Here is a 227488-nt window from a genome sequence, read left to right as displayed (position 1 = left end):
TGGAGACGGTGATCGGGGTGGCGCGCGGTCAGGTGCCGGTGCTCGCCGGTGCGATCGACATGACCACGGCACGGGTGCTGGACCAGGCCCGGACCGCCGCCGGGCTGGGCGCGGACGGGATCGTGGCCACCGCGCCGTTCTACACCCGCACCCATCCGGTGGAGATCGCCGACCACTTCCGGCGGCTGCGCGACGGTGCCGGGCTGCCGCTCTTCGCGTACGACATCCCGGTCTCGGTCCACGCCAAGCTGACCGCCGGGACCGTTCTGCCGCTGGCCGCCGACGGCACCCTCGCCGGGCTCAAGGACAGCAGCGGTGACGACGGTGCGCTGCGCCGGCTGCTCGTGGAGGTGCGCCGCCGCGGGCTGGACGCGGAGTTCTCCGTGCTCACCGGGTCCGAGCTGACCGTGGACGGCGCCCTGCTGGCCGGTGCCCACGGGGTGGTCCCGGGGCTGGCCAACGTCGACCCGGACGGCTACGTCCGGCTGTACGGGTACGCCCGCGCCGGGCGCTGGGACCGGGCCGCGGCCGAACAGGACCGGCTGGCCGCGCTCTTCGCCCTCACCGATGCCGGTGATCCGGCGCTGATGGGCGGAAGTTCATCGGCGCTGGGAGGTTTCAAGGCCGCGCTGCATCTGATGGGCGTCATCGACTGCCCGGCGACCGTCGCGCCCCAGGTGCCGCTGGGCGACGCGGCCGTCAAGACCGTGCGTCATGTCCTCGAGGAAGGGGGGCTGTTGCCATGACCGCCACCGGACCCTGGTACCGGGAGGTCTCCCGTGGCCAGTGGAAGTCCCTGGCCGCCGCCTGGATCGGCTATCTGCTGGACGGCTTCGACTTCGTCCTGATCACCCTCGTACTGACCGAGATCGCCGAGGAGTTCGACCTCAGCACGGCGTCCGCGGCGAGCCTGGTCTCCGGTGCCTTCATCACCCGCTGGCTCGGCGGTGCGCTGCTGGGCGCGATGGGCGACCGCTACGGCCGCAAACCGGCCATGATCGCCAGCATTCTGCTCTACTCGCTGGGCACCTTCGCCTGTGGCTTCGCCTGGAACTACTTCAGCCTCTTCACCGCCCGGCTGCTGATTGGCATGGGCATGGCTGGTGAGTACAGTGCCAGCGCCACCTACGTCCTGGAGAGCTGGCCCGCCCGGCTGCGCAACCGCGCCTCCGGCTTTCTCATCTCCGGCTACGCGGGCGGCACCATCCTCGCCTCCGAGCTCTACAAGTGGGTGGTACCGCACTGGGGCTGGCGCTGGATGTTCTGGATCGGCGTACTGCCGGTGTTCGTCGCGCTGTGGGTACGGCGCGCCCTCCCCGAGGCCGCGGACTGGCGCCAGGACGTGGCGGCGGACGACGCGCGCCCCAACCCCTTCGCCCCGCTGTTCACCGGCCGGTGGCGCGCCTGGGCCAACACCGCCCTGGCGGCGGCCGCGAGCGCCGCGCTGTTCTGCGTCTTCACCCCGGTGGGCGCCGGGTGGCGCTGGCCGCTGTCGCTGCTGGCGACGGGGTGTCTGCTGGCCTTCGCCGCGCAGCTCGGCGGACGGCGCGGCCGGCTGCTGTACACGGCGCTGGTGGCCACGGTGTTCTGCGCGTTCCTCTACAGCTGGCCGATCCAGGCGCTGCTGCCGACCTATCTGAAGTCGGAGCTGGGTTACGCGCCCGACGAGGTCACGGACGTGATGTTCTACGCCGGGTTCGGGACCATGGCGGGCTGCTGGCTCGCGGGCTTCGTGGGCGACTGGCTGGGCACCCGGAAGGCCTATGCCTGCACCCTGCTGGCCTCGCTGGCCTTCGTCTTCCCGGTGTTCGCGGTGCAGGACAGTCTGGTCGGCCTCGGCGTGCTGCTGTTCTTCCTGCTCGCCCTGAGCCAGGGGATCTCCGGCATCCTGCCCAAGTACATCGCGGGCCACTTCCCGACCCGGACCCGGGCCGCCTCCCTCGGGTTCGTCTACAACACCGGGGCGCTGGGCGGCGCGGTGGCCCCGGTGCTCGGCGCCGATCTGGCCGAGGGGATGCCGCTGGGGCGGGCGCTGGCGGTGCTCACCTTCGGGCTGACACTGGTGGTGATCGTCCTGGTGGGTGCCGATGTGCCACGGCGGCTGGGGCGGCTCACCGATCCGTCGGGCGGCGCGGACCACCTCGTGCCCGAGCGGCCGTTGTCGGTGCCGGGGGCTAGCGTGGAGAAGACCGGTTAGGGACGCGGGGTCGCGTCCCTCCGGTCACTTCATGACAGCCGTGGACCGCACACCGCAGGAGGAGCCGATGGCCGCGTCGAAGGACCCGCGCCGGGTACGGGACGCGGTGCGCGCGTTCGCGCTCGGCCTCCCCGGCGCCTGGGAGGACTTCCCCTGGGGCGACTCCGTGGTCAAGGTCAACAAGAAGATCTTCGTTTTCCTCGGCTCGGACGACGGCGACCGTACGCCCGGTGTCACCGTCAAGCTGCGGGACGAGGCGGCCCACGCCCATGCGATGTCCCAGCCCGGCGCCGCCCCGACCGGCTACGGCCTCGGCCGGTCCGGGTGGGTGTCCATACCGCTCGCCGACGGCGCGCCCGGGGCCGACCTGCTGTGCGACTGGGTCGAGGAGAGCTATCGGGCGGTCGCTCCCAAGCGGCTGATCGCGGAGCTCGACGCGGACTGACGGCGCCAGGGACCCATCCGTGGGCCCGTCGGTCAAGGACCGGCGGGGCCACGGCCTTTCGCTGTCCGCCGCCCGGCCAGGGGGCTTGTGGAATACGGCACGTCTTCTTAGCATCAGCGGTGTTACAGCAAAATTGTCATAAGGTTTGGGGTCGGATGGTGGCGACAGAGGACGTGGCGGAGACGGGCGGCCCGCTGTCCGGGGTGCGGGTGGTGGAGCTGGCGGGGATCGGGCCGGGCCCGTTCGCGGCCATGGTCCTCGCCGACCTCGGCGCCGATGTCCTCCGGGTGGACCGGCCGGGCGGCACCGGCGGTCTGCGGATCGACCCCGACTACGACATCGCCAACCGCAACAAACGCTCCGTGCTGCTCGATCTGAAGTCCGACGCCGGCCGGGCCGCCGTGCTCGACCTCGCCGAGCGCGCCGACATCCTCATCGAAGGCTACCGCCCGGGGGTCGCCGAACGGCTCGGGGTGGGGCCGGAAGCGTGTCTGGCGCGCAATCCGAAGCTGGTCTACGGGCGGATGACCGGCTGGGGCCAGGACGGGCCGCTCGCCCGGACCGCCGGGCACGACATCGGCTACATCGCCGTCGCCGGAGCGCTCGGCATGATCGGCGCTGCCGACGGTCCGCCGGTGGCCCCCGCCAACCTCCTCGGGGACTACGCGGGCGGTTCGCTCTACCTCGTCATCGGTGCCCTCGCCGCCCTCCAGCACGCCCGCGCGGGCGGCCCCGGCCAGGTCGTGGACGCCGCGATCGTGGACGGCACCGCCCATCTCACCGCCGTGATCCACGGCATGATGGCCGCCGGGGGCTGGCAGGACCGCCGCGGCGCCAACCTCCTCGACGGCGGTTGCCCGTTCTACGGCACCTACCAGACCTCCGACGGCGGATACATGGCCGTCGGCGCCCTGGAGCGGAAGTTCTACGACGAGTTCACCGAGCGGCTCGGGATCGCCGACCAGGCCCCGCCCCGTGAGGACTTCGACGGCTGGGGGAGGCTGCGCGCCGCCATCGCCGCCCGTTTCAAGGAGCGCACCCGCGAGGAGTGGACGGCGGTGTTCGAGGGCTCCGACGCCTGTGTCGCACCCGTCCTGTCGCTGCACGAGGCCCCCGCACACCCCCATCTCGCCGCCCGTTCCACCTTCACCGACCACAGCGGCATCACCCAGCCCGCGCCCGCCCCGCGCTTCTCCGCCACCCCCGGCGCGGTGCGCCGTGCGCCCGCGCGCCCCGGCGCGGACGCCGCCGAGGTGGCCCGCGACTGGGGCATCGCCTTCCCGCGGGACTCCACCGAGACCGCCACCGAGGAGAACCCGTCGTGAGCCGCACGCCCCTGACGCGCCAGATCTTCACCGCCGAGCACGACGCGTTCCGCGAGACCGTCCGCACCTTCATCGAGAAGGAGGTGACCCCGCGTCACGAGCGCTGGGAGCAGGACGGTGTGGTCGACCGCGCGGTGTGGCGCGCGGCCGGACGGCAGGGGCTGCTCGGCCTCGCGATGCCCGAGGAGTTCGGCGGCGGCGGGAGCGACGACTACCGCTACTCCGCGGTGATCTCCGAGGAGCTGGCCCGCGCGGGCGCCTCCGGATTCGCGATCCCGCTGCACAACGACATGATCGGCCCGTACCTGCGGTCACTGGCCACCGAGGAGCAGAAGCGCCGCTGGCTGCCCGGCTTCTGCTCGGGCGAGCTCATCACCGCCATCGCCATGACCGAGCCGGGCGCGGGCTCCGACCTCCAGGGAATCCGCACCACCGCCACCGACGCGGGTGACCACTGGGTGCTCAACGGGTCCAAGACCTTCATCTCCAACGGCATCCTGGCCGATCTGGTGATCGTGGTCGCCCGGACCACTCCCGAGGGCGGCGCCAAGGGGCTGAGCCTGCTCGTCGTCGAGCGCGGTACGGAGGGCTTCGAGCGCGGCCGCAACCTCGACAAGATCGGCCAGAAGGCGCAGGACACCGCCGAGTTGTTCTTCAACGACGTCCGGGTGCCGAAGAACAACCTGCTGGGCGAGTTGAACGGCGGCTTCGGCCATCTGATGACCAACCTCGCCCAGGAGCGGCTGACCATCGCGGTCTCCGCCATCGCCGCCGCCGAACACGTCCTGGAGCTCACCACGGCGTACGTCAAGGAGCGCGAGGCGTTCGGACGGCCGCTCGCGGGGCTCCAGCACATCCGCTTCGAGATAGCCGAGATGGCCACCGAGTGCGCCGTCACCCGCGCCTTCCTGGACCGCTGCATCACCGACCACACGGCGGGCGGGCTGGACGCCGTGCAGGCGTCCATGGCCAAGTGGTGGGCGACCGAGCTCCAGAAGCGGATCGCCGACCGGTGTCTCCAACTGCACGGCGGCTACGGCTACATGACGGAGTACCCGGTGTCCAAGGCGTTCACCGACGGCCGGATCCAGACGATCTACGGCGGCACCACCGAGATCATGAAGGAGATCATCAGCCGCTCCGTGCTCGCCGACTGAGCTCCCCGCCTTCAACCCGCACCCCCTCGAAAGGCTGCTGACGTGAGCACCGAAGCGTACGTGTACGACGCCATCCGCACCCCGCGCGGGCGCGGCAAGGCCGACGGCGCCCTGCACGGCACCAAGCCCGTCGACCTCGTCGTGGGTCTCATCCACGAGATCCGGCGGCGGTTCCCCGACCTCGACCCGGCGGCCGTCGACGACGTCGTGCTCGGCGTGGTCAGCCCGCTCGGCGACCAGGGATCGGACATCGCCAAGGTCGCGGCCATCGCGGCCGGGCTGCCGGACACGGTCGCGGGCGTCCAGGAGAACCGCTTCTGTGCCTCCGGTCTGGAGGCCGTCAACATGGCGGCGGCCAAGGTCCGTTCGGGCTGGGAGGACCTGGTGCTCGCGGGCGGCGTGGAGTCGATGTCGCGGGTGAAGATGGGCTCCGACGGCGGCGCCTGGTTCGCCGACCCGATGACCAACTACGAGACCGGCTTCGTCCCCCAGGGCATCGGCGCCGACCTCATCGCCACCATCGGCGGCTGGAGCCGCCACGACGTGGACACCTTCGCCGCGCTCTCCCAGGAGCGCGCGGCACGGGCCTGGAAGGACGGTCTGTTCGACCGCTCGGTGGTCCCGGTCCGCGACCGCAGCGGGCTGACCGTCCTGGACCGGGACGAGCACCTCCGCCCCGGCACCACCCCCGAGACCCTGGCCGGGCTCAAGCCCTCGTTCGCGGCCATCGGCGAGGCGGGCGGCTTCGACGCGGTGGCGCTCCAGAAGTACCACTGGATCGAGGCCATCGACCATGTCCACCACGCGGGCAACTCCTCCGGCATCGTGGACGGGGCGGCCCTGGTGGCCATCGGCAACCGCGAGGTCGGCGAGCGCCACGGGCTGACCCCGCGCGCCCGGATCGTCTCCGCCGCCGTCTCCGGCGCCGACCCCACCATCATGCTCACCGGCCCGGCGCCCGCCTCCCGCAAGGCGCTCGCCAAGGCCGGGCTGACCATCGACGACATCGATCTGGTCGAGATCAACGAGGCGTTCGCCGCGGTGGTGCTGCGCTTCGTACAGGACATGGGGCTCAGCCTGGACAAGGTCAACGTCAACGGCGGCGCGATCGCACTGGGCCACCCCCTCGGGGCGACCGGTGCGATGCTCCTCGGCACCCTGATCGACGAGCTGGAGCGGCGCGAGCAGCGCTACGGACTGGCCACGCTGTGCGTGGGAGGCGGTATGGGCATCGCCACGGTGGTCGAACGCCTCTGACCACCCCCGACCCCGACCGACCTCCCTTCCCCCTTGGAGACCGTGCCATGACCGAGACCACCACCGCCTCGACCATCCGCTGGGAGCGGGGCGACGACGGCGTCGTCACCCTCGTCCTCGACGACCCCGACCAGTCCGCCAACACCATGAACGCCGCGTTCATCGCCTCCCTCGACGCGGTCGCCGACCGCGCCGAGGCCGAGCGGGAGTCCATCCGCGGCATCGTCATCACCTCCGCCAAGAAGAGCTTCTTCGCGGGCGGCGATCTCAAGGACATGATCCAGGCCGGGCCCGAGCACGCCCAGCAGATGTTCGAGGCGAATCTGCGCATCAAGCGGGGTCTGCGCCGACTGGAGACCCTCGGCAAGCCCCTCGTCGCCGCGATCAACGGCTCGGCGCTCGGCGGCGGTCTGGAGATCGCCCTCGCCTGCCACCACCGTGTCGCCCTCGACGCCCCCGGCTCCCGGATCGGCTTCCCCGAGGTCACCCTGGGCCTGCTGCCGGGCAGTGGCGGTGTCGCCCGCACCGTCCGGCTGCTCGGGGTCACCGACGCACTGCTCAAGGTGCTGCTCCAGGGCCAGCGTTACGCGCCCGGGCGTGCCCTGGAAACGGGTCTGGTGCACGAGGTGGTGGACACCCCGGCGGAGATGCTCACCCGGGCGCGGGCGTTCATCGACGCCCACCCCGAGTCGATCCAGCCCTGGGACGAGAAGGGCCACCGGATCCCGGGCGGCACCCCGGCCGATCCGAAGTTCGCGGTCAACCTGCCCGCCTTCCCCGCCAATCTGCGCAAGCAGCTGGGCGGCGCCCCCTACCCGGCGCCGCGCAACATCCTCGCCGCCGCCGTCGAGGGCTCGCAGGTCGACTTCGAGACCGCGCAGGTCATCGAGGCCCGCTACTTCACCGAGCTGGTGATCGGCCAGACCGCCAAGAACATGATCCAGGCGTTCTTCTTCGATCTCCAGGCGGTCAACTCCGGTGCCAACCGGCCGCAGGGCATCGAGCCCCAGCAGGTCCGCAAGGTCGCCGTGCTGGGCGCCGGGATGATGGGCGCGGGCATCGCCTACGCCTGCGCCAAGGCGGGCATCGAGGTCGTGCTCAAGGACCTGTCCACGGAGGCCGCCGCCAAGGGCAAGGCGTACTCCGAAGGCCTGTTGGCCAAGGCGCTCACCAAGGGCCGCACCACCGAGGCCGAGCGGGACGCACTGCTGGCCCGGATCACCCCGACCGGCGATGTGAACGACCTCGAGGGCTGTGACGCGGTCATCGAGGCGGTCTTCGAGGACCCGGCGCTCAAGCACAAGGTCTTCCAGGAGATCGAGGGCGTGGTGGCGCCGGACGCGCTGCTGTGCTCCAACACCTCCACCCTCCCCATCACCCTGCTCGCCGAGGGGGTGCAGCGCGTGGACGACTTCATCGGGCTGCACTTCTTCTCGCCGGTGGACAAGATGCCGCTGGTCGAGATCATCAAGGGTGAGCGGACCGGCGACAAGGCGCTGGCCCGCGCCTTCGACCTGGTGCGCCAGATCAACAAGACCCCCATCGTGGTCAATGACTCGCGCGGCTTCTTCACCTCGCGCGTCATCGGCCACTTCATCAACGAGGGCGTGGCGATGGTGGGGGAGGGCATCGACCCGGCCTCCGTCGAGCAGGCCGCCGCCCAGGCCGGTTACCCGGCCAAGGTGCTGTCCCTGATGGACGAGCTGACCCTGACCCTGCCGCGCAGGATCCGCGAGGAGACCCGGCGGGCCACCGAGGAGGCGGGCGGCACCTGGCAGCCGCATCCGGCCGACACGGTCATCGACCGCATGGTCGAGGAGTTCGGACGCCCCGGCCGCAGCGGTGGGGCGGGCTTCTACGACTACGACGCGGCCACCGGCAAGCGCGCCGCGCTGTGGCCGGGGCTGCGCGAGCACTTCGGCGGCGGCGAGGACACCCGCATCCCCCTGACGGACATGATGGAGCGGATGCTCTTCTGCGAGGCCATCGACACCGTGCGGCTGCTGGAGGAGGGGGTGCTGACCTCGGTCGCCGACGCCAACATCGGATCGATCCTCGGCATCGGCTTCCCCGGCTGGACCGGCGGTGTGCTCCAGTACATCAACGGCTACGCGGGCGGTGTCGCCGGATTCGTGGCGCGGGCCCGGGAGTTGGCGGCGGCCTACGGCGAGCGGTTCGCACCGCCCGCACTGCTGGTGGAGAAGGCCGAGCGGGGAGAGCGGTTCACGGACTGACCACCGCCGCGGGATGACCACGACCGCCGGTGGACCGGGGCAGTCCCGGTCCACCGGCGGTCGTCGTCAGCCCTCGTCCGCGGATGTGTCGCGCTCCGCAAGGTCCTGCCCGTACCAGGCGCGCAGCTCCTGCTTCATCGACCGCTGGAAGGCGATCACCAGCGCCTGCACCACCAGCGGCTGCATATGGGCCGACAGCGACTTCTTCGCCTTCACCCGCTCCGGACCGGCCTCCGACTCCCGGTCCCGCCGCGGCCCCCACACCTCGTCGCGGAACAGCCGCCCCAGCTCCCGCGCCACGGAGCGGGTGTGGTCCACCACCACGGCGTGGGCCGCCAGTATCGTCTCCAGCTCGATCGGCACGTCCAGCAGCCGCATCCCCAGGTCCAGCACCCGCGGATCGATCCGGAAGACGTCCGGGTCCCCGGTGCGCTCCAGGGCGTCGAGCGCGGCCAGCCGGTCGATGTCCTCCTCCGTCAACTCCCGCCCCGCCCGCCGGGACAGCTCCGCACGGCTGGTCTCCTCGGAGGTGTCCGGGGCCCAGGAGGCCACCATGGCGCGGTGGATGGCCAGATCGTCGGGGCTGATGTCCGCCGGGAGCCGGCTGAGATAGCGCTCGATGGCGGCCAGCGTCATCCCGTGGTGCTGGAGCTCCTCGATTAGCGCGAGCCGCGCGAGGTGCTCGGCGCCGTAGCGGCCGACCCGGCGGGGCCCGATCACCGGCGGTGGCAGCAGTCCGCGGGTGCCGTAGAAGCGGACCGTACGGACGGTCACCCCGGCACGCGCCGCCAGTTCGTCGACGGTGAGAGTCGGTTCCTCGGTGTCGGGGGTGGTCATCGGGCCGCGCCTCGCTCTCCGGTGTGCTGCTGCTCCATCGGGTTCATCAGTATTGCTGTCTCATCACCACTGTGAAACCTCCTGCCCCAACCTGGCCACCAGAGGCCGCTGTGAGAACGGTTGACGCCCTGGGGGTCCATCAATACTGTGCGACCTCGTTCATCTCTGTTGAATTTCTTCCGGATCTGTGAGGTGAAGTGGGAATTGAGCAGGAGATACGGCAGGCCCGGCAGCGGACCCCGCGGCCCGGTCCGACGGCTGATCGCGGTGGTGCTCGCGATGACCACTGCCGTCGGCCTCGGACTCACGGCGGCGGACACCGCCACCGGCCGGGCATCCGACGCCGACGGCCTCCCCGCGGATGTGCACAGCTATCTCGAGGACCCCGAGCGCACCGGCGAGGGCCAGGAACCCCCGCACGCCCGGCTCCGCCCCGACGGCCCCGACCGGGAGGCATGGGAGCGCAGCCTCGACGGCCGGTGGCGGTTCGCCCTCGCCGACCGCCCCGAGGACGCCCCGCGCGGCTTCTGGAAGGAGGACTACAACACCGCCACCTCCGGCTGGAAGAGCGTCCGGGTCCCGCACACCTGGCAGACCGACGACCTCGACCATCCGCTGTTCCGCAACGTCCAGAGCGAGATGGTCCCCGACGCCCCGCCGAAGGTGCCGCGTGACCTCAACCCCACCGGGGCGTACGTCCGCACCGTCGAGGTGCCCCGGGACTGGGACGGCCGCCGCCAGGTGATCCGCTTCGACGGGGTCACCTCCGGCTGGTTCCTGTGGATCAACGGCCGGTACGTCGGCTACGACCAGGGCGGCTACGTCCCCGCCGAGTTCGACGTCACCGACTATCTGCACCCCGGCACCAACCGGGTCGCCCTCCAGGTGCACCGCTGGAGCGCCGGGTCCTATCTGGAGGACTACGACCAGTGGCGCTACGCGGGCATCTTCCGCTCCGTGACGCTGTACTCCACGCCCACCACCTGGATGCGGGACGCGTACGTCACCACCGACCTCGACGACTCCTACCGGGACGCCACCCTGCGCACCCAGGTGGACATCGCGCGCACCCCGGGCGACACCAGCGGCCCGCACCGGGTCACCGGAGTGCTCTACGACCCCGAGGGGCGCGAGGTGAAGCGGCTGAGCGCCGAGGAGCACAACGGCACGGCGGAACTGACCGGGAAGGTCACCGACCCCGCCAAGTGGTCCGACGAGACACCCGACCTCTACGCGCTGGTGCTCACCCTGCGCGACCCCGGCGGCAAGGCCGTCCAGACCGTCCGCCAGAGCGTCGGCTTCCGTGAGATCGAGGTCAAGGACAAGCTGCTGAAGCTCAACGGCAAACGCGTCCTGATCCGGGGCGTCAACCGCGCCGAGACCGACCCGGCCACCGGACGGCACGCCACCCGCGCCCGGATGGAACAGGACATCCGGCTGATGAAGCGGCTGAACGTCAACGCCATCCGCACCTCCCACTACCCCTCGGACCCCTATCTCTACGAACTCGCCGACCGCGAGGGCATCCTGATCGACGACGAAATGGAGATCGAGACCCACAGCCACGAGAGCTGTCCGAGGGACTGTCTCGCCGAGCGCCCCGAGTGGCGGAAGGCGTTCCTCGACCGCCACCGGGGCATGGTGGAGCGCGACAAGAACCACCCCAGCGTCATCCTGTGGGACACCGGCAACGAGGCCGGGCTCGGCAAGGCCCACTTCGCCATGGCCGAGTGGACCAAGCAGCGTGAGCCCACCCGTCCGCTCTACCACCAGTCCAACTGGCCCGACGGCGACGCCCCGTTCGCCGATGTGGCCGGACCCCGCTATCCGACCCCGGCCTCCCTGGAGTCCAAGGCCAAGAGCTTCACCAAGCCCATCGTGATGGGTGAGTACGCCCACGCCATGGGCAACAGCCTCGGCAACTTCCGGGAGTTCTGGGAGGTCATGCGGTCCCAGCCGCGCGCCCAGGGCGGGTTCATCTGGGACTGGGCCGAGCAGAACATCCGTCGTCCGCTCATCACCACCCCCGACTCCTCCGGCAACGGCGTCGCCGCAAGCCTGTCCGGCAAACCGGAGGTCGTCGACGGCAAGAGCGGCAAGGCGCTGTATCTGTCCGGCCTGGACGACTTCGTCGAGGTCTACCGCGATCCGAGCCTGGACCTCACCGGCACCGCCGTCACCCTCGACGCCCAGGTCAAGCCCGCCGCCCCCTGGACCGGCGACTTCACCATCGTCAGCAAGGGCGACCAGTACGTGCTGCGGATGAAGGACGAGGACACCCTGGAGTTCACCATCACCAGCCAGGGCGGACCCCGCACCGTCACCGCCCACGTCCCCGAGGGCTGGACCGGCGCCTGGCACCGGGTCACCGGCACCTACGACGGCACCGCCCTGCGGCTGTTCGCGGACGGCAAACAGCTCGCCGAGACCGCCTGGAGCGGCCGGATCGACTACACCGGCTTCGATCTCGGCGTCGGCCGCAACAACGACGCCATGGAGGACGGCTGGACCGGACGCACCGCCAAGGGCACCATCGACCGGGTCCGGGTCTACGACACGGCGCTCGGCGCGGACCGGCTGGCCGAGGACGAGGACCCCGAGCGGGACGCCCTGATCGCCCTGGACTTCGACGAGTTCACCCGCGAGGGCAGCTATCTCTCCTACGGGCTCTACGAGTCCGGGGTGGACGGACTGGTCACCGCCGACCGCACACCGGAACCGGAGACCGCGCAGCTCGCCTGGGTGCAGGCGCCGATCCGGATCACCGCACCGTCCGGTGACGGGCCGCGTGCGGGCAAGGTCACGGTCACCAACGAGCGCGCGTTCACGGGGACGTCGGATCTGAAGCTGCGCTGGAAGGTGACCGAGGGCGCGAAGACCGTCGCCGGCGGCACCCGCGCCCTGGACGTCGGCCCCGGAGCCGCCGAGGACATCCAGCTCCCGGCACCGCCCGCCAACCCCGGCGGCTACGAGCGCCATCTCATCGTGCAGGCCGTCACCGCCCGCACCACCGACTGGGCGAAGGCCGGGCATGTGGTGTCCTTCGGCCAGTTCGCGGTCGGCGGCGACACGGTGCCCGAACCCGCAGCCCGCCCCGGCGGCGGCCCGGCCAGGGCCACCGAGAGCGGCGACACCGTCCGCGTCACCGGCGACGGCTTCCGCTACACCTTCGACCGGAAGAAGGGAACCCTGACCTCGATGCGCGCGGACGGCCGCGAACTGCTGCGGTCCGGGCCCGAACTGGACGCCTGGCGCGCCCCGATCAGCAACGAGCGCTCCGACTGGGGCACCGCCGAGGGCAAACGCTGGCGCACCCTGGGTCTGGACCGGCTGCGCACCACCGTGGACGGGGTGGCGGTGACACCCGGCGACGACGGCACGGTCACCGTCTCCGTCCGTTCCACCGCCGCCGCCCCCGATGTCACCGGCGCGTCCTTCGGCCAGACCGTGGCGTACCGGGTCGACGGGGCCGGGCAGGTGCGGATCCGGCACCAGGTCGAGGCGCGCGGTGACTTCCGCACCCTGTCCTATCTGCCGCGGATCGGCCTCAAACTGCGCGTGCCCCAGCGGTACAGCACCTTCCGCTGGTACGGCCGCGGCCCCGTGGAGAACGTCAACGACCGCAAGGACGGCACTCCCATGGGGGTGTGGTCCTCCCCGGTGAGGGACCAGTACGTGGAGTATCTGAAGCCGCAGGACCACGGCAACCACGACGATGTGCGCTGGGCGTCGCTGACCGACGGCCGCCGGCGCGGCCTGCTGGTCTCCGGTGACCTCCAGGCGGGCGCCACCGCGTACGACCAGCTCGACCGGGCCGCCTATCCGCACTTCCTCAAGCGCAACGACGGCTGGAACACCCTGCACGCCGACCACGCGGTCACCGGGGTGGGCGACACTCCCAACCCGGTCCGCGACCAGTACCGGGTACGGGCCGACCGGGCCTACGACTACACCCTGACCCTGCGCCCGCTCGGCCCCGGCACGACGGCGCATACTGGAAGGAGCAGCGACTAGACCCATCCGCGCGGGCCGGGCGCGCCCGGCCCGCCCGTAGCCCGTACCGGTTCCGATGAACGAGCACGGCCCCCACCCCACCGGCATGGACCAGCGGCCGCCACCCCCCGGCGGCATCCTGTGGTCCATCGCGGGGGAGGTGCGCAGTGTGCTCGCCCTCCCGGCCGCGATGACCATGCAGGTGGCGCATCCGGCGGTCGGGGCGGGTGTGGACCAGCACTCCGTCTTCCGCACCGATCCGTGGGGGCGCGGTGAGCGCTCCCTGCGCTCGGTGCAGCTGTGGGTCTACGGCGGGGACCGGGCCGCGGCGGAGGGCCGCAGACTGCGCGCCCTCCACCGCGGTGTCCACGGCGTGGCCGCCGACGGCCGCCCGTACCACGCGCTCGATCCCGAGCTCTACCGCTGGGTGCACGCCACCGGCTATCCGGTCTATCTGCGGGCCCAGCGCTATCTGGGCGCCCGTCCCTTCACCGTCGCCGAGGAGCGCGCGCTGTACGCCGAGTGGCTCCGCGTCGGACGGGTGCTGGGCCTCGCCGAGGACGAACTGCCGGGCAGCGTCGAGGAGTTCTGGCCGTACTACCGGGCGGTGGTGCGCGAGCGGCTGGAGCCCACACCCGTCGCCCGTGAACTGGCCGCCCGCGACGTACCCGTCCCGGCCCCAGGGCCGCTGCCGCTGCGGCTCCTCTGGCCGGGCCTGCGCCCGCTGTTCACCCGGTTCCGCGCCTTCCTCGTCGCGGGGCTGATGCCGCCGGACGCCCGGGAGGCCATCGGCCTGGAGTGGACGGCCGCGCAGGAGCGCAGGCTGCGCTGGTTCGGCCGGGTGGTGCGGGTGGTCGTGCCGCTGCTGCCGGAGCGGCTGCGCTATCTGCCGGTCGCGCGCCAGGCGCGGGCCCGTGCGCGCCGGGCGGGCTGAGGTCCTCCGCCCGCCAGGCGCGCACCGTGGCCGGTGTCAGTGCCGGTGGGCGCTGTGCGTGGCCTGGATCCGGTCCCACGACCTGGGCTTCGCCACGGCCTTGGCGGGGCTCACCGCCGCCGCCCGCGCCGCCGAGGCGGCGGGCTTGGACGGGGTGTACAGCCAGGTGTCGAAGAGCTGGTTCAGCGGATCGCCGGACACCTTCTCGGCGAAGGTCACGAAGTCCCGCACCGAGGCGTTGCCGTACCGGTTCTTCGCCGTCCAGCCCTTGAGGATGGCGAAGAAGTCCTTGTCGCCGACCTTGTTGCGCAGCGCCTGGAGGGCCAGCGCGCCCCGGTCGTAGACCGCGTCGTGGAACTGGTTCTGCGGGCCCGGGTCGGCGGGCTTGACCGTCCAGAACGGGTCGTCCGCCGGGTAGGAGGCGTAGGTGTAGTCCGCCAGTTCCTGCGCGGTGCCCTCGCCCTCCTTCTCCGACCACAGCCACTGGGCGTAGGAGGCGAACCCCTCGTTGAGCCAGATGTCCCGCCAGTCCTTCAGCGAGACGCTGTCGCCGAACCACTGGTGGGCCAGCTCATGGACGACCACCGAGGTGTTCGCGCCCCGGGAGAACTGCCGGGGGCTGTAGAACGGCCGGGTCTGGGTCTCCAGCGCGTACCCGGTGGGCACGTTCGGCACATAGCCGCCCAGTGCCTCGAACGGGTACGGGCCGAAGACCGTGGACTCCCAGTCCACGATCTCCGCCGAGCGCTCCACGCTCGCCCGCACCGCGCCCGCGTTGTCGCCGAGGTCCTTGCTGTACGCGTTGATGACCGGCAGGCCGCCCGCGGTGGTGTCCTTGGTGATGTCGAACTTCCCGACCGCCAGCGTGGTCAGATAGGTGGCCTGCGGCTTGCTGGAGCGCCAGTTGTACCGGGTCCAGCCCAGCCGGGAACCGGTCGACTGGAGGGTGCCGTTGCTGATCGCCTGCGTCCCGTCCGGGACCGCCACCGACACGTCGTACGTGGCCTTGTCCAGCGGATGGTCATTGCTGGGGTACCACCACCACGCCGACTCCGGCTCATTGGCCGCCACCGCCCCGTCGGGGGTGCGCAGCCAGGCGGTGAACCCGCTCGCCTGCACCTTCGACGGGGTGCCGTGGTAGCGCACCACCACGGTGAAGGGGCGGCCCTTGTCCAGCGGCGCGGCCGGGGTGATCTCCAGCTCGTGGTCGCCGGTCCTGGTGAACGCCGCCTTCTTCCCGCCCACCAGCACCTCGCTCACATCGAGCGCGAAGTCCAGGTTGAAGCGCGACAGATCCTGGGCGGCGGTGGCCAGGACCGTCGTGGTGCCGTCCAGCCGGTCCGTCGTCGGCTGGTACTTCAGCCGCAGGTCGTAGTGGGAGACGTCGTACCCGCCGTTGCCGTACGACGGGTAGTAGGAATCCCCGAGGCCGGGGGCGCCCGGGGTGGCATCGGCCGCCGAGGCCGGGATCGCCAGCAACAGGCAGGCCGCGACAGCGCCCGGGACGAGGAGTCTGTGGTGACGCACGAGTCCTCCAACTCGTAGGGGAGAACGATCACTCGCGACTCTATGTACTCCCGGTGGGTTCCGCCCGTCCATCCCGCCGCCTGACATGTAATCGACATCCGGCCGATACGGCACCGGCTGAGGAACCCTCAGTTCCGGTGCGCGCCTCTTCTGCCCGGGAGTTGACTCGCGCTACCGTCCGGCCGTGCTGCTACCGAGGCGGAAATCCCGCATCCACCGGACCACACTGATCCTTTCGTCGGTCACCGCACTGCTGGCCGCCGCCGTCACCCTGCTGCCCCCGCTGGGCACCCAGGCCGCCCACGCGGCCCCCGCCGGCGTCCGGGAGAGCGGACCCGTCTACTCCTACGAGCACGCCATACGTGAATCCGTATGGGTGGACACTGGAGTCGACGACGACGCGGACGGCAGGACCGACCGCGTCGCCGTCGACATCGTGCGGCCGCGTGAACCCGCTCAGGCGGGCCACCGCATCCCCGTCATCATGGACGCCAGTCCGTACTACGCCTGCTGCGGACGCGGCAACGAGAGCCAGACCAAGACCTATGACGCGGCCGGGAAACCCGTCCGGTTCCCGCTCTTCTACGACAACTACTTCGTGCCGCGCGGCTACGCCACCGTCCTGGTCGACCTGGCCGGGACCAGCCGCTCCGACGGCTGTGTGGACATCGGCGGCCGGTCCGACATCCAGTCCGCCAAGTCCGTCGTCGACTGGCTGGGCGGCCGGGCCCGCGGATACGACGCCCCCAGCGGCGGCAGAGCCGTCACGGCGAGCTGGTCCAACGGCGCCACCGGCATGATCGGCAAGAGTTACGACGGCACGGTGGCCAACGGAGTGGCCGCCACCGGCGTCAAGGGGCTCAAGACCATCGTGCCCATCGGCGCCATCTCCTCCTGGTACGACTACTACTTCGCGCGCGGAGCGCCGCTCTTCGACTCCGGCCCCGACGCCCTCGCCGACGCCATCGAGAGCGACGCCGCACACGGCCGCTGCGCCGCCGTCCAGAAGCGGCTGGTCGAGGGAGCGCCGCGGACCGGCGACTGGACCGGGCTGTGGAGCGCCCGTGACTATGTGCCGGACGCCCGCAAGGTGCGCGCCAGCGTCTTCGCCGTTCACGGGATGCAGGACCTCAATGTCCGCACCAAGCACCTCGGACAGTGGTGGAACGCGCTCTCCCGCGCGGGTGTCGAGCGCAAGATCTGGCTCTCCCAGACAGGACACGTCGACCCGTTCGACTTCCGGCGCGGCGCATGGGTGCGCACCCTGCACCGCTGGTTCGACCACTACCTCCTCGGCATCGACAACGGCATCGAGCGTGAACCGGGAGCCGATGTCGAACGCGCCCCCGATCAGTGGTCCACCGACCGCGTCTGGCCCCCGTCCGGCACCCGGTGGACCACGCTGCGCCCGCGCGGCGGCGACACCCCCGGAATCGGTGTCCTCGGCACCCGGCGGGCCGCGCCCGGTACGACCGAGACCTTCACCGACAACCCCGCACTGAGCGAGGCCGACTGGGCGGCGCACCTCGGACAGTCCACCCCGGACAAGGCGGGCTTCACCACCGGTCCGCTGACCGAGCCGCTGCGGCTGTCCGGTTCGGGCACGGTGACCGTCACCGCCACCCCCTCCACCACCAGCGCACATCTGTCCGCTGTCCTGGTCGACGTCGGCCCGGCCACCATCCGCGACTACACCGGCGACGGCGAGGGCATCGTCACCCACGATAGGCGCACCTGCTGGGGGAGCAGCACGGCGGGCGACAGCGCCTGCTTCAAGGAGACCGCCGCCGATCCGGCCCGGGTCGACCACACGGTCATCAGCCGCGGCTGGGCCGACCTCGGCACCTACGCGGACGACGGCAAGGGCCGCCCGCTGACCCCGGGGCAGCGCTACACCCTCACCCTCGACCTCGCCGCCACCGACCACATCGTCCCGGCCGGACACCGGCTCGCCCTCGTCATCGCCGGAACCGACGCGGGCCTCATCGAACCGCCGGACACCACCCCGCGGCTGACGCTCGATCTGCCCCGCACCTCGGCCCGGCTGCCCCTGGTCGGCGGGGCGCCGAAAACCGCCACCGGTGCCCCGTCCGCCGGACCGCTGAAGAAGGGCGTCGCAGAGCCGGACCCGGGACGGCAGGGCGACCGGCTGCCCGCAGCGCGCACCACCGGCTGAACCCCGCCCCACGCGGTGCCCGGCATCCGCCGGGCACCGCGTTCCCACCACCCCCAGGCTGCCGAGGAGGCACCGCTCATGCCCTCGTCCCCCGTTGTGCTGCGTGCCGCGATCTGCGGAACCATGGGTGCGGTCCTGACCGGATCCGTACTCACCTCCCCCGCACAGGCACAGGCTCCCCCTCCCCGCACAGGATTCGAGACCAGCAACGGCGCCCGCTGGACCTCCGAGGCGGAGGAAACGGAGTTCCTGGCCACGGTCGACCGGGCGAGCCCCCGCGTCGCCGTCGACCGGATCGGCACCACCGCCCAGGGCCGCCCGCTGCGCCTGGTCCGGATCGGGGCGACCACCGCGCCCGCGGACCCCGCCCACGCCGCCCGCAACACGATGCTGCTCATCTGCTCCCAGCACGGCGACGAGCCCTCGGGCCGCGAGGCCTGTCTGTCCACGATCCGCCGCTTCGCCTACGCCAAGGACTCCGCGACCCGCCGCTTCCTGGAGCGCACCGATGTCCTGGTGGTGCCCACCGCCAACCCGGACGGCCGCCAGGCCGACACCCGCACCAACTCCCAGAACATCGACATCAACCGTGACCACATCGAGCTGAAGACGGCCGAGGCCGGGGCCATGGCGGCCGTGATCCGCGACTGGACCCCCGACACCGTCTACGACCTGCACGAATACACCCCCACCGTGCCGTACTACATGAAGGACGTACTCACCCTGTGGCCGCGTAACCTCAACACCGCGGACGCCGTGCACAACGAGGGCCGGACCCTGTCCAACTCCTACGTCCGGGCCAGTGCCGAGGCCGCGGGCCACCCCGCCGGGGACTACGGCATATGGACCGACCCGGAGACCGGCGAACCCATCAAGCAGACCGCCGGAGACGGCCAGGAGCGGATCCTGCGCAACACCCTCGGGGTCAAGAACTCCGTGGGGCTGCTGGTGGAGACCCGCGCCGAGGCCATCACCGACGAGGAGCGGGCCGATCCCGCGCTCAACAACCGGCGGCGGGTCGACTCCCATCTCGCTTCCCTGGACGGCGCGTTCGACTACGTGAAGGAGCGGCGCGGCCGGATCGAGGCCGCCACCACGGCCGCTCGCCTCGCCGGATACGCCGACCGCGGTCCGGTGTACCTGGGCGGCGCCGACAACGACCCGGCCGAGGAGAACGAGATACTCCAGGACCCGCCGTGCGGCTACCGGCTGGACGCCGCGCAGTACGGCGAGGTCAAGGACGAACTGGCGCTGCACGGAGTGCGGGTCCGCCGCGACTCCGGCCCCGTCGGCGGGGTGCTCGTACCGCTGCGCCAGTCCGCGCGTGCGCTGGTGCCGCTGCTGCTGGACGAACGCGCCGCGTACCACCTCACCACGGGGCGGCCCGCGGACGACTGCTGACCGCCCGGAGATTCCCCCCATCGCCGCTGCGGTGCCCTGGCCGATCCGTCGAGGAAATCCATGAAACGGAATCCAGCAGACGGGATCCAATAGACGGAACCCAGCAGACGGGATCCAGCAGACGGGATCTGGAAAACCTGCGCTGACCTGCCGATACGGGACATAGCGCCGCCACGGAAAAGGGCATGCGTCCCCGGCTGCTGGGTAGCGGAAAGTCGTTGACCACACTTCGTGCTCATTCAGTGAAAGGTTCTTGCGTGACGGAGACAGGTAAGACCACGGGGGACGCCAAGGGCGGTCCTCCGGGCACAACGGATAGTCCCGAAGGTTCGGGGGGCCCGGAGCGATCCCGGGCCCCCCAGACGGACCGCGTGGTGTTCGGCGTCTCCGCCGCGCTCACGCTCGCCTTCGTCGTCTGGGGTGCGGTCGCCACCGACACCCTGGAGGACGCCTCGGCGGACATGCTGTCCGGGCTGATCCACAACGGTGGCTGGGCCTTCGTCCTGGCAGCGTCGGGCTTTGTGATCTTCGCGCTGTGGCTGGCCATGAGCCGCTACGGCAAGATCACGCTCGGGAAGGAGGGCGAGGAGCCCGAATTCCGCACCGTCTCATGGGTCGCGATGATGTTCAGCGCGGGCATGGGCATCGGGTTGATGTTCTACGGCGTGAGCGAGCCGCTGTCGCACTTCGTGAGCCCGCCCCCGGGCACCGACCCCAAGGGCGCGGCCGAGGCGATGCAGACCGCCATGGCCACCACGCTCTTCCACTGGACGCTGCACCCATGGGCCATCTACGCGGTGGTCGGCCTGGCCATCGCGTACAGCACCTTCCGGCGCGGCCGTCGCCAGACCATCAGCGCCGTCTTCACCCCGCTCATCGGCCGGAGCCACGCCAACGGCTGGGTCGGCCGGGTCATCGACATACTCGCCATCTTCGCCACCCTCTTCGGCTCCGCCGCCTCGCTCGGGCTCGGCGCGCTCCAGATCGGCAGCGGTATCGAGGTGCTGGGCTGGAAGAGCGACGTGGGCACGGGGCTGCTCGTGGCCGTCATCGCGATCCTCACGGTGGCGTTCATCGCCTCCGCGGTGTCCGGTGTCGCCAAGGGCATCCAGTGGCTGTCCAACATCAACATGGTGCTGGCGCTGTTCCTGGCCGTGTTCGTGTTCGTCGCGGGCCCGACGATCATCATCCTCGATCTGCTGCCCACCTCGATCGGCTCCTACGTCGGCGATCTGCCCCAGCTCGTCGGCCGCACCGAAGCCACCGGTGGCAAGTCGGTCGCCGACTGGCTGAGCAGCTGGACGGTCTTCTACTGGGCCTGGTGGATCTCCTGGACGCCGTTCGTCGGCATGTTCATCGCCCGCATCAGCCGCGGCCGCACCATCCGGCAGTTCGTGGGCGGAGTGATCCTGGTGCCGAGCACCGTCAGTCTGCTGTGGTTCGCGATCTTCGGCGGGTCGGCGATGAAGCTGGAGGCCGCGGGCCGCCTGGGCAAGGAGACCACCCCCGAGGGGCAGCTGTTCGGCGTGCTGGACCAGTACCCGATCGCGGGCGTGATGAGCGTCCTGGTGATGATCCTGGTCGGCATCTTCTTCGTCTCCGGCGCCGACGCGGCGTCCATCGTGATGGGCACGCTCTCGCAGAAGGGCGCCTTCGAACCCACCCGCTTCGTGGTCGTCTTCTGGGGCGTGGTCACCGGTGGTGTCGCGGCCGTCATGCTGCTGATCGGCGGCGGCGGGGACGACGCGCTCACCGGACTCCAGAACCTGACCATCCTGGTGGCCGCGCCGTTCACCCTGGTGATGGTGGGCCTCTGCTGGGCCCTGCTGCGGGATCTGCGCCGCGACCCGCTGATCGTCCGGGGGGAGAGGGGCGAGGAGGCGGTCGAGATGGCCGTCATCGCCGGACATGAGATGTACGACGGCGAGTTCGAGATCCGGATCGGCCCGGCCACCCCGCCCGACCCGTCGCAGGACGGCGACGGCGTGGACGACCCGGTCGACCCGGTCGATCCCGCCCCCGCGGGCACGGCGTAGCCGCCACCCCGCAGGACATCCGGTCCCGCCGATCGCGTCCCACGGACGCCTGACCGGCGGGACCGCCGCATTCCCGAGGGAGACCGTCCACATGGGCCCCGACGCGCCCGGTCCGGCCGGGGCGCCCGCCCGGTCGTGGTGTTCGCATGGCCGGGCCGGCTGCCCGGGCCTCACGGGTCGGGCGAGTGGACGGGCGGGGCATCCGGCGGTTCCAAGCGATGTGACGGCAGGTCAGGAAGGGCAGGCGGCCCGGCGGAGGCGGTGTGCCGGGTCAGGCCAGTAGCGCGGCTTGCCGGGCGCAGCCCCAGGACACCGTGACGCCCGCCCCACCGTGCCCGTAGTTGTGCACGACACGCGCGCCGTCCGGCAGTCGCTCGCTCTCCAGCCGCACCCGGGAGCGCGCCGGGCGCAGACCCACCCGGTGGGCCAGCACCCGCGCGTCCGCCACCCGCGGATGGACACCGGCGCAGCGGGCGACGATCGCGTCGGCCGTCGCGGGGTCCGGCTCCAGACCCCAGGCGTTCTCGCGTGCGGTGCCGCCGAGCACCAGCCCGTACGGCTGCGGCAGGGCGTACAGCGTGTCCGACGCGTCGTGCTCCGCGGCCACCAGCCACTCCTCGACACCCGGGTTCTCCACCACCACCAGCTGCCCCTGCACCGGGTGCACCCCGGTGTCCGGCACCAGCTCCCGCGCGCCCAGGCCCGTGCAGTTGACCACGAGCGGGGCGGCGCGCCCCGCCTCGGCCGGGGAGGCCGCGGTGCGCTCCTCGACCGTTCCGCCCGCCGCCTCCAGGCGCCGCCGCAGCCAGCCGAGATATGTCGGCATGTCGACCAGCGGAACGCGCGCCCGCAGCCCCACCGAGAAGCCCTCCGGCAGCTCGTCGGGGCGCGCCGGACGCAGCCCCGGCACCTCCGCCGCCCAGGTCCCCAGGTCCGCCACGCCGATGCCCGCCTGCGTGCCCTCGACCAGCCGGACCCCGGTCTCCTCCGGCCGGGCGGCCAGTTCGATGAAGGTGTGCAGCGTATCGACGGACCAGGCGGCCACCTGCTCCTCCGGTTCGATGCGGTACGGCCACCACAGCCCTCCGGCCACCGCCGACGTGGTGCGCCCGGCCGGGTCGCGGCTCCACACCGCCACCCGGCGCCCGCCCTCGGCCAGCACGATGGCGCTGGTCAGCCCGATGACTCCAGCGCCGATGACCATCGCGTCGCATGTCATGCCCGGAGGCTACCGCCGGGGTGGGGGCCCGGCACCACGCCATCCCCCGCACTGTCGTGCGCACTCCCTCCCTCCTCCGGATTTGTCGTCGATGAACCGCTGTGCGGGTGCGTCGAAGTGTCCATGCGCCGATGGACCCATACTTGGGAATACTTGGGCCATGAGCTTCGAGTACGTGACGTTCGGGCTGACGCCGGCCATCCGCGTCGGCGGTGTGCTGGCCGACGGCGCGTACCAAATGCACCGTGATTTCCTGGACTTCACGGTGGACGGCGGCCCGCTGCTGCCGCGCCTCCCCGATCTCGACGTAGTCTCATCGCTCGCCCTGGACCTCGGCCCCGCCGCCTTCACCGAGCAGGTCAGCGGACTGCTGCTGGAGACGGACGCACCGCTCGAGGGCGGCCGGTTCGTGATCTACGGCTGTCCGGAGTGCGAGGGCCTGGAGTGCGGGGCGCTCACCGCCGTCATCGAGCGGGACGGGCCGGACGTGGTCTGGCGCGACTTCGTCTGGCAGACCGACCACGCCGCCCCGGACGCCGAGCGCGACGCCCTCCCCGGCATCGGCCCCTACCGCTTTCGCGGCGATCAGTACCGCACCGAGCTGAAGCGGCTGCTCGCCGACGACGGTCCGGAGGGACGCCCGGGGCCCCGGGCGCTGCTCATCGGCCGCCGCGCCGCCGTACTGGCCAAGCTGGCCGCCGCGCTGCGCCGCATCGGCATCGGTGCGGAGATCACCCTCGACGCGGCGGGGGCGCACCCGGACGAGCTGCGCAAGTACGGTGCGGTGGTCTTCGGCCGGGCGGTGGGCCGGGACGAGCGCGACGCGGTGCGGGACGCCTGCGCGGCGGCGCGGGCCGACGTGGTCTTCGTGACCGCGCTCGCGCCCATCGTCCCGCTGCTGGTCGCCCAGGTCGAACAGGCCCTGGACCGCACGCCGTTCGACCGCCGCGGACTCACCGGGCTGCGCGCGTCGGGTGCCGGGGCGGCCGTCGAGGCGTTCCTCGAGGTGGCGTCCCCGTGCCGGGTGCGGCTGGTGGCCCACCGCATGGACCGTCTCTCCCGCTCCCGGACGTGGGAGCTGTTCGACGCCCCGCTGGAGCCGGGCACCCATCGCCTCGTCCCGGACCTCCGGGCCGTGCGGGGCGAGGCATATCTCGTGGCTCATACGCGGGACACGGTGCTGGTGACCCCGGTGGCGCGCCAGTAGATTGTCGCTGCTAAGTGTGGCTCTGATTGGTGGAGTTGACGGTCGGGCAGTCTCTCCTCGTCGTTTCACTTCGGCCGGGCGGGGGTGCCATGTCGTCGCAGAAGAACCACCGACGACACCCGCGTGAAACTGCGCCACCTCTACCCCACCACACAGCAAAACTAAGCTGCGACAATCTACTGGGTGTAGTGGCTCACGGGTTGTTCGCGCGGCTGATCGGGCCCCCGCCGCGCCGGGGAGCGGAAAAACCGGGAGCAACGTCCCCGGCCCGGCGATTAGGATCGCCGCTGATGACTGCCACACTCGTCGCCAAGGACCTCGCCGCGGGCCACGGCGACCGCACCCTCTTCTCCGGCCTCGATCTCGTCGTCGCCCCCGGCGAGGTCATCGGACTCGTCGGGGTCAACGGCGCCGGGAAGTCCACCCTGCTGCGGCTGCTGGCCGGGCTCACCGACGCCGAGCACGGCGCGGTGCGTCTCAGCCCGCCGCACGCGACCGTCGGCCATCTGCCGCAGGAGCCCGAGCGGCGCCCGGAGGAGACCGTGCGGGCCTTCCTGGCCCGCCGCACCGGGGTCGCCGCCGCTCAGGCCGAACTCGACGCCGCCACCCAGGCACTGGTCGACAGCGCGCCCGGCGCGGACGACGCGTACGCCGTCGCCCTCGAGCGCTGGCTCGGGCTCGGCGCCGCCGACCTCGAGGAGCGCTCGGACGAGGTCGCCGGCTCGCTCGGGCTCGACATCTCCCTGGACCGGCCCATGACCGCCCTCTCGGGCGGGCAGGCCGCCCGCGCCGGACTCGCCTCGCTGCTGCTCAGCCGGTACGACGTCTTCCTGCTCGACGAGCCGACGAACGACCTCGACCTCGACGGGCTGGGGCGGCTGGAGAGCTTCGTCACCGGGCTGCGCGCCGGGACGGTGCTGGTCAGCCATGACCGCGAATTCCTCACCCGCACCGTCGACAAGGTCCTGGAACTCGACCTCGCCCAGCAGCAGGTGAACCTCTACGGCGGTGGCTACGCCGCCTATCTGGAGGAGCGCGAGACCGCCCGGCGGCACGCCCGCGAGCGCTACGAGGAATACGCGGACACCCGCTCCTCCCTGGAGGCACGGGCCCGGACCCAGCGCGCCTGGATGGAGAAGGGCGTCAAGAACGCCCGCCGCAAGGCCCCCGACGGCGACAAGATCGGGCGGAACGCCCGCGTCGAAGCCACCGAGAAGCAGGCCGCCAAGGCGCGTCAGACCGACCGGCTCATCGAGCGGCTGGAGGTGGTCGATGAGCCGCGCAAGGAGTGGGAGCTGCGGATGGAGATCGCCGCGGCACCGCGTGCGGGCGCGGTCGTGGCGACCCTGCGCGGGGCCGAGGTGCGGCGCGGCGACTTCCGCTTCGGCCCGGTCGACCTCCAGATCGATTGGGCGGACCGGGTCGCGGTGACCGGTGCGAACGGCTCCGGCAAGTCGACCCTGCTGGCCGCGCTGCTCGGCCGACTCCGGCTGGACGCGGGGGCCGCGGCGCTCGGCCCCGGTGTGGTGGTCGGCGAGGTCGACCAGGCCCGCGCGCTCTTCTTCGGCGGCGAATCCCTGCTGGACGCGTTCGGCGCGGCGGTGCCGGAGCTGGAGCCCGCGGCCGTACGGACCCTGCTGGCCAAGTTCGGTCTGAAGGCCGCCCATGTGCTGCGGCCCGCCGCCACGCTCTCCCCCGGGGAGCGGACGCGCTCGGCGCTGGCCCTGCTCCAGGCCCGCGGGGTCAATCTGCTGGTGCTGGACGAGCCCACCAACCACCTGGATCTGGCCGCGATCGAGCAGCTGGAGTCGGCGCTGGCCACCTACCCCGGCACTCTGCTCCTGGTCACCCATGACCGCCGGATGCTCGACGCGGTCCACACCACCCGCCGCCTCCTGGTGGCGGACGGCCGGGTCACCGAGGCGTAGCCCGGGCCGCTGCGTCCGCCGCCGCGGCACTCTCGGCGGCGGAGGCGGAGACGAGCGTCGCGGCGGCGAGGCTGCCCCAGAAGGCGGCCGGGCCGTGGGGTGCGCGAGCGGTGATGGCCGCGGGGGAGACGGCGAGGCCGAAGCTAGTGGAGAGCGCGTTGCGCAGGGCACGGCCCGCCGCGAGAGCGGCCTCGCGCTCCCGGCCGTGGGCGACCGTGGCCACGAGAGCCGCGGGGGCCGGCCACCCCTGGTTGCCGATGCCGAGGAAGAGCACCGCCGCCGCGAACAGCCAGACGTGCCCGGCCGGGGTGGCCGGCAGCAGCGCCACGCCCAGCACCCGCACCAGCATCGACGCCGCCACGACCGGGCTGCGTGTGCCCCGGTCCGGCCATCGGCCCACCGCGGGCATGCGCACCAGACCCACGACGACACCGGCCGTCCGGCGCTGAGCGGCTTCGGCCCGCCGGAACGCGGGCCGCCCCAACGGCCCGCAGCCCAGACGGCCGTGGCCCGGCGAGCAGCGCTCGCCGGGCCACGTTCCGCTTCGTCGACCCGGGCAGCACGCCCGGTCCGGCGCCTAGCGCCGCTTCGGGTCCAGCAGGCCCGCCCGCCGCAGGGCGTCGGCCATCGCGCCGTTCGCCGGGGCCGCGTCGCGGCCGCCGCCACGGCCGCCCTGGCGCTGCTGCGGGGCGCTCCGGCGGTTGCCGCCGCCGCGCGACCCGCGGCCGCTGTCCGAGCGGCCGCGGTCACGGTCACGGCCACCGCCGCCACCGGACGCGCCGCCCGCCTCGTCGTCCAGCCGGAGCGTCAGCGAGATCCGCTTGCGCGGGATGTCCACGTCCAGGACCTTCACCCGCACGATGTCACCCGGCTTCACCACGTCCCGCGGGTCCTTGACGAAGGTCTTGGACATCGCGGACACATGCACCAGGCCGTCCTGGTGGACGCCCACGTCCACGAACGCGCCGAACGCCGCCACGTTCGTCACCACGCCCTCCAGGACCATCCCGGACGCGAGGTCGCCGATCTTCTCGACGCCCTCCTTGAACGTGGCGGTCTTGAAGGCTGGTCGCGGGTCGCGGCCCGGCTTCTCCAGCTCCTTGAGGATGTCCGTGACCGTCGGCAGACCGAAGGCGTCGTCCACGAAGTCGTCCGGGCGGAAGCTGCGCAGCACCGCCGTGTTGCCGATCAGCGAGGTCACCTCGCTGCCCGCCGAGGTGACCATCCGACGCACCACCGGATACGCCTCGGGGTGCACGCTCGACGCGTCCAGCGGGTCGTCGCCGCCGCGGATCCGCAGGAAGCCCGCGCACTGCTCGTACGCCTTGGGGCCGAGCCGGGCCACGTCCTTGAGGGCGGTGCGGCTGCGGAACGGGCCGTTGGCGTCGCGGTGGGCGACGATGTTCTCGGCGAGCCCGGCGCCGATCCCGGAGACCCGGCTGAGCAGCGGGGCGGAGGCCGTGTTGACGTCCACCCCGACGCCGTTCACACAGTCCTCGACCACCGCGTCGAGCGAGCGCGAGAGCTTCACCTCGGACAGGTCGTGCTGGTACTGGCCGACACCGATCGACTTGGGGTCGATCTTCACCAGCTCGGCCAGCGGGTCCTGGAGGCGACGGGCGATGGACACCGCGCCACGCAGCGAGACATCGAGGTCCGGCAGCTCCTGGGAGGCGAAGGCCGAGGCCGAGTACACGGAGGCGCCCGCCTCCGAGACCATCACCTTGGTGAGCTTCAGCTCGGGGTGCTTGGCGCACAGCTCGCCCGCCAGCTTGTCGGTCTCGCGGGAGGCGGTGCCATTGCCGATCGCGACCAGCTCGACACTGTGCTCACGCGCCAGCCGGGCCAGCTTGGCCAGGGACTCGTCCCACTGGTTGCGGGGGACGTGCGGGTAGATGGTGTCGGTGGCGGCCACCTTGCCGGTGGCGTCCACGACGGCCACCTTCACACCGGTGCGGAAGCCGGGGTCCAGACCCATCGTGGCGCGGGTGCCCGCCGGGGCGGCGAGCAGCAGATCGCGCAGATTGGCCGCGAAGACGCGCACCGCCTCGTCCTCGGCGGCCTGCCGCAGCCGCAGCCGCAGATCGATGCCGAGGTGGACCAGCACCCGGGTGCGCCAGGCCCAGCGGACCGTCTCGAGCAGCCACGGGTCGGCCGGACGGCCGCGGTCCGCGATGCCGAAGCGCTGGGCGATGGACCCCTCGTACGAGGAGGGGCCGGGCCGCTCGGCGGCCGAGGGCTCCTCCGGCTCCAGGGTGAGGTCGAGGACCTCCTCCTTCTCACCGCGGAACATCGCCAGCACCCGGTGCGAGGGCAACTCGGTGAACGGCTCGGCGAAGTCGAAGTAGTCGGCGAACTTGGCGCCCGCCTCCTCCTTGCCGGCCCGCACCTTGGTGGCGACCCGGCCGCGCTCCCACATCCGCTCGCGCAGCTCACCGATGAGGTCCGCGTCCTCCCCGAACCGCTCGGTGAGGATGGCCCGCGCGCCTTCCAGCGCGGCGGCCGGGTCCGCGACGCCCTTCTCGGCGTCCACGAAGGCGGCCGCGGCGGCGGTGGGCTCCACGGACGGATCGCCCAGCAGCCCGTCGGCCAGCGGCTCGAGACCCGCTTCGCGGGCGATCTGCGCCTTGGTGCGGCGCTTGGGCTTGAACGGGAGGTAGATGTCCTCCAGCCGCGCCTTGGAGTCGGCGGCGAGGATCTGCGCCTCCAGGGCCTCGTCCAGCTTGCCCTGGGACCGCACCGATTCGAGGATCGCGGTGCGCCGCTCCTCCAGCTCCCGCAGATAGCGCAGCCGCTCCTCGAGGGAGCGCAGCTGCGCATCGTCGAGCATCTCCGTCGCTTCCTTGCGGTAGCGCGCGATGAACGGCACGGTAGAGCCGCCGTCGAGCAGCTCGACGGCGGCTTTGACCTGCCGTTCCCGTACGCCGAGTTCTTCGGCGATCCTGCCTTCGATGGACGTCGTCACGATCACGCTCCGCTTTCGGTCTGCACTGCCTCTGCATTGTGGCAGGTGGCACCGACGAAGCGGTCGCGGCCGAGGGATTACGGCGGGGCGAGGGGGATCGTGAGGGGAGCCCAAGAGCACACGAGCCCAAGAGCCGAGCGGGGACGGGGGCGGACGTCGGGACGTCAGACGTGGTGGTGGCGTCCGCCGCGCGCGGTGTCCGAGGCACCGCCGAAGAGGCGGGCCACGGCCCGGAAGGGAAGCGTCACCACGGCGGCCAGGGTGGAGCCGATGGCGCGGAACACGTCAGCGATGGCGCGGAGCACAGGTTTCTCCCATCAGTTGCGGGCGTCGGATCGGCAACCGCCGCCGGGCGCCGTACGCACGCGGTGCACGGGCACTCGCCGGCGTGCGCGGCGCGCGGTTGAGCACCCGGCTTCGGGCGGCCGATCGCGCTCGACCATCGGGTATCCCGACCCGCGCACGGCAAACCCCGGCCCCCATGACCGGAGCTTGAGTTCCAGTGGTCGTCGGGGGGCCGGGGCGTCCGCCGTCGCGGTGGGTCAGCGCTTGCCGAGGAGGTCGGCCGGGAAGGCGCCGCGCTCCACGGCGGTCGTGGTGAAGGCCCCGGCCAGTTCGGTCAGCCGGGCCACGCCCGCCGCGCCCAGGTGCTCGTACGGCGCCGCGTCCAGGCGGTCCGTCTCGTCCTCCAGCGCGGCGCGCAGCTGTGTGCCCGCGTCCGTCAGTTCGTTGTCGGCGGTCAGCAGACCGCGGTCGCGCAACCGGTCCTGGGCCGCCGTCCACTCCTCCTCGGTCCAGCCGCGGGTCCGCAGGACCCACTTGGGGGACATGCCCTTGCCGGTCGCCGCGTGGCTGGCCAGCGCCTCCACCCCGTCCAGCCCGGCGCCGACCAGCGTCATCAGATGGCCGTCGCCGCGGTGCTCGCGCAGCAGCGTGGCGGCGTGCCAGAACGCCAGGTGCGGGGCGTCCGGGGTGGGCAGATCGGCGTGGGCGGAGTACAGCGGGCGGGCGGCGCGCGAACACGCCTTCGTGGCGCGCAGGGCCAGCTCCGCCGCCTCCGTCATCTCCTTGGAGGCGACGGCATCGTCGCCCAGCACCCGCCGCAGCACCGAGTCGGCCGCGCGCAGCCGGGCCTCCAGGGCGGCCTCCGGGGAGATCACGTCCCACACCTTGGGGAGGTGGCGGGCGATGAGCTCGTGCTTGAAGTTGTAGAAGGTGGCGCTGACGGTCCCCGCGCCGACCCGGCCGAACGCTGCCGCGCGGCCCACGAAGTAGACGGCCCCGCGCTCCTCCATGCCCAGTCGGGCGAGCTCGTGGCCGAAGTCCGGGGCGAAGTAGACGGCCGAGTGGAGCGGGTTCACGACGGTGTGGCAGCGGCGTACGGCACGCTCGGGGAGTGAGGTCATGCGCCGCACGTTACCCGCAGGTAGGAGGAGCAGGAAGGCCGGGTTTCGCTTCTGTGCGAGGCCCGGCCCCGGTGCCCTCATCCCGCTGGGGGCGACCAGCGGAAACGGGGGGCGCGGCGGGCGAGGAAGGCGGCCACGCCCTCCTCGGCCTCACCGCTCGTCAACGACTGCTCCCGCCAGTACGCCACCCGCTCCGGATCCGCCGGACCGGCCGCGAACTCCTTCGCCGCCGCCTGGGTGAGCTGTGACCGCGAGATCAGTACCTGGGCGAACTCGGTCACCCGCTTGTCCAGCCCGCCCACCGGAAGGACCTCGTCCACCAGTCCGGTGCGCAGCGCCCGCTCGGTGTCGATCAGCTCGCCCGAGAACAGCAGGTACTTCGCCGTCGCCGGTCCGATCAGCTCCACCAGCCGTCGGGTGGAGCCGGGGGAGTACACGATCCCCAGCTTGGCCGGGGTGATCCCGAACAGCGTGCCCTCCTCCGCGAACCGCAGATCGCAGGCGGCCGCCAGCTGGCAGCCGCCGCCCACGCAGTAGCCGCGCACGGCGGCGAGGGTGGGCTTGGGGAAGGCGGCGAGGGCCTCCTCGGCGGGCAGCGCGGCCCCGGTGGTCTCCTCGAAGGTCGTGCTGAGCGCACCGATGTCCGCGCCCGCGCAGAAGGTGTCCCCGTCGCCGGTGAGCACCAGCGCCCGTACGGCCGGGTCGGCGGCGAGCCGGGTCAGCAGCGGGGGCAGGGCGTGCCACATGCCGGGGGTCATCGCATTGCGCTTGGCGGGGTTGCTGATGACGACGGTCGCTATGCCATCGGCGATGTGGTGGTGCAGACAGGGCTCCATGCGGCGGATCGTATCCGGGCCGGCCGCGGGCCCCGTCGGCTCAGGGGGCGTAGCGGTGCCGCCTGCCCGGCCCCGGGCCCGGTTGAGGGATGTTCACCAGGGTCGCCCCCTGGCCGGGCGGGAACGGTCCTTCGCGTGACGCTGGCATACGCCAACGATCAAAACCGGTCGATAGGCGTTAACTTCTGATCAGTTCGCCGGTCCGTACCAACGGATTCCCAACACTCGACGGGAGTGGTGGTCGGGCCGCGGCGATGGGTGGGTATCGGACATGGAGATCGTCGGAAGAGTCCCCTCGGAACAGGGACACGCGCCACCTCACAGACCCCCCGTCTACGACGGGGTGTGGCGGTTCACGGCCCCGGCTCTCGACTCCTCCGTACCGCAGGCCCGGCACGCGGTGCGCGATCTGCTGGCCCGTCAGCGGGTGCCCGTCCACGGCGAACTGGTGCCCAATCTGCTGCTGATCGTCTCCGAGCTGGTCACCAACGCGGTCCGGCACGCCGCGCTGCTCTCCCCGGAGATCGCCGTCGAGGTGTCCATCGGGCAGGACTGGGTCCGCGTCGCCGTCGAGGACAACCATCCGTACCGCCCGGTGGCGCTGGCGGCGGACCAGGGCGGCACCGGCGGGCGCGGGCTGCTGCTGGTCCAGGCGATCGCCGAGGAAGCGGGCGGGAGCTACGACGTGGACCACACCGCAAACGGCGGCAAGGCGGTCTGGGCCGCCCTGCCGCTGGTCACCCTCGGGACCGCTACCAGCCCGCGGCCGCCCCGGTGAGCTCGCGGATCACCGGCCGGGCCGCGTCCAGCACGGTCGGGAACCAGGCCGAGAACGGATGGTCCGCGCGCAGCCGCGCCAGCTGATCCGGGGTGACGAAGGCGGTCTCGCCGATCTCCAGCGGGTCCGGACGGGGAACCGCCCGGACCAGTCCCGCGAAGAGGTGGTTGTACTCCTGCTCGACCAGGCCGGAGGCCGGATCCGGGTGGTTGTAGCGGACCGTGCCCGCCTCGCGCAGCAGCGCGGGCGCGATGCCGAGCTCCTCACCGGTGCGCCGGGCCGCCGCCACGAACGGCGGCTCACCGGGGTAGGGGTGGCCGCAGCAGGTGTTGGACCAGACACCGGGGGAGTGGTACTTGCCCAGCGCCCGCCGCTGGAGCAGCAGCCGCCCGGCCTCGTCGAAGAGGAAGACCGAGAACGCCCGGTGCAGCCGGCCCGGGGGCAGGTGCGCGGAGAGCTTCTCCGCGGTGCCGATCGTCGTGCCGTCCTCGCCGACCAGCTCGAGCATGATCGGCTCGGTGGAGCCGCTCGGCGCGGGGGGCGCTGTGGTCTCGGCGGAGCGGCCGTTGGGCGGTGTGATCGGCATGACCATCCTCGTAGTTCCGACTCGTGAGCGTCCAAGTCTGCCGCATAGGTGCCCCAACTCCGTGTCAATGGCACAGCTTGGCTTCGTGGTCAGCATGCCCGCCCGGTTCCAGCTGGAACGTGCAGTGCCCGACGTCGAAATGCTGCCCCAGACAGCCCTGGAGGGCGTGCAGCATGTTCTCGTGACCCACCGCACCGAGCGCCCTGCGGTCCACCACCACATGGGCGGAGAGCACCGGCATCCCCGAGGTGATGGTCCACACGTGCAGATCGTGCAGCCCCTCGACACCGGGGAGGGCGAGGATATGGGCGCGGACCGCGTCCATGTCGACGTCCCGCGGTGCCGCCTCCAGCAGGACGTTCAGCGTGTCCCGCAGCAGTTTGAAGGTGCGCGGCACGATCATGAGCGCGATCAGCAGCGAGGCGATCGGATCGGCCGTCCGCCAGCCGGTGGCCAGGATGATCCCGGCCGACACCAGGACCGCCACCGAGCCCAGCGCGTCCGCCAGCACCTCCAGATAGGCGCCGCGGACGTTCAGGCTCTCCCGCCGCCCGCCGAGCAGCAGCCCCAGCGACACCGCGTTCGCGGCCAGGCCGACGGCGCCGAAGACGACCGTCAGCCCGCCGTCGGTGGACGCGGGGTGCAGGAACCGCAGCACCGCCTCGTAGAGGATGTAGCCGCCGACGCCGAACAGCAGCAGACAGTTGCCGAGCGCGGCCAGGATCTCCGCGCGGGCATAGCCGTAGGTACGGCGCGGGCTCGGCGGCCGCCCCGCGAAGTGGATCGCCAGCAGCGCCATCGCAAGACCGAGCGCGTCCGTCGCCATGTGCCCGGCGTCCGCCAGCAGCGCGAGCGAGTTCGCGAGCAGACCGCCGACGACCTCCACGGCCATCACCGCCAGGGTGATGGCCAGCGCGATCCGCAGCCGCCACCGGTGGGCGGCGCCCGCGGTGGTGAGGCCGCGGCCGTGGTCGTGACCCGCGCCCATGTGTCGACGGCCCTCCTCCCGCGCCGCGGTCCCCTGTCACCAGTGAACTACGGCCGCGGGCGGGCCTCGGTCAGCCGCGCCGCCGGGTCAGCCGCGTGCCTCGGGGTGGTGCAGACACCACCCTTCCCACGCCGACTCCACCATCGAGCGGACGCCGTGCCGGGCGCTCCAGCCCAGCTCCTTGGCGATCAGTTCGGTGGATCCCACGACCTGGGCCGGATCGCCCGCCCGGCGCGGCTCCACCACCGGGCGGAGCTCCGGGTGGCCGGTGATCTCACCGATCAGATCGGCCATCTCGCGCACCGAGACACCCTGACCGGTGCCGATGTTCACCGTCAGATCACCCGGCTCCCGCTGGGCGGCCAGCCGCCGGGCAACCGCCAGATGGGCCGAGGCCAGATCCTCGACGTGGACGTAGTCACGGATGCAGGTGCCGTCGGGGGTGGCGTAGTCATCGCCGAAGATCCGCGGGGCCTCGCCACGGGTGATCCGCTCGAACATCATCGGGATGATGTTGAACACCCCGGTGTCCGCCAGTTCCGGCCGGGCGGAACCCGCCACATTGAAGTAGCGCAGACAGCCCGTGGACAGCGAATGCGCCGTGCCCACCGCTCTGACCAGCCACTCTCCGGCCAGTTTGGTCTCCCCGTACGGGTTCATCGGCACACAGGGGAGGTCCTCGGTGACACGTTCCACATCCGGCATGCCGTAGACCGCGGCGGAGGACGAGAAGAGGAAGTTGCGGATCCCGGCCGCGACCACCGCCTCCAGCAGCACCGTGAGTCCGTGCACATTCTCCCGGTAGTAGCGCAGCGGCTGCTCCACGGACTCCCCGACCTGCTTCTTCGCCGCGAGATGCACCACTCCGGTCACCCCCAGCTCGGAGAAGGTGCGGTCCAGCAGCTCACGGTCGAGCGTGGACCCGCGCACCAGGGGCACCTCGGCGGGCAGTCGGTCCCGGACGCCGCTGGACAGATCGTCGAGCACGGCCACGGGCTCACCCGCCTCGGCCATGGCCCGCACGACATGCGACCCGATATATCCGGCACCACCTGTGATCAGCCACGTCATGACCGCACCCTATCCACCCTCCCCCGGGCCGGGCGTTTGTCGCGGAGAGCCGCCATCCACCATGATGATCGACGGCGGGGCGGAAGCGGTCGTTCCCCCGATCGGGCGATGAATGTGCGGTGAACGGGCGCTTCCCTCGATCCGATAGCCTCTGCCGACGTGCCGCCCGCCCCGCCCGGGGCCGGGGCGTGCGATGCCCGTTGCCCGGAGAGGGCCCCCGGCCTGTGCCAGACGGCACGGCCATGTGTCAGCTGCCAAGGAGTGAGTTCGTCTGTCGACCGCGATTCTCACCGGTGACCCGGTCGCGGGCTCGTCCCTCGAGGACGACCTGCGGTCGCTGGGCTTCGACGTGCGCAGGGCGGCCGACGCGGCCGGAGTGGCGGCGGAGCTCGCCGCCGTACCGGTGCGCGAGCGGGTCGCCCTCGTCGACGCCCGCTTCATGGGCCACGTCCACGCGCTGCGCCTGGCGCTGACCGACCCCCGCTTCCCCGCCGCCGCCGTCCCCGGCGCGCTCGGCGTCCAGTCCGAGGCCCGCGCAGCCCTGACCCGCGCGGTGACGGCCGCCACTCCCGCCCCGGAAGCCGCCGCCGTCCCGGCCCTGGAGCCCGCGGCCCCCGGCCCGGCCCCCGCCGACGGTGAGGTCCACGACACCCACGGTATCCATGACGCTGCTGTGACAGCTGACGCTGCTGTGACAACGGCCACCGGCACGGTGCTGCCCGACGACCTGGCCACCGCCCTCGGCACCGAAGGCGTCACCCCGCACCGTCCCGAGCTCGGCGTGCTCGTCGCCGCCGTACCGGGGGACGTCCTGGAGCGCGGCCGGACCCAGGACGCCGTCGACGCGGTGGACGACGAGCGCGTCCGGCTGCGCACCGCGGTGAAGTCGCGGGACGGCTTCTTCACCACCTTCTGCATCAGCCCCTACTCCCGCTACATCGCCCGCTGGTGCGCCCGGCGCGGACTGACCCCCAATCAGGTCACCACCGCCTCCCTGCTCACCGCCCTCATCGCGGCGGCCTGCGCGGCCACCGGCACCCGGCCCGGGTTCATCTCGGCCGGAGTGCTGCTGATCGCCTCGTTCGTCCTCGACTGCACCGACGGCCAGCTGGCCCGCTACTCGCTCCAGTACTCCACGCTCGGCGCCTGGCTGGACGCGACGTTCGACCGGGCCAAGGAGTACGCGTACTACGCGGGTCTCGCGCTCGGCGCCGCCCGCGGCGGCCACGACGACGTATGGGCGCTCGCGCTGGGCGCGATGGTGCTCCAGACCTGCCGCCACGTCGTGGACTTCTCGTTCAACGAGGCCAACCACGACGCCACCGGCAACACCAGCCCCACCGCCGCTCTCTCCGACCGCCTCGACAGCGTCGGCTGGACGGTCTGGCTGCGCCGGATGATCGTGCTGCCGATCGGTGAGCGCTGGGCGATGATCGCGGTGCTCACCGCCTTCACCACGCCCCGCATCACCCTCTGGGTCCTGATCGCCGGCTGTGCGCTGGCCGCCTGCTACACCACCGCGGGCCGGGTGCTGCGCTCGCTCACCCGCCGCGCCGAGCGCACCGAGCGCGCGGCGCGTGCCCTCGCGGAGCTCGCCGACAGCGGACCCGTGGCCGAACTGGTCGCCAGGGCGGCGGCCCGCCGCCCGCGCGGCTTCCTGGCACCGCTGCTCGCCGCCCTGGGGGCCGTGCTGCTGGTGTCCTGCGCCGCCGCCGCTCCCGGCGGCTGGCTCCCGGTGGCCGCGGCCGGCGGGTACGCGCTCTGCGCGGGCCTGGCCGTCGCCGCGCCCCTCACCGGCCCGCTGGACTGGCTGGTCCCGCCGGTCTTCCGCGCCGCCGAATACGGCACCATCCTGGTCCTGGCTGCCCGCTCGGAGGTGAACGGCGCCTTGCCGGCGGCTTTCGGGCTGGTGGCCGCCGTCGCCTACCATCACTACGACACGGTGTACCGCATCCGCGGCGGCACCGGGGCGCCGCCGCACTGGCTGGTGCGGGCGATCGGCGGGCACGAGGGGCGGATCCTGGCAGTCACGGTCGCCGCCGCCCTGCTGCACGACCAGAACCACGGTTTCACCATCGCGCTGACCGCACTCGCGGCGGCACTCGCGCTGGCGGTGCTCATCGAGAGCATCAGCTTCTGGGTGTCCTCCGGAGCACCCGCAGTACACGACGAAACAGGAGAACCCGCATGATCGGCCTCGTGCTGGCGGCCGGCGCCGGACGGCGTCTGCGCCCCTACACCGACACCCTCCCCAAGGCCCTGGTGCCAGTAGGACCCGAGGGCAAGGAGGGCGAGACGACCGTCCTCGACCTGACCCTCGGCAACTTCGCGGAGATCGGTCTGACCGAGGTCGCGATCGTCGTCGGCTACCGCAAGGAGGCCGTGTACGAGCGCAAGGAGGCCCTGGAGCGCGCTTACGGCCTCAAGCTCACCCTGATCGACAACGACAAGGCCGAGGAGTGGAACAACGCCTACTCCCTGTGGTGCGCCCGTGACGCCATCCGGCACTCGGTGATCCTCGCCAACGGCGACACCGTGCACCCGGTCTCGGTCGAGAAGACCCTGCTCGCCGCGCGCGGCAACGGCCAGAAGATCATCCTCGCGCTGGACACGGTGAAGCAGCTCGCCGACGAGGAGATGAAGGTCGTCGTGGACCCCGCCAAGGGCGTCCAGAAGATCACCAAGCTGATGGACCCGGCCGAGGCGACCGGTGAGTACATCGGCGTCACCCTGATCGAGGGCGAGGCCGCCGCCGACCTGGCCGACGCGCTGAAGACCACCTTCGAGCGCGACCCCGACCTCTACTACGAGGACGGCTACCAGGAGCTCGTCAACCGCGGCTTCAAGATCGACGTGGCACCCATCGGCGACGTCAAGTGGGTCGAGATCGACAACCATGACGATCTGGCGAAGGGCCGTGACATCGCGTGCCAGTACTGACGAGGCTCATCCCCTCGCCGCTTGTCGTCGACATCCGCCGGGGCGCCCTGGACGACCTGGCGGGCGTTCTCGCGGACCAGCGGATCTCGTCCTCCGGCAAGCTGGCCGTCGCGATCAGCGGCGGCTCCGGCGCCGTGCTGCGCGAGCGGCTGGCCCCGGCCCTGCCCGGCGCGAGCTGGTACGAGGTCGGCGGCGGCACCCTGGATGACGCGATCAAGCTGGCCGACGCCATGAAGTCCGGCCACTACGACGCGGTCGTGGGGCTCGGCGGCGGCAAGATCATCGACTGTGCGAAGTTCGCCGCGGCGCGGATCGGCCTCCCGCTGGTCGCCGTCGCCACGAACCTCTCGCACGACGGTCTGTGCTCACCGGTCGCGACCCTCGACAACGACGCGGGCCGCGGCTCGTACGGGGTGCCCAACCCGATCGCCGTGGTCATCGACCTCGATGTGATCCGTGAGGCGCCCGTCCGCTTCGTCCGCTCCGGTATCGGCGACGCCCTGTCCAACATCTCCGCGGTCGCGGACTGGGAGCTGTCCAACCGCGAGACCGGCGAGCAGATCGACGGCCTCGCGGCCGCGATGGCCCGCCAGGCGGGCGAGGCCGTGCTGCGCCACCCGGGCGGCGTCGGCGACGACGGCTTCCTCCAGGTGCTGGCCGAGGGTCTGGTGCTCACCGGTATCTCCATGTCGGTCGCGGGGGACTCCCGTCCGGCCTCCGGTGCCTGCCACGAGATCAACCACGCCTTCGACCTCCTCTTCCCCAAGCGCGCGGCGAGCCACGGCGAGCAGTGCGGGCTCGGCGGGGCGTTCGCGATGTATCTGCGCGGCGCGCACGAGGAGTCGGCGTTCATGGCCCAGGTGCTGCACCGGCACGGGCTGCCGGTGCTGCCCGAGGAGATCGGCTTCACCGTCGACGAGTTCGTGCAGGTGGTGGAGTTCGCTCCGAAGACCCGCCCCGGGCGGTACACCATCCTCGAGCACCTCGACCTCTCATCCGACGCGATCAGGGACGCTTACGCCGACTATGCCAAAGCAGTCAGTCAAGCCATCAGTGGCTGAACTCCGCCCGGTCGTTCACCCCGAGGGAGTGAAGGACCGGCGGAGCGGTGAGCACTGGGCCGGGCGCCTCTACATGCGCGAGCTCTCGCTGCGCTGCGACCGGTACCTGGTGAACACGCGGGTCACGCCCAACCAGCTGACCTATCTGATGACCGTCTTCGGCGTCCTCGCCGCCCCGGCCCTGCTGGTGCCCGGGGTGGTGGGCGCCGTGCTCGGGGTACTGATGGTCCAGCTCTATCTGCTGCTGGACTGCGTCGACGGCGAGATAGCCCGCTGGAAGAAGCAGTTCTCGCTGAGCGGCGTGTATCTGGACCGCGTCGGCGCCTACCTGTGCGACGCCGCGGTGCTCGTCGGCTTCGGCCTGCGCGCCGCCGACCTGTGGGGCTCCGGGCGGATCGACTGGCTGTGGGCCTTCCTCGGCACCCTCGCCGCGCTCGGTGCCATCCTGATCAAGGCCGAGACCGACCTCGTCGGTGTCGCCCGGCACCAAGGCGGTCTTCCGCCGGTCAAGGAGGCGGCCTCCGAGCCGCGCTCGTCCGGTATGGCACTGGCCCGCAAGGCGGCCGCGGCGCTGAAGTTCCACCGGCTGGTCCTCGGGGTCGAGGCGTCGCTGCTCGTCCTCGCGGCCGCGGTCGCGGACCAGGTGCGCGGCGATCTGTTCTTCACTCGCCTGGGTGTTGCCGTACTGGCGGGTATCGCCATCGTGCAAACCCTTCTTCATCTCGTGTCCATCCTCGCGTCGAGCAGGCTCAAGTGAGCCGCGCCACGATGACGGTCGGAGCGGTTGTCCTGACGATGGGCAACCGCCCCGAGGAGCTGCGTGCGCTGCTCGACTCGGTCGCCAAACAGGACGGCGATCCGATCGAGGTGGTCGTCGTGGGCAACGGCTCGCCGCTGCCCGAGCTCCCCGAAGGGGTACGGACCGTCGAGCTGCCCGAGAACGTGGGCATTCCGGCGGGCCGCAATGTCGGTATCGAGGCGTTCGGACCGGGCGGATCAGAAGTCGATGTACTGCTCTTCCTCGACGACGACGGGCTGCTGCCCGGCGTCGACACGGCCGAACTGTGCCGTCAGGCGTTCACGGCGGACCCGAAGCTCGGGATCATCTCCTTCCGGATCGCCGACCCCGACACCGGTGTCACCCAGCGTCGCCACGTACCCCGGCTGCGCGCCTCGGACCCGATGCGGTCCTCCCGGGTCACCACCTTCCTGGGCGGTGCCAATGCGGTCCGCACCGCGGTGTTCCAGCAGGTGGGCGGATTGCCCGACGACTTCTTCTACGCCCATGAGGAGACCGACCTCGCCTGGCGGGCCCTGGATGCCGGCTGGATGATCGACTACCGGTCGGACATGGTGCTGCACCATCCGACCACCGCCCCGAGCAGGCACGCGGTCTACCACCGGATGGTGGCCCGCAACCGGGTCTGGCTGGCCCGGCGCAACCTTCCTGCCTTGCTGGTACCGGTCTATCTGGGGGTCTGGCTGCTGCTCACACTGGCCCGGCGGCCGTCTGGAACCGCGCTCCGTGCCTGGTTGGGAGGGTTCCGCGAAGGCTGGAAGACACCATGCGGTCCACGTCGACCCATGAAGTGGCGTACGGTATGGCGCCTGACCCGACTGGGCCGCCCTCCTGTCATCTGACAAGCTCGTATCTGATACGCATCGGGCGCGACCCGGGGCGCGGCCCCTGTCAGCGCACCCTGAGGACGAAAGTGTCAACTGTGAGCGAGACTACGCACGACAGTGCGGTCGCCGTGAGTGCACCATCACCCGACGACGGCCTGTCCCCGGCCGAGCTGGCCCGTAAGCACGGGCTGTCGGTGAGCGGTGCCCGGGCGGGGCTGGGCGAGTACATCCGGCAGATGTGGGGCCGGCGCCACTTCATCCTGGCCTTCTCGCAGGCCAAGCTCACGGCCCAGTACAGCCAGGCCAAGCTGGGCCAGCTGTGGCAGGTGGCGACCCCGCTGCTGAACGCCGCGGTGTTCTACTTCATCTTCGGTCTGCTGCTCAAGAGCAACCGGGGCTTGGAGAAGGACGTGTACATCCCGTTCCTGGTGACGGGTGTCTTCGTCTTCGCCTTCACCCAGAACTCCGCGATGGCCGGGGTGCGCGCGATCTCCGGAAACCTGGGGCTGGTGCGGGCCCTGCACTTCCCGCGGGCCTCGCTCCCCATCTCCTTCTCGCTCCAGCAGCTCCAGCAGCTGCTGTTCTCGATGATCGTGCTGGTCGTGATCCTGCTGGGCTTCGGGCATTTCCCGGCCCTGGCCTGGGTGCTGATCATTCCCGTGCTGGCGCTCCAGTTCGTCTTCAACACCGGTCTTGCGCTGATCATGGCCAGGCTGGGCGCGAAGACCCCGGACCTGGCGCAGCTGCTGCCGTTCATCCTGCGTACCTGGATGTACGCGTCCGGTGTGATGTATCCGCTGGAGGCTACGCTGAAGCACGCGGGGGCGAGCGGCTGGATGTCCGACCTCATGCTGGCGAACCCGGCCGCCGTGTACATGGACCTGATGCGGTACGCGCTGATCGACGAGTACAACTCGCTGCCCCCGCATGTCTGGGCTCTGGCCCTGGGCTGGGCGGCGCTCTTCGGCGTCGGTGGCTTCGTGTACTTCTGGAAGGCAGAGGAGCAGTACGGCCGTGGCTGAGCAGATTCTCGACAAGGCCGCTGAGGCCGCCAAGGGCGGCAAGGCGAACAAAGCCGACACATCTCAGAAGGCTGACAAAGTGGGCGAAGTGAGCGAGGTCACTCCGACGGACTCCACCGGGGCGCGCATTCCCACCGTCATCGCCGACGATGTGCACATCGTCTACCGGGTCAACGGCGGCCCGCGCGGCAAGGGCAGCGCCACCGCCGCCCTCAGTCGGATGCTGGGCCGGAAGAACGCCCCGGGGATGCGTGAGGTGCACGCGGTGCGCGGAGTGACCTTCGTCGCCTACCGCGGTGAATCGATCGGCCTGATCGGCTCCAACGGCTCCGGGAAGTCCACCCTGCTCAAGGCCGTCGCGGGGCTGCTGCCCACCGAGCGCGGCAAGGTCTACACCGACGGCCAGCCGTCGCTGCTCGGTGTGAACGCGGCGCTGATGAACGACCTGACCGGCGAGCGGAACGTGATACTCGGCGGACTGGCCATGGGCATGTCGCGGGAGCAGATCCGCGAGCGCTACCAGGACATCGTCGACTTCTCCGGTATCAACGAGAAGGGCGACTTCATCACCCTGCCGATGCGCACCTACTCCTCCGGTATGTCGGCCCGGCTGCGCTTCTCGATCGCCGCGGCCAAGGACCACGATGTGCTGATGATCGACGAGGCGCTGGCCACCGGTGACCGGAAGTTCCAGAAGCGCTCCGAGGCCCGTATCCGCGAGCTGCGCAAGGACGCGGGCACGGTCTTCCTCGTCAGCCACAACAACAAGTCCATCCGGGACACCTGTGACCGGGTGCTGTGGCTGGAGAAGGGCGAGTTGCTGATGGACGGACCGACCGACGAGGTCATCAAGGCGTACGAGAAGGAGGCGGGCAAGTAGCCCCGCCCCCGCACGGCAGACGACGAGGCCCCGCCGGAACGATCTTGGGTTCTAACGGTCCTCGCAACACCCGCGATCTGTGGGAGTTGCGAGGACCGTGGCCGTTGGACGGGATGATCTTGCGGGGTTGAGGGAGCGTTTCCTTGCGCGGCTGGATGCCGTGGGGAACGTGACCGTGGTGGCGCGTGAGCTGGGGGTGAACCGGAACACTGCCTTCGGCTGGGCCCGAAAGGCCGGACGGACCTCGGTGCGCCTGCCTCGGCGGCACCCCGGGCGCGACGAGTACGAGCGGCTTCGGGCCGCCGGTGTCGCACGTCGGGTGGCGGCCCTGCAGGTCGGGGTGAACGAGCGCACGGCCAAGGACTGGGACTGGGGCGTCAAGAAGACCGGCACCACGCGCACTTACGCTGACGGCCGCCGTGTCGACTACAGCACCGGGACCGTCACGATGTGCGGTGTGACCACGGCACCGGTGGGCCTGACGGCCCTGGAGAAGCAGCTTCACCCGCGGTTCCTAGCGCTCGCCGAGCGCGAGAAGATCCGCGATCTGCGCGCGGCGGGGCAGTCGCTGAGGGCGATCGGACGGGTCCTGGGACGGCCGGCGAGCACCATCAAGCGGGAGATCGACGCGAACTCGGGCAGCGAGGGCTACCAGCCCTACGCCGCCCACCGGGCAGCGGCAGCGCGCAGACCCCGGCCCAAGGAGCGCAAACTGCTGCGCGAGGGACGGCTGCGCCGCTTCGTCCGGGACGGACTGCGCCAGCGGTGGTCACCGGCACAGATCTGCCACGCTCTACGGAGAGAGCATCCCGACGACGAGAGCATGCGGGTGAGCGTGGAGACGGTCTACCAGGCACTGTATTTCCAGGCCCGCGGCGGCCTGAAGCGGGAAGTGCAGGCCGCCATCCGTTCCGGCCGGACCCGCCGCAAACCGCGCCGGGACTCCCAGCGGCGCACGCCCCGGTTCATCGACCCGATGGTGATGATCAGCGACCGTCCCGCCGACGTCGAGGACCGGGCCGTGCCCGGTCACTGGGAAGGCGACCTGATCATCGGCGCGGGCGGGCGCTCCGCGATCGCCACCCTGGTCGAGCGCAGCACCCGTTACACCCTGCTGGTCCATCTGCCGGGCGGGGCCCACGACGCCGAGACCGTCCGCGACGGCCTCGTTGCCACGATCCAGACCCTGCCCGCCCACCTGCGCGGCTCCCTCACCTGGGACCAGGGCAGCGAGATGGCACGCCACAAGCAGTTCAGCATGGCCACCGGCATGCCCGTCTACTTCTGCGACCCCGCCAGCCCCTGGCAACGCGGCTCGAACGAGAACACCAACGGCCTCCTGCGCCAGTACTTCCCGAAAGGCACCGACCTCAGCGTCCACAGTCCCGAAGACCTCGAACACGTCGCCCAGGAACTCAACGGCCGCCCACGCAAGACGCTCGGCTGGGATACCCCAGCCGAGCGTCTACGTGATCTACTCACCACCTGAAACCAAGTGGTGTTGCGACGACCCCTTGAATCCAAGGATCCGGCGGGGCCTCGTCGTGCGCGCGGTCCCCCCAACTGCCCCGCGTTCCGGGCCCGGTTGCCCCCGAACGTCCGGCGGGTGTATCCAGAGTGTCACATGCCGTATCTGTAGGGGTGGGCGCGAAGGGCTCCGGCACCTCCGCGCCGCACCGCCCACCGATCTCGTCCGACGGGAGACGAAGCATCATGAGGAGAATCCGCAGTACGCCGTACGTGATACACATCAACTCGACCGGGACGTAAACGCACTGACGCACCATGGTGAAGCCGCATACGTTGTTGTAGATTGAACCGCTGAGATCGGGAGCCGACCGGTGTGGTAAAGGACGTGCCCACCGTCGTGCAGTTGGGAGCCGTAGCGATGGATCATGAGCAAGCGGAATTGTTGGGACGGCTGTCCGACGCTCTCGGTCCGGTGCCGCGAGATGTGATCGAGAAGGCGCAGGCGCTCTTCAGAGAAAACGTGGCTCGTCGTGATGCGGACGAGAATGCGGAAGACGTGGTGGAGGACCTGAAGGACGAGGCCCTCGAGAGCCGTTCGGCCCATTCGACCCACCCGGCCCATGTTTCTCAGGCGTAGTCCGGCGACTCACCGCATAGGCCCGTAGTCCGGCGGCCCTGATGTGGGAGACAAGGGCGGCATCGCCTTTCGGTGCCCGTCCTTGCTCCTGGAGGATCTTTTTCAGATGGGCCAGGCAGCGCGACCTGATCGGCCCGATGGAACCGCGCGGCATGGCGAGGGTTTCACTGATCTCGTCATAGGACATCGGCGGATCGGTCACCAACAGCCCCAGCAGCGCCTGGCATTTCGGGGTGAGCGAGCAGAAGGCCGTTAAGACCTCGTCGTCGCGCTCCCGGGCCAGGACGGCGTCCTCCGGCTGCGGTCCCGCGGTCTCGGGCCGGTCGAACGCCTCGGCGCCGCCGACCGGGACGCTTCGCCCCGACTTCTCCAGATGCTTGAGGCTCTCCCGGCGTGCCGAGGTGGAAATCCACTGCGCCAGCCGGTCGGGCGAGCGCAGCTTGTCCAGGTGCTGGACGACCCGCAGCCAGGTGGCCTGGCTGACGTCCGAGCAGTCGGCCGGACTGAGTCGATGAGAACGGGCAATGGCCCAGATGAGCGGTGCATACCGCTCGACGATCTGATTCCAGCAGTCCTGATCCCCGTCAAGGCAGCCGTCGACCAGATCGTTCAATGATCGTGCGTGCACGTATCCCCCCGTGTCTTCTTTTTGCTCCTGACACAACAGAACGGAACGAATTGGAATCCCCGGTTCCGTTCGTTCGTCAGGTGTCGCGAGGTGAGCAAAAATCAAATTCACCTCAGCTACGAGTGTTCACTATAGAGCGAGTCCAACCGCGCCTGTCAACTGTTTCCTGGCCGGTCACGCCCGTTGACTGGCGGGTAGCCAGTCTTGCGCTGGTGAACCGGGGGAGGGAACCCCTGAACAGATGTCCGCGGTGTGGAATTTCTCTCTCGAACGCATTGCCGACGGATGGATGTCGGGGGAGTGCCGGAGGTGCGGCGGAGGTGTGCGACCGGCCGCCCGGCGGGCCTTCCCGCGGGCCGGGCGGCCCGGTCCAAAGTGGTCGTCGGGAGACCGTCGCCCCCTTGCGTGAACCAGAGGCACCGCCGCTGCTGCTGTTCACTAAACAGAGGCGCTGTATCGTGTGCCTGTACGCCGGGTTGCCGAGCGGCGGGGGCATCAGGGGAGGGGGACGCGTGTCGCCAGGGGAAGCGCACGTCGCACCGTACTCACGGCGCGAGCGGCTGCGCATCGCGACCATCCGTGAGATCAAGGACGTGGCCCGGACGCTCCTGGTCCAGGAGGGGCCGGAGAACGTCACCATCCGGGCCATCGCCCGTGAGATGGGTATGACCGCGCCGGCCGTCTACCGGTACTTCAGCAGCCGTGACGCGCTCATCCTCCAGCTGCGGGTGGACATCTTCGAGGAGATGGCCCGCTTCATGCGCGGGGTGCTCGGCAAGCTCCCGGAGGAGGAGCCCGGCCGCCGGCTGATCAGCGGCGCCCGGGCGCTGCGGATCTGGGCGATCAAGCACCCCCATGAGTTCGGTCTCATCCTGGGGCCGTGGGCCCCCGGGCTCGGCCGCGAGGAGACCAAACCCGAGCGCCACATGGGCCTGGTCCTCGGCTCCGTCTTCTCCGATCTGGTCTCCGACCTGTGGCGGCTGCGCGGCTTCCCGGCCCCCGAGGGCGAGGAGCTCGACGCCGGACTCGCCCGCCAGCTGACCACCCTCAGCGAGGACCAGGACGTCGACATGCCGCCCGGCGCCATCGCGGTCATGCTCCGCTGCTGGGTGCGGCTGTACGGGGTGATCTCCCTGGAGGCGCTCGGCCATATGTCCTTCGCCCTGGCCGAGGGACAGTCCTTCTTCGAGTTCGAGCTGCGCAGTCTCTGCACGGTGCTCGACATCGACGAGTTCTACGAGGACACGCCCTGACGGCTGTCCCGCGCACCCGGCCCGGTCGGGCCGGTCGCCGTCCCTGCGCGGGGCGCGAAGGGGCACATGGGGGTGTATCCCCGTACATCTGTACACCGAGAAGCGTAAGCTGGAGCAATGCCCATCCGGATCATGTCGGAACCGGGCCGATGTCGCCTGTTCGGGGGCTCCGGGCCGGACGCCCTTGACATGGCGGCGCGGCGTGTCCGGATCGTGCCGACCCTGGTAACCGGTGTAGAACGGGGGATGTGACGGCATTGGCTACACGGCCCCTCTCCAGCGCTCCCGCGGGCCCCGGTCGCCGGGATCCGCATGGCGTCCTGGTCCTCGCCCGTACGCCTGGCTGTCCACGGTGACCGTCGAGGACGAGCGCAGCCGTTTCTCTACCACGTCGAGCGGCCCCAACGGCGGGCAGCAGGCCGCCCGCGCCGTGCTCGCCAAGGCCGCGCACGAGAACTTCCCCGTGGCCCCCTTCTTCCTCCCGCGCGCCTGGCGCACCGACCTCATGGCCGTCTACGGCTACGCCCGGCTGGTCGACGACATCGGCGACGGCGACCTTCCCCCCGGTGGCGCCGACGCCGAGCTGCTCGGTCTCGACCGCGGCAGCGCGGACGACCCCCTCGCCCTGCTCGACGCCTTCGAGGCGGATCTGCGGCGGGTCTTCGACCCCGCCGCCACCCCGCGCCATCCGCTGCTGCGCGCGCTGCGCCCCACCGTCCGCCGCCATGGCCTCACCCCCGGGCCGTTCCTCGGCCTGATCGAGGCCAACCGCCAGGACCAGCGGATCCGGCGGTACGCCACCTACCAGGAGCTCCTGGACTACTGCGAGCTGTCCGCCAACCCGGTGGGGCGGCTCGTCCTCGGGATCACCGGTACCGCGAGCCCCGAGCGGATCCGCCGCTCCGACGCGATCTGCACCGCCCTCCAGATCGTCGAGCACCTCCAGGACGTGGCCGAGGACCTCCGCAGGGACCGCGTCTACCTCCCCGCCGAGGACATGAAACGCTTCGGGGTGACCGAGGCCGACCTCGCCGCTCCCCGGGGCGGCGCATCGGTGCGTGCCCTGGTCGCGTACGAGGCGGAACGCGCCGCGGCCCTGCTGAATGAAGGCACCCCCCTGGTGGGTAGCGTCCACGGCAGGCTGAAGGTGCTGCTGGCGGGATTCGTGGCCGGGGGGAGGGCCGCCTTGCGGGCGGTCGCGGCCACGGGGCACGACGTACTCCCTGGACCACCCAGGCCCACCAAGCTCAGCCTGCTGCGCGAGGTGGGGGCGACACTGCGAAGAGAGGGGTGAGCCGGACCGTGGACGGATCTCCGCACGCGTCCGCGCCAGTGCTCGCGGCGTACCGTTACTGCGAGGCCGTGACCGGGCACCAGGCCCGCAACTTCGCCTACGGCATCCGGCTGCTGCCCACCGACAAGCGGCACGCCATGTCGGCGCTCTACGCCTTCTCCCGCCGGATCGACGACATCGGTGACGGCGCCCTCGACGCCGACGCCAAGCGGGCCCGGCTCGCGAGCACCCGCACCCTGCTCGGCCGGATCGGGAACGGCGGCATCGACGAGGACGACACCGATCCGGTCGCCGTCGCGCTCGCCCACGCCGCCCACCGCTTCCCGATCCCGCTCGGCGGGCTCGAGGAGCTGATCGACGGCGTGCTGATGGACGTGGCCGGGCGGACCTACGAGACCTGGGACGACCTCAAGGTCTACTGCCGCTGTGTGGCGGGTGCCATCGGGCGGCTCTCCCTCGGTGTCTTCGGGACCGTGCCCGCCGCCGGTCACAGCGAGGACGAGCTCGGGCGCGCACCCGAGTACGCCGACACCCTCGGCCTCGCCCTTCAGCTGACCAACATCCTGCGGGACGTCCGCGAGGACGCCGCCTCCGGGCGGACCTACCTGCCCGCCGAGGACCTGGCCAAGTTCGGCTGCTCCGCCGCGTTCCGGCGTTCCACCGCCCCGCCCGACGCCGACTTCACCGGCCTGGTCCACTTCGAGGTGCGGCGGGCCAGGGTGTTGTTCGACGAGGGCTTCCGGCTGCTGCCGCTGCTGGACCGCCGCAGCGGGGCGTGCGTGGCCGCCATGGCGGGCATCTACCGCAGACTTCTGGACCGCATCGCCCGGGACCCCGCGGCCGTCCTGCGCGGCCGCGTTTCGCTGCCCGCCCACGAGAAGGCGTACGTCGCCGTGCGCGGGCTCGCCGGACTCGACGCCCGCGCGGTCACCCGCCGCCGGGTCACGGGGACACTCTCATGACGGCCCCCCTCACCCACCCCGGCCCCCGGGGCGCGCCCCGGGCGGAGGGCGCGGCGCGTGGCCGTGGCGCCCTGGTGATCGGCGGCGGTCTGGCCGGTACGACGGCGGCGCTCGCCCTCGCCGACGCCGGGATGCGGGTGACGCTCCTCGAAGGGCGGCCCCGCCTGGGCGGTCTGGCCTTCTCCTTCCGCCGCTCCTCACCCGTGGGCGAGCTGACCGTCGACAACGGCCAGCATGTCTATCTGCGCTGCTGCACCGCCTACCAGTGGTTCCTGGACCGGCTGGACGCGGCCCGACTCGCCCCGCTCCAGGGCCGGTTGGACGTTCCCGTACTGGACGCCGACGGCCGCCCGGGGCGGCGGCTCGGACGGCTGCGCCGCACCGCCCTGCCGGTGCCGCTGCACCTGGCCGCGAGCCTCGCCACCTATCCGCATCTCACCTTCGCCGAGCGCGCCCAGGTGGGCCGTGCCGCGCTCGCCCTGGGACGGCTGGACCCGGCGGACCCGGCCCTGGACGGCGAGGACTTCGCCGGCTGGCTGCACCGTCACGGCCAGTCGCCGCGCGCCGTCGAGGCACTGTGGGACCTGGTCGGTGTGGCCACGCTCAACGCCACCGCCCGCCACGCCTCGCTCGGCCTGGCCGCGATGGTCTTCAAGACCGGGCTGCTCTCCCGGCCCGGCGCCGCCGACATCGGCTGGGCCCGCGCCCCGCTCGGCGAACTGCACGACACCCTCGCCCGCGCCGCCCTGGACACCGCGGGCGTCCGCACCGAGCTGCGCACCCGGGTGACCGCCGTCACCCGCACCGCCGAGGGCCGCTGGCGCCCGCATCCCGCCGACGGGGCCGCCACCGCGCGGCCGCTGGACGACGCGGACGCCGTGGTGCTCGCCGTACCGCAGCACGACGCCCACGCCCTGCTGCCCGACGGCGCCCTCGAGGACCCTGACCGGCTGTTGCGCATCGGCACCGCGCCCATCCTCAATCTGCATGTGATCTACGACCGCACCGTGCTGCGCCGCCCGTTCTTCGCCGCGATCGGCAGCCCCGTCCAGTGGGTCTTCGACCGCACGGACGCCTCCGGGCTGAAGGACACCCCCGGGGCCGGGCAGAGCCAGTACCTGGCGGTGTCGCAGTCCGCCGCCCACGAGGAGATCGACCGTCCGGTGGCCGAGCTGCGCGCCCGCTATCTGCCCGAGCTGGAGCGGCTGCTGCCCGCCGCCCGCGGCGCCGGGGTGCGGGACTTCTTCGTCACCCGGGAGCGCACCGCCACCTTCGCCCCCGTCCCCGGCGTCGGCCGTCTGCGGCCGGACGCCCCCACGAACGCGCCCGGCCTCTACCTGGCCGGTGCGTGGACCGCCACCGGCTGGCCCGCGACCATGGAGGGCGCCGTGCGCAGCGGGCTGTCCGCCGCCCGCGCGGCCCTCTCCGACATCGGCCGCCCGCATGCGAATCAGCTCCCCGCCCCCGGCGGGGGGACCCCCGAGGAGGCGGTATGAGCACCACCACAGGAAACAGAGGAGAGACCGTGACCCCGGCGACCCCAGCTGTCGACACCGCGAGCGTGAACGCGCTGCTGGAGCGCGGCCGCACGCTTGCCACGCCGGTGCTGCGCGCCGCCGTGGGCCGGCTCGCCCCGCCCATGGACACCGTCGCCGCCTACCACTTCGGCTGGATCGACACCGAGGGACGCCCGGCCGCGGGCGACGGCGGCAAGGCCGTCCGCCCCGCGCTGGCACTGCTGTCGGCCGAGGCGGCGGGCGCCGCCCCGGAGACCGGGGTGCCCGGCGCGGTCGCGGTCGAACTGGTCCACAACTTCTCGCTGCTCCACGACGATCTGATGGACGGCGACGAGCAGCGCCGCCACCGGGACACGGTGTGGAAGGTGCACGGACCGGCGCAGGCCATCCTCGTCGGGGACGCGCTGTTCGCCCTGGCCAACGAAATGCTGCTGGAGCTCGGCACCGTGGAGGCCGGGCGGGCGACCCGCCGGCTCACCTCCGCCACCCGGGACCTGATCGACGGTCAGGCCCAGGACATCTCCTACGAGCACCGCGAGCGGGTGACCGTCGAGGAGTGCCTGGAGATGGAGGGCAACAAGACCGGCGCGCTGCTCGCCTGCGCCGCCTCCATCGGCGCCGTCCTCGGCGGGGCCGACGACCGCACCGCCGACGCCCTCGAGCGCTACGGCTACCACCTCGGACTCGCCTTCCAGGCCGTCGACGACCTGCTCGGCATCTGGGGCGACCCGGAGGCCACCGGCAAGCGCACCTGGAGCGATCTGCGGCAGCGCAAGAAGTCCCTGCCGGTGGTCGCGGCCCTGGCCGCGGGCGGACCCGACTCCGAGCACCTGGCCCAGATCCTCGCCGCCGACGCGCACAAGCCGGACGCGGAGTTCGCCGACTTCTCCGAGGAGGAGTTCGCCACCCGCGCCGCGCTGATCGAGCAGGCCGGCGGCCGGGACTGGACCTCGCAGGAGGCCCGCCGCCAGCACGCGACCGCCGTGGCGGCGCTCGGCGCGGTGGACATGCCCGCCGCCGTCCGCGCCCAGTTCGTGGCGCTCGCCGACTTCGTCGTCGTACGAGAGAGATGATCGTTATCGACCGCGCCCAGCTCGCAGTCGCCGGCCGGCACCCAGCCGGGGTGCCGGCCGACGGAGGCCCCAACGACGGCAGAGATCGCACACCGCAGAGGGGAAGCCATGACAGCGACCACCGTCCAACCCTCCGAGTCACCCGAGTCCGAGACGTTAGGCGCCGCGCGGAAGGCGACGGCCCGTGCCGTGGACCACCTGCTGTCCCGTCAGGACGAGCAGGGCTGGTGGAAGGGCGATCTGGAGACCAACGTCACCATGGACGCCGAGGACCTGATGCTCCGGCAGTTCCTGGGGATCCAGGATGCCCGGCTCCTCGATGCCGCGGCCCGCCATCTGCGCGCCCAGCAGGGCGAGGACGGCACCTGGGCAACCTTCCACGGCGGCCCGCCCGAGCTCTCCGCCACCATCGAGGCGTACGTCGCCCTCCGGCTGGCCGGCGACGAGCCCGACGCCCCCCATATGGCCGCGGCCGCCGCCTGGGTGCGCGCCGAAGGAGGCATCGCCCGCAGCCGCGTCTTCACCCGCATCTGGCTGGCCCTCTTCGGCTGGTGGCGCTGGGAGGACCTGCCCGAACTGCCGCCCGAGATCATCTACTTCCCGAAGTGGCTTCCGCTCAACATCTACGACTTCGGCTGCTGGGCCCGGCAGACCATCGTCCCCCTCACCATCGTCTCCGCCCACCGCCCCGTGCGCCCCGCCCCGTTCCCCCTGGACGAGCTGCACACCGATCCCCGGCGGCCCAGACCGCCGCGCCGCCCCGCCCCCGTGGCCTCCTGGGACGGCGCCTTCCAGCGGCTGGACCGGGTCCTGCACGCCTACCGCAAGGTCGCCGTCCGACCGCTGCGCCGGGCCGCGCTGCGCTCCTGCGCCCGCTGGATCGTCGAACGGCAGGAGAACGACGGCTGCTGGGGCGGCATCCAGCCACCCGCCGTCTACTCCCTGATCGCCCTCCACCTCCTCGGCTACGACCTCGACCACCCGGTGATGCGCGCCGGGCTCGCCTCGCTCGACCGCTTCGCGGTCTGGCGCGAGGACGGCAGCCGCATGATCGAAGCCTGTCAGTCCCCGGTCTGGGACACCTGTCTGGCCACCATCGCGCTCGCCGACGCCGGGCTCGACCCCGATCACCCGGCGCTGGTCAAGGCCGCCGACTGGATGCTCGGCGAGCAGATCGACCGGCCCGGCGACTGGTCGGTGCGGCGCCCCGGACTGCCCTCCGGCGGCTGGGCCTTCGAATTCCACAACGACCACTACCCCGACATCGACGACACCGCCGAAGTCATCCTGGCGCTGCGCCGCGTCGACCACCCCGAGCCCGAGCGGATCGAGGCGGCGGTGCGGCGCGGTATGCGCTGGACGCTGGGGATGCAGTCGAAGAACGGCGCCTGGGGCGCCTTCGACGCCGACAACACCAGCCCGCTGCCCAACCGGCTGCCGTTCTGCGACTTCGGTGAGGTCATCGACCCGCCGTCGGCCGATGTCACCGCGCACGTCGTGGAGATGCTCGCCCACGAGGGCCGGTCCTACGACGCCCGCACCCGGCGCGGGATCTCCTGGCTGCTGGCCGGGCAGGAGCCGAGCGGGGCGTGGTTCGGCCGCTGGGGCACCAACTACGTCTACGGCACCGGCTCCGTCGTCCCGGCGCTGATCGCCGCCGGGGTGCCCGCCTCCCACCAGGCCGTCCGCCGTGCGGTGCGCTGGCTGGAGAGCGTCCAGAACGAGGACGGCGGCTGGGGCGAGGACCAGCGCTCCTATCCCGACCCCGAATGGATCGGCCGGGGCGCCTCCACCGCCTCCCAGACCGCGTGGGCGCTGCTGGCGCTGCTGGCGGCGGGGGAGCGGGAGAGCAAGGCCGTCGAGCGCGGGGTCGAATGGCTGGCCGCCGCGCAGGGAGAGGACGGTTCCTGGGACGAGCCGTACTTCACCGGCACCGGCTTCCCCTGGGACTTCTCCATCAACTACCACCTGTACCGGCAGGTCTTCCCCCTCACGGCACTCGGGCGATTCGTCCATGACGAGGCCACCGGGGCACGACCGCGGAGATCCTGATGTCCGCCGGACCGGCCCCGGGCCCCGGGGGCCCGCCGCTGCTGATCGCCTGTGCGCTCGGCATCGAGCGGTTCGCCCTGCGGGGAGGCGACGCGGACGGCGCCGCCGGGCCGGTGACCGTGCTGCGCACCGGTATGGGGCCGCAGGCCGCCGAGCGCGCGGTGGCCCGGGCGCTCGGCGAGGCCCCCGCCGCCCCGGCGGCCCCCACCGCCGTCGTCGCCACCGGTTTCTGCGCCGGACTCGCCCCCGGAATGCACCCGGGGGACCTGGTGGTCGCCGACGAGACCCGTGACCCGGCCGGGCGCACGGTGTGCGCCGGCACCGCGTTCCTCGCCGACGCCCTGTCGGATCTTGTGCCGCGCGAGCCCCGGCGCGGCCCGCGGCGGACCGTGCACATCGGCCCGGTGGCCGGATCGAACCATGTGGTGCGGGGCGCTGAACGGGCCGCACTGCACACCACCGGAGCCATCGCGGTGGACATGGAGTCCGCCGCCACCCTGCGCAGCGCCGTGCGCCAGGGGGCCCGTCCGGTTGCGGCCGTACGGGTGGTCGTGGACGCTCCGGAACATGAACTCGTCCGGATCGGCACACTGCGCGGTGGAATATCGGCCTTCCGAGTACTACGGACCGTTCTTCCCGCTTTTTTTGACTGGCACCGTAATGCGATGCTCCCAGGAGGTGAGCTAGATGGCCATGCCTCTCCGACAGACCATCCGGGTCGCGACGTATCTTTTTGACCAGAAGGTGATCAAGCGCCGAGAGAAGTTTCCGCTGATCGTGGAGCTCGAGCCGCTCTTCGCCTGCAACCTCAAGTGCGAGGGCTGCGGAAAGATCCAGCACCCGGCCGGGGTGCTGAAGCAGCGGATGCCGGTCGCGCAGGCGGTGGGCGCGGTGCTGGAGTCCGGGGCGCCGATGGTCTCCATCGCGGGGGGTGAACCGCTGATGCACCCCCAGATCGACGAGATCACCCGGCAGCTGGTGGCGCGGCGGAAGTATGTCTTCCTGTGCACCAACGCGATGCTGCTGCGCAAGAAGATGGACCTGTTCACCCCCTCCCCGTACTTCGCCTTCGCGGTGCACATCGACGGGCTGCGGGAACGGCACGACGAATCCGTGGCGAAGGAGGGGGTGTTCGACGAGGCGGTGGCGGCCATCAAGGAGGCCAAGCGGCGCGGCTTCCGGGTCACCACCAACTCCACGTTCTTCAACACCGACACCCCGCAGACCATCATCGACGTGCTCAATTACCTCAACGACGACCTCAAGGTGGACGAGATGATGATCTCGCCCGCCTACGCCTACGAGAAGGCGCCCGACCAGGAGCACTTCCTCGGCGTCGAGCAGACCCGCGAACTGTTCAGGAAGGCGTTCGCGGGCGGCAACCGCCGTCGCTGGCGGCTCAACCACAGCCCGCTGTTCCTGGACTTCCTCGAGGGCAGGACGGACTTCCCGTGCACCGCGTGGGGCATCCCCAACTACTCGCTCTTCGGCTGGCAGCGCCCCTGCTACCTGATGAGCGACGGCTATGTGCCCACCTACCGCGAGCTGGTGGAGGAGACCGACTGGGACCGTTACGGCCGCGGCAAGGACCCCCGCTGCGACAACTGCATGGCCCACTGCGGCTACGAGCCCACCGCCGTCCTGGCCACCATGAGCTCGCTCAAGGAGTCGCTGCGCGCCGCGCGGGAGACCGCCACAGGAGGGCGGTGACGCCATGAGCGCAGGGGAGCCCGTCTCACTCGGCCTGCCCGCCGTGCCGGGCAGGCCGCTCGCCCCGCGCCGCCACTCGCGCCGCCTCCAGGTGGGGTCGGTGGCTGTGGGCGGGGACGCTCCGGTGTCGGTGCAGTCGATGACGACGACGGTGACCGCGGACATCGGGGCCACTCTTCAGCAGATCGCGGAGCTGACCGCGTCGGGCTGTCAGATCGTGCGGGTGGCGTGTCCGTCGCAGGATGACGCGGAGGCGTTGCCGGTGATCGCGCGGAAGTCGCAGATTCCGGTGATCGCCGATATTCACTTCCAGCCGAAGTACGTGTTCGCGGCGATCGATGCCGGGTGTGCGGCGGTGCGGGTGAATCCGGGGAACATCCGGCAGTTCGACGACAAGGTCAAGGAGATCGCGAAGGCGGCGTCGGATGCCGGGGTGCCGATCCGGATCGGGGTGAACGCGGGGTCGCTGGACAAGCGGTTGCTGGAGAAGTACGGCAAGGCCACGCCGGAGGCGTTGGTGGAGTCGGCGTTGTGGGAGTGTTCGCTGTTCGAGGAGCACGGTTTCCGGGACATCAAGATCTCGGTGAAGCACAACGATCCGGTGGTGATGGTCAATGCCTACCGGCAGCTCGCGGCGCGGTGCGATTACCCGCTGCACCTGGGTGTGACCGAGGCGGGTCCGGCGTTCCAGGGGACGATCAAGTCCGCGGTGGCGTTCGGTGCGCTGTTGAGTGAGGGCATCGGGGACACGATCCGGGTGTCGTTGTCGGCGCCGCCGGCGGAGGAGGTCAAGGTCGGTATCCAGATCCTGGAGTCGCTGAATCTGCGGCAGCGTCGGCTGGAGATCGTCTCGTGTCCGTCCTGCGGGCGGGCGCAGGTGGATGTGTACAAGCTGGCGGACCAGGTCACCGCTGGTCTGGACGGTCTGGAGGTGCCGCTGCGCGTCGCCGTCATGGGGTGTGTGGTGAACGGTCCGGGTGAGGCGCGTGAGGCGGATCTCGGTGTGGCCTCCGGCAATGGCAAGGGCCAGATCTTCGTCAAGGGCGAGGTCATCAAGACCGTGCCCGAATCGAAGATCGTGGAGACCCTGATCGACGAAGCCAGGAAAATCGCGCGGCGCACGGCGGATGACGGGGTTCCCTCGGGTACCCCGGACGTCACCGTGAGCTGACACACGAGGAGGGGATCCGAGCATGCCGTTGCTGGAGAACATCCGGGGCCCGCACGACCTCGCCGCGCTGACCGGGGAGGAACTGCCCGCGCTCGCCGAGGAGATCAGGGAGTTCCTGATCACCGCGGTGGCCAGGACCGGGGGTCATCTCGGCCCCAACCTGGGCGTCGTCGAGCTGTCCATAGCACTGCACCGCGTCTTCGACTCGCCGGTGGACCGCATCCTGTGGGACACCGGCCACCAGAGTTACGTCCACAAACTGCTCACCGGCCGCCAGGACTTCTCCAAGCTGCGCCACAAGGGCGGTCTCTCCGGCTATCCGTCACGCGCCGAGTCCGAGCACGACGTCATCGAGAACAGCCATGCCTCCACCGTGCTGGGCTGGGCCGACGGCCTCGCCAAGGCCAACGAGGTACACGGCCGCACCGACCGGCATGTGGTGGCCGTCATCGGCGACGGCGCGCTGACCGGCGGCATGGCCTGGGAGGCGCTCAACAACATCGCCGCCGCCCGGGACCGGCCACTGATCATCGTGGTCAATGACAACGAGCGCTCCTACGCGCCCACCATCGGCGGCCTCGCCGACCACCTCGCCACCCTCCGCACCACCGACGAGTACGAACGCGTCCTGGCCTGGGGCAAGGACGTCCTGCGCCGCACCCCCGTGGTCGGCGAGCCGCTGTACGGATCGCTGCACGGCGCCAAGAAGGGGCTCAAGGAAGCCGTCGCGCCGCAGGGCATGTTCGAGGACCTGGGGCTGAAGTACGTCGGACCCATCGACGGGCACGACACCGAGGCCGTGGAGTCCGCGCTGCGCCGCGCCCGGCGCTTCCACGGCCCCGTCCTCGTCCACTGTCTGACCGAGAAGGGCCGCGGCTACCGGCCCGCCCTGGAGGACGAGGCCGACCGCTTCCACACCGTGGCCGCCATGGACCCGCTCACCTGCGCCCCCCTCATCCCGTCCGGCGGGCGCTCGTGGACCTCGGTGTTCGGCGAGGAGATGGTGCGGATCGGGGCCGAACGGCCCGATGTGGTCGCCTTGACCGCCGCCATGCTGGACCCCGTCGGCCTCACCGGCTTCGCCGAGGCCTACCCGGAGCGGGTGTGGGACGTGGGCATCGCCGAGCAGCACGCCGCGGTGTCCGCGGCCGGGCTCGCCACCGGCGGTCTCCACCCCGTCGTCGCCGTCTACGCCACCTTCCTCAACCGCGCCTTCGACCAGGTGCTGATGGATGTCGCCCTGCACCGGTGCGGAGTCACCTTCGTCCTGGACCGGGCCGGTGTCACCGGTACCGACGGGCCCAGCCACAACGGCATGTGGGACATGTCCGTGCTCCAGGTGGTGCCGGGGCTGCGGATCGCCGCCCCGCGCGACGCCGACCAGCTCCGCGCCCAGCTGCGCGAGGCGGTCGCGGTGGACGACGCGCCGACCGTCGTCCGCTTCCCCAAGGAGGCGGTAGGCGCGGCCGTTCCGGCGCTCGACCGGGTCGGCGGCATGGACGTCCTGCGCCGCGACGCCCCCGACGGCGGCGATGTGCTGCTCGTGGTGGCCGGAGTCATGGCCGCCACCGGGCTGCGCGCCGCCGAACTGCTGGCCGAGCGCGGTGTCCACTGCACGGTGGTGGATCCGCGCTGGGTCAAACCGGTCGACAAGGCCCTCCCCCGGCTCGCGGCGCGCCACGCGGTGGTGGCGGTCGTCGAGGACAATGTGCGCACCGGTGGGGTGGGCGCGGCGGTGGCCCAGGCGCTGGGCGACGCCGGAGTCGACCTGCCGGTACGGACGTTCGGCATCCCCGAGGTGTTCCTGCCGCACGCCAAGCGCGCCGAGGTGCTCACCGAGATCGGGCTGACCCCCGCCGAGATCGCGGGCCGGATCGCCGCGGCCCTGGCCCGTACCGACGCGACGCCCGACATCCGCCGCGGCCCCCGCCACACCGCCGCCGAGGAGAGCCGGGCATGACGGCAGCCGAACAGCGCAAGGGCTTCGACCTCGGGCAGCTGCTGGCCGAGCGCGCCGGTGAGCGCTACGACCTGCACGCGCGCTATCTCAACCACCAGCTGCCGCGGATGCTGCACACCATCGGCTTCGACAAGGTCTACGAGCGGGCCGAGGGCGCGTACTTCTGGGACGCCGAGGGCCAGGACTACCTGGACATGCTCGCCGGGTTCGGGGTGATGGGCCTGGGCCGCCACCACCCGGTCGTCCGCAAGGCGCTGCACGATGTGCTGGATGCCTCGCTCGCCGATCTGACCCGCTTCGACTGCCAGCCGCTGCCCGGTCTGCTCGCCGAGAAGCTGCTGTCCCACGCCCCGCATCTGGACCGGGTCTTCTTCGGCAACAGCGGCACCGAGGCGGTGGAGACCGCGCTGAAGTTCGCCCGCTTCGCCACCCGCAGGCCGCGCGTCGTGTACTGCGCGCACGCCTTCCACGGACTGACCACCGGCGCACTGTCGGTCAACGGCGAGGACGGCTTCCGCCGGGGCTTCGCCCCGCTGCTGCCCGACACCGCGATCGAACTCGGCGATCTGGCCGCGCTGGAACGGGAGCTGGCACACGGGGACGTGGCCGCCTTCGTCGTCGAGCCGATCCAGGGCAAGGGGGTGCACGCGACACCGCCCGGCTTTCTGCGCGCCGCCCAGGAGCTGCTGCACCGCCACAAGGCCCTGCTGATCGTGGACGAGGTGCAGACCGGTCTCGGCCGCACCGGGGACTTCTTCGCCTACGGCCACGAGGAGGGTGTCGAACCGGATCTGGTGTGCGTGGCCAAGGCGCTGTCGGGCGGCTATGTGCCGGTCGGCGCCACCCTGGGCAAGGAATGGATCTTCAAGCGGGTCTATGCGTCGATGGACCGGGTGCTGGTCCACTCCGCCAGCTTCGGGTCCAACGCCCAGGCGATGGCGGCCGGGCTCGCCGTCCTGTCGGTGATGGAGGACGAGCAGATCGTGGCCAACGCCCGGCGCACCGGCGATCTGCTGCGCGAGCGGCTCACCGCCCTGGTCGACCGCTATGAGCTGCTGCACGAGGTGCGCGGTCGCGGCCTGATGATCGGCATCGAGTTCGGCAGGCCCTCCTCGCTCGCGCTGCGCGGCCGCTGGGCGATGCTCCAGGCCGCGCGCAAGGGGCTGTTCGCGCAGATGGTGGTGGTCCCGCTGCTCCAGCGCCACCGCATCCTCACCCAGGTCTCCGGTGACCACCTGGAGGTGATTAAGCTGATCCCGCCGCTGATCATCGGCGAGCGGGAAGTGGACCGCTTCGTCGGGGCGTTCACGGCGGTCATGGACGACGCACACGGGGGCGGCGGTCTGATGTGGGAGTTCGGGCGGACTCTCGTCAAGCAGGCGGTGGCCCACCGCTGAACCGATGGGGGACCGGCAATGGTGGACGCGACCGCGGTACGGGCCGTCAACGCCCTGACCGCGCGCTGGGCGCGGGCCGCGGTGGCGGGCCAGGGCACCGTCTTCACCGGCGCCGGGGTATGGACGCTGCTGGCAATGCTCGCGGGCGGATCCGGTGGCCCGGCCCGCGCCGAGCTGGAATGCGCGCTGGGGGTGAGCGCGGACGGCGCGACGGCGCTGGGCCGTGAGCTCGTCGAGGCGATGGCCTCGATGGACGGCGTCGACACGGCCACCGGGCTGTGGACCCGTCAGGACCTCGCCATCAAGCCCGAGTGGGAGCGGGAACTGCCGTCCGGCGTACGCGGCACGCTGACCGGCGACGGCGAGCGGGATCGCAAGGAGCTGGACGCCTGGGCCTCCCGGCAGACCCGGGGCGAGATCGCGCGGATGCCGGCCCCGGTGGGCCCGGACACCCTGCTGGTCCTGGCCGGTGCGCTGCTGCTGAAGACCACCTGGGCGCAGCCGTTCGAGGTGGGGTGGATGTGCCCCTCCAGCGGGCCCTGGGCCGATCAGTCCCTCGCCGGTCTCACCCGCCGTACCGCGGATCTCGACGGAACCCTCAAGGTCGTCCAGGACACCCCGGCCGGACCGCTGACCTTCTCCGGGGTCTCGGGCGACAACGGCCTGGACGTCCATCTGGTGCTCGGCGGCGAGGACGTCAGCGGCGCCGAGGTCCTGGCGGCGGGGATCACCGCGCTCGGGCAGCCGGGGCTGTCCGGTTCGCAGCTGCCGCTGGGCGACGCGGCTCCCGGCGTCAAGGTCGCGGAGGTCACCGGCTTCGACCCCAGGCCCAAGCTGGTGCTCAACACCCCGCAGTTCACCGTGCGAGCGGAGCACGATCTGCTGCGCCACGACGAGCTGTTCGGGCTGCGGTCGGCGCAGGACGCCACCCGGGGTCACTTCCCCGGGATCAGCACCTTCCCGCTGGCGGTCTCCTCCGGACGGCAGTCCATGACGGCCTCGTTCAGCCGCGAGGGCTTCTTCGCCGCGGCCGTGACCGCGTTCGCGCTCAACGCGGGCGGGATACCGCAGCAGAAGGCGAAGCTGATCGGCGTCAGCTACGATCGCCCGTTCGGCTTCCTGGCCGTGCACCGCGCCACCGGGCTGGTGCTGGCGGCGGGCTGGGTCACCGAGCCGGAGGCGGGTGCGGAGAGCCCCTTCGCGCTGCGTCGCCCGGGGCGGTCACCGCGGCCCCGGCCGCGCGGCTGAGCCGGGCGGGCCGGGCAACCCCCGGCCCCTGCGGCAGTGTTCGTGTCAGTCGGTGAGCAGCCGCTCCCGCAGCCGTTCGCGCTGCGGGGCGGTGAGCCCGAGCCCCTCGGTGAGATAGCGCTCGGTGTCGCCCCAGGTCTCCTCGATCGTGGTGAAGGCGGCCGCCAGGTATTCCAGGCGGGCGTCGAACAGCGGGAGGAGCAGCGCCAGCACCTCCGGCGACATGGTGTCCGCGCCCCCGCCCTTGCGCCAGATCTTGTAACGGCGGTGGGCGGCTGCCGACTCCAGGTAGTCGGCCTCGATCACCTCCCGTTCCACCCCGAGGGCGAGCAGGGTCACCGCGATCGACAGACCCGCCCGGTCCTTGCCCGCGGAACAGTGCATCAGCACCGGTGAACTGTCCTCCGCGATGGCGCTGAGCATCCGGCTGTGCTCACCGAGCCGGTTGGTGAGCAGGGTCCGGTAGGAATTGATCATCCGCTGTGCGGCGCGCCCCTCGTCCAGCAGCTTCCGCAGGGTATTGAGGTCGCCCTCGCGCACCATCGTCCAGAATCCGGCGCCGTCGGCCGGGTCGGACAGCGGGAGATTGATGTTGCGCACGCCCTTCAGCGCGACGTCGGGCCCCTCCAGCTTGATGTCGGCCGCGTTGCGGAAGTCGAAGACCGTGTGCAGCTTCAGCGAGTCGAGGTAGACGGTGTCCTCGTCCGTGGCATGGGCGAGATGGCCGCTGCGGAACAGGACGCCGTGCCGTACCCGCCGGCCGTCCGCGGTCGGCAGACCGCCCAGGTCACGAAAGTTGCGTACCCCCACCAGATCGGCCTGGGGGACCTTCGGGGGCTGCTGCGTCACGGGAGCTCCTCGGGTTCGGCCGCCCGGGTCTCTGATCGGCGGGGCGGGCTCTGCCGACCATACGACATGGATTCCTGGGGCAATCAGTCCCGCGGAAGCGCGCAGGGGCATTGCCGCGCCGGGCCACCTCCCCGATCCTGTTGGCACCTGTTGAGAATTGGGGAAGTGTGATGATTGATATCGGCGGAAACGGACGGATCTGGGTGCTGTCGGGGTGGCACAGCAGCTACGCCCTGCACCTCACCGACCACGATGAACTGCTCCATCTCCACTGGGGCCCGCGGATCGCGGTCGAGGACGCCGAAGCCCTCGCCGCCGAGCCCGGCCCTCCGGAGCGGGGCTTCGAATCCCCGCTGGACGGCCGCGAGGAGTACCCGGTCGAGGGCGGACCCCGCTTCGTCCGCCCCGCCCTGTCGGTGCGCACCCCCGAGCTGCGCGGTACGCAGTGGCGCTTCGAACGCGGCGCCGTGCGCGACGGCGACCTTCAGCTGCGCTTCCGCGATCCGCTGCACCACCTCGGGATCACCCTGCACTACCGGATGCGGGACGACGGCGACGTCCTCGAGCGCTGGGCCACCCTCACCCACACCGGTACCGGGGACCACCCGCCGCTGGAGCTGCTGCGCGCCGACTCCGCCGCCTGGTCGCTGCCGGCCCGCGACCGCTGGCGGCTGACCCATCTGTACGGGCGCTGGGCGGCCGAGAGCCGGATCGCCCGGACCGATCTCACCCCCGGCGAGAAGGTGATCGGCAGCCGCCGCGGCCACACCAGCCACCACCATCTGCCCTGGATCGCGCTGGACGGCGGCGACGCCACCGAGGAGAGCGGTGAGGTCCACAGCTGTGCGCTCGCCTGGTCCGGATCCTGGCGGATCGCCGTCCAGCAGCTGTCCGACGGAGCCGTCCAGACGGTCGGCGGCGTGGGCCACGACGACTCCGGCCAGCTGCTGCTGGCACCGGGGGAGTCCTTCACCACCCCGGTCTTCGCGGGGCTGTGGACCGAGGGCGGCTTCGGCGCCGCCAGCCGCGCCTGGCACGCCTGGCAGCTCGCCCATGTCATCCCGGACGCCGAGACGTCGCGGCCCGTGCTCTACAACTCCTGGGAGGCCACCGAGTTCGACGTCGGCGAGGGGCAGCAGCTGGAGCTGGCCCGGGTCGCCGCCGACCTGGGCGTGGAGCTGTTCGTCGTGGACGACGGCTGGTTCGGGGCACGGACCGGCGACCGGGCCGGGCTCGGCGACTGGACCCCCAACCCGGACCGCTTTCCGCGCGGGCTGAAACCGCTGGCCGACGAGGTGCACGCCCGCGGTATGCGGTTCGGCATCTGGGTCGAGCCGGAGATGGTCAACGCCGACAGCGATCTCTACCGCGCCCACCCCGACTGGGTGCAGCACCACCCGGGGCGCGTACGCACCGAGTTCCGCCATCAGCTGGTGCTCAACCTCGCCCGCCCCGACGTCCGCGCGTATCTGTGGGAGCGGCTGGACGCCCTGCTGCGCAGCGCCCCCGTCGACTATGTGAAGTGGGACTTCAACCGGTCCTTCTCCGACGCCGGCTGGCCCGGTGACGGCTATCCGCAGCGGCTGTGGACCGAGCATGTGCACGGGCTGTACGAGCTGCTGGGGCGGCTGCGCGCGGCCCACCCCGGGGTCGCCTTCGAGTCCTGCGCGGGCGGCGGCGGCCGGATCGACCTGGGCGTCCTGCGCCTCACCGACCAGGTGTGGACCTCGGACAACACCGATCCGCTGGACCGGCTCGCCATCCAGCACGGTTTCGGCCAGCTGCACCCGGCCCGGGTGATGGCCGCCTGGGTCACCGACAGCCCCAACGTCATGGGTAACGCCCGCACCTCCTCGCTGCGCTTCCGCTTCGTCAGCGCGATGGCCGGAGTGCTGGGCATCGGCGGCGATCTGGCCCGGTGGAGCGAGGCCGAACGCACCGAGGCCCGCGACTGGGTGGCGCTCTACAAGCGGGTGCGGCCGGTCGTCCAGCACGGCGAGCTGTACCGGCTGCGGCCTCCGGACGGGGACCGGCTCAGCGCCGTCCAGTACGTACACGGTGAGGAGACCGTGGTGCTGGCCTGGCTGCCCGCGCAGCACTACGGCGAGCCGCAGCCCCCGGTGCGGCTGCGCGGTCTGGACCCGGCCGCGCGCTACGAGGACCAGGCCACCGGAGAGGTCCACCGGGGCGCGGTCCTCCTCCACCGGGGACTGCGGACCGGGCTGCGCGGCGACCTGGACGCGGCCGTATTCCAGCTACGGCGCATCTGAGCCAGTGGGATACATCACCACACGTCAACCCCTGGTTACGTTGGCGTAAGTCACGTCCTGAGGTGAATGATGTCCTGACGTGGCAGACGATTCGAAGATAGTGAACAACGGTGGGATCGGGTCGTACACAGCCGTCGGCGACAGCTTCACCGAAGGCGTCGGCGACCCCGGTCCTGACGGGGTGTTCGTGGGCTGGGCGGACCGGCTCGCGGTCCTGCTGTCCGACCAGCGGCCCCAGCACGATTTCCGCTACGCCAATCTCGCCGTGCGCGGCCGGCTCCTCGACCGGATCGTCGAGGAGCAGGTGTCGCGCGCGATCGAGCTCGGCCCCGATCTGGTCACCTTCTGCGCCGGGGGCAATGACATCCTGCGGCCCGGCAGTGACCCCGACGATGTGGCCGCCCGCTACGAGAGCGCCGTCGCCGGCCTGGTGCCCCATGTCGGCACCGTGATGGTGTGCACCGGCTTCGACACCCGGGACGTACCGGTGCTCCGTCATCTGCGCGGCAAGATCGCCACCTACACCGCCCATGTGCGGGCGATCGCCGACCGCTACGGCTGCCCGGTGCTGGACCTGTGGTCGCTCCGCTCGGTCCAGGACCGCCGTGCCTGGGACGACGACCGGCTCCATCTGTCGCCCGACGGGCACACCCGGGTGGCGCTGCGGGCCGGTCAGGTGCTCGGTCTCGAGGTGCCCGCCGACCCCGACCAGCCCTGGCCGGTGGAGGGACAGCGCAGCGCGTTCGAGGTGCGCCGGGACAACATCCACTGGGCGCGCGAGTATCTGGTGCCGTGGATCGGACGGCGGTTGCGCGGGGAGTCCTCGGGCGACCACGTCGAACCCAAGCGTCCCGATCTGCTGCCGCTACGGCCCTGAGTGGTCCCGAAGGAATAGGGGCAGACCCCCGTTGGCGCCGCGCTCTCATCGCGGCGGCGCTGTCGCTGTCCCTATTCCCTCGGCACCGCTCGTCCCGTGCGGACGCGGATGCGGCCCCTGCGTGCGGTGGTGGTGCGGCGGCGTTCCGTGCGGTCCGCCGGTGCTAGACCAGATACGCCCAGACGGCCCGGCCCGTACCGCCGTGTTCGGCCCGGACCCCCCATGCTTCCGACAGGGCCTCCACCAGCATCAGCCCCCGGCCGCCCTCCTGGTCCACCCCGACCGACCGCGCCTGCGGCACCGACCGGGCGCACCCCTGGTCGGCCACTTCCAGCCGCAGGCGCCTGCCTATCAGCTGCAAGGAACAGTGGACCTCTTCGCTGGAGGTGTGGCGGACGGCGTTGGTGAACAGCTCGGAGACCACCAACTCGGCACTGTCCAGGGTGTCCTGGCCCACGCCCCATGAGCGCAGCCGGAACACCACCTGCCGTCTCGCCTCCGCGACGGAGGCGCTCAGCGCCGGGAGACAGAACACGTCCTGGAGGCACGAAGCGACCATGGTGCCGCCGCGCCCTAACCGGAGAGCCTCGTAGGAAGGAGCCACGTCGACACTATGCTCTGTGAGACTCGCGCATGGCAAGGTTCAATCTGTAAATTACAGAATCGAAAGCACAGGCTGTTCGAGAAGCTGAGCCCATGCCAGACTGCTGTGCTGTGAAGGTACTTGGAGGGGGACGATAGTGGCGGATGCGCGGGCGGGCGGTGCTCCGACCGTCCTGCGGGTCGTGCTCGGCAAGCGGCTCCAGGACCTTCGGGAGAAGGCCGGGCTGTCGTTCGAACAGGCCGGCCGCGCCCTCGACGTCACCCATGCCACGATCCGCCGTATGGAGAAGGCCGAAGTCGGCCTGAAAATCCCGTACGTCGAAAAGCTGCTGCGGACCTATGGCGTGGACGACCCCGAAGAGGTGGAGGGATTTCTCGCGCTCGCGCGCGAGGCCAACAAGAACGGCTGGTGGCACCGGTTCCGCGATGTGCTGCCGGAGTGGTTCAACACCTTCGTCAGCCTCGAGGTCGAGGCCAATCTGATCCGGGCGTACGAGCCGCACTACATCCCCGGGCTGTTGCAGACCGAGGACTACGCCCGCGCGGTGCTGCGGGCCGGTATGCCGCACGCCCCCGAGTCCGAGATCGAGCGCAACGTCGCCCTCCGGATGGAGCGCCAGGAACTGCTGACCCGGGACAACCCGCCGATGCTGTGGGTGGTCATGGACGAAACGGTGCTGCGCCGCCCCATCGGCGGGTCCGAGACCATGCGTGCGCAGATCGCACGCCTCATCGACGTCGCGGAGGCGCCTCACATCAGACTCCAGGTCATGCCGTTCGACGCCGGTCCGCACCCGGCGATGTACGGACCCTTCCATATCTTCCGGTTCCCGATCCCGGAACTGCCCGATATCGCGTACACGGAGACGCTGGTCAGCGGCTCCTACTTCGACCAGCGCGATGATGTGTCGGCGTTCCTGGAGGCCCTGGACCGGATGTGCGCGCAGGCCGCGCCTGCACAGACCACCCAGGCCATTCTGGGTGGCATTCGCAAGGAGATCTGAACGATGGATCGCATATGCGGGAACCGCGTCTACAGCGGCATGCCGGCGAGGGAACTCGGCAGCGAGGGCTGGCACAAGCCGTGGAGCGGTGGCAATGGGGGAAGCTGCGTCGAGGCGATGAGGCTCAAGGACGGACGGGTGGCGCTGCGCCAGTCGACCGATCCCGACGGCCCGGCACTCATCTACACGCACCTTGAGATGAAACGCTTCATTCAGGGGGCGAAGGCCGGGGAGGCCGACTTCCTGCTTCTGTGACGCCCGAGCGCGGCCCACCGGGGCCGAGGGGGAACCGTGTGACCGACCAGCGACTCTCCGCCGAGGAGATCGATACCAGCAGACCGCATCCGGCCCGGGACCCGGCCGGGATCGTCACCGCCCTGACGCGGTCGATGACGTCCGGCAGCCAGCTGGCCATCAGCCATGGCACCACCGGCTTCCACGGCCGCGACCAGGTGGCCGACGAGGTCCACCGGAAGTCCACCGCCCGGCTGAGCCCGCGCCGCCACGACGAGATCCTGCCGTTCTTCGCCGGGGTCGAGCTGCTCGACCCGGGTCTGGTGCGGGTGCCCCGCCGGCGGCCGGACCCGGCGGCGCCGGACCCCGCGAAGCACGGTCCCATCGGCCTCTACGACGGGGTGGGCGGCAGGAGCTGACAGGGTGTGATACGGGGCTTCGGCAGAGGCGCCGGGCGTCGCCGGGCAGACCCCCTCCCTGACCTCTCTGGTGACGTGGTGATGACCGTCTGCGTGGTGACAGGGGCAATCGGCTGAGGAGTTGGCCGGAGCCGGCGGCATCCCGGCAACGGGGGCGGCGCAGGCGTCGGCCTTGTCGGGCCTGGTCCGGAGTTGCCGCAACCCCACCCCCGAGCCGGACGGCACGCACCGCACCTCCTGGCCGCGCGTGCCGCCGCGGGTCGACCGTCCGGGAGGGGGTCGCCTGGACCTTCGGTCCGAACGCGGACAGCTACGCGCCGGAGCGGGAGACCCGGCCGGGGGCCGGAGCCTGAGCCGCGGCCGGGATGTCACAGCTGTCCTTGAAGCCCTGACTGGTCAGGCCGAGCGCCGAGTTGATCCGCGAGCGGAGGTTCTCCACCGCCACCATCGCGGTCAGCTCGACCAGCTGTGCCTCGTCGAGGTTGGTGCGCAGCCGCTCGACGAGGGCGTCGTCCACGGTGGGCGGGTTGGCGGTCATGGCCTCGGCGTACTCCATGACGTCCCGCTCCAGCGCGGTGTAGACGTCGCTCTCCCGCCACATCGGCACATCGTGCAGCTTGCGGTCGTCGATGCCCTGGCCACGGCTGACCCAGTAGCCGAAGTCCATGCACCAGGAGCAGCCGATGGAGGCGGCCGAGGCCATCTCGGCGAGTGCCTTGAGCCCGGGGTCCAGGGTGTTCCACTTGCTCAGCGACTGCTCGAAGCGGGTGTAGGTGAACAGCACCCGCTGGTTGTGGGCGAGCGCCTTGCCCGGGTCGAGGACCTTCCCGTAGGTGCGCTTCGAGTACCACTCCATGACGCGGTAGAAGAGGGTGCGGCGCGGAGTGAGCGAGATACGTGACATGACGGGTGCCTCCGGATGGAGCTGGTGCCGCGGCGGTCGCTGCCGCCCTTCCACCCGTACGACGGAGCACCCGGGGCCGGGTGTGACATGGACGGATGTGTGCCGCGTCACGTCTTCCAGCGTACGCACCGGCGGGTGGCGGAGAGCCGGGAAAACCGGGTGCGCCCGCGGGGGAGTCCGCGCCAGCCTGGAGCACATGGCGTGGACCACGACGGATGACCTCGACACGTTCCGGACCGCGGCGGGCGGCTTTCTGCGGGGGCGCCCGGCCGAGCACACCGTGCTGCTGACGGTGGCCGCCTCGCTGGCGGCGGCGGGCAGCGACCGGTACGGGGAGCTGCCGCCCCGCTACGGCTGGTGGCGGCCGGGACCAGGGACCGAACGGGACGGGGACGGTGACGGGGGCGGGGCCGTCGAGGGGGCGCTCCTGTGCACCCCGCCCTACCCTCCGGTGCTGTCACCGCTGTCGGGCGACGCCGCAAAGGCCCTGGCCCGCGTCCTGGCGGAACGGAACGCACAGGACGGCCCGCCGCCGCCGGTCACCGGGGTGAACGCCGGACGGCGGACCGCCGAGACCTTCGCCGCCGCCTGGGAGCGGCTCACCGGGGCGGCCGCCGAGGTGGACCAGACCCACCGGCTCTACCGGCTGCGCGCCCTGACCCCGCCCGGCCCCGCGCCGCCGGGGAGGGCCAGGGCGGCCGGCGCTGCCGACCGTGCGCTGCTGCTGACCTGGTACGACGGGTTCGCCCGGGACACCGGGGCGCTGAGGGGCGATGTCTCCCGCACGGTGGACGACCGGCTCAGCCACGGTGGGGTCACCCTCTGGGAGGTGGACGGCGCGCCGGTCTCGACCGCGGCGGTCAGCCGCACGGTGGCGGGCATGGTCCGGGTCTCCCATGTCTACACCCCGCCCGAGCTGCGCGGACGCGGTTACGCCGGTGCCGTCACCGCCGCGGTGAGCCGGGCGGCACGGGCCACGGGAGCCGAGGAGGTGCTGCTCTTCACCGATCTGGCCAACCCCACCAGCAACGCCCTGTACCAGCGGCTGGGATACCGGCCGCTGGAGGACCACCTCCAGCTGTCCTTCACGGCGCCCGGAACAACACCACCCGTCGAGTGAGTTGTGTTATTGCCGTACGGCAGCGCAGCAGCGCAGGCCGTGGGGTGATCCGCCGTCCCCTCATCCAGGAGGTCTCGTGACCGGCTCCCGTCCGCACCGTTCCCGGCTCGCCGCCGCCCTGCGCCCCGCCGCCTTCGGGGCGGATCCGGCCGGGGAGCGGATGGAGCGCATCCGCCGCTCGCCGAACTTCGCGAACGGCGTGTTCGTCAACCCGGAGGGCACCCGCACCGCGCCCTCCGGCTCCCTGCTGAAGTTCCTGCCCACGTACTTCCGCAAGGAGGAGCGGATCCGCCGGGCCCCGGCCGGGCCGGTACCGGTGCATCCGACCACCCTCGCCGATCTGGCCGCCCCGCCGGCCTCGGGGCTGAGGCTGACCTGGATGGGGCACTCCACCGTGCTCGCGGAGATCGACGGGCGCCGGGTGCTCTTCGACCCGGTGTGGGGCAGCCGCTGTTCGCCCTTCGCCCAGCTGGGCCCCAAGCGGCTGCACCCGGTGCCGGTACCGCTGCGCGAGCTGGGCCCGGTGGACGCGGTGGTGATCTCCCACGACCACTACGACCACCTCGACATGCCCACCGTCCGGGCGCTGGTGCGGACCGGCACGATGTTCGTCGTACCGCTCGGCGTCGGCGCCCATCTGGAGCACTGGGGTGTGCCGGCCGACCGGATGACCGAGCTGGACTGGCACGAGTCCACCGAGGTGGCGGGGCTGACGCTGACCGCCACCCCCGCCCGCCACTTCTGCGGGCGCGCCCTGCGCACCACCCAGCACACGCTGTGGGCGTCCTGGGTGGTGGCCGGTCCCGAGCACCGCGTCTACCACAGCGGGGACACCGGGTACTTCGCCGGTTTCGCGGAGATCGGCGCGGTGTACGGCCCGTTCGACGCGACCATGATCCAGATCGGGGCGTACAGCGAGTTCTGGCCCAAGAACCACACGGACTATACGCCGTTGCCGGGCGCGTGGCCGGATATTCACATGTCGCCCGCGCAGGGGGTGCAAACCCATCTTGATCTGCAGGGAGGCGGTCCGGGCGGGGTGCTGCTGCCGATCCACTGGGGCACTTTCAACCTGGCCCTGCACGCCTGGGCAGAGCCAGGGGAGTGGACAAAGTACGAGGCCGAGGAAGCCGGGCAGGCAGTGGCGTTCCCCCGTCCCGGTGAGCCGTTCGAACCTGCGGGGAAGCTGCCCTCCGGCCCCTGGTGGCGCGGGGTGTCCCAGTCCATCGCTCACCCCTGGCGTCGGCGGCCCCAGCTGACGCAGGCTCCTGAAGCGCCCCGGCACGATCTCGACCTCGCGGGTGAGCGGTGACGTCGGCCAGGGACGGGCACGGCGAGACGGTGCGGAGGCTGGAGCGTCGTCCGGCTGGTGAACTGGTTCCTTCGCCGGGTGGGATGGGCCAGTCGTAAGGTCCCGCAACCCAGAGACGCCGGGCATGGGCTCTCAGGTGGTTGTCCTCGCTGGTTCCCGAGACCTTCCCGCCCGGTGACGCGCGACGACCCGACCGCTCGGACGTTCGCATGAGTCCCCCGCCCTTGAGCCCTCGGGTGGATCCGAACGCACGAGTCAAGGGTGACAGCCGGTCATGCGGCCAAACCGGTCCCTTGCACGCTGCCAGACTGTGGCAGAGATGGCCCCGGTCGCGCATGCGTGTGAGCGTGGCGGGGCGGTGAGGGGGTGGGCGTGACCGAGTACTGTGCGGCCGATTCCGCCGCTTCGGGTGAGACGGGGCCGGGTCTGAGGGACCACGTCGTCCCGCGCGTACGCGTGGCGGAGGAGGAGCGGAAGGACGGACGGAAGCACGGGGGCGGGCTCGAGGGGGAGCGGAAGGACAGTCGGCCGGTGCGTGCGGCGCCGCGGCATGTGGCCTGCGTGATGGACGGCAACGGCCGCTGGGCGCAGCGACGTTCGCTTCCTCGCACGGCTGGGCACCGGGCTGCTGAGACGACCGTCATCGACGTCATCGAGGCAGCCCGCGCTGCCGGTGTCCAGTGGCTCAGCCTGTATGCCTTCTCCACCGAGAACTGGAACCGCCCTGGGCCCGAGGTCGAATTCCTGATGCGTCTGGTGCGCCGGGTCGTGCGCAAGCACGCGCCGTTGCTGCTGGCCCGTGGCATCCGCTGTCGCTTCCTGGGGGTCGCCGATCCGCGTATCCCCCGCGTACTGACCCGGGACTTCGAGGATCTGACGACGTTGACCGCCGAGAACCGGGGGATGACGCTGACTGTCGCCTTCGACCATGGAGGGCGCCGGGACATCGTCGAGGCCGCGAAGTCGCTGATCCGCGCCGGGACGCCCGCCGACGAGGTGTCCGAGCGGCTCTTCGCGGAGCACCTGCCGTTCCCCGACACCCCCGATGTGGATCTGGTCATCCGCACCTCCGGCGAGCAGCGCATCTCCAATTTCATGCTCTGGCATGTCGCCTACGCCGAGTGGGTCTTCCCCGAGGTGTTCTGGCCGGACTTCCGCGCCCCCGACTTCCTCGCCTGCCTGCAGACCTACCGGCGCCGCGACCGCCGCTTCGGCGGCGTGCCGCCCTGGACCAACGGAGACCCATCATGACGACCGTCACCACGGATGCGGCCGACCAGGCTCCCCTGTTCGGCCCGGATTCGCAGTTCGGCGCCTTCTTCGACGACCCGCGCTGGGCGCTGGCCATGATCCGCGCCACGGTGCTGGAAGCCGCTCACCCGCAGATCGGCGCCGCCCTCGTCGACAACTCCACCTTCGTTGCCCATCCCTGGCGCCGGCTGCGGAACACGTTCTTCAGTATGCGTCGCATGTTCGGCACCGACCCGGTGGTACGTGAACGTGAAGCGGCGCGGCTCAACCGACTGCACGCCCGGATGAGCGGTTCCGACTCCCGCGGCCGCGCCTACGACGCGATGGACCGCGCGACCCGCGCCTGGGTGGTCGCCACTCTCTTCGAGAGCGCGGTCACGATGTGCCGACTGAGCGGCCAGCCGCTCGACCAGGACACGATGGAGCGGATGTACGCCGAGTACCGCACGTTCCTCGCCGCGCTCGACGGCGACGCCGCCGAGCTTCCCCAGGATCTGAACGACTTCTGGCGGTACTTCGACGGCGTCGTCGAGAACGAGTTGGAGAACACCGAGGCGGCACGCGTCATTCTCTACCGGCTCTTCGATCATCTGCCCGCCCCGGCGCTGCTCGACGGCGTACCGACACTGTGGGCGGCCGGCCGGGCAGTCGCCGGTCCGCTCCTCGGCGCGATCACCGTCGCCTCGCTTCCCGAGCCGTACCGGCGCCGAGCCGGGCTGCCGGAGATGCCCGGCGCCTCGACCCTCATGCAGGGCGCCTATCTCACCGCCGGGCTGGCCCGCTTCCTGCCACAGGGCTGGATCAACGCCGAAAGCCTCATCGAAACCCTCTCCCTCTCACCCGACAGCGACGACCCCCGCGCCAGGATGATGTCCGCTCTGGGCTCCCGTATGAAGCGCGCATCGGCTCTCCTCCGTCTCCTCACACCGCTGAGCGGCGACCTTGCCCCCGACGCGGATTCGGCACCTTCGGCGAACACGGGAGGCAGCCGGCGCTCGGCTGTGGAGTTCTTCCGCAAGGTGTTGGACCAGACCGGTGACGGCTACCTCGACTGGCCCGACCTCGCCGCCATGGCACGCGAACTGGCCACCCGACTCGATCTGGCCGAGCCCGAGGAGACTCGGCTCTACGACGCCTTCGCCGCCTGGTGGCGCGAACTTCAGGCCGCCCTCGACACGGACGGTGACGGCCGCGTCAGCGCCGACGAGTACGGCACTGCCGCCCCCTCCCTCGCCGGCCCTGCGCTCATCCGCGTCGCCGAGGTTCTCTTCGATGCCACCGACAAGGACGGCAACGGAGCCATCGACGCGGACGAGTACCGGACGCTTTTCCGTACGGCCTTCCACCGCAACCTGACCACAACCGACGGCACCTACGGCCGCAGCGCCTTCGTGGGCGACTTCCTCTCCTTCATGTCAGGGCGCCGCGCGGGCACCCCGTACGATCCCCTCCTCGCCGACGCCTGACGCATCGGCACCATGAACCAACCGTCCGCAGAAGCGCGGATTTCCGTGATGCCGCAGCTCGCGCAGTCCTTCACGGACAGCGGTGATCGGCTCGTATGAGCCGGCACGCTCGCTCTGGAGACGGGTGCCACGCTGCTGTCCCCTGCCCTGAGATGAGCCGCGGCTGTCCGGGCTGCCACGTGCGGACGCCCACGGCCGGGGGAGCCGTTCGAGCCCGCGGGCCACCTGCCCGCGGCCCCCTGGTGGCGAGCGGCCGCCGCACCCACCGCCCACCCCTGGGACCCACCGAGGCCCGTGCGCACGGCTGTGGCGCCGGCCCGAGGTGATCTCGACCTGGCGGGCGAGCGGTGACGCCGGGCTTCGCCGGCGCCGGGCCGGTGCCCGGTGCATCCCGGTTGCGCCCCGTCACAGGACCTGGGAGACCTTGTAGGCGATGCCGCCTGTGACGAGGTAACCCGACCCCACGCAGACGATGTCGTTGAGCCATGCATAGGGCTCGGCCCCGGTTTCGAAGAGCGGGTTGGTCCGGAAGTAGTAGCGGGCGGGGTCGATCCGGTACCGATGGGCGGGGTCGGCCATGGCGTCGCGCAGCGCGGGCGGGGTGACCCAGCGGCCGGTGTAGGTCATGTGCAGGAGGGCACCGTCGTGGGTGCGCAGTGTCAGACGTACGTCCAAGGTCATCGTCCCCTCGGGACCGAACAGGGCCCAGTCCCCGCCTCCGGGCAGAACGTCGCCGTGCAGCCTGGGGCCATGGAACGTGCCGCCTGCGGACCCGAAGAAGACACGTCGGCCGAACGGGCCGCTGCCGATGGGAAGCTGGGGGTTCAGGTCGACGACCATGTCGAAGAGGTGCGCTGTTCGGATGTCGCCCACGGACTTCACGCGCGGGTCCGCTGTCATGCCGCACCGCCTCCCGTGACGGCGGGAAACAGCCTGCGCCGGACTGCGTCCGTCGAGACGCCTGACTGGTCGCACAGAGTCGCCAGGTCGAAGAAGAACCGTTCGCCTGCGATGAGGCCGTCCTTGAAGGCGAACTGGATGAACACGGGTATCTCGGCGCGTCTGCCGTTGGGCAGCACCCCGAACCGGTCGCCCGTCATGGTCAGCCGTGCCGTTCCCCAGCACACGAGCGTGTCGTCGTTGCCGACATGCCCCCGCAGGTCGACCTCGTAGTCCGGGAACGAGGCGAAGAACCGCTTCAGCACCTTCTCGTTCTCCGCCAGCCCCCGAGCGGTCGTACCGAACGCGGGCGTCTCCAGCACGATGTCGGAGTGGAATAGCCGGAGCGCGGCGGGGACGTCCCCCCGGCTCTTGGCGTCGGCCAGAGCGTGGGCCAACTCGAACATCCCTCGGTCGTTCACAGTGACCTCCTTCGTGAGTAAACTAAACGTACGGTCGGTCGTACGGTTAGTGCAAGAGAGGGAACCGATGAACGAGCATGCAGCGCGTCGGGGTCGGGAAGCCGCTGTCTCCGCACCCGAAGCGGCGGACGAGGCCATGGCGGACCAGCGCCTCGTCCGCGGTGCCAGGGCCCGGCGCAGAATCGCGCGCCACGCCGTCGACATCGCCTCGCTGGAGGGGCTCGACGGCCTCAGCATCGGCCGCCTGGCCGCTGACCTGGGGCTGAGCAAGAGTGGCATTCAGACGCTCTTCAAGACCAAGGAGAACGTGCAACTCGCTGCCGCCGAGTCGGCGCGCGAGGCGTTCGTCGAAGCGGTCATCCGCCCCGCGCAGGTCGCACCACCGGGCGCCGCCCGACTGCGCGCGCTGACCGAGCGCTGGATCTCCTACGCCGAGACACCGCTGTTCGCCGGCGGCTGCTTCTGGGCGGCCAACCTCCCCGGCTTCGACAGCCGCCCCGGGAGGATCCGGGACGTGCTGCTGCTCCACCGCCGCACGTGGCTCGCCCTCCTCTCCGGGGAACTGCGCCACGCCGTCGACACCGCGGAGATCGCCGAGCTGGACCCGGAACTCACGGCCTTTCAGGTGGACGCGGTGCTCACCGCCGTGAACACCGCGCTGCGCCTGGGCGACCCCGACGCCGTGTCCAAGGCCCGCCGCGTCGTCGACGGTTTCCTCACGCCGCGGCGCTGACGGCCGCGTCCCTTTCCGGCCAAGTGTGCGACCTTCCTTGTGAAGTTGCCCAAAGCCTTGTGGTGGGCGTGGCGCGCTCGCTTGAATAGTTAGGAAAGGCTCCTAACGGATCGCGAGGGCGCCGAGTACCTGTATGCCCTCATGCGCTCCCGCGCACTTCCCCACAGTCGGCAACGAACGGAGTCCCCATGTCCAAGAGGATCGCCCTCACGGCAGTAGCCGTGGCGGTACCGGCCGCGCTCGTCGTCACCGGTATCGGTGTCGGACAGGCGTCCGAGCACCAGTCGGGCCCGCCGGGCGCCCGCGTCCCGCACGCGGCGCACAAGGCCACCACGGCGGCGGCCGGTCTGGACGATCCGGCCAAGAAGGAGATCGCCATGAAGCTGGTCTCCAGCGCCGAGAACTCCTCACTGGACTGGCGCGCCCAGTTCGGGTACATCGAGGACATCGGCGACGGCCGCGGCTACACGGGCGGGCTCATCGGCTTCTGTTCCGGCACCGGCGACATGCTGGACCTCGTCGAGTACTACACCCAGCGGAAGCCGGGCAACGTCCTGGCCAAGTACCTCCCCGCGCTGCGCGAGGTCAACGGCAGCGACTCGCACGACGGCCTCGACCCCGGCTTCACCAAGGACTGGAAGAAGGCCGCCGCGGACAAGGCGTTCCAGGACGCCCAGGAACACGAGCGCGACCGCGTCTACTTCAACCCGTCGGTCAAGCGGGGCAAGGACGACGGCGTCGGCGCGCTCGGCCAGTTCATCTACTACGACGCGATCGTGATGCACGGCCCCGGCGATGGCACCTACAGCTTCGGCGGCATCCGCAAGACCGCGATGCGGAAGGCCAAGACCCCGGCGCAGGGCGGTGATGAGGCCACCTATCTCCACGCCTTCCTCGACGCCCGCAAGAAGGCCATGCAGACCGAGGAGGCCCACAGCGACACCAGCCGGGTCGACACCGAGCAGCGGAAGTTCCTCAACGAGAAGAACTTCGATCTGAGCCCGCCGCTGAAGTGGAAGGTCTACGGCGACCCCTACGAGATCAACTCCTAGCCGCACGGCCCCCCTTGACGGGGGGCCACCGCGATGCGGGCCTTCCCCGGGCGGCGCCCGGGGTCAGCGGGCCGCCGCCACCAGTGCCTGCATGACCCGCAGATCGTCGCCCGCCTCCGGATGCCACTGCACCCCCAGCACGAACCGGTCGGCCTCGGGCAGTTCGAGGGCTTCGACCAGCCCGTCGTCCGCCGCGTACGCCGAGGCCACCAGCCCCTTGCCCAGCTGGTCCACCGCCTGGTGGTGGAAGGTGGGCACCGAGAGCGGATCCGGCAGCACCTCGCCGAGCAGTGTCCCGGGCACCGGCTGCACCAGGTGGCGTTCGAAGACCCCGGGCGCTCCGGCGTGACCGTCCAGGTGCTGGATCAGCGTACCGCCCAGCGCCACGTTCAGCAGCTGGTGCCCCCGGCAGATGCCGAGCAGGGGGGTGTCCCCGGACAGCGCGGCCTCGATCAGCGCCAGCTCCCAGGCGTCGCGCTCCCGGGAGGGCGGGCCGGTGCGCTCATGGGGCTCGGCCCCGTAGTGGACGGGCTCCACATCCGGCCCGCCGGAGATCACGAGGCCGTCGAGGCGGGAGACGACCCGGGCGGCCGCCTCCGGGTCCTCGTCGGGCGGCAGCATCGCGGCCAGCCCGCCCGCCTGCTGCACCAGCCGGTGGTAGCCGACGGGCAGCAGCGCGGCCGGGAGGTCCCACACACCCCAGCGGGCCGAGGACTCCAGATAGGTGCTGATGCCGATCAGGGGCTTGGACAACGGGGACAACCTCTTTCTCTCGTCGTCTTTCTCTCGTCGTGTTTCGCTCGGTCGTGTCCGCTCAGTCGCGGGACAGTTCGGCCTCGGCCTCCGCCAGCGCGGCGAACTCCTCCTCGGGAGCCGCCGCCACCAGACGGTGACGGCTGTAGAAGGCGAAGTAGGCGAGGGCCACCGCGTACACACCGAGTGCGATGAACGCCGCGTCCTTGTCCACCAGGAAGGTGGCCACCAGCGCCGAGCAGGCCAGCAGGAAGGCGATGGACGACGTCACCGTGCCGCCCGGGGTGCGATAGGGCCGCTCGAGATGGGGCTCGCGGCGCCGCAGCACGATGTGCGAGAGCGACATCAGGGCGTACGAGATGGTGGCGCCGAAAACCGCGACATTGAGCATCCGGGCGCCGTCGCCGGACCAGGCGGCCAGGGTGAACCCGATGGCGCCCGGGACCAGCAGCCCCAGGTAGGGGGCCTTGCGGCGGCTGGTCAGGGAGAGGAAGCGGGGCAGGTACCCGGCGCGGGAGAGGGCGAACAGCTGCCGCGACCCGGCGAAGATCAGGGAGAAGAAGGAGGCCACCAGACCGGCGAGCCCGGCGTAGTTGACGATGCGGGAGAGCACGGTGGCCTTGCCGTCCGGCTGGAGCGCCTCGACCAGCGGGTTGCCCGCGCCCTGCACCGCGCCGGAGCCGCGGGCGCCGGTGGCGGCGAGGAAGGTCACCAGGGCGAGCAGCAGCAGGATGCCCATGGACCAGGCCATGGCCTTCGGCAGGGTACGGGCCGGGTCGCGGGTCTCCTCGGCCGCCAGCGGCACCCCTTCCACTCCCAGGAAGAACCACATGCCGAAGGGGAACGCCGACCAGATGCCGAGCAGCCCGAACGGCAGCCAGGAGCTTGCACCGACGGCGGAGTGGTCGACCGTGATGTCGTTGAGCGAGCTGGAGTCGAAGTCCGTGAAGGCGGCCACGGCGAAGATCAGCAGCGCGGCGACGGCTATCGCGGTCACGATCAGGCTGAAGCGCAGCGCCTCGCCCACACCCCACAGGTGGATGCCGATGAAGATGACGAAACAGGCCAGATAGACCGGCCAGCCCGACTCCAGACCGAACAGGCCCAGTGACTCGACGTAGTCACCGATGAAGATGGAGATCGCGGCGGGGGCCAGGACGTATTCGATGAGGATCGCCGTACCGGTGAGAAAGCCGCCCCAGGGGCCGAGGGCGCGCCGGGCGAAGCCGTAGCCGCCGCCCGCCGTGGGAAGGATCGCCGCCAGCTCGGCCAGGGCGAACACCATGCAGGTGTACATCAGGCCCATCAGCACCGCGGCGATGGCCAGACCACCGAAGCCGCCCTCGGCCAGGCCGAAGTTCCAGCCGGAGAAGTCGCCGGAGACGACATAGGCGACCCCGAGGCCGGTCAGCAGCAGCGGACCCGCGCTGCCGCGCCGCAGCGTGCGGCGCTCCAGATAGCTGTCCTCGGGGGATGCCGGGCCACCTGGCGGTGCGGCGCTGAGGGAGGTACGGGCGGAGTCTGTTCCGTCGGCCATGGGGTGCTCCTGCTCCACACGAAGGGGTGGCAAAGGTGTGGGGCCATACCTTTGTCTCCCGTGGGGCGATGCGCAAGCCCTCTGCGTAAAAGGATCGTTACGAGGGTCCCTGCCAAGCTCCCCGGGAAGGGGTCCTGGAGGGCCGTGGACCCTGGCCGCTACACAAGAAATCCGCGCAGCAGCGCCGCCGTGCCCTCGCAGTGCTCGCGCATCACCTCGCGCGCGCCCTCCGCGTCCCCGTCGAGCACCGCCTCGACCAGCGAGGTGTGCTGGGCCTGCGAGTGTTCCAGATTGCGCACCAGGAGCGGAATGCAGTCCAGCAGATCGTTCACCGACGCCCGGACGGCCGCGTACTGGGCGGCCAGCGTCGGGGAGCCCGCCAGCTCCGCGAGGGTCAGGTGCAGCATCGTGTCGAGCCGCCGGTAGTCCGCGAGCGGGGCGTCGCGCGTGGCGTCCAGAGCCGCCCGCAACCGCGTGACCTGGGCGTCATCGAGTCCGTGCGCGGCGCACAGCCCGGCCGCGCCCACCTCCAGGACCTCCCGGAACCGCAGGGTGTCCTCCAGGTCCACCGCCTCGACCCGGCGTCGCAGCTCGTCCTCGCCGCCCGTGGCGGGCTCGGGGCGCGCGCGGACGAAGGTGCCGCCGTACCGGCCGCGGCGGCTCTCCACCAGCCCTTGGTCCTGGAGCACCTTGAGTACTTCGCGCAGGGTCACCCGGCTGATCCGCAGCCGGTCGGCCAGCTCCCGTTCGGCCGGCAGCCGCCCGCCGTCCGGGACCAGCCCCAGCCGGACCACCTGGAGTATCTGCTCGAGCGCCTCCTCGAAGCCGTTCCCGGCGCGTACCGGCCGCAGTACCGGCGCCAGCCGGTCGCCGATCCGGTCGCCCGACGTGACCTCGACGCCCCCGCTCTGGCTGTCGCTCATCGAACCTTCCGCACCTACTTCCCAATCAATGGTCTGTGGTATTACCTTATGGCCTTCCGGCGCTGCAATCTTCGCAGGAGGACCACCGTGGCAGACCGCAAGTCCCCGCTCTCGGTCGACGAACTGACCAGACTCGTGAACGCCGGGGAGATCGACACCGTCGTCCTGGCCTTCACCGATATGCAGGGAAGGTTGCAGGGCAAGCGGTTCGCCGCCCGCTTCTTCCTCGACGACGTCCTCGACCACGGCACCGAGGGCTGCAACTACCTTCTCGCCGTCGACACCGATATGAACACCGTCGACGGCTTCGCGATGTCCTCCTGGGAGCGCGGCTACGGCGACTTCGCCATGCACGGCGATCACGCCACCCTGCGCCGCACTCCCTGGAACCCCGGCACCGCACTGATGATCGCCGACCTCGGCTGGCACGACGGCTCACCCGTCGTGGCCTCCCCGCGCCAGATACTGCGGCGGCAGCTGGACCGGCTCGCCGAGCGCGGCTGGACCGCCTACGCGGGCACCGAGCTGGAGTTCATGGTCTTCAAGGACAGCTACGAACAGGCGTGGAACTCCGGCTACCGCGGACTCACCCCCGCCAACCAGTACAACGTCGACTACTCCGTCCTCGGCACCGGCCGGGTCGAGCCCCTGCTGCGCCGCATCCGCAACGAGATGGGCGCGGCCGGGATGACCGTCGAGTCGGCCAAGGGCGAGTGCAACTTCGGCCAGCACGAGATCGCCTTCCGCTACGACGACGCGCTGACCACCTGTGATCAGCACACCATCTACAAGACGGGCGCCAAGGAGATCGCCGCGCAGCAGGGCAACGCGCTCACCTTCATGGCCAAGTGGGACGAGCGCGAGGGCAACTCCTGCCATATCCACCTCTCGCTGCGCGACGAGTCCGGAGCGCCGGTGCTCGCCGACGACGCGGGCGAGTACGGCATGTCCAAGACCATGCGCCACTTCCTGGCCGGGCAGATGGCCGCCATGCGGGACTTCACCCTGCTCTACGCCCCCAACATCAACTCCTACAAGCGGTTCCGGCCCGGTTCGTTCGCGCCCACCGCCGTCGCGTGGGGCCCGGACAACCGCACCTGCGCCCTGCGGGTCATCGGCCATGGTCACGCCCACCGGCTGGAGAACCGCCTCCCGGGCGGCGATGTCAATCCGTACCTCGCCGTCGCCGGAATGGTGGCGGCCGGACTCCATGGCATCGAGAACGAGCTGGAGCTGCCCGAGGTCTGTACCGGCAACGCCTACAACGGCGACGCCGAGCACGTCCCCACCACGCTGCGCGACGCCGCCGAGCTGTGGCGGGCCAGCCCCATCGCCCGGGCCGCCTTCGGCGACGAGGTGGTCGAGCACTACCTCAACATGGCCCGCGTCGAACTGGACGCCTACGACACCGCCGTCACGGACTGGGAGCGGTTCCGGTCCTTCGAGCGCATGTGAGGAACCATCAGGTGACCAACGAGCACCCCCACGAGCACCACGTACTCAACCCGGCGACCGAGGAGGTCATCGCCACCGTCCCGGCGGCCTCCGCCGCCGATGTGGACGCCGCCGTGGCCCGGGCCGGCGCGGCCCAGCGCGGCTGGGCCGCCCTGGCGCCCGCCGACCGCGCCCGTCTGCTGCGCCGCTTCGCCGCCGCCGTCGACGACCACATCGACGAACTGGCCGCGCTGGAGGTCCGCGAGGCGGGCCATCCGATCGGCAACGCCCGCTGGGAGGCGGGCAATGTGCGCGATCTGCTGGACTACGCGGCCGGCGGGGTGGAGCGGCTGACCGGCGGCCAGATCCCGGTCGCCGGTGGTCTGAACCTCACCTTCCATGAGCCGCTCGGCGTGGTCGCCGTGATCGCGCCGTGGAACTTCCCCATGCCGATCGCCGCGTGGGGCACCGCGCCCGCGCTCGCCGCGGGCAACGCCGTCCTGCTCAAGCCCGCCGAGACCACCCCGCTCACCGCCCTGCGGCTGGCCGAACTCGCCCTGGAGGCCGGGCTTCCCGAGGGTCTTTTCCAGGTGCTGCCCGGCGCCGGACCGGTGGCGGGCACCGCGCTGGTCGAGCACCCCGGCGTGGCCAAGGTCGTGTTCACCGGGTCGACGGCCGTCGGCAAGGAGATCATGGCCAGGTGCGCGGCGGGTGTGAAGCGGGTGACGCTCGAACTCGGCGGCAAGAGCCCCAACATCGTCTTCGCCGACGGCGACATCGAACTGGCCGCCCGCTCGGCCCCGGGGTCGTTCCTCGACAACACCGGACAGGACTGCTGCGCCCGCAGCCGCATCCTGGTCCAGCGGAGCGTCTACGACCGGTTCATGGAGCTGCTGGAACCCGCCGTGACCTCGTATCCGGTCGGCGACCCGGCCGACCCCGCCACCGCCATGGGCCCGCTGATCTCGGCCGCCCAGCGGGAGCGGGTGCGGTCCTACGTCCCCGAGGACGCGCCCGCCGCGATCCGCGGTGAGGCACCGCGGGGCAAGGGGTTCTGGTATCCGGCCACCGTCCTGGAGGCCACCGGACCGGACGACCGCACCGCGGTCGAGGAGATCTTCGGTCCGGTGGCCGTGGTGCTCCCCTTCGAGGACGAGGCCGACGCCGTGCGGCTGGCCAACGCCACCGACTACGGCCTGTCCGGCTCGATCTGGACCCGTGACGTCGGCCGCGCGGTGCGGGTCTCGCGTGCCGTCGCCGCCGGGAACCTCTCCGTCAACTCGCACAGCAGCGTGCGCTACTCGACCCCCTTCGGCGGCTACAAGCAGTCCGGCCTCGGCCGGGAGCTGGGCCCCGACGCCCTGACCGCCTTCACCGAGACCAAGAACGTCTTCATCAGCACCGAGGAGCAGTGACGTGACCGAGACCCCCGTGTGCCGCCGTCTGGTCGGCCGAACCGCCGTCGTCACCGGAGCGGGCAGCGGTATCGGCCTGGCCACCGCGCGCCGCTTCGCCTCCGAGGGCGCCAACGTCGTCTGCGCCGACATCGACGAGTCCGCGGGCAAGGCCGCGGCCGACGAGGTCGGCGGGCTCTACGTCCGGGTGGACGTGACCGATCCCGAGGAGGTGGAGGCGCTGTTCAAGGCCGCGTACGACACCTACGGTTCGGTCGACGTCGCCTTCAACAACGCGGGCATCTCGCCCCCCGACGACGACTCGATCCTGACCACCGGCCTGGACGCCTGGAAGCGGGTCCAGGAGGTCAACCTGACCTCCGTCTACCTGTGCTGCAAGGCCGCGCTGCCGTACATGCGGCGGCAGGGCAAGGGCTCCATCATCAACACGGCCTCCTTCGTGGCCGTGATGGGCGCGGCGACCTCGCAGATCAGCTACACCGCGTCCAAGGGCGGGGTGCTGGCCATGTCCCGCGAGCTGGGTGTGCAGTTCGCCCGTGAGGGCATCCGGGTCAACGCCCTGTGCCCGGGGCCGGTCAACACCCCGCTGCTGAAGGAGCTGTTCGCCAAGGACCCGGAGCGGGCCGCGCGCCGTCTGGTGCACGTCCCGGTGGGCCGGTTCGCCGAACCGGAGGAGATGGCCGCCGCCGTGGCCTTCCTCGCCAGCGACGACTCGTCGTTCGTCAACGCGGCCGAATTCCTGGTGGACGGAGGTATCGCGGGCGCGTATGTCACGCCGCTGTGACGGACGGGCTCGCCGGGGCGGACGAGCCCGGTGTACGGCCACCGACCCGTGGCCATAAGGTGACGGCGTGACCACGAACACACCCCCCGGCTGGTATCCCGACCCAGGTGACACAGGCAACGGCCCAGGCGTGGAGCGCTGGTGGAACGGCTCCACGTGGACCGAGTACACCCGTGACGCCTCGGGGGCGCCGGGTATGCCCGGCATGCCCTACGGCGCGCCCACGATGCCCGGTGATGTCCCCGGACAGCCGGGCGGTCAGGGACGCGGGCGCGGGCCGAAGATCGCCGCGCTCGCGGCGGCCGTGGGGGTCGTGGTCGCCGCGATCATCGGTGGCATCGTGCTGCTGGGCGGGGGCGGCGACGGCAAGGACAAGGCCGGGCCGTCCCCCAGCGTCTCCGGCTCGGCGGACGGCGACGGCGGGAGCGGCGGCGGCGGTCCGTCGGAGCCGCCCACCGGCGCCCCCACCGGTACCCCCGGCTTCGACCCGGACATCGCGCCCGATCCGGTCAACGGCATCAGCCTGCCGGTGCTCTCCGGGTGGCAGGCGGGCCGCAGCAGCTCCGGCGGTGCCGGAATCACCACCTCCCGCTACCCCTGCCCCAACGACCCGTCCACCGAGTGCGTGCGCGGCGGCGCCTTCTCCCGGACCGCCAGCGGCTACAAGGCGGACACCGCCAAGGGCATAGCCAAGGAGGACATCGCGCAGAACGCCGAGGACTCCTACGGCAAGGACGAGGAGAGCGACCGCAGGGCGTACGGCGGGATCACCTCCCACAAGCAGCTCAAGTCCGAGGCGGTCGAGGTCGCGGGCGGCAAGGGCTATCTGGTCCGCTGGAAGGTGGCCACCAAGAAGGGCGACGACGGCTATGTCCAGTCGGTCGTCTTCCCCTCGCCCACCGTCCCCGACACGATGGTCGTGGTGCGCTTCGGCTTCGACGTGAGCGACAAGGCGCCGCCGCTCGGCGACATGGACAGGATCCTCAAGGGCATCAGGGCGCTGGCGGGCGACGGCCAGTCCATCTGAGCCACCCCGACCCGGACGGGACCTCGTGCCGTGTCAGCCGAGGTTCGGCCCGCTCGCCGCCCCGGCATGCTCCCCCAGCTACCGCTGGGAGGTGCCCCTCTCGCTGCGTTGGCCGAAAGTCCGAGCAGGCCCACTGCGAGGGCTTCCCCGCCGCCTTGTGATCGCACGCACCAGGACGCCTCGCCACCGGGCGAACCTTGGCTGACGCGGCACTACAGGAACGTCCGGCCCTCGCCCCGGTACGTCGGCACGGAGGCCACCACCCGGTCCCCGTCCTCCGCGTCGATGAGATGGAGCACCGCGAAGCGCTCGCACAGTTCCCCGGCCTTGGCGTGCCGGAACCACACCTTGTCGCCGATCAGCAGATCGTCGGCGGCCGTGCCCAGCAGCGGGGTCTGCACCTCGCCCGGCCCCTCCCGCGGGTCGTACACCAGCCCCTCCGGCAGGTACGGCACCGGCAGCCGGTCCGCTCCGGCCGCTCCCGACGCCGGATAGCCGCCGCCCAGCACCGTCACCACACCCACAGCCGGGCGGCGCACCACCGGCTGGGCGAAGAGGGCCGCCGGACGGCCGCGGAAGGAGGTGTAGTGGTCGAACAGCCGCGGCTGGTAGAGCCCGGACCCGGCGGCGATCTCCGTCACCGCCTCTTCGGCCGCGGTGTGCTGCACACTGCCCGTACCGCCGCCGTTGACGAACTCCAGGTCCGCCACCGCGCGCACCGCCCGGACCGCCGCGGCCCGGCGCTCGGCCAGCTCCCGGCGGGCGGTGGTCTGCATCAGCCGGATCATCCGGGAGCGCAGCGGATGCCCCGGCACCGCGTCGCCCACCCCCGCCACATGCCCCTCGTACGCCATCAGCCCGACCACCCGGAAGCCGGGGCGGCGCTGGACCGCCCGCGCCAGCTCGGCCACGTGAACGGGCTCGCGCAGCGGTGAGCGCCGTGCGCCCACCCGCACCCGGCCGCCCAGCAGTCGGAGCGAGGTGTCCAACTCCAGACAGACCCGGACCTCTTCGGTCCCCGCGCGAACGCTCTCGATCAGATCGAGCTGACCGGTGCTGTCCACCATCACCGTGACCGCCCTCGCCAGCTTGGGATCGCTGGTCAGCGTGGCGAACCCGTCCCGGTCGGTGGAGGGGTAGGCGAGCAGGACGTCGTCGAAGCCCTCGCGCGCCAGCCACAGGGACTCCGCGAGCGTGAAGCTCATGATCCCCGCGAAACCGTCCCGCGCCAGCACCCGTTCCAGCAGCGCCCGGCACCGCACCGACTTGCTGGCCACCCGGATCGGCTTGCCGCCCGCCCGGCGCACCAGATCCCGGGCGTTGCGGTCGAACGCCCCCAGATCGACCACGGCCAGAGGCGCTTCGAGATGGGCGGTGGCCCGGTCGTACCGGGCCCGGGCGGCGGCGGACGACGCGGACGACGCAGACGACGCAGACGGCATGGACGCAGCTTGCCAGACCGCTGTTACCACTGGGTAGAGGGCAGCGGTGCGCGGGGCCCCTGGTGCACCGTAGAGTGTCGCCGCACGCCACGACCGGCAGGTCAGGGGCGTGATGTCCGTATACGGGCCTGCCTGTCCGAAAGGCGGTGGGGTGGCGCGGCGAACCGGACGGAGTCAGGTGAACCAGGTCCTGAAGCGCGCGAGGGGGTGCAGGTGAGCACCGACGCCGAAGCGGCGCGCTCGCCCCGCGGCACGCCCCCGCCCCACCCCGCACAACCGCCGCACCCCACACACTCCTTGCGCGCACACTCCGTGCCCGCGCAACCCTCCGCGCCTCCGCGCCCCACAGCACGCCCCACCGAACCACCGAGTGTCACCCCGGACCCGGACACCCCCGTGCTCGGCGTCCCCGCCAAGGTCCCCTCGCCACGCGGCCCCGGAAGCCGTGACGACCGGCCGGGCAGCGCCGCCCCGGCGGACGGCCACCGGGTGCCGCGACGTCCCGCCGATACGGCCCGCGCCGGAACGCCCGGCACCGGCCCCGCCCCCGGCACCGACATCGGCCGACGGCGCTCCCGCGGCCGCACCGCGGCCGCCGCCGGCTGTCTTGTGCTCGGCCTCGGACTGCTCGTCGGGGCGGCGGCCGGAAGCTGGCTCGACGACGGCACCGGGGCCCCGCCGTCCACCGCCGACACCTACGCACACGCGCGTACCGTCTGGCGCACCGTCCCCGTCGACACCCTCTTCCCGCGCACCCTGCGCGGCGCGGGCGAGGGCCCCGGCGGCGCCGACCGCAGCTGGACCCGGATCGCCGTAGCCCCCGACAGCAGCTGCGGCGGCGGATTCGACCCGGTGCTCGGCAAGGCGCTGGCCCCGGTCGGCTGCAAGCGGCTGCTGCGTGCCACCTACACCGACGCCACTAGCACCAACGTCACCACCGTCGGTCTGCTGATCACCACCTCCGACGCCGCCGGGATGCGGGCGCTGCACCAGCGCTTCGTCACCGAGAAGCTGGACGAACGCGCCGATCTGATGCCCCGCCCCTATGCCGCGAAGGGCACCGCCGCCGCCCGATTCGGCGACGAACAGCGCGCCAGCTGGCACATCCGGATCCTCACCGAGGCCCCCGCCGTCGTCTACAGCGTCAGCGGCTTCGCCGACGGCCGGAAGGTCACCGACCCCAGCCCGGCCGGGGAGGCGATCGAGCGCGGCGCGACATCGGCCCCCGCGCAGTCGGGCCTCGGCCATGACGCCCGGGGCCTGTCCGACGAGATCGCGACCGCCTTCCGCCGCGCCCTGGCGAACTCCACGGAGAACTCCTGATGACCGCGGTGGGACGGCGTCTGGCCGTGGCCCTCGCCGCCGCCGGGCTGGCCCTCCTGCCCGTAGCCCCCGCCCGGGCCGACGGCATACAGGCCCAGGAGTGGGCGCTCGACGCCCTCCACATTCGGCAGGCGTGGCAGACCACCAGGGGTGCCGGAACGACCGTCGCCGTCCTCGACACCGGTGTCGACTCCGACCACCCCGACCTCAAGGGCCAGGTGCTGCCCGGCAAGGACCTGATCGGCTTCGGCGCCGGACCCGGTGACCGCGCCTGGGCCCGCCACGGCACCGCCATGGCCGGGATCATCGCCGGGCGCGGCCACGGCCCGTCCGGCGGCGACGGCATCCTCGGCGTCGCGCCCCGGGCGAAGATCCTCCCGGTGCGGGTGATCCTGGAGGACACCGACCCCGACCGGAAGAAGGCCCGCGGCTCCCGCGGGGCCGCCCTCGCCGAGGGCATCCGCTGGGCGGCCGACCACGGCGCCGACGTGATCAACCTGTCGCTCGGCGACGACAGCGCATCCGCCCACCCGGAGCGCGCGGAGGACGCCGCCGTCCAGTACGCGCTGCGCAAGGGCGCGGTGGTGGTCGCCTCCGCGGGCAACGGCGGCGAGAAGGGCGACCGCACCTCCTACCCGGCCGCCTACCCCGGCGTGATCGCGGTGACCGCCGTGGACCGCTACGGCAGCCGCGCCGCGTTCTCCACCCGCCGCTGGTACGCCACCGTCTGCGCACCCGGTGTCGACGTGGTCATCGCCGACCCCGACCGGCGCTACTACGAGGGCTGGGGCACCAGCGCGGCCGCCGCCTTCGTCTCCGGCTCCGTCGCCCTCGTCCGCGCCGCCCACCCCGAACTGAGCCCCCGCCAGATCCGCCAACTGCTGGTCAGCACCGCACAGGACGGCCCCGAGGGCGGCCGCAGCGATGAACTCGGCGCGGGCATGGTGGACCCGGCCGCCGCCATCGAGGCGGGCGGGAAGCTGGCACCGCGCGACCAGCGGCCCGCCGCCGTGGCCGCCGCGCACCGCTACTTCGGCCCCGGCCCCGGCCACGCCAAGGGTCACCGGGGCGAGGACGGCCCCAACCGGTCGGCGCTGTTCGCCGGGCTCGCCGGAGCGGCGCTGGTGGTGGTCGCGGTCGCCCTGTGGCGGGGCTCCGGCCCGCTGCGGCTGCCGGGGCCGCGCGGGGCGTTCACCAGCCGGCGTCCCCGTTGAGGGCGGCGGTGGTCGCCGCGACCGCCCTGCGCGCCGCCTCCTCCACCAGTGCGACCCCGGTGTCCATGCGGGGGCTGCCGTCGGAGAGCACCACAACGAGATAGCCGCGCCCGCCCGCGGTGACCTGGCCGATGCTGTTGACGTCCCACAGCCCGGTGGTGCTGCGCGGCAGCCAGCCGTTCTTGAGCCGGAATCCGGCGCCGGTGCCGTCGGCGGCGGCCGAGACGCCCCAGCTCTGATCGTCGGCGGTGCGCCCCATCAGCGTCCCGATGTACCTCCGGGACCACTCGCCCAGCGCCGAACCGTCCTCGAAGACGGAGCTCAGCAGATGCAGCTGATCGGCCGCGGTGGTCCGGGTCAGCCCCCACCGCCCGGCTTCACCGCCGAACGTCTCCGTCAGCCCCAGCCGCCGGTGCGCCGCGTCGAGCCCGTCGGCGCCGCCGATCATCCGCCAGAGCGCGCTCGCGGCCGCGTTGTCACTGTGCCGGATCATCGCGTCGGCGTGCGCGTGCTCCTGGGCGGTCAGCTGCCTGCCCTCGTCCTGGGCCGTCAGCAGCAAGGCCGCGAGAATGCCGACCTTGACGATGCTCGCGGTGTCGTACCAGCCGCCGCCGTACACCCCGACCGCCCCCGACCGCAGGTCCCGCAGGCCCACGGAGAAGTACGCGCCGGACCGCCCCGCCACCGGGTCGAGCGCCTGGGCGAGGACCCCGGTCAGCGTCCGGGGCCGGGGCGGCGGCACCGCCCGCCTCCCGTCCTCGCGCGCCACTCCGCCTCCCTCGCTTCCGCCCGCCGCCGACCGCGTCGGACCGTTCACCGGCCGGGAGTACCCCTGGCTCCGCACATCGGCGGCCGTGCCACAGCCGAGCAGTGACAGCGTCAGCGCCGCGACGACCGTGACCGCGGCGGCCGTGGCGGGACGCCGGACCCGTCGAGTGTCCGCGTTTCCTCCCGGGACCGCCAGGTGGCCCGCCGTCGTCCGTGACGAGGAAATGATCAACACCTCATCAGTAAAGACGGCTCCCCGGCCGCAGAGCGGTCGACCCGCCCCGGATACCCTCGGCAGGTGGCGTTCAAGAACATTCCCGACCCCGGCTTCTCCGGCGACGACGGCTCCGCCGACCCCCGCCTGGCCGCGGCACTCGCCCGCTGGGCCGACGACCGCTCCACCGAACCCGAGGTACTGGCCGCGCTCACCCGGGCGCGGCTGCTGGTCCCGGTGGTCGCCGTGCTCGGCGAGGCGGAGGAGGGACCCGGGGGACTGCGCCGCGAGAAGACCAGCGACATGGCGGTGCCCACGCTCCAGGCCCCCGACGGACGCCGCGCCCTGCCCGCCTTCACCTCGACCGAGACCCTGGCCCGCTGGCGCCCGGACGCCCGCCCGGTGGCCGTACCGCTGCGCCAGGCGCTGGAGGCGGCCGCGCACGAGAAGGCGGACACGCTGGTGCTGGACCTCGCCGGCCCGGTGCCCTACCAGCTGACCGGCCCCGCCCTGCTGGCTCTCGCCGAGGGCCGGACCAGCGCCGATCCGCTCACCGACCCCGCCGTCACCGAGGCGGTGCGGACCGTGCTGGCCGCCGAGCCGGAGGTGGTCCGGGCCCATCTGGGACCGGCCCAGGACGCCGACGGCATGCTCGCGCTCGCCCTGGCCCCGCGGGCCCCGGCGCGCGAGACGGCGCAGCGGGTGGCGGGCGCCCTGGCCGCCGACGAGGTGCTGCGGGCCCGGCTGGTGCGCGGGCTGACGCTGGCGCTGCTGCCGCCGGACGCCACGGTGCCCGGAGAACCGCTCTTCCGCCGCTGACCCGGGCCGCAAGCGGACCAACAGGCGAAATCTCCTGGATCGCCCCACAATGCATAGGGCAACTGGCGGTCCGATCGGTAAGAGGAGAGCGCCATGGAGACGAGAACGGTCGTAGCGGAGTGCACGGGGACCGCGATGCTGGTCCTCTTCGGAGTCGGCTCCCTGGTCCTGGCCGGCGACTACATCAACGCCCTCGGCATCTCGCTCGCCTTCGGCTTCACGCTGATCGCGATCGCCTACGCGTTCGGGCGTATCTCGGGCTGCCACATCAACCCGGCGATCACCCTCGGGGTGCTGCTGGCCAAGCGCATCGGCATCCGCAGGGCCGTCGAGTACTGGGTCGCGCAGCTGATCGGCGCGATCATCGGCGCGGCGGTGCTCTTCCTGCTGGCCAAACAGGTCCCGCGGCTCCAGACCTACGGAGCGTTCGGCACCAACGGCTACGGCGGACGCTCACCGGTGGGCCTGGGCGCGGGCGGGGCCTTCCTCGCCGAGGTGCTGCTCACCTTCCTGCTGGTCTTCGTGTTCCTCACGGTGACCCAGAAGGTGGCGCTGGTCGGCGTCGAGCCGATTCCGGTCGGCCTCGCCTACACCGCGGTCAACCTGATCGGCATCCCGCTGACCTGGGCATCCGTAAATCCGGCGCGCAGTCTGGGCCCGGCGCTGTTCGCGGGCGGCGGGGCGCTGTCCCAGCTGTGGCTGTTCCTGATCGCGCCGCTGGTCGGCGGGGTGCTGGCCGCCGTGGTGCACCGGTTCACCCATCAGCACCCGGTGGGCCGGGCCCAGCGGGAGCAGGCGACCGAGCCGCCCGCGGCCGGGCCGTGGGGCCGGCTGCGCGGCGGGCACCGGCCCGAGGCGGGCGGCCCCGAGGCCAAGGGCCCCGAGGCGGCCTGAGCGCTCGGCGGGCAGTGCCGCGAGGTGCGGTCGTCCGTCCGCGGCTGCGTCGTGTCCGGCCGCGCCCACGCGGAGCCGCACCTCGACACAGCCCCCCGCCCCTTCGGGGCGCAACCGCCGCGGCGGGCACCGGCCCTTCGGGGCGCGACCGCACCGCGCCGGGCGGCGTCGGCGCGGGAACCTCAGCTGAAAACCGGCCCGGTGAACTTCTCGCCCGGCCCCTGACCCGGCTCGTCCGGCACCACCGACTCCTCACGGAACGCGAGCTGAAGCGACTTGAGGCCGTCCCGCAGCGGGGCGGCGTGGAAGGAGCTGATCTCCGTGGCACTCGCCGTCACCAGCCCCGCCAGCGCGTTGATCAGCTTCCGCGCCTCGTCCAGGTCCTTGTGCCGCGGCCCCTCCTCGGCCAGCCCCAGGTTGACCGCGGCGGCGCTCATCAGGTGCACCGCGACCGTGGTGATCACCTCGACCGCGGGCACATCCGCGATGTCACGGGTCATCCGGTCGAAGTCGGGGGCCGGCTGCCCGGCGTTGGCGTCGCTCATGGTGGTCGGGGCTCACTTCCTGGAGGATGGGAGTCCCCAGCCTAGGGGGCCGCCCGGAACCGCTCGTACCGGGCGGGCGCCGAAGACCGGGCGGACGGCGCGGTGAGCAACGCTCCGCGGTCCTGGTAGGCTATGTAAACGACCGGCCGGTCACTCGCGTGTCCGGCCCACAAGTGGAGGCTCCACGCTCCCACCTCCCGGCCCCCGGTCGGCAGGTCATCGGTCAGGCTGCGCCCCGCGGTGACATCGCGGCGGTGCTCCCGGTCTGTGAGGAGCCCCGCCTGTGTACCGTCCGGGGCGTTTTGTGCGTCGCGGCGCGGTGGTCTCAACCGATACAGACGTTACGCGGCAGTCCGCCAGGCGGTCGCGTGGTGCAACCGAGGAGGATCCATCAGCGCCGAGCCCCGCATCAACGACCGGATTCGCGTCCCCGAGGTGCGACTCGTCGGTCCCAGTGGCGAGCAGGTCGGCATTGTGCCGCTTGCCAAGGCCCTGGAGCTTGCGCAGGAGTACGACCTCGACCTCGTCGAGGTGGCGGCGAACGCCCGTCCGCCGGTCTGCAAGCTCATGGACTACGGAAAGTTCAAGTACGAGTCGGCCATGAAGGCCCGTGAGGCGCGCAAGAACCAGGCGCACACGGTCATCAAGGAGATGAAGCTCCGGCCGAAGATCGACCCGCACGACTACGACACCAAGAAGGGTCACGTCGTCCGGTTCCTCAAGCAGGGCGACAAGGTCAAGATCACGATCATGTTCCGTGGCCGTGAGCAGTCCCGGCCCGAGCTCGGCTACCGGCTGTTGCAGCGGCTCGCGGAGGATGTCCAGGAGCTCGGCTTCGTGGAGTCCAACCCGAAGCAGGACGGCCGAAACATGATCATGGTCCTCGGTCCGCACAAGAAGAAGACCGAGGCGATGGCCGAAGCCCGCGAGGCACAGGCCGCCCGCAAGGCGGAGCGCCAGGGCGGCAGCGCCGTCGAGGAGCAGCCCGCCGAGGAGCCCGCCGAGGCGTGATCGCGAGGCGCGAGCCTCCATCGCCCACCCGGGGCCGCACGGTTCCGGAGACCAACCGAAACACCCGACGCTTCCGCACGCCGGATCGCGGTCACCGCCGTGCCCGCCGGTATCCGGACAGCGCCCCCGACGAGGAGTGAACGGCGACATGCCGAAGAACAAGACGCACAGCGGTGCACGCAAGCGCTTCAAGCTCACCGGTTCCGGCAAGGTCATGCGCCAGCGCGCCGGTCGCCGCCACCTTCTCGAGCACAAGCCGTCCACGTTGACGCGCCGCCTGGCCGGCAAGACCGAGATGGCCCCGGCCGACGCCAAGAAGATCAAGAAGCTCCTCGGCAAGTGACGCCCCGCCCCGCCGCAGCGGGGTGGGCGCCCAGCCGACCGGGACCTATTCGTTTCCGGGCCGCGTGAGTCACCCGCGGCCCCGTACAAGGAGTCAAACAAGTGGCACGCGTCAAGCGGGCAGTCAACGCCCACAAGAAGCGCCGGGCGATCCTCGAGCAGGCCAGCGGCTACCGCGGCCAGCGGTCCCGCCTGTACCGCAAGGCCAAGGAGCAGGTCACCCACTCCCTGGTCTACAACTACAACGACCGCAAGAAGCGCAAGGGCGACTTCCGGCAGCTGTGGATCCAGCGCATTAACGCCGCTGCCCGCGCCAACGGCATGACGTACAACCGCTTCATCCAGGGTCTGAAGGCCGCCAACATCGAGGTGGACCGGAAGATCCTGGCCGACCTCGCGGTCAACGACGCCAACGCGTTCGCCGCGCTGGTCGAGGCGGCCCAGAAGGCGCTGCCGAGCGACGTCAACGCGCCGAAGGCCGCGTAACCGCTGCGCCGAGCACAACCGGCGACGGACCCGCAGGTGAGCCATCACCTGCGGGTCCGTGCATGTCGACGACCAGGAGATGAGAGCCTGATGGCCACCCCCGAGCTGACGTCCCTGCGATCGCCGCGCGTCACGGCGGCGCGACGGCTCGCCAAGCGCAGCTTCCGCGGCAAGGAGCGGCGGTTCATCGTCGAGGGGCCGCAGGCCGTACGGGAGGCCGTCGATCACCTCATCGAGGTCTACGCGACCCCCGAGGCCACCGGGCGCCACGCGGAGATCGTCGCCGCCGCCCGCGCCGCGGGTGTCCCGGTGCTCACCGCGACCGACGAGGTCGTCGCGGAGATGTCGGACACCGTCACCCCGCAGGGCATCGTCGGGCTGTGCCGCTTCCTGGACTCGCCCTTCGAGGAGATCCTGCGCGCCCGCCCCCGGCTCGTCGCCGTCCTCGCCCATGTCCGCGACCCGGGGAACGCCGGGACCGTACTGCGCTGCGCGGACGCCGCCGGGGCGGACGCCGTGGTGCTCACCGACGCCTCGGTGGACCTGTACAACCCCAAGGCCGTCCGCGCCTCCGTCGGCTCCCTCTTCCACCTCCCGGTCGCCGTCGGGGTCCCGGTGGAGCGCGCGGTGAGCGGGCTGAAGGAGGCCGGGGCCCGGGTGCTGGCCGCCGACGGGGCGGGGGAGCGGGACCTGGACTCCGAACTCGACGACGGCCTGCTGGGCGCCCCCACCGCCTGGATCTTCGGCAATGAGGCATGGGGGCTGCCGGAGGAGACCCGCGCACTCGCGGACGAGGTGGTGCGCGTTCCGATCCACGGGAGGGCGGAGAGCCTCAACCTCGCCACGGCCGCCGCCGTGTGCCTCTACGCCTCGGCTCGTGCGCAGCGTGCTCCCGCGGGGTGCCGCTCCGTCACATCGACCTAGTAGGGTTGCCCCCTCTGGGGGCCCAGGAGGGGGTGTGGGGATGGACGTCAGGACCTCCGGCGCCAGGGCGGCCGACGCCCGCGCGCCCGGAGCGGGGCTGCCCGCCGCCGGGGACGGCCTGCCGGAGGCCGGCGGCACCATGGCCGCGCTCGGCCTGCGTCCCGACGACCTGCCCGACGGCCTGGTGGTGGCCGATGAGACCGGCCGCGTCACCTGCTTCAACGCCGCGGCGGCCCGGATCACCGCCACCCACCCCAAGGACGCCATCGGCGTCCAGCTCGAACGCGCCCTGCCGTTAGAGGACCTGGACGGCCGCCGCTGGTGGGCCCTGACCGATCCGTACGGCGGGCTGGCCACCCGGGTCGGCCAGCCGGAGCGCAATCTGCTGCTGCCCGGCGGCCGGGAGGTCCTGGTCTCCGCCCGGTACGTCCGCGAGTACCCCACCGGGCCGGTGCGCCGGCTGGTGATCTCGCTGCGCGGCACCGAGGCGCGCCGCCGCACCGAGCGCAGCCACGCCGAGCTGATCGCGACCGTCGCCCATGAGCTGCGCTCCCCGCTGACCTCGGTCAAGGGTTTCACGGCCACCCTTCTCGCGAAGTGGGAGCGCTTCACCGACGACCAGAAGCGGCTGATGCTGGAGACCGTCGACGCCGACGCCAACCGGGTCACCCGGCTGATCGCCGAGCTGCTGGACATCTCCCGGATCGACTCCGGGCGGCTGGAGGTGCGCCGCCAGCCGGTGGACGTCGCCGCCGCGGTCCGCCGCCATGTGCAGGCGCTCACCGCCGCCGGACACTGCGCCGAGCGCTTCCTGATCAGGGTCAGGGGGCCGCTGCCGGATCTGTGGGCCGATCCGGACAAGATCGACCAGGTGCTGGGCAACCTGCTGGAAAACGCGGTGCGCCACGGTGAGGGAACCGTCACCATCGAGGTGGCACCCGCGCCGGCCAGACCCGCCGCGGACGGCCTGGCCGTGGAAGGCCCCGCTGTGGAAAGGACCGCCGTCACCGTGAGCGACGAGGGCCCCGGTATCCCCGAGGAGTCGATGAGCCGCGTCTTCACCCGCTTCTGGCGGGGCAGCAAGCGCGGCGGCACCGGCCTGGGCCTGTACATCGTCAAGGGCATCGTCGAGGCCCACGGCGGCACGATCACCGTCGGCCGGGCCCGCGGCGGCGGCGCCGAGTTCCGATTTACCCTGCCCGTGGGCACCCCGGCCTATCTGGTCTGAGCCCGCCCACGGGCTTACCCAGGAACAGCAGACCCCGCGCGCCCCTTAGACTCGGGCTTTGGCACCTTTGGCGTCCTCTGTGGTCGCCTTGGTCACAAGCGTCGCAGCCGTCGAGCGGGGTCGCGCAGCCAGGGGGCACCCCCAGCGGTAGCTGGGGGCCAATCGGAAGCACGGGAAGAGATGTCGGCACCCAATAAGTCGTACGACCCTGTCGAGGTCGAGGCACTGAAACCGGAAGAGATCGCCCGGATGCGGGACGAGGCGCTGGCCGCCATCGCCGCCGCGGGTGACCTCGAAGCGCTGCGCGAGGTGAAGGTCGCCCACACCGGTGACCGCTCGCCGCTCGCCCTGGCCAACCGCGAGATCGGCGCCCTGCCGCCGCACGCCAAGGCGGACGCGGGCAAGCGCGTCGGCCAGGCCCGCGGCCAGGTGAACCAGGCGCTCAAGGTCCGCCAGGAGGAGCTGGAGGCGGAGCGCGACGCACGTGTGCTGGTCGAGGAGGCGGTGGACGTCACGCTGCCGTACGACCGCACCCCGGCCGGTGCCCGCCACCCGATCACCACCCTCTCCGAGCGCATCGAGGACGTCTTCGTGGCCATGGGCTACGAGGTAGCCGAGGGCCCCGAGGTGGAGGCCGAGTGGTTCAACTTCGACGCGCTGAACTTCCCGCCCGACCACCCCGCCCGCGAGATGCAGGACACCTTCTTCGTGCGGGGTGGGAACGGCGCCAGGGACGACGAGCCCTCGGGCGTGGTGCTGCGCACCCACACCTCGCCGGTGCAGATCCGGTCGATGATCGACCGTGAGCCGCCCATCTATGTGATCTGCCCGGGCCGCACCTTCCGCACCGATGAGCTGGACGCCACCCACACCCCGGTCTTCCACCAGGTCGAGCTGCTGGCCGTGGACGAGGGGCTGACCATGGCCGACCTCAAGGGCACGCTCGACCACATGGTGCGGGCGCTGTTCGGCGAGGGCATGTCCACCCGGCTGCGGCCGAACTACTTCCCGTTCACCGAGCCGTCCGCCGAGATGGACATGCTGTGCTACGTCTGCCGCGGCGAGTCGGTCGGCAACCCCGACCGCCCCTGCCGCACCTGCTCCAGCGAGGGCTGGATCGAGCTGGGCGGCTGCGGCATGGTCAACCCGCGGGTGCTGGTGGCCTGCGGTCTCGACCCGGAGAAGTACAGCGGGTTCGCCTTCGGCTTCGGCATCGAGCGGATGCTGATGTTCCGGCACAACGTGGAAGACATGCGAGACATGGTCGAGGGTGATGTGCGCTTCACCCGGCCCTTCGGGATGGAGATCTGATGCGGGTCCCGCTTTCTTGGCTGCGGGAGTACGTCGACCTGCCGGCCGGTGAGACCGGACGCGACGTACAGGCCAAACTCATCGCCGCCGGACTGGAGGTCGAGACCGTCGAGCAGCTCGGCGCCGGTCTCAAGGGCCCCCTGGTGGTGGGGCAGGTGCTGGCCATCGAGGAGCTGGAGGGGTTCAAGAAGCCCATCCGCTACTGCCAGGTGGACGTCGGATCCGCCAACGGCACCGGTGAGCCGCAGAACATCGTCTGCGGCGCCCGGAACTTCGCCGTCGGCGACAAGGTCGTCGTGGTGCTGCCCGGCGCCGAACTGCCCGGCGGTTTCGCGATCTCCGCGCGCAAGACCTACGGCAAGGTCTCCGAGGGCATGATCTGCTCCGCCAGTGAGCTGGGCATGTCCGACGACCACGACGGCATCATCGTGCTGCCGCCGGAGTACGAGCCCGGCACCGACGCCATCGAGCTGCTGGAGCTGGTCGACGAGGTCCTGGACATCGCCGTCACCCCCGACCGGGGCTACTGTCTGTCGATGCGCGGTGTCGCCCGCGAGACCGCCACCGCCTACGGGCTGCCGCTGCGCGACCCGGCCCTGCTGGACGTGCCCGCGCCCAACAGCCACGGCTACCCGGTCAAGATCGCCGACCCGGTCGGCTGCGACCGCTTCACCGCCCGTACGGTCACCGGGCTCGACCCGCAGGCGCACTCCCCGATCTGGTTGCAGCGCCGCCTCCAGAAGGCCGGGATGCGCCCGGTCTCCCTCGCCGTCGACATCACCAACTACGTGATGCTCGAGCTCGGCCAGCCGCTGCACGCATACGACCGGAGCCGGATCAACGGCGCGATCGGGGTGCGCCGCGCCGAGCCGGGCGAGAAGTTCACCACCCTCGACGGCACCCAGCGCGTACTGGACGCCGAGGACCTGGTCATCACCGACGAGAGCGGGCCGATCGGCCTCGCCGGGGTGATGGGCGGCGCCCACACCGAGATCGCGGACGCGGCGACCGACCCCGAAACCGGAGAGGTGCACGGCACCACCGAGATCGTCGTCGAGGCCGCCCACTTCGCCCCCGTCTCGATCGCCCGTACCGCCCGCCGCCACAAGCTGTCCTCCGAGGCGTCCAAGCGGTTCGAGCGCGGAGTGGACCCGGAGGCCGCCTCGGCGGCCGCCCAGCGCACCGTCGACCTGCTGGTGCTGCTCGCGGGCGGCACCGCCGAGGCGGGCGTCACCGAGATCATCTCGCCCAGCGCCCCGCACACCATCACCCTGCGCGCCGACCACCCGGACCGGGTGGCGGGCGTGGCGTACGGCCGGGAGGCCGTGGTGCGCCGCCTCCAGCAGATCGGCTGTGACGTCTACGGCCCCGACGACCTCACCGTCACGGTGCCCAGCTGGCGGCCGGACCTCACCGACCCCAACGACCTGGCCGAGGAGGTCATCCGGCTCGAGGGGTACGAGAACCTCCCCTCGACCCTGCCGCGGCCGCCCGCCGGGCGCGGGCTGACCGAGCGTCAGCGGCTGCACCGCCGGGTCGGCCGGGCGCTGGCCGGCGCCGGGTACGTGGAGGCGCTCAACTACCCGTTCATCGGCGAGGAGGTGCTCGACCAGTTCGGGCTGGCCGCCGACGACCCGCGCCGGGACGTCGTCACCCTGGTCAACCCGATCTCCGACGCCGAGCCCGCGCTGCGCACCACCCTGCTGCCGGGGCTGCTCGGCGCGCTGCGCCGCAACGACGGCCGCGGTGAGCACGAGCTCGCGCTGTTCGAGACCGGTCTGGTCTTCCGCGCCACCGGCGCCCGGCGGACCGCGGTCACCCTGCCCGTGGACCACCGTCCGACGGACGAGGAGATCGCGCTGCTCGACGCCGCCCTCCCGCGCCAGCCGCGCCGCGCCGCCGTCGTTCTGTCGGGCGCGCGGCAGCAGGCCGGATGGTGGGGCAAGGGCACCCCGGCGAGCTGGGCCGACGCGGTCGAGGCGGGCCGGACCGTGGCCCGTGAGGCGGGTGTGGAGCTGATCGTCCGCCAGGACCAGCAGGAGCCGTGGCACCCGGGCCGCTGCGCCGCGCTGCTGGCCGTCGTGGACGGTCAGGAGATCCTGGTGGGCAACGCGGGCGAGCTGCACCCGCGGGTCACCAAGGCCCTCGGCCTCCCCGAGCGCACCTGCGCCATGGAGATCGAGCTCGACCGTCTGGAGGAGGCGGGCTCCGGCTCCCTCGAGGCGCCGCGGGTGTCCACCTTCCCGGTGGCCACGCAGGACGTGGCGCTGGTCGTGGACACCGCGGTGGCCGCGGCCGAGGTGGAGGCCGCGCTGCGCGAAGGCGCGGGCGCACTGCTCGAATCGCTGCGGCTGTTCGACGTGTTCACCGGTGAACAGCTCGGCGAGGGCAGGAAGTCGCTGGCCTACGCGCTCCGCTTCCGTGCCCCCGACCGCACGCTGACCGCCGACGAGATCGCGGCGGCCCGTGACGCGGCGGTGGCCCTCGCGGCCGAGCGCACCGGAGCCGTGCTCCGCGGCGCCTGACGCGGCGCCTGACACGAGGGTTCGCTGACCAGGTCAGCGACCGGTTGTGCGCATCTGAAGGGCGCGCCTCGCATACGCGGGCGCGCCCTTCGTGCGCCGTTCGCTCTCCCGTCCGTCCCCCGGCGCGGTGTTCGGGCCCCGCGTGAGAACGGCATCACACGATCAGGTGAGAATCGGAAGCCTCTGGTCCATATAGCAGTGGCTGTCGCGAGAATCGTCCCGGTCGCAGGCCCAGGTCAGGAGCGAGTCAGAACCGACTTCAGGGTCCCGCCGACCGCCTCATTGGCTGTGAACGGGGGCGTCGCATGATCGGAAGCAGGGCGGGAGGCGGGCCGCCGGGCGCGGCCCCACGATACGGGCGAAGGGCCGCTGCCGCGCTGATGTGCGGATGGCTGCTCGGCATCGTCGTCTGGGAGCTGAGCTGTCCCTACGGACCACGGGTGATCCAGCTCCTGGCCGCGGCGCCCGCCATCGCCTGCGCCTTCACCGGCAACAGACTGTGCATGCTGCTCGGCGGCGCGAGTGCGCTGTTCGCCCTCGTACCGCTCGGCATCCCCGCCCCGGAGAACTCCGCCGACGCCCTGTGCGCCCGCGTCGGCGCCTGCGCGGCCATCCTCACCGTGGTCGCGGCCGGCTATCTGACCACCGGCCGCCACTCCCGGCTGGTCCGCGAACTGGAGCGGGCCCAGGAGGTGGCGGCCGCCGCACAGCAGGCCGTACTGCGTCCGCTGCCGCCCCGTCTGGAGGGCATCGAGCTGGCGGGCGGCCATCTGTCGGTCAGCCGCGGCGCGGCGGTCGGCGGTGACCTCTACGAGGTGCTGGCCACCCCCTACGGCGTCCGCGTCATCATCGGTGACGCCCGCGGCCACGGCCTCGCCGCCATCGGCACCGTCGCCGCCGTCCTCGGCAGCTTCCGCGATGCCGCCCACGAGGAGCGCGCGCTCGACGGTGTCCTGCGGCGGCTGGACCGTGCCCTGGAGCGCCATCTGCGCGAACGCGCGGGCGGCGCGTACGCCCCGGAGAGCCCCGAGGCAGAGGAGTTCGTGACCGTCCTGCTGCTGGAGGTGGGCCCGGACGGCGAGGTCACCGCGCTCAACTGCGGCCACCCCTGGCCGTACCGGCTCCTGGAGCAGACGGTCGGCCCCGCCACCGCCCGGCAGACCGCCCCCGGTGAGGTCCTGCCCCCGCTCGGTCTCTTCCCGCTCCCCGCCGAACTCCCCCTGGTCCACTGCGCACCGCTGCCCGCCGGGGACGCGCTGGTGCTGCACACCGACGGCGCCGAGGACGCCCGCGACCCGGGCGGTGCCTTCTTCCCGCTGCGCCGCGCTCTCATGGAGGCCGCGGGCCCCGGTCCCCTCGTCCCGGCCGCGGTGGTCGAGGGGGTGCGCTCGGCGGTGCTGCGGCACACCGGAGGGCGGCTCGCCGACGACGTCGCCCTGGTGGCGCTGCGCAACGACCGCCGTCCGCCGTCCGCCACCCCCTCGCTCTCCGTCCCGGCCGGCGATGCCCGGCACCGCTAGGCACTCCGCGGGGAGTGCCGCGAGGGGCGGTCGCCCGTCCGCGGCCGCGTCGTGGCCGTCGCGCCCACGCGGCGGAGCCGCACATCACCACAGCCCCGCGCCCCTTCGGGGCGCAACCGCCCCGCACCGGACGTCGGCGAGGCCGCTCAGACCCTGTCCGGAGAGGTACTGTCCGGTTCACACCCCGTGCGAATCCGCCTCCACTACGCTGGCGCCACCGAGGGCGCCGGGAGGGCGAGATGGAGCCCAACACACTGCTCGACTCCGTACTCGACGAGGCCGGGATCTCCCACGCGGGCCTGGCCGCGCACATCAACGAGGCGGGCCGGGCACGGGGCATGACACTGCGGTACGAACACACCGCGGTGGCACGCTGGCTGAAGGGGCAGCGTCCGCGCGGCCAAGTGCCGGACCTGATCTGCGAGGTGCTCGGCGAACGGCTGCGCCGCGCCCTCACCCTGGACGACATCGGGCTCGGCACCCCCGGCAGCCCCCGCGCGCCCGCCACCCCGCTCTCCGGGTTCGTCGAGCGCGCCACCGCGCTGTGGCGCTCCGACGAACAGCAGCGCCCGCATGTCATCGCCGCCCCCGCGGTCACCGGCACCTCCGCCGTCATCCCGGTGTGGGAGTGGGAGAACCCGCCCGAGGACTCCGATGTCTCCCGCCACGGGCTGACCCGCGTCAGCATGTCCGACATCGAGATGCTGCGCGCGGCCCGTGCCCACTACGAGCAGCTGTACCGCAAGGCCGGGGGCGTGGCGACCCGGGCCCGCGTCGTGGGCTTCCTCAACGCAGAGACCGCGCCCCTGCTGCGCGGCAGCTACCCCGACGACACCGGCCGCCAACTCCACCGCGCCACCGGCGGTCTGGTCGCCATCGCCGGTATCTGCGCCTACGACTCCGACTCCCACGGCCTGGCCCAGCGCTACTTCCACCAGGCGCTGCGGCTGGCCAAGGCCAGCGGCGACCGTGGGCTGGGCGCGTATGTGATAGCGCTGCTGGTCAACCAGTCGCTGTTCCTGCGGGAATACCGGCAGGCGGTGGCCTTCGCCGAATCCGCGCTGCGCGCCGCGGGCAACCGGATCACCCCCGCGCTCGCCGCCGATCTGTACGCCATGCAGGCCAAGGCGTACGCCCGGCTCGGCGACGGCGCCGGAGCGCTGGCCTGCATCCGGCGGGCCGAGACCGCCGCCGACCGGATCCGGCCGGGCCAGGAGCCCGACGAGACCGGCTATGTACAGCCGGGCCTGGTCAACGTCCAGGTGGCCGAGGCGCTGCTGAGCCTCGGCGACCTCGGCGGCGCCCGGGAGCACGCCACCGCCGCCGTGGGCACCCCCGCCCACGACCGGGGCCGGGTGCACCGGCTCGCCATGCTCACCCATATCGAACTGCGCACCGGCGACGCGGACCGGGCGGGCGCCACCGCAGTGGAGATGACCGAGCGGGCCCGCGGTATGGAGTCCCAGCGGTTACGCGACCGGCTGCGCGCGGTCCGGGAACACCTCGCGGCCAGCGGATGCGCCGCGACGAACGAGGCCGCGGAACTCATCGACGGGGCGCTGCGCGTGCCTCTCTGAGCGGGGTCCGCACTCTCGTCAGCGGCTGGCCGGGGATTGCCATCTGTGCGGCGGAAGGTGGCCGGTAGTGCGGTGGAAGAACCTCAGGGAGCGGACCGTGTACGAGAACCGGTGGTTCCGGGTCAATCTCGCCGATGTCAGACTCCCCGACGGCCGCCATCTGGACCACTATCTGATCCGGCTGCGGCCGGTGGCCGTGGCCACCGTGGTCAACGCGGCCAACGAGGTGCTGCTGCTGTGGCGGCACCGCTTCATCACCGACGCCTGGGGCTGGGAACTGGCCGCCGGTGTTGTCGAGGACGGCGAGAGCGTCGAGGACGCCGCGGCGCGGGAGATGGAGGAGGAGACCGGCTGGCGCCCCGGGCCGCTGCGCCATCTGCTCTCCGTCGAGCCGTCCAACGGGCTCACCGACGCCCGGCACCACATCTACTGGGCCGAGGAGGCCGCGTACGTCGGGCACCCGGAGGACGACTTCGAGTCCGACCGCCGGGAGTGGGTGCCGCTGAAGTCGGTACCCGACCTGGTCGCGCGGGGCGAGGTGCCCGCGGCCAACATGGCGGCGGCGTTGCTGCTGCTCCACCACATCCGCCTCGGCTGACCGCGGGCGGCGGACGGCAGCGCCCCGGCGCGCGGGCGCTACCGCCCGGCCATCTGCCACACCGCCAGGGCCACTGAGGAGAGGCCGGTGAGGGCGGCGATGGAGGGCAGTGGCCAGCGCCCGTGTTCCAGGATCCTGATCCGACCGGCCAGTTGGCCGACGTCCTCCTCCGCCTGTTCCCCCCGGTGGTCGAGCAGGGCGAGCCGGCCGTCGACACGGGTGAAGCCCACGTCGACGGTGCGTCGGAGTTCCGCGAGCTCCACGGATAACGCGGCGTGGTCGGGCTCGGTGGTCACGGGTTGATCCCCTTCCGGATGTAGGTCCGTGCAGTGGTCACGTAGCGAGTCAACCGCCTACCGGAGTCGCGCGGGAGAGTGTGCGGCGGGGGTGTGTGAGTCACCGGCGCACACCCCGTGCGAACGCCGGTGCAGCTCCGGCGCGGCCATTCCGTTTCCCGTTCCGCTTACGGCGTGTTCCAGCCGTTCCCGGGCGGGTACTCGTGGCAGGCCTGGGCGTGGGCTTCACGCTGAGTGAGCAGGGAGGGTTTCCGTTGCACATGATCGCCGCCCCGCTGTGGGACTTCGGCGCCGACCAGGGCGCGCGGCAGTTCGCCGAGCTCGGCGTCGCGCTGGTGCTCTCCACCCTGATCGGGCTGGAGCGGGCCGTCCAGCAGAAGAGCGCGGGGCTGCGCACCCACACCCTGGTCGGGGTGGGCAGCGCGCTGTTCATGCAGGTCTCGCAGTACGGCTTCGCCGATGTGCTGCTGCGCGACCACGTGACCCTGGACCCCTCACGGGTGGCGGCGCAGATCGTCTCCGGTATCGGCTTCATCGGCGGTGGCCTGATCTTCGTCCGGCGCGACGCCGTCAAAGGACTGACCACCGCGGCGACCATCTGGCTGACCTGTGCGGTGGGCATGGCCTGCGGTGGCGGGCTCGCCCTGCTGGCCACGGCGGCCACCGCGATCCACTTCCTGGTGGTGCGCGGCTATCCGATGGTGACCCGCCATCTTCCGGCCGTCTGGGCGGAGGAGCAGGTGGAGGTGCAGCTCTCCTACCGGATCGGCGGCGGGCTGCTGCCACGGGTGCTGGAGCTGTGCACCGCCGCCGGGTTCCGGGTGCTGCGGGTACGGGTGGACCGGGCGCCCTGGAAGGGCCGGGACCGCCCGGCCCGGGACGTCCGCACCGATGAGGAGGCCCGTCCCGGGGAGCGCGGTGTCGCCGAGGTGCTGGTGGCGCTGGAGGGCACCGGGGACGTGCACCAGCTGGTGGGGGAGATCTCCGAGCTGGAGGGGGTCCTGGGCGCCGACGCCGGACGGGACCTGGACTCCTCGGACTGACCGGTCAGTACATATAGAAGCCCGAGCCGGTCTTACGGCCCAGCCGTCCCGCGTCCACCATGCGCAGCAACAGCGGGGGAGCGGCGTACAGCGGCTCCTTGTACTCGGAGTACATCGATTCGGCGATGGCCGCGATGGTGTCCAGGCCGATCAGATCGGACAGCTTGAGCGGGCCCATCGGATGGGCGCAGCCCATCTCCATACCGTTGTCGATGTCCTCCCGGCTGGCGATCCCGGACTCGAACATCCGGATCGCGGAGAGCAGATACGGGATGAGCAGCGCGTTGACCACGAAGCCGGAGCGGTCCTGGGCCCGGATGGCGTGCTTGCCGAGGATGTCGTGGACCAGCGCCTCGCCGCGCTTGATGGTCTCGTCGCTGGTGGTCAGCGCCGGGACCAGCTCGACCAGCGCCTGCACCGGGGCCGGGTTGAAGAAGTGGATGCCGATGACATGGTCCGGCCGCGAGGTGGCGACGGCCAGCTTGACCAGCGGAATGGAGGAGGTGTTGGAGGCCAGGATCGCGTCCGGGCGGGTCACCACCTGGTCGAGCACCTGGAAGATCTCGGTCTTGACCTGCTCGTTCTCCACGACGGCCTCGATGACCAGATCGCGGTCGGCGAACTCCCCCAGATCGGTGGTGAAGCTCAGCCGCTCCAGCGTCGCGTCCCGCTCCTCCTCGGTGATCTTGCCGCGTTCGGCGGCCTTGCCGAGGGAGTTGGTCAGGCGGGTCCGGCCGATCTCCAGGGCCTCGCCGGTGGTCTCCGCGACCATGACGTCCAGGCCGGAACGGGCGCACACCTCCGCGATGCCGGCGCCCATCTGGCCGCAGCCCACCACTCCGACGCGTTCGATGTCGGTCACATCGTGCCTTTCGCTGATCACTGATCTGTCTGCCGGCTGTGTCGTCCCCCTGCGCCCCAGACGTTACCTCCCGGTTATGGGCGGGGGACGGGGCGGGGCCGGATTCACCCGGCGCGCTCCGCCCGCTGTCATCACCCCGTCACCACCCGTTTCCGCGTGGACGCGGGCATCCGGACGCCCGCGCGGGGAGAGTGACGTCACCGGGGTTCGGCGGCCGGTGCCGGCCGGCCGTCGTGGGAACCGCGGCAGGCATTGCCGGACGCCCGCAACAGCCGCATCATCAGCGGGAGTCGGGGGCGACAGCGGGCTTCATCGGCGAGCGGCGAGCGAGGAGTCGACCATGGGGCAGATCACGCGCAGAAGTCTGACGGTGGCGGCCGCGGGGGCGCTGGCGGGCGCCGCCACGGCGGGCGAGGCGACGGCGGCCGGGTGGGAGGGGCGGCACCGGCGCGAGTTCCGCGGGATGTGGCTGGCCACCGTCGCCAACCGGGACTGGCCCTCCCGGCCCGGCCTTCCCGCCGAGCAGCAGCGGGCCGAACTGCTCGGCTTCCTCGACACCGCCGTGCGGCGCCGGCTCAACGCGGTGGTCTTCCAGGTGCGGCCGACCGCCGACGCGCTGTGGCCCTCGCCGTACGAGCCGTGGGCGCAGTACCTCACCGGTACCCAGGGGCAGGACCCGGGCTGGGACCCGCTGGGCACCGCGGTACGCGAGGCGCACCGGCGCGGACTGGAGCTGCACGCCTGGTTCAACCCCTATCGCGTCGCCAACCACACCGACCCCGGCAAGCTGGTCCCCACCCACCCCGCGCGGCGCCACCCCGAGTGGATCGTGACGTACGGCGGAAAGCTCTACTACAACCCCGGGCTGCCCGAGGTCCGCCGCTTCGTCCAGGACGCGATGCTGGACGCCGTCGTCCGCTACGACATCGACGCCGTCCACTGGGACGACTACTTCTACCCCTATCCGGTCGCCGGCCAGGTCTTCGACGACGACGCCGCGTACGCGCGCTACGGGGCGGGCTTCCCGGACCGGGCCGCCTGGCGCCGGGACAACATCGACCGCCTGGTGCGCGAGACGGCCGTCCGGATCAAGCGGCTGAGGCCGGGGGTGCGCTTCGGCATCAGCCCCTTCGCCGTGTGGCGCAACGCGGCCACCGATCCGCGCGGTTCGCGGACCACCGCCGGGGTGCAGACCTACGACGACCTGTACGCGGACACCCGCGGCTGGGTGCGGCGGGGCTGGCTGGACTACGTCGTGCCGCAGGTGTACTGGAACATCGGCTTCGCCGCCGCCGACTACGCCGAGCTGGTGCCGTGGTGGGCGGACACCGTACGCGGCACCGGGGTGCGGCTGTACATCGGCGAGGCGCTGTACAAGGCGGGCGATCCGGCGCAGCCCGCCCCCTGGCAGGACCCGGCGGAGCTGTCCCGCCACCTCACCTTCGACCGGGACTTCCCCGAGGTCCGCGGAAACGTCTTCTTCTCCGCGAAGGAAGTGGCCGCCGACCGCAACGGCGCCATGGCGCGTGTGGTCGCCGACCACTACGGGTGCCGGGTGCGTCCGCCCCGCTGAGCCGGACCCGCGACGCTAGCGCCGGGGGCCGGCGGGAAGGTGGCGGACGACCGAGTCGGGGCCGGGAGAGAACAGGCACTCGTGGCCGTCGTCCTCGTAGCGGACGCGGTAGGGCGGTTCCCCGTGGTCCCCGAGCACTTCGATGATTTCCGCGGTCCGGTCGTGAATGCCGACAACCCTGCCGTGCACCAGCAGCTTGTCGCCTACGGTCGCCTCCATCTGCATGACCTCCTACGGCTGTCCGGAGGACAATCCCTGTGGCCAGTTTATGGCCGGTCCTCCGGGATCGCGCCTGCCCGGGCGTCCTTCCGTGCCGTCTTTTCCGGCGTCGCCGCCTTTTCCGGCATCCGGGCCCGCTGGGTCACCCCGATGCACACCAGGACCGCGACCGCGGCGGCCGGGGCAGCGGGGGAGAGGTCCTCGTTCAGCAGCAGCACCGACCACACCAGGGTCAGCAGCGGCTGGGCCAGCTGGAGCTGGCTGGCCCGGGCCACCCCGATGGCGGCCATCCCGCGGTACCAGACCAGCAGCCCCACGAACTGCGAGCCCACCGCCAGCCACAGCAGCCCGGCGACCGCGTGGACGCCGAGGTGGACCGGCTCGTACCGCAGCGACAGTGCCGCACCCCCCACGGCGAGCGGCAGACATCCCACCAGGGCCCAGCCGATCACCTGCCACCCCGGCATATGGGCGGCCAGCCGTCCGCCCTCGGTGTAGCCCGCGGCGCACACCAGCAGCGCGCCGAACAGATACAGATCGCCGGTGGTCGGGGCGCCGCCGCTCTGCTGCACCGCGAAGGCGATCACCACCGCGGCCCCGGCCAGCGCCGCCGCCCAGAACACCCGGGACGGCCGCACCCCGGTGCGTACGGCGGAGAAGGCGGCGGTGGTCAGCGGCAGCAGTCCGACGACCACGGCCGCGTGCGAGGTGGTGGAGGTCTGGAGGGCGAGCGTGGTCAGCAGCGGGAAGCCCACCACCACCCCGGCGGCCACCACCAGCAGTCCGGCCCAGTGGCGGCGGTGCGGCAGCGGAACCCGCAGCGCGGCCAGTGCCCCGCCGGCGACCAGCGCGGCCAGCACCATCCGGCAGGTGGTCACCGACCAGGGGCCGAGACCCTCCAGACCCCAGGCGGTGGCGGGGAAGGTCAGGGAGAAGGCGGCCACGCCCAGCGCGGCGAGCAGGGTGCCGGTGCCGGACCCCTCGGGGTGCGATACACCGCCCGGCCGGGGCTCGTCGTCTCCGCTCACCGCTATCGTGCGAGGAGCAGTAGCGCTATCCTGTGCTGTCATGCATGAGCGTAGCAGTGTCGCTGACCTGGTGGAAAGCCTGCGGAAAGAGCTGGACCGCTACTCGCCGGGCGAGAAGCTGCCCTCGAGCCGGGCACTGGTGGAGCGCCACCGGGTAAGCCCGGTGACCGTCTCCCGCGCCCTCGCCGTACTCGCCGCCGAGGGGCTGGTGGTCACCCGGCCCGGCGCCGGTGCCTTCCGCGCCGCCCGCCCCCGCCCCGAGGCGGCACGGCCGGGCGACACCTCCTGGCAGGAGGTCGCCCTGAGCGTGGAGACGGCGGGCGAGGCCGTGCCCCGATCGGTCGACGCCTCGGGGGTACTGGCCACCCTCGCCGCCCCGCCGCCCGGCACCCTGGAGCTCAACGGCGGCTATCTCCACCCCTCCCTCCAGCCCGAACGCGCCCTGGCCGCCGCCCTGGCCCGGGCCGGGAGACGGCCCGGCGCCTGGGGCCGCCCGCCCATGGAAGGGCTCACCGACCTGCGCGCCTGGTTCGCCCGGGAGATCGGCGGCCCGGCCGGAACCCTCGCCGCCGCCGACGTCCTGGTCACCGCGGGCGGTCAGTCCGCGCTCACCTGTGCCCTGCGCGCCCTCGCCCCGCCCGGCGCCCCCGTGCTCGTCGAATCCCCCACCTACCCCGGCATGCTGGCCGCCGCCCGCGCCTCCGGGCTGCGCCCGGTCCCGGTCCCGGCGGACACCGACGGGGTGCGCACCGATCTGCTCGCCGAGGCGCTGCGCGCGAGCGGTGCCCGCGTCTTCGTCTGCCAGCCGCTCTTCCAGAACCCGACCGGAGCGAGCCTGACCGCCGAGCGGCGCCGCGAGGTGCTGCGGATCGCCCGCGCGGCGGGCGCCTTCGTGGTGGAGGACGACTTCGCCCGGCGCCTCGTCCACGACGACGCGCCGCCGCTGCCCGCCCCGCTCGCCGCGGACGACCCGGACGGCGTGGTCGTCCACGTCTGCTCGCTCACCAAGGCCACCTCGCCCAGCCTGCGGGTCGGCGCGCTCGCCGCCCGCGGCCCCGCCTTCGAGCGGCTGCGCGCGATCCAGGTCGTCGACAGCTTCTTCGTCCCCCGGCCGTTGCAGGAAGCGGCCCTGGAACTGGTCGGCGCCCCCGCCTGGCCGCGCCACCTGCGCACCGTCGCGGCCGAGTTGCGCGCCCGGCGCCAGGCGGTGGTCACCGCCGTCCGGCGGGAGCTGCCCGATCTCGCCCTGCCCCATGTGCCCCCCGGCGGCTACCACCTGTGGCTGCGGCTGCCCCGGCGCACCGACGAAGCCGCGCTGGCCTCGGCCGCGCTGCGCGCCGGGGTCGCCGTCGCCCACGGCCGTCCGTACTTCTGCGCCGAGCCGCCCGCGCCGCATGTGCGGCTGAGCTTCGCCTCGGTGGCCGGGGCCGGTGAGCTCGCCGAGGGCGTCCGCAGACTCCGTACCGCCTGTGCCGAGGTGCTGGGCTGAGCGGGACGAAGCCACCCGGTCACAGGAACAATTCGGTCGCCCGGCCGGCCGGGTGGCTGATAGGAACACCCCCATGAACGACGGTTTCGAGATATCCACCGACCCGGCGCGGCTCGACCCGGCCCGTATCCACCACTGGCTGTCCACCGACGCCTACTGGGCCCTCGGCCGCACCCGGGAGAAGCAGGACCGGGCGATCGCCTCCTCGCTCAACTTCGGCGTGTACGACACCGCGTCGGGCGCCCAGGTCGCCTACGCCCGCATCGTCACCGACTACGCCACCTTCTCCTGGCTGTGCGATGTCTACGTCGACCGCTCCGTTCGCGGCAAGGGCCTGGGCACCGACCTGGTCACCGCCGTCCGCGACCATCTCGCGCCGTACGGGCTGCGCCGCATCCTGCTGGCCACCCACGACGCCCACGGCGTCTACACGAAGGTGGGCTTCGAGCCGCTGGACGACCCGTCCCACTGGATGCACCTCCTCTTCTCCCGGCAGCCGTCCGCCCGCGACGAGGGGTGAATACGATGCCGGGATGACGTTCCGGCTCACGCTGATAGCCGCCGCCCGCAGCTCCTCCCGGCTCGGCGAGCGGTTCGACGACGAACGGCCCCTGGACGTGGAGGGCCGCATCGCCGTGGAGCGGGCCGCGCCCGCCCTGCTGCCGCTGGCCGCGGCGGAGCTGCGCTACTGCTCGCCGTCGCCGCGCAGCCGGGAGACCGGCGACGCCCTCGGCTTCACCCCGCTCGTCCAACTCGCCCTGCGCGACTGCGACATGGGCCGTTGGCGGGGCCGCACCCTCGCGGATGTGATGGCGCGCGAACCGGCGACGGTCGACGCCTGGCTCGCCGACCCGCGCTCCGCGCCGCACGGCGGTGAATCGCTGCTGGACTTCATCACCCGGGTCGGCGGCTGGCTGGACACCCGTCCGGCCGAGGAGCACACCAAGATGCTCGCGGTCGCCGACCCCGGGGTGATCCGCGCGGCCATGATGTACGCGATCAAGGCGCCCCCGCACTGCTACTGGAACGTCGACGTCCAGCCGCTGTCCACGCTCAGCCTCACCGGCCACCCCGGGCAGTGGCGACTGCGGATGGACTGCGACGCGCTCCGCTGACCGGGCCGCGCCGGGCCGCCGCGCCGACCGGGGGTGGCCGTTCACCTGGATGATCTTGTCCGTCGCCGTGGCCCGCGGTGGACACACCACGGACAGCGGCCGCGAGCGGGTCCTCGAACCGGTCGCGTGGCAGACCCCGACCGCCTTCGGCGGCGACGGTGACCCCGGTACCGGCCGGGGGGAGGAGCTCGTCCTGGCCGGGGATCTGCTGAGGGGCTCCGCCGTGGTGGGGAGCCTCGACGAGGTCTGCACCCTGACCCGGGTCGGCCCCGCTCCCGACACCTTCGGCCGGCAGATGCGTGGGCACGCTCTGCCTTGCCGACGGGGACCTCACCATCCAGGGTGTGGTCAGGGTCACCGCGGGCGGGCGCGGCGAGGTGACGGTCGCGATCACCGGAGGCACCGGGCGCTGTCGCACGGCCCACGGGTACGTCAACGCCGTCAACACCAGCGGGACCGAGTCCGAGCTCACCCTTCACATCATCCGCTGGGCGCGGAAAGCGGCCGGTGAGCCGGGGAATCCCGGACCACCGGCCGTCCCGGGTCAGGGCGCGGGGGTGAAGACCAGCGAGGCGTTGTGGCCGCCGAAGCCGAAGGAGTTCGCCAGCGCCGCCGTCAGTCCGCCCCGCCGGGGCCCGCCCGCCACGACGTCGAGCTTCACCTCCGGGTCGAGGGTGTCCAGATTGCGGGTCGGTGGGATGACGCCGTCGCGGACCGCGAGGATCGCGGCCATCGCGCCGACCGCCCCCGCCGCCCCGAAGAGATGGCCGGTCATCGACTTGGTCGCGGTGACGGCCGGATGCACCCCGACGGCCTCGGCGATCGACTGGGCCTCGACCAGATCGCCCTTGGGGGTCGAGGTGGCGTGGGCGTGGACGTGCCCGACGTCGAGCGGGGACAGCCCCGCCGAGTCCAGCGCCCTCCGCATCGCGCGGACCTGGCCCTCGGGATGCCCGGCGGTGATGTGGTACGCGTCCGAGGTGACACCCGCGCCCGCGAGCGCCGCGTGGGCCCGGGCCGCCCGCGCCGCGGCGAACCCGGCGCGCTCCAGCACGACCACCGCCGCGCCCTCCCCGATGACGAAGCCGTCCCGGTCCACATCGAACGGACGGGAGGCCAGGGCGGGTTCGTGATTACGGGTCGAATGCGCCTTGGCCTGGGCGAACCCGGCCAGTGGCAGTGCGCAGACACAGGCTTCGGTGCCGCCCGCCACCACCACATCGGCCCGGCCGAGACGGATCAGATCCAGGCCCATCGCGATGGCCTCGGCCCCCGACGCACAGGCGCTGACCGGGGTGTGGGCGCCGCCGCGCGCGCCCAGTTCGATGCTGACCCAGGCCGCGGGCCCGTTCGCCATCAGCATCGGCACGGTGTGCGGCGACACCCGCCGCACCCCCGACCTCTCGAGCACATCGTCCTGGCCCAGCATGGTCAGCGCCCCGCCGGTACCGGTCCCGATCACCACGGCCAGCCGTTCCGGATCGACGCCGGGTGTCCCCGCGTCCGCCCATGCCTCCCCGGCGGCGATCAGCGCGATCTGCTCACAGCGGTCCAGCCGCCGGGCCCGCACCCGGTCCATCACCTCGGTGGGTTCCACCGCGAGACGGCCCGCGATCCGCACCGGCAGCCCGGTCGCCCACTCCTCCTCGATCGGGCCGATCCCGGACCGCCCGGCCAGCATCGCGGCCCAGGTCGAGGCCACGTCCCCACCCAGCGGTGTGGTGGCCCCGAGCCCGGTGATCAGCACCGGCTCGGCCATCGGGCCGGTGGTGCTGTGTGCTGTTGACATGCAACAACCCCCTTTGTGGTGGTGATACAACCCCTCCCATGGGTCAGGACGGCCGGGGTTGTCTCTCAACAGCCAATCTGTCAGGGGTGTTGTGCATGATCGAATGTTGTCCGGTGCCGAGAGTGGTGCCGGAGTTTTATAGGGATCCTCTATGGCAGGTGGGAGATCTGTCCGGTCTGGACCCCCTCCCGGGATCCGCTGTCTCCCGCTGGTGGACGCGGCCCCGGTGACCGTCCACCCGGTCGCCCCGCGCACCCCCAGCCACCCCGCCACCGGGGCCTTCCGGGCCCATGCCCGCCGTCATACGGCCGATTCCCGAGGGCCCTTTCGAGAGGGGCCCGAACACGAGATATCTTGATGTCGAGCAATGTTGCAGACGTGGAGGAGCGGAGCACCCGGTGACTGACTCGACGATCATCTACACGCACACCGACGAGGCCCCGGCCCTCGCGACGTATTCCTTCCTGCCCGTGGTCGAGGCATACGCCTCGACCGCCGGGGTCACCGTGGAGCGCCGGGACATCTCCCTGGCCGGACGGATCATCGCTCAGTTCCCCGAGCGTCTCGAGGAGGGCCAGCGGATCCCCGACGCCCTCGCCGAGCTGGGCGAGCTCGCCAAGACCCCCGAGGCGAACATCATCAAGCTGCCGAACATCTCGGCGTCGATCCCGCAGCTGAAGGCCGCGGTCGCCGAGCTCCAGCAGCAGGGCTACGCACTGCCGGACTACCCGGACGACCCGAAGACCGACGAGGAGCGCGACATCCGCGCCCGCTACGACAAGGTCAAGGGCAGCGCCGTCAACCCGGTGCTGCGCGAGGGCAACTCCGACCGCCGCGCCCCCGCCTCGGTCAAGAACTACGCCAAGGCGCACCCGCACCGCATGGGCGCCTGGTCGGCCGACTCCAGGACCAACGTCGCCCACATGGACGGCGACGACTTCCGTTCCACCGAGAAGTCCGTGGTCATCGCCGAGGACGGCGCGCTGCGCATCGAGCTGGTGGGTGACGACGGCACCACCACCGTGCTGCGCGAGTCGGTACCGGTGCTCGCGGGCGAGGTCGTGGACGCGTCCGTGATGCGCGTGGCCGTGCTGCGGGAGTTCCTCGCCGCGCAGGTCGACCGCGCCAAGTCCGAGGGTGTGCTGTTCTCGCTGCACCTGAAGGCCACGATGATGAAGGTCTCCGACCCGATCGTCTTCGGCCACGCGGTGCGCGCGTTCTTCCCGAAGACCTTCGCCGCCCACGGCGAGACGCTGGCCGCCGCCGGTCTGACCCCGAACGACGGCCTCGGCGGCATCCTCAAGGGCCTGGAGTCCCTCCCCGAGGGCCCGGCGGTCAAGGCGTCCTTCGACGCCGAGCTGGCCGAGGGCCCGAAGCTGGCCATGGTCGACTCCGACCGCGGCATCACCAACCTGCACGTCCCGAGCGATGTCATCGTGGACGCCTCCATGCCCGCCATGATCCGCACCTCCGGCCACATGTGGGGCCCGGACGGCGAGGAGGCCGACACCCTCGCGGTCATCCCGGACAGCAGCTACGCCGGGATCTACCAGGCCGTCATCGACGACTGCCGCGCCAACGGCGCCTTCGACCCGGCCACCATGGGCTCGGTGCCCAACGTCGGTCTGATGGCGCAGAAGGCCGAGGAGTACGGCAGCCACGACAAGACCTTCGAGGTCCCCACCACCGGCACCGTCCGCGTCCTGGACGGCTCCGGCAACGTGGTGCTTGAGCAGGTCGTCGGTGCCGGTGACATCTTCCGGATGTGCCAGACCAAGGACGTGCCGATCCGCGACTGGGTCAAGCTGGCCGTCACCCGCGCCCGCGCCACCGGCGACCCGGCGGTGTTCTGGCTCGACGAGGGCCGCGCCCACGACGCCAACCTCATCGAGAAGGTCAAGGCGTACCTGCCCGAGCACGATACCGAGGGCCTCGAGATCAAGATCCTGTCGCCGGTCGACGCGATCACGTTCTCCCTCGAGCGGATCCGCCGCGGCGAGAACACGATCTCGGTCACCGGCAACGTCCTGCGTGACTACCTGACCGACCTGTTCCCGATCCTCGAGCTCGGCACCAGCGCCAAGATGCTCTCCGTCGTCCCGCTGATCAACGGCGGCGGGCTGTTCGAGACGGGCGCGGGCGGCTCCGCCCCCAAGCACGTCCAGCAGCTGGTCAAGGAGAACTACCTGCGCTGGGACAGCCTGGGTGAGTTCCTGGCCCTCGCGGTCAGCTTCGAGCACCTCGCGCAGAAGACGGGCAACGCGCGCGCCCAGGTGCTCGCGGACACCCTGGACCGCGCCACCGGCTCGTTCCTCAACGAGAACAAGTCGCCGAGCCGTCGCGTCGGCGGGATCGACAACCGCGGCAGCCACTTCTACCTGGCCCTGTACTGGGCCCAGGAGCTGGCCAAGCAGACCGACGACGCCGAGCTCGCGGGTGCGTTCGCGGCCCTCGCCAAGACGCTCACCGAGCAGGAGCGGACCATCGTCGACGAGCTGATCGCCGTCCAGGGCTCGCCCGCCGAGATCGGTGGCTACTACCAGCCCGACCCGGCGAAGGCCTCGGCCGTCATGCGGCCGTCGGCCACGCTCAACCAGGCCCTCGCAACCCTCGGCTGACACCGACGCGAGCGCCCCGGCGCCATGAAGCGCACCGCCCCGGCCGGCATCCGCCCGGCCGGGGCGGTCGTGTGCGATGGCCCAACAGTGCGGTGCCGAACCTCAGTTGGACAGCAGCCCGCCGGTGTACGGGTCCTCGGCGAGCATCCGCCACGAGTGGGCGGAGGTCCGGAACGCCTCCGGGTCCACCGCCTCCACCATCGGGTCGGCCCGGCTGCTCAGCAGCGCGAACGGGTCGAACACCCGCCAGGTCTCCGCGGCGGCGCCGTCACCCCAGTGGTGCCACTCGTCACGCAGCCGCTCGTAGATCCACCAGGCGTACAGCAGCGCCGACAGATCCCGGTTGAGATAGGCCGCGGGCTCGTCCTCGCCGTACCAGTCCGGCAGCTCCAGCCGTCCGGTGGCACCGTCGAGGGCGACCGCGAGATCGTGCGGCCACCACCCGACGGCGAGGAAGTCGCGCTGGTGGCCCCGGCCCGTGGCCGCGCCGGAGCCGTCCTCCGCCCGCCCCGCGAAGCTGTCGGGGTGGGCCTCCGCCATGGTGCGCAGCGGTTCGTCGCCGACGCTGAACAGCTCACCGTCGAGCGGCAGTCCGATCTCGGTGAGCAGCCGCCGGGTCGGCTCGTGGGTGAGGTGGTCCGGCAGCTCCTCCGGGCGGTAGTGGCGCACCCGGCCCTCGCCGCCCAGCCGCGCGAGATCCCGCACCAGGGCCGGGCCGAAGGTGTACGCCAGGCCGTCCGCCGGACCGGGCCGGGCGCCCCAGGCCAGCGACCGCACCAGCAGACAGGTGCGCCAGTGCGCGGGAGCGGCCTCGGCCCCGAACAGCGCCGGGTCGACGGCGCGCATCCGCCCCGCGGCGGCCTCGATCACCTCGGCCATCACATCGGGCCCCCGGCGCCCGTCGTACGCCTCGGGGTGCCGCGCGGTCTCCGACACCCACGCACAGGTGTCGATCAGCTCCGCGAAGGCGGACAGCGAGGAGGCCAGGGGATCGTGGACCGGCTCCGCCCCCGCGGAGGCGTCGCGGGGCGTGCCCCCGGCCCACTCGGCCAGCAGTACCGCACCGGTCACGCCGTCGAGCACCACCCGGCTGCCGCAGTAGTCGGTCGTGCCGAGCACCAACAGCCGTCCGTCCCCCATGACGTGGCCGCCGGGGGTGGCAGCGGCTCCAGCCGCCCGCCGCACAGGGCGGTGAAGTCGAGATCGGCGGCGGCCTCGGGCAGCCCGCGCTCGATCAGGAACGTCCGGCTCGGCCCGTGCGTCAGCCCGTCCGGAAGCGCCTCCGCCGTCAGTCGGCATCCGCTGCTGTCCGCCGTCGGTCCGGTGTCCATGCTCAGCCTCCCCCGAGATAGCGAGCTGCCAGTATGACGGCATGTCGAACTCGCGACCGACGACACGGCTCGGTCGACCGCCGCGGGCAACGTGGCGACGGCCGTGCGGCGGGTCCGACTCGGGTCAGGACCGCGCGGGGCGCGGACCGGCGAGTGCGCGCAGCATGCCGATGCCCGCCACCACGGCGGTGCCGTGCAGGACGAGGGCGACGGAGGGGTCCTCCGGCAGGGTGGCACCGGCGGGCTGGGCGAGCGCCACGAACAGGGTGAAGGGCAGTTTCCAGCCGCTCCAGGCGAAGAGCGAACCCGAGCCGAGCCAGCAGAGCGCGAGCGGCAGCCGGCGGGCCGGCCGTGGCTGTGGCGGACGGCTGAGCAGCAGGAGGGCGGCGGCTCCGGCGAGTGCCCAGAGGGCGCCCAGACCGGTCAGTACGGCGCCGTCGGTGGTCCGTCGCGCCGGGTGTGCGATGCCCAGGGTGCCGCCGAACGCCCAGTACAGCCAGACCGCCCCGACCACGGCCGCGAGCCCCGCCGCCCAGGGCACCCGGACACTCACCCGCCCGGTGAAGGCATCCGGCCGACGCCGCCGCAGATAGGCGGGCAGGGCGACGGCCAGGCCGAGTCCCATCCCCACGAAGCCGAACTGGACGAGGAACGCCTCCCAGCCGGGCATCCCGGGTCCGCCGTCTCCCCGGTCACCGCCGCGGTCACCGCCGCCGGAGTCCACCAGCGCGGTGAGCACGGCGTACGGCAGCACCGACACCAGAAACCCCGACCCCACCCACCCGCAGAACATCACCGGCCGCCCCGGGAGCCGCATCCCCCACGGGCGTACCAGGGCGAGCGCCAGCGCGATGCCGATCGCCGCCATACCGATGGTCACCGTGTTGAGGACCACCCACCCGGCCAGGTCGAAGCCCTCCCCGATCGGCACCAGCCCCAGCAGCGAGCCCACCACCCAGGACACCTTGATCAGCGCATACGGCGTCAGCGCCACCGCCGCCCCGTACGCCCCCCAGCGCCCCGCCCGGTCCCAGCGTTCCACCTGGATCCCCCCTCGTCGGGATCCACTCTCGGGCCTCCGAGGCCCCCACCACGTCCACCGCCGGACCGGTTCACCTCCGCCGCCCGGCGGAGCCCGGCCCTCCTCCGCACGGCCGAGCCACCCCTCCCCGACGAGGAGGCCGTTCCTCCCCGAGAAGGCCCACGACCGCCGGCTGACCCTGCTGGTGAGCCACTTCGCGGCCTGAGTCCGGCACGCGGAAAGGCTTTGCATAAAACTGTCCTCGATCGTATAGTCATGCCATACCTGAGGAGGACAGCGATGGCGGTACGTGCTGCGGTGGCAGGGGCGAGCGGGTACGCGGGCGGCGAGCTGCTGCGCCTGCTGCTCGCCCACCCCGAGGTGGAGATCGGCACCCTGACCGGCAACTCCAACGCCGGACAGCCGCTCGCCGCCCTCCAGCCGCATCTGCTCCCGCTCGCCGACCGGGTGCTCCAGCCGACCAGCGCGGACGCCCTGACCGGGCACGACGTGGTCTTCCTGGCGCTGCCGCACGGCCAGTCCGCCGCCGTCGCCGAACAGCTCGGGGACCAGGTCCTGGTCATCGACTGCGGTGCCGACTTCCGGCTGGCGGACGCGGCCGACTGGGAGAAGTTCTACGGTTCGCCCCACGCCGGTACCTGGCCCTACGGTCTCCCCGAGCTGCCCGGGGCCCGCGCCGCGCTGGAGGGGTCCAAGCGCATCGCGGTTCCGGGCTGCTATCCGACCGCCGTCTCGCTCGCGCTGTTCCCCGCCTACGCGGCGGGGCTCGTCGAGCCCGAGGCCGTGATCGTCGCCGCCTCCGGCACCTCCGGCGCGGGCAAGGCGCCCAAGCCGCATCTGCTGGGCAGCGAGGTCATGGGCGCCATGAGCCCGTACGGCGTGGGCGGTGGCCACCGGCACACCCCCGAGATGATCCAGAACCTCTCGGCCGCGGCGGGGACACGTGTCTCCGTCTCCTTCACCCCGACCCTCGCCCCCATGCCCCGCGGCATCCTCGCCACCTCCAGCGCCAAGGTCAGGCCCGGGGTGACGGGGGAGGCGCTGCGGGCCGCGTACGACAAGGCGCTGCGGGACGAGCCGTTCGTCCGGCTGCTGCCCGAGGGCCGGTGGCCGTCCACCGCCGCCGTCCACGGATCCAACACCGCGCTGCTCCAGGTCGCCCTCGACGAGGCGGCCGGCCGCGCCATCGTGATCAGCGCCATCGACAACCTCACCAAGGGCACCGCCGGTGGCGCGGTGCAGAGCATGAACATCGCCCTCGGCCTCCCCGAGGAGCTGGGACTTTCCACGATCGGAGTCGCTCCATGAGCGTTACGGCCGCCAAGGGCTTCACCGCCTCCGGCGTCGCGGCAGGGATCAAGGAGAACGGAAACCCCGATCTCGCTCTTGTCGTCAACAACGGGCCGCGTCTCGCCGCCGCGGGCGTCTTCACCTCCAACCGCGTCAAGGCCGCCCCGGTGCTCTGGTCCGAGCAGGTGGTCAGCGGCGGTCAGATCTCCGCGGTGGTCCTCAACTCCGGTGGCGCCAACGCCTGCACCGGTCCGCTCGGCTTCCAGGACACCCACGCGACCGCCGAGAAGGTCGCCGACGTCCTCGGGCACAGCGCGGGCGAGGTGGCCGTCGCCTCCACCGGGCTCATCGGCATCCGGCTGCCGATGGACGCCCTGCTGCCCGGGGTCGACAAGGCCGTCGCCGCCCTCTCCCCGCACGGCGGCGAGAAGGCCGCCATCGCCATCAAGACCACCGACACCGTGCACAAGACGGCCGTCGTGCGGAGCCCGGACGGCGCCTGGACGGTCGGCGGCATGGCCAAGGGCGCGGGCATGCTGGCCCCGGGCCTCGCCACCATGCTCGTCGTCCTCACCACCGACGCCGACGTGGCCGCCCCCGAGCTCGACGGCGCCCTGCGCGCCGCCACCCGTACCACCTTCGACCGGGTGGACTCCGACGGCTGCATGTCCACCAACGACACCGTGCTGCTGCTCGCCTCCGGCGCCTCCGGGACCGTCCCCGACCGGGCCGAGTTCGCCGAGGCCGTCCGCGCGGTCTGCGACGACCTCGCCCGTCAGCTGATCGGCGACGCCGAGGGCGCCTCGAAGGACATCCGGATCGAGGTCATCGGCGCGGCCACCGAGGACGACGCCGTCGAGGTGGGCCGCTCCATCGCCCGCAACAACCTCCTCAAGTGCGCCATCCACGGCGAGGACCCCAACTGGGGCCGGGTGCTCTCCGCGATCGGCACCACCTCCGCCGCCTTCGAGCCCGACCAGCTCAACGTCGCCATCAACGACGTTTGGGTCTGCAAGAACGGCTCCGTCGGCGAGGACCGGGAGCTGGTCGACATGCGCTACCGCGAGGTGCGCATCACCGCCGATCTGTCCGCGGGCAGTGCGTCGGCCGTCATCTGGGCCAACGATCTGACCGCCGACTACGTCCACGAGAACAGCGCCTACTCCTCATGACGCAGACCAGCCCGGCCACCCCGGACAACGCCGCCCGGCCCGCCGCCCGTAAGCACACCGCGCTGCCCAAGGCCCGCACCCTCATCGAGGCGCTGCCCTGGCTGACCCGTCACCACGGCAAGACCGTCGTGATCAAGTTCGGCGGCAACGCGATGGTCGACGAGGAGCTGAAGGCCGCCTTCGCCCAGGACGTGGTCTTCCTCCGGCACGCCGGACTGCGCCCCGTCGTGGTCCACGGCGGCGGCCCGCAGATCAGCGCCCAGCTCGACAAGCTGGGCCTGGTCTCGGAGTTCAAGGCCGGACTGCGGGTCACCTCGCCCGAGGCCATGGACGTCGTGCGGATGGTGCTGGCCGGACAGGTCCAGCGTGAGCTGGTCGGTCTGCTCAACCAGCACGGTCCGCTGGCCATCGGTCTGACCGGCGAGGACGCCCACACCATGACCGCCACCAAGCGCTGGGCCGACATCGACGGCGAACGCGTGGACATCGGCCGGGTCGGCGAGATCACCGAGATCGACGCGGGCGCGGTCCGGGCGCTGCTGGACGACGGCCGGATCCCGGTGATCTCCTCCATCGCCCGCAGCGCCGACGACGGCCATGTCTACAACATCAACGCCGACACCGCGGCCGCCGCGCTCGCCGCCGCTCTCGGCGCCGAGACGCTGATGGTCCTCACCGATGTCGAGGGGCTGTACGCGGACTGGCCCAACAGCGACGAGGTGATCAGCCAGCTCACCGCGAGCGAGCTGGAGAAGCTGCTGCCGGAGCTGGCCAGCGGCATGGTGCCCAAGATGGAGGGCTGTCTGCACGCCGTACGCAACGGCGTCACCACCGCCCGGGTGCTGGACGGCCGCGTCCAGCACTCCATCCTGCTGGAGATCTTCACCGACGAGGGCATCGGCACCATGATCATGCCGGACCCGGACGGCGCGACCCATGACGACGAGGGGGAGGATTCCCAATGACGTTGTCAAGCGTCAGCGATGAGCTGTTCGGGTCCTCATGCCGCCATAGCGACGGGTGGGACCGCTTGGTAGCAGCGCCTGTCCCGCAGGAGTGCCCACAGGACGTTGACACGTCTGCGCGCGAGGGCGATGACGGCCTGCGTGTGGCGCTTCCCCTCGGCCCTCTTGCGGTCGTAGAACGCCCTGGACTCTGGGTGGCGTTGGATGCTGATCAGCGCGGAGGTGTAGAAGACACGCTGCAAGCCGCGGTGGTATCGCTGGGGTCGGCGCAGGTTGCCGCTGATGCGGCCGGAGTCGCGCGAGGCGGGAGCCAGACCGCAGAAGCCGGCAAGCCGGTCCGGGGAGCCGAAGAGCTCCATGTCACCGTTGGTGGCAGCGAGGAACTCCGCACCGAGAGTCGGGCCGATGCCGGGCATGCTGGTGATGACCTCGGCGAGTTCGTGCTCCCTGAACCGCTCGGCGATGCGACGGTCCACTGCGGCGATCTGCTCGTTGAGAGCGGTCAGTTGCTGGGCGAGCGTGTGCACCAGCTCGGCGGCGACGTCTTCCCCCGGCACGGCGGTGTGCTGCCGTTCGGCGGCCTCCAGCGCGGTCCGGGCGACCTGACCGGCGCTGCGGACCTTGCGACGGCGAAGCCATGCCTCCAGGCGGGTGCGGCCCAGCCGCCGGATAGAGGCCGGGGTCTGGTATCCGGTGAGCAGGATCAGCGGGCCCGCGTTGCTCAGGTCCAATGCCCGTTCCAGAGCGGGGAAGATGCCGTTCAGCTGGGCGCGGAGCCGGTTGATGGTGCGGGTGCGATCGCAGACCAGATCGGTGCGGCGGGCAGTGAGGAGCTTCAGTTCGGCGCTGAGGCTGTCGGGCAATCGCATCGGGGTCAGGTCGCGGCGCATGCGTGCCTGATCAGCGATGATCGCGGCGTCGCGGGCGTCGCTCTTGCTCTCGCCCCGGTATGCCTCCGAGGCACGGTTGACGGTGCGACCGGAGATGTAGAGCACCTGCTGGTCATGGGCGAGCAGGGTGGTGATGGCCAGTGCGGCGCCGCCGTCGGCGAGGTCGACGGCCCAGACCACCTCATGGCCCAGCGCAAGGACATCGGCCAGGAGTTGGAGGAGTTCCGGCTCGTCGTTGGCCACGCGGCGGGAGAGGAGTTTGTTCCCCTCGGAGTCGATTGCCACACAGTGGTGGTGGGCCTTGCCGGCGTCGATTCCGGCCCATACGCGGGGGTGCATCGCTCTCCTGATCGTCGTCGTGCCGTGTCCCACAGACGACCTCGCCGACGAGTCCCTACAAAGCGATCTTGTCGCATTTCCCAATTGGCGGCCGAGTCGTCGTGGGGCGCCGGGCGGCCAATCCTCCCGAGCCACGAGCGGCAGACCAGTGATAGCCACACCCAGCGCCCCTGGGTGAGCCAACCCTACGAATGGCTCGCTCAGCCCGATCAAGAAGGTAGGGACCAGTGAGCAACACCGGACTCGCACAGCGCTGGCAGGGGGCGCTGATGGACAACTACGGCACCCCCCGCCTCGCCCTCACCCACGGCGAGGGCGCCCGGCTGTGGGACGCCGACGGCAAGGAGTACCTGGACTTCGTCGGCGGCATCGCCGTCAACGCCCTCGGCCACGCCCACCCCGCCGTCGTCCAGGCGGTGTCCGACCAGATCGCCACCCTCGGCCATGTCTCCAACCTGTTCATGGCCGAGCCGCCGGTGGCGCTCGCCGAGAAGCTGCTCCAGCTCCTCGGCCGCACCGGACGGGTCTACTTCTCCAACTCCGGTGCGGAGGCGGTCGAGGCCGCGTTCAAGATCGGGCGGCGTACCGGTCGTACCCATATGGTGGCCACCACCGGCGGTTTCCACGGCCGCACCATGGGCGCCCTCGCGCTGACCGGCCAGCCCACCAAGCAGGAACCGTTCCTTCCGTTGCCCGGTGACGTCACCCACGTCCCCTACGGCGACACCGAGGCGCTGCGCGCGGCCGTCACCACCGACACCGCCCTCGTCATCGTCGAACCGGTGCAGGGCGAGAACGGCGTTGTGGTGCCCCCGGCGGGCTATCTGGCCGCGGCCCGCGAGATCACCCGGGCCACCGGCACCCTGCTGGTGATCGACGAGATCCAGACCGGCATCGGCCGCACCGGACACTGGTTCGAGCACCAGGCGCAGGGCGTGGAGCCCGATGTGGTCACCCTCGCCAAGGGGCTCGGTGGCGGGCTGCCCATCGGCGCGACCATCGCCTTCGGGCCCGCCGCGGAGCTGTTGACCCCAGGTCAGCACGGTTCCACCTTCGGTGGGAACCCCGTGGCCTGCGCCGCCGCCGTCGCCGTGCTGGAGACCGTCGAGGCCGACGGGATCCTCGACCGCGTCAAGCGTGCGGGGGAGCGGCTGCGTGACGGAATCGAGTCGCTCGGCCATCCGTTGATCGACCAGGTCCGTGGCGCCGGGCTGCTGCTGGGTATCGTGCTCACAGAGTCCCTCGCGCCACAGGTGCAGCAGGCGGCTCAGGACGCGGGACTCCTGGTGAACGCGGTCGCTCCGGACGTGGTCCGGCTCGCCCCGCCGCTCGTCGTCGCCGACGGCGAGCTGGACACCTTCCTCCGGGAGCTGCCCGCCGTCCTGGACGCCGCACACGGGGGCCACGGGGAACGACGATCCGGAGACTGACGAGACGATGACCGAGGCGCAGCACACCGAGGCCCAGGGCGCCGGGTGGAACCACAACGGACCATCCGTGCCGCAGACCCGCACCGCGCGCCACCGCCGGATCGTGGACATCCTGAACCGGCAGCCGGTCCGCTCCCAGAGCCAGCTCGCGAAGCTCCTCGCCGACGACGGCCTCTCCGTCACCCAGGCGACGCTCTCCCGCGACCTGGACGAACTGGGCGCGGTGAAGATCCGCAACACCGGCGGCGAGCTGATCTACGCGGTGCCCAGCGAGGGTGGCGACCGCACCCCGCGCGCCCCGCTCGGCGAGTCGGCGAGCGAGGCGCGGATGGCGCGGCTGGCGGCCGAACTCCTCATCTCCGCTGAGGCGTCGGCCAACCTCGTGGTGCTGCGCACGCCGCCCGGCGCCGCCCAGTTCCTGGCCTCGGCCATCGACTCGGCGGAGCTGCACGCCATCCTCGGCACCATCGCCGGCGATGACACGGTGCTGCTGATCAGCCGTGACCCGGCGGGCGGCCAGGCGCTCGCCGACCATCTGCTGCGGCTGGCCCAAAAAGCGCGCTAGGACAAGAGCCTCCGGGGGCCGGGGCCCTCAGGCCGGGCTCGGCGGCAACGGCAGCGGCAGCCCCGGCAGACCGTCGATGCTGTGCGCGATGTGCTCCTTCTTCTCGAAGTAGCGGCCGAGCGAGGCGTCGTCCTCCCGCCGGAAGCGGTCGCCGTGCAGGGTGCGCTCCTCGCGGTAGTCCAGATACGGCACCGCGTAGCCACAGGTGTCCCGGATCAGCTCGGCCGTCACCACGATGACCGCCCGCAGCCCGTGCGCGTCGATCTCCACCCCGGAGAAGTGCTCCAGCAGCCCGGGGAACCGCGGATCGTCACGGAACACCGGCTCCCCGCGGCCGTGCACCCGCACGATGTTCGGCGGGCCGGTGAAGGCACACCACATCAGCGTGATGCGCCCGTTCTCCCGCAGATGGGCGATGGTCTCGGCGTTGCTCCCGGCGAAGTCCAGGTACGCCACGGTCCGTTCGTCCAGGACGGCGAAGGACCCGGCCAGCCCCTTCGGGGAGAGATTCACGGTGCCGTCGCCGTCCAGCGGGGCGGTGGCGGTGAAGAAGATCTTCTGCTGTTCGATGAAAGTCCGCAGTCTGCCGTCGATCCGTTCGTACACCTTTCCCATGTGGAGCATTATCCGCCGGGGTCCCGGCCGCGGGGATGGTTCCATGGGTGACATGGCCGACAGGAAAGGACCCGGCGTCCGCGTCCGCCGGGTGTACGAGGCACCGGAGCCGGACGACGGCACCCGCGTCCTGGTGGACCGCATCTGGCCGCGGGGCCTGGCGAAGGAGGACGCCCGCCTGGACGAATGGGCCAAGGCCGCGGCCCCCTCGACCGAGCTGCGCCGCTGGTACGGCCACGAGCCCCGGCGCTACGCCCAGTTCGCCCGCCGGTACCGCGCCGAACTGGCCGAACCGGAGCGGGCCGAGGCCGTGGACCGGCTGCGGGAGCTCGCCGCGGCCGGTCCGATGACCCTCCTCACCGCCACCAAGGACCTCGACCACTCCCACGCCCCGCTGCTCGCGGACGCCGTCCGCGGCCACAGCTGACCGCCGGGGGTCGGGTCGCGTGCCGCGCTCCGGGGGCCTACGGAGCCGGGCCCCAGGGACGCGGCTCGCGAGCACGGCGTTGGCGGCGGGGTGGAGCACGTCGTCGCTGCCGCGGCGCTCCCGGTTGCGGCTGGGCCGGCGGTCCGCGCGCGTCGTTGTCTCGCTCGACGCCTTGCGGGCCGCCGGGCGAGGTGCGGCCCCGTACCGACGCGCGCACCCGGTGCGGATGGCACGCCGCGAGTCGCCGGGCCACGCGTCCGCCCATGGACGTGCCGTGGACGTCGGCCCGATCGACACCGAGCACCTCGAGTACCGCAATCGTCCGTCAGCCAGATCCTGCAAGGGCCGTACGACCTGCGCGTCGCCCGGGGCGTCGCCCAGGTCGTACAGTCCTCACACCCCGCACAAGTCCGCCGCGTACCGGGCGAAGCCGCTGGTCTGCCAGGTGGCGCCGCCCGCCGTGACCACGAACGCCTCGGCGCCGGTGAGCCGCTGGAGCCACGGGCGGGCCCGTTCCGCGCCCATCGCACAGGCCGCCGTCGCCCAGGCGTCCGCGTCGGCCAGACTGGTGGCGATCACGGTGACCGAGGCGAGGCCCTGCGCCGGGGGGAGGCCGGTGCGCGGGTCCAGGATGTGGCAGCCCCGCTCGGCCGGGCCCGAGGTCGCCACCGCCAGTTCGCCCTGCGCCTCCACGATGGCGATCAGCTCCCCGCGCCGGTGCGGATCGGCCACCCCCACCCGCCACGGGCCGCCGTGCACCTGTATGTCGCCGCCGCCGTTGACACACACCGACCGGGCGCCCGCCGAGTCCAGCATCCGGGCGGCGCGCTCCGCCGCCCACCCCTTGACCAGACCGGTCGGATCCGGCTGCCCCCCGGCGAAGCGGGCGCTGAACCAGCCGCCGCTGCGGTACTCGGCGTCCTCGCACATCCGCAGCACATCCCGGACGTCCGGATCGCACTGCGCCAGTGTCAGCTCACCGCGGGCCAGCCGGCTGATCTGGCTCTCCGGCCGGTACGGGGAGAACAGCTCGTCCACCCGGTGCAGTCCGACCACGGCCCCGTCCAGCGCGGCCTGCACCCGCGGCCGGGCCGCGTCCGGCACCTCGCGCACATCGAAGGAGAAGACGGTACCCATGACGTGTTCGACATGGCGCAGCGGTTCTCGTTCACGGCTCATTTGACACCTGCCTTGTCGAGGGCGCTCTGGAGCGAGGTGGCGTACCCCTGACTGGTGTAGGTGGCACCGGAGACGGTGTCCACCTTCGCGGCGGAGACCGCCTGCTGATTCAGCTTGGGCACGGCGTCCTTGGCGATCTGTACGCTCCGCGGCTCGGAGTCGGGGGTCTTGACCGCCTGCGCGGCGGTGATCTTCGTCCCGTTGAGGGTGAGGCTCACCTGCACCGGCCCGTACTGGGTCCGGGCCTCGTCCCCGGTGACGGTCCGGGTGGCCGCGCCACCGCCGCCCGCCTGTCCACCGCCCCCGGCACCGCCGCCCGCCGGGGCGGTGGCCGCGGCCGGGGGCGCCTGCCCCGCCGCCCCGGGCTGGGCGACGGTCTCCCCGCCCGAACCGGGCTGCTTCAGCGCGAGCAGCGCCACCACACCGGCGACGGTCGCGGCCGTGCCCAGGATGATGCGGCGCAGCGGATGCTTCCTCTTCATGGCTTCACCTCGGTCACAGCTCGAAGGATTCGTGGTGGATACGGCGGTCCGGCACCCCGGCCTCGTGCAGCGCCTCGTACGCGTGCTCGGCAAGACCCGGTGGTCCGCACAGATAGACGTCGTGGTCCTCGACATCGGGCAGCAGCGACCGCAGCCGCTCCGCGGTGATCTCCGGGCGGGCGCCGTCCGGGCCGTTCACCGCGTACAGCAGCCGGGCCCCGCGTTCGTTCGCGATCTGCTTCAGCTCCCCCCACAGCGCCAGGTCGTCCACGCTGCGGGCGCGGTACAGCAGGGTGAGGTCGTCGCCCCGGCCGGGCAGCGTCTCGAACAGCGCCCGGATCGGGGTGATCCCGGCCCCACCGGCGATCATCAGCACCTTGCCGCGGCTGCGCCGCGCCGCGGTCATCGCCCCGTACGGCCCCTCCGCCCACACCCGCGTGCCCGGCTTGAGCGAGGCCAGTCCGGAGCTGTGGCCGCCCACCGCCTTCACGGTGATCCGCAGCAGCTCGGGCCGGGGCGGCGCGGACAGCGAGTAGGGATGCGAGGCCCAGCGCAGCCCGGGCGCCAGGAAGCGCCACCGGAAGAACTGGCCCGCCTCGGCGCCGATACGGTGCAGCCGACGCCCCGTGATCAGCACCGACACCATCCCCGGCGCCTCCGGCACCACGGCCTCCACCCGCATCCGGTGCGTCAGGTTCAGCCGCAGCGGCATCAGCAGCCGGTACCAGACGACCAGCGCGGTGACGGTGCCGTACAGCGCGTACCACGCGGTCCGGGCCGTCTCGTCGCCGACGAACTCCGCACCGGTCGACAGCTGGTGCCAGAACGTCAGGAACACCGCGCCGTACGTCAGCAGATGCAGGTAGTACCAGACCTCGTAGGGGATCCGGCGGCGCACCATCCCCGCCGAGATCAGCCCGATCACCACCAGCGTCCCGGTGCCGATGGCGGCGTCCACCATGTCGGGGAGTTCCGTCACCACCGTCACGGTCTGCTCGACCAGACCGGTGCCCGCCTGCTCGGCGTACCCGGCGACGATCAGCCCCACATGCGCCACGATCAGGCACAGCGCGTACCGCCCGCTCATCGCGTGCCACCGCGCCACCCGGTCCGACCCCACCCGCCGTTCCAGCGCGGGCACGCGTGCCATCTGAAGCACCACCAGCGCCAGTACGTAGCCCGCGAGCAGCCCGCTGAGCCGCCCGGCGCCGGTGAGCCACTGGGTGGTGCCCTCGACATTGGGGGTGTTCCGCCACCACAAGGACAGCACCGCCCCGGCCCCCGCCCAGCTGAGCACAAGCAGCGGCACCGCGGGCGAGCGGCGCGGCCGAATCCGGCGCATCGCCTGCCGCCGCCCGGCCCGGCTGTTGAGTAGCGTCGTCACGGCCTGTCCCTTCGCGTAGTGCTCCGGCGAACGGGGGTACGGCCGGGGGAGCGGACTGTCTCAATGACCACCGAGATTCACAGCTTTCAGGCCCTCTTCACAGGTTCGGGCGTGATTCGGGCCCGGCCGGTGCCTCTCGGAACCGCGTTGCGGGGGCGGTGGGCGCCACTTGTAGGGTGAATAACCGACGAGTAGGGGGGCTGCATGTCGACGTCAAAGGGCAAGCAGGACTGGGACATTGATCCTGATGGGGTGCGGGGCGTTGTTCTGAACGTCGGGGTGGACGTGCGGAGCTTCCAGGATGACGTGAAGTCGTTCGGCGACCACGTCGCCGAAGCCGCCAGGTCCGCCGGTTCGTTGGGCGCGGGCAAGGACATACCTGAGCTGGGGCTGGTGGGCGCGGCGCTCGCGCTGTTCGCCCAGGCCGCCACCAAGAAGATCGCGTACATCGGTGCACGAACGGGCAAGTCCGTCAACGGTGCGGCGCAGGCGACGCAGGAATACCTGGACGGTGACCTGCGCATGGCCGCCAACGCGCAGCGGAAGGCGCTGAAGGCGCCGGAGGTACACGTCAAGGGGAAGCCCAAGCCCAAAGGTGAGGCCGGGAAGGGGGAGCCGCACCGATGAAGATGATCAGACCGGAGGGCATCCCCCAGTTCACCGGCGATACCTCCCGATTACAGGGGGCGACACAGGAGCTCACCGCGGACGCGTCCCAGATCCGCAAGGCCGGCCAGACCATTCACGATCGCTTTCAGGGGCTGGCGGGGTACTACCACGCGCCCGAGGCCGAGCAGCTGTTCGCCACCACGAAGCCGGTGCGGGACACCGCCGATGACGTCGCCGACGACGTCGAGACGGTCGCCCGCGCGCTGGACGACTATGCGGCCGAGGTCCGTCCCATCGCGGCGAAGCTCGCCCGGCTCAAGCGACAGGCCACCCGGTTCGTCGCGGACGTGGGCGACGATGACGACTGGGCCTACGACGGCGACAAGGTCCAGGAGCACCAGGACCTCCTTCATGACGTCAACGCGGCGGTGGCCGCCTTCTGGGAGGCCGAACGCCGGGCGGCCAACACCATCACCGCCTTGTGCCACGGTCCGCACTACGTGGTCGACGACGGCTCCCACAAGCGGAACGCATACGGCTACAAGGCGTCGGACCTCGACCACGCGAAGAAGACCCCGTGGGGTTCGCCGGTCCAGCAGAAACACCACGTCTGGGATGTCGGCCACTGGTTCAAGACCATCGTGTGGGACGGCTTCATCGTCGACGGCGTGTGGGGCACCCTCAAGGGACTCGGACGCCTGGCCGGGTTCAACGGCTGGGACGAGGCGAGGGCTGCCTGGAAGAACCTGGGCCGGGTCGCGGTCGGTGCGGGTGTCTACCTGACCCCCTCGTTGAGGAACAAGCCCGATTCCGAGTTGCCGGAGTTCTTGCGCGAGAGCAAGCGGTCCGCGAAGGAGGCGGGCAAGGGCTTCGTCGCCTGGGACGAATGGGGCAAGAACCCGGCCCGTGCCGCCGGTGCGGTCTCCTTCAACGTGGTCACCACCGTCGCCGGCGGCGGCACCGGTGCGGCGGCGAAGACCGGCGCGGTGTCGAAGGCGATCAGCACCGCGGGCAAGATCGGCCGCCTCGCGGATCCGACGACCTACATCCTCAAGGGCGCGAGCCTCGCCAAGGTCAAGGTGGCGGATGTGATGGCGGGTCTGAAGCGCGTCTATTCCGGTCACGTCCTGGAACTGGCCGACGGCTCCCTGAAACTGCCCAACCACGCGGTCCTCCATCCGGACGGCGGGCTGAAGCTGCCGAGCGGTCAGTACCTGGACAAATACGGGACGCTCTACAAGGCCGACGGCACGGTTCTTGACAGGGCCAGGGTGGAACTGTCGGCGGCCGACCGCCAGGCCCTGGACGACATCCAACGTGCCCGTACTGCGGATCATGTCCACAGCACAGAGGTTTCTCATCGTGAGGTTTCCCATGCGCATCACGGAGCCGACGGGCACCGTGGCACAGATGGTGAGCAGCATCCGCATGGGGGGCATGGGGGCGAGGGTGCGACTTCGGATTCCGACTCCACCATGGGTACCAGGCGGGGTAATGAGGCGAAAAACTCCCCTAATTCAATGACTCCCGTCCCGCCCAAGACGCCTGGCGACCTTATTCTCGACACCGGTGACCATGTATATTACCGGCCGCATACCACGACGATCGGTTACGATAGCCTGACGCACACAAATTTGGAATACATCGCTCCGCGTGCCGGATATCGCGATGTGATTGTGCATGGGACAAACGAAGGGTATTTCCTGCCAGGCAGACGGAATGCCGCAGGTGAGGATTTTCCGCCAGGTCAGGTGAATCCCTTCCATATCGTCGATGCGATCCGAAACAACCCGAACTACCATGGTGAGCCGATCAGGCTGATATCGTGTCACTCGGGTTACGTACTGGAGGAAGTGGCGGAGATCCCTGCAGCACAACGAGTCGCCAACGAGTTGGGTGTGCCGGTCACGGCTCCCACCACGAGGGTGGGAATCTTGTTCCGGCGTGGACGGGGCCAGGTACCCGTCGTATTTGACGGTGGTTACTGGCGGACCTTCCTTCCTCTTCTACCATGAAGACAGCATTAGGGAGTACGTGTGTGAAGATCCTCGGTTTCTACAGCGAACTGTGGCCGTCGCGTGCGGGCGTCCCCGAAGGTAGCATCGGAAACTATGCAAGCGACGTTCCTGTGGCAGATGAGGAGCGTCTTGTTTCCTACCTGAAAGACGGTGACCTGCTCTTCGCCGCGATGGGGGCCGAGAAGGATGTTCTTGGGTCGGGAGAGTACATCCTTGGTGCGGGATCATTGTTCACCGATGGTGAGTGGGTCTGGCGCGGAGATCTGTGGTTTTACCTGTCTACCTACCATGTTCGACTCCCGGAAAGCTTTGTATCCAAGGTGCGTTCACTCAACTACATGGTGCCGAACGTGAGCGAGGAGCGAGCGCTCGTTTTGACCGACGAAGTTGAATCCCTGCTGACCTGGTGAGTGAGCAAGTCGAAATCTTGGGTGGAAGTGCATCTTCCCGTAAGGCGGCTCTGCGGGACGTGGGTTCCTCGCTCGATGTTGCTGCAATGCCTGACGAGTCGACATATTTCGGCAGCGCGATGGGCTACGGAATTCATGCGCCAGACCCGAGGTGATTGGTCGGGGCCGAATCTGACGGAAAGCCTTGAACCTCCCGTAGTCATGGCATGACCTGTTGATTTCAGCGTAAGGAAGTATATGACCGAGTCGCTACCGCCCCAGGGAAACCCCTGCACTGCCCAGCCCTCGGCTTCGTATGGTCCGTCTCAGGCGTCCCAAGCGCCATACGCCCAGCCGCAGCCGTTACCCACCTATCCGAGCTACCCCGGCTCCTACGGTCAGCCCGCGGCCGGGGTCAATGCCGGGCTCCCCCACGCCGCGCCCCAGCAGCTCACATGTCGCCGCTGCGTGGCGTATCCGGCAGAGGACGTCACCATCCGCAGTCACCAGGGCATGCTCGTGCTGATGCGATTCCAGAGGTGGGAAGGGCCGTTCTGCCGGACGTGCGGCACGGCGCTGTTCCGGCAGATGACCTCCAAGACGCTGTGGCAGGGGTGGTGGAGCCCATTCTCCGCCGTCATCTTCAACCCGTTTACGATCATCAGCAACATGGTGGCCCGCAGGAAGATCAACAAGTTGTCGGAGCCCGGGTACGACCATTTCGGGACTCGTATGGATCCCGGCAAGCCCGTTCTTCAGCGTCCGGTCGCGTATATCGCGCTGCTGCCCATCCTGTGGTTCCTGTACTTGGTCGTGATGAGGCCGTAGCCGGTCGGCGAGTGCGTGGCCGATCCCGTTCTCCAGCACGGCAGGGAACTCGGTCAGGGGCTCAAGACTACAAGCGCCCCGGATGTGCACGCTCTGATGCAACATCAGTGCCACGGTGGGGCAGCCATGGCCCATGGTCGCCATTCCGCAGGACGTACACGCAAGGATCGACCGGCCGCACATCTGGTACGTCGCCACGGTCAACCCTGACGGGTCGCCGCACGTGAGCCCCATGTGGGTGGGGCAAGACGGGAACTTGCTGTTCTTCAACACCGCCATCGGGCGGATCAAGGAACGCAACCTCCGCTGCGATCGGCGAGTGTCCCCGTCCCACGCTGACTCGGCCGACCCCTACGACCGAGTGCAGGGGCGCGGCCGGGCGGCCCGGTTCATCGAAGGCCCGGAAGCGGACGAGAACATGGACCGCCTGGCCCGCACCTACCTGGCCACCGACCGGTTCGAGTGGCGGGTCCCCGGTGAGCGGCGCGTCATCGTACCGGTCGAGCCATCACGCGTACGTCGTGTGGTCGGCGTCGAGCCCTTCCCGCCTGGGGCATCCGGGATCACGGAGCCGCGTTAGCGGCTCGCCGCGTAGGAGACGAACGCGGTCCATGCGGTGGGGGAGAAGGCGAGCTGGGGTCCCCGCTTGTCCTTGGAGTCCCGGACGTGGACGGTGTCGGGGCAGGTGGCGACCTCGATGCATTCGTCGCCGTCACTTCCGCTGTAGCTGGACTTGCGCCAGGAGAGGGCGACTTCCACGCAGCTGTCGCCCTGTGATCCGCTGTAGCTGCTCTTGAACCAGGCCAGCTCGCTGCTCATAGCGCTCCTCTGATCTGCCTCAGCAGGCTCCTGGAGTCCTCGGGAGTCAGAGCCTGTGAACGCAGTTTCGCATATCGCATCTGGAGCACGCTGATGTCTTTCCGGTCACAGATCAACTGACCGGTGCGCTGACCTTCGGCGTAGCCGAACCACTGGTGATCTGGGGTTTCCAACAGTCGGATCGGCCCGTTCAGCCCAGCGTGTTCCTCCTGTACAAGCGACATGACCTGAAACTCGACGTTACGGAGATCGGCACACTCCAGAAGGTGGTCAATCAGCTCTCTGGTGACGTCCGCACCTCCGGTACGGCGCAGGAGCAGTGCCTCTTCGATGATGAAGTTGAACGCCGTGTTGGGCCTCTCCTGGAGTAGACGCTGACGCTCCTGACGTGCGGCGAGTTGAGATTCGATCTGCTCGTCCGCCAGCGGTGGTACCCCACTGTGGAACACCGCCCGCGCATACGCCTCGGTCTGTAACAGCCCCGGGACCGCCCGACACTCGTACATGCAGACGCTGATCGCCTGCTCCTCCAGCCCCGCCCACTGCCGGAACCACGACGCCAACCCCTTCCGTCGCGCCAAGTGCTTCGCCGCCGCCCGCAGCACACCGAACGCGTCCAGCACATCTTCCGCACGCTCGATGAAGTCCTGCTGCGGAAACCGCCGCCCCTGCTCGATCGAGGCGACGGTCTGCGGTGAGTACCGCACCAGCGGGGCCAGTTCCTCCTGCGTGAGGCCCGCCCGTTCGCGGAAGACCTTGACCACGGCGCCGAATGCCCGAAGGCCGTCCGAAGGTTCCGGTTCGTTGTTGTTCGCGCTCTCCGCCATACCTGTTCAACTCGCCCAGGGGCATGGTCGGTTACGCGTACGGTCCGACCGGCCGTACCCGTACGCTCCCTCCCCGTACCGGCCGCTGACCTGGTTCGACCCGTCGGGCAACCGGAACGGTGGCCGCATGTCAGCCCAAGCACGGCCGGAGGCCCAAGCCCCCGCCACCGTACGCACCATCACTCGCACCTTCACCCGCCGACTCAGCTCCACCCGGAGGGGAGTCAGGCTCGCCCGGCTGCTCGTGGTCCGGCGGCTGGACGCATGGGAGTGCCCGAGCGAGTTGTCCGGCGACGCCGCCGCGATCGTCGCCGAACTGGCAGCGAACGCCGTGACGCACGGCCGGGTGGCCGGCCGGGACTTCGAGGTGGAGCTCGTCCTCACCGGTTCGACGCTGCGGATCGAGGTCGCCGACACCCGAGCCGGACGGCGCCCGGAAGTCGCCGTCCCCGGCCCGGACTGCGAGTCGGGCCGGGGACTTCTGCTGGTGTCGGCCCTCGCCACCCGCTGGGGGGTCGCCGAGCGGCGCGGGCCGGGTAAGACGGTCCGGGCCGAACCCGACACCTGACCGTTCATTTCACCGGGGAGAGGTCCCGCAGATCCCCATGGCGTCCCTCGCGGAGCCTGAGAGCCGAGACGAGGGTGATGGCGCACAGAGCGGCGACGTACCAGGGGAAGAGCCCGGCCAGGTCACGGGAGTTGAGCCATTCGATGGTGAACGGGGCCGTACCGCCGAAGACGGCGACGGACAGTGCGTAGGGCAGTCCGAGACCGGCCGCGCGGACCTCGGTCGGCAGCTGTTCGGCCATGGTCGATCCGACGGCCGATCCGCAGACGGCGAAGATCAGCAATCCGGCGCTCTGCACCAGCACCAGCGAGCCGAAGGTGGGTTTCAGCAGGGTGAGCAGCGGAACCGCGGAGAGGGTGGCGAGCGTCGCGAACGTCACCAGGTGCAGCCGGTGGCCCACCCGGTCCGACAGCGCCCCGAGGAGTGGAAGGGCGGCGATGAGAACGGCCTGGGCGATGATGCTCGCGGTCAGGGCGGAGCCGTGTGCCAGCCCGCGGTGGGCCGCGTATTCGGGCAGGTACGAGGCGAAGATGTAGTACCACACCGCCGCCCCCGAGGTCAGACCGAAGATCTTCAACGCCACGAGCGGATAGCGCGTCAGGATGTCGAACATGCCGGTTCCGGCGGCCGCCCCGGACGCCGTCCGGCTCGCTCGGGCGCTTCGGAACGCCTCGGTCTCCGGGAGCGCCCGGCGCAGATAGATGCCCCACAGGCCCAGCACCGCACCGAGCCCGAACCCGAGGCGCCAGCCCCAGGACGACACCGCGGCTTCGGAGAACTGCGCATGCACCCACAGACCGACCGAGTTGGCCAGCAGGACGCCCACTGTCGCCGAGACATAGCCCAGGCTCCCGAAGAGGCCGCGGCGTCCGTTGGGTGCCGCTTCGGCGAGATAGGTATAGCTGGCACCGGCCTCGCCGCCGGTCGAGATGCCTTGCAGGGCACGCGCGATCAGCATGACGGCGGGTGCGAGCACTCCCGCCGACTCATAGGTGGGCGCCACCGCGATCAGCGCCGAACCCCCGGCCATGAGGAGCATCGCGACGATCATTCCGGCCCGCCGCCCGCGGCGATCGGTGAACGAGCCGAGGAGGAGGCCCCCGAGCGGCCGGAAGAAGAAGCCCACCGCGTAGATCGCCAGCGCCCCGAGCAAGGACGCGACCGGGTCGTCGCCGGGGAAGAACGACGGGGCGAAGGTGGCCGCGAAGACGGTGAAGATGCCCCAGTCGTACCATTCGAGGCAGTTGCCGACGAGGACGGAGAAGAGACTCTTCCCGGATGACTGGGATGACTGGGATGACTGCTGTGCCTCCGGCTGCGCGTCGCTCCGGTCGCCGGTGTCGCTTCGGTCGCTCGTGTCGCTTGGCTCTCTTCGATCGTCGGTTGCGGGCTGGACCTCATTGCGTGTGTTCATGGCGGCCCTTCGGTTGGATGGCAGAGCACGGTGGTGAGCGCGACGTGGGGAAGACGGTCGGGGGAATCGCCCTCGGCCCGGGGGTGGGGCGGGGCAGGCTCGCTCACGAGCTCGGCGCGACGCCGTTCCGGCGGTCGTGTCATGCGGGTCGTGTACTGACGAGATTCCGCCGGTCTGTCGGCGAGGTGCACCCACTATGAAGTGGCGTCGCCGGACGGTCGATGTGTGCTCTGACAACGCTCGGAACGCGCCCGTTGTGCGTTAGTCCAACGAGGGTGAGGGCGGTGCGGCGGACTGGACGTCGCGCGCCGCCAGGGCCCAGCTGATCTCGACCACGGTGTCCGGTGAGTCAAGGCGGGCACCGGTCAGTTCCTCGAACCGCCGGAGCCGGTACCGCAGGGTGTTGACGTGGACGTGCAGGTACTCCGCCGTGGCGCCGATATGGCGGCCCAGCTCGAAATAGGCCCGCACCGACTCCTCGATGAGCTTCCCGAACTCACCCTCCGCGGCCAGCGGCCGCAGATGCCGGTCGAGGAGCAGCTCGGAGAGTTCGGGTTCCGAGGGGACGGCCACCCGCCAGGACAGATCGCCCAGGTCGTGGACGCCGCGCAGCCCGTACGCGGCGGCCGCGTCGAGCAGCCGTCCCGCGGTCCGGAACGAACGGTGGACCTGGCCCAGCGCGGTCGGCGGACCCAGTCCCGCGGTCACCGGGAGATCCCCCACGACGGGTTTCGCTTCGACGACCCCCGCGACCGCCTCGTCCATCACCGCGATCATCGCGGTCCGGCCGTGGGAGCGGCAGAGCGTGTCCAGCGACCGTGCCAGCTGGGCCGTCCCGCGGCCGGTGTCCGGCCGGGCCCTGATGGCCCGGTAGGCGCGCGTCGGATCGAGGCCGTAGATCGCCGCACCGCTGTGGATCTCCGCGGCGCTCAGCGTTCCGAACAGCAGCCCCCGCAGATAGGCGGCGCGCCGTTGTGCGTCGAACAGCGCCGCGGAGATCTCCGCCTCGCGGTGCACCAGGGCGATCTGCACGCTCTCCACGTCCGCCAGCTCCCACAGCGCCCTGGTGCGGTCGACGACGACGAGCGGGTCCAGACCCTGCCGGGTGGCCTCCGCGATGAACAGGTCCCGCATCGCGCCGAGCGCCCGCCGAAAGGCGCGCAGACCATCGCTCAACGACACACCGCGGGCTACGCGATCCCGGGCCACCTCCGCCTCGTCGATGTCCCGGGAAGGGGGTACCCGGCCGTCGCGCAGCACCCCCAGGACGCGTACGAAGTGCCTGGCCCAGACCTCATCGAGCAACTCCCGGGGGACCGCGCGGTAGGACGGCACGCGGTCGAACAACTCCGCGTGCATCCGGTCGCGAAGGGCGTTCTCCCGGGCCCGCATGCCGGTGATCACGGCTTCCAGCGCCTCCGCGCCGTTCTGCGGTTCGGTCATGGTCGGTCACCTCCTGCGGCAGGCCGCGCAAACCACGGGGTTGTAGAAACGAACAATACGGTGCCGGTCGCCCTGTGCGGCCGCTCCGTCGACAGAGGTCCGCGGGGCTCGCAGAGTGACCCGCAGGCCGGGCGGAAGGGCCCGCGCCCGTGGAGACGGATGACGAAGGAGAGACGTCGTGGAGGAGACAACGGGACTGGAGGGCCGGGTCGCCATCGTGACCGGTGCGGGCTCACGGGGCGACGGCATCGGCAACGGCCGCGCGGCCGCCGTGCTGCTGGCTCGCCGCGGTGCGCGCGTGGCCTTGGTGGACAGCGTGACCGGCTGGGCCGAGACGACCCGGTCCATGATCGAGGCCGAGGGCGGAACGAGCCTGGTGGTCGAAGCCGACGTGGCCGACCCCGCGTCGTGCTCCTCCTGCGTGGACCAGGTGCTCGAACGCTGGGGGGAGGTGAACATCCTGGTCAACAATGTGGGTGTCGGCGGGCCCGCCGGGGATGTCGTCGATGTCGATCCGGAGGACTGGGAGCGGTGCCATCGCACCAATCTCACCTCGATGATGCTGATGTCGAAGTACTGCGTTCCGTCGATGCGACAGGCCGGTGGCGGGTCGATCGTCCATGTGTCCTCGGTGGCCGGGCTCCACGGCGGGCATCCCAACATCACCTATCCGGTCACCAAGGGGGCGATCGTCCCCTTGACCCGTGCGATGGCGGCCCACCACGGAGCGGAGGGGATCAGGGTCAACGCGGTGGCTCCCGGCATGGTGTACACGCCGATGGTCGCCACCAGGCCCGGGATGACCGAAGCGGTTCGGGAGATCCGCCGCGGACGGTCGCTGCTGGGCACCGAGGGCAGTGGCTGGGACGTCGGGGAGGCGGTCGCCTTCCTGGCCGGCCGCCGTGCCGCGTGGATCACCGGAGTGGTGCTGCCGGTCGACGCGGGCGCCACGGCGGGCCGCCGTGAGTTCTCGCCGGACCTGATGTCCCCGACCGGAGGCTGACTCCCCGCCCGGCGTTCACGACAGGACGCTGACTCCCGCCCCGTCCTCCGGCCGCCCGGATGGCATACTGACCTCGCCATGAGCGAATCCACCGCGGCGGCCGGGCGCCGTCCGACCAGGCGTGACGACCAGCGGGAGGCCTCCCGGCGCAAGCTTTTGGACGCGGCGCTGGAGATCCTCGCGGAAGAGGGTTACCGGGGGCTCACGGTCAAGGAGGTCGGGGACCGCGCCGGTGTCAGCCGAGGGATGGTCAACTACCACTTCACGTCCAAGGCCGGGCTTGTGGAAGCCGTGGTCACCGACATCCGCGAGGGGTTCATCGACCGGCTCCGGGCGCTGCCCGGGTACGACCGGATGAGCGGGCTCGAAGCCGTGCTGGCCAAAGTCGACCAGCTCTTCGTGCGCCTGGCGGAGCCCGCCCCGGGGGTACGGGCGCGGGCGCTGCTGGTGCTCCTCGTCGAGGCGCTCGGCGGCCCCGGCGATTCCGGCGGAATGCAGAGCAGGATGGCGGGACATCTCAACCTCGTCCGCACCGCCGTCGAGGACGACATCCGCCGGGGCGTCGCGGACGGAAGCGTCCGCCCGGATGTCGATGCCGTCGCGCAGGCGTTCCTCGTGGAGAGCATCGCTCGCGGGGTGCTGCTCCAGTACCAACTGGACCCGGCGCGCACCCGTCTGGTGGAGATCGGGCGTGCCGCCCACCGGACGCTCGTGCTCGGGCTGGCGGCGGAGCCGGACGCGCGCTGAGCGGGCGCGGCGGGCCAGCACCCGCGGCCGTGGGACGGGCCGCCCGCCCCGCGGTGCGGGGCAGGCCCGCCCCCGGCACGGGGCGGGCCGACCGGGCATCGGTGGCCTGGCCTGGTACCGCCGGTCAGACCGCGTTGAGCCCGCCGTCCACCACCAGGCTCTGGCCCGTGATGTAGGAAGCGCGATCGGAGAGCAGGAACGTCACGGCCTCCGCCACCTCCCATGCCGTGCCCTGGCGCCTGAGCGGGATCCGCTCGAACGTGGCTGTCCGAGAGGCCCGCTTGGCCGACGCCTGGCGGCCCATCGGTGTGTCGATCAGCCCGGGGACGACGAGGTTGGCGCGTATCCCACGGACCGACGCCTCCTTCGCGACATGGCGGACGAGGCCGAACAGTCCCGCCTTGGAACTGTCGTAGGCGGGGGAGTTGGTGGCGGCACGCAGCCCGGCCGTCGACCCGATGAAGACGATCGAGCCTCCGTCGGCCAGCGCCGGAAGCCCGTACTTGGCGGCCAGGAACGGCGCCCGCAGATTGAGAGAGAGAACGCGGTCCCAGTCCTCGGGGGAGGAGCCCTCCAGGCCGGTGCCGAGGCCGATCCCGACGTTGACCACGAGCCCGTCGAGTCCGCCCAGCGCGTGGGCCGCTTCGTCGACCACCGCGGCCGACTGCTCCGCGTCCGTGGCATCGCCCACCACCGCGACGCCCTTGACGCCTTCGGCGGAGACCAGTTCGGCCGTCGCACCCGCGGCCTGGGCCGCCACATCGGCGCAGGCCACACTCCCGCCCTCCCGGGCGGCGAGCACGGCGATGGCCCGGCCGTTCCCGACGGGCGACTCGGGGTCGTCGTCGGGGCGGGTCCCCGCGCCGATCACCAGTACCTTGCGGCCGTCCAGCCGCCGGGCCGCGGAGTCGGCCTCCCGCTTCTCAGCCATGGTTCGGGGTCCTACCTTTCAAGGGTGGTTGCTCTGGTCATTCGTAAGATCGGAGGGCCCGGGGGCTTCGGGCATGGCTCATGGTTGGGCGCCGTTGGCAAGGCTCAAAGGACTTGGCCACCCGAGGCCCCGCGACGACTCGACCGCCAATTGGGAGACGCGACTCTGATCGCTGCTGTAGGACAACGTCGGCGAGGTCGTCTGCGGGATCGATGTAACGGCGAGCTGGCGGAGGAAACGTGCCCGAGATCTGGGCCGGGGTGGACATCGGCAAGGAACACCACCACTGCGTGGTGATCAACGCGGACGGTCAGCGGCTGCTGTCCCGCCGGGTCCTGAACGACGAGACCGAACTGCTCCAGCTCATCGCCGACATCTTGGAGATATCCATCGACGTGCTGTGGGCCGTCGACCTCAACCACGGCGGCGCCGCCCTGCTGATCGGCCTGCTGCTCAGTCACGACCAGCCGATGGCCTACCTCACCGGCCTGGCGGTCCACCGTGCCTCGGCCACCTACAAGGGCGAGGGAAAGACGGACGCCAAGGACGCCTTCGTCATCGCCGACCAGGCCCGCGTTCGCCGAGACCTTGGCTTGTTGCGCCCCGGAGACGAGATCGCCGTCGACCTGCGCACGCTGACCACCCGGCGCCTGGACGTGGTATTCGACCGCACCCGGCAGATCAACCGGCTCCGTGCTCAACTGCTGGAGATCTTCCCCGCGTTGGAGCGGTCGCTGGACCTGGTCAACAAGGGGCCGGTGATGCTGCTGACCGGCTACCAGACCCCGGCTGCGATCCGTCGCGCGGGCGCGAAGCGAATTGAGACCTGGCTGAAGAACCGGAGGGTCCGTGGCGCCGCCGCACTTGCGAGGACGGCGGTGGAGGCTGCCCAGGCTCAGCAGACGGCCCTGCCCGGCGAGAAGCTGGCCGCCGCCATGGTGGTCCGCCTCGCGAAGGGGGTGATGGCCCTTGATGAGGAGATCGCCGAGCTCGACGCCCTGATCGAGGCCAAGTTTCGCGAGCATCCGCATGCCGAGGTGATCCGCAGCCTGCCCGGCATGGGAACCAAGCTCGGCGCCGAGTTCATCGCCGCGACCGGCGGTGACATGGACGCCTTCGGCAGCGCCGACCGCCTGGCCGGCTTCGCCGGCCTGGCCCCCCGACCCCGCGACTCCGGCCGCGTCAGCGGCAACCTGCGCAGACCCAGGCGCTACCACCGCGGCCTGCTGCGGGCGATGTACCTCTCGGCCATGGCCAGCCTCAAGGGCTGTCCGGCCTCGAAGGCGTACTACCAACGGAAGAGGAGCGAGGGAAAGGGACACAAGCAGGCCCTGCTCGCGCTCGCCCGCCGACGCCTCAATGTCCTGTGGGCGATGATCCGTGACGGACAGTGCTACCAAGGTTCACCTCCCGTCACAGTGGCGGCTTGACATCACGATTGGGAAGTCCTTTCCACGAACCCGGTGGCTTCGAAGCCCGGGTCCAGTTCCACGCCGGCGCTGTTCAGGAAGAACGCCACCATGTGGTACTGCCCCACCAGCATGGTGATCTCTATCAGCTCCGCTTCGCCGAAGTGCTCGGCGAGCGCCTTCCAGGTGGTGTCGGACAGCCGGGCGCTGCCGTGCAGTTCGTCGGCCGCCCGGAGCAGATGCCGGTCGGCCTCCGTCCAACCGGGGGCGTCCGGACCCTGGGGGACGCGTGCGATGTCGGCGTCCGTGAGGCCCGCGGCCTTGGCCAGCGGGACGTGGCGACCCCACTCGTACGAGGCGCCGGTGTTGTGCGAGGTACGCAGGATCAGCAGCTCGCGGACGCTTCCCGGCAGCCGGCCCTTCCGAAGCAGCTGGAGCCCGAAGGGCATGAACGCCTTGTAGAGCTCGGGGTGGCGGGCCAGGGTGGTGAACACGTTGCCCACCCGCCCCCGGGGATCGCGCGGAGCGTTGGCGAGCAGTTCGCCCGTCGGGGCGTCCCACTGGTCCTCGTACAGCGGCTGGAGCCGGGGGTGGCCGCCGCTGTCGCTGGTGGCGCTGGTGTCGCGGTGTGGTTCCTGAACGTTCTCGGGCATGAAGACCTCCTGACGCTCACCATAGAAACTGGCTGAACGCTCGGCAAGTGAAAGGAGAGGTGATCTGGGAGACCCGAGAAGGCGGCGTTGACGAAACATACGGCCCAGTGCATACTTATGCCAGTCAGTGCATGGACCGTAAGGAGAAACCCGTGACCGAGCGCGTCGTACTCGCCTACTCGGGCGGCCTGGACACCTCCGTCGCCATCGGCTGGATCGCCGAGGAGACGAACGCCGAGGTCATCGCCGTCGCCGTGGATGTCGGCCAGGGAGGCGAGGACCTGGACGTCATCCGCAAGCGCGCGCTCGCCTGCGGGGCCGTCGAGGCCGAGGTCGCGGACGCCAAGGACGAATTCGCCGATGAGTACTGCCTCCCGGCGATCAAGGCCAATGCGCTGTACATGGACCGCTACCCGCTGGTGTCGGCCCTGTCCCGGCCGACGATCGTGAAGCACCTGGTCGCGGCGGCCAAGAAGCACGGTGCTTCCACCGTGGCCCACGGCTGCACCGGCAAGGGCAACGACCAGGTGCGGTTCGAGGCCGGGATCTCCTCCCTGGCGCCGGAGCTGAAGTGCATCGCGCCGGTCCGGGACTACGCCATGACCCGGGACAAGGCCATCGCCTTCTGCGAGGCGAAGAGCCTGCCGATCGCCACCACCAAGAAGTCCCCCTACTCGATCGACCAGAACGTCTTCGGGCGGGCCGTGGAGACCGGCTTCCTGGAGGACATCTGGAACGCGCCGATCGAGGACGTCTACGAGTACACCTCGAACCCGGCCGACCCGCGGGAGGCCGACGAGGTCGTCATCACGTTCAAGGAGGGCGTGCCGGTCGCCATCGACGGCAAGCCGGTGACCGTCCTCCAGGCGATCCAGCAGCTCAACGAGCGGGCGGGCGCCCAGGGCGTCGGCCGGATCGACATGGTCGAGGACCGGCTCGTGGGCATCAAGTCCCGGGAGGTCTACGAGGCCCCCGGCGCCATCGCGCTGATCACCGCCCACCAGGAGCTGGAGGCCGTCACCGTCGAGCGGGAGCTCGCCCGCTACAAGCGGCAGGTCGAGCAGCGGTGGGGCGAGCTGGTCTACGACGGTCTGTGGTTCTCGCCGCTGAAGCGGGCCCTGGACGGCTTCATCAACGAGGCCAACCAGCAGGTCTCCGGTGACATCCGGATGACCCTCCAGGGCGGCCGGGCCGTGGTCACCGGCCGGCGGTCCGAGCAGTCGCTGTACGACTTCAACCTGGCGACCTACGACACCGGCGACACCTTCGACCAGTCGCTCTCCAAGGGCTTCATCGAGATCTTCGGCATGTCCAGCAAGATCGCCGCCAAGCGGGACCTCCAGCAGTAGCCTCGGACCCGTAACCCACCGCACGAGCCGCCTCCCCGCCCCGTCCGCGGGGAGGCGGTCGCACACCCACAGCCTTGAGGAGCAACAGCGTGAGCAACGGCAACAGCGGCGACGTCCGGCTCTGGGGCGGCCGCTTCGCCGACGGGCCGTCCGAGGCACTGGAGAAGCTCAGCGCCTCCGTGCACTTCGACTGGCGCCTGGCGCCGTACGACATCGCCGGATCCCGCGCCCACGCCCGGGTGCTCCACACCGCCGGGCTGCTCACCGCGGACGAGCTGGAGCGGATGCTCGAGGGGCTCGACCGGCTGGAGGCCGATGTCGCCTCCGGCGACTTCACCGGCACCATCGCCGACGAGGACGTGCACACCGCACTGGAGCGCGGGCTGCTGGAGCGGCTGGGCCCGGACCTGGGCGGCAAGCTGCGCGCCGGACGGTCCCGCAACGACCAGATCGCCACCCTTTTCCGGATGTATCTGCGCGATCACGCCCGGATCCTCGGCGGGCTGCTCGCCGATCTCCAGACCGCCCTGGTCGGGCTGGCCGAGGCGCACCCCGATGTGGCGATGCCCGGCCGTACCCACCTCCAGCACGCCCAGCCGGTGCTCTTCGCCCACCATGTCCTCGCCCATGTCCAGGCGCTGTCCCGGGACGCCGAGCGGCTGCGGCAGTGGGACGAGCGGACGGCCGTCTCGCCCTACGGCTCGGGCGCGCTGGCCGGGTCCTCCCTCGGCCTCGACCCGCAGGCGGTCGCCGCCGACCTCGGCTTCGAGCGCGGCTCCTCCGCCAACTCGCTCGACGGCACCGCCTCCCGCGACTTCGTCGCCGAGTTCGCGTTCATCACCGCGATGATCGGCGTCGATCTGTCGCGGATCGCGGAGGAGATCATCATCTGGAACACGAAGGAGTTCTCCTTCGTGACCCTCCACGACGCCTTCTCCACCGGCTCGTCGATCATGCCGCAGAAGAAGAACCCGGACATCGCCGAGCTGGCGCGCGGCAAGTCCGGCCGGCTGATCGGCAATCTCACCGGGCTGCTGGCCACCCTCAAGGCGCTGCCGCTCGCGTACAACCGCGATCTCCAGGAGGACAAGGAGCCGGTCTTCGACTCCTGCGACCAGCTGGAGGTCCTGCTCCCGGCCTTCACCGGCATGATGGCCACGCTGACCGTCAACCGGGAGCGGATGGAGGAGCTGGCCCCGGCCGGGTTCTCGCTCGCCACCGACATCGCCGAATGGCTGGTCCGGCAGGGCGTGCCGTTCCGGGTGGCGCACGAGGTCGCCGGCGCCTGCGTCAAGGAGTGCGAGCTGACCGGTATCGAGCTGGACCAGCTGACCGACGAGCAGTTCGCCAAGATCTCTCCGCATCTGACGCCGGAGGTCCGCTCCGTCCTCGACGTCCCGGGCGCGCTCGCCTCGCGCGGCGGCCGCGGCGGTACCGCCCCTTCGGCGGTGGCCGTACAGCTGGCGGAGGTCAAGACCGACCTCACCGGCCAGTACGAGTGGGCCAACGCCAAGCGTTAAGAGCACAATGGGCCCCATGGGCTTCTCGCGTCTGGCGGAGACCACCGCCCCCGCGGCCAGGATCGGACTCGGCCTGGCCGCGGTCGGCCGTCCCGCCTACATCACCCTCGGCCGGGACCGGGACCTCCCGGCCGACCGCACCGTCGAGGCGATGCGGCAGCGCAGCCAGGAGCTGCTGGACACCGCCTACGTCCACGGAGTGCGCTATCTGGACGCCGCACGCTCCTACGGCCGGGCGGAGGAGTTCCTCGCCGACTGGCTGGCGGGCCACCCGGAGGTCCGGGACGTGGTGGTGGGCAGCAAATGGGGCTACACCTATGTGGCGGACTGGCGCACCGACGCCCCCACCCACGAGGTCAAGGACCACAGCGCGGGCGCCTACGAACGGCAGCGCGGGCTGACCGACGCCCTGCTCGGCGACCGGCTCGACGTCTACCAGATCCACTCGCTCACCCCCGACAGTCCCGCCCTCACCGACCGAGCGCTCCACGAGCGGCTGGCCGCGCTCGCGGCCGAGGGCGTGACGATCGGCGTGTCCACCAGCGGTCCGCACCAGGCCGACGCCATCCGCGCGGCACTGGGCGTCGAAGCCGGTGGCGCGCCGCTGTTCCGCACCTTCCAGACCACCTACAACCTGCTGGAGCCCTCGGCCGGGGCCGCGCTCGTCGAGGCCCGGGACGCGGGACGGTCGGTCATCGTCAAGGAGGCCGTGGCCAACGGTCGGCTCGCCGCGCCCGAGGCGGCGCCGCCCGCGGTGCGGCAGGTCGCCGAGGAGACCGGGAGCACCCCGGACGCCGTCGCGCTCGCCGCGGTGCTGCACCGGCCGTGGGCGAACGTGGTCCTGTCCGGCGCGGCCACCGTCCCCCAGCTGCGCTCCAACCTGGCCGCGGCCACCCTGCGGCTGAACGAACGCCAGCTCGCCCTGCTGGACGGACTCGTGGAGGAACCCGAGGCGTACTGGCGCCACCGCGCCGAGCTGCCCTGGGCGTGACCCGCCTGCCCGACCCGGACGGCGGGGCGGCTACAGCGTGGCGAGGAACGCGCCCACCGCCTGGGCATACGCCCCCGGCGCGTCGTCGTGGATCCAGTGCCCGCACCCCGCGAACTCCCGCAGCCTGGTGTGCGGACGGCGGTCCGCCATCTCCCTCGCGTGGCCGGGCGGCAGCAGCGAACTGTGCTCACCGCGCATCAGCAGCGCGGGACAGGACGAACCCAGCCATTCGTCCCAGAAGTCACCGCACATGGCCCGCTGGGACGCCATCATGTGGGCCGGCTGGAACAGCAGCCGCCAGCCGCCCGCCTCGCGGTCCGGCTCCGCGCTGTCGAGGAAGTACGTGGCGTCGGGGATGCCCCGCGCCTCGATGGCGGCCCGCAGCGCCTCCCGGTCCACGGCCCAGGTCGGCCAGGCGGACACATCGAGCACCGGATGGGCGACCACCGGCCGGTCCGTCACCGCGCCCACGTCCTCGACGACCAGCGCGGCCACCAGCTCCGGATGGCGGGCGGCCAGCGCGTACGCGGCGACCCCGCCGGTGGAGTGGGCGACCACCGGAACCGGTCCGAGGTCCAGATCGGCCAGCAGCGCCGCGGCGTCGGCCACGTACTCGTCCAGGGTGAACGGACCACCGCCGCCGGTGAGCCCGTGCCCCCGCTGGTCGAGCGCGATCACCCGCCGTACGGGGGCGAGCGCGGCGGCCAGCGGCGCATACATCCGGCCACGGCCGAAGTGGCCGTGGAGTGCCAGGACCGGAGTGCCCGGCCCGCCGAAATCGGTTACGGCGAAGCGCCGGTCCCGCAGTGTGACAAAAGCGGGGGAGGGCACGGTGGAGATGGTCATCGGCGCACCCTAGTGGCCGGACCCGGGCTGTGGCCAGGGGCTTTGCCCAGGGGCCGCACAGCGTCCGCTCCCGTCAGGCGGCGGCCTTCGCCTTGGTGGCGTACATGTCCACATACTCCTGGCCGGAGAGCCGCATGACCTCGCTCATCACCTCGTCGGTCACCGCCCGCAGCACATACCGGTCGCGGTCCATGCCCTCGTAGCGGGTGAACTCCAGCGGCTCACCGAAGCGGACCTCCACCCGGCCCGGCCGCGGCAGCCCCTTGCCGCCCGGCTGGATCCGGTCGGTGCCGATCATCGCGAACGGCACCACGGGGGCGCCGGTCATCAGCGCGAGCCGGGCGATACCGGTCCGGCCGCGGTAGAGACGGCCGTCGGGGGAGCGGGTGCCCTCGGGGTAGATACCGAAGACCCTGCCCTCGTCCAGCACCCGGCGGCCGGTCATCAGCGCCGCCACTCCGCCGTGGCCGCCGTCCCGGTCCACCGGGATCATGCCGACACCGGTGAAGAACCAGGCCATCAGACGGCCCTTGAGCCCCTTGCCCGTCACGTACTCGTCCTTGCCGATGAAGAAGACCTGACGGTCACAGACCAGCGGCAGGATCATCGAGTCGATGAAGGTGAGATGGTTCCCGGCGAGGATCACCGGGCCCGAGCCGGGAATGCGCTGGGCCCCCTCGACCCGTGGGCGGAACATCAGGCGCATCAGCGGACCGAGTACTGCCTTCAGAAACGCAAATCGGGACAACGGGTCCTCCGGTCGGGGTCAGGGTCTGGTGCGCCCGGCGTACGGTCCGTCCATCGCACCGCACACCCGCGCCGCCTTAGGACGATACTCGCCGGTCGCACCCTCGCGCACACCGGGTTCACCCACCTGGTACGCAGTGTTGACACGCGTTTCCCGTGCGTTTCTGTCGACGTCTCCCGTAGTCAGGGCGGTCCCGCCTACCATCGGCCCGTCCTCTGACAGGTCGTTTACAGGTGTGTTGGACACCAGAGCGAGGAGTGCTCATGGAGCGGGAGCAACAGCCCGGACGGCGCGCCCTCCTGGGGGCCGCGGCCCTCGGCGCGGGAGCGGTGGCGCTCAGTGCGGGTACGGCCGGGGCCGCCGGTACCTCCGGCGAGGCGGATACGGCCACGGCGGCGGGGGCGGGGAGCTCCGGGCGGGTGCGCGGGCTGCCGGTGCCCACCGTCATCGGCCACCGCGGCGCCAGCGGCTACCGGCCGGAACACACCCTCGGCTCGTACCAGCTCGCCCTGGACATGGGGGCGGACGTCATCGAGCAGGACCTCGTGCCCACCAAGGACGGCCATCTGGTCTGCCGTCACGAAAACGACATCACGGCCACCACGGACGTCTCGGACCACCCCGAGTTCGCGGGCCGCAAGACCACCAAGACCGTGGACGGGACCAAGCTCACCGGCTGGTTCACCGAGGACTTCACCCTCGCCGAGCTGAAGACGCTGCGCGCCAAGGAGCGCATCCCGGGCACCCGCCAGCGCAACACCCTCTACGACGGCCGCTGGGAGGTGCCCAGCTTCGAAGAGGTGCTGCAGTGGGCCGAGCGGGAGGGCCGCAAGCGCGGCCGCCCGGTCTGGCTCCACGTCGAGACCAAGCACCCCACCTACTTCCGCAAGCTGGGTCTTGGCCTGGAGGAGCCGGTCGCCAAGCTGCTGCGCCGGTACGGCCGGCACCGGAAGGACTCGCCGCAGTTCCTCCAGTCCTTCGAGCCCAGCAGCATCCAGCGGCTGCGCAAGCTGGTCGCCACCCCCTCGGTGGTGCTGCTGTCCACGGTCACCAGCCGCCCCTGGGATTTCGTGGAGGCGGGCGACCCGCGCACGGTGGCCGACCTGGTCAAGCCCGAGGGACTGAAGTGGATCGCGGGCTTCGCCCAGGGCATCGGCCCCGATCTGTCGGTGATCATCCCGCGTACCGCCGACGGCAAGCTGGGCACGCCGACCCCCGTGGTCAAGGACGCGCACGCCGCGGGGCTGTTCCTGCACCCCTACACCATGCGCAACGAGAACAGCTTCCTGCCCGCCGACTTCCGCCGCGGCACCGACCCCAACGCCTACGGTGACGCCTTCGGCGCCTTCAAGGTGTACTTCGCCACCGGGATCGACGGCATCTTCTCCGACAACGCCGACACCGCCGTCCTCGCGCGGGCGGACTTCCTCGAGAAGCACTGAGCACGGCCCGCCGGGCGAACGGCCGCCGGGACCCGGGCGTCAAGCCCCGTCCCGGCGGCTACCCGGTCGGGTGAGACGGTGGCGCACCGGCAACCACACCGTGACCGGCCACGTCCCGCCCGGCATGGACCTAGTGGAGGAACTGCGCCCGCTGCTGGCCGCGGAGGCGGCGGCCGAGGCGTACGGCGCCGGTGTCGAGCCCGCCGAACTGGAACAGGCCGTCTGGTTACGGCTGCTGGAGCGCACCCGGGACACCGGCCCGCCGCCGGAACCGGCCCGCTGGCTGCGCGGCGCCGTCCGCGCCGAGGTGCGCGGCGCCCGCCGCCGGGCCCGCCGCGAGGTGCCGTACGACCCGGTGGACGAGGGGCCTCCGGAAGGCCCCGAGCCCCGCCCCGCCGAACAGGCCGTGCTGACCGCCGAGACCCGGCGGGTGCTCCGTGCGGCGGTGCGCCGGCTGCCCGGCCGCTGCCCCCGGCTGCTGGGGGCGATGCTGTCCCGCTCCGACCCGACGTACCGGGAGATCGCGGGCGAGTTGGGAATGTCACAGGGCAGTCTGGGGCCGGTACGTTCCCGATGTCTGGGTTGCCTGCGCAGAATGCTGACGGCGGAGGTTGCGGCTCCTGAACCGTGGGGAAAGGAGCGTTAGACAATCGGCGCCTCGGAGGCGGACGCACCACCACGCGGCGCTTCCACCCAGGCCATGAACCCCGGTCGCAACCCTTACCCTCACCGCGGCCGGAGGACCGAGAAAAGGGGAGGCATGCGCACATGGGCATGAGCGTGACCATCTCCGCGGCGACCGCGGACGACGCCGAGCAGATCCTCAAGCTCCAGTATCTGTGCTATCAGGGCGAGGCCGAGCTGTACGGGGACTACTCCATCGAGCCGCTGACGCAGTCGCTGGAGGATCTGCGCGCCGAACTCGGCGAGGGATGCGTGCTCGTGGCCCGGCTCGGCGCGGAGGTCGTCGGCTCGGTCCGCGGGGTGGTCGACGACAAGGGCACCGCCGCCATCGGCAAGCTGATCGTCCACCCCCGGATGCAGCGCCACGGCCTGGGCGGGCGGCTGCTCGCGGCGATCGAGGAGCGGCTGGCCGAGGAGCGGGCCGCCAAGCGCTACCGCCTCTTCACCGGCCACCGCAGCAACGGCCGGCTGTACCGCAAGCTCGGCTACGCCCAGGTGGGCACCGAAGAGGTCAACCGCCGGCTGAGCGTGGTCACGCTGGAGAAGGACGCCTCGGCGTCGGCCTTCGCCGCCAGCGCCTGAGCGCTCCGCGGGAAGTGCCGCGAGGTGCCGTCGTTCGTCCGCGGCCGGATCGTGGCTGGTCGCGCCCACGCGGCGGAGCTGCCTGTCGACACAGCCCCGCGCCCCTTCGGGGCGCGACCGAGCCCCACCACGAACGGGCCGGGCGGACCGGGCGGGATACCGCTCGGTCCGCCCGGCGCTCAGTCCGTCCGGCGCAGCCAGAGCAGACCGGTGACCGGCAGGAAGATCGGGATGAAGAGGTAGCCCATCCCGTAGTCCGACCACACCGTCTGGTCGGGGAAGGCGGAGGGGTCGGCGAGCGTCCAGGTGCCGATGGTCAGTACCCCCACCAGCTCCGCCGCACAGCACACCATCGCCGCCCGGCGCGCCCCCTCGCCGCCGCGCACCAGCGAGACGGTGATGAAGGCGTAGACCGCGGCGGAGACCGCCGAGAGGATGTAGGCGAGCGGCGCCTCGTGGTACTGGGCGATCAGCTGGTAGATCGAGCGGGACGCCGCCGCGACGGTGAACACCCCGTAGAGCAGCACCAGCAGCCGCCCGGGTCCCTGGCCCAGCCCGGTCCGACGGGCGGTGGATCCCGGCCTTCCGCCGGGCCGTGCGGCCTCGGCGGGCCGCGGCGATTCCGTGGACTCAGCCACCGACGCCTCCCCAGATGTCGTACAGCCGCACCTCGAGCACGGCCAGCACCACGGCCGCCGCCGTGACCGTCGCGGAGCCCCAGCGGGTCCGTTCGGCCAGCGACATGAACGCCGCGATCGGCACGGCGAGCGCGGAACCGACCAGATAGGCCACGAAGATCGCCACGCCCTGGTCGGGCTTGTCCCCGCCCGCGAGCCGGACGATCCCGACGACCAGCTGGACGAGCGCCAGCAGGGCCACCACGGCCATGCCGATGAAGTGCCAGTCCTTGGTGGGCTGGTCGCGATAGGTGGCGAAGCCGCACCAGGCGGCGAGCACGAGCGCGGTCACACCGAGCGCGACCGTCAGCGCTGTGATCAACGGGACCTCCGTGCGGTGCGATGGCGCACACAGGCGGTGACAAGCATGGGACGACTGTAATCGCCCCTGATGACCGCGTTGTCATCGGCCCCGGGCCCGGGGCCGCCCGGGTGGCCGGGCCGGTGAGGCCGCCGCGTACGCTGCGCGCCATGAAGATCTCCGCTGACGCCCTGCTGTTCGACAACGACGGAACCCTGGTCTCCTCCATGGGGTCGGTCGTGCGCTGCTGGACCCGCTGGGCGGAGGAGTACGGCGTATCGGCGGAGGACTTCGCGCGCGTCGAGCTGCACGGCCGCCCGGCCGACGACATCATCGGCGATCTGCTGCCCGCCGAGCGGATAGCCGCGGCCCGCGCCCGGATCGACGAGCTGGAGCTCGCGGACGTCCCCGGCGGGGTCAAGCCGCTCCCGGGCACGGCCGAGCTGCTGGCCGGACTGCCCGCCGCGCTCTGGGCCGTGGTCACCTCCGCGAACGGAGAGCTGGCGCGCGCCCGGCTGAGCGAGGTGGGGCTGTGCCCCGGGACGCTGATCAGCGCGGACGACATCACCCGCGGCAAGCCCGACCCCGAGCCGTTTCTGCTGGCCGCCGAGCGGCTGGGCGTCGACCCGGCCCGCTGCGTCGTCTTCGAGGACGCCCCCGCCGGGCTGGCCTCGGCCCGCGCGGCCGGGATGCGGACCGTGGCGTTGACCACAACGGTCACCCGTACGGAACTGATCGCCGACTGGGTGGTGGAGGACCTGTCCGCCGTGTCGGCCCAGGCCATCGACGGGGGAGTGGAGCTCACCGTACGGGCCTGAATGACCCCTTCCGCTTGTCCGCGGACTGGTCAACGGCGTCCGCTATACGGACCGGGTTGATCGGTCCACCCCGCTGTCTGTTTTACTTGCGGCCATGACCACGACGAGCATCCGCATCCCCGCGACCGAGGCGTTCACCGCGTCCGGTGCTCGTTGTCGGTGTCGAATGTGTGACTGCTGAGGGCCCCCGTCCGAGTTTCGCGCCCCGAAGCGAGACCGCTGAGCCGGATTCCGCGCGCCCGTAACGCGCCGGACCGAGCCGCCCCGCGTCACCGGAACCCGTAGCCGCACCGCAACGCACCCTGCCGTCGCGTCCGCTCGGGTCCGCCCTGCCGCGTTCCGAAATGAACGAACCGTGCCCGGCGCCAACCCCGCCGCGCACTCAACAGTGACGGAAAACCTGTGATCACCACCACGGACCTGACCAAGGTCTACCGCTCACGAGGCCGCGAGGTCACCGCCCTCGACGGCGTCGATCTGCACGTCCGCGAGGGTGAGGTGTACGGCGTCGTCGGCCAGAGCGGCGCCGGGAAGTCCACCCTCATCCGCTGCGTCAACCTCCTGGAGCGCCCCACCTCCGGCACCATCACCGTCGCCGGTCAGGACCTCACCGCGCTCGCCGGCGGCGGCCAGGGGAGGGCCGGATCCGCGCTGCGCCAGGCCCGTAGCCGGATCGGCATGGTCTTCCAGCACTTCAACCTGCTCTCCTCGCGCACCGTGCGGGACAACGTCGAACTGCCGCTGGAGATCCTCGGAGTCTCCGGCAAGGAGCGCACCCGCAAGGCCCTGGAACTGCTCGAGCTGGTGGGCCTCGCCGACAAGGCGAAGGCGTACCCGGCACAGCTCTCCGGTGGCCAGAAACAGCGGGTCGGTATCGCCCGTGCGCTCGCCGGTGACCCCAAGGTGCTGCTGTCGGACGAGGCGACCTCCGCGCTCGACCCCGAGACCACCCGCTCGATCCTCCAGCTGCTGCGCGACCTCAACCGGCAGCTGGGCCTGACCGTGCTGCTGATCACCCATGAGATGGACGTGGTCAAGACGATCTGCGACTCGGCCGCGCTGATGCGCGACGGACGGATCGTGGAGTCCGGCCGGGTCACCGATCTGCTGGCCACCCCGGGGTCCGAGCTCGCCCATGAGCTGTTCCCGGTCGGCGGGGTGCCCTCGGCCGATGACCGCACGGTCGTGGACGTCACCTTCCAGGGCGAGGCCGCCACCAAGCCGGTCATCTCCCAGCTGTCCCGTACGTACAACATCGACATCTCGATCCTCGGCGCCGCGATGGACACCGTCGGCGGCAACCAGGTCGGCCGGATGCGGATCGAACTGCCCGGCCGGTTCGAGGAGAACGTCGTCCCGATCGGCTTTCTGCGCGAGCAGGGGCTCCAGGTCGACGTGTCGGCGATCACCGACGGCCCGCGGGCGGCCGCACGCACCACCCAGCTGCTCAAGGAGGGCGCCAAGTGACCTGGTCCGAGATGGAGCCCCTGCTCGAGCAGGCATGCTGGGACACCCTCTACATGGTCGGCTGGTCGGCGCTGATCGCGATCGTCGGCGGACTGCCGCTCGGGGTGCTGCTGGTCCTCACCGACCGAGGCGGCGTGCTCCAGAACGTGGTCGTCAACAAGGTTCTCGGCCAGATCGTGAACATCGCCCGCTCGATGCCGTTCATCATCCTGATGGTGGCCCTGATCTCCTTCACCCGCTGGGTCGTGGGCACCACCATCGGCCCCGAGGCCGCGATCGTGCCCCTGGCGATCGGCGCCATACCCTTCTTCGCGCGGCTGGTGGAGACCTCGGTCCGCGAGGTGGACGGCGGGCTGGTCGAGGCCGTGCAGTCGATGGGCGGCTCCACCTGGACCGTCGTCCGCAAGGTGCTGCTGCCGGAGGCGCTGCCGTCGCTGATCTCCAGCGCCACCACCACCGTCGTCGCGCTGCTCGGCTACTCGGCGATGGCCGGTACGGTCGGCGCCGGCGGACTCGGCGACCTCGCCATCCGCTACGGCTACCAGCGGTTCGAGACCGACCTGATGTGGATCACGGTCGGCATCCTCGCCGTGGTGATCTCCGTCATCCAGTTCGCGGGCGACGTCGCCGCACGCGGTCTGTCGCACCGCGGCCGCTCCTCGGTCGCCCCCCGGCTGGTGCTGCTGCGCCCCGGCCGCGGCGCCCGGTCCGCCCCGGCCCCGGCCGCCCCCGGGACCGCCGGAACGGCCGGTGCCTCGGCCGACGCCGAGCCCGCGGACACCGAGCCCGCCAAGGTCCCCTGAACCCCCACCCCTCCTGAGCGCACCACCCCCATCCCCACATCCCCACGTCCCCACGCCCCACGTCCCTCACCTCCCCCCACATCTCCACCCCTCGCATCGCGCTTCCGCACCCGCGGCGGTTCCGTGCGCCCCAGAAGAAAGGCACTTTTCGTGCGTAACACCACCAAGTCCGTGACCACCGTCCTCGCCGCCGGCGCCCTCGCCCTCGGTCTGTCCGCCTGCGGCGCGGACGACGCCAAGAGCAAGGACGGCGCGCTCGTCGTCGCCGCGAGCCCCGTCCCGCACGCCGAGATACTCACCTACGTCAAGGACCACCTGGCCAAGAAGTCCGGCCTGAAGCTGGAGGTCAAGGAGTTCACCGACTACAACACGCCGAACCTCTCCACCGAGGACGGCTCGGTCGACGCCAACTACTTCCAGAACCAGCCGTTCCTGGACGACTTCAACAAGAAGAAGGGCACGGACATCGTGCCCGTCGTCACGGTCCACCTGGAGCCGCTCGGCCTGTACTCGCACAAGGCGAAGAAGGCGGCCGACCTCACCAAGGGCGCCACCGTCGCCATTCCGAACGACACGGTCAACGAGGCCCGCGCACTGAAGCTGCTGGCCGCCGACGACATCATCAAGCTCAAGGGCGGCGCGGGCAACGAGGCCACCCCGAAGGACATCGCCGCCAACCCCAAGGGCCTGAAGTTCAAGGAGCTGGAGGCCGCCCAGCTGCCGCGCTCCCTCGACGACGTCGACGCCGCGGTGATCAACGGCAACTACGCCATCGCGGCCGGCCTCAAGCCCGCCAAGGACGCCCTGATCCTGGAATCGCCCAAGAACAACCCCTACGGCAACTTCCTCGCCGTGAAGAAGGGCAACGAGGACGACCCGCGGGTCAGGAAGCTGGCCAAGCTGCTCACCTCGCCCGAGGTGAAGAAGTTCATCAAGGACAAGTACGCCGGCTCCGTCCTCGCCTCGTTCTGACCCGGCCCGCGCACATCAGCAGCGAAGGAAGCGACCTCATGCGCCAGATCGCCGTCCCCGTCGCCGCGGCGGCACTCGCCCTCGGGCTGACCGGGTGCGGAGCGGGCTCCGGCGGTGGCTCCGACGACAACACCCTTGTCGTCGGGGCGACCGCCGTCCCGGCCGGTGAAGTGCTCGCCTACATCAAGAAGAATCTGGCGGAAAAGGCCGGGCTGGAACTGGAGGTCAAGGAGTTCACGGACTACGTCCTGCCGAACACCGCCCTCCAGGAAGGCTCGCTCGACGCCAACCTGTACCAGAACGTCCCGTTCCTGGATAACTTCAACAAGACCAAGGGCACCGATCTGGTGCCGGTCACGGACGCCTATCTCCCCCCGATGGGCGCGTACTCCAAGCGCGTCAAGGACTTCTCCGCGCTGCCCAAGGGCGCGACCGTCGCCGTGCCCAACGAACTCACCAATGAGGGGCGGGCCCTGCAACTCCTGGCGGCCAAGGGCGTCATCGGGCTGAAGAAGGACGCCGGGCCCACCGCGAGCCCGGCCGACATCACCGCCAACCCCAAGGGCCTGAAGTTCAAGGAGCTGGAGCCCGCCCAGCTGCCGCGCTCCCTCGACGACGTCGACGCGGCCGTCATCAACAGCAATTACGCGCTCGACGCCGGACTCGACCCGGCCAAGGACGCGGTGCTGCTGGAGTCGGTGAAGGGAAACGAATACGCCAACGTGCTCGCCGTGAAGAAGGGCAACGAGGACGATCCCCGGGTGAAGAAGCTGGTCAAGCTGCTCACCTCCCCCGAAGTGCGCACCTTCATCCAGCGGAAGTACCACGGATCGGTGCTGCCGGTCACCGAGGGTTAGCCGACGGAGGCTCAGGGCTCCGCATTCCGGCGCACAACCGGATGCGGAGCCTTCCGCTTGGCCGACCCGGGCTGCGTTTCGCCTGGCCGATGTTGCATGCTGGGCTCTCTTGACGGCTACGGAAAACGACCCCCGGTTACGGAGCGGCGCATGACATCCACCTTCCCGGACATCTCCATCAGCACCGAACGCCTGGTGCTGCGCCCGTTCGAGGAAGCGGACGTACCCGCGCTCGCGGACATGATGACCGACGAGTTCGTGGTCGCCTGGACCAGGGCGCCCTATCCGTACACCCAGCGCGACGCCCGCGACCAGGCACTGCGGCTCGCCCCCGCCGAACGCACCACCGGCCGCGGAATCGTCTTCGCCGTCGCCGAATTCCTCACCCAGCGGCTGGTGGGAATCGTGCATCTGCGCAATACGGACTGGCGGATCCTGGGCACCGAGGTCAGCTACATCACCGCCCCTTGGGCGCGCGGCGAGGGCTATGCCTCGGAGTCGGTGCTCGCCGTCGCCCGCTGGCTCTTCCAGGACCAGAAGTTCGAGCGGCTGGAGCTGCGCACCGCCGCCGACAACACCGCCGCCCAGCAGGTGGCCCAGAAGATCGGCTGTATCAGCGAGGGCGTGCTGCGCAACGCCGGGATAGCCCGCACCCAGACGGAGGACGGCGGCTGGACGGATCTGCGCACCGACCTCATCGTCTGGAGCCTGCTCGCCGAGGACCTCGACGGAGTCCCCGAACCCCTGGCCGGAACAGATGGTTTCGGCGGTTATGCCACCTATTCGGACTGGGGCTGACCCCGGCGCGGCGCGCGCCTCGCGCCCCCGGCGCACCACCCCCGGTCCATGCCCCCGGTCCGGCGGTCCGGACCAGGCGGGGTAATCTGCCCGGGCCGCGTACCCACGTACCGGCCCGCCCGAGCCGCACCCCGCGCCACCCCGGCGTCGCGCCCGCGGCCGCCCGCACACCCGCGCGGGCACACCCCGCGGCACCCGCCGCACCCGCGGTACCCCGCACGGCGACCCGACCGACCCACGACACACTGGGGAGACAGACGACGATGGCCGACCGCGTCACGGTGATCGGCTGGGACGGCTCACCGCTCACGGACGTGGCCCGCTCCGCCCTCGGCGCCGCCACCCTCGTGGCCGGTGCCGCCCACCACCTGGCGCTGCCCGAAGTGCCACCGGGGGCCGAACGGGTCCGGCTCGGCAGCGTGGACCTCGCCGCCCGCCGCATCGCCCAGCACCGTGGCTCGCCCGTGGTCCTGGCCGACGGCGACCCCGGCTTCTTCGGTGTCGTCCGGGCCCTGCGCGCCCCCGAACACGGCCTCGAGGTCGAGGTCGTCCCCGCCGTCTCCTCCGTCGCCACCGCGTTCGCCCGCGCCGGGATGCCCTGGGACGACGCCCAGGTCGTCGTGGTCGCCCACAGCCGCGATCTGCGCCGCGCCGTCAACGTCTGCCGCGCCCACCCCAAGGTCGCCGTCCTCACCTCACCCGGCGCCGGGCCCGCCGAACTCGCACTGCTCCTCGGCCCGGTGCACCGCACCTTCGTCATCTGCGAGGCCCTGGGCACCGAGCGCGAGCAGGTGACCGTCCTGACCTCCGACAAGGTGGCCGACCACGCCTGGCGTGACCCCAACGTCGTCATCGTCATCGGCGGCTCCGGCACCACCGCCCCGCCCAGCGGCCAGACCTCCGGCGCGGCGCGCGGCCCGCTGCACAGCGGCGGCTGGATCGCCGGACGCGACCCCGGCTTCCCCAGCGCGGTGCGCGGCTGGGCGCTGCCCGCCCCCGCCTACGCGACCGTGCTGGGCGAGAGCGAGTCCCAGCAACTGCGCGCCCTCCAACTCGCCCGGATCGGCCCCCGGGTGGGCGACCTCGTCTGGGACATCGGCGCGGGCAGCGGTGCGGCCGCGGTGGAGACCGCCGGTTTCGGCGCCGCCGTCATCGCCGTCGACCGGGACGCGGACGCCTGCGAGCGCGCCGCCACCCTCGCCCGCCGGTTCGGCGTCCAGCTCCAGGTCGTCCACGGCACCGCCCCCGAGGTCCTCGAGGACCTGCCGGAACCGGATGTGGTGCGGATCGGGGGCGGGGGCGCGTCCGTCGTGGCCGCGTGCGCCGCGCGCCGCCCCGAGCGCATCGTCACCCACGCCGCGACCCGGGACGAGGCGGAAGCCGTCGGGCGGGCGCTGGAGGACGGCGGCTACGCCGTCGAGTGTGTCCTGCTCCAGTCGGTCGAGTTGGACACGCGGGGGTGGACCGAGCGCGAGCGCGCGGTGGCCTTCCTGCTCTGCGGCCACCGCCCGCACCAGTGATTTTGTCCTTGTGACGTTCGCCCCGAGCTCCGCCCCGGTGACCTTCCGCGGGCATCGCGCGGGGTAGGCTGGCGGATCGTTGTACTGCCTGTGCCGCTGCCCGGCGTTCGGCGCTTTATCGGTCAATGGCCGGAATATGTGCCTTTCTTGGCGGGGCCGCGGTAGGCAAGCCACGGGCGTGCTACGTGCCGCGCACGGCGCGCGCTCGTTCTTGCTCACGGGGCTTGCTCTCGGCGGTAGGCGGTTGGAAGGAGCACTAGCGATGGGCGAGGGGTACGCATGACCGACACCGGCCAGGTCCCGGGAGAGGGACAGCCGGAGAACGCAGGCGGACGACTCGGACACCCGCACCCCACGGATGTCCATTCCCCGCCCGCCGACGCCGGTTACATCGAGCAGCCGCAGTCGCAGTCGCAGCCCGGTGGCGCTCCCGGCACCGCCGCCTACCCCTACCTCGACCCGCACGAGGCCGGCGGCGAGGAGGACGACCTGCTGCTGATGCCCGGTGCGCAGGGCGCCTGGAGCGAGCAGCAGGCCCAGTACCAGCAGCCGTCGGCCGGAATGCCGCTGCACGGGACGACGTACGAGGGCGGTGTGCTGGACCCGGCCGCGGACGAGTACGCCGGTGCGCAGCTGCCCGAGCCCCCGCCGGTGGCACACCCGTCTCCCGAGCCGCAGCCCGAGCCCGGTCAGCAGCCGCTGCCGCAGCCGGTCCAGCAGCCGGTCCAGCAGTCCCGGCCGCAGCCCGCCCACGCGCGGCGCCCGCTGCACATGGGCCCGCCGATGCCCGACGCGTCCAACGGTGTGGTGCGTTCGCTCGCCGACCGGGGCCCGGCGGCCGCCCGGTACGGCGGCTCCGCTCCGCAGGTGGAGCCGCCTATGGCGGAGTCGGAACCGGTTCTCGAGCCCGGGGCGCAGCCCGAACCGCGGCTCGAGCCCGAGGTGCGGCTCGAGCCCGCGGCACAGCCCGAACCGCAGGCCGAACCGCAGGCCGAGTACGCCGCGGGGCCGGGGCCCGAGCCGGAGTCGGAGCAGATGGCGGGTGGCGGGTTCGTGGTGGGGGCCGCTGAGGCGGACTACGCCACGGCGCCCGAGTACGCGGCGGGGCCGCAGTACTTCGCCGTCCAGCCCGAGGAACCCGCCCCGCTTCCCGGGCCGCAGCTCGCCGACATTCCGCAGCCGGGGGAGGCGTGGGACTCCGCGCCGCCATCCGCGCAGCCCCAGCCGGAGCCGATGCCCGCTGCCGCGCCGGAACCCGAGTCCGTTCAGGCGGCCGGGACCGAGCCCGTGCACGCAGAAACGGTCGGTCTTGAGCAGGCCCCGGCGCCGGAGAGCGCCGAGGAGCCCGAGGCGGTTCAGGGCGCGGAGGTGCCGGGCGCGGAGGGGCCGTCGGCCCCGATGCCCCCGGAGCACACCGGGCCGCCGGAGGCCGTCGAGCCGGAGTCCGGGCAGACGCCTCCGGCGGGCGCGACGATCCCGGCGCAGGGCGGCGCCCCCGTGATGGAGCCCGCCCATGTGCCCGCACCCCACGCCGCGACGCAGGGTGCGGAAGCCGCCATGGCCGAGGAGCCGGTCGTCGGTATCCCGGCCCAGGTCCAGCCCGGTCTGGCCGCCGAACAGTTCGACGCGCGGTCCGCCCCGGACCCGGACGCCGTACCGGGGATCCCGGCGCAGCTGGCCCATGAGGCCGTGACCACCACGGCCGGACCGGCCCCGGCGGCGGAGGAGGCCGTGCCGGTGGACCAGGCCGACCAGGCCGCGGCCGCCGAAGAGGTCGCGCTGCCGGAGGAACAGACGCCGCGGCCCGCCGAGGAGCAGCCCGCGGACGGCGCGGAGCCGGTCGCGGTCGACCCCGGTCACTCGATAGTCACTGACGATCAGTCCCAGCCCGCCGAGGCGGCCGAGGTCGCCGAGGAGCCCACCGCAGGTGAAGCGGTGGTGGAGCCGGAGGCGGTGGCCCCGGCGCCCGAGGCGGACGCCGTGGAGGAGGCCGCTCCGGAAGAGGCTCCGCAGCAGGGCCTCGTGCAGGAGCAGCCCGTGCGGGAGAACTCCGCGCAGGCGGAGCCCGCCGGGGCGGAGGCAACGGCGGCCGAGCCGTCGTCGGAGCCCGAGCCCGAGCCCGAGCCCGTAGCCATCGAGGAGGAGGCCCCCGAGGCCGTCGCAGAGGAGGTCGCCGAGGCACCCGAGGCCGTGACCCCGGAGGCCGCGGCTCCCGAAGCCGAGCCCGAGGGAACGCCCCGGCCCGCCGAGAGCGCGTCGGCCGAGGCCGAAGACGGCACGGAGCCCGAGGCGGCGGCCGAGGCCGAGACACCCGGCTCCGTCACCGACGACGCGGAAGACACCGTCACCGCCGAAGACACCGTCACCGACGAAGGCTCCACCACCGACGAAGGCTCCACCACCGACGACGCCGAAGGCATCACCACCGAGGACGGCGACGTCGAAGCCGCCGACCCGGAAGCCGAGCCCGTGCCCTTCGCCGTCCCCGTCGGCCCGCCCGCCGAGGGATACGCCGAGGCCGAGCGCGCCGCCGTCCACCGCGTGATGCGCGAGCGCCGCGACATCCGCAACGGCTTCCGGTCCGACGCCATCCCGCACGAGGTGCTGCTGCGGGTGCTCGAGGCCGCCCACACCGCGCCCAGCGTCGGCCACTCCCAGCCGTGGGACTTCGTGGTCATCCGCTCCGAGGAGACCCGGCGCACCATGCACGAGCTGGCCATGCGCCAGCGCGAGGCGTACGCCAAGTCCCTCCCCAGGGGCCGGGCCAAGCAGTTCAAGGAACTGAAGATCGAGGCGATCCTCGAGACCCCGGTCAACATCGTCGTCACCGCCGACCCGACCCGCGGCGGCCGCCATACCCTGGGCCGTCACACCCAGCCCCAGATGGCGCCGTACTCCTCCGCGCTCGCCGTGGAGAACCTCTGGCTCGCGGCCCGCGCCGAGGGCCTCGGCGTCGGCTGGGTCAGCTTCTTCGACGAGCGCGAGATGGTGCGCTCGCTCGGGCTGCCGGAGCATCTGGAGGTCGTGGCGTATCTGTGCGTCGGATACGTCGACGAGTTCCCGGACGAGCCGGAGCTGATGCGGTCGGGGTGGTCCAAGCGCCGCCCGCTGTCCTGGGTCGTCCACGAGGAGACGTACGGACGCCGCGCGCTGCCCGGCGAGGACCCGCACAATCTGCTCCAGGAGACCCTGCAGGGCATCCGCCCGCTGGACGCCAAGGCGCTCGGCGAGGCCTGGGAGCGGCAGAAGCGGATGACCAAGCCGTCCGGGGCGCTCGGCATGCTGGAGATCATCTCCGCGCAGCTGAGCGGGCTCTCGCGGCAGTGCCCGCCGCCGATCCCGGAGCCCGCGGCCGTGGCGATCTTCGCGGGCGACCACGGGGTGCACGCCCAGGGCGTCACCGCCTGGCCGCAGGAGGTCACCGCCCAGATGGTGGCCAACTTCCTGGGCGGCGGTGCGGTGTGCAACGCCTTCGCCGGCCAGGTCGGCGCCGAGGTGTGCGTGGTGGACGTGGGCGTGGCGAGCGATCTGCCGACCACCCCCGGTCTGCTGCCGCGCAAGGTGCGGGCGGGCACCGGCGACTTCACCACCGGCCCCGCGCTGAGCCGCGAGGAGGTGCTGCGCGCCCTCGAGGTGGGCATCGAGACCGCCCGCGACCTGGTGGCCGCCGGGAACAAGGCGCTGCTCACCGGTGAGATGGGCATCGCCAACACCACCGTCTCGGCCGCCCTGGTCGCGGTGTACACGGGCGTCGACCCGGCCGAGGTGACCGGGCGCGGCACCGGTATCAACGACGAGATGCACGCCCGCAAGATCGATGTCGTACGGCGCGGTCTGGAGCTGCACCAGCCCGACCCGGCGGACCCGATCGGGGTGCTGTGCGCGTTCGGCGGCCTGGAGCACGCCGCGATGGCGGGGCTGCTGCTGGGCGGTGCCTCGCTGCGTACCCCCGTCATCCTGGACGGCGTGAGCGCGGGGGCGGCGGCCCTGGTGGCGCGGGCCATCGCGCCCGAGGTGCTGGCCGCCTGCATCGCCGGGCACCGCAGCGCGGAGCCCGGTCATGTCGCGGCCCTCAACAAGCTGGGTCTGCGTCCCCTGGTCGACCTGGATCTGCGGCTCGGTGAGGGTACGGGCGCGCTGCTCGCCCTCCCGGTGGTGCAGAGCGCCGCGCGCGCGATGCACGAGGTGGCCACGTTCGACTCCGCCGGGGTCACGGAGAAGAACTGAGGCGCGCCCCCGCGACGTAAGGTGTCCGCGGGGGCCACGCCCCACTGTTGATCAGCCGCTCCAGTGCCGCAGCGGCAGGCATTCGCATGAGGAGAGCCGCACCGCCATGTCCGAGAACTTCGCTTACCCCGTCGGACTGCGCCTTTCCGGGCGGCGCGTCGTTGTGCTCGGAGCGGGTCAGGTCGCCCAGCGCCGGCTGCCCGCGCTGATCGCGGCGGGTGCGGACATCCTGCTGATCTCGCCGTCCGCCACCGCCTCGGTCGAGGCGATGGCCGAGGCGGGCGAGGTGCGCTGGGAGCGCCGCCGGTACCGCGCGGGCGACTTCGAAGGTGCGTGGTACGCCCTGATCACCACGGACGACCCGGAGGCCAACGCCGCCGCGTCCGCGGAGGCCGAGGAGCGCCGGGTGTGGTGCGTGCGCAGCGACGACGCCGGGGCGGCCTCGGCCTGGACCCCGGCCACCGGGCGCAGCGAGGGCGTCACCGTCGCCGTGCTCACCGGGCAGGACCCGCGGCGTTCGGCGGCGGTGCGCGACGCGGTGGTCGAGGGGCTGCGCGACGGCACGCTCGCCGCACCGCGCCACCGCGCCCGCGGACCCCGGGTGTCCCTGGTGGGCGGTGGCCCCGGCGACCCGGACCTGATCACCGTACGGGGCCGTCGGCTGCTCGCCGAGGCGGACGTGGTCGTGGCCGACCGGCTGGGCCCCCGCGATCTGCTCGATGAACTCCCGCCGCATGTCGAGGTGATCGACGCCGCGAAGATCCCGTACGGCCGGTTCATGGCCCAGGAGGCGATCAACAACGCGCTGATCGAGCACGCCAAGGCGGGCAAGGCGGTGGTCCGGCTCAAGGGCGGCGATCCGTTCGTCTTCGGCCGCGGGATGGAAGAGGCGCAGGCCCTGGCCGAGGCCGGGATCCCCTGCACCGTGGTGCCCGGGGTGACCAGCGCCATCAGCGTGCCGGGCGTCGCCGGGATCCCGGTCACCCACCGCGGGGTGGCCCATGAGTTCACGGTGGTCAGCGGACATGTGGCACCGGACGATCCCAGCTCCCTGGTCGACTGGTCGGCGCTCGCCCGGCTGCGCGGCACGCTGGTGCTGCTGATGGCCGTGGAGAAGATAGGCGCCATCGCCGCCGCGCTCATCGGGCACGGCCGGGCCGCGGACACCCCGGTCGCCGTGGTCCAGGAGGGGACCACCGCCGCTCAGCGGCGGGTGGACGCCACGCTGGCCACGGTGGCGGAGGCGGTGGCGGCCGAGGGGGTGCGACCGCCCGCGATCGTGGTGATCGGTGAGGTGGTCGCCGTCGCCTCCCCCGACCACCCCTGAAGTAACCGCGGGTAACGCAAATCGCGTCTGCCGCATTGGCACCGCAACCAGGACAAGGCAGTATCACTCAAGTGGCTGATCTCATCACCGTCGAGGATCCCGACGACCCGCGGCTGCGCGACTACACGGGTCTGACCGATGTGGAGCTACGGCGTAAGCGGGAGCCCGCCGAGGGCCTGTTCATCGCCGAGGGCGAGAAGGTGATCCGACGCGCCCGGCAGGCCGGTTACGAGATGCGCTCGATGCTGCTGTCGTCGAAGTGGGTCGACGTCATGCGCGATGTCATCGAGGACGTCCCGGCGCCGGTCTACTCGGTCAGCCCTGAGCTGGCCGAGCGGGTGACGGGCTATCACGTGCACCGCGGCGCCCTCGCCTCCATGCAGCGCAAACCGCTGCCCGAGGCCGATGAGCTGCTCGCCGGGACCCGGCGCGTCGTCATCATGGAGTCCGTCAACGACCACACCAACATAGGCGCGATCTTCCGCAGCGCGGCCGCCCTCGGCATGGACGCGGTGCTGCTCTCACCGGACTGCGCCGATCCGCTCTACCGGCGCTCGGTCAAGGTCTCGATGGGCGCCGTCTTCTCCGTTCCCTACGCCCGCCTCGAGACCTGGCCGCGCGGCCTGGAGACGGTCCGCGACGCGGGCTTCACCATCCTCGCCCTGACCCCCGACGAGAAGGCCACCAGCATCGACGACGCGGCCCCGCACCGGCTGGACCGCGTCGCGCTGATGCTGGGCGCCGAGGGCGACGGCCTCTCGGCACAGGCGCTGATGGCCGCGGACGAATGGGTCCGCATCCCGATGGCCCACGGCGTCGACTCCCTCAATGTGGGCGCCGCCGCGGCGGTGGCCTTCTACGCGGTGACCGCGGGCCGCCCCCAGCACTGATCCGCCGCGGCGCCACCAGGTCCAGCGCCACCGGGTCCAGTGCCACCGGGCCCAACGTCGCGAGCCCAGCGCGCCATCCGGGCCTAACGCCACCGGCCGTCGTGTCCGGCCGGGGCCGTGGACGAGGCGCCGCCGGGTGGGGCGCCGAGTCCGTTCGCCGGGCCCTCGCAGCCCTTCGCCGCGGCGATCCCCAGCGCCACCAGCAGCGTCACCACCACGAACACGGTCAGGCGCTGCCGCATCAGCCGCGGGTTCGGACGGCCGGGACGCCGCCCGTTCGGCGTCGTCCGCACGGTACGGGCGGGCGGACCCGGACGGCGGCGCGGTACGCCCGGACGCGCCGGCGTGTTCCGCCCCGTCGAACGCCCCGCGCCGGTACCGGCCCCCGGCCGGGACGCCGGACCCCGCGCCGCGGAACCCCGGGACGGCTGCGACGCCCCCCGGGGGGCCGGAGTGCCCCCCGGCCGCCGCTCGGTGTGCTGATCCGCGTACTGGTCGGCGCGCCGCCCGGGGGGCCGGGCCTCGGCGCCGCCGTACGACCCGCCGTGTCCGTGCCCGCCGCCGTACGCCTGGCCATGGCCGGACCCGTGGCCATGGCCGGACCCGTGGCCCTGGCCGTGGGCCTCGCGCGCCGCGATCTCCTTCAGCCGCAGTGAGAGTTGCAGGGTGCTGGGCCGGTCCTCCGGATCCTTCGCCAGACAGGCGTGGAGCAGCGGTGCCAGCGCGTCCGGGACCCCGATCAGATGGGGCTCCTCGTGCACCACCCGGTACAGCATCACCTCGGAACTGCCGTGCCCGAAGGGGGAGTCCGCCGTCGAGGCGTACGCGAGCGTCGCGCCCAGCGCGAAGACGTCGGTCGCCGGGGTCACCGTCGCGCCCCGCACCTGCTCGGGCGCGAGGAAGCCGGGCGAGCCCACCGCCGTGCCGACATGGGTCAGCGTGCTGGCCCCGGTCGCCCAGGCGATACCGAAGTCGATGATCCGCGGACCCTTGGGGGAGAGCAGGATGTTCGACGGTTTGAGGTCGCGGTGGACCACCCCGGCCTCATGGACCGCCAACAGCCCCTCGGCCAGTGCCGACCCGATCGAGGCCACCTGCGCGGCGGGCAGCGGGCCCTCCTCGTTCACCTTGTCGTGCAGGGACGGGCCGGGTACGTACTGGGTGGCGAACCATGGGCGGTCGGCCTCGAGGTCGGCGGCCACCAGACGCGCCGTACAGCCGCCGCGGATCCGCCGGGCGGCCGACACCTCACGGGCGAACCGGGACCGGAACTCCCGGTCCTCCGCCAGATCCGGCCGGATCACCTTCAGCGCCACGCGCTGTCCGCGCCGGTCGGATCCGAGGTAGACCACCCCCATACCGCCCGCGCCGAGCCGCCGGTGAAGGCGGAAGGAACCGACGACACGCGGGTCCTCGCGCCGGAGCCGCATCATCGCCATGTCCGTCCCCTGCCTCCGGTGGGGCGGGCCCTTCCCCGGGCCCTGGTCTGAGCCCTCGTGGGGAGCCCCATCCGCTGCCGTCCACTGCCGTCCGTCTGACGTGCACAGCTTACGGATTGACGGCCCCGCGCGCTGAGAGGCGGCGCATGCGTCGGCCGACGGATTGTCAGTGCCCCCTGGGATCCTGGAGAAGTGGGCCGGAAAGGTGGCGATCCGCGCCCGCGCCCAGGTGTGCGTGATCTCAAGCAGCCGTCTCAGAAGGGGGATTGAGACCGTGAAGGGTGACCGTGTGGAGATAGTGGTGGACGCCGGGGACACGACCCGGACGTATGAAGTCACGGCGAGCAGGGCCGGTCGTCGGGTGGAGACCGCGGTCCGGCGCGGGGTGGTGGAAGTGAGCGAAGTCACCCGGAATGGGTCCGTTGTGCGCACCGCGCGCTTCATGTCCACCCGGGTGCTGGCGCTGGTGGAGCAGCCGGTGCCGCGGAGCGGCGGAGAAGAGGGGGAGGGCGAGGGGGCGTAGCGGGCGGAGGGCGCCGGGGGCGGGCCGCACCCCGGCCGCTCCCGCGGCCGCACCCCGGACCCCTCCGGGAGGACCCCAGGTCCCAAGGACGCGTCTCCACCCAGGGGAGTACTCGGGGCCGTCCGGGGTCATCCTCCGGGAGGCCCGTCAATCGATACGAAGGCATGACGCCGAGCACCTGGGTGCGCCCCTAATGTTGTCGTCAAGCGGCGGGCGCAGCACTCGTCCCCCGAGGTCAGACGCTCGCCGCCCCAGATGTGAAGGAGGAGGGACGATGGCGGACACGGCTGGAGGTTCGGTCATCCGGACGTGGCGGCGCCGGGTTGTCGAAGCGTTCGGCAGCCCGAAGTCGGGCACCCGTCATCCCTTGGTCGCGGCGGCCATGGTGCTGCCGCTGGCCGTCCTGCTGAGCATCGTCTTCGGCGGCTGGGAAGCCGTCGTCACACAAGCGTCGTCCGTGGCGGGAATGCTGGGGCGCTGAGCGCCCCGGGTCCAGGAGAGCGGCCTGGGCCGGGGACTTCCTGCCATCAGCCCCGTGGGGACGGGGGTGCGGCGGACGGCACGAATGCCCGGACAGCTGGGGAGCTGTCCGGGCATCGCGCCGTTCGGGGCCAGGCGCCGCCGCGGGCTCGGCCGCCGGCCGGGGAGCGGCGCTGGTTAGGATCCGGACGACGTCGTCCGACAGGGGGAGCCATGAGCACAACGCGGGCGCGGTTGGCCGACGCCGTCAGAAGATTCCGTTCGGGGGCCGGGTCCGGAGCCGAGGCCCAGTCCGCGTCCGCTGACGTGGCGGTCGTCCTGGCGGACCGGGCCGATGGGACCGTCGTCCGCTGTGGCCCGGTCGCCGCCAAGGCCCATGCGCCCGACGCCGATCCGGCCGCGCTGGCCGCCAGGCTGCGGGCCGCCGCGCATCCCCGCTGTGCCGGGGTGCTGCTCGCACCGCTGGCGGAGGCCGACACCCTGCCCGACGGACGGCGGATCACCCTGTGGCCGTACGGGGAGCCCGTGGCGCCGGACGATCCCGAGGCCGCGCCCTGGGCGGAGGCGGGGACGCTGCTCGCCCGGCTGCACACCGTCCCGCCCGCGGCGCTGCCCGGACCGCTGCCGCCGATGCGCGGCCCGGCCAAGGCGGCCCGCGCCGTCGCCCGGCTCCGGGCCGCGGTCATCACCGCGGCGGATACCCGGGCGGCCGACACCGTCCCGGCCGCCGTCGGCACGATGCACCCCGCCGAGGCGCGTACCGGCACCGCGGTGCGCACCGGTCCCGCCACCGCCACCACGTCCCCCGCGCCGCACTCCCACCTGGCCGTCGCCGCGCGGGAAGTGGAGCGGGCCTGGGCGGGGTTGCCCGGGTGGGCGCGCGGGGAGGGGCCGGCGGGATCCGGCCCCGGCGCGCTCTGCCACGGCGACTTCCACCTCGGCCAGCTCGTCCGGCACCACGGCCGCTGGCTGCTGATCGACGTCGACGACCTCGGACTGGGCGACCCGGCCTGGGATCTGGCGCGCCCCGCGGCCTGGTACGCCGCCGGACTGCTCGCGCCCGGGGACTGGGCGCGGTTCCTCGGGGCGTACCGTGCCGCGGGCGGCCGCGCGGCGGGGCCGGACGACCCGTGGCCCCGGCTCGAGGTACCGGCCGGTGCGCTCACCGTGCAGACCGCCGCGCTCGCCCTCGCCAAGGCGGCTGCCGCGCGGCGGGCGTTGGACGAGGCGGAGGAGGCCATGGTCGACGGCTGTGTCCGCATCGCCCGGCTCAGCGAGGCCGTAGGGTGAACTCACCGCGGCCGGGCGGATGTTCCGGCGGCGTTTTGTCCGGAGTTGAGGAGATGAGCGGACCATGCAGTGTCCCAAGTGTCATGCGCCGATGCATACGTACAACCGCAACGGCGTGCAGATCGAGCAGTGCAGCGGCTGCCGGGGGATCTTTCTGGACTACGGGGAGCTGGAGGCGCTGACCCGGCTGGAGGCGCAGTGGAACCCGCAGATGCCGCCGGCTCCGCCCGCCCCCGGTGCCCCCCAGGCGTACCCGGCCGCGCCCGCCTGGGGTGCGCCGCAGCACGGCCACCACGGGCATCACGGCCACCACAAGCATCAGCGCGGCTTCGGCCACATGCTCTTCTCCTCCTGATGACCCCGGCCCCGACAGGGGGCCCTACAGGTCCTGACACGGCAGAGGGCCGGAGCTGATCGCTCCGGCCCTCTGCCGATCGGTGTGGACGATACTGGGATTGAACCAGTGACCTCTTCCGTGTCAGGGAAGCGCTCTCCCGCTGAGCTAATCGTCCTCGTGACTGCGTGCGCGATACTGGGATTGAACCAGTGACCTCTTCCGTGTCAGGGAAGCGCTCTCCCGCTGAGCTAATCGCGCGAGAGGGGCCCGTGTGGGCCCCAGTGGACGATACTGGGATTGAACCAGTGACCTCTTCCGTGTCAGGGAAGCGCTCTCCCGCTGAGCTAATCGTCCGAGGTGGAGACGGGATTTGAACCCGTGTAGACGGCTTTGCAGGCCGTTGCCTCGCCTCTCGGCCACTCCACCAAGCGCGGGGGCGTGAACGCCCCCACTCCGAGCGGACGACGAGATTCGAACTCGCGACCCTCACCTTGGCAAGGTGATGCTCTACCAACTGAGCCACGTCCGCAGGTGTCGTTTTCCCGGGGCGCTCCCGCGTCCCGGCGACGTGTTGAACTCTAGCGGATTCCCGGGCCAGCTCAAATTCCGTTTCCGCAGCGTGCTGCCCTGCTCGCACGGCGCGGTCCCGCCCCGAGCTCCGCTCCCGTCCCCTCCGGAGCCCCTGTGACCAGCTCGCCATAGACTCGCAACCGTGCACAACCTGCCCCCTCTCGCCCGCTTCGGCGGCCTCCTCGCCACTGATCTTCGTGATGTGACCAGTGACCCCTCGGCCCTGGACTCCCGGGGTTTCTGGGCCGTTGTCGCGGATTTCGAGGGCCGTACGGTCTGTGCCCGCTTCGGTGACGTACGGTCCGCACCCGTGCCCGCCCCGGTGCCGGGCGCCTGGCGCGGCCCCGAGCCGGGGGACTGGACCTCCTCGCTGGACCGGGCCGGCTACACCGCGGGCGTACGGCGCATACGGCGCCGTATCGCCGCCGGTGACGTCTACCAGGTGAACCTGTGCCGGGTGCTGTCCGCGCCGCTGCCCGACCCGGGCTCGGCCGATGTGGACGCGCTCACCGCTCAGCTGGCCCTGGGCAACCCCGCCCCCTACGCGGGCACGGTCCGGCTGCCCGCCCACGGGGTGGAGGTGGCCACCGCCTCGCCCGAGCTGTTCCTGCGCCGCACCGGCCGCACCGTGGAGTCCGGCCCGATCAAGGGCACCGGGCGGAGCCCGGCGGACCTGCTGGAGAAGGACCACGCAGAGAACGTGATGATCGTGGACCTGGTCCGCAACGACCTGGGGCGGGTCTGCGACACCGGTTCGGTGACCGTCCCCGCGCTCTGCGCGATCGAACCGCACCCCGGACTGGTCCACCTGGTCTCCACGGTCCGCGGTGAGCTGGCCGCCGGGGTGGGCTGGCCGGAACTGCTCGCCGCGGCCTTCCCGCCCGGCTCGGTGACCGGCGCGCCCAAGTCCAGCGCGCTGCGCGCCATAGAGCGGCTGGAGACCGCGCCCCGCGGCCCGTACTGCGGTGCCGTCGGCTGGGTGGACGCCGACCGGGGCGCGGGCGAGCTGGCCGTCGGCATCCGGACGTTCTGGATCGACCGGACGCCGCCCGGTCCGGCCGGGGGTGGCGCCGTGCTGCGTTTCGGGACCGGAGCCGGGATCACCTGGGGCTCCGACCCGGAGGACGAATGGGAGGAAACGGAACTCAAGGCGGCCCGGCTGCTCGCGGTAGCGTCGGATGTACAGCAGCCGACGGGAAGGGCGACACGATGACGACGCTCACGATCTGGCTCGACGGATCCCTGCGCGAGGCCGACACCGCCCGGGTGTCGGTGTTCGACCACGGGCTGACGGTCGGCGACGGTGTCTTCGAGACGGTCAAGGCCGTCGAGGGACGTCCCTTCGCGCTCACCCGCCATCTGCGGCGGCTGGCCCGCTCCGCACACGGCCTGGGCCTGCCGGAACCGGACCAGGACGAGGTGCGGCACGCCTGCGAGACGGTCCTCAAGGCCAACCCGATGGCGCTCGGGCGGCTGCGGATCACCTACACCGGCGGGTTCTCCCCCCTCGGCTCGGACCGGGGCACCGAGGGCCCCACGCTGGTGGTCGCGGTCGTCGAGACCCACCGGCGGCCCGACACCACGGCCGTGGTCACCGTTCCCTGGCCGCGCAACGAGCGCGGGGCGCTCTCCGGCCTGAAGACCACCTCGTACGGCGAGAACGTGGTCGCCCTCGCCCGTGCCCGGGAACACGACGCCAGCGAGGCGCTGTTCGGCAACACGGTCGGGGCCCTGTGCGAGGGCACCGGCTCCAACGTCTTCGTGGCCCTCGACGGCGAGCTGTACACCCCGCCGCTCGCCTCCGGCTGCCTTGCGGGCATCACCCGCGCCTTCGTCCTGGAGTGGGTGGGCGCGAAGGAGGCCGATCTGCCGCTGGACGTGCTGGAGCGGGCCGAGGAGGTCTTCCTGACCTCCACCACCCGGGATGTGCAGGCGGTGCACCGGGTGGACGACCGTGCCGTTCCCGGCGCGCCCGGCCCGGTCACCGCCAAGGCCATGCGGATCTTCACCGAGCGGGCGGCGGCGGACATCGACCCGTGACGGCCGTCCGGGGGCGGACCGGCCGTGACGCGGAAGATCCCGACGAAAAACTGATGACGGGCGCGCACCGGGCCGGTAGAACACCAACGTGACCACCACCCTGCGGCCCACCGGGCCCGAAGAGCGCAGCGAGGGCGGCGGGCGTGCGCGCTCGTACGAGGTGTGTGTCAACAGCCGCCCCGTCGGCACCATTCGCCTCACCACGGACGCCCTGCTGGGCCCGGCCGCCGGGCGGATCGAGCACCTCCGCGTCGACGCGGCGGACCGGCACCGCGGCCGCGGCACGGTCGCCGCCCTCGCCGCCGAGGAGGTGCTGCGCGGCTGGGGCTGCACCCAGCTGGTGGCGAGCGTGCCCGCGTCGGCCACCACCGCTCTGGGGCTCGCCACCGCCCTCGGCTACCGCGAGCGCGGCCGCAACATGGTCAAGCCGCTCACCGGTCCGCCCACGCTCCCCGGGGGCAGCGCGATCAGGTCGCTCACCGAGGCCGAGTACCCGGCCTGGTACGCCCATGAGCGGGCCGACTACGTCAAGGATCTGCTCGAACGCGGGCTGAGCGAGCCGCAGGCCGAGGCCAAGGCGGAGCACGACTGCGCGACGCTGCTGCCGCGCGGCCGGGAGACCCCGGGCACCTGGCTGCGCGTCCTCGTCCACGACGGTGCCGAGGTGGGCACCCTGTGGGTCGCGCTGCGCGAAGGGCGGGCCGACGCCGCCGGGACGGGGGAGGCGTACGTCTTCTCCGTCGAGGTGGCCGAGGAGCACCGCGGCCGGGGTCACGGCCGCACCCTGATGCTGGCCGCCGAGCGCGACACGCTGGCGGCCGGGGCGCGCAGCCTGGGGCTTCATGTCTTCGGCGGCAACACCCCGGCGCTGCGGCTGTACGCGTCCCTCGGCTACCAGGCGATCGAGTACCAGCTGTGCAAACCGCTGCTCTAGCCGTGCTCCAGGACGGCGGTCGCGGTGGCCGCCGGGGCGGCCCCGCGCCGTCAGGAACGCCCGTCCAGCAGCCGGGCGGCGATCTCCTCGATCCGCGCCCGCAGCCCCTCCTGGCTCTTGCCGCCGTCGAGCCGCTCACCGCCGATCACATACGTCGGGGTGCCGGTCACCCCGATCGCCTTGCCCTCGGCCTGGTCCGCGTCCACGATCAGGATGTGCCGCCCGTCGATCAGCGCGGTGTCCATCTCCTCGGCGTCCAGGCCCAGTTCGCGGGCGATCTCGACGAGCAGCAGCTCGCCCCGCTCCGCCAGCTCCCCGGTGCGCGCCAGCACGGCTTCGGCGTACGGCCAGCCCTGCCCCTGCGCGAGGGCCTCCTCGGCCGCCTGCGCCGCGGCGTGGGCGTGGCGGTGCCGCTCCAGCGGGAAGTGCCGCAGCCGGATCTCCAGGGCGTCCCCGAAGCGGTCGCGCAGCGCGCGCAGGTCCGCCAGCGCGGTACGGCAGTCGGGGCACTGCAATGCGCACCACACATCGAGTACGGGACGTGCGGGGTCGGTGTCGCTCATGGGAGCCAGTCTTTCAGCCCGCCGCCGCGGTACGGCACCCGGAGGGCGCTCGGCCCCGGGGAGGAGGTCCTCCCCGGAGATGTCCCTGATCCTGTGCCCGGGCCGTGGCCGCTTCCCCCCTCGGAGGTGCACGATGGAGGGACCGGCACCCATCGGCAGGAGGATCCGATGCTGACCGACACCGTCTGCGCCGCGCTCTCCGCGGCCGGTCTGGGCATCGCCTGTCTGACCGCGTACCGCAAGCGTTTCCTGGCCGCGGCCCGGATCGCCGCCTATGCGCTGCTGCCGCTTGGCCTGGCGATGACCGGCATCCTGGACTGGATCGCCGATCTGGTCTTCAATCCGACCGTCTGGGCGGGCTTCGCCGTGCTGGGGCTCTCCTGGGCGCTGTTCATGCTGACCCGGGCCGTCGAGCGCCGCCGGGGCGGCGCCCGCCAGGAGCGCCGCGCGGCCGCCGCGGCCGAGCGGGGCGGCGCGCTGGCCCCCGCGGCCTCCGAGCCCGCCCTCGGCGCGTCGGGCGGCAAGGCGTCCAAGCCGGCCAGGCCCGCCAAGGCGTCCGGGCCGTCGAAGAGCAAGGCCGGAACCAGCTCGGACACGGAAGACTTCTCAGACATCGAAGCGATTCTCAAAAAGCACGGAATCTGATGAACTAGCGGTCAAAATCGGCACGATGGTGCAACTGGGGTGCGCGCTGCGCCATGATCTGCCAGAGATGCTGCAAACACCCGGGGAGCAGTCCCCCATCGAAGGCCCCCCTGTCATCGACGGCCCGCCTGCGCCCCCGAGCGAGGAGTCACGTGGCTGTCTCTTCGCGCTCTCCCAGCCGCCGCTGATGCTCTTCCTGGCGGTCATAGGCACCCTGCTCGTCGTCACCGCCGTGCACGACCTCTACCGGTGGTGAGTGCGCCGCTACGCTGCTCGGCCCGCGGCCGCCGCTCAGCCCGCGGCCTCCCGCCGACGCGCCCGGTAGGCGGCGACATGCAGCCGGTTTCCGCAGGTGCGGCTGTCGCAGTAGCGGCGGGACCGGTTGCGCGACAGATCCACGAACGCGTGCCGGCAGTCCGGGGCCTCACAGCGCCGCAGCCGCTCGCGTTCGCCCGCCACCACCAGGAACGCCAGCGCCATACCGCAGTCGGCCGCGAGATGGTCGGCGACCGACGCGCCCGGCGCGAAGTAGTGCACATGCCAGTCGTAGCCGTCGTGATCGGTGAGCCGGGGTGTGGTGCCCGCCTCGGCGATCATCGCGTTGAGCAGTGCGGCCGCGCGCTGGGTGCCACCGGCGTCCGCGGCCGCGGCGAAGACCTCGGCGAACCGGGAGCGCACCATCCGTACGGCGGTCAGATCACGGTCACCGAGCGTGCCGATGTCGCTGATCGCATGGCGCTCGACAAATCCGCGCAGCGCCTCGACATCGGCGAGGCCGTCTCCGTCCGCACCCTCGGGTGCGGTGTTCACCAGATCGACGACCATGTCGAGCGCACAGCGGGTGTCGTGATTGATCAGCACCATTGGCTCCCTGACCGGCCGGGTCGGGGGCTGCTTTGTGGACCGCCCCTCGATCTCACCGACTCTAGCGGCGCGCGGCGCGCGGTGTGACACCGCGTGCCTTCACGGGGTCACACACGGTGGTGCCGTCGCCGTGGGCGGTCCCACGGCGACGGCACCGTCGCCTGCGCTGTGTCGTGTCGGAATGCCATGGTCGGGATGTCTCTACCGGAGACGTTGTCTCCCGGCTCGCGCCGTCTCCCCGAGTCGGACGGCCGCGCGCTCAGCTCTCGCCGGGTCTCAGCTCTCCGCCAGGATGTGGGAGAGCTCTGTGTCGAGATCGAAATGGCGGTGTTCGGTGCCGGGTGGCACCGCGGCGTCGGTCCGCTTCAGGAACGACTCCAGGGCCCGCGCCGGGGCCTCGAGCAGTGCCTCTCCCTCCGGAGAGCTCAGGGCGATGCAGACGACGCCCTGACCGTGGCTGCGGGACGGCCACACCCGGACGTCGCCGGTGCCGGTGGGCCGGTGCAGGCCCTCGGCGAGAAGATCGCGGGCGAACACCCATTCGACCGTCTCTTCGGCTCCGGTGTGGAAGGTGGCGTGCACGGCGTAAGGGTCGGCCGTGTCATACCGCAGTCCCGCGGGTACAGGCAGTGAGGACTCGCTCGACACAACGAGGCGCAGGTGCAGCTCGCAGCTGACCGTGGTGTTCATAAGCGCCAGGGCCTTTCGCTCAGTGTGCGCTCGGGGATTCGCACGTCGGCGAAATCGACATGCCACCTACGGTGCCGTTGTAAACCCCTCTGACCGTTTTGCGGCTCTTCTGGTAGCTCGGGCGGCCCAGCTCCCGGGCGGCGGGCACCGCCATTCCGGTGACTCAAAACGATCAGGTAAGTTGGTTCACATGAATGCGCAGAGTGACGAGCGACAGGGGGGTGTCGCGCCTGCGCCGACCCCTGTCGCGACGGGGGACGATACGCAGGGCACGGAGCCGATCTTCGGCTCCCGGGCGCCGCAGTTCATCAAGCGGTCCCGCACCCTGCACCTCAGCTGGCAGGTCGGCGTCTTCGTCGTGGGCCTCGCGGTCGTGGTCGCGGGGATCATCATGCTGCCGCTGCCCGGCCCGGGCTGGCTGGTGATCTTCGGCGGTATGGCGATCTGGGCGACCGAGTTCGTCTGGGCGCAGCTCGTGCTGCGCTGGACCAAGCGCAAGGTCACCGAGGCCGCGCAGCGCGCCCTGGATCCGAAGGTGCGCAAGCGCAATCTCATCCTCACCACCATCGCCGTGATCATCTGCGCCGCGGCGATCACGGTGTACGTGTGGAAGTTCGGCGTCGTCATGCCCTGGAAGATCAAGGAGTGACCGACCGGCCGGTCACCGTGGCCGGCCCTTCCCCGGGACTGGTCATGAGCACGGTCCGGTATGCGCTAATGTTGGCCGTGCGCCAGGGCGATTAGCTCAGTGGGAGAGCGCTTCGTTCACACCGAAGAGGTCACTGGTTCGAACCCAGTATCGCCCACCCTGGACCGAGGGCCCGTACGGCTGACCGCCGTGCGGGCCCTCGGCGTTCTGCGCTTCCGGGCCCCAACCGCCCGGCCGCGGCGGCGCGTTGGCGCCGGGGCGCACCGGCCGGTGTGGGTGTGTACCGGCCGCGTACGGCGCAGACTGGCCCCATGGACTGGTGCCGTTACCGCTTCCGCAGCCGATGGGAGCTCGACGCTCCGCCCGCCGCCGTCTACGCGGCGCTGGCCGACGGCGACACCTATCCGCGGTGGTGGCCGCAGATCCGGGAGGTGCGGCGGATCGACGAGCGGACCGGTGCCGCCCGCTTCCGTTCCCTCGTCCCGTACGACCTGGAGGTCACCGTCGGTGAGGCACGCCAGGACCCGGCGGCCGGAGTCCTGGAGATCTCCCTCTCGGGAGACTTGGAGGGCTGGGTGCGCTGGACCGTCACGGCCCGTGACACCGGCACCCGCGCCCTCTTCGAGCAGGAGGTGGTGGTCCGCAAGCCGCTGCTGCGTCGGCTGGCCCTCCCCGGGCGCCCTGTCTTCCGCCTCAACCACGCCCTGATGATGCGCGCCGGGCGCCGGGGGCTGCGGGCCCACCTGGCCGCCACGGGCGCCGGGCGGCCCGGGACGCCACCGGCCTCCGGCGGGAATCCGGTTTGAACCAAACCCTTCGCGACCTGTATTGTTCAGGTCGTTCCACCGGGGGAGACCCCCACCGGACACTCCGGGCGATTAGCTCAGTGGGAGAGCGCTTCGTTCACACCGAAGAGGTCACTGGTTCGAACCCAGTATCGCCCACCATAAGAAGATTGTTGGAACCCGGTACCTTCCAAGGGCCGCCCGCCAGGGCGGCCCTTGTTAGTTGCAGGCCAGCGCCCGTCCCCGGCTGGGGAGGGGCGCTTTTGGGTTTGGAGGCCGGTAGGACGGCCCGGCGGCGGGGCGGGGCCCCTGGCGGCCCTGTGGGGGCCGGGTGTTGGCTTTGGGCCTCGTGCAGGAGCCTGAACGGCTCCTTGAGCATGTGGCTCACCCGGAGGTCGCCGTTCGAGTCCTCGTCGATATATAGGGCCTCGAAGAGGGCCTGGTTCAGCTGGCGGCGCTGCTGGCCGTTGCAACGCCGGTATAGCGCCTGCGGGTCTTGCAGAAGCTCCAAGCACGCCTCGATGATCTCTGCCGCTGTGCTGAGGTCCTCATCGACGTCGTGAAGCCTGGTTGTCAGACGATCCCGCTGCTTGGTGATCTCTTGCAGCCTGGCCTTGATCTTGGCTTGGGGCAGGCTACCGTCGGCGGCCAGGTCGATGAGGTTGTTCTCCTTGGTGTCGAGCGCACGAAGCTGTTTCGTGAGCTGGGCTTGGAGGAGCTTGGTCGTAGTCTGCTGTTCATCGACCATGGCGGCTAGTTCCGAGCGCATGGTCGCGATGAACTCGGGCGTGAAACGCACCGTGGCGTAGTGGTCCTCGACGGCTTCTTCGGCCTGTTCGATCGGGACGTACGGCAGCTCACAGATGTGATCGAAGCGGCCGTTACAGAAGAAGTACCGGTAGACGTTGCCGTGCCGGTTGGTGGCGTGCTGGACGATCATGCGCCGCCGGTCACCACGGCGGTTATGACAGGAGCCGCAGAACAGTGACCCCTTCAGCTCGTGGTGGTGTACGCGCCGCCTCTCGCGAGCAGTGTTTCGCGTGTCGGCGACCATCTGGACTTGGTCGAAGAGGTCCTGAGGAACCAAGGGCGCATGACGGCCCTTGTACTTCTCGTCGTCGTGGGTGATCCAGCCGCAGTAATAGTCATCGCGTAGGACTACGTACAGCCGGTTCGTTGAGATCCCCCGTTCTGTGGGGTACCGCGCATCGCGCGGCATGCGCAGTCCACGGTCGTACAGCTCTCCCGCTACTTCGTCCACCGTGTACTCACCCGTGGCGTACAGCTCGAATGCCAGGCGAATGAACGGGCCGCGAACCGGGTCGATGGCGACCGTTCGTACCCGGCGACCGTCAACGAGCTCGACGGTGTTGAGGTATCCGACGGGGGTACGGGTGATCGTGCCACCGTTCTTGGCCTTCTGCCCCATCTTGTACTTGATGTCTTCGGCGCTCTGGTTGGAGGAGTACTCGTTGATGACGGCCAGCATCCCGTGCAGCATGCGACCGGTTGGTGTGTCGTCGATGTTCTTCTCGACAGCAGAGATCAGCTTGACGCCGAGCTTCTCCAGGGTGGCAACCATGATCGCGTCGTCCAGCCGGTTTCGAGCGAAGCGGCTGAGCATGTAGACGATTACGTAGCGCACGTTGGGGTGTTCGCGCAGGTAGGCGATCATCTCTTGGAATTCTTGGCGCTCATCGATAGTGCGGGCGCTTCGTCCTGGATCGACGAACTCGGCGACCTTGGAGGCTCCCAGCTCACGCCCTCGTTCTTCAACCTTTTCGCGCTGGGCAGGGATTGAAACGCCTTCAGGGTTATAGTCAGTATCGACCTGCCCCTTGGAGGAGACGCGCAAATAAGCAACATAGTCGTCGCCGGTGATGCGCTGCGCGGCTTTCTGCTTCTGCTTCATGCTTTGGATTTTCTCCTTTCTTCCTTTTCTTGAGTTTTAGTAGTCCTAATGGTAACTCCGTTATGGGTAGATGCCGAGGCTATTTTGGCCGGGAAGTCCTTAAGGTATGGCCGGACTGGCGTGATTTCCGGTGATGAACGCCGGAAACTCATCGGTTGTCACCACGTGGAAGAGCCCGGCAGCCACGAGGTCGCGTAGCTTCGGCTCAGTGTCCAATGCAGCGCGGATAGCGGCTTGCCGTTTTTCGTCAGGCACAACCCATGTCACAGCTGGGAACAATCCGTGCTCTTGTTGGTGGATTCCGGCGTTCGCGTAGTGCTGGTATTGCAGCGCCTTGCGCACGATGACCGGTGCGTGTTCAGTGGCGTTGTCGGCCTCGATGAACCAGTGATGCTCAAAGTCACCGCCGGCTGTGATCGCGAACAGGTCGGGCTTGAGCCACTGGCGCGCACCATGTGCTGACAGGAACGTCCGCCAGCACTCGGGCTCGGCTTCCAGACGTAGCAGCTCAATCTCGCCCTGCCGAGCCAACTCGTAGAGGCGGATGGCAAGGTCAGCGGCAGCGAGCGTATGGGCGATGAAGCTCGGGGACGGTTCGCTGTAGCGGCGTCTGGTGGGGTCGCCGTGCCGAGTACGGAGAAGCCGTTCACCGCTCGCGCCGAGCTGCCACACGATGCCGGAGCTTCCGGCTCGTACGCCCCCGATCCGGCGATGCATCCGGGTGATCAGGTGGCGAGACTCAAGGCGGGTCAGGACTCGGATGGTGGCAACTGCGGCGGCCATCTCGGTTGCGTGGCTCTTGCTGCTGCCCGATTCTCGCGGTTCGCTGCTAATGGGGAAGTGCAGTCGCCGGATAAGTGCGGTGGTCAGTGCGCGGTGTATGCGCAGTGATTCAAGGATGGATAGATCGCGCTCCGAGAGCGACTCGATCAGGCTAGCTATATCGTTGTACTTCATAGGCATCTCCTTTCATTAAGAACAAAATTCGAGGGAAAACCTCACTGCCGCTTCCTTCCTGCCTCCCGCTGCGCGGCACGGGATGCGGCGGTCCGGAATTTCTTGTCAGGGCGTGGAGGGCGCAGGGAGCGCGAGGACAGGCACAGGATGCCGGTCAGTCCCCTCCCGTGCTGGGGCGGCGACCGGGGCTGTCCTGCACGAACACGCAGATGATCTACGTCGTGAACAAAGGGGCGAACAGAGGGCCGAAGAGAGCACGGACTGGATGTTGTGGTTACGAATGGTCAGGTCGGCTTCGACGTTTACGGCCGAATTGCTGCGAGGCATTTTCAGGCGCTATTGGAGGCTCGCCGGTACTACCGGCCGTGAGCGTTGGTGCGGTTTGTGCAGGCGCGTAGTTGGCGCGAGCAGTCGCCCGGAGCGCCTCAGCGTCGGAGATGACTGGTGGCGGTGGCAGTGTTCGAACCAGTGCCCAACCGGACGGAGCACCGCCTGCCACCAAGTTGGCGTAGGCGTGAAACCGGGGGAGAGACATGAAGTCCTGCGGCTCCAGCTCTGGTGCCAGCTTGGCGGCCAGCTCGCGGGCGTCGTCGGCTTCGGTCGCGAACACGACCTTGCTCCGCGCGTTGATGTCCACGGCCGTCCGTAGCTCAGGAGGGAACTGGCTGCGGAACTGAGCGGCCAGGAACCAGCCCACCGAAAGGCTGCGAGAGATCGCGAGGGCGTCGGCCAACGAGGTCGGCTGGTGCAGGAACCGGGGCGCTTCATCGACGTACACCGTGCCTGGCCGTAGGCGGGCATTCGGATCGCTGGCGCGCTCCTGGACGGCTTGCCAGACCTCCGCGATGATCAGGCTGCCGAGCAGACTTGCTACCCCGGGCCCGATTAGCCCCTCGTTCAGGGGCACTAGCACGACCTTGTTGCTGCGGAAGGTGTCCCGGAGCCGAAACCGGCCCTGCCGTTGATCCAGCATCCGCACCACCGCCGGCCGCAGCAGGAACTGCCGCAGCTTGTTCATAGGGGCCGCCAAGACAGCGGCTTGGGCAGCGGGGCCTTGCTCTTCCCATGCAGCCCAGAACTGGGCGAGCGCTAGGTCGCCCTGCACGCGGCCGACAAAGGGGCGACGGAACGCCGGGTCGGCGAAAAGCCGGGGCAAGTCCATCAAGGTGGCCGAGGCGTTCGGACTGCTACCCCGGGCCAGGGTGCGCAAGCCGGAGCTGAACAGGTCGGCGGTACGTGGTCCGTAGCCGTCCGCGAAGACCGAGGCAAAGACCGCGAGGATGCCGTCGACGACCACGTCCGGGTCACGGTGGCCGATGTCGAGCGGGTTGAAGCCGACCGGGTTTTCGTCAGCGGCGTTCAACTCAACAACGTCGTTTACCCGATGCTCTGGCACCCGCGCCAAGACGTCGTCAATGAGCTGCCGTTTGGGGTCGAGCACAACCACGGGCCGGCCAGCAGCTATGTCCGCGGTGATCAGGTGGAGTAGGGCATTCGTCTTACCCGACCCCGAGGGGCCGTAGGTCACGCCGTGATACGTCTGATCCTGCGGCGCGATGCCCAAGAGACGATCGTCGCCGGGTGCTGCACTGCGGGCGAAGACACGTTCTCTCTGGTGCACGTGCGGTGCAGCCCGGAGAGGCTTCGGATGCAGCGGTGGTAATCCGGGTAGCTCCTTGTCGCCAAGTGGCCAAGCGAGCAGTCCCAGTAGCTCGGGTACCGACAGCCGAAGGGGCCACAGCCAGGGAGGCCGAGCCTTGTTAAGGCGGGCCGCTGAGTCTTTGACCAGGCGTATCCGTGTGCCCGGTCCCTGGGCAACGGTCAGGCCCGACAGCACGCCCAGGAGCAACGCTTCACGTCGTTGTCGGGTGATGGCTGCTACACCGACGCGGATCGTGGTCATGAAGCCGGGGTGCTCCGTACGCTTCCTGAGCCGCGCCCGGAGTTCTGTCCCCGCTGGCCTGGTGCCGGTGAGCAGGATGCGTCCAAGCGGCAGGCTGGGGTCGGGGAACTCCGTGGGCAACACGCTGGGCAGGATGCGCGGACCAAGTACGACCTGCACGACCAACGCCTCGTCGTTCGCTAGCGGTACGGCCAGGGCGGACAAGACCGCCCGGGACACGCCCTCAGGGATGTCCATGCTCAGCGGCAGGTAGGAAGGCCGGACGCGCAACCGACCCGCTGATTGCATCCCGGGACGTGCCGGGGGCTGCTCGGGCGTGGCATCGAGGTAGCAGCCCGGCAGGAAATGTCCGAGCAACCGACCAAGGCGTGTGATGTCGACGGGACGTCCACCGACCAAGTAGCGGATCTGGCCACCTTCAGCGCGGACCTCCCACACCAGCCGGGCCACTTGGCGATCAGCCGCTAGCCGGCCAACCACCGCGAGCGCGGTATCGGGGTCAAGGGGGCGCGGCAGGTGCAGCTCGGCAAACTGCAAGCCCTGGTTTGAGGGAGCCATTAGCCAGTGCTCCTCTCCTCGGACGTTTCGGCTTCGGCGATGTGCTGCCGCTGGGCAAGCACCACTGCGAGCAAGGCCTTGCTGAGCTTGCGAATATCCGGCGTCTCCCACCGAACGCCCTCTACGGTGAAGCGGCGTTCAGGCCGCTTACTTCGCGTTCTTCGTGCAGCCATGATCACCGCCTCTCTTGTTCGGATCGTCGCTGGTGCTGGTCGTCACTGGGCACCCAGTAGCCAGGGACTCGAATATCGGCGTCGACTTCGTTGCCCCAGATGGACCAGTCGCGAGTGCTCGGTGGTCGCCTGCGGGCAAACAGCTCCAGGTACGGGCCGACGGAGATCCGCTCGATAACCGCGTACTGCTCGTCGGGCTTCCGGGAGTGTTCCTGGACCGGTGCGTTGATCCACGTTGGCTGCGACTTGAAATTCACCGGGGCCTTGCCACGGGTGCAGAAGAGTAGGTGCTCGGTGCTGTTTCGCAGGTAGGAGCCCAGGCCCAGCCGGAACTTCACCCAGGTGAGGACGGAACGAGCCGTGAAGCCCCAAGCTTCGGCGACGTCGAACCCATCGCGCAGCGAGGCATTGGTGACCCACAACCAAAGGTGCGCGTCATCCTCGGCGAGGTCTGAGACTGGCATCTTTTTGATGCGGTCCAGACTCATGAGCCGGTAATGCTGTTCGGCACCCTTGAGCCCTCGCTGCTGGTGGTCCCATGGGGGGTCGGCCAGGATGGTGTGAAAGCGGGTGGGCGCTACCCGCGATGATGATTCTTTTGTCACGTACTTTGTTACCCTCCTTTTTCTCCTCCGGCTGTATCCCCGGAGGTACTTATACATGTAGAACATTCCGAATAGCTTGGAAATCGTTCATTCGCTTGAATGATCGTGCGAAACTTCAAGCGAATGAACAGGTTGCCCAAACTGTTGCGGTGCTCGTTTTGCACACAAGTCGGGTGGTGGAAATGTTGTTGTGCTATCCACCACGCTTACCCGACTGCGTGCTACCAGCGCCGCCTTTGGCGAACCGTCAGGATGACGGATACCAGCGCGACCACGATCACTCCGGCAACCAAGAATGGAATGACCGGCTGTATGAGGTCGAACGCCCAACGAATGCCGTAGGCAAGCGCTATGAGAAGAACGAGCACATGAAGCGCTCGTCTCTCCCACCCAGATCCAGTGTTCACTCCGGCCGGTACTCCTCGAAGTCCGTTGAGTTACGGAACGGGTTGCAGGCTGTCAGTTCAGTCACCAACCTGCGCTTGCTTTCTGCGCGCCGTGCTTCTTCTCTCTCGCTCAGAGCACAGAAGACGTTCAGCAGCGGCCACCGGCTTTCGGTGGCGAGGCGCTCAAGACTGTGTGCAGTATCGAGCTGGCTCATTCCTTGTCTCCCTTCATCCGACGGATTTTGGTTTCGGCATCACGCCGTTTGCGGGTGATCTCGTCCATGGCGGCATTGGCCTGGTCGAGATGTCGCGCAAGCCTGCGCGCCGTTCGGTCACGGTGCCACTGCCAACTCCGGCCGATAATGACGGCCAGAATCAGCAGCAGCGCGAGCGTCAGTCCGTCCACCTCAGTCGATCTCCGTGTTGAAGTTCGCCACCGACCGGGCTATCCCCTGGATCGTGGTGTTCACGATTAGGGCGATTGCGTCGGCCGCGTGAGGATGGATGGTTTCCGCTTGGCGCTGCACGGCCACGAGGTACGAAACCTCGGTAATGGCGTGGTCACCAACGCTTGCCTTTGCGTGTACGAGAGCCTGTTGTACCTTCGTCTCGCACGCGATGAACGCGATATCGCGTCGTACGGACGCGGGGAGGTTCTTGTGTCCTCCGCCCCGCTTGATGAGTTCGCCAGCCATGTAGGCGAGCACTCCTCTCTGTAGTTCGAGCCGTCCCGGAACTAGGTGCGCTTCCGAGAGGCTTTCGCTCCGCTGTGGAGCGATGAGGAAATCGTGCAGGCCGACGAGGGGCGAAGTCCCTGCGCAGACCGCGCGAAAACCCTGCACAAACCGGCTCTGGCCTGCCAGGATGGCCCCGAGAACCGTCGAAGATCGTGCAGGGGGCACAGGTGGCGGAGGAGCGGCCGATCGACGAACCGCAGCAGGAAGCGGCGGAGGCCAGCGAGGGGCGGGCTGTCCTGGTGCAGCTCATCGCCAGCAAGGAGCTACCGCGCATCCGGCAACGCGGCCTCGATGACCTCGACTTGAGCACCCATAACCGAAAGCCCGTGGACTGTGAGCGCATCGAGCAGCTTGCCCGCTTGCATAGCGAGAAAAAGGGCGTGGATGCCCACAGCCGGCCTGCGCTTGTTCGCGGCCTCATAGATGACGCCCTAAGCGCCTATGCCGAGCACAAGACTGCTTCAGCTACGTTCATCCGAGACCTGTTCTTTAGCTCCCAGGACACAACAACGCCGCTCAGTCCTGGCGACCTTTTGGACGATGCGCGGAAAAAGAGCGGCCTAAGCTCCGGTGCATTTGACAGACTACGGCGCAAGGAGTTCTCCAAATTTGCGGAGTTCCTAGCCCACTACGTGCTCCGCGACGCGACCGTAAGTCGGGAGACAGCGCGGGTCATTTATAGGGTTCCCAAGGGATACGAGCTCGTTCGAGTAGGCTATAGCAGGCGGATATTGCGCGTAACGCTCATAACGACGATGGTGCTCGGCGTCTTGATGCTAGGGGGAGTGTGGGCGTTTCGACTGTGGGTTAAGCACGGACTGCCGCTCGAAGTGGCCAGCGCGCCAGCACAGACTTACAAGGAGCCTTCAACGGACTCGCCAACGGGTCCGACTCTAAAGACCGGCGAGCATCTTAGCCCTGAATGCCTTGCTAAGATCATCAACCAAGAATACGAAGCAGAGTATTGGGCACGCATTAAAACCGATCCGTGGAAGGGTTACTACGCGCCTATGGAGTCATTCGAGGATAGCGATAACAAGGTTCGTTCATTGCTTGCCAACGGCGTGCCGTACTGTCCGACCAAGTGAGCTTCGAGCCCGATAGCGCCACCACGTATGCAGTGCGGGACGACTGGCGCGAGGCCGCGAATGTGCGGGAAGCTGCAACTGCTCAAGGTGCCATGCAGTGCGACCGGTAGCGAACCAGTGGCTTTGTTGCATGCGGAAGATGCAGAAATGGCAGGCATGGAGCGGGAGCGTCGCGCCGTGCGCCGTAATGTCGCCAACTAACGCCACTGGAACACCGAGCGCTTCACAGCGGAAACAGGTTCCGCGGTACCAGTCGAATACCTCCCATATCTGGGCTGGCTTCATGAGCGTGGTGCAACTTCCTTGGTGTGGGGACAAGGCGAGACCGGCTATTCTTCGGGACAAGCCTCGTGGAGTTCCGCCCCGGCATCGAGGCAGATGGCCTCATAGAACATCATGCGGGCAATCGGGTGCGGCGTGACGTGCTCAGCACTCGGGATGATGACGTGCTGTGCCTGGTGCTCCCGGAGCCAGCCGGTGAAGTCACCGAAGCGCAGCAGCCGGTACCGCTCAACGCGAATATCAACGAGGTGCAACATGTTCGCGTAGGCGTACTCATAGAGCTGCTTTTCCAGCGCATCTACCTCGTCGTCCGGCAGGTCGAGGGCACGGATGTACCCGTAAGCGGGCTCTATTTCGCGGCGAGGCACGTTCTTACTCCTTGTCCAGCGAGAGCACGCACCACACGACTTTGCCGCCCGTAGGCGGCAAGTAGTAGCCCCACTCTTTCGAGACGCTTTCCACGATGAACAAGCCCCGGCCGCTTTCAGCGCTCAACGCTGAAAGCCCTTGGCGAACGGGCGGCTGTACGTCAGGGTCGGCCACTTCCACGATCAGGTGGGTACCGCGGTGCCGCAGAATCAACGCCAACCGAGCGGGCCCGGTGGCCGGCGCGGCCTCGACCACGTGTCGCACGGCATTGGTGACGAGTTCAGAGACGGCCAGCGCAGCAGTATCTACGTGGGTCTCTGCCACTTGCCACGCGCTCAGTACGTTACGAGCGTGCCGTCTGGCCCAGCGCACAGCTTCGGTCTGCGCGGCCAGTTCCAGTCGGCTGGTAAAAGGTACCGGGCTCATGGGCGGTGCTCCCTTGCTTGTATGGGGGCGAAGCACGGGAAGCAGCATGGGAGTTGGGGGCGCTAGAACGTCATGGCCCAGCCACATAGGGGGTTATGTATGGCCCGCATAGACAGGGCCACCCCGGCGGCCTAGAGTCCGTAGGCTTGGCTACCAGGCGTACCCGGCAAGGCCCTTACGGAGAGCGGCAGATGGCACAGCAGCAAGGCCGTTACTGCTCGTGCGGCACGAGGCTGGCTCGCGATAACCACGGCGAGCGCTGCGCGACCTGTCAGCGAAAGGCCGCTGCTTCGGCTGCCGCCACGGTGCCCAGTGTTCCGCTCGAATTCTGGCAGCACGAACGCATGCGCGATGCGCTCGCCAGTTGGCACATGGGGCAGGTGTTCTACGCATACCGAACGCACCCGTGGCACGGCCGTGTGCTCTCCCAGGAAGTCATGGCGGCATGGCTCGACCTCAACCAAGCGCAGCTCAGCCGGATTGAGAGCGGCAAGGCACCCCAGGACCTCGCGAAGCTCATGAGGTGGGCGCATAGCCTGAAGATCCCGGCAGACCTACTGTGGTTCAAGCTGCCCGGCGTTGGGCGTGCTGCCGCTACCGCGGTCACCGCCGCTCAACCCGTACTCGAATATCCGACACCGAAGTCGGAGACCCCGCTGGCCGGCGGGCTGTTGCCGGTCGTGGTCAATGGTCGTGCCGTACTCGTTCCCGTCGACGCTGAGACGATTGCAACGAGCGGACTGGGCAGCTTTGTTGGAACGTCGGCGGACGCGTCCGCCCAAGCCACAGAGCGAGATCCCATGAGCCCTCTCAACCGTCGAGCGTTCCTGAGGAACGGCGTCGCTGCGGTAGCGCTGCCCGGTCTCGGCCTAGACGAACTCCAGCATGTTGCCCATGCTCTTGACGACGCTCACCGTTACCTGGACGGTCCGGTCGTCGACTACTTCCGGCGGGTCCTGGACAAGGCCAAGCGCGATGACGGTGCACTTGGCCCCAAGAAGACTCTCCCGGTCATGCTGGCGCTGCTCGGGGCGGTCGAGAGCCAGGCCCGCGAAGTGAAGCCGAGCGTGCGCCGTGAGCTCCTTGCTGTAGGGAGCGATGGTGCGGAGTTCGCAGGGTGGCTGTACCGGGATATCCAGCAGCCGCAGGCCGCCGTGTTCTGGTACGACCGCGCGATGGAGTGGGCACAGGAAGCCGACGACGCGGCCATGCAGGGGTATGTGCTCCTGAAGAAGTCGCAGATGGCGTACGACGAACGGGACGCGCTCCGTATGCTCACGCTCGCTCAGGCCGCCGGACATGACCGCTGGCAGCTGCCGGCGAGGGTGCGAGCCGAGGTCACCCAGCAGGAGGCGCTTGGCCGAGCGATGCTAGGCGACCCTCTCGATGTAGTGCGCGGCCAGCTGGCGGATGCCGAAGCATTGCTCACGAGCGCACCGAATGACGATCCCGACGCTCTTGGGGCCTACTTCAGCGACCACACCCGGCTGGTGCGGGACGCTATTACGCTCACCGAAGCCGGAAAGCCGAGCCTTGCGGTTGATCTGTTCAGCGACGTACTGAGCGCCGGGGCTCTCTCCCACCGTGACACGGGATTTTTTAACGCGCGGCGGGCGGCGGCCCTGGCACTCAGCGGCGAGCCGGACGAGGCCGCGCAGGTGGGCACAGCTTCGGCGCTTGTTGCCCACGAGGTGAAGTCAGAGCGCACCGTGCGTGTCCTCGGTGAAGTCCTCCAGACTCTTGATCGGTGGCATAGCCGGCCCGCGGTGCGAGCATTCCGCGAGACGCTTACCGCGTAGCGGTGAGCCAGTCGGTAACGGTGCGGATGACGAACGCCTGGTACTCCTGGCTCTTGGGGTCAAGGTACTGCGGGTCATCGTGGACGGCGAAGCCATGCTGTGAGCCCTCTACGGGTACGAGCTGCACCGGGGCAGTGAAGCGGGGAACGGCGTCCCGCGACGACTCGAATGGCACGAGGGTGTCTGCCCTGCCGTGCACGATGAGGGTCGGTGCTTGGACTTCTCCCAGTGCTTCGTGAGGGCGCAGCCAAAAGACCTCGTTGAGGATTGGCCGCCCGTGGCGAAGCGTTGGTGTGAACTGGATTGCGCCGCACTCGTTGAGTTCACGGGCTGCGTCCTCGTTGATGACGTCTTCTGCCCAATAGTCCCGGCTGTCGATAGTCCGCCGCTTGTAGTCGAGTTGGGGATTGAATAGCACCAGGTGGCTCACGTCATCGGGACGCTTGGCAGCGTAGTAGGCGCAGATACCGCCGCCGAAGCTCGCGCCAAGCAAGGTGACTTCCTCGGCTTCTGTAGCCTCGCGAACGTACGCCAGCACGGCGCGAATGTCGTTGAGGATGCTTGAGAGCGTTAGCTCTTCCTGTCGCCCTCCGCTTTCGCCGTGGGCGCGGAGGTCAAAACGCAGGCTCGCAATTCCCGCCTCAGCGAGGCCAGTTGCGAGCCGAGTGAAAAAGCCACCCTCTTCCCGGGTGACTCCGCCGCCATGAACGAGCACGACGGCCCGTGTGGTTGGTTCCTGGGGACGTACGAGGGTGCCCGCCAGGTGCAGGCCGTCAAGGGTCCGAACGCTTACGCTCTCAGTCGCCATGCTGGCCAAGCGTAGTGAGCGGTGGCAGCAGCCAACAGGTGGCGTCTCAGCCCTTGGCCAGGCTCGCTATACGAACACCGCGCAGACCCCCTAGATGTGTGGCTTCCTCCCCCCTGTTGTTGCTCAGAAAGGGGTGTGAAGGGGTCTGTGCGGTGTGCCCAGCTTTCTGGGCACTGACGCGTCTTAGTTGTTAGGCCCGTCGTACTGCCGCCATGTGTGGAGGCGCAGATACGTCGCAGGCTGCTCCTGGGACACGTAGCGCACTACCAGTCCATGGTCGGGCATCTTGGCTACAAGGGACTCAAAGGCAGCGTCATCAAGTGGCATCGTGACGTACAGCGTGTGGCAGCTGCTCGGGATGCTTAGCGCAGGACTTGGGGGCACGAAGCAAACTTCACTTTCCACACCCTTGCGCGGCTGCTTAATTGTCATAGGCAGCCCGTCTAAGTAATGCTCCATATCCTTGAGGTCTCGTATGAGGTCAGCCTTTAGGGTGGCTGCTCGCTCCCGGACGACCCTCCGCTCTAGCCGTCTCCAGTGCTTGCGCACTGCTGAAAGGGTGACAGTTGGCCTGTCGCTAAGCACTATGACCTTGCCGGGGAGCTGCCGCAGGATTAGGTGGTGCGCTAAATCCCATGCCAGTGTCCACACGCCGAAACCGCGCACCTCAACGAAAACGCTGTCTCTTTGCCCTGTAGTTGCTCGCGTTGTTTGTGGAAACCACTGTCGCCTAGTTAGGTGCCGTGCCATCCCTTGAACGAACCAGGCGTTTTGCTTGAAGTGGACGTTGCACACGAAGTCGCCTTGCAGACACACCGCAACGTTTGTGAGCGGTTGCATCGTCAGGCAGATGACGCACGGAACAAACGAGACACCTTCCATGTCTCTCGGTAGTTGTATAACTGCCATGGTGCGCTAGCCCTTTGGTGCGTCCTCAATACGCCATATGGTCACATCTATTGACTTGCTGACGGTGCCGTAGTTGTGGCAGATGGCGACCATCATGTATTGCGGTTCATCCTCAACATCGACTCGAGAGAATGAGACGCCCATCTGGTCTATCTCCTCCTTAGTGGGTGCAGACCAGTCAAAAGTCGGCTCCTTACTGCTCGCCGGGTACTGTCCGAGGCTGTAGTAGCGGGTTTCGGCTGGCTCAACATGTTTGGTTATCCTTGTTATGGGCTTGTCCTCCTCCAGGAGGCTACGTAACTTATCTTCCTCGCGCATAGCGCGTGTTCCCCTTTCCCGGCATGTGGCATGTGGTGCCAGCAGGCCAGATAGTTAGTAGTTGATGTAGGCGCACCATTTCGCGTAGGCATTATGACGGTGCAACGTTAAATTCGCGTTAGATATTGTGGAAGTCGCCCGATGTCTTATAATTAGTGACATGCGGAATTCCACCGCGGAGAATCGCTCCGTCCTGAGCGGAGCGATTACAGTTTTAATACAAGCTGAAAGCTTGTAGAAAATTCAAAGAAGTGTTACGGTAAGTAACTGAAACGCCTTAAAGTTGATTAGCAGCTGCTACCCACATGTTATAATTTTGGGTTTCAACATGTCAACTACAATTCAATATAGAAAGCTAGACCGCAGATATGTCGCAGGACAAGCAATATTTCACGAACTCGGAACTCGCATACACATATAATGTGTCGCCCGCTACTGTAAAAAACTGGGTTGATGGTGCTCAGCTCGGTAAGCTTGAACTTACCCTCACTAAGCGCGGCAATAGGTCATATGTTGAAAATACCGCCTTCAACATCAAGTTGATTAAGCAGCTTGTTGAGGAAGGAAGAAAGTACCGACCGAAGAGCACCATAAATAATGTCAAGCCTCGCCCGGAATTCTACAACTTGTTCACCCAAGGTCAACAGTACGACATCGTAAAAAAGCTAGAGCTCTACCATGAGATACCCCGTGAGTACAACTACTTGGGCGAGGGTGCAGCTAACTGGGACAAGTACGCTGTTCGCCAATCTGAGGAAGACGCAGCGAACATGCTGACGGCAACAGTCAAGCTCCTTGAAGTGAATCATCAATACTTAGACGAGTTGTTGGCTAATTATGAGCGTGTAAACGTTGTGGATATTGGCGTAGGCAATGCCTTGCCAGTTAAGGGTCTTCTGGAGCATCTGCTCGATCAGGGGAAGCTCGGCCGCTACATCGCCATGGACATCAGCCAAGAGATGCTGAACATTGCCGAGCGCCATATAAAAGAGTGGTTCGATGGTCGTGTTGAGTTCGAAGGATATGAGTGGGACATCAACTATGAACGCTTCACGAACGTCATTGCGGAGGAGTCATTAGGCGCGAACGCCCACAAGACTGTCAATGTGGTCTTATTTCTTGGCGGGACTGCGGGAAACTTCCGAGAGCCCGACAATGCACTAAGAACTATCAATGAGAGCCTAGGTCGACGAGACCTGTTCATTGAGACGCGGAAGCTCGACAGCGCGACGACACGAGGCTATTTTGACTTTAATGCTAAACCTAACAACAGTGGACTAACGTCGAACCACCGGCTTATCTTTGACCTGCTCAACATTAAAGACGATGCCTACAGTGTTGAAATGGACTTCGACGAGGCCGCGCGACAGCGCTATATTCGCGTTCGACTTAAGAGCGCTTTGAACATCAACTTTGACTTTGAGGATGGCGGGCAGTACACCGTCGAGCTAAAAAGAGACGACACGATACTGCTCTGGCGCTACTGGCACCAGACTGGGCTAGAGGCTTTGCAGCAGCTCGATAGGAATAACTTCCATACTCTTCATGCAAGCCAGACGGATGATGGCGACTACTTGCTAACTATCTCTCAGATCAAGAAAGGCTAACAGTGCAGGCATCGGGTGCTGTTACCTAATCCGTTGTTCTGAGCGTTGTAAAGAAAACCTTTGTACTTTGAGGGAGCTTAAAGGATAATGCCCGCAAGTCAAAGTAACACAAGCGAGATCGCCCATGACAAAGAAACTATCAACTAACGGCTTTTCTGTCGTTGAAGTGGTCGTCGTTCTGTTCGTAGTAGCCGCCCTTGGTGTGGGCGGTTTTTTTGTATGGCAGAAGGCGAAGCACAACGACCACAAGACATCTGACGCCAAGACGCAGACTGACCAGAAGACCGATACAAGCAAGGACAACAACCCTGAGCCGGCGGATCCGTCAGAGGGTGGCAAGTACCTGGTAATTAAGGAGTGGGGCGTTCGCTTCCCGCTGCCCGAGAATATGCGCGGAGATGTGAAGTACGGTTTGCGTACCGACTCCCCAGCAAACCAGCAGTCCGCCTCCTTTGAGGTGGACAGTCTGAGCACATTACCCGGAAGCAGTTGTAACTTTATAGAGCAGTCAGATGGCTCTGGCTTATCTGGCGGTACTGGCGTTCTTCTAGTAAGAAGTCCACAGCCTTTAGATGCCTCTGAGGGTGTTGGCAGTGGTCCTATCTACACATCCAAGGACGGCAAATACTACTACCTAGGAACTCCAAAGTACCTGTGTGCCAGTGACGAAGAGACTGTCGGCGCAGCAAATAATGCCCTCATGACTGGCATAAAAAGCTTAGAGGAGCTGTCGAACTAGATACGCAGCAGCCTTTTCCAACGACGCACACTAGCGACGTGACAATCTAACTAACCGAATAACAGCAGAACGCAGAGCCTGGTGGGAGGCTTTGTGTACGGAAAAATATATGAGCACGGAGCTACATCCACAGAACCTTGAACAACTTGAAATTGAAGAGCCAAGTCTCTTAGAACGTCTGAGAGACAACGCAGGTGCGGCATGTATGAAGCTCGGCAGAGTTGCGGCCTCTGGCCTCCTCATTGCTGGGAGTACCACTGCCGCCTTCATCGCCGAGGATGCCATTAACCCAAGTGTTGCGCACGCAGACAGCACGGCAAAGATTCCCTTTGAGAACGACTATCCATATGCCGGAGCTAAGGAGCTCAACCGAGCCAACTTCGATTGGTGGATTGACGAAAACCATAACGGAGTCTACAACGCTTACGAAGAGTTAAGCCCTTACAAGTATGGATATCGAAACTGCACTGACGGCGCGGCGTACTGGACAGACAAATACATGGGAGTGCGGATTGGGGGTGACTGGGGTAACGCCAATACTTGGGACGAAGGTGCAGCCGCCGATGGGTACGCCGTCAAGGCTGGTAATGCCAGCAATATTCAGCCGGGAGACATTGCTCAAAGCGATTATGGGCAGTGGGGTCATGTCGGCTTCGTGACGGACGTAATCAAGAACGACGCCGGTAGCGTCATCAAGTTAAAAGTGGCTGAGATGAACCACAACAGTGACGGCTTGTTTACGCATGAGGCGTACAGTAGCAAGAGCTCAGCCGGGAAGTTCATTCGCTCGTCTGGCCGCTACTGGGATCACTTCATTGATGTCGGCGATCCTATTAACTCTGCACCTCCCGCCGAAACACCACCACCGCCGGACACGGACGGCGACGGTGTGGCCGACCCTAATGACTCATGCCCGACCAAAGCGGGTCTGGCTGCAAATAACGGTTGTCCCGTGATGCACGTCTATACAGGGACGACCAACGGAAAAATCTACGAGACCTACTGGGGATATGGTAACGCGCTCACGACAGGCCAGCTGGCTAGCGTTAGCTCTCCGGTTACGGCCGTCTCGAACCAGATCGGCAGCAATGGTTTACAGCACGTCTACTTCGGCACCCAGGGCGGTGAGATATACGAGACCTACTGGGGTGCTGGAAATGCTCTGACGACCTCCCAGCTCGCTGACCTCAATTCACCTATTAACACCCTCTCGTCTCAGATCACTTCTGATGGCACCCAGCACGTGTATACCGGCACCCAAGACGGCCGCATCAACGAGACCTACTGGGGACCCAATGACGCGCTCACTACATGGCAGGTTGCGAACACTGGCTCGTCGGTGGAAGCAATATCTACCGACATAACCTCTGGCTCGACCCAACACATCTATTCCGGCACTGCTGACGGCAAGGTGCGCGAGAGTTACTGGGGTCCTAACGACACGCTAACTACCTACCAGATTGCCAATGTTGGCAGTGCGGTTGTGGCTCTTGACTCGGGTATCACGGGCGACGGCGTGAACCACGTCATGACAAGCACCGCAGATGGTAAGTCGTTTGAGACCTACTGGGGCGGAGGCAATTCGTTGACTACTGCGCAAATGGCTAACCTTGGTGCAACGATAACCGACATGGCCTCTCGCTATAACGGTACCTGGCACATCTACAATGGCACTGCCTCTGGTCTCGTGAAAGAAACCTACTGGGGCGGCGGGTTCAACTTGGCAACTGGTGAACTACTCAATGCAGGCTCTCCTGTAGCGGCCATAGCAGCCACGATTACACCCGACAACGTGCAACACGTCTTCACCGGCACACAAGACGGCAAGATTCGCGAAACCTACTGGGGCGGCGGTAACTCGCTCACGACCTCACAGCTTGTTGACTTAGGTGCGGGCGCAGGTATTAGCGATATGTTCTCGCGGGTTAAGTAGGGCTTGCGCCTGCATCGAGGAGGCAGTGCCGTGATTAATCGCTTTACAGACACGGCTTGACGGCGTATATCTGTGGGCATGATCGATCTCAGCCCCCAAGATGTCCTTGAGCTCCCTGTCGATGAGCTGGCACTGCATGTCCTTGAAGACATGGTGCGAACCAACACGTGGAACTCGTACAACTACTGCCTGAGCTACACCACGGACGAGAAGTATCGTGCGATGGGCACTCACCCGGCAAGGGCTGTAGCCGAGGCGGTGCAGTGGCTGCTGTCGCATGGGATGCTTGCAAGCAAGCCCGGTGATAGTAATCCGCAATCTGTTTTCGTGACCCGCCGCGGACATCAAGCTGTGGAGCAGGGTATCGAGACGGTGCGTAGCGTTAACCGTCTGCAAGATAACCTGCATCCTTTGATCGAGGCTAAGGCTCGACGACAGTTCCTCATCGGCGAGTACGAGAACGCCATCTTCGTGTCCATGAAGGCGGTGGAGGTTCGAGTGCGTCAGTTGGCCGGCTTCGGAGACGACGTGTTCGGCACCGACCTTATGACGAAGGCTTTCCGGCAGGGTGGACCGCTTGCTGACCCTGCTGCACCCGCTGGTGAAGTCGTTGGGACCATGATGCTCTTCCAGGGGACTTACGCTGTGCTCCGCAACCCCTCCGGGCACCGCGAAGTGTCTTTCGATGACGTCACAGAGGCATCCGAAGCCGTCATGACCGCCAGCTTGCTCATGCGGATGCTGGACAAGATCGAGCGCAGGTTGACCACGTGACGGATGTGAGCAGGGCGGTCGCCCGGGTAATGCGTTGTCCATTAGTGTGCATTCGGCTTATAATGCTCTGATGGACTTGCAACAAGAAGACGTTAGACAACGCTTCACCTCGCTTGAGCGTGGTGCATGGACGGTCGTTTGCGACAGCTGGCACGATGACGACGCCAACGGTGGTATCTATTGTGCCTTTGCGCTGCCCTCGAAACGAGAGCGCATCCTGAGTGATCCGGGATGGGACATCTCGAAGGGTGACTTCGGCCCCGGTTTTTCACAGCACTATGAGAACGGTAAGCCCGTAGCGACCTACTTCCAAGATGGGGCCCCAGACGGCATTGAGCCGTTGGTTCTTCTCCGTGAGTACTACGGGGTAGTGCCGTCAACGCTTGAGCTGACTCAGCATTTCCGTCTTTACCACAACCTCTACTGGGACGATTTGACGTCTCAGTTCATGCAGCCGCATGACGACGGAACCTCTTCAGTCGCGGTCAAGATCACTGGCAAGAAGGTGGAGGTGCGGACCAAGCTTCTGCGGCAGTTCCAGGCTGCACGGCAGCTCGACCTTGTTCTCTACATTGACTCGGTTAGGTACGGTGCAGAGGGTACTGCTGTGCCCGATGACGCCGAGTGGGCAACTGATGACCTGCGCGCCGGCCTGTATTCGGGTGACGGCATCATGGGGCGTGACTTCACTCGCTACCTAGGCACTCGAGTAGTGTCGTCGCCGCCTGTCGAGAAAAGTGGCATCTGGCCATACGAGGAAGAAGACACTTACTTCCCCGAGTTCATCATTGGGACCGATGATGATGGTGATGAGGTCCGCTATACGTGCAACCCGGAAGCCCTGGCGAACTACTTCGGGGCTAACCCGGACGCGCCTCACTACCTGACGCCGGTCTTCTTCCGCCGGGAAGTCTTGCAGAAGTACTACGACAAGCCCGAGCTTTACGAAGTGTCCGACGGCCGCCTTCGTTGCGCTTCCCTGTGGGGCGTTCAGATCGACAACAGTGCCGAAGAGCATGTGATGGTCTTTCTTGGTGACCTCGGTCGTGACCTGCCTCGCCAGGAGCGTGACTATTGGAGGAGCTTCAACGTTCCGGCAGATGGTCGTCCCAGCGAAACGCTCATCCGTCGAGCCTTCTTCGCTCAGTTTACTGAGCCAACGGCAGAAGACCTGCTCGTGAGGTCTAACTATGTGACGTTTGGGCGTGCATGGAACGAGCGTTACGGATGGGATTTCTTCCGCAAGCCCGAGGAGGCGGACGCTGGACTCTTGCAGCGTCTTCGTCTTCCTCTGAACGACTCCCAAGCTGAGTTCGAGTCAAGCATCCGAATCATGACCCAGCTCTTCGTTGACGCGATCAATGAAAAGCAGGTGCAGGCACAGCTGCCAGACAAGATCGAGAACGAGAAGGGAATCTCAAAGCTCGAACGTTGGCTGAAGTTGGTCGGGTACCCGCACGCTGAGCGAGACGTCCAGTTTCTCCGCAACCTGCAAGAGGTTAGGTCCAAGGCTACGGCGCACCGGAAGAGCAGGGAATACGAGAAGATGCTCACGAAGGTGTTCGGGGACCTCCGAGGACCGGCAGCCGTTAAGGCGCTCTTTGTGTCCGCATTGGCGATGCTGACGGGTCTTAACGAGTGGCTTGCTGTCGAGGATGTAGACCAGGCGGAATGACACGGGATTTTCGCTCGGGAGTTTGTAGAATAAAAAGAGCCCAGCAATCATGAGGATTGCTGGGCTCTTGCGTCATGGGGCGTAACCGCCTACGAACCGGGCTGTGCCTTACCGCGTCTTCGGCTTTGAGTGCCGGTTTGCTCCGGAGTGGCTTCTGCTGCCGTAACTGCTTGTCCGAGAATGCCCGCGATGGCGTTACGTCGTTCCTGGAGCCTTTTCTCCTCGTCGTCTAGTTCAGCCATAGCCTTGTTGCGAACGGTCTCATCGGCGAGTGTCTTGGCAATCCAGTCGTCCAGTGCTTCCACTCCGACATCGTTGACGCTTTGCCCGGTTATACCGCGCAGCCCTTCGATCTGTTCCCGTTGAACGGGATCGATGCGGACGGCGAACACTACTGGCTTGCGTGCGTCTTCAGGCGTTAGCTCCTGTCCTTGCATTTCTGGTGGTTGCTCGGTCATTTAACCTCCTTCCGTTTACTGGTTGGCAGTGGGTATTTATAGCGGGTAGAGCTTAAAGATTGGTTGGCCAGCGCAGATTGGCCCCACCGATCATGCGAAAGGTGGGGCCAATCTGGAGGTTCAGGGCGGCTACTCCCGGCCGTGCGAGTCGCGCATCCTGATGCCGCGCTTCCTGAGCTGGTAGCGCACGGCGCAGTCGGTGACCCCGAGACGTTCACCAACTCTGGCGAGGGACATGCCCTGCGCGTATAGCCGTTCGGCTTCGTCCACGTCGGTATCCGCAAGCTTGCGCCAACGGGTCTTGACGCCCTGACGCCTGAGGATGGCGGTCACTGTCTTTGGAGCGATGCCGAAGTCTTCAGCGAGTTGTCGCCGAGATGTGCCAGCTTTGTAGGCCCGGCAGAGCTTTGCTACCTGATCATCTTTGAGGCGCTTGGCCCTGTTTGTCTTGGGCTTTCGTTTCGGCTTCGGCAAAGGAGCGGAGGGGTCGGGAAGCGTGCCGAGGAGGTTCCGAAGGGCCCGCAGCCGGTAGTGCGTATTCCAGTCAGACCCCTTGTCGCCCACCCCGTGAGGCCGGGCCGCCACAGGCGGCCCGGCCTCAACTGTGTGTGCTTGTACGGCCGGTGCACGGGTATCCGCAGAGAACTTCCACGGTTGAACATCGGAGGGGAACCCATGACCGTCGCGACCGCAGCCGTCCTGTCCCTGGACTGCGCCGAACCCGAAGAGCTCGCCGAGTTCTACGCGGAGGTGCTCGGCGCCGAGATCCTGGCCGTGACCAACGCCGACCGCATCGAGATCGCCGCGCCCGGCGGTACGCGGATGGCCTTCCTCCGCGACCACGGCTACGCCCCGCCGAGCTGGCCGCGCCCGGACGACTCCCAGCAGGCCCATCTGGAACTGCTGGTGGAGGACATCGACGCGGCCGAACGCACGGTGGTGGACCTGGGCGCACGGCCACTGGAGACCCGGTTCAACGGCGGACCGCGCGATGTCCGGGTCTACTCCGACCCGGCCGGACACCCCTTCCTGCTCCGCCTCGGCTGAGAGCCCCGGGAACGCCGTCAGGCCGCGGCCGGCAGATCGGGCCGCAGCGGCCAGGCCGGATCGCACACCTCGTCCGAGCCGTTGAGCGCGAACCACGCCTGGAGGCCGCGGGCCTGCGCCGCGTACCAGACGGTCTGCCGGGCGTGCAGCTCGGCGGGCGTCAGCGTCTCCACCCGGGAGGCGAACCGGCGGCCCACCGCCCGCACCACGTCCAGGGCGGCCATCGCGTCCGCCGCCGCGTCATGCGCCCCGGTCAGCTCCACACCGTAATGCGCGCACAGATCGGCGAGCGTACGGCGCCCCTTGCGATAGCGGTCCAGATGCTTGTCCAGCACCCGGGGATCGAGCACGCACAGCGAACGCAGTGAAAGATAGCCCGACAGGCTGGAGTTGCGGTGCCGCTTCAACTCGCGGTCCAACAGCGTCAGATCGAACGGCGCGTTCATCACCACCAGCGGGGTGCCCCGCGCGCTCTGCTCCGCGATGCCGCGCGCCACCTCCTCCATCACCGGCGCGGGCCAGCGGCCGTGGCGCTGGAGGTGAGCGTCCGTCAGCCCGTGTATCTCGGTGGCGGCGGACGGCACGGGTATCCCAGGGCTCACCAGCCAGCGGCGGATCTCCGGCATGCTTCCGGTCCCGCGCTGGACGACAAGAGCGGCCGACACGATCCGGTCGTGCTCGACATCGACACCGGTGGTCTCCGTGTCGAACGCGGCGAGCGGCCCCTCGAACCAGGACGGCATGGCCTCAACTCCTCGTGCGTGGTCGTGCGATGACAGCTGCAACCCGCCCCGACCAGGTGATACCCGGAGGGAGGTGGCCGAACCGCCGCTGTTTGCCGCCCACCTGACGGGGAGACAACACAGATGTACGGACCGGCGACGACCGGAAGGCGTCAACAGTCATGGCGCTCGCTCAGCCCGACCCGGCCCCGGCGGCGAGCGGTCTGCTGTCCGAGCGGATCGCACCCCTGCGTGGCCACATCGCCACCACCGCCTGTATGGAGACCCTCCAGGTGGGCTATCTGCACGCCGTCGCGGCGGCCGCCGGCTGCTCCCTGGCGCAGCCCTTCCCCGACCACGGCATCGACTGGCACGTCAGCCACAGCGCGCCCGGCCACGCGGCGGACGACGAGGTCACCATCAAGGTGCAGTTGAAGGCCACGTACCAGCTCGCACCGCGGCCGCGCGGGCCTACCTTCGCCTTCACCCTGGACAACGACCATCTGGTGAAACTGGCCCGCACCCCGGTCTCCGTGCACAAGATCCTCGTCGTGATGATCGTGCCGCGCAGCCAGGACGACTGGCTGCGCGCCGGGCACGACCGACTCGCCCTGCGGCACTGCTGTTACTGGACCAATCTGGCGGGCCACCCGGTCACGGGCAGGCGCCGGACCACCGTGCGGATCCCGACCTCGCGGGTCTTCGACGACCGCGCGCTCTGCGAGATCATGACCCGGGTCGGGGCGGGAGGGAGACCGTGATGGACCGGTACCGGCCCGGGGGCGAGCCCCCTCCGGCCCCCGCCACCCCGCACCCCGACGAAGTCGATCCCGCCGTCCTCGGCGCCCTGCTCACCCGGCACGGCTGGCGCCGCCGCGGCGGAGCGCCGGGGCGCTACGCCCGCTGGACCCCGCCGGGGCAGCTCGCGGGCGGCACCAGCCTGCTGGTGCCCGAGACCCGGGACTTCCCCGACAGCGGCGATCTGCTCACCGAGGCGCTGATGGCGCTGGCCCGCAGCGCCGCCCCGTCCGCCCGTGAGGTGCTCACCGGTCTCGCCGTGCCCAGCGATGAGATCCGCTGGTGGCGCGAGGTGCCCGAATCCCACGGCGGCACCGCCGCCTGGACCGCCCAGGAGCGGTTGCGCACCGCCGCCCGCGGGATGCTGCTGGCCGGTGCGCTCGCCGCCCGCGGCCGCGCGGGCTATTACGGCGCACGGCACCGCCGCGCGGCCGAGGAGTTCATGGAGCGGGTGCTCACCGGCCCGGCCGGACCGGCCTCCGGCGGCCGGGCGCTGACCGTCTTCGTTCCCGTCGAGGACGGCCGTGCCGCCACCGCCACCCTGCTCCGCGCGCTGCACGCCCTCCGGGACGCCGTCGACTACCAGCGCGCCACCGGCGGGATGGAAGCCTTCGACGCGGCCGTCGAGGCAGGGGTGAGCCGGGAGCTGACCGAGGCCGTCGTCGCGCTGGTCCAGGGCACCGAGGGGGCGCGGCTGGCGCTGGAGTGGTCCCCGGCCGCCGGTGCGCCGCCGGGCTTCCCGCTGCGCCCCGAGCCGGTGGCGTTCTCGCCCGGCGACCTGCCGGGGCTCCGGGAGGCGGGGGCGCGTTTCGTACGGGACGAGCCGTCCGTGGCCGTGCGGCTCACCGGAGCGGTGGTCCGGCTGCGCCGTACCGGACCCGGCGGCCCCGGTACGGTGCGGCTGCGGGTGCTGGCCGGGGCCGATGTGGCACAGGTGCGCATCGTGCTGGAGGAGGACGACTACCGGGTGGCCGGTCATGCCCATCTGGTGGGGCTGCCGGTCCGGGTCAGCGGGCGGCTGGAGAGCCGGGGCGGCTTCCGGCGGCTGACCGGGGCCACCGGCGTCACCCCGGTCCAGGTCGACGAGGCGGAGCGGGACCGGCTGCTCAAATCGCTCCAGGAGCACCTGGACTTCTTCGAGGAGGCGTGCGGCGGGCCCTGACCGCCGGGCTCGCGGTGGAGCGCGGGGGCGGGCGGCCGGGCGCCCGCGGGGCGGGGCGCGGGGCGGCCGGTGAGCGTGCTCCCCGCCGTTTCGCGGTCGGACCGGTCGGCTCGGTACGATTCACGCTGCGCGGCATTCGCCGCGGGGAGCCACCCATCAGTCAGGAGAGACCGGTGTCAGACGTCCGTGTGATCATCCAGCGCGATTCCGAGCGGGAAGAACGCGTGGTGGCCACGGGCACTACGGCCGCGGACCTCTTCGCCGGTGACCGCTCGATCGTCGCCGCGCGCGTGGCCGGTCAGCTGAAGGACCTGGCCTACGCACCGGCCGACGGCGAGGAGGTCGAGCCGGTCGAGATCACCAGCCAGGACGGTCTGGACATTCTGCGCCACTCCACCGCGCACGTCATGGCGCAGGCCGTCCAGGAGCTGTTCCCGGAGGCGAAGCTGGGCATCGGCCCGCCGATCAAGGACGGCTTCTACTACGACTTCGACGTCGAGACCCCGTTCCACCCGGACGATCTCAAGCGCATCGAGAAGAAGATGCAGGAGATCCAGAAGCGGGGCCAGAAGTTCTCGCGCCGTGCGGTGACGGACGAGGCCGCGCGCGAGGAGCTGGCGGGCGAGCCGTACAAGCTGGAGCTGATCGGCCTCAAGGGTTCGGCCGCGGACGCCGCCGAGGGCGCGTCGGCCGAGGTCGGCGCGGGCGAGCTGACCATCTACGACAACCTCGACGCCAAGACCGGCGAGCTGTGCTGGAAGGACCTGTGCCGCGGTCCGCACCTGCCGAGCACCCGGAACATCCCGGCCTTCAAGCTGATGCGCAGCGCCGCCGCGTACTGGCGGGGCAGCGAGAAGAACCCGCAGCTCCAGCGGATCTACGGCACCGCCTGGCCGACCAAGGACGAGCTGAAGGCCCATCTGGACTTCCTCGCCGAGGCCGAGAAGCGCGACCACCGCAAGCTGGGCTCCGAGCTGGACCTGTTCTCCTTCCCCGACGAGCTGGGGTCCGGCCTCGCGGTGTTCCACCCCAAGGGGGGTGTCATCCGCAAGGAGATGGAGGAGTACTCACGCAAGCGCCACGAGGAGGCGGACTACGAGTTCGTCAACACCCCGCACATCACCAAGGCGCGCCTGTTCGAGACCTCCGGCCATCTGCCGCACTACATGGACGGCATGTTCCCGCCCATGGAGTTCGAGGGCCAGGACTACTACCTCAAGGCCATGAACTGCCCGATGCACAACCTGGTCTTCCGGGCGCGCGGGCGGTCCTACCGCGAACTGCCACTGCGGCTCTTCGAGTTCGGCACGGTCTACCGCTACGAGAAGTCCGGGGTGGTCCACGGCCTGACCCGGGCCCGGGGCTTCACCCAGGACGACTCGCACATCTACTGCACCAAGGAGCAGATGGCCGATGAGCTCGACAATCTGCTGACCTTCGTGCTGAACCTGCTCCGGGACTACGGGCTGAGCGACTTCTATCTGGAGCTGTCCACGCGGGACGACTCCGACAAGTTCATGGGCAGCGGCGACCAGTGGGAAGAGGCCACCGAGGAGCTGCGCAAGGCCGCCGAGAAGCAGGGCCTGGAACTGGTCATGGACCCGGGCGGCGCGGCCTTCTACGGTCCGAAGATCTCCGTCCAGGCCAAGGACGCCATCGGCCGTACCTGGCAGATGTCGACGATCCAGGTCGACTTCAACCAGCCCGCCCGGTTCGAGCTGGAGTACACGGCGGCGGACGGCTCGCGCCGGCAGCCGGTCATGATCCACCGGGCCCTGTTCGGGTCGATCGAGCGGTTCTTCGCGGTGCTGCTGGAGCACTACGCGGGCGCCTTCCCGGTGTGGCTGGCCCCGGTGCAGGCGACCGGTATCCCGATCGGCGACACCCATGTGCCGTACCTGGAGGAGTTCGCGGCCAAAGCCAAGGCCAAGGGGCTGCGGATGGAGGTGGACTCCTCCTCGGACCGGATGCAGAAGAAGATCAGGAACGCCCAGAAGGCCAAGGTTCCGTTCATGATCATCGCCGGTGACGACGATGTGGCGGCCGGAGCGGTCAGCTTCCGCTACCGCGACGGTTCGCAGAAGAACGGCATCCCGGTCGACGAGGCGCTGGCCGAGATCATGGACGCTGTGGAGCGCCGCATCCAGGTGTGATCACGTTCCCCGCGGGGGCGGGGCGATACGAGGGGCGGTCCCGGGAGGGGCCGCCCCTCACCGCTTCCCCACCCTTCCTGGGCGAATATGCTGGCCCGCATGACGAGTGAGCCGGAGCAGCAGTTCGGAGTGGGGACGCCCGATGCGTTCCAGCGCCTGTGGACGCCCCACCGGATGGCGTACATCCAGGGGGAGAACAAGCCCACCGGCCCGGGGGCGGGCGATGGCTGTCCGTTCTGCACCATCCCGGAGAAGTCCGACGAGGACGGCCTGATCATCGCGCGGGGTGAGCACGTCTACGCCGTGCTCAATCTCTACCCGTACAACGGCGGCCACCTCATGGTCGTGCCGTTCCGCCACGTCGCCGACTACACCGAACTGGACGCCGGGGAGACGGTGGAGCTGGCCGAGTTCACCAAGGCCGCCATGACCACGCTGCGAACCGCCTCCGGCGCACACGGTTTCAACATCGGGCTCAACCAGGGCTCCGTGGCGGGTGCCGGGATCGCCGCCCATCTGCACCAGCACGTGGTACCGCGCTGGGGCGGCGACACCAACTTCATGCCGGTGATCGGCAACACCAAGGTGCTGCCGCAACTGCTCGCCGACACCCGCCGGATGCTCGCCGACGCCTGGCCCCGGCCGTAGGACATTGGCCCCGGCCGGGCGCCGCCCGGCCGGCACATCGCGTGCGGACGTCGTACGGATCAGGCGCGTGGTACAGATCAGGCCTCGTGCGGATCACGCGTCGTACAGATCGGCCTTCTTGGGGGCCGCTTCCTGGACCTGGCCGCTGAGCGCCAGCGAGCGGTTGCCGAAGCGCTCGGTGTCGACGCCATGGTGCTTGAGCACACCGATCGCCGCCTCGTGGACCACCCGCAGCACGGGGGTGGCGGCGCGCAGCGCGTCGTCCGCCATGAAGCGGTGGCGCCAGGGCTTGTCCGCCCAGGCGTGACGCAGCCCGAACGGCTCGGGCAGCACCAGCTTGCCGCCCAGGTGGTCGAGGATCGGCGGATACCAGGTGAAGGGGGCGCGTGCGGTCAGCCGCACCACCTCCTTCGCGTCCACCAGCGGCAGCGGAACCGTCTTGGTCTCCCAGAACCGGAAGGTCTTGCTGACGGTCTTGGACGGCGCCGCCGGCTTGCTGGTGAACAGCGGGTGCACCGGCCCCAGAGCGTGCCCGGTGACCTCGATCCGCAGTGTCTTGTGCAGCAGGGTCACCGTGATCAGCAGCGTGATCACCAACTGGCCGTCCCACAGCACGAACTGCACACCCAGGTAGTGCCGGTCACCGGCGCCGAACTGCTGCTGGTCGCAGATCCGCTGGAGCTCGACGCCCTTTATCTGGAAGCCCTCCTCCTCGGAGGTGCCGCCGCGCTCGACCGCCTTGGCCCCCTCGCCGATCGGCGACACCACCCAGTGGCGCACCGAGGGAGTGGGGAAGCCACCGGTGTGCAGCGGGGTGCGCTCCAGCATCCGCAGCTGGTCATGGACCGCCCGTATCACGTCCCAGCTGCGGAAGGGGTCGATCTCCTTGTCCGGGTCGACGGAGACCAGGTCCTCGGCCAGCTGCCAGCTTCCCCATCGGGTGCCCATGCCCAATATGCCCTTGGGCCCGGCGTAGAAGACCACGTTGCTGTACTGCTCGGCGGTGAGCTTGTGCAGCGCCTTGCGCAGCTCCTCGGCGGAGGTCTGGCCCGGGTGGTTGGGCACGGTCTCGGGCACCTTGGCGCCCACTCCGCCGCCCGCCAGCAGCCCGCCCCAGGAGTCCCGCAGGTCCTTGGCGGTGCGCTCGCAGACCTGCTTGGCGATGTACCAGCCGATCACCGGGGCCACCACCACCCCGCGCAGATAGACGCCCCAGAAGCCGCCGAACGGCAGCTTGATCAGGAAGATGAGGGTGATCACGGTGAGCGCCACCAGCAGCGCCGTGCCGAGTGCTCCCATCCGCTTGTCCTGGGAACCGGCGACCGAGCGCCGCAACTGGAACGCGCCGAGCCACAGCAGCACCCCGGGGAGGAAGAGCAGCCCGAAGACCACCATGATGGCGGTGAGCCGGGTGTCCCGGGTCTTGCGGATGCGATTGGCCGCGAGGCAGTGCTCGACGACCGTCTGCGGCTCGGTGCCGAAGGACTGGATCACCTGGCCCCGGCCGCCACCGAGCATCCGCTGCTGGACGGCGCGGGAGAACGCCTCGCCCAGATTCGGCTCGAACAGCGATATCTTCGGCGCCTTGACCTCCGAGACCGTCCACTCCGAATTGGCGTCCAGCAGCTTGGCCACGGGGCCGTCGCGGTAGGCGGCCGAGGCGAGCGCCTGCGTCGCCGCCGTCTGCCCCGCAGCCCCCGACAGAGGCACCTGCGCCCCGGGACTGAAATCGAATCCGTCCGTCACCAACGCCCCCAATACCGCACGCCGCTTGCGCTGCGACCTCAGCGTATCGGGGGTGTGCACCACCTGTCGCCAGGGCGTGGTGGCCTGTGGACAACCACTCCCGCGAACGGCCGCCCGCCCCGGCGGAGTCGGGGCGGGCGGGTCGGCAACCAGGCCCTGTCCGGCGGATCTTATCGGGCCCGCGACGCCTGGCACCGCGCCCCCGGCTACCGCCGGGAGGTGCCCCCGGCTGCGTTGCCGGAGTCGCCCGGGCATCCACCGGACGAGACCTACGCGTCCGCGTACGCCCCTTCGCGGATCCGTTCGGCCAGCTGCTGCGGCATCGCCTCGTGCCGGGAGTAGGAGCGGCCGAACCGCCCGGTGCCGTGCGACAGCGACCGCAGATCGACGGCGTACCGCCCGATCTCGATCTCCGGCACCTCCGCCTTGATCAGGGTCTGGCCGCCGCCCGACTGCTCGGTGCCCACGACCCGGCCGCGGCGGCCGGACAGATCGCTCATGACCGCGCCCACGTAGTCGTCCGAGACCAGGACCGACACCTCGACCACCGGTTCCAGCAGATCGATCCGGGCGTCGGCGGCCGCCTCCCGCAGCGCGAGCGCGCCCGCCGTCTGGAACGCGGCGTCCGAGGAGTCCACCGAGTGGGCCTTGCCGTCGAGCAGTGTGATCCGCACATCGACCAGGGGGTAGCCCGCGGCGACGCCGCGGGCCGCCTGGCTGCGCACCCCCTTCTCGACGGACGGGATGAACTGCCGCGGTACAGCCCCGCCGACGACCTTGTCCACGAACTCGATGCCCGAGCCGCCCGGCAGCGGCTCCACCTCGATCTCGCAGATCGCGTACTGGCCGTGCCCGCCGGACTGTTTGACATGCCGTCCGCGTCCGGCGGCCTTGCCGCGGAAGGTCTCCCGCAGCGAGACCTTGTACGGCACCGCGTCCACCTGCACGCCGTACCGGCTGCGCAGCCGCTCCAGCGCGACATCCATATGGGCCTCGCCCAGACACCACAGCACCACCTGGTGGGTGTCCGGATTCTGCTCCAGCCGCATCGTCGGATCCTCGGCGACCAGCCGGGACAGCCCCAGCGACAGCTTGTCCTCGTCCGGTTTGCTGTGCGCCTGGATGGCGACGGGCAGCAGCGGATCGGGCATCTGCCAGGGCGCCATCAGCAGCGGGTCGTCCTTGGCGGACAGGGTGTCGCCGGTCTCGGCGCGGGTCAGCTTGGCCACACAGGCCAGATCGCCCGCGATGGCCTGGGGGAGCATCCGCTGCTGTTTGCCGAACGGCGAGGAGAGGGCGCCCACCCGCTCGTCCACGTCGTGGTCCTCATGGCCGCGGTCCTCCAGACCGTGCCCGGACACATGCACCGTCTCGTCCGGGCGCAGCGTTCCGGAGAACACCCGCACCAGGGAGATCCTGCCGACATACGGATCGGAGGAGGTCTTGACCACCTCGGCGGCCAGCGGCCCGTCCGGATCGCAGGTGAGCGCCGGACGCGGAACGCCCTCGGGGGTGGTGACCTCGGGCGCCTCGCGCTCCAGCGGGGTGGGGAAGCCGCCGGTGATCAGTTCCAGCAGCTCGGTGGTGCCCAGGCCCTGCTTGGAGCCCTCGGCGGCCGGGGCGGCGGCCAGCACGGGGTGGAAACTGCCGCGTGCGACGGCCTTCTCCAGGTCCTGGATGAGCGTCTTGACGTCGATCTCCTCACCGCCGAGATAGCGGTCCATCAAGGTCTCGTCCTCGCTCTCGGCGATGATCCCCTCGATGAGCCGGTTGCGGGCCTCCTCGACCAGCGGGAGCTGGTCCGGGCCGGGCGGCGTCTCGGTCCGTACGCCCGAGGAGTAGTCGAAGACCCGCTGGGAGAGCAGCCCGATCAGCCCGGTGACCGGGGCGTGGCCGTCCGGCGCCGGCTCGCCCCGCAGCGGCAGGTACAGCGGGAGCACCGCGTCCGGGTCGTCGCCGCCGAAGGACTCCCGGCACAGCTCGGTCATCTCCTCGAAGCTGGCGCGGGCGGCCTCCAGGTGTGTGATCACGATCGCGCGCGGCATTCCCACGGCCGCGCACTCGTCCCAGACCATCCGGGTGGCCCCGGCGATGCCCAGCGCGTCCTGGGCCGCCGAGACAACAAAAAGGGCCGCGTCCGCTGCCCGCAGACCGGCCCTCAGCTCCCCGACGAAATCGGCGTACCCCGGGGTGTCCAGGAGATTGATCTTCATCCCGCCCCATTCGACGGGGACCAGGGACAGCTGCACCGAACGCTGCTGCCGGTGCTCGATCTCGTCGTAGTCGGAGAGGCAGCCGCCGTCCTCGACCCTGCCCGCCCGATTGACCGCGCCCGTCGCCAGTGCGAGGGCCTCCACCAGCGTTGTCTTTCCCGTCCCGCTGTGGCCGACCAGCACCACGTTCCTCAGGGAGCTGGGCCGGTCGGCCGCCACTGCCCTTCCGGCGGCCCCTGGGTGCGTACTCGTTTTGTCGCCCATGTGTCTCGCCTCCCGGTCGACACCTCGCGATACTTCGAGCTTTCCACCGAGGTAACGGTGCGTCCATACGTCGCACATCCGGCCGTACCGCGGGCCCGGTGCGGGAGCGGGTGCGGGAGCTGTCCGACGGGTGCGCGGTGCCCCGGCGACGCCTGGCTACGATGGGCCCGCCGGGGGCCCCTTGACCATCCGGCCCAATCGACCCACCGGGAAGGCCATGCTGAACAAGTACGCGCGTGCATTCTTCACGCGTGTTCTCACACCGTTCGCCGCCCTGCTCATCCGTCTCGGGGTCAGCCCCGACGCGGTGACCCTCGTCGGAACGGGTGGTGTGATCACGGGCGCACTGGTCTTCTACCCCCGGGGGGAGTTCTTCTGGGGGACGGTGGTCATCACCCTCTTCGTCTTCTCCGACCTGGTCGACGGCAACATGGCCCGGCAACTGGGCCGCTCCAGCCGCTGGGGCGCGTTCCTGGACTCCACCCTCGACCGGGTCGCCGACGGCGCGATCTTCGGCGGTCTTGCGTTGTGGTACGCGGGGCGGGGCGACGACAATGTGCTGTGTGCGGTGACGATCTTCTGTCTCGCCAGCGGCCAGGTGGTCTCGTACACCAAGGCGCGCGGCGAGGCAATCGGCCTGCCGGTGAACGTCAACGGGCTCGTGGAGCGCGCCGAGCGGCTGGTGATCTCGCTGGTGGCCTGTGGCTTCTCCGGACTGCACAAGTTCGGGGTGCCGCATATCGACATCCTGCTGCCGATCGCGCTGTGGATCGTCGCCGTGGGCAGCGCGGTGACCCTGGCGCAGCGCGTGGTGACCGTGCGCCGCGAGGCCGCCGAGGCGGACGCCGAGGAGCGGACGGTGCCCCAGGGGGGCGAGGCCCGGTGAAGGACCGGCTGACCGACGCGCTCTACGGGCTGGGCTGGAGCACGGTCAAGAAGCTCCCCGAACCGGTCGCCGCGGGTCTCGGGCAGCGCATAGCCGATCAGGTGTGGAAGCGGCGAGGCAAGGGCGTGCTACGACTGGAGGCCAATCTGGCGCGGGTCGTCCCGGATGCCTCACCACGGCGGCTCGCGGAGCTGTCGCGTGCCGGGATGCGCTCCTACATGCGCTACTGGATGGAGTCCTTCCGGCTCCCGACCTGGAGCCCGGAGCGGATCCGCACCGGCTTCGACGTCGCGGACGTGCACCATCTGAAGGACGGGCTGGCCGACGGCCGGGGCGTGGTCCTCGCCCTGCCCCACATGGCCAACTACGACCTCGCCGGGGCCTGGGTCACCACCCGGCTCGGCGTGCCCTTCACCACCGTCGCCGAGCGGCTGAGGCCGGAGACGCTGTACGACCGCTTCGTGGCCTACCGCGAGGGCCTGGGCATGGAGGTGCTGCCCCACCAGGGCGGCAGCGCCTTCGGAACGCTGGCGCGGCGGCTGCGCGCGGGCGGACTGGTGTGCCTGGTCGCCGACCGCGACCTGTCCGCCTCGGGCGTGGAGGTCGAGTTCTTCGGCGAGCGGGCCAAGATGCCCGCCGGGCCCGCCCGGCTGGCGGTTCAGACCGGTGCCCTGCTGCTGCCGGTCACCCTTTGGTACGACGAGACCCCGGTCATGCGGGGGAGGGTGCACCCGCCGGTCGAGGTGCCCGCGTCCGGCACCAGCGCCGAGCGGGCGGCCGCGATGACCCAGGAGGTCGCCGACGTCTTCGCGGCGGGGATCGCCGAGCACCCCGAGGACTGGCATATGCTCCAGCGGCTGTGGCTCGCGGACCTGGAGCCGCGTCCGGCGGCCCGCTCCGCCGCCCGCCCGGTGACGGGGGCCCCCGACGGCTCCGGAACGGAGAAACGGTGAGGATCGGCATCGTCTGCCCGTACTCCTGGGACGTCCCAGGCGGCGTGCAGTTCCACATCCGCGACCTGGCCGAACATCTGATCCGGGGCGGCCACGAGGTCTCGGTGCTGGCCCCCGCGGACGACGAGACCCCGCTGCCGCCCTATGTCGTCTCCGCCGGACGCGCCGTGCCGGTGCCGTACAACGGCTCGGTGGCCCGGCTCAACTTCGGCTTCCTGTCCGCCGCGCGGGTGCGCCGCTGGCTACACGACGGCGCCTTCGACGTCATCCATATCCACGAGCCGACCTCGCCCTCGCTCGGCCTGCTCGCCTGCTGGGCGGCGCAGGGGCCCATCGTCGCCACCTTCCACACCTCCAACCCCCGCTCCCGCGCCATGATCGCCGCATATCCGATCCTCCAGCCCGCGCTGGAGAAGATCAGCGCGCGGATCGCGGTGAGCGAGTACGCCCGGCGGACGCTGGTCGAGCACCTGGGCGGCGACGCGGTGGTCATCCCCAACGGCGTCGACGTGGGCTTCTTCGCCGACGCCGAGCCCAAGGAGGAGTGGCGGGGCGACACGATCGGCTTCATCGGCCGGATCGACGAGCCCCGCAAGGGCCTCCCGGTGCTGATGCGCGCACTGCCGAAGATCTTCGAAGCGCGGCCGGGGGCCCGGCTGCTGGTCGCCGGGCGCGGTGACGAGAAGGAGGCGGTCGCGGGGCTGCCGGCGCGGATGCGGGAGCGCGTGGAGTTCCTGGGGATGGTCAGCGACGAGGACAAGGCGCGGCTGCTGCGCAGCGTCGACGTCTACGTCGCGCCCAACACCGGCGGTGAGAGCTTCGGGATCATCCTGGTCGAGGCCATGTCGGCGGGGGCCGCGGTCCTGGCCAGCGACCTGGACGCGTTCGGGCAGGTCCTGGACGGGGGAGCGGCGGGAGAGCTGTTCGCGGGCGGGGACGCCGACGCGCTCGCCGCGGCCGCCGTACGGCTGCTGGAGACCCCGGAGCGGGTGGCCGAGCTGCGGGAGCGGGGCCGCCGCCATGTGCGCCGCTTCGACTGGTCCACGGTCGGCGCGGACATCCTCGCGGTGTACGAGACGGTGACCGACGGCGCGGCGTCCGTGGCCGCCGACGACAAGGCCGGACTGCGCGCGCGGCTGGGCCTCGCCCGCGACTAGGCCCTGTCGGGCGGACCTGTGAGACGTAGCCCGTGCCCGGGCCGTCCGGCCGGTGCCGGTGCCGGTGCCGGTGCCTCTGCCTGTGCCCGAGATACGGCGTCGTGTGGGCCCGGGTCGGCGGCTGCGGGCCCGTGCGCGTACCCCCCTGCTGGCCGCCCGTACCCGGGGTCGGCGCCGCGTCCCGGGTGGGCCCTGCGCCCGTACGTTCGGCTGGCGCCGTCACCTGCGGGCCGGGGCCCGTGTTTCCGGGCTGGGGCCAGTGCCTGCGGCTGCGGCGTACGTCCCGGCCAGTCCGCGCCCCCGGGGCGTGCCCGGGGCGGGGCCTGCGTCCGTACCGCCGGGTGGCTTGTGCCCGCACCTCCGGGCCTGCGCCCGTACCGCGGGGGGCCTGGGGCCCGTGCCTGCGGGCTGGGGCCCGTGCGTATACCTCCCGACCAGTCTGCGCCCGGGGCTGTGCCCGGGGCGCGGCCCGCGTCCGTACGTCCGGCCCTGGGCCCGTGCCACCGGGCTTGGGGCCCGTGCCTGCGGGCTGGCGCCCGTGCCTGCGGGCTGGGCCCGGGGTCCGCTGTTCCGGGCCCGGGTTGCGTACTTCCCGGGCAGTCCGCGCCCCGGGGGGCGTGCCCGGGGCGGGGCCTGCGTCCGTACCGCCGGGTGGCTTGTGCCCGCACCTCCGGGCCTGCGCCCGTACCGCGGGGGGCCTGGGGCCCGTGCCTGCGGGCTGGGGCCCGTGCGTATACCTCCCGACCAGTCTGCGCCCGGGGCTGTGCCCGGGGCGCGGCCCGCGTCCGTACGTCCGGCCCTGGGCCCGTGCCACCGGGCTTGGGGCCCGTGCCTGCGGGCTGGCGCCCGTGCCTGCGGGCTGGGCCCGGGGTCCGCTGTTCCGGGCCCGGGTTGCGTACTTCCCGGGCAGTCCGCGCCCCGGGGGGCGTGCCCGGGGCGGGGCCTGCGTCCGTACCGCCGGGTGGCTTGTGCCCGCACCTCCGGGCCTGCGCCCGTACCGCGGGGGGCCTGGGGCCCGTGCCTGCGGGCTGGGGCCCGTGCGTATACCTCCCGACCAGTCTGCGCCCGGGGCTGTGCCCGGGGCGCGGCCCGCGTCCGTACGTCCGGCCCTGGGCCCGTGCCACCGGGCTTGGGGCCCGTGCCTGCGGGCTGGCGCCCGTGCCTGCGGGCTGGGCCCGGGGTCCGCTGTTCCGGGCCCGGGTTGCGTACTTCCCGGGCAGTCCGCGCCCCGGGGGGCGTGCCCGGGGCGGGGCCTGCGTCCGTACCGCCGGGTGGCTTGTGCCCGCACCTCCGGGCCTGCGCCCGTACCGCGGGGGGCCTGGGGCCCGTGCCTGCGGGCTGGGGCCCGTGCGTATACCTCCCGACCAGTCTGCGCCCGGGGCTGTGCCCGGGGCGCGGCCCGCGTCCGTACGTCCGGCCCTGGGCCCGTGCCACCGGGCTTGGGGCCCGTGCCTGCGAGCTGGCGCCCGTGCCTGCGGGCTGGGCCCGGGGTCCGCTGTTCCGGGCCCGGGTTGCGTACTTCCCGGGCAGTCCGCGCCCCGGGGGGCGTGCCCGGGGCGGGGCCTGCGTCCGTACCGCCGGGTGGCTTGTGCCCGCACCTCCGGGCCTGCGCCCGTACCGCCAGGCTCGCGCCCGTGCTTCCGGCTGTGACCGCGCTCGGGGTGCCGGGTCTCCTCCCACCCCGCCCCCACCCCGCCCCCACGGCGCTCAGCCGCGCTGACGTCGCGCGCCCGCGCCCGTGCGACGACCCCGGCGGGGCGGGGAGCCATGGGCACCCCCGATGGCAGGTGACAGGCGGTACCGTGGCGCGCCGTGAGCACATTGATCTGGATCGCGGCCGCGCTGGTCGTCATCGCCGTCTATCTGAGCTGGACCGCGGGCCGCCTCGACCGGCTGCACAGCCGGCTGGACGCGGCACGGGCGGCCCTGGACGCCCAGTTGCTGCGCCGCGCCTCGGTCGCCCAGGAGCTGGCCACCGCGGGAGTGCTCGACCCCGCCGCCTCGATGGTGCTGTACCAGGCCGCCCACGCCGCCCGGCAGTCCGAGGAGGAGCACCGGGAGGTCGCCGAGAGCGAGCTGAGCCAGGCGCTGCGGGCCGTCTTCGGGGAGAGCGCGCAGGTCGAGGTCGTACGGGAGGCGCCGGGCGGCGAGGAGGCGCTGGGCGAACTGACCGAGGCGGTACGGCGGGTGCCGATGGCCCGGCGGTTCCACAACGACGCGGTACGCGCGGCCCGGGCGCTGCGCCGCCACCGCAAGGTGCGCTGGTTCCGGCTGGCCGGGCACGCCCCGTTCCCGCTGGCCTTCGAGATGGACGACGAGCCGCCGGCCGCGCTGGCCGCCCGCGCCGGACACTGACCCGGCCGCCGCGGGGGCCAAACCGCCGCGGGGGCCAAACCGCCGCGGGCCTGGCCGGCCCGCCGGACCCGCTCGCCCCGCTCACCTGCGGTTCCGCCGCCTTCGAGCCACCGGCCGCCAATTGGCCCTTGCCGGGCCCGGCCCCCAGCCGCTTTTGTCATCCCTGTAGCACAGGCGCCTTCGACCTGGACCGAATGGCCGGGTCATGAACGGGTATCGAACGGCCCTACGATGGGCTCATCGCACTTTTCATCATCGAGTGAGGTCAAACCGTGTCCAGCACGCCCGCCAGCACGTCCAACTCCGAGGCTCCCGCGACCGGTACCGCCCGCGTCAAGCGCGGTATGGCCGAGCAGCTCAAGGGTGGCGTGATCATGGACGTCGTCACCCCTGAGGAAGCCAAGATCGCCGAGGACGCCGGTGCCGTCGCGGTCATGGCCCTCGAGCGGGTTCCGGCCGATATCCGCAAGGACGGCGGAGTGGCCCGGATGTCCGACCCGGACATGATCGACGGGATCATCAACGCGGTCTCCATCCCGGTCATGGCCAAGTCCCGGATCGGCCACTTCGTCGAGGCCCAGGTGCTCCAGTCCCTCGGCGTCGACTACATCGACGAGTCCGAGGTGCTCACCCCGGCCGACGAGGTCAACCACAGCGACAAGTGGTCCTTCACCACGCCGTTCGTCTGCGGCGCCACCAACCTGGGCGAGGCCCTGCGCCGGATCGCCGAGGGCGCGGCCATGATCCGCTCCAAGGGCGAGGCCGGCACCGGCAACGTGGTCGAGGCCGTGCGTCACCTGCGCCAGATCAAGGGCGAGATCGCCCGGCTGCGCGGCCTGGACAACCACGAGCTCTACGCGGCGGCCAAGGAGCTGCGCGCCCCGTACGAGCTGGTCCAGGAGGTCGCCGCGGTCGGCAAGCTGCCGGTCGTGCTGTTCTCCGCGGGCGGTGTGGCCACCCCGGCCGACGCCGCGCTGATGCGCCAGCTCGGCGCCGAGGGCGTGTTCGTCGGCTCCGGCATTTTCAAGTCCGGCGACCCGGCCCGGCGCGCCGCCGCGATCGTGAAGGCCACCACCTTCTACGACGACCCGAAGGTCATCGCGGATGTGTCCCGCGACCTCGGCGAGGCCATGGTCGGCATCAACTGCGACACCCTCCCCGAGAACGAGCGCTACGCCAAGCGCGGCTGGTAATCGGCCCCGCCCGCACCGGCACCACCCGGCACCACGCGTCCCGGCGGACGCGTGGTGCCCCTGACGTCCGAGAGGTCTTCGCTCCGTGTCTTCCTCGACTCCCGCGTCCGCGCCGTTCGCGCCGTCCGCATCGTCCACCGCCCCGTCGACGGCCGGTGACGCCCCCGTGATCGGTGTGCTCGCCCTCCAGGGCGACGTCCGCGAACACCTCGCCGCGCTCGCCGCGGCCGGGGCCCCGGCACGGCCCGTCCGCCGCCCCGAGGAACTGGCCGAGGTCGCCGGACTGGTGATCCCCGGTGGCGAGTCGACCACGATGTCCAAGCTGGCGGTCATCTTCGGACTGCTGGAGCCGCTGCGCGAGCGGGTGCGCGCGGGAATGCCGGTGTACGGCACCTGCGCGGGCATGATCATGGTCGCGGACAAGATCCTCGACGGCCGTGACGACCAGGAGACCATCGGCGGTATCGACATGATCGTCCGCCGTAACGCCTTCGGCCGTCAGAACGAGTCCTTCGAGGCCGGGATCGACGTCAAGGGCATCGACGGCGGCCCGGTCGAGGGCGTCTTCATCCGCGCGCCGTGGGTGGAGTCCGTGGGCGCCGCCGCCGAGGTGCTGGCGACGTTCGAGGGGCACACCGTCGCGGTCCGGCAGGGCCATGTCCTCGCGACGTCCTTCCACCCGGAGCTGACCGGTGACCACCGCGTCCACGCGCTCTTCGTGGACATGGTGCGGCAGTCCGGGCAAGCCTGAGCCCGGTAGGATCGCAGGCGTTCGTACAGCACTGGGTTACGCGAAGGAGACAGGCGGATGTCCGGCCACTCTAAATGGGCTACGACGAAGCACAAGAAGGCCGTGATCGATGCCAAGCGCGGCAAGCTCTTCGCGAAGCTGATCAAGAACATCGAGGTCGCCGCCCGGACCGGCGGTGCCGACCCGGACGGTAACCCGACGCTCTTCGACGCCATTCAGAAGGCCAAGAAGCAGTCCGTTCCCAACAAGAACATCGACAGCGCGGTCAAGCGCGGTGCCGGTCTTGAAGCAGGCGGCGCCGAGTACGAGACGATCATGTACGAGGGCTACGGCCCCAACGGCGTTGCCGTGCTCATCGAGTGCCTCACCGACAACCGCAACCGCGCCGCCTCCGACGTACGCGTCGCCATGACCCGCAACGGCGGTTCGATGGCCGACCCGGGCTCGGTCTCCTACCTGTTCAACCGCAAGGGCGTGGTGATCGTCCCCAAGGGCGAGCTGACCGAGGACGACGTGCTCGGCGCGGTCCTGGACGCGGGCGCCGAAGAGGTCAACGACCTCGGTGAGTCCTTCGAGGTCATCAGTGAGGCCACCGACCTGGTCGCGGTCCGCAGCGCGCTCCAGGAGCAGGAGATCGACTACGACTCGGCCGAGGCCAACTTCGTGCCCACCATGCAGGTGCAGCTCGAAGAGGACGGCGCCCGCAAGATCTTCAAGCTGATCGACGCGCTCGAGGACAGCGACGACGTGCAGAACGTCTTCGCCAACTTCGATGTGTCCGACGAGGTCATGGCCAAGGTGGACGCCTGAGGGCACATCAGCGCACATGCGGCGGACGGGTCGGCGGGGACACACCCCACCGGCCCGTCGGCGTTGTCGGTGGCAGCCGCTAGCCTGCGTCAGCAGTTGATCGAAGCGGCGGTGAGGGGAGGGAGCGTCGTGCGGGTGCTGGGCGTCGACCCGGGGCTGACCCGGTGCGGTATCGGCGTGGTCGAGGGAGTCGCGGGCCGTCCCCTGCGGATGCTGGGCGTCGGCGTCGTGCGCAGCCCGGCGGACGCCGAGGTCGCCGACCGCCTCGTCCTCATCGAGCGCAGTCTCGAGGAGTGGCTCGACGCCCACCGGCCCGAATGCGTCGCCGTGGAGCGGGTGTTCAGCCAGCACAACGTGCGCACCGTCATGGGCACCGCCCAGGCCAGCGCCGTCGCGATGCTCTGCGCCGCCCGCCGTGGACTGCCGGTCGCGCTGCACACCCCCAGTGAGGTCAAGGCGGCCGTCACCGGATCGGGACGGGCGGACAAGGCCCAGGTCGGCGCCATGGTCACCCGGCTGCTGCGGCTCGACGCACCGCCCAAGCCGGCCGACGCCGCCGACGCCCTGGCGCTCGCCATCTGCCACATCTGGCGGGCACCCGCGACCCACCGCCTCCAGCGGGCCGTCGCCGCCCACCGCACCACGAAAGGCCGTCTTCCATGATCGCGTTCGTCTCCGGCCCGGTCGCGGCCCTCGCCCCGGACTCCGCCGTCGTCGAGGTCGGCGGCGTCGGCCTGGCGCTCCAGTGCACCCCGGGCACCCTGTCCGGGCTGCGCCTCGGCGAGCAGACCCGGCTCGCCACCTCCTTGGTCGTCCGCGAGGACTCGCTCACCCTCTACGGTTTCGCGGACGACGACGAGCGCCAGGTCTTCGAGCTGCTCCAGACCGCCAGCGGGGTCGGCCCCCGGCTGGCCCAGGCCATGCTGGCCGTCCACACCCCGGACGCGCTGCGGATCGCCGTCTCCACCGGGGACGAGAAGGCGCTCACCGCCGTCCCCGGCATCGGCAAGAAAGGTGCGCAGAAGCTGTTGCTGGAGCTCAAGGACCGGCTCGGCGCGCCGGTCGGCTCCGCCGTGCCCGGCGCCCGCCCCGCACCCGCCGGGGGCTGGAGCGATCAGCTGCACACCGCCCTGGTCGGCCTGGGCTACCAGCCCCGGGAGGCCGACGAGGCGGTCGCCGCCGTCACCCCGCAGGCCGAGGCGGCCCTCGCCGGCGGCGGCGCTCCCCAGGTGGCCCAGCTGCTGCGGGCCGCCCTCCAGACCCTGAACCGCACACGGTGACCGGCCGTCGTCGCGCCGGGGCGCGACCCGCGGCACCGCTCGACACAACATCGCGAGGCGATACGCAGTGAACTGGGACGAAACCGCACCGGCCACCGCCGAGGACCTTTCCCCCGGCGCGGGCGGAAGGCTGGTGGGCGCCGACGCCGACGGTGAGGACCAGGCGGTGGAGGCCGCGCTGCGCCCCAAGGACCTCGGTGACTTCGTCGGCCAGGAGCGGGTGCGCGAGCAGCTGGACCTGGTGCTCAAGGCGGCCCGGCAGCGCGGCGGCACCGCCGACCACGTACTGCTCTCCGGCGCCCCCGGGCTCGGCAAGACCACCCTCTCGATGATCATCGCCGCCGAGATGGGCGCCCCGATCCGCATCACCTCCGGCCCAGCCATCCAGCACGCGGGCGATCTCGCCGCGATCCTCTCCTCCCTCACCGAGGGCGAGGTGCTCTTCCTGGACGAGATCCACCGTATGTCCCGGCCCGCCGAGGAGATGCTCTACATGGCGATGGAGGACTTCCGGGTCGACGTGATCGTCGGCAAGGGGCCGGGCGCCACCGCCATCCCGCTGGAGCTGCCGCCGTTCACCCTGGTCGGCGCCACCACCCGGGCCGGGCTGCTGCCGCCCCCGCTGCGCGACCGCTTCGGCTTCACCGGTCATATGGAGTTCTACGCCCCGGCCGAGCTGGAGCGCGTCATCCACCGCTCCGCCGGACTGCTGGAGGTCACCATCGAGCCCGTGGGCGCCACCGAGATCGCCGGGCGGTCCCGCGGCACCCCCCGGATCGCCAACCGTCTGCTGCGCCGGGTGCGCGACTACGCCCAGGTCAAGGCCGACGGGGTGATCACCCGGGAGATCGCCGCCAGCGCCCTGGCCGTCTACGACGTGGACGGACGCGGTCTGGACCGGCTGGACCGCGCGGTCCTCAGCGCCCTGCTCAAGCTGTTCGGCGGCGGCCCGGTGGGGCTGTCCACCCTGGCGGTCGCCGTGGGGGAGGAGCGCGAGACGGTCGAGGAGGTCGCCGAGCCCTTCCTGGTGCGGGAGGGGCTGCTGGCCCGTACGCCGCGGGGGCGCGTCGGCACCCCCGCGGCCTGGGCCCATCTGGGTCTCACCCCGCCCCAGCAGGCCGGCGCGGGTGGTCAGACAGGTCTGTTCGAGGCATGAGGGCGCGGTTCTTCGGCATCCTGGCGTGAAGAGCGAATAATGGCGGCGTCAGGAACCCCGACGTCATGCCGGGCGTTGTTCCATTGGCGTGGGCTCGCTTAGACTCCGCCGATGCCGTCCGTATGCCGTCCGGGAACCGTGCGGTGTATCCATCCCCGAAAACCAGGCCGCGCCCCGGCGGTCGTGTGAAGGAATTTCCGTCCCGTGAATATCGTGACTCTCCTGCCGTTCATCGTGCTCATCGGAGCCATGTTCCTGATGACCCGATCGGCCAAGAACAAGCAGCGCCAGGCGGCGCAGATGCGCGATGAGATGCACCCGGGCACCGGTGTGCGGACCATCGGTGGCATGTACGCCACGGTCAAGGAGGTCAGCGACGACACGGTCCTCCTCGAGGTGGCCCCCGGTGTGCACGCGATCTACGCGAAGAACGCCGTGGGCGCGGTCCTGCCGGACGAGGAGTACAACCGCATCGTCCACGGCATCGACCCCGAGACCGACGGCCACGGCCCCGTCGTCCCCGACGACGCCTCCTCGCTGACCGGCGCCGCGCACGCCGATGACGATGACGCCGACGACGCCGGCCCGAAGGACGCCGTGGGCGACGCCGGGAAGGACGTCGAGAAGGTCGACCTGGGCAAGGACGACGCCGACACGGCGGACGCGTCCGACGGCGGCAAGCGGGACGGCAGCACCGACGCGAAGTAGACCCATACCGGGAACCGCGGCGCCCACCGCTCGGCGTGCCGCGGTTCCCGGACGGTTAGGGCTCCGCAGGGGCCGTCCCCCACAAGACTTCGTGGCCGCCTGCCGCACCCCCGGTGCGGGGCGGTTGGACAGGGAGAAACGACAAGGTGGCAGCACCGAAGAAGGGCCGCAGGTCACCCGGGTCGCAGGGCAGGCCCGGCCGCGCCCTGGCCGTGATTCTGATCGCCATCGTGGCGCTCACCGGGGGGATGTTCCTCTCCGGTCACACCACGCCGCGGCTCGGCATCGACCTCGCGGGCGGCACCAGCTTCACGCTGGAGGCCAAGAACCAGCCGGGCAAGCCCAACGCGATCAACACGGACAACATGAACACCGCCGTCGGCATCATCGAGCGGCGTGTCAACGGTCTGGGTGTGTCCGAGGCCGAGGTCCAGACGCAGGGCGACAAGCACATCATCGTGAACATCCCCAAGGGGACGAACGCGAAGCAGGCCCGGCAGCAGGTCGGCACCACCGCCCAGCTCTACTTCCGGCCGGTGACCACCTCCACCACCTCCGGCGGGAAGAACCCCCCGCCCGCCACCCCGACCCCCACCGCCAGCGGCAAGGGCAAGAACGACCAGGGTGACAAGGGCAAGCAGGGCGACAAGGGCACCGAGAAGAGCGACCGGCCCTCGGGCACCCCGTCCGCGAGCGCCAGCACCCAGGGCCGGGCCGTCCCGGGCGCGCTGAAGGCCGACAAGACGCCGACCCCCGACCCGTCGAAGTCCCCCAAGGGCGACCAGACCAAGAAGCCTTCCGCCCCCAACGGGCAGAACGACCTGGCCAAGGACTTCGCCGCGCTGGACTGCACCACCAAGAAGGGCCGCGCCGCGGCGGCCGAGAAGGCGGCCAACGCCAAGGCGACCGACTCCATCCTGGCCTGCGGCCAGAAGGGCGACGCCAAGTACGTGCTCGGCCCCGCCCAGGTCGAGGGCACCGACGTCGACGACGCCTCGTCCGTCTTCGAGAGCCAGAACGCCTCGGGCTGGATCGTGCAGCTCGACTTCAACGGCAAGGGCGCCAAGAAGTTCGCCGATGTGACCGGCAAGCTGGCGGCCAAGCAGCCCCCGCAGAACCGCTTCGCGATCGTCCTCGACGGCGAGGTCGTCTCCGACCCCGAGGTCAACACGGCGATCACCGGCGGCCGCGCCACCATCTCCGGCGGTTTCACCCAGCAGAGCTCCGAGGACCTGGCCAACGTCCTGTCCTACGGTGCGCTCCCGCTGTCCTTCGACATCGCGGACGAGACCACCGTCTCCGCCGCCCTCGGCGGTGAGCAGCTCAAGGCGGGCCTGGTCGCCGGTGCCATCGGTATGGCCCTCGTGATGCTCTACCTGGTCGTCTACTACCGCGGTCTGGCCCTGGTGGCCATGGCCAGCCTCGGGGTCTCCGCGATCCTCACCTACACGATCATGGTGTTGCTCGGCCCCGGTATCGGCTTCGCGCTGAACCTCCCGGCGGTCTGCGGCGCGATCGTGGCCATCGGTATCACCGCCGACTCGTTCATCGTCTACTTCGAACGGATCCGCGACGAGATCCGGGAGGGCCGCTCGCTGCGCCCCGCCGTCGAGCGCGGCTGGCCGCGGGCCCGGCGCACCATCCTGGTCTCCGACTTCGTGTCGTTCCTGGCCGCCGCGGTGCTCTACATCGTCACCGTCGGCAAGGTGCAGGGCTTCGCCTTCACCCTGGGGCTGACCACGCTGCTCGACGTCGCGGTGGTGTTCCTGTTCACCAAGCCGCTGATGACGCTGCTCGCCCGCCGCCCGTTCTTCGGGAACGGCCACCGTTGGTCCGGTCTGGACCCCGAGCGCCTGGGAGCCAAGCCGCCCCTGCGCCGGCGCCGTTCCGCCGCCCCCGCCGACACGAAGGAGGCGTGAGATGTCGCGACTCGGCACTCTCGGCGCCAGGCTCTACCGAGGCGAGGTCGGCTACGACTTCGTCGGCAAGCGCAAGATCTGGTACGGCATCTCGATACTGATCACCATCACGGCCATCGTCGGCCTGGCGGTGCGTGGCCTCAACATGGGCATCGAGTTCTCCGGCGGCGCCGTCTTCACCACGCCCAACACCAGCGTCTCGACCTCCGACGTCCGTCAGACCGCCGAGAAGGCGGCCGACGACCACACCGTGGTCGTCCAGGAGCTCGGCCGCGGCGGCCTGCGGATCCAGATCAGCGAGCTGGGTACCAAGGAGGCGCTGCCGGTCCAGGAGGCGCTGGCCAAGAAGCTGGACGTCAAGGCCGACAAGATCGACACCCAGCTGGTCGGCCCGAGCTGGGGCGAGCAGATCGCCGGCAAGGCGTGGCAGGGTCTGGCGATCTTCATGGTGCTGGTGGTGATCTATCTCGCCATCGCCTTCGAATGGCGGATGGCACTGGCCGCACTGGTCGCGCTGATCCACGACATCACCATCACCGTCGGGGTCTACGCGCTGGTCGGCTTCGAAGTCACCCCCGGTACCGTGATCGGTCTGCTCACGATCCTCGGTTATTCGCTGTACGACACGGTCGTGGTCTTCGACGGTCTCAAGGAAGCGTCGAAGGACCTCACCAAACAGAACCGCTTCACCTACAGCGAGATCGCCAACCGCAGCCTCAACTCGACCCTGGTGCGGTCCATCAACACCACGGTTGTGGCGCTGCTGCCGGTCGGTGCGCTGCTGTTCATCGGTGGCGGTCTGCTCGGCGCGGGCATGCTCAACGACATCTCGCTGTCGCTGTTCGTCGGTCTCGCCGCCGGTGCCTACTCCTCGATCTTCATCGCCACTCCGCTCGTCGCCGACCTGAAGGAACGCGACCCGCGGATGAAGGCGCTGGCCAAGCGGGTGCGCGCCAAGCGCGCGGCGGCCGCCAAGGCCGAGTCCGAGGCCGGTGCCGACCGGTCGGCCGAGGAGGGCGACAGCGATCCGGATCTCCAGGACGCCGGAGCGGCCCCCGGAGGGGTCGTCGGCCAGCGCCGCCAGCCCACCTCACGCGGCCGGGGCCGCGGCCGGCCGTCGGGCAAGCGCCGATGAGTGCCGGCACGACGGGCACCGCGACCGGTGAGCCGGGCGATCCGGACGGATTCGGCGGCCTCGCCGCCGAGGAACTGCGCGCCCTGCTGCTCAGCCGGATCCAGGACGTGCCGGACCATCCGAAGCCGGGCGTGATGTTCAAGGACATCACCCCGCTGCTCGCCGACGCCGCCGCGTTCACCGCGCTGACCGACGCGCTGGCCACGCTCGCCACCCGGTACCGGGCGGACAAGGTCGTGGGCCTGGAGGCGCGGGGCTTCATCCTCGGCGCCCCGGCCGCCGTCCGCGCCGGAGTCGGCTTCGTCCCCGTCCGCAAGGCCGGGAAACTGCCCGGGGCCACCCTGGCCCAGGCGTACGAGCTGGAGTACGGCACCGCGGAGATCGAGATACACGCCGATGCCCTGGCCCCGGGCGACCGGGTCCTGGTCGTCGACGACGTCCTGGCCACCGGCGGCACCGCCGAGGCGTCCCTCCAGCTGATCCGGCGGGCCGGTGCCCAGATCGCCGGGGTCGCCGTCCTGCTGGAGCTCGGTTTTCTCCAGGGCCGCGGCCGGCTGCTGGGCTCGCTCGGCAGCGCCCCGCTGGAGGCGCTGATCACGATCTGAGCGGTATCGCGCCGATACCGCGGACGGAGGGCGGGGACCTGCGATCATGCGGGGCCCCCGCCCTCCGTCATGCCCGGCACCGCCCGGTCCGCTTGACCGACAGGCAAGCGGAGTGGCGGGATCGATACCATGGCACCCCGACCTCTTGAGGTCCGGACGCTTGAGGAGTGCACTTGCCAGACGAGGCCCAGCCGCTCTCGCCCCCCGTCCGTCCGGGAGGATCCCCCTCCGCTCACCCGGACGCGCCGACCGCCGCCGAGCCGACGGCGGCCTCCGGCACGCCCCGGACCAGCGGTGACAGCCCGGTCGGCGGCGGCGCCGAGCAGAAGAGCCCGCGGCCCGCCGCGGGCCGCGGGAACGGCCTGCCGTCCACCGCCGCCCGCCCGGCGCCCGGCCCCGCGCCCCGCTCGGGTTCGTCCAACCGCGTCCGGGCCCGGCTGGCCCGCCTCGGCGTCCAGCGCTCCAGTCCGTACAACCCGGTGCTGGAGCCCCTGCTGCGCATCGTCCGCGGCAACGACCCCAAGGCGGACGCCGGGACGCTGCGCCAGATCGAGCGCGCCTACCAGGTGGCCGAGCGCTGGCACCGCGGCCAGAAACGCAAGAGCGGCGATCCGTACATCACCCATCCACTCGCGGTGACCACGATCCTCGCCGAGCTGGGTATGGATCCGGCCACTTTGATGGCCGGGCTGCTGCACGACACCGTGGAGGACACCGAGTACGGCCTGGACACCCTGCGCCGTGACTTCGGCGACCAGGTCGCCCTGCTCGTCGACGGCGTCACCAAGCTGGACAAGGTCAAGTTCGGCGAGGCGGCCCAGGCCGAGACGGTGCGCAAGATGGTCGTCGCCATGGCCAAGGACCCCCGGGTCCTGGTCATCAAGCTCGCCGACCGGCTGCACAACATGCGCACCATGCGCTATCTCAAGCGGGAGAAGCAGGAGAAGAAGGCCCGCGAGACGCTGGAGATCTACGCCCCGCTCGCCCACCGCCTGGGCATGAACACCATCAAGTGGGAGCTGGAGGACCTCGCCTTCGCGATCCTCTACCCCAAGATGTACGACGAGATCGTGCGGCTGGTCGCCGAGCGGGCACCCAAGCGCGACGAGTACCTGGCCGTCGTCACCGACCAGGTCCAGGGCGATCTGCGGGCCGCGCGCATCAAGGCCACCGTCACCGGGCGGCCCAAGCACTACTACTCCGTCTACCAGAAGATGATCGTGCGCGGCCGCGACTTCGCCGAGATCTATGACCTGGTGGGCATTCGCGTCCTCGTCGACACGGTCCGCGACTGCTACGCGGCGCTCGGGACCATCCACGCGCGGTGGAACCCGGTGCCCGGGCGGTTCAAGGACTACATCGCGATGCCCAAGTTCAACATGTACCAGTCGTTGCACACGACGGTCATCGGGCCCAGCGGCAAGCCGGTCGAGCTCCAGATCCGCACCTTCGACATGCACCGCCGCGCCGAGTACGGCATCGCCGCGCACTGGAAGTACAAGCAGGAGGCCGTCGCGGGAGCCTCCAAGGTGCGCACCGACGTGCCCCGCAAGTCCGGCAAGGACGACGCCATCAACGACATGGCGTGGCTGCGGCAGCTCCTGGACTGGCAGAAGGAGACCGAGGACCCCGGCGAGTTCCTGGAGTCCCTGCGCTTCGACCTCTCCCGCAACGAGGTCTTCGTCTTCACGCCCAAGGGCGATGTCATAGCGCTTCCGGCCGGGGCGACCCCGGTGGACTTCGCCTACGCCGTGCACACCGAGGTCGGCCACCGCACCATCGGGGCCCGGGTCAATGGGCGGCTGGTGCCGCTGGAGTCCACCCTCGACAACGGTGACCTGGTGGAGGTCTTCACCTCCAAGGCACCGGGCGCCGGGCCCTCCCGCGACTGGCTGGGCTTCGTGAAGTCCCCGCGCGCCCGCAACAAGATCCGCGCCTGGTTCTCCAAGGAACGCCGCGACGAGGCGATCGAGCAGGGCAAGGACGCGATCGTACGGGCGATGCGCAAGCAGAACCTGCCCATCCAGCGCATCCTCACCGGTGACTCGCTGGTCACCCTGGCCCATGAGATGCGCTACCCCGACATCTCCTCGCTCTACGCGGCCATCGGCGAGAGCCATGTCTCCGCGCAGAACGTGGTCAACAAGCTGGTCCAGGCCCTCGGCGGCGAGGAGGCCGCCAACGAGGACATCGCCGAGACCGCCCCGCCCATCCGCAGCCGCTCCAAGCGCCGCTCCAGCGCCGACCCCGGTGTGGTGGTCAAGGGAGTCGAGGACGTCTGGGTCAAGCTGGCCCGCTGCTGTACGCCGGTGCCGGGCGACCCCATCATCGGCTTCGTCACCCGCGGCAGCGGCGTCTCGGTGCACCGCGCCGACTGCGTCAACGTGGACTCGCTCTCCCAGCAGCCCGAACGCATCCTCGACGTCGAATGGGCACCCACCCAGTCGTCGGTCTTCCTGGTCGCCATCCAGGTCGAGGCGCTGGACCGGTCCCGGCTGCTGTCGGACGTCACCCGCGTCCTGTCCGACCAGCACGTCAACATCCTGTCCGCGGCCGTGCAGACCTCCCGCGACCGGGTGGCCACCTCGCGCTTCACCTTCGAGATGGGCGACCCCAAGCACCTCGGGCACGTCCTGAAGGCCGTGCGCGGGGTCGAGGGCGTCTACGACGTCTACCGGGTCACCTCGGCCCGCCAGCGCTGAGCCGGCGCCCGCAGACGGCGTACAGCACCGACAACGGCGGCCCCGGATCAACCGGGGCCGCCGTTGTCGAGCGCCAGCCGTGCGTCAGGCGTGCGCGCTCAGCCGCCGAACTCCTCCAGGCCCTTGAGCGCCTGGTCCAGCAGGGCCTGCCGCCCCTCCAGCTCCTTGGCCAGCTTGTCGGCCTTGGCGTTGTTCCCCGCCGCACGGGCCGCGTCGATCTGCCGGCGCAGCTTGTCCACCGCGTCCTGGAGCTGACCGGTCAGCCCCTCGGCACGCGCCCGCGCCTCGGGGTTGGTCCGCCGCCACTCCACTTCCTCGGCGTCCTGGATGGCGCGCTCGACCGCGTGCAGCCGCCCCTCGATGCGCGCCCGGGAGTCCCTCGGCACATGGCCGATGGCCTCCCACCGCTCGTTGACCGACCGGAAGGCCGCGCGGGCCGCCTTCAGATCCGAGACCGGCAGCAGCTTCTCGGCCTCGGCGACCAGCTCCTCCTTGCGGGTCAGGTTCTCCCGCTGCTCCGCGTCGCGCTCCGCGAAGACCTCGCCACGGGCCTGGAAGAAGATGTCCTGCGCCCCGCGGAAGCGGTTCCACAGGTCGTCCTCGGCCTCGCGCTGCGCACGCCCCGCGGCCTTCCAGTCCGACATCAGCTCCCGGTACCGGGCGGCCGTGGGCCCCCAGTCGGTGGAGCCGGACAGCGCCTCGGCCTCGGCGACCAGCTTCTCCTTGGTCTGCCGGGCCTCCTCGCGCTGGGCGTCCAGCGCCGCGAAGTGCGCCTTGCGCCGCTTGGAGAACGCCGAGCGGGCGTGCGAGAAGCGGTGCCACAGCTCGTCGTCGGTCCTGCGGTCCAGCCGCGGCAGGCCCTTCCAGGTCTCGACCAGGGCGCGCAGCCGCTCCCCGGCGGCCCGCCACTGCTCGCTGGCGGCCAGCTCCTCGGCCTCGGCGACCAGCGCCTCCTTGGACTTGCGGGCCTCCTCGGTCTGGTGGGCCTTGGCCGCCTTGCGCTGCTCACGGCGCTTTTCGACGTCCTCGGCGAGCTTGTCGAGCCGCTTCCTGAGCGCGTCCAGATCACCGACCACATGGTGCTCGTCGACCTGCTGCCGGATGTGCTCGAGGGCGGCCGTCGCGTCCTTGGCGGACAGGTCGGTGGTCTTCACCCGGCGCTCGAGGAGGCCGATCTCGACGACCAGACCGTCGTACTTGCGCTCGAAGTAGGCGAGGGCCTCTTCCGGAGATCCCGCCTGCCACGACCCGACGACCTGCTCACCGTCGGCCGTACGCACGTACACGGTCCCCGCCTCGTCGACGCGGCCCCAAGGCTCGCTGCTCACAGCGCCTCCTCCACATGATGCCGGGGCGGGCGCGCGGCCCGCCGGCATCGTCCACAGTTTCTTCCGGCCGGGAAACGCCCTGACCGGTCTCTCAGCAGGGTGGCGGCCATCGGCGCAGGCACCCCGCACAACGCCAACATAGGCGAACGGTGCCCCGGCTGTCCGTATCCTGCGCGACCGAAATTTCGCAGTACGCACGTCAGGGGCGTCAGGACGCGGTGACCGCCGCCTTGTTGATCTTCACGGTGGCGTTCGGGGCGGTGCTCCCGGTCTGGTCGGGCGGGGCGGCACCCGCTTTGCCGATCTTCTTCAGGACCTTCATCCCGTCCTTGCTCACCGTGCCGAAGGGCGTGTAGTCCGGTGGCAGCTGGCTGTCCTGGTAGACGAGGAAGAACTGGCTGCCGCCGCTGTCCCGGCCCTGCTTGGTCTGGGCGTTGTACTGGTTCGCCATCGCGACCGTGCCGGCCGGGTAGACGTTCCCCTTGAGCGAGGGGTCCTTCAGGTTCTCGTCCGGGATGGTGTACCCCGGGCCGCCCCGGCCGGTGCCCTGCGGATCGCCGCACTGGAGCACAAAGATGTTCTGGTTGGTCAGCCGGTGACAGGAGGTGTGGTCGAAGTAGCCCTTCTTCGCCAGGAAGTCGAAGGAGTTGACCGTGTGCGGCGCCTTGTCCGCCTTCAGGTCGATGGAGATGTCCCCGCAGGTGGTCTCCAGCCTCATGGTGTACTTCGCCGCCTTGTCGATGGCGACCTCGGGCTCCTTCTTCCAGGTCATCTTCTTCGGCTTCTCGCCCTTGACCTTCTTCGCCCCCGCGGCACAGGGGTCCGGCGCCTTGCTGGTCGGCGGCGGAGTGGGGGGCGTGGCGGCGGAGTCGTCCTTCTTCTTGTCGTCGCCGCCGCCGGACAGCGCGCCCACGGTCGCCACGGCCCCGCCCGCCGCCAGCACCACGGCCAGCGTCGAGGCGATCACCGTGTTGCGGCGGCGCGCCTTCTCCCGGGCCTGCTGGCGCCGTGCCTGCTGCCGAAGGTACTTCTCCCGGGCGAGTTGCCGCCGCCGCTGCTCGTTACTGACCACCGGGTCGTCTCCTCATGGCGTGTGCCGTCGGTCTCGTGACTGATCGCTCGGCCGTACCGTATACGGGTTCGCTGTGCCGGGGCCGCCGCCGGTAGGCTCTGGAGCTGCCGACAATCTTCTGCCGGACGACTCTTAAGGACGATCGTGCTCATTGCCGGGTTCCCCGCCGGGGCCTGGGGGACCAACTGCTACCTGGTCGCCCCCGCCGCCGGTGAGGAGTGCGTGATCATCGACCCGGGCCATCAGGCGGCCCCAGGAGTCGAGGAGGCGATCGCCAAGCACCGGCTCAAGCCCGTCGCCGTCGTCCTCACCCACGGCCACCTCGACCACGTCGCCTCGGTGGTCCCGGTCTGCGGCGCCCATGACGTACCGGCCTGGATCCACCCGGCGGACCGCTTCATGATGAG

At 70.6% G+C, this 227488-nt stretch carries 208 protein-coding genes, 7 tRNA genes and 4 pseudogenes (2 of these 219 running past the window's edge); 146 read left to right on the top strand and 73 right to left on the bottom strand.

The genetic code is table 11. The features are described 5' to 3' along the window. The 7 genes from HUT19_RS08525 to HUT19_RS08495 form a co-directional block, all read left to right on the top strand. Positions 1-746 carry the 3' portion of a dihydrodipicolinate synthase family protein gene (locus HUT19_RS08525; RefSeq protein WP_176179867.1) on the top strand. Its footprint begins 193 nt before the window's first position, so 746 of the gene's 939 nt are visible here — the last part of the coding sequence; the start codon falls outside the window, past its left edge; its stop codon occupies positions 744-746. Further along, positions 743-2197 (top strand): sialate:H+ symport family MFS transporter, encoded by a 1455-nt coding sequence (locus tag HUT19_RS08520; RefSeq protein WP_176179866.1) that lies wholly within the window; start codon positions 743-745, stop codon positions 2195-2197. The genes HUT19_RS08525 and HUT19_RS08520 overlap by 4 nt, the downstream gene beginning before the upstream one ends. 67 nt (positions 2198-2264) lie before the next feature. Further along, positions 2265-2642 (top strand): MmcQ/YjbR family DNA-binding protein, encoded by a 378-nt coding sequence (locus tag HUT19_RS08515; protein ID WP_176186658.1) that lies wholly within the window; start codon positions 2265-2267, stop codon positions 2640-2642. A gap of 155 nt (positions 2643-2797) precedes the next feature. Then, entirely contained in the window at positions 2798-3967 is a 1170-nt protein-coding gene (locus tag HUT19_RS08510) for a CaiB/BaiF CoA-transferase family protein (protein ID WP_176179865.1), read from the top strand. An 11-nt stretch (positions 3968-3978) separates the two neighbouring features. Then, positions 3979-5124, top strand: a complete 1146-nt coding sequence (locus HUT19_RS08505; RefSeq protein WP_176186656.1) for an acyl-CoA dehydrogenase family protein — start codon at positions 3979-3981, stop codon at positions 5122-5124. Between the two features lie 42 nt (positions 5125-5166). Next, positions 5167-6381: an acetyl-CoA C-acetyltransferase gene (locus tag HUT19_RS08500; RefSeq protein WP_176179864.1), complete on the top strand. Its 1215-nt coding sequence runs from the start codon at positions 5167-5169 to the stop codon at positions 6379-6381. A gap of 47 nt (positions 6382-6428) precedes the next feature. Next, the gene (locus HUT19_RS08495; protein WP_176179863.1) at positions 6429-8615 is read left to right on the top strand and encodes a 3-hydroxyacyl-CoA dehydrogenase NAD-binding domain-containing protein; all 2187 of its coding nucleotides are present in this window, start codon (positions 6429-6431) and stop codon (positions 8613-8615) included. A 66-nt stretch (positions 8616-8681) separates the two neighbouring features. On the opposite strand, the gene HUT19_RS08490 is transcribed toward HUT19_RS08495, so the two are convergent. Next, complete coding sequence (locus HUT19_RS08490) at positions 8682-9452, bottom strand: MerR family transcriptional regulator (protein ID WP_176179862.1); 771 nt, start codon at positions 9450-9452, stop codon at positions 8682-8684. 204 nt (positions 9453-9656) lie between these two features. Here HUT19_RS08490 and HUT19_RS08485 point away from each other — a divergent pair, with 204 nt between their 5' ends. Together HUT19_RS08485 and HUT19_RS08480 are read left to right on the top strand one after the other, a co-directional pair. Continuing rightward, the gene (locus HUT19_RS08485) at positions 9657-13466 is read left to right on the top strand and encodes a glycoside hydrolase family 2 TIM barrel-domain containing protein (RefSeq protein ID WP_254885490.1); all 3810 of its coding nucleotides are present in this window, start codon (positions 9657-9659) and stop codon (positions 13464-13466) included. Between the two features lie 55 nt (positions 13467-13521). Then, entirely contained in the window at positions 13522-14379 is an 858-nt protein-coding gene (locus HUT19_RS08480; protein ID WP_176179861.1) for an oxygenase MpaB family protein, read from the top strand. Positions 14380-14415: 36 nt separating this feature from the next. Here HUT19_RS08480 and HUT19_RS08475 read toward each other — a convergent pair whose 3' ends face one another. Next, on the bottom strand, positions 14416-15906 hold the full coding sequence (locus HUT19_RS08475; protein WP_254885489.1) for a M1 family metallopeptidase: 1491 nt from the start codon (positions 15904-15906) through the stop codon (positions 14416-14418). Positions 15907-16090: 184 nt separating this feature from the next. Here HUT19_RS08475 and HUT19_RS08470 point away from each other — a divergent pair, with 184 nt between their 5' ends. The 3 genes from HUT19_RS08470 (at position 16091) to HUT19_RS08460 (ending at position 21519) form a co-directional block, all read left to right on the top strand. Next, a complete protein-coding gene (locus HUT19_RS08470; RefSeq protein ID WP_254885488.1) occupies positions 16091-18082 on the top strand; it encodes a Xaa-Pro dipeptidyl-peptidase in 1992 nt (663 codons plus the stop codon). A 78-nt stretch (positions 18083-18160) separates the two neighbouring features. Beyond that, positions 18161-19483, top strand: a complete 1323-nt coding sequence (locus HUT19_RS08465; protein ID WP_176179860.1) for a M14 family metallocarboxypeptidase — start codon at positions 18161-18163, stop codon at positions 19481-19483. A gap of 371 nt (positions 19484-19854) precedes the next feature. Further along, complete coding sequence (locus tag HUT19_RS08460; protein ID WP_254885487.1) at positions 19855-21519, top strand: BCCT family transporter; 1665 nt, start codon at positions 19855-19857, stop codon at positions 21517-21519. A gap of 271 nt (positions 21520-21790) precedes the next feature. Here HUT19_RS08460 and HUT19_RS08455 read toward each other — a convergent pair whose 3' ends face one another. Then, the gene (locus HUT19_RS08455) at positions 21791-22738 is read right to left on the bottom strand and encodes an FAD-dependent oxidoreductase (protein WP_176179859.1); all 948 of its coding nucleotides are present in this window, start codon (positions 22736-22738) and stop codon (positions 21791-21793) included. Positions 22739-22898: 160 nt separating this feature from the next. Here HUT19_RS08455 and HUT19_RS08450 point away from each other — a divergent pair, with 160 nt between their 5' ends. Next, positions 22899-23945, top strand: coding sequence for an oxidoreductase (locus HUT19_RS08450; RefSeq protein WP_176179858.1), 1047 nt, complete (start codon positions 22899-22901; stop codon positions 23943-23945). Between the two features lie 290 nt (positions 23946-24235). Beyond that, the gene (locus HUT19_RS08445; RefSeq protein ID WP_176179857.1) at positions 24236-25873 is read left to right on the top strand and encodes an ABC-F family ATP-binding cassette domain-containing protein; all 1638 of its coding nucleotides are present in this window, start codon (positions 24236-24238) and stop codon (positions 25871-25873) included. Between the two features lie 154 nt (positions 25874-26027). Here the strand turns inward: HUT19_RS08445 and HUT19_RS08440 are convergent. From HUT19_RS08440 to HUT19_RS08420, 5 genes and pseudogenes are all read right to left on the bottom strand, one after another. Further along, positions 26028-26312, bottom strand: a pseudogene (locus HUT19_RS08440) (MFS transporter); the annotation flags it as partial. 138 nt (positions 26313-26450) lie between these two features. Further along, complete coding sequence (locus tag HUT19_RS08435; RefSeq protein ID WP_176179856.1) at positions 26451-28838, bottom strand: Tex family protein; 2388 nt, start codon at positions 28836-28838, stop codon at positions 26451-26453. Between the two features lie 164 nt (positions 28839-29002). Further along, positions 29003-29143, bottom strand: a complete 141-nt coding sequence (locus HUT19_RS08430; RefSeq protein WP_176179855.1) for an LPFR motif small protein — start codon at positions 29141-29143, stop codon at positions 29003-29005. Positions 29144-29380: 237 nt separating this feature from the next. Then, positions 29381-30244, bottom strand: a complete 864-nt coding sequence (locus HUT19_RS08425) for a hypothetical protein (protein ID WP_176179854.1) — start codon at positions 30242-30244, stop codon at positions 29381-29383. Positions 30245-30321: 77 nt separating this feature from the next. Then, positions 30322-31080: an enoyl-CoA hydratase/isomerase family protein gene (locus tag HUT19_RS08420; protein WP_176179853.1), complete on the bottom strand. Its 759-nt coding sequence runs from the start codon at positions 31078-31080 to the stop codon at positions 30322-30324. A 271-nt stretch (positions 31081-31351) separates the two neighbouring features. Here HUT19_RS08420 and HUT19_RS08415 point away from each other — a divergent pair, with 271 nt between their 5' ends. Beyond that, positions 31352-31858: an ATP-binding protein gene (locus HUT19_RS08415; protein ID WP_176179852.1), complete on the top strand. Its 507-nt coding sequence runs from the start codon at positions 31352-31354 to the stop codon at positions 31856-31858. Here HUT19_RS08415 and idi read toward each other — a convergent pair. The 3 genes from idi to galE all read right to left on the bottom strand — a co-directional run bounded on the left by idi (position 31833) and on the right by galE (position 34503). Then, a complete protein-coding gene (gene idi / locus HUT19_RS08410) occupies positions 31833-32444 on the bottom strand; it encodes an isopentenyl-diphosphate Delta-isomerase (RefSeq protein ID WP_176179851.1) in 612 nt (203 codons plus the stop codon). The two genes, HUT19_RS08415 and idi, sit on opposite strands and share 26 nt — an antisense overlap. A 64-nt stretch (positions 32445-32508) precedes the next feature. Beyond that, complete coding sequence (locus HUT19_RS08405; protein ID WP_176179850.1) at positions 32509-33432, bottom strand: cation diffusion facilitator family transporter; 924 nt, start codon at positions 33430-33432, stop codon at positions 32509-32511. 87 nt (positions 33433-33519) lie between these two features. Then, entirely contained in the window at positions 33520-34503 is a 984-nt protein-coding gene (gene galE, locus HUT19_RS08400) for a UDP-glucose 4-epimerase GalE (protein WP_176179849.1), read from the bottom strand. Positions 34504-34774: 271 nt separating this feature from the next. On the opposite strand from galE, the gene HUT19_RS08395 reads away from it, so the two are divergent. The 8 genes from HUT19_RS08395 to HUT19_RS08360 all read left to right on the top strand — a co-directional run bounded on the left by HUT19_RS08395 (position 34775) and on the right by HUT19_RS08360 (position 43521). Next, positions 34775-36694, top strand: coding sequence for a DUF5941 domain-containing protein (locus tag HUT19_RS08395; protein ID WP_176186648.1), 1920 nt, complete (start codon positions 34775-34777; stop codon positions 36692-36694). Beyond that, positions 36691-37443, top strand: a complete 753-nt coding sequence (locus HUT19_RS08390; protein WP_176179848.1) for a sugar phosphate nucleotidyltransferase — start codon at positions 36691-36693, stop codon at positions 37441-37443. The genes HUT19_RS08395 and HUT19_RS08390 overlap by 4 nt, the downstream gene beginning before the upstream one ends. Then, entirely contained in the window at positions 37431-38504 is a 1074-nt protein-coding gene (locus tag HUT19_RS08385) for an iron-containing alcohol dehydrogenase family protein (RefSeq protein ID WP_176179847.1), read from the top strand. Before HUT19_RS08390 ends, HUT19_RS08385 begins: the two co-directional genes overlap by 13 nt. Next, on the top strand, positions 38470-39261 hold the full coding sequence (locus tag HUT19_RS08380; RefSeq protein WP_176179846.1) for a CDP-alcohol phosphatidyltransferase family protein: 792 nt from the start codon (positions 38470-38472) through the stop codon (positions 39259-39261). Before HUT19_RS08385 ends, HUT19_RS08380 begins: the two co-directional genes overlap by 35 nt. 11 nt (positions 39262-39272) lie before the next feature. Beyond that, positions 39273-40145: a glycosyltransferase family 2 protein gene (locus HUT19_RS08375; RefSeq protein ID WP_176179845.1), complete on the top strand. Its 873-nt coding sequence runs from the start codon at positions 39273-39275 to the stop codon at positions 40143-40145. An 80-nt stretch (positions 40146-40225) separates the two neighbouring features. Continuing rightward, positions 40226-41152 carry an ABC transporter permease gene (locus HUT19_RS08370; protein WP_176179844.1) on the top strand — a complete coding sequence of 309 codons (927 nt, stop codon included), beginning with the start codon at positions 40226-40228 and terminating at the stop codon, positions 41150-41152. 88 nt (positions 41153-41240) lie between these two features. Then, the gene (locus HUT19_RS08365; RefSeq protein WP_176186646.1) at positions 41241-42032 is read left to right on the top strand and encodes an ABC transporter ATP-binding protein; all 792 of its coding nucleotides are present in this window, start codon (positions 41241-41243) and stop codon (positions 42030-42032) included. A 448-nt stretch (positions 42033-42480) separates the two neighbouring features. Then, the gene (locus HUT19_RS08360; RefSeq protein ID WP_176186644.1) at positions 42481-43521 is read left to right on the top strand and encodes an IS30 family transposase; all 1041 of its coding nucleotides are present in this window, start codon (positions 42481-42483) and stop codon (positions 43519-43521) included. Between the two features lie 490 nt (positions 43522-44011). On the opposite strand, the gene HUT19_RS08355 is transcribed toward HUT19_RS08360, so the two are convergent. Continuing rightward, positions 44012-44878: an RNA polymerase sigma factor gene (locus HUT19_RS08355; protein WP_254885486.1), complete on the bottom strand. Its 867-nt coding sequence runs from the start codon at positions 44876-44878 to the stop codon at positions 44012-44014. Positions 44879-45279: 401 nt separating this feature from the next. Between HUT19_RS08355 and HUT19_RS08350 the strand changes: the two genes are divergently transcribed. The 12 genes from HUT19_RS08350 (at position 45280) to HUT19_RS08295 (ending at position 60404) form a co-directional block, all read left to right on the top strand. Further along, a complete protein-coding gene (locus HUT19_RS08350; protein WP_176179843.1) occupies positions 45280-46020 on the top strand; it encodes a TetR/AcrR family transcriptional regulator in 741 nt (246 codons plus the stop codon). A 430-nt stretch (positions 46021-46450) separates the two neighbouring features. Next, the gene (gene hpnC / locus HUT19_RS08345; RefSeq protein ID WP_176186640.1) at positions 46451-47314 is read left to right on the top strand and encodes a squalene synthase HpnC; all 864 of its coding nucleotides are present in this window, start codon (positions 46451-46453) and stop codon (positions 47312-47314) included. After that, positions 47311-48276, top strand: a complete 966-nt coding sequence (gene hpnD / locus HUT19_RS08340; RefSeq protein ID WP_176179842.1) for a presqualene diphosphate synthase HpnD — start codon at positions 47311-47313, stop codon at positions 48274-48276. The genes hpnC and hpnD overlap by 4 nt, the downstream gene beginning before the upstream one ends. Further along, the gene (gene hpnE, locus HUT19_RS08335; protein WP_176179841.1) at positions 48273-49772 is read left to right on the top strand and encodes a hydroxysqualene dehydroxylase HpnE; all 1500 of its coding nucleotides are present in this window, start codon (positions 48273-48275) and stop codon (positions 49770-49772) included. The genes hpnD and hpnE overlap by 4 nt, the downstream gene beginning before the upstream one ends. After that, complete coding sequence (locus HUT19_RS08330) at positions 49769-50866, top strand: polyprenyl synthetase family protein (RefSeq protein ID WP_176179840.1); 1098 nt, start codon at positions 49769-49771, stop codon at positions 50864-50866. Before hpnE ends, HUT19_RS08330 begins: the two co-directional genes overlap by 4 nt. A 108-nt stretch (positions 50867-50974) precedes the next feature. Then, positions 50975-52918: a squalene--hopene cyclase gene (shc, locus tag HUT19_RS08325; RefSeq protein WP_176179839.1), complete on the top strand. Its 1944-nt coding sequence runs from the start codon at positions 50975-50977 to the stop codon at positions 52916-52918. After that, the gene (locus tag HUT19_RS08320) at positions 52918-53655 is read left to right on the top strand and encodes a 1-hydroxy-2-methyl-2-butenyl 4-diphosphate reductase (RefSeq protein ID WP_176179838.1); all 738 of its coding nucleotides are present in this window, start codon (positions 52918-52920) and stop codon (positions 53653-53655) included. The genes shc and HUT19_RS08320 overlap by 1 nt, the downstream gene beginning before the upstream one ends. Beyond that, on the top strand, positions 53606-54628 hold the full coding sequence (gene hpnH / locus HUT19_RS08315) for an adenosyl-hopene transferase HpnH (protein WP_176179837.1): 1023 nt from the start codon (positions 53606-53608) through the stop codon (positions 54626-54628). Before HUT19_RS08320 ends, hpnH begins: the two co-directional genes overlap by 50 nt. Before the next feature lie 4 nt (positions 54629-54632). Further along, positions 54633-55799 carry a flavodoxin-dependent (E)-4-hydroxy-3-methylbut-2-enyl-diphosphate synthase gene (gene ispG / locus HUT19_RS08310; protein ID WP_176179836.1) on the top strand — a complete coding sequence of 389 codons (1167 nt, stop codon included), beginning with the start codon at positions 54633-54635 and terminating at the stop codon, positions 55797-55799. A 22-nt stretch (positions 55800-55821) separates the two neighbouring features. Next, positions 55822-57759, top strand: coding sequence for a 1-deoxy-D-xylulose-5-phosphate synthase (dxs, locus tag HUT19_RS08305; RefSeq protein WP_176179835.1), 1938 nt, complete (start codon positions 55822-55824; stop codon positions 57757-57759). Continuing rightward, on the top strand, positions 57756-59156 hold the full coding sequence (locus HUT19_RS08300) for an aspartate aminotransferase family protein (RefSeq protein WP_176179834.1): 1401 nt from the start codon (positions 57756-57758) through the stop codon (positions 59154-59156). The genes dxs and HUT19_RS08300 overlap by 4 nt, the downstream gene beginning before the upstream one ends. A gap of 18 nt (positions 59157-59174) precedes the next feature. Continuing rightward, positions 59175-60404, top strand: coding sequence for a serpin family protein (locus HUT19_RS08295; protein WP_176179833.1), 1230 nt, complete (start codon positions 59175-59177; stop codon positions 60402-60404). Positions 60405-60449: 45 nt separating this feature from the next. Here HUT19_RS08295 and HUT19_RS08290 read toward each other — a convergent pair whose 3' ends face one another. Further along, entirely contained in the window at positions 60450-61253 is an 804-nt protein-coding gene (locus HUT19_RS08290) for a tyrosine-protein phosphatase (protein WP_176179832.1), read from the bottom strand. 170 nt (positions 61254-61423) lie between these two features. On the opposite strand from HUT19_RS08290, the gene HUT19_RS08285 reads away from it, so the two are divergent. After that, positions 61424-63523 (top strand): alpha-galactosidase, encoded by a 2100-nt coding sequence (locus HUT19_RS08285; RefSeq protein WP_176179831.1) that lies wholly within the window; start codon positions 61424-61426, stop codon positions 63521-63523. Positions 63524-63602: 79 nt separating this feature from the next. Then, positions 63603-64400 carry an SGNH/GDSL hydrolase family protein gene (locus tag HUT19_RS08280; protein ID WP_176179830.1) on the top strand — a complete coding sequence of 266 codons (798 nt, stop codon included), beginning with the start codon at positions 63603-63605 and terminating at the stop codon, positions 64398-64400. A gap of 163 nt (positions 64401-64563) precedes the next feature. Here the strand turns inward: HUT19_RS08280 and HUT19_RS08275 are convergent, their stop codons facing one another. Further along, positions 64564-65004 carry an ATP-binding protein gene (locus HUT19_RS08275; protein ID WP_254885485.1) on the bottom strand — a complete coding sequence of 147 codons (441 nt, stop codon included), beginning with the start codon at positions 65002-65004 and terminating at the stop codon, positions 64564-64566. Between the two features lie 136 nt (positions 65005-65140). Here HUT19_RS08275 and HUT19_RS08270 point away from each other — a divergent pair, with 136 nt between their 5' ends. The 4 genes and pseudogenes from HUT19_RS08270 to HUT19_RS44205 form a co-directional block, all read left to right on the top strand. Next, complete coding sequence (locus HUT19_RS08270) at positions 65141-66007, top strand: helix-turn-helix transcriptional regulator (protein WP_176179828.1); 867 nt, start codon at positions 65141-65143, stop codon at positions 66005-66007. Positions 66008-66010: 3 nt separating this feature from the next. Then, positions 66011-66262, top strand: coding sequence for a DUF397 domain-containing protein (locus HUT19_RS08265; protein WP_176179827.1), 252 nt, complete (start codon positions 66011-66013; stop codon positions 66260-66262). A 38-nt stretch (positions 66263-66300) separates the two neighbouring features. After that, the gene (locus HUT19_RS08260) at positions 66301-66660 is read left to right on the top strand and encodes an SAM-dependent methyltransferase (protein ID WP_176179826.1); all 360 of its coding nucleotides are present in this window, start codon (positions 66301-66303) and stop codon (positions 66658-66660) included. Between the two features lie 199 nt (positions 66661-66859). After that, positions 66860-67013, top strand: a pseudogene (locus HUT19_RS44205) (DUF6745 domain-containing protein); the annotation flags it as partial. On the opposite strand, the gene HUT19_RS08255 reads toward HUT19_RS44205, so the two are convergent. After that, positions 66971-67564 (bottom strand): carboxymuconolactone decarboxylase family protein, encoded by a 594-nt coding sequence (locus HUT19_RS08255; RefSeq protein WP_176179825.1) that lies wholly within the window; start codon positions 67562-67564, stop codon positions 66971-66973. The pseudogene HUT19_RS44205 and the gene HUT19_RS08255 sit on opposite strands and share 43 nt — an antisense overlap. A gap of 196 nt (positions 67565-67760) precedes the next feature. On the opposite strand from HUT19_RS08255, the gene HUT19_RS08250 reads away from it, so the two are divergent. The 5 genes and pseudogenes from HUT19_RS08250 to HUT19_RS42860 all read left to right on the top strand — a co-directional run. After that, positions 67761-68684, top strand: a complete 924-nt coding sequence (locus HUT19_RS08250; RefSeq protein WP_176179824.1) for a GNAT family N-acetyltransferase — start codon at positions 67761-67763, stop codon at positions 68682-68684. 160 nt (positions 68685-68844) lie between these two features. After that, positions 68845-69996 (top strand): MBL fold metallo-hydrolase, encoded by a 1152-nt coding sequence (locus HUT19_RS08245; RefSeq protein WP_176186638.1) that lies wholly within the window; start codon positions 68845-68847, stop codon positions 69994-69996. A gap of 531 nt (positions 69997-70527) precedes the next feature. After that, positions 70528-71247: a polyprenyl diphosphate synthase gene (gene uppS / locus HUT19_RS08240; RefSeq protein WP_176186636.1), complete on the top strand. Its 720-nt coding sequence runs from the start codon at positions 70528-70530 to the stop codon at positions 71245-71247. After that, entirely contained in the window at positions 71244-72713 is a 1470-nt protein-coding gene (locus HUT19_RS08235) for an oxygenase MpaB family protein (RefSeq protein ID WP_176179823.1), read from the top strand. Before uppS ends, HUT19_RS08235 begins: the two co-directional genes overlap by 4 nt. A 189-nt stretch (positions 72714-72902) precedes the next feature. Continuing rightward, positions 72903-73064, top strand: a pseudogene (locus HUT19_RS42860) (MBL fold metallo-hydrolase); the annotation flags it as partial. Between the two features lie 54 nt (positions 73065-73118). On the opposite strand, the gene HUT19_RS08230 reads toward HUT19_RS42860, so the two are convergent. Together HUT19_RS08230 and HUT19_RS08225 are read right to left on the bottom strand one after the other, a co-directional pair. Next, on the bottom strand, positions 73119-73613 hold the full coding sequence (locus HUT19_RS08230) for a DUF3237 domain-containing protein (RefSeq protein WP_176179822.1): 495 nt from the start codon (positions 73611-73613) through the stop codon (positions 73119-73121). Further along, positions 73610-74074 carry an ester cyclase gene (locus HUT19_RS08225; RefSeq protein WP_217712249.1) on the bottom strand — a complete coding sequence of 155 codons (465 nt, stop codon included), beginning with the start codon at positions 74072-74074 and terminating at the stop codon, positions 73610-73612. The genes HUT19_RS08230 and HUT19_RS08225 overlap by 4 nt, the downstream gene beginning before the upstream one ends. A 136-nt stretch (positions 74075-74210) precedes the next feature. On the opposite strand from HUT19_RS08225, the gene HUT19_RS08220 reads away from it, so the two are divergent. Both HUT19_RS08220 and HUT19_RS08215 read left to right on the top strand, forming a co-directional pair. Next, complete coding sequence (locus tag HUT19_RS08220) at positions 74211-74807, top strand: TetR/AcrR family transcriptional regulator (RefSeq protein ID WP_176186632.1); 597 nt, start codon at positions 74211-74213, stop codon at positions 74805-74807. A gap of 188 nt (positions 74808-74995) precedes the next feature. Further along, a complete protein-coding gene (locus tag HUT19_RS08215; protein WP_176179821.1) occupies positions 74996-75859 on the top strand; it encodes a chitosanase in 864 nt (287 codons plus the stop codon). 63 nt (positions 75860-75922) lie between these two features. On the opposite strand, the gene HUT19_RS08210 is transcribed toward HUT19_RS08215, so the two are convergent. The 3 genes from HUT19_RS08210 to HUT19_RS08200 all read right to left on the bottom strand — a co-directional run bounded on the left by HUT19_RS08210 (position 75923) and on the right by HUT19_RS08200 (position 79072). Next, complete coding sequence (locus tag HUT19_RS08210) at positions 75923-76612, bottom strand: gamma-glutamyl-gamma-aminobutyrate hydrolase family protein (protein WP_176179820.1); 690 nt, start codon at positions 76610-76612, stop codon at positions 75923-75925. A gap of 61 nt (positions 76613-76673) precedes the next feature. Beyond that, positions 76674-78149, bottom strand: coding sequence for an ethanolamine permease (gene eat, locus HUT19_RS08205; RefSeq protein WP_176179819.1), 1476 nt, complete (start codon positions 78147-78149; stop codon positions 76674-76676). 158 nt (positions 78150-78307) lie between these two features. Beyond that, the gene (locus HUT19_RS08200) at positions 78308-79072 is read right to left on the bottom strand and encodes a FadR/GntR family transcriptional regulator (RefSeq protein ID WP_176179818.1); all 765 of its coding nucleotides are present in this window, start codon (positions 79070-79072) and stop codon (positions 78308-78310) included. An 87-nt stretch (positions 79073-79159) separates the two neighbouring features. Between HUT19_RS08200 and HUT19_RS08195 the strand changes: the two genes are divergently transcribed. From HUT19_RS08195 to HUT19_RS08180, 4 genes are all read left to right on the top strand, one after another. Beyond that, positions 79160-80527, top strand: coding sequence for a glutamine synthetase family protein (locus HUT19_RS08195; protein WP_176179817.1), 1368 nt, complete (start codon positions 79160-79162; stop codon positions 80525-80527). A gap of 11 nt (positions 80528-80538) precedes the next feature. Then, a complete protein-coding gene (locus HUT19_RS08190) occupies positions 80539-81921 on the top strand; it encodes an aldehyde dehydrogenase (RefSeq protein WP_176179816.1) in 1383 nt (460 codons plus the stop codon). Position 81922: 1 nt separating this feature from the next. After that, the gene (locus tag HUT19_RS08185) at positions 81923-82705 is read left to right on the top strand and encodes a 3-oxoacyl-ACP reductase (protein ID WP_176179815.1); all 783 of its coding nucleotides are present in this window, start codon (positions 81923-81925) and stop codon (positions 82703-82705) included. Positions 82706-82772: 67 nt separating this feature from the next. Beyond that, on the top strand, positions 82773-83732 hold the full coding sequence (locus HUT19_RS08180) for a DUF2510 domain-containing protein (RefSeq protein WP_176179814.1): 960 nt from the start codon (positions 82773-82775) through the stop codon (positions 83730-83732). 212 nt (positions 83733-83944) lie between these two features. Here HUT19_RS08180 and HUT19_RS08175 read toward each other — a convergent pair whose 3' ends face one another. Continuing rightward, positions 83945-85174 (bottom strand): amino acid deaminase/aldolase, encoded by a 1230-nt coding sequence (locus HUT19_RS08175; protein WP_176179813.1) that lies wholly within the window; start codon positions 85172-85174, stop codon positions 83945-83947. A gap of 213 nt (positions 85175-85387) precedes the next feature. Here HUT19_RS08175 and HUT19_RS08170 point away from each other — a divergent pair, with 213 nt between their 5' ends. Both HUT19_RS08170 and mycP read left to right on the top strand, forming a co-directional pair. Continuing rightward, positions 85388-86497 (top strand): hypothetical protein, encoded by a 1110-nt coding sequence (locus tag HUT19_RS08170; protein ID WP_254885484.1) that lies wholly within the window; start codon positions 85388-85390, stop codon positions 86495-86497. Further along, positions 86497-87711, top strand: a complete 1215-nt coding sequence (gene mycP / locus HUT19_RS08165; protein WP_176179812.1) for a type VII secretion-associated serine protease mycosin — start codon at positions 86497-86499, stop codon at positions 87709-87711. Before HUT19_RS08170 ends, mycP begins: the two co-directional genes overlap by 1 nt. Here the strand turns inward: mycP and HUT19_RS08160 are convergent. Further along, a complete protein-coding gene (locus HUT19_RS08160; protein ID WP_254886132.1) occupies positions 87689-88705 on the bottom strand; it encodes a serine hydrolase in 1017 nt (338 codons plus the stop codon). The two genes, mycP and HUT19_RS08160, sit on opposite strands and share 23 nt — an antisense overlap. Positions 88706-88777: 72 nt before the next feature. Between HUT19_RS08160 and HUT19_RS08155 the strand changes: the two genes are divergently transcribed. Then, a complete protein-coding gene (locus HUT19_RS08155) occupies positions 88778-89512 on the top strand; it encodes an SseB family protein (RefSeq protein WP_176179811.1) in 735 nt (244 codons plus the stop codon). Between the two features lie 93 nt (positions 89513-89605). Then, entirely contained in the window at positions 89606-90406 is an 801-nt protein-coding gene (locus HUT19_RS08150; RefSeq protein ID WP_176179810.1) for an aquaporin, read from the top strand. Positions 90407-90588: 182 nt separating this feature from the next. Here HUT19_RS08150 and HUT19_RS08145 read toward each other — a convergent pair whose 3' ends face one another. Beyond that, complete coding sequence (locus HUT19_RS08145; protein WP_176179809.1) at positions 90589-90951, bottom strand: DUF1844 domain-containing protein; 363 nt, start codon at positions 90949-90951, stop codon at positions 90589-90591. Between the two features lie 390 nt (positions 90952-91341). Here HUT19_RS08145 and infC point away from each other — a divergent pair, with 390 nt between their 5' ends. The 10 genes from infC (at position 91342) to HUT19_RS08095 (ending at position 102473) form a co-directional block, all read left to right on the top strand. Then, positions 91342-91962: a translation initiation factor IF-3 gene (infC, locus tag HUT19_RS08140; RefSeq protein ID WP_176186626.1), complete on the top strand. Its 621-nt coding sequence runs from the start codon at positions 91342-91344 to the stop codon at positions 91960-91962. 148 nt (positions 91963-92110) lie between these two features. Then, the gene (gene rpmI / locus HUT19_RS08135) at positions 92111-92305 is read left to right on the top strand and encodes a 50S ribosomal protein L35 (protein ID WP_019708837.1); all 195 of its coding nucleotides are present in this window, start codon (positions 92111-92113) and stop codon (positions 92303-92305) included. A 101-nt stretch (positions 92306-92406) separates the two neighbouring features. After that, positions 92407-92790, top strand: coding sequence for a 50S ribosomal protein L20 (gene rplT, locus HUT19_RS08130; protein WP_009713826.1), 384 nt, complete (start codon positions 92407-92409; stop codon positions 92788-92790). Between the two features lie 90 nt (positions 92791-92880). Then, positions 92881-93714, top strand: a complete 834-nt coding sequence (locus HUT19_RS08125) for an RNA methyltransferase (protein ID WP_176179808.1) — start codon at positions 92881-92883, stop codon at positions 93712-93714. A gap of 40 nt (positions 93715-93754) precedes the next feature. Next, positions 93755-94942: a PAS domain-containing sensor histidine kinase gene (locus HUT19_RS08120; RefSeq protein WP_176179807.1), complete on the top strand. Its 1188-nt coding sequence runs from the start codon at positions 93755-93757 to the stop codon at positions 94940-94942. A 180-nt stretch (positions 94943-95122) separates the two neighbouring features. After that, positions 95123-96253: a phenylalanine--tRNA ligase subunit alpha gene (pheS, locus tag HUT19_RS08115; protein ID WP_176179806.1), complete on the top strand. Its 1131-nt coding sequence runs from the start codon at positions 95123-95125 to the stop codon at positions 96251-96253. Beyond that, positions 96253-98778: a phenylalanine--tRNA ligase subunit beta gene (gene pheT / locus HUT19_RS08110; RefSeq protein WP_176179805.1), complete on the top strand. Its 2526-nt coding sequence runs from the start codon at positions 96253-96255 to the stop codon at positions 98776-98778. The genes pheS and pheT overlap by 1 nt, the downstream gene beginning before the upstream one ends. A gap of 380 nt (positions 98779-99158) precedes the next feature. Further along, on the top strand, positions 99159-100298 hold the full coding sequence (locus HUT19_RS08105; protein ID WP_368661681.1) for a PP2C family protein-serine/threonine phosphatase: 1140 nt from the start codon (positions 99159-99161) through the stop codon (positions 100296-100298). Between the two features lie 239 nt (positions 100299-100537). Further along, on the top strand, positions 100538-101875 hold the full coding sequence (locus HUT19_RS08100) for a transcriptional regulator (RefSeq protein WP_176179803.1): 1338 nt from the start codon (positions 100538-100540) through the stop codon (positions 101873-101875). A gap of 67 nt (positions 101876-101942) precedes the next feature. After that, positions 101943-102473, top strand: coding sequence for an NUDIX hydrolase (locus tag HUT19_RS08095; RefSeq protein WP_176179802.1), 531 nt, complete (start codon positions 101943-101945; stop codon positions 102471-102473). Positions 102474-102511: 38 nt separating this feature from the next. On the opposite strand, the gene HUT19_RS08090 is transcribed toward HUT19_RS08095, so the two are convergent. Continuing rightward, positions 102512-102769 carry a hypothetical protein gene (locus tag HUT19_RS08090; protein WP_176179801.1) on the bottom strand — a complete coding sequence of 86 codons (258 nt, stop codon included), beginning with the start codon at positions 102767-102769 and terminating at the stop codon, positions 102512-102514. 260 nt (positions 102770-103029) lie between these two features. Here HUT19_RS08090 and HUT19_RS08085 point away from each other — a divergent pair, with 260 nt between their 5' ends. Then, positions 103030-103812: an MgtC/SapB family protein gene (locus tag HUT19_RS08085; RefSeq protein WP_176186624.1), complete on the top strand. Its 783-nt coding sequence runs from the start codon at positions 103030-103032 to the stop codon at positions 103810-103812. A 4-nt stretch (positions 103813-103816) separates the two neighbouring features. Here HUT19_RS08085 and HUT19_RS08080 read toward each other — a convergent pair whose 3' ends face one another. Continuing rightward, a complete protein-coding gene (locus HUT19_RS08080; RefSeq protein WP_176179800.1) occupies positions 103817-104674 on the bottom strand; it encodes a 3-hydroxybutyryl-CoA dehydrogenase in 858 nt (285 codons plus the stop codon). 340 nt (positions 104675-105014) lie between these two features. Here HUT19_RS08080 and HUT19_RS08075 point away from each other — a divergent pair, with 340 nt between their 5' ends. Next, positions 105015-106247 carry a glycoside hydrolase family 10 protein gene (locus HUT19_RS08075; RefSeq protein ID WP_176179799.1) on the top strand — a complete coding sequence of 411 codons (1233 nt, stop codon included), beginning with the start codon at positions 105015-105017 and terminating at the stop codon, positions 106245-106247. Between the two features lie 15 nt (positions 106248-106262). Here HUT19_RS08075 and HUT19_RS08070 read toward each other — a convergent pair whose 3' ends face one another. Both HUT19_RS08070 and HUT19_RS08065 read right to left on the bottom strand, forming a co-directional pair. Further along, positions 106263-106466, bottom strand: a complete 204-nt coding sequence (locus HUT19_RS08070; RefSeq protein WP_176179798.1) for a DUF1918 domain-containing protein — start codon at positions 106464-106466, stop codon at positions 106263-106265. Positions 106467-106513: 47 nt separating this feature from the next. Beyond that, complete coding sequence (locus HUT19_RS08065) at positions 106514-107536, bottom strand: DMT family transporter (RefSeq protein WP_176179797.1); 1023 nt, start codon at positions 107534-107536, stop codon at positions 106514-106516. On the opposite strand from HUT19_RS08065, the gene HUT19_RS08060 reads away from it, so the two are divergent. The 3 genes from HUT19_RS08060 to HUT19_RS08050 all read left to right on the top strand — a co-directional run bounded on the left by HUT19_RS08060 (position 107535) and on the right by HUT19_RS08050 (position 110098). Beyond that, positions 107535-108983: a PLP-dependent aminotransferase family protein gene (locus HUT19_RS08060; RefSeq protein WP_176179796.1), complete on the top strand. Its 1449-nt coding sequence runs from the start codon at positions 107535-107537 to the stop codon at positions 108981-108983. The genes HUT19_RS08065 and HUT19_RS08060 overlap by 2 nt on opposite strands. Before the next feature lie 73 nt (positions 108984-109056). Continuing rightward, positions 109057-109503 (top strand): GNAT family N-acetyltransferase, encoded by a 447-nt coding sequence (locus HUT19_RS08055; RefSeq protein ID WP_176179795.1) that lies wholly within the window; start codon positions 109057-109059, stop codon positions 109501-109503. 13 nt (positions 109504-109516) lie between these two features. After that, positions 109517-110098 carry a histidine phosphatase family protein gene (locus HUT19_RS08050; protein ID WP_176179794.1) on the top strand — a complete coding sequence of 194 codons (582 nt, stop codon included), beginning with the start codon at positions 109517-109519 and terminating at the stop codon, positions 110096-110098. Between the two features lie 544 nt (positions 110099-110642). Here HUT19_RS08050 and HUT19_RS08045 read toward each other — a convergent pair. Next, positions 110643-111887 carry a beta-ketoacyl synthase gene (locus HUT19_RS08045; RefSeq protein ID WP_254885483.1) on the bottom strand — a complete coding sequence of 415 codons (1245 nt, stop codon included), beginning with the start codon at positions 111885-111887 and terminating at the stop codon, positions 110643-110645. 398 nt (positions 111888-112285) lie between these two features. On the opposite strand from HUT19_RS08045, the gene HUT19_RS08040 reads away from it, so the two are divergent. After that, positions 112286-114505: an NADP-dependent isocitrate dehydrogenase gene (locus HUT19_RS08040; protein WP_176179793.1), complete on the top strand. Its 2220-nt coding sequence runs from the start codon at positions 112286-112288 to the stop codon at positions 114503-114505. 102 nt (positions 114506-114607) lie between these two features. On the opposite strand, the gene HUT19_RS08035 is transcribed toward HUT19_RS08040, so the two are convergent. The 3 genes from HUT19_RS08035 to HUT19_RS08025 form a co-directional block, all read right to left on the bottom strand. Then, positions 114608-115624, bottom strand: a complete 1017-nt coding sequence (locus HUT19_RS08035) for an SUKH-4 family immunity protein (RefSeq protein WP_176179792.1) — start codon at positions 115622-115624, stop codon at positions 114608-114610. Then, entirely contained in the window at positions 115573-115836 is a 264-nt protein-coding gene (locus HUT19_RS08030) for a hypothetical protein (RefSeq protein ID WP_176179791.1), read from the bottom strand. The genes HUT19_RS08035 and HUT19_RS08030 overlap by 52 nt, the downstream gene beginning before the upstream one ends. 124 nt (positions 115837-115960) lie before the next feature. Then, entirely contained in the window at positions 115961-116878 is a 918-nt protein-coding gene (locus HUT19_RS08025; protein ID WP_176179790.1) for a hypothetical protein, read from the bottom strand. Between the two features lie 279 nt (positions 116879-117157). On the opposite strand from HUT19_RS08025, the gene argC reads away from it, so the two are divergent. From argC to argB, 3 genes are read left to right on the top strand one after another with little or no spacing between them, the layout of a single operon-like run. Then, complete coding sequence (gene argC / locus HUT19_RS08020; protein ID WP_176179789.1) at positions 117158-118186, top strand: N-acetyl-gamma-glutamyl-phosphate reductase; 1029 nt, start codon at positions 117158-117160, stop codon at positions 118184-118186. Next, positions 118183-119340, top strand: a complete 1158-nt coding sequence (argJ, locus tag HUT19_RS08015) for a bifunctional glutamate N-acetyltransferase/amino-acid acetyltransferase ArgJ (RefSeq protein WP_176179788.1) — start codon at positions 118183-118185, stop codon at positions 119338-119340. The genes argC and argJ overlap by 4 nt, the downstream gene beginning before the upstream one ends. Further along, positions 119337-120305, top strand: coding sequence for an acetylglutamate kinase (gene argB, locus HUT19_RS08010; RefSeq protein WP_176179787.1), 969 nt, complete (start codon positions 119337-119339; stop codon positions 120303-120305). Before argJ ends, argB begins: the two co-directional genes overlap by 4 nt. Positions 120306-120340: 35 nt before the next feature. On the opposite strand, the gene HUT19_RS08005 is transcribed toward argB, so the two are convergent. Continuing rightward, positions 120341-121534, bottom strand: coding sequence for an IS110 family transposase (locus HUT19_RS08005; protein ID WP_176179786.1), 1194 nt, complete (start codon positions 121532-121534; stop codon positions 120341-120343). Positions 121535-121761: 227 nt separating this feature from the next. Here HUT19_RS08005 and HUT19_RS08000 point away from each other — a divergent pair, with 227 nt between their 5' ends. Together HUT19_RS08000 and HUT19_RS07995 are read left to right on the top strand one after the other, a co-directional pair. Beyond that, on the top strand, positions 121762-122964 hold the full coding sequence (locus HUT19_RS08000) for an acetylornithine transaminase (RefSeq protein ID WP_176179785.1): 1203 nt from the start codon (positions 121762-121764) through the stop codon (positions 122962-122964). 7 nt (positions 122965-122971) lie between these two features. Further along, positions 122972-123529 (top strand): arginine repressor, encoded by a 558-nt coding sequence (locus HUT19_RS07995; RefSeq protein ID WP_176179784.1) that lies wholly within the window; start codon positions 122972-122974, stop codon positions 123527-123529. 27 nt (positions 123530-123556) lie between these two features. On the opposite strand, the gene HUT19_RS07990 is transcribed toward HUT19_RS07995, so the two are convergent. Then, a complete protein-coding gene (locus tag HUT19_RS07990) occupies positions 123557-124144 on the bottom strand; it encodes a pyridoxamine 5'-phosphate oxidase family protein (protein ID WP_176179783.1) in 588 nt (195 codons plus the stop codon). Between the two features lie 52 nt (positions 124145-124196). Here HUT19_RS07990 and HUT19_RS07985 point away from each other — a divergent pair, with 52 nt between their 5' ends. Continuing rightward, positions 124197-124571: a DUF488 domain-containing protein gene (locus HUT19_RS07985; RefSeq protein ID WP_176179782.1), complete on the top strand. Its 375-nt coding sequence runs from the start codon at positions 124197-124199 to the stop codon at positions 124569-124571. Between the two features lie 393 nt (positions 124572-124964). On the opposite strand, the gene HUT19_RS07980 is transcribed toward HUT19_RS07985, so the two are convergent. The 3 genes from HUT19_RS07980 to HUT19_RS07970 are packed head-to-tail and all read right to left on the bottom strand — an operon-like array spanning position 124965 to position 127574. Then, positions 124965-125750, bottom strand: coding sequence for an FAD:protein FMN transferase (locus HUT19_RS07980; protein ID WP_254885482.1), 786 nt, complete (start codon positions 125748-125750; stop codon positions 124965-124967). Then, complete coding sequence (locus HUT19_RS07975) at positions 125747-126232, bottom strand: FMN-binding protein (RefSeq protein ID WP_176179781.1); 486 nt, start codon at positions 126230-126232, stop codon at positions 125747-125749. The genes HUT19_RS07980 and HUT19_RS07975 overlap by 4 nt, the downstream gene beginning before the upstream one ends. A gap of 13 nt (positions 126233-126245) precedes the next feature. Next, a complete protein-coding gene (locus tag HUT19_RS07970) occupies positions 126246-127574 on the bottom strand; it encodes a ferric reductase-like transmembrane domain-containing protein (protein WP_176186613.1) in 1329 nt (442 codons plus the stop codon). Positions 127575-127820: 246 nt separating this feature from the next. Here HUT19_RS07970 and HUT19_RS07965 point away from each other — a divergent pair, with 246 nt between their 5' ends. From HUT19_RS07965 to HUT19_RS07945, 5 genes are all read left to right on the top strand, one after another. Further along, on the top strand, positions 127821-128243 hold the full coding sequence (locus HUT19_RS07965; RefSeq protein WP_254885481.1) for a DUF6507 family protein: 423 nt from the start codon (positions 127821-127823) through the stop codon (positions 128241-128243). Then, on the top strand, positions 128240-130240 hold the full coding sequence (locus HUT19_RS42850; protein WP_254885480.1) for a hypothetical protein: 2001 nt from the start codon (positions 128240-128242) through the stop codon (positions 130238-130240). The genes HUT19_RS07965 and HUT19_RS42850 overlap by 4 nt, the downstream gene beginning before the upstream one ends. Positions 130241-130263: 23 nt before the next feature. Then, positions 130264-130653 (top strand): hypothetical protein, encoded by a 390-nt coding sequence (locus tag HUT19_RS07955; RefSeq protein WP_176179780.1) that lies wholly within the window; start codon positions 130264-130266, stop codon positions 130651-130653. A gap of 447 nt (positions 130654-131100) precedes the next feature. Next, a complete protein-coding gene (locus HUT19_RS07950; protein ID WP_254885479.1) occupies positions 131101-131460 on the top strand; it encodes a hypothetical protein in 360 nt (119 codons plus the stop codon). 133 nt (positions 131461-131593) lie between these two features. Further along, entirely contained in the window at positions 131594-132040 is a 447-nt protein-coding gene (locus HUT19_RS07945; protein WP_176179779.1) for a TIGR03618 family F420-dependent PPOX class oxidoreductase, read from the top strand. On the opposite strand, the gene HUT19_RS07940 is transcribed toward HUT19_RS07945, so the two are convergent. Together HUT19_RS07940 and HUT19_RS07935 are read right to left on the bottom strand one after the other, a co-directional pair. After that, complete coding sequence (locus HUT19_RS07940; protein ID WP_176179778.1) at positions 132037-132279, bottom strand: DUF397 domain-containing protein; 243 nt, start codon at positions 132277-132279, stop codon at positions 132037-132039. The genes HUT19_RS07945 and HUT19_RS07940 overlap by 4 nt on opposite strands. Next, the gene (locus tag HUT19_RS07935) at positions 132276-133106 is read right to left on the bottom strand and encodes a helix-turn-helix transcriptional regulator (RefSeq protein WP_176179777.1); all 831 of its coding nucleotides are present in this window, start codon (positions 133104-133106) and stop codon (positions 132276-132278) included. The genes HUT19_RS07940 and HUT19_RS07935 overlap by 4 nt, the downstream gene beginning before the upstream one ends. A 127-nt stretch (positions 133107-133233) precedes the next feature. On the opposite strand from HUT19_RS07935, the gene HUT19_RS07930 reads away from it, so the two are divergent. Beyond that, complete coding sequence (locus HUT19_RS07930; RefSeq protein WP_176179776.1) at positions 133234-133674, top strand: ATP-binding protein; 441 nt, start codon at positions 133234-133236, stop codon at positions 133672-133674. Positions 133675-133678: 4 nt separating this feature from the next. Here HUT19_RS07930 and HUT19_RS07925 read toward each other — a convergent pair whose 3' ends face one another. Beyond that, on the bottom strand, positions 133679-135088 hold the full coding sequence (locus HUT19_RS07925) for an MFS transporter (RefSeq protein ID WP_176179775.1): 1410 nt from the start codon (positions 135086-135088) through the stop codon (positions 133679-133681). Positions 135089-135349: 261 nt separating this feature from the next. Continuing rightward, entirely contained in the window at positions 135350-136531 is a 1182-nt protein-coding gene (locus HUT19_RS07920; RefSeq protein ID WP_176179774.1) for a CdaR family transcriptional regulator, read from the bottom strand. Between the two features lie 178 nt (positions 136532-136709). On the opposite strand from HUT19_RS07920, the gene HUT19_RS07915 reads away from it, so the two are divergent. Together HUT19_RS07915 and HUT19_RS07910 are read left to right on the top strand one after the other, a co-directional pair. After that, positions 136710-137534 carry an SDR family NAD(P)-dependent oxidoreductase gene (locus HUT19_RS07915; RefSeq protein ID WP_176179773.1) on the top strand — a complete coding sequence of 275 codons (825 nt, stop codon included), beginning with the start codon at positions 136710-136712 and terminating at the stop codon, positions 137532-137534. A 78-nt stretch (positions 137535-137612) separates the two neighbouring features. After that, positions 137613-138281 carry a TetR/AcrR family transcriptional regulator gene (locus HUT19_RS07910; protein WP_176179772.1) on the top strand — a complete coding sequence of 223 codons (669 nt, stop codon included), beginning with the start codon at positions 137613-137615 and terminating at the stop codon, positions 138279-138281. A gap of 124 nt (positions 138282-138405) precedes the next feature. On the opposite strand, the gene HUT19_RS07905 is transcribed toward HUT19_RS07910, so the two are convergent. Continuing rightward, positions 138406-139212: an SDR family NAD(P)-dependent oxidoreductase gene (locus HUT19_RS07905; RefSeq protein WP_176179771.1), complete on the bottom strand. Its 807-nt coding sequence runs from the start codon at positions 139210-139212 to the stop codon at positions 138406-138408. A gap of 239 nt (positions 139213-139451) precedes the next feature. Between HUT19_RS07905 and HUT19_RS07900 the strand changes: the two genes are divergently transcribed. Further along, the gene (locus tag HUT19_RS07900) at positions 139452-140642 is read left to right on the top strand and encodes an IS110 family transposase (RefSeq protein WP_176179770.1); all 1191 of its coding nucleotides are present in this window, start codon (positions 139452-139454) and stop codon (positions 140640-140642) included. A gap of 2 nt (positions 140643-140644) precedes the next feature. Here the strand turns inward: HUT19_RS07900 and HUT19_RS07895 are convergent, their stop codons facing one another. Beyond that, the gene (locus HUT19_RS07895; RefSeq protein ID WP_176179769.1) at positions 140645-141274 is read right to left on the bottom strand and encodes a carboxymuconolactone decarboxylase family protein; all 630 of its coding nucleotides are present in this window, start codon (positions 141272-141274) and stop codon (positions 140645-140647) included. Between the two features lie 152 nt (positions 141275-141426). Here HUT19_RS07895 and HUT19_RS07890 point away from each other — a divergent pair, with 152 nt between their 5' ends. From HUT19_RS07890 to HUT19_RS07880, 3 genes are all read left to right on the top strand, one after another. Further along, positions 141427-142623: an argininosuccinate synthase gene (locus HUT19_RS07890; RefSeq protein WP_176179768.1), complete on the top strand. Its 1197-nt coding sequence runs from the start codon at positions 141427-141429 to the stop codon at positions 142621-142623. A gap of 89 nt (positions 142624-142712) precedes the next feature. Continuing rightward, positions 142713-144143 carry an argininosuccinate lyase gene (gene argH / locus HUT19_RS07885; RefSeq protein ID WP_176179767.1) on the top strand — a complete coding sequence of 477 codons (1431 nt, stop codon included), beginning with the start codon at positions 142713-142715 and terminating at the stop codon, positions 144141-144143. Between the two features lie 16 nt (positions 144144-144159). After that, on the top strand, positions 144160-145134 hold the full coding sequence (locus HUT19_RS07880; protein WP_176179766.1) for an aldo/keto reductase: 975 nt from the start codon (positions 144160-144162) through the stop codon (positions 145132-145134). 30 nt (positions 145135-145164) lie between these two features. On the opposite strand, the gene HUT19_RS07875 is transcribed toward HUT19_RS07880, so the two are convergent. After that, entirely contained in the window at positions 145165-145980 is an 816-nt protein-coding gene (locus HUT19_RS07875; RefSeq protein WP_176179765.1) for an alpha/beta fold hydrolase, read from the bottom strand. Positions 145981-146053: 73 nt separating this feature from the next. Further along, a complete protein-coding gene (locus HUT19_RS07870; RefSeq protein ID WP_176179764.1) occupies positions 146054-146728 on the bottom strand; it encodes a 1-acyl-sn-glycerol-3-phosphate acyltransferase in 675 nt (224 codons plus the stop codon). Positions 146729-146991: 263 nt separating this feature from the next. On the opposite strand from HUT19_RS07870, the gene HUT19_RS07865 reads away from it, so the two are divergent. From HUT19_RS07865 to HUT19_RS07855, 3 genes are all read left to right on the top strand, one after another. Continuing rightward, positions 146992-148170 carry a glycerophosphodiester phosphodiesterase gene (locus HUT19_RS07865; RefSeq protein ID WP_176179763.1) on the top strand — a complete coding sequence of 393 codons (1179 nt, stop codon included), beginning with the start codon at positions 146992-146994 and terminating at the stop codon, positions 148168-148170. Positions 148171-148294: 124 nt separating this feature from the next. Continuing rightward, positions 148295-148816, top strand: a complete 522-nt coding sequence (locus HUT19_RS07860; RefSeq protein ID WP_176186605.1) for a sigma-70 family RNA polymerase sigma factor — start codon at positions 148295-148297, stop codon at positions 148814-148816. Positions 148817-148938: 122 nt separating this feature from the next. Next, positions 148939-149436 carry a GNAT family N-acetyltransferase gene (locus HUT19_RS07855; protein WP_176179762.1) on the top strand — a complete coding sequence of 166 codons (498 nt, stop codon included), beginning with the start codon at positions 148939-148941 and terminating at the stop codon, positions 149434-149436. 179 nt (positions 149437-149615) lie between these two features. On the opposite strand, the gene HUT19_RS07850 is transcribed toward HUT19_RS07855, so the two are convergent. Both HUT19_RS07850 and HUT19_RS07845 read right to left on the bottom strand, forming a co-directional pair. Continuing rightward, the gene (locus tag HUT19_RS07850) at positions 149616-149990 is read right to left on the bottom strand and encodes a hypothetical protein (RefSeq protein ID WP_176186603.1); all 375 of its coding nucleotides are present in this window, start codon (positions 149988-149990) and stop codon (positions 149616-149618) included. Positions 149991-150066: 76 nt separating this feature from the next. Next, on the bottom strand, positions 150067-150435 hold the full coding sequence (locus HUT19_RS07845; protein WP_176179761.1) for a hypothetical protein: 369 nt from the start codon (positions 150433-150435) through the stop codon (positions 150067-150069). Between the two features lie 149 nt (positions 150436-150584). On the opposite strand from HUT19_RS07845, the gene HUT19_RS07840 reads away from it, so the two are divergent. The 10 genes from HUT19_RS07840 (at position 150585) to HUT19_RS07795 (ending at position 164093) form a co-directional block, all read left to right on the top strand. Further along, the gene (locus HUT19_RS07840) at positions 150585-151232 is read left to right on the top strand and encodes an HAD-IA family hydrolase (RefSeq protein ID WP_176179760.1); all 648 of its coding nucleotides are present in this window, start codon (positions 150585-150587) and stop codon (positions 151230-151232) included. Positions 151233-151634: 402 nt separating this feature from the next. Continuing rightward, on the top strand, positions 151635-152699 hold the full coding sequence (locus HUT19_RS07835) for a methionine ABC transporter ATP-binding protein (RefSeq protein ID WP_176179759.1): 1065 nt from the start codon (positions 151635-151637) through the stop codon (positions 152697-152699). After that, positions 152696-153502, top strand: coding sequence for a methionine ABC transporter permease (locus HUT19_RS07830; protein ID WP_176179758.1), 807 nt, complete (start codon positions 152696-152698; stop codon positions 153500-153502). Before HUT19_RS07835 ends, HUT19_RS07830 begins: the two co-directional genes overlap by 4 nt. 150 nt (positions 153503-153652) lie before the next feature. Then, positions 153653-154474, top strand: coding sequence for a MetQ/NlpA family ABC transporter substrate-binding protein (locus HUT19_RS07825; protein WP_176179757.1), 822 nt, complete (start codon positions 153653-153655; stop codon positions 154472-154474). A gap of 38 nt (positions 154475-154512) precedes the next feature. Continuing rightward, on the top strand, positions 154513-155331 hold the full coding sequence (locus HUT19_RS07820; RefSeq protein ID WP_176179756.1) for a MetQ/NlpA family ABC transporter substrate-binding protein: 819 nt from the start codon (positions 154513-154515) through the stop codon (positions 155329-155331). 150 nt (positions 155332-155481) lie between these two features. Next, positions 155482-156129, top strand: coding sequence for a GNAT family N-acetyltransferase (locus tag HUT19_RS07815; RefSeq protein WP_176179755.1), 648 nt, complete (start codon positions 155482-155484; stop codon positions 156127-156129). 263 nt (positions 156130-156392) lie between these two features. Then, positions 156393-157649, top strand: a complete 1257-nt coding sequence (gene cbiE, locus HUT19_RS07810) for a precorrin-6y C5,15-methyltransferase (decarboxylating) subunit CbiE (protein WP_176179754.1) — start codon at positions 156393-156395, stop codon at positions 157647-157649. 279 nt (positions 157650-157928) lie between these two features. Beyond that, positions 157929-161876 carry a nicotinate-nucleotide--dimethylbenzimidazole phosphoribosyltransferase gene (gene cobT / locus HUT19_RS07805; protein WP_176179753.1) on the top strand — a complete coding sequence of 1316 codons (3948 nt, stop codon included), beginning with the start codon at positions 157929-157931 and terminating at the stop codon, positions 161874-161876. A gap of 106 nt (positions 161877-161982) precedes the next feature. Continuing rightward, positions 161983-163203 carry a uroporphyrinogen-III C-methyltransferase gene (cobA, locus tag HUT19_RS07800; protein WP_176179752.1) on the top strand — a complete coding sequence of 407 codons (1221 nt, stop codon included), beginning with the start codon at positions 161983-161985 and terminating at the stop codon, positions 163201-163203. A 71-nt stretch (positions 163204-163274) separates the two neighbouring features. Continuing rightward, positions 163275-164093 (top strand): RNA methyltransferase, encoded by an 819-nt coding sequence (locus HUT19_RS07795; RefSeq protein WP_176179751.1) that lies wholly within the window; start codon positions 163275-163277, stop codon positions 164091-164093. Between the two features lie 83 nt (positions 164094-164176). Here the strand turns inward: HUT19_RS07795 and HUT19_RS07790 are convergent, their stop codons facing one another. Beyond that, the gene (locus HUT19_RS07790) at positions 164177-165532 is read right to left on the bottom strand and encodes a serine/threonine-protein kinase (RefSeq protein WP_176179750.1); all 1356 of its coding nucleotides are present in this window, start codon (positions 165530-165532) and stop codon (positions 164177-164179) included. 274 nt (positions 165533-165806) lie between these two features. On the opposite strand from HUT19_RS07790, the gene HUT19_RS07785 reads away from it, so the two are divergent. From HUT19_RS07785 to HUT19_RS07770, 4 genes are all read left to right on the top strand, one after another. Then, positions 165807-166055 (top strand): hypothetical protein, encoded by a 249-nt coding sequence (locus HUT19_RS07785; RefSeq protein WP_176179749.1) that lies wholly within the window; start codon positions 165807-165809, stop codon positions 166053-166055. 274 nt (positions 166056-166329) lie between these two features. After that, positions 166330-166536, top strand: coding sequence for a hypothetical protein (locus tag HUT19_RS07780; protein ID WP_176179748.1), 207 nt, complete (start codon positions 166330-166332; stop codon positions 166534-166536). A gap of 212 nt (positions 166537-166748) precedes the next feature. Continuing rightward, entirely contained in the window at positions 166749-167825 is a 1077-nt protein-coding gene (locus tag HUT19_RS07775; protein WP_176179747.1) for a phosphotransferase family protein, read from the top strand. Positions 167826-167889: 64 nt separating this feature from the next. Further along, positions 167890-168180 carry a zf-TFIIB domain-containing protein gene (locus HUT19_RS07770; RefSeq protein ID WP_176179746.1) on the top strand — a complete coding sequence of 97 codons (291 nt, stop codon included), beginning with the start codon at positions 167890-167892 and terminating at the stop codon, positions 168178-168180. An 85-nt stretch (positions 168181-168265) separates the two neighbouring features. Here HUT19_RS07770 and HUT19_RS07765 read toward each other — a convergent pair. The 5 genes from HUT19_RS07765 to HUT19_RS07745 all read right to left on the bottom strand — a co-directional run bounded on the left by HUT19_RS07765 (position 168266) and on the right by HUT19_RS07745 (position 168691). Beyond that, a tRNA-Val gene (locus HUT19_RS07765) sits at positions 168266-168337 on the bottom strand. A gap of 11 nt (positions 168338-168348) precedes the next feature. After that, a tRNA-Val gene (locus tag HUT19_RS07760) sits at positions 168349-168420 on the bottom strand. Between the two features lie 24 nt (positions 168421-168444). Next, positions 168445-168516: transfer RNA gene (locus HUT19_RS07755), tRNA-Val, on the bottom strand. Between the two features lies 1 nt (position 168517). Then, positions 168518-168588: transfer RNA gene (locus HUT19_RS07750), tRNA-Cys, on the bottom strand. A gap of 30 nt (positions 168589-168618) precedes the next feature. Continuing rightward, positions 168619-168691 (bottom strand) — tRNA-Gly (locus HUT19_RS07745). 183 nt (positions 168692-168874) lie between these two features. Here HUT19_RS07745 and HUT19_RS07740 point away from each other — a divergent pair. The 3 genes from HUT19_RS07740 (at position 168875) to HUT19_RS07730 (ending at position 171706) form a co-directional block, all read left to right on the top strand. Further along, positions 168875-169945 (top strand): chorismate-binding protein, encoded by a 1071-nt coding sequence (locus HUT19_RS07740; RefSeq protein WP_176179745.1) that lies wholly within the window; start codon positions 168875-168877, stop codon positions 169943-169945. Continuing rightward, positions 169942-170772, top strand: coding sequence for an aminotransferase class IV (locus HUT19_RS07735; protein WP_176179744.1), 831 nt, complete (start codon positions 169942-169944; stop codon positions 170770-170772). The genes HUT19_RS07740 and HUT19_RS07735 overlap by 4 nt, the downstream gene beginning before the upstream one ends. An 88-nt stretch (positions 170773-170860) precedes the next feature. Then, the gene (locus tag HUT19_RS07730; RefSeq protein ID WP_176179743.1) at positions 170861-171706 is read left to right on the top strand and encodes a GNAT family N-acetyltransferase; all 846 of its coding nucleotides are present in this window, start codon (positions 170861-170863) and stop codon (positions 171704-171706) included. Positions 171707-171756: 50 nt separating this feature from the next. Here HUT19_RS07730 and HUT19_RS07725 read toward each other — a convergent pair whose 3' ends face one another. Continuing rightward, positions 171757-172269 carry a DsbA family protein gene (locus HUT19_RS07725; RefSeq protein WP_176179742.1) on the bottom strand — a complete coding sequence of 171 codons (513 nt, stop codon included), beginning with the start codon at positions 172267-172269 and terminating at the stop codon, positions 171757-171759. 168 nt (positions 172270-172437) lie between these two features. Between HUT19_RS07725 and HUT19_RS07720 the strand changes: the two genes are divergently transcribed. Together HUT19_RS07720 and HUT19_RS07715 are read left to right on the top strand one after the other, a co-directional pair. Beyond that, positions 172438-172914: a hypothetical protein gene (locus HUT19_RS07720; protein WP_176179741.1), complete on the top strand. Its 477-nt coding sequence runs from the start codon at positions 172438-172440 to the stop codon at positions 172912-172914. A 67-nt stretch (positions 172915-172981) separates the two neighbouring features. Beyond that, entirely contained in the window at positions 172982-173170 is a 189-nt protein-coding gene (locus HUT19_RS07715; RefSeq protein WP_176186601.1) for a hypothetical protein, read from the top strand. Between the two features lie 35 nt (positions 173171-173205). Here HUT19_RS07715 and HUT19_RS07710 read toward each other — a convergent pair whose 3' ends face one another. Together HUT19_RS07710 and HUT19_RS07705 are read right to left on the bottom strand one after the other, a co-directional pair. Then, on the bottom strand, positions 173206-173775 hold the full coding sequence (locus HUT19_RS07710; RefSeq protein WP_176186599.1) for a CGNR zinc finger domain-containing protein: 570 nt from the start codon (positions 173773-173775) through the stop codon (positions 173206-173208). A gap of 279 nt (positions 173776-174054) precedes the next feature. Next, entirely contained in the window at positions 174055-174468 is a 414-nt protein-coding gene (locus tag HUT19_RS07705; RefSeq protein ID WP_003959770.1) for an SsgA family sporulation/cell division regulator, read from the bottom strand. Positions 174469-174658: 190 nt separating this feature from the next. Here HUT19_RS07705 and HUT19_RS07700 point away from each other — a divergent pair, with 190 nt between their 5' ends. The 6 genes from HUT19_RS07700 (at position 174659) to HUT19_RS42275 (ending at position 176890) form a co-directional block, all read left to right on the top strand. After that, positions 174659-175117: a TIGR02611 family protein gene (locus HUT19_RS07700; RefSeq protein WP_176179740.1), complete on the top strand. Its 459-nt coding sequence runs from the start codon at positions 174659-174661 to the stop codon at positions 175115-175117. Positions 175118-175202: 85 nt separating this feature from the next. Beyond that, positions 175203-175274 (top strand) — tRNA-Val (locus HUT19_RS07695). A 154-nt stretch (positions 175275-175428) separates the two neighbouring features. Then, the gene (locus HUT19_RS07690) at positions 175429-175923 is read left to right on the top strand and encodes an SRPBCC family protein (RefSeq protein ID WP_176179739.1); all 495 of its coding nucleotides are present in this window, start codon (positions 175429-175431) and stop codon (positions 175921-175923) included. A 66-nt stretch (positions 175924-175989) separates the two neighbouring features. Then, positions 175990-176064, top strand: a tRNA-Val gene (locus tag HUT19_RS07685). A gap of 334 nt (positions 176065-176398) precedes the next feature. Then, complete coding sequence (locus HUT19_RS42280) at positions 176399-176659, top strand: hypothetical protein (protein ID WP_217712248.1); 261 nt, start codon at positions 176399-176401, stop codon at positions 176657-176659. A 51-nt stretch (positions 176660-176710) separates the two neighbouring features. Then, a complete protein-coding gene (locus HUT19_RS42275; RefSeq protein ID WP_217712247.1) occupies positions 176711-176890 on the top strand; it encodes a hypothetical protein in 180 nt (59 codons plus the stop codon). A 66-nt stretch (positions 176891-176956) separates the two neighbouring features. Here the strand turns inward: HUT19_RS42275 and HUT19_RS44200 are convergent. The 7 genes and pseudogenes from HUT19_RS44200 to HUT19_RS07650 form a co-directional block, all read right to left on the bottom strand. After that, positions 176957-177814 (bottom strand): annotated as a pseudogene (locus tag HUT19_RS44200) (recombinase family protein); the annotation flags it as partial. A 99-nt stretch (positions 177815-177913) separates the two neighbouring features. Next, a complete protein-coding gene (locus tag HUT19_RS07675; RefSeq protein ID WP_176179738.1) occupies positions 177914-178771 on the bottom strand; it encodes a replication-relaxation family protein in 858 nt (285 codons plus the stop codon). Positions 178772-179045: 274 nt separating this feature from the next. Further along, positions 179046-181232: a type IV secretory system conjugative DNA transfer family protein gene (locus HUT19_RS07670; RefSeq protein ID WP_254885477.1), complete on the bottom strand. Its 2187-nt coding sequence runs from the start codon at positions 181230-181232 to the stop codon at positions 179046-179048. 175 nt (positions 181233-181407) lie between these two features. Continuing rightward, the gene (locus tag HUT19_RS07665; protein WP_254885476.1) at positions 181408-182010 is read right to left on the bottom strand and encodes an MT-A70 family methyltransferase; all 603 of its coding nucleotides are present in this window, start codon (positions 182008-182010) and stop codon (positions 181408-181410) included. Between the two features lie 403 nt (positions 182011-182413). Next, complete coding sequence (locus HUT19_RS07660; RefSeq protein ID WP_176179737.1) at positions 182414-182611, bottom strand: hypothetical protein; 198 nt, start codon at positions 182609-182611, stop codon at positions 182414-182416. After that, positions 182608-182802 carry a hypothetical protein gene (locus HUT19_RS07655; RefSeq protein WP_176179736.1) on the bottom strand — a complete coding sequence of 65 codons (195 nt, stop codon included), beginning with the start codon at positions 182800-182802 and terminating at the stop codon, positions 182608-182610. The genes HUT19_RS07660 and HUT19_RS07655 overlap by 4 nt, the downstream gene beginning before the upstream one ends. Before the next feature lies 1 nt (position 182803). Beyond that, entirely contained in the window at positions 182804-183091 is a 288-nt protein-coding gene (locus HUT19_RS07650) for a hypothetical protein (protein WP_176179735.1), read from the bottom strand. Positions 183092-183300: 209 nt separating this feature from the next. Between HUT19_RS07650 and HUT19_RS07645 the strand changes: the two genes are divergently transcribed. Beyond that, entirely contained in the window at positions 183301-184221 is a 921-nt protein-coding gene (locus HUT19_RS07645; RefSeq protein ID WP_217712246.1) for a hypothetical protein, read from the top strand. A 329-nt stretch (positions 184222-184550) separates the two neighbouring features. Here the strand turns inward: HUT19_RS07645 and HUT19_RS07640 are convergent, their stop codons facing one another. After that, positions 184551-184871 (bottom strand): hypothetical protein, encoded by a 321-nt coding sequence (locus tag HUT19_RS07640; RefSeq protein WP_176179733.1) that lies wholly within the window; start codon positions 184869-184871, stop codon positions 184551-184553. 4 nt (positions 184872-184875) lie between these two features. Then, positions 184876-185298, bottom strand: coding sequence for an ATP-binding protein (locus HUT19_RS07635; RefSeq protein ID WP_176179732.1), 423 nt, complete (start codon positions 185296-185298; stop codon positions 184876-184878). A gap of 191 nt (positions 185299-185489) precedes the next feature. On the opposite strand from HUT19_RS07635, the gene HUT19_RS07630 reads away from it, so the two are divergent. Continuing rightward, on the top strand, positions 185490-187097 hold the full coding sequence (locus HUT19_RS07630; protein WP_254885475.1) for a helix-turn-helix domain-containing protein: 1608 nt from the start codon (positions 185490-185492) through the stop codon (positions 187095-187097). Here the strand turns inward: HUT19_RS07630 and HUT19_RS07625 are convergent. Next, positions 187087-187905, bottom strand: coding sequence for an alpha/beta hydrolase (locus HUT19_RS07625; protein ID WP_176179731.1), 819 nt, complete (start codon positions 187903-187905; stop codon positions 187087-187089). The genes HUT19_RS07630 and HUT19_RS07625 overlap by 11 nt on opposite strands. A 915-nt stretch (positions 187906-188820) precedes the next feature. Next, the gene (locus HUT19_RS07620; protein ID WP_176179730.1) at positions 188821-189132 is read right to left on the bottom strand and encodes a hypothetical protein; all 312 of its coding nucleotides are present in this window, start codon (positions 189130-189132) and stop codon (positions 188821-188823) included. Positions 189133-189500: 368 nt separating this feature from the next. Here HUT19_RS07620 and HUT19_RS07615 point away from each other — a divergent pair, with 368 nt between their 5' ends. The 5 genes from HUT19_RS07615 to HUT19_RS07595 all read left to right on the top strand — a co-directional run bounded on the left by HUT19_RS07615 (position 189501) and on the right by HUT19_RS07595 (position 195860). Continuing rightward, positions 189501-190739, top strand: coding sequence for an L-histidine N(alpha)-methyltransferase (locus HUT19_RS07615; protein WP_176179729.1), 1239 nt, complete (start codon positions 189501-189503; stop codon positions 190737-190739). Positions 190740-190863: 124 nt separating this feature from the next. Continuing rightward, positions 190864-191478, top strand: coding sequence for a hypothetical protein (locus HUT19_RS07610; RefSeq protein ID WP_176179728.1), 615 nt, complete (start codon positions 190864-190866; stop codon positions 191476-191478). A gap of 109 nt (positions 191479-191587) precedes the next feature. Next, positions 191588-193411: a CHAP domain-containing protein gene (locus HUT19_RS07605; protein WP_176179727.1), complete on the top strand. Its 1824-nt coding sequence runs from the start codon at positions 191588-191590 to the stop codon at positions 193409-193411. Between the two features lie 78 nt (positions 193412-193489). After that, complete coding sequence (locus HUT19_RS07600; protein WP_176179726.1) at positions 193490-194185, top strand: TIGR02391 family protein; 696 nt, start codon at positions 193490-193492, stop codon at positions 194183-194185. Between the two features lie 70 nt (positions 194186-194255). After that, on the top strand, positions 194256-195860 hold the full coding sequence (locus tag HUT19_RS07595; protein WP_176179725.1) for a hypothetical protein: 1605 nt from the start codon (positions 194256-194258) through the stop codon (positions 195858-195860). An 89-nt stretch (positions 195861-195949) separates the two neighbouring features. Here HUT19_RS07595 and HUT19_RS07590 read toward each other — a convergent pair whose 3' ends face one another. Further along, on the bottom strand, positions 195950-196318 hold the full coding sequence (locus tag HUT19_RS07590) for a hypothetical protein (RefSeq protein ID WP_176179724.1): 369 nt from the start codon (positions 196316-196318) through the stop codon (positions 195950-195952). A 129-nt stretch (positions 196319-196447) separates the two neighbouring features. Further along, the gene (locus tag HUT19_RS07585) at positions 196448-196882 is read right to left on the bottom strand and encodes a hypothetical protein (RefSeq protein WP_176179723.1); all 435 of its coding nucleotides are present in this window, start codon (positions 196880-196882) and stop codon (positions 196448-196450) included. A 111-nt stretch (positions 196883-196993) separates the two neighbouring features. On the opposite strand from HUT19_RS07585, the gene HUT19_RS07580 reads away from it, so the two are divergent. Beyond that, the gene (locus HUT19_RS07580; protein WP_176179722.1) at positions 196994-197365 is read left to right on the top strand and encodes a VOC family protein; all 372 of its coding nucleotides are present in this window, start codon (positions 196994-196996) and stop codon (positions 197363-197365) included. A 17-nt stretch (positions 197366-197382) separates the two neighbouring features. On the opposite strand, the gene HUT19_RS07575 is transcribed toward HUT19_RS07580, so the two are convergent. After that, positions 197383-198108, bottom strand: coding sequence for a 3'-5' exonuclease (locus tag HUT19_RS07575; protein ID WP_176179721.1), 726 nt, complete (start codon positions 198106-198108; stop codon positions 197383-197385). Positions 198109-198269: 161 nt separating this feature from the next. Here HUT19_RS07575 and HUT19_RS07570 point away from each other — a divergent pair, with 161 nt between their 5' ends. The 4 genes from HUT19_RS07570 (at position 198270) to HUT19_RS07555 (ending at position 202848) form a co-directional block, all read left to right on the top strand. Then, a complete protein-coding gene (locus HUT19_RS07570) occupies positions 198270-198848 on the top strand; it encodes a DUF4365 domain-containing protein (RefSeq protein ID WP_176179720.1) in 579 nt (192 codons plus the stop codon). Continuing rightward, positions 198848-200047, top strand: a complete 1200-nt coding sequence (locus HUT19_RS07565; protein WP_176179719.1) for a hypothetical protein — start codon at positions 198848-198850, stop codon at positions 200045-200047. The genes HUT19_RS07570 and HUT19_RS07565 overlap by 1 nt, the downstream gene beginning before the upstream one ends. A 173-nt stretch (positions 200048-200220) precedes the next feature. Then, complete coding sequence (thrS, locus tag HUT19_RS07560; protein WP_176179718.1) at positions 200221-202200, top strand: threonine--tRNA ligase; 1980 nt, start codon at positions 200221-200223, stop codon at positions 202198-202200. 87 nt (positions 202201-202287) lie between these two features. Then, complete coding sequence (locus HUT19_RS07555; RefSeq protein ID WP_176179717.1) at positions 202288-202848, top strand: HIT domain-containing protein; 561 nt, start codon at positions 202288-202290, stop codon at positions 202846-202848. A gap of 93 nt (positions 202849-202941) precedes the next feature. Here the strand turns inward: HUT19_RS07555 and HUT19_RS07550 are convergent, their stop codons facing one another. Continuing rightward, positions 202942-204594 carry a hypothetical protein gene (locus tag HUT19_RS07550; RefSeq protein WP_176179716.1) on the bottom strand — a complete coding sequence of 551 codons (1653 nt, stop codon included), beginning with the start codon at positions 204592-204594 and terminating at the stop codon, positions 202942-202944. Between the two features lie 269 nt (positions 204595-204863). Then, positions 204864-207071 carry an elongation factor G-like protein EF-G2 gene (locus tag HUT19_RS07545; RefSeq protein ID WP_176179715.1) on the bottom strand — a complete coding sequence of 736 codons (2208 nt, stop codon included), beginning with the start codon at positions 207069-207071 and terminating at the stop codon, positions 204864-204866. 217 nt (positions 207072-207288) lie between these two features. On the opposite strand from HUT19_RS07545, the gene pgsA reads away from it, so the two are divergent. The 15 genes from pgsA to HUT19_RS07470 all read left to right on the top strand — a co-directional run bounded on the left by pgsA (position 207289) and on the right by HUT19_RS07470 (position 224681). Then, complete coding sequence (pgsA, locus tag HUT19_RS07540; RefSeq protein ID WP_176179714.1) at positions 207289-207957, top strand: phosphatidylinositol phosphate synthase; 669 nt, start codon at positions 207289-207291, stop codon at positions 207955-207957. After that, positions 207954-208910, top strand: a complete 957-nt coding sequence (locus tag HUT19_RS07535) for a phosphatidylinositol mannoside acyltransferase (RefSeq protein ID WP_176179713.1) — start codon at positions 207954-207956, stop codon at positions 208908-208910. The genes pgsA and HUT19_RS07535 overlap by 4 nt, the downstream gene beginning before the upstream one ends. Next, positions 208907-210067 carry a glycosyltransferase family 4 protein gene (locus HUT19_RS07530; protein WP_176179712.1) on the top strand — a complete coding sequence of 387 codons (1161 nt, stop codon included), beginning with the start codon at positions 208907-208909 and terminating at the stop codon, positions 210065-210067. The genes HUT19_RS07535 and HUT19_RS07530 overlap by 4 nt, the downstream gene beginning before the upstream one ends. 1812 nt (positions 210068-211879) lie before the next feature. After that, entirely contained in the window at positions 211880-212422 is a 543-nt protein-coding gene (locus HUT19_RS07525) for a hypothetical protein (protein WP_176179711.1), read from the top strand. 272 nt (positions 212423-212694) lie between these two features. Next, positions 212695-213615, top strand: a complete 921-nt coding sequence (pdxS, locus tag HUT19_RS07520) for a pyridoxal 5'-phosphate synthase lyase subunit PdxS (RefSeq protein WP_176179710.1) — start codon at positions 212695-212697, stop codon at positions 213613-213615. Between the two features lie 166 nt (positions 213616-213781). Beyond that, positions 213782-214366 carry a pyridoxal 5'-phosphate synthase glutaminase subunit PdxT gene (gene pdxT, locus HUT19_RS07515; RefSeq protein ID WP_176186591.1) on the top strand — a complete coding sequence of 195 codons (585 nt, stop codon included), beginning with the start codon at positions 213782-213784 and terminating at the stop codon, positions 214364-214366. Between the two features lie 57 nt (positions 214367-214423). Next, a complete protein-coding gene (locus HUT19_RS07510; RefSeq protein ID WP_176179709.1) occupies positions 214424-215176 on the top strand; it encodes a YebC/PmpR family DNA-binding transcriptional regulator in 753 nt (250 codons plus the stop codon). A gap of 129 nt (positions 215177-215305) precedes the next feature. Further along, positions 215306-215839, top strand: coding sequence for a crossover junction endodeoxyribonuclease RuvC (gene ruvC / locus HUT19_RS07505; protein ID WP_176186589.1), 534 nt, complete (start codon positions 215306-215308; stop codon positions 215837-215839). Beyond that, the gene (gene ruvA / locus HUT19_RS07500; RefSeq protein WP_176179708.1) at positions 215836-216456 is read left to right on the top strand and encodes a Holliday junction branch migration protein RuvA; all 621 of its coding nucleotides are present in this window, start codon (positions 215836-215838) and stop codon (positions 216454-216456) included. Before ruvC ends, ruvA begins: the two co-directional genes overlap by 4 nt. Positions 216457-216523: 67 nt before the next feature. After that, positions 216524-217612 carry a Holliday junction branch migration DNA helicase RuvB gene (ruvB, locus tag HUT19_RS07495; protein ID WP_176179707.1) on the top strand — a complete coding sequence of 363 codons (1089 nt, stop codon included), beginning with the start codon at positions 216524-216526 and terminating at the stop codon, positions 217610-217612. A gap of 204 nt (positions 217613-217816) precedes the next feature. After that, positions 217817-218320: a preprotein translocase subunit YajC gene (gene yajC / locus HUT19_RS07490; RefSeq protein WP_176179706.1), complete on the top strand. Its 504-nt coding sequence runs from the start codon at positions 217817-217819 to the stop codon at positions 218318-218320. A 146-nt stretch (positions 218321-218466) separates the two neighbouring features. Beyond that, a complete protein-coding gene (gene secD, locus HUT19_RS07485; RefSeq protein ID WP_176179705.1) occupies positions 218467-220239 on the top strand; it encodes a protein translocase subunit SecD in 1773 nt (590 codons plus the stop codon). A gap of 1 nt (position 220240) precedes the next feature. Further along, the gene (gene secF, locus HUT19_RS07480) at positions 220241-221374 is read left to right on the top strand and encodes a protein translocase subunit SecF (protein ID WP_176179704.1); all 1134 of its coding nucleotides are present in this window, start codon (positions 220241-220243) and stop codon (positions 221372-221374) included. Continuing rightward, a complete protein-coding gene (locus HUT19_RS07475; protein ID WP_176179703.1) occupies positions 221371-221979 on the top strand; it encodes an adenine phosphoribosyltransferase in 609 nt (202 codons plus the stop codon). The genes secF and HUT19_RS07475 overlap by 4 nt, the downstream gene beginning before the upstream one ends. Positions 221980-222152: 173 nt before the next feature. Next, positions 222153-224681, top strand: coding sequence for a bifunctional (p)ppGpp synthetase/guanosine-3',5'-bis(diphosphate) 3'-pyrophosphohydrolase (locus HUT19_RS07470; RefSeq protein ID WP_176179702.1), 2529 nt, complete (start codon positions 222153-222155; stop codon positions 224679-224681). Positions 224682-224779: 98 nt separating this feature from the next. On the opposite strand, the gene HUT19_RS07465 is transcribed toward HUT19_RS07470, so the two are convergent. Both HUT19_RS07465 and HUT19_RS07460 read right to left on the bottom strand, forming a co-directional pair. Beyond that, the gene (locus tag HUT19_RS07465) at positions 224780-226009 is read right to left on the bottom strand and encodes a DUF349 domain-containing protein (protein WP_176179701.1); all 1230 of its coding nucleotides are present in this window, start codon (positions 226007-226009) and stop codon (positions 224780-224782) included. A 208-nt stretch (positions 226010-226217) separates the two neighbouring features. Beyond that, entirely contained in the window at positions 226218-227081 is an 864-nt protein-coding gene (locus HUT19_RS07460) for a peptidylprolyl isomerase (RefSeq protein ID WP_176179700.1), read from the bottom strand. A 144-nt stretch (positions 227082-227225) separates the two neighbouring features. On the opposite strand from HUT19_RS07460, the gene HUT19_RS07455 reads away from it, so the two are divergent. Beyond that, on the top strand, positions 227226-227488 hold the beginning of the coding sequence (locus HUT19_RS07455) for an MBL fold metallo-hydrolase (RefSeq protein WP_176179699.1). Its footprint extends 454 nt past the window's final position; only the first 263 of its 717 coding nucleotides appear in the window; the start codon lies at positions 227226-227228; the stop codon falls past the right edge of the window.

Source organism: Streptomyces sp. NA02950 (assembly GCF_013364155.1).
Taxonomy (GTDB): domain Bacteria; phylum Actinomycetota; class Actinomycetes; order Streptomycetales; family Streptomycetaceae; genus Streptomyces.
Note: the sequence above shows the minus strand (reverse complement) of the source record. Positions and strands in the feature narration are given on the sequence as shown.

Bases quoted from the DNA above. Each gene is read 5' to 3' on its own strand.
- HUT19_RS08415 (WP_176179852.1), top strand. From the start codon at position 31,352: ATGGAGATCGTCGGAAGAGTCCCCTCGGAACAGGGACACGCGCCACCT.
- HUT19_RS08065 (WP_176179797.1), bottom strand. From the start codon at position 107,536: ATGACAGCACAGGATAGCGCTACTGCTCCTCGCACGATAGCGGTGAGC.
- HUT19_RS08465 (WP_176179860.1), top strand. From the start codon at position 18,161: ATGCCCTCGTCCCCCGTTGTGCTGCGTGCCGCGATCTGCGGAACCATG.
- HUT19_RS08330 (WP_176179840.1), top strand. From the start codon at position 49,769: ATGAGCACCACCACAGGAAACAGAGGAGAGACCGTGACCCCGGCGACC.
- HUT19_RS08495 (WP_176179863.1), top strand. From the start codon at position 6,429: ATGACCGAGACCACCACCGCCTCGACCATCCGCTGGGAGCGGGGCGAC.
- pheT (WP_176179805.1), top strand. From the start codon at position 96,253: ATGCGGGTCCCGCTTTCTTGGCTGCGGGAGTACGTCGACCTGCCGGCC.
- HUT19_RS07615 (WP_176179729.1), top strand. From the start codon at position 189,501: ATGTCGCAGGACAAGCAATATTTCACGAACTCGGAACTCGCATACACA.
- HUT19_RS08520 (WP_176179866.1), top strand. From the start codon at position 743: ATGACCGCCACCGGACCCTGGTACCGGGAGGTCTCCCGTGGCCAGTGG.
- secF (WP_176179704.1), top strand. From the start codon at position 220,241: ATGTCGCGACTCGGCACTCTCGGCGCCAGGCTCTACCGAGGCGAGGTC.
- HUT19_RS07770 (WP_176179746.1), top strand. From the start codon at position 167,890: ATGCAGTGTCCCAAGTGTCATGCGCCGATGCATACGTACAACCGCAAC.
- HUT19_RS07840 (WP_176179760.1), top strand. From the start codon at position 150,585: ATGAAGATCTCCGCTGACGCCCTGCTGTTCGACAACGACGGAACCCTG.
- HUT19_RS07650 (WP_176179735.1), bottom strand. From the start codon at position 183,091: ATGGCTGGCGAACTCATCAAGCGGGGCGGAGGACACAAGAACCTCCCC.
- HUT19_RS08300 (WP_176179834.1), top strand. From the start codon at position 57,756: ATGACGGCAGCCGAACAGCGCAAGGGCTTCGACCTCGGGCAGCTGCTG.
- HUT19_RS07970 (WP_176186613.1), bottom strand. From the start codon at position 127,574: ATGCGCCGGATTCGGCCGCGCCGCTCGCCCGCGGTGCCGCTGCTTGTG.
- HUT19_RS07880 (WP_176179766.1), top strand. From the start codon at position 144,160: ATGGGCTTCTCGCGTCTGGCGGAGACCACCGCCCCCGCGGCCAGGATC.
- pgsA (WP_176179714.1), top strand. From the start codon at position 207,289: ATGCTGAACAAGTACGCGCGTGCATTCTTCACGCGTGTTCTCACACCG.
- HUT19_RS07930 (WP_176179776.1), top strand. From the start codon at position 133,234: ATGTCAGCCCAAGCACGGCCGGAGGCCCAAGCCCCCGCCACCGTACGC.
- HUT19_RS08245 (WP_176186638.1), top strand. From the start codon at position 68,845: ATGGAGCGCATCCGCCGCTCGCCGAACTTCGCGAACGGCGTGTTCGTC.
- HUT19_RS07920 (WP_176179774.1), bottom strand. From the start codon at position 136,531: ATGACCGAACCGCAGAACGGCGCGGAGGCGCTGGAAGCCGTGATCACC.
- HUT19_RS08215 (WP_176179821.1), top strand. From the start codon at position 74,996: ATGTCCAAGAGGATCGCCCTCACGGCAGTAGCCGTGGCGGTACCGGCC.
- HUT19_RS07875 (WP_176179765.1), bottom strand. From the start codon at position 145,980: ATGACCATCTCCACCGTGCCCTCCCCCGCTTTTGTCACACTGCGGGAC.
- HUT19_RS07675 (WP_176179738.1), bottom strand. From the start codon at position 178,771: ATGAAGTACAACGATATAGCTAGCCTGATCGAGTCGCTCTCGGAGCGC.
- HUT19_RS07705 (WP_003959770.1), bottom strand. From the start codon at position 174,468: ATGAACACCACGGTCAGCTGCGAGCTGCACCTGCGCCTCGTTGTGTCG.
- galE (WP_176179849.1), bottom strand. From the start codon at position 34,503: ATGACGTGGCTGATCACAGGTGGTGCCGGATATATCGGGTCGCATGTC.
- HUT19_RS08085 (WP_176186624.1), top strand. From the start codon at position 103,030: ATGATCGCCGCCCCGCTGTGGGACTTCGGCGCCGACCAGGGCGCGCGG.
- HUT19_RS08200 (WP_176179818.1), bottom strand. From the start codon at position 79,072: ATGAGCGACAGCCAGAGCGGGGGCGTCGAGGTCACGTCGGGCGACCGG.
- HUT19_RS07895 (WP_176179769.1), bottom strand. From the start codon at position 141,274: ATGCCCGAGAACGTTCAGGAACCACACCGCGACACCAGCGCCACCAGC.
- HUT19_RS07635 (WP_176179732.1), bottom strand. From the start codon at position 185,298: ATGAGCCCGGTACCTTTTACCAGCCGACTGGAACTGGCCGCGCAGACC.
- HUT19_RS08285 (WP_176179831.1), top strand. From the start codon at position 61,424: ATGATTGATATCGGCGGAAACGGACGGATCTGGGTGCTGTCGGGGTGG.
- shc (WP_176179839.1), top strand. From the start codon at position 50,975: ATGACAGCGACCACCGTCCAACCCTCCGAGTCACCCGAGTCCGAGACG.
- HUT19_RS07605 (WP_176179727.1), top strand. From the start codon at position 191,588: ATGAGCACGGAGCTACATCCACAGAACCTTGAACAACTTGAAATTGAA.
- HUT19_RS08390 (WP_176179848.1), top strand. From the start codon at position 36,691: ATGATCGGCCTCGTGCTGGCGGCCGGCGCCGGACGGCGTCTGCGCCCC.
- HUT19_RS07700 (WP_176179740.1), top strand. From the start codon at position 174,659: ATGAATGCGCAGAGTGACGAGCGACAGGGGGGTGTCGCGCCTGCGCCG.
- HUT19_RS07725 (WP_176179742.1), bottom strand. From the start codon at position 172,269: ATGAGCGACACCGACCCCGCACGTCCCGTACTCGATGTGTGGTGCGCA.
- HUT19_RS07590 (WP_176179724.1), bottom strand. From the start codon at position 196,318: ATGACCGAGCAACCACCAGAAATGCAAGGACAGGAGCTAACGCCTGAA.
- hpnH (WP_176179837.1), top strand. From the start codon at position 53,606: ATGGCCATGCCTCTCCGACAGACCATCCGGGTCGCGACGTATCTTTTT.
- HUT19_RS08100 (WP_176179803.1), top strand. From the start codon at position 100,538: ATGGAGCCCAACACACTGCTCGACTCCGTACTCGACGAGGCCGGGATC.
- HUT19_RS08030 (WP_176179791.1), bottom strand. From the start codon at position 115,836: ATGGACACCGGACCGACGGCGGACAGCAGCGGATGCCGACTGACGGCG.
- argC (WP_176179789.1), top strand. From the start codon at position 117,158: ATGGCGGTACGTGCTGCGGTGGCAGGGGCGAGCGGGTACGCGGGCGGC.
- HUT19_RS08255 (WP_176179825.1), bottom strand. From the start codon at position 67,564: ATGTCACGTATCTCGCTCACTCCGCGCCGCACCCTCTTCTACCGCGTC.
- HUT19_RS07570 (WP_176179720.1), top strand. From the start codon at position 198,270: ATGGCGCTCGCTCAGCCCGACCCGGCCCCGGCGGCGAGCGGTCTGCTG.
- HUT19_RS07625 (WP_176179731.1), bottom strand. From the start codon at position 187,905: ATGGCGACTGAGAGCGTAAGCGTTCGGACCCTTGACGGCCTGCACCTG.
- HUT19_RS07980 (WP_254885482.1), bottom strand. From the start codon at position 125,750: ATGAGCCGTGAACGAGAACCGCTGCGCCATGTCGAACACGTCATGGGT.
- HUT19_RS08250 (WP_176179824.1), top strand. From the start codon at position 67,761: ATGGCGTGGACCACGACGGATGACCTCGACACGTTCCGGACCGCGGCG.
- HUT19_RS08060 (WP_176179796.1), top strand. From the start codon at position 107,535: ATGCATGAGCGTAGCAGTGTCGCTGACCTGGTGGAAAGCCTGCGGAAA.
- HUT19_RS08515 (WP_176186658.1), top strand. From the start codon at position 2,265: ATGGCCGCGTCGAAGGACCCGCGCCGGGTACGGGACGCGGTGCGCGCG.
- HUT19_RS07600 (WP_176179726.1), top strand. From the start codon at position 193,490: ATGATCGATCTCAGCCCCCAAGATGTCCTTGAGCTCCCTGTCGATGAG.
- hpnE (WP_176179841.1), top strand. From the start codon at position 48,273: ATGACGGCCCCCCTCACCCACCCCGGCCCCCGGGGCGCGCCCCGGGCG.
- HUT19_RS08150 (WP_176179810.1), top strand. From the start codon at position 89,606: ATGGAGACGAGAACGGTCGTAGCGGAGTGCACGGGGACCGCGATGCTG.
- HUT19_RS07940 (WP_176179778.1), bottom strand. From the start codon at position 132,279: ATGAGCAGCGAGCTGGCCTGGTTCAAGAGCAGCTACAGCGGATCACAG.
- HUT19_RS07565 (WP_176179719.1), top strand. From the start codon at position 198,848: ATGGACCGGTACCGGCCCGGGGGCGAGCCCCCTCCGGCCCCCGCCACC.
- HUT19_RS42850 (WP_254885480.1), top strand. From the start codon at position 128,240: ATGAAGATGATCAGACCGGAGGGCATCCCCCAGTTCACCGGCGATACC.
- HUT19_RS07815 (WP_176179755.1), top strand. From the start codon at position 155,482: ATGACATCCACCTTCCCGGACATCTCCATCAGCACCGAACGCCTGGTG.
- HUT19_RS08235 (WP_176179823.1), top strand. From the start codon at position 71,244: ATGACGACCGTCACCACGGATGCGGCCGACCAGGCTCCCCTGTTCGGC.
- HUT19_RS07660 (WP_176179737.1), bottom strand. From the start codon at position 182,611: ATGAGCCAGCTCGATACTGCACACAGTCTTGAGCGCCTCGCCACCGAA.
- HUT19_RS07860 (WP_176186605.1), top strand. From the start codon at position 148,295: ATGGACCTAGTGGAGGAACTGCGCCCGCTGCTGGCCGCGGAGGCGGCG.
- HUT19_RS08375 (WP_176179845.1), top strand. From the start codon at position 39,273: ATGACGGTCGGAGCGGTTGTCCTGACGATGGGCAACCGCCCCGAGGAG.
- HUT19_RS08005 (WP_176179786.1), bottom strand. From the start codon at position 121,534: ATGCACCCCCGCGTATGGGCCGGAATCGACGCCGGCAAGGCCCACCAC.
- HUT19_RS07995 (WP_176179784.1), top strand. From the start codon at position 122,972: ATGACCGAGGCGCAGCACACCGAGGCCCAGGGCGCCGGGTGGAACCAC.
- HUT19_RS08380 (WP_176179846.1), top strand. From the start codon at position 38,470: ATGCCAAAGCAGTCAGTCAAGCCATCAGTGGCTGAACTCCGCCCGGTC.
- HUT19_RS08055 (WP_176179795.1), top strand. From the start codon at position 109,057: ATGAACGACGGTTTCGAGATATCCACCGACCCGGCGCGGCTCGACCCG.
- argJ (WP_176179788.1), top strand. From the start codon at position 118,183: ATGAGCGTTACGGCCGCCAAGGGCTTCACCGCCTCCGGCGTCGCGGCA.
- HUT19_RS07555 (WP_176179717.1), top strand. From the start codon at position 202,288: ATGCTGGCCCGCATGACGAGTGAGCCGGAGCAGCAGTTCGGAGTGGGG.
- HUT19_RS07610 (WP_176179728.1), top strand. From the start codon at position 190,864: ATGACAAAGAAACTATCAACTAACGGCTTTTCTGTCGTTGAAGTGGTC.
- eat (WP_176179819.1), bottom strand. From the start codon at position 78,149: ATGGCCGACGGAACAGACTCCGCCCGTACCTCCCTCAGCGCCGCACCG.
- ruvA (WP_176179708.1), top strand. From the start codon at position 215,836: ATGATCGCGTTCGTCTCCGGCCCGGTCGCGGCCCTCGCCCCGGACTCC.
- HUT19_RS07945 (WP_176179779.1), top strand. From the start codon at position 131,594: ATGGTCGCCATTCCGCAGGACGTACACGCAAGGATCGACCGGCCGCAC.
- idi (WP_176179851.1), bottom strand. From the start codon at position 32,444: ATGCCGATCACACCGCCCAACGGCCGCTCCGCCGAGACCACAGCGCCC.
- ispG (WP_176179836.1), top strand. From the start codon at position 54,633: ATGAGCGCAGGGGAGCCCGTCTCACTCGGCCTGCCCGCCGTGCCGGGC.
- HUT19_RS07510 (WP_176179709.1), top strand. From the start codon at position 214,424: ATGTCCGGCCACTCTAAATGGGCTACGACGAAGCACAAGAAGGCCGTG.
- argB (WP_176179787.1), top strand. From the start codon at position 119,337: ATGACGCAGACCAGCCCGGCCACCCCGGACAACGCCGCCCGGCCCGCC.
- HUT19_RS08420 (WP_176179853.1), bottom strand. From the start codon at position 31,080: ATGGAGCCCTGTCTGCACCACCACATCGCCGATGGCATAGCGACCGTC.
- HUT19_RS07780 (WP_176179748.1), top strand. From the start codon at position 166,330: ATGGCGGACACGGCTGGAGGTTCGGTCATCCGGACGTGGCGGCGCCGG.
- HUT19_RS07715 (WP_176186601.1), top strand. From the start codon at position 172,982: ATGCTGCAAACACCCGGGGAGCAGTCCCCCATCGAAGGCCCCCCTGTC.
- HUT19_RS07925 (WP_176179775.1), bottom strand. From the start codon at position 135,088: ATGAACACACGCAATGAGGTCCAGCCCGCAACCGACGATCGAAGAGAG.
- HUT19_RS07735 (WP_176179744.1), top strand. From the start codon at position 169,942: ATGACGACGCTCACGATCTGGCTCGACGGATCCCTGCGCGAGGCCGAC.
- HUT19_RS08445 (WP_176179857.1), top strand. From the start codon at position 24,236: ATGACTGCCACACTCGTCGCCAAGGACCTCGCCGCGGGCCACGGCGAC.
- HUT19_RS07820 (WP_176179756.1), top strand. From the start codon at position 154,513: ATGCGCCAGATCGCCGTCCCCGTCGCCGCGGCGGCACTCGCCCTCGGG.
- HUT19_RS07985 (WP_176179782.1), top strand. From the start codon at position 124,197: ATGGCCGACAGGAAAGGACCCGGCGTCCGCGTCCGCCGGGTGTACGAG.
- HUT19_RS07670 (WP_254885477.1), bottom strand. From the start codon at position 181,232: ATGGCTCCCTCAAACCAGGGCTTGCAGTTTGCCGAGCTGCACCTGCCG.
- cobT (WP_176179753.1), top strand. From the start codon at position 157,929: ATGACCGACACCGGCCAGGTCCCGGGAGAGGGACAGCCGGAGAACGCA.
- HUT19_RS07965 (WP_254885481.1), top strand. From the start codon at position 127,821: ATGTCGACGTCAAAGGGCAAGCAGGACTGGGACATTGATCCTGATGGG.
- HUT19_RS08455 (WP_176179859.1), bottom strand. From the start codon at position 22,738: ATGACATGCGACGCGATGGTCATCGGCGCTGGAGTCATCGGGCTGACC.
- HUT19_RS07545 (WP_176179715.1), bottom strand. From the start codon at position 207,071: ATGGGCGACAAAACGAGTACGCACCCAGGGGCCGCCGGAAGGGCAGTG.
- rpmI (WP_019708837.1), top strand. From the start codon at position 92,111: ATGCCGAAGAACAAGACGCACAGCGGTGCACGCAAGCGCTTCAAGCTC.
- cbiE (WP_176179754.1), top strand. From the start codon at position 156,393: ATGGCCGACCGCGTCACGGTGATCGGCTGGGACGGCTCACCGCTCACG.
- HUT19_RS08405 (WP_176179850.1), bottom strand. From the start codon at position 33,432: ATGGGCGCGGGTCACGACCACGGCCGCGGCCTCACCACCGCGGGCGCC.
- HUT19_RS08220 (WP_176186632.1), top strand. From the start codon at position 74,211: ATGGCGGACCAGCGCCTCGTCCGCGGTGCCAGGGCCCGGCGCAGAATC.
- HUT19_RS07620 (WP_176179730.1), bottom strand. From the start codon at position 189,132: ATGCGCGAGGAAGATAAGTTACGTAGCCTCCTGGAGGAGGACAAGCCC.
- HUT19_RS07775 (WP_176179747.1), top strand. From the start codon at position 166,749: ATGAGCACAACGCGGGCGCGGTTGGCCGACGCCGTCAGAAGATTCCGT.
- HUT19_RS07910 (WP_176179772.1), top strand. From the start codon at position 137,613: ATGAGCGAATCCACCGCGGCGGCCGGGCGCCGTCCGACCAGGCGTGAC.
- pheS (WP_176179806.1), top strand. From the start codon at position 95,123: ATGTCGGCACCCAATAAGTCGTACGACCCTGTCGAGGTCGAGGCACTG.
- HUT19_RS07790 (WP_176179750.1), bottom strand. From the start codon at position 165,532: ATGGCGATGATGCGGCTCCGGCGCGAGGACCCGCGTGTCGTCGGTTCC.
- HUT19_RS08480 (WP_176179861.1), top strand. From the start codon at position 13,522: ATGAACGAGCACGGCCCCCACCCCACCGGCATGGACCAGCGGCCGCCA.
- HUT19_RS07690 (WP_176179739.1), top strand. From the start codon at position 175,429: ATGGACTGGTGCCGTTACCGCTTCCGCAGCCGATGGGAGCTCGACGCT.
- HUT19_RS08450 (WP_176179858.1), top strand. From the start codon at position 22,899: ATGAGCTTCGAGTACGTGACGTTCGGGCTGACGCCGGCCATCCGCGTC.
- HUT19_RS08070 (WP_176179798.1), bottom strand. From the start codon at position 106,466: ATGGAGGCGACCGTAGGCGACAAGCTGCTGGTGCACGGCAGGGTTGTC.
- HUT19_RS07935 (WP_176179777.1), bottom strand. From the start codon at position 133,106: ATGGCGGAGAGCGCGAACAACAACGAACCGGAACCTTCGGACGGCCTT.
- mycP (WP_176179812.1), top strand. From the start codon at position 86,497: ATGACCGCGGTGGGACGGCGTCTGGCCGTGGCCCTCGCCGCCGCCGGG.
- HUT19_RS07975 (WP_176179781.1), bottom strand. From the start codon at position 126,232: ATGAAGAGGAAGCATCCGCTGCGCCGCATCATCCTGGGCACGGCCGCG.
- HUT19_RS07630 (WP_254885475.1), top strand. From the start codon at position 185,490: ATGGCACAGCAGCAAGGCCGTTACTGCTCGTGCGGCACGAGGCTGGCT.
- HUT19_RS08490 (WP_176179862.1), bottom strand. From the start codon at position 9,452: ATGACCACCCCCGACACCGAGGAACCGACTCTCACCGTCGACGAACTG.
- HUT19_RS08105 (WP_368661681.1), top strand. From the start codon at position 99,159: ATGTGCGGATGGCTGCTCGGCATCGTCGTCTGGGAGCTGAGCTGTCCC.
- HUT19_RS08425 (WP_176179854.1), bottom strand. From the start codon at position 30,244: ATGACCTCACTCCCCGAGCGTGCCGTACGCCGCTGCCACACCGTCGTG.
- HUT19_RS07575 (WP_176179721.1), bottom strand. From the start codon at position 198,108: ATGCCGTCCTGGTTCGAGGGGCCGCTCGCCGCGTTCGACACGGAGACC.
- HUT19_RS08125 (WP_176179808.1), top strand. From the start codon at position 92,881: ATGGCCACCCCCGAGCTGACGTCCCTGCGATCGCCGCGCGTCACGGCG.
- HUT19_RS07475 (WP_176179703.1), top strand. From the start codon at position 221,371: ATGAGTGCCGGCACGACGGGCACCGCGACCGGTGAGCCGGGCGATCCG.
- HUT19_RS08120 (WP_176179807.1), top strand. From the start codon at position 93,755: ATGGACGTCAGGACCTCCGGCGCCAGGGCGGCCGACGCCCGCGCGCCC.
- HUT19_RS08360 (WP_176186644.1), top strand. From the start codon at position 42,481: ATGTGCGGTGTGACCACGGCACCGGTGGGCCTGACGGCCCTGGAGAAG.
- HUT19_RS07905 (WP_176179771.1), bottom strand. From the start codon at position 139,212: ATGGCTGAGAAGCGGGAGGCCGACTCCGCGGCCCGGCGGCTGGACGGC.
- HUT19_RS08265 (WP_176179827.1), top strand. From the start codon at position 66,011: ATGGATCGCATATGCGGGAACCGCGTCTACAGCGGCATGCCGGCGAGG.
- HUT19_RS08320 (WP_176179838.1), top strand. From the start codon at position 52,918: ATGTCCGCCGGACCGGCCCCGGGCCCCGGGGGCCCGCCGCTGCTGATC.
- HUT19_RS08050 (WP_176179794.1), top strand. From the start codon at position 109,517: ATGACGTTCCGGCTCACGCTGATAGCCGCCGCCCGCAGCTCCTCCCGG.
- HUT19_RS08295 (WP_176179833.1), top strand. From the start codon at position 59,175: ATGGTGGACGCGACCGCGGTACGGGCCGTCAACGCCCTGACCGCGCGC.
- HUT19_RS07720 (WP_176179741.1), top strand. From the start codon at position 172,438: ATGCTGACCGACACCGTCTGCGCCGCGCTCTCCGCGGCCGGTCTGGGC.
- HUT19_RS08145 (WP_176179809.1), bottom strand. From the start codon at position 90,951: ATGAGCGACGCCAACGCCGGGCAGCCGGCCCCCGACTTCGACCGGATG.
- HUT19_RS07990 (WP_176179783.1), bottom strand. From the start codon at position 124,144: ATGGGAAAGGTGTACGAACGGATCGACGGCAGACTGCGGACTTTCATC.
- HUT19_RS08510 (WP_176179865.1), top strand. From the start codon at position 2,798: ATGGTGGCGACAGAGGACGTGGCGGAGACGGGCGGCCCGCTGTCCGGG.
- HUT19_RS08230 (WP_176179822.1), bottom strand. From the start codon at position 73,613: ATGACAGCGGACCCGCGCGTGAAGTCCGTGGGCGACATCCGAACAGCG.
- dxs (WP_176179835.1), top strand. From the start codon at position 55,822: ATGCCGTTGCTGGAGAACATCCGGGGCCCGCACGACCTCGCCGCGCTG.
- HUT19_RS07865 (WP_176179763.1), top strand. From the start codon at position 146,992: ATGGAGCGGGAGCAACAGCCCGGACGGCGCGCCCTCCTGGGGGCCGCG.
- HUT19_RS07855 (WP_176179762.1), top strand. From the start codon at position 148,939: ATGGGCATGAGCGTGACCATCTCCGCGGCGACCGCGGACGACGCCGAG.
- HUT19_RS08075 (WP_176179799.1), top strand. From the start codon at position 105,015: ATGGGGCAGATCACGCGCAGAAGTCTGACGGTGGCGGCCGCGGGGGCG.
- cobA (WP_176179752.1), top strand. From the start codon at position 161,983: ATGTCCGAGAACTTCGCTTACCCCGTCGGACTGCGCCTTTCCGGGCGG.
- HUT19_RS07580 (WP_176179722.1), top strand. From the start codon at position 196,994: ATGACCGTCGCGACCGCAGCCGTCCTGTCCCTGGACTGCGCCGAACCC.
- HUT19_RS07595 (WP_176179725.1), top strand. From the start codon at position 194,256: ATGGACTTGCAACAAGAAGACGTTAGACAACGCTTCACCTCGCTTGAG.
- HUT19_RS08175 (WP_176179813.1), bottom strand. From the start codon at position 85,174: ATGCCGTCTGCGTCGTCTGCGTCGTCCGCGTCGTCCGCCGCCGCCCGG.
- HUT19_RS08045 (WP_254885483.1), bottom strand. From the start codon at position 111,887: ATGTCAACAGCACACAGCACCACCGGCCCGATGGCCGAGCCGGTGCTG.